Origin of the sequence: Leptospira limi (genome assembly GCF_026151395.1) — a bacterium.
Lineage (GTDB): Bacteria > Spirochaetota > Leptospiria > Leptospirales > Leptospiraceae > Leptospira_A > Leptospira_A limi.
The window spans coordinates 1,920,172-2,150,857 of sequence record NZ_JAMQPV010000001.1 but is presented as its reverse complement, the minus strand read 5'-3'; the positions used below and the strand labels follow the sequence as shown (position 1 = coordinate 2,150,857).

General features: G+C 39.3%; 214 protein-coding genes and 5 tRNA genes (2 of these 219 running past the window's edge). 78 read left to right on the top strand and 141 right to left on the bottom strand.

Going from position 1 to position 230,686, the window contains the following annotated elements; genetic code table 11:
* Positions 1 to 486, bottom strand: the 5' portion of a protein-coding gene (locus tag ND812_RS09905; protein WP_265375314.1) for a Tll0287-like domain-containing protein. The gene continues 72 nt to the left of window position 1, outside the view; only the first 486 of its 558 coding nucleotides appear in the window; it begins with the start codon at positions 484 to 486; its stop codon lies beyond the left edge, outside the window.
* Between the two features lie 17 nt (positions 487 to 503).
* Positions 504 to 2,099, bottom strand: coding sequence for a sensor histidine kinase (locus tag ND812_RS09900; protein WP_265375313.1), 1,596 nt, complete (start codon positions 2,097 to 2,099; stop codon positions 504 to 506).
* Between the two features lie 113 nt (positions 2,100 to 2,212).
* Here ND812_RS09900 and argC point away from each other — a divergent pair, with 113 nt between their 5' ends.
* Together argC and ND812_RS09890 are read left to right on the top strand one after the other, a co-directional pair.
* Positions 2,213 to 3,235 carry an N-acetyl-gamma-glutamyl-phosphate reductase gene (argC, locus tag ND812_RS09895; protein WP_265375312.1) on the top strand — a complete coding sequence of 341 codons (1,023 nt, stop codon included), beginning with the start codon at positions 2,213 to 2,215 and terminating at the stop codon, positions 3,233 to 3,235.
* Positions 3,222 to 3,815 carry a nucleoside phosphorylase-I family protein gene (locus tag ND812_RS09890; protein WP_265375311.1) on the top strand — a complete coding sequence of 198 codons (594 nt, stop codon included), beginning with the start codon at positions 3,222 to 3,224 and terminating at the stop codon, positions 3,813 to 3,815. The genes argC and ND812_RS09890 overlap by 14 nt, the downstream gene beginning before the upstream one ends.
* A 20-nt stretch (positions 3,816 to 3,835) precedes the next feature.
* On the opposite strand, the gene ND812_RS09885 is transcribed toward ND812_RS09890, so the two are convergent.
* Positions 3,836 to 4,444 carry a glutathione S-transferase family protein gene (locus ND812_RS09885; protein ID WP_265375310.1) on the bottom strand — a complete coding sequence of 203 codons (609 nt, stop codon included), beginning with the start codon at positions 4,442 to 4,444 and terminating at the stop codon, positions 3,836 to 3,838.
* Positions 4,445 to 4,496: 52 nt separating this feature from the next.
* Positions 4,497 to 5,666 (bottom strand): deoxyguanosinetriphosphate triphosphohydrolase, encoded by a 1,170-nt coding sequence (locus tag ND812_RS09880; RefSeq protein ID WP_265375309.1) that lies wholly within the window; start codon positions 5,664 to 5,666, stop codon positions 4,497 to 4,499.
* Positions 5,667 to 5,715: 49 nt separating this feature from the next.
* Here ND812_RS09880 and ND812_RS09875 point away from each other — a divergent pair, with 49 nt between their 5' ends.
* From ND812_RS09875 to ND812_RS09850, 6 genes are all read left to right on the top strand, one after another.
* Positions 5,716 to 6,336 (top strand): DedA family protein, encoded by a 621-nt coding sequence (locus ND812_RS09875; protein ID WP_265375308.1) that lies wholly within the window; start codon positions 5,716 to 5,718, stop codon positions 6,334 to 6,336.
* Positions 6,333 to 6,812: an LIC11661 family lipoprotein gene (locus tag ND812_RS09870; protein ID WP_265375307.1), complete on the top strand. Its 480-nt coding sequence runs from the start codon at positions 6,333 to 6,335 to the stop codon at positions 6,810 to 6,812. Before ND812_RS09875 ends, ND812_RS09870 begins: the two co-directional genes overlap by 4 nt.
* A gap of 167 nt (positions 6,813 to 6,979) precedes the next feature.
* Entirely contained in the window at positions 6,980 to 7,882 is a 903-nt protein-coding gene (locus ND812_RS09865) for a TRAP transporter TatT component family protein (protein ID WP_265375306.1), read from the top strand.
* Positions 7,883 to 7,902: 20 nt separating this feature from the next.
* Positions 7,903 to 8,910: a TRAP transporter substrate-binding protein DctP gene (gene dctP, locus ND812_RS09860; protein ID WP_265375305.1), complete on the top strand. Its 1,008-nt coding sequence runs from the start codon at positions 7,903 to 7,905 to the stop codon at positions 8,908 to 8,910.
* 21 nt (positions 8,911 to 8,931) lie between these two features.
* Positions 8,932 to 9,627, top strand: coding sequence for a TRAP transporter small permease (locus tag ND812_RS09855; RefSeq protein WP_265375304.1), 696 nt, complete (start codon positions 8,932 to 8,934; stop codon positions 9,625 to 9,627).
* Complete coding sequence (locus tag ND812_RS09850) at positions 9,627 to 10,928, top strand: TRAP transporter large permease (protein WP_265375303.1); 1,302 nt, start codon at positions 9,627 to 9,629, stop codon at positions 10,926 to 10,928. Before ND812_RS09855 ends, ND812_RS09850 begins: the two co-directional genes overlap by 1 nt.
* Before the next feature lie 109 nt (positions 10,929 to 11,037).
* On the opposite strand, the gene ND812_RS09845 is transcribed toward ND812_RS09850, so the two are convergent.
* The 3 genes from ND812_RS09845 to fliS are packed head-to-tail and all read right to left on the bottom strand — an operon-like array spanning position 11,038 to position 12,445.
* Entirely contained in the window at positions 11,038 to 11,592 is a 555-nt protein-coding gene (locus tag ND812_RS09845) for a J domain-containing protein (protein ID WP_265358116.1), read from the bottom strand.
* On the bottom strand, positions 11,571 to 11,978 hold the full coding sequence (locus tag ND812_RS09840; RefSeq protein ID WP_265375302.1) for a flagellar protein FlgN: 408 nt from the start codon (positions 11,976 to 11,978) through the stop codon (positions 11,571 to 11,573). Before ND812_RS09840 ends, ND812_RS09845 begins: the two co-directional genes overlap by 22 nt.
* 20 nt (positions 11,979 to 11,998) lie before the next feature.
* Positions 11,999 to 12,445, bottom strand: a complete 447-nt coding sequence (gene fliS / locus ND812_RS09835; RefSeq protein ID WP_265375301.1) for a flagellar export chaperone FliS — start codon at positions 12,443 to 12,445, stop codon at positions 11,999 to 12,001.
* 77 nt (positions 12,446 to 12,522) lie between these two features.
* Here fliS and purN point away from each other — a divergent pair, with 77 nt between their 5' ends.
* From purN to fsa, 5 genes are read left to right on the top strand one after another with little or no spacing between them, the layout of a single operon-like run.
* Positions 12,523 to 13,137, top strand: coding sequence for a phosphoribosylglycinamide formyltransferase (purN, locus tag ND812_RS09830; RefSeq protein ID WP_265375300.1), 615 nt, complete (start codon positions 12,523 to 12,525; stop codon positions 13,135 to 13,137).
* Entirely contained in the window at positions 13,134 to 14,675 is a 1,542-nt protein-coding gene (gene purH / locus ND812_RS09825) for a bifunctional phosphoribosylaminoimidazolecarboxamide formyltransferase/IMP cyclohydrolase (RefSeq protein ID WP_265375299.1), read from the top strand. Before purN ends, purH begins: the two co-directional genes overlap by 4 nt.
* On the top strand, positions 14,675 to 15,388 hold the full coding sequence (locus ND812_RS09820) for a hypothetical protein (RefSeq protein ID WP_265375298.1): 714 nt from the start codon (positions 14,675 to 14,677) through the stop codon (positions 15,386 to 15,388). Before purH ends, ND812_RS09820 begins: the two co-directional genes overlap by 1 nt.
* 43 nt (positions 15,389 to 15,431) lie before the next feature.
* The gene (locus ND812_RS09815; protein WP_265375297.1) at positions 15,432 to 16,103 is read left to right on the top strand and encodes a hypothetical protein; all 672 of its coding nucleotides are present in this window, start codon (positions 15,432 to 15,434) and stop codon (positions 16,101 to 16,103) included.
* Positions 16,104 to 16,155: 52 nt separating this feature from the next.
* Complete coding sequence (gene fsa / locus ND812_RS09810; RefSeq protein ID WP_015675796.1) at positions 16,156 to 16,800, top strand: fructose-6-phosphate aldolase; 645 nt, start codon at positions 16,156 to 16,158, stop codon at positions 16,798 to 16,800.
* Between the two features lies 1 nt (position 16,801).
* On the opposite strand, the gene ND812_RS09805 is transcribed toward fsa, so the two are convergent.
* Genes ND812_RS09805 through ND812_RS09795 form a run of 3 tightly spaced genes read right to left on the bottom strand, consistent with a single transcriptional unit; the run spans position 16,802 to position 19,141 of the window.
* The gene (locus tag ND812_RS09805; RefSeq protein WP_456085686.1) at positions 16,802 to 17,293 is read right to left on the bottom strand and encodes an HPP family protein; all 492 of its coding nucleotides are present in this window, start codon (positions 17,291 to 17,293) and stop codon (positions 16,802 to 16,804) included.
* A 22-nt stretch (positions 17,294 to 17,315) separates the two neighbouring features.
* The gene (locus ND812_RS09800; RefSeq protein ID WP_265375296.1) at positions 17,316 to 18,341 is read right to left on the bottom strand and encodes a DUF1574 domain-containing protein; all 1,026 of its coding nucleotides are present in this window, start codon (positions 18,339 to 18,341) and stop codon (positions 17,316 to 17,318) included.
* A gap of 56 nt (positions 18,342 to 18,397) precedes the next feature.
* On the bottom strand, positions 18,398 to 19,141 hold the full coding sequence (locus tag ND812_RS09795) for a pseudouridine synthase (protein ID WP_265375295.1): 744 nt from the start codon (positions 19,139 to 19,141) through the stop codon (positions 18,398 to 18,400).
* A gap of 49 nt (positions 19,142 to 19,190) precedes the next feature.
* On the opposite strand from ND812_RS09795, the gene lipA reads away from it, so the two are divergent.
* Together lipA and ND812_RS09785 are read left to right on the top strand one after the other, a co-directional pair.
* The gene (lipA, locus tag ND812_RS09790) at positions 19,191 to 20,111 is read left to right on the top strand and encodes a lipoyl synthase (RefSeq protein WP_265375294.1); all 921 of its coding nucleotides are present in this window, start codon (positions 19,191 to 19,193) and stop codon (positions 20,109 to 20,111) included.
* A 2-nt stretch (positions 20,112 to 20,113) separates the two neighbouring features.
* Positions 20,114 to 20,410: a hypothetical protein gene (locus ND812_RS09785; RefSeq protein WP_265375293.1), complete on the top strand. Its 297-nt coding sequence runs from the start codon at positions 20,114 to 20,116 to the stop codon at positions 20,408 to 20,410.
* A 57-nt stretch (positions 20,411 to 20,467) separates the two neighbouring features.
* Here ND812_RS09785 and ND812_RS09780 read toward each other — a convergent pair whose 3' ends face one another.
* On the bottom strand, positions 20,468 to 21,649 hold the full coding sequence (locus ND812_RS09780; protein WP_265358126.1) for a lipoprotein LipL45: 1,182 nt from the start codon (positions 21,647 to 21,649) through the stop codon (positions 20,468 to 20,470).
* A gap of 258 nt (positions 21,650 to 21,907) precedes the next feature.
* Here ND812_RS09780 and ND812_RS09775 point away from each other — a divergent pair, with 258 nt between their 5' ends.
* Both ND812_RS09775 and ND812_RS09770 read left to right on the top strand, forming a co-directional pair.
* Positions 21,908 to 23,230, top strand: coding sequence for a radical SAM protein (locus tag ND812_RS09775; RefSeq protein ID WP_265375292.1), 1,323 nt, complete (start codon positions 21,908 to 21,910; stop codon positions 23,228 to 23,230).
* Between the two features lie 37 nt (positions 23,231 to 23,267).
* On the top strand, positions 23,268 to 25,361 hold the full coding sequence (locus tag ND812_RS09770) for a PP2C family protein-serine/threonine phosphatase (RefSeq protein WP_265375291.1): 2,094 nt from the start codon (positions 23,268 to 23,270) through the stop codon (positions 25,359 to 25,361).
* A 33-nt stretch (positions 25,362 to 25,394) separates the two neighbouring features.
* Here the strand turns inward: ND812_RS09770 and ND812_RS09765 are convergent, their stop codons facing one another.
* Both ND812_RS09765 and ND812_RS09760 read right to left on the bottom strand, forming a co-directional pair.
* Entirely contained in the window at positions 25,395 to 25,823 is a 429-nt protein-coding gene (locus ND812_RS09765; protein ID WP_265375290.1) for a hypothetical protein, read from the bottom strand.
* 261 nt (positions 25,824 to 26,084) lie between these two features.
* Entirely contained in the window at positions 26,085 to 27,275 is a 1,191-nt protein-coding gene (locus tag ND812_RS09760; protein WP_265375289.1) for an aminotransferase-like domain-containing protein, read from the bottom strand.
* Positions 27,276 to 27,341: 66 nt separating this feature from the next.
* Here ND812_RS09760 and ND812_RS09755 point away from each other — a divergent pair, with 66 nt between their 5' ends.
* Together ND812_RS09755 and ND812_RS09750 are read left to right on the top strand one after the other, a co-directional pair.
* The gene (locus ND812_RS09755; RefSeq protein ID WP_265375288.1) at positions 27,342 to 28,766 is read left to right on the top strand and encodes an aminotransferase-like domain-containing protein; all 1,425 of its coding nucleotides are present in this window, start codon (positions 27,342 to 27,344) and stop codon (positions 28,764 to 28,766) included.
* 36 nt (positions 28,767 to 28,802) lie between these two features.
* Positions 28,803 to 29,060 carry a hypothetical protein gene (locus ND812_RS09750; RefSeq protein ID WP_265375287.1) on the top strand — a complete coding sequence of 86 codons (258 nt, stop codon included), beginning with the start codon at positions 28,803 to 28,805 and terminating at the stop codon, positions 29,058 to 29,060.
* 7 nt (positions 29,061 to 29,067) lie between these two features.
* Here ND812_RS09750 and ND812_RS09745 read toward each other — a convergent pair.
* Positions 29,068 to 29,140, bottom strand: a tRNA-Phe gene (locus ND812_RS09745).
* 70 nt (positions 29,141 to 29,210) lie between these two features.
* Here ND812_RS09745 and ND812_RS09740 point away from each other — a divergent pair.
* From ND812_RS09740 to ND812_RS09725, 4 genes are all read left to right on the top strand, one after another.
* A complete protein-coding gene (locus tag ND812_RS09740) occupies positions 29,211 to 30,149 on the top strand; it encodes an alpha/beta fold hydrolase (RefSeq protein ID WP_265375286.1) in 939 nt (312 codons plus the stop codon).
* Between the two features lie 82 nt (positions 30,150 to 30,231).
* Positions 30,232 to 30,849 carry a dephospho-CoA kinase gene (gene coaE / locus ND812_RS09735; RefSeq protein ID WP_265375285.1) on the top strand — a complete coding sequence of 206 codons (618 nt, stop codon included), beginning with the start codon at positions 30,232 to 30,234 and terminating at the stop codon, positions 30,847 to 30,849.
* Positions 30,846 to 31,649 carry an SPOR domain-containing protein gene (locus ND812_RS09730; protein WP_265375284.1) on the top strand — a complete coding sequence of 268 codons (804 nt, stop codon included), beginning with the start codon at positions 30,846 to 30,848 and terminating at the stop codon, positions 31,647 to 31,649. Before coaE ends, ND812_RS09730 begins: the two co-directional genes overlap by 4 nt.
* 133 nt (positions 31,650 to 31,782) lie before the next feature.
* A complete protein-coding gene (locus ND812_RS09725; RefSeq protein ID WP_265375283.1) occupies positions 31,783 to 32,187 on the top strand; it encodes a DUF2452 domain-containing protein in 405 nt (134 codons plus the stop codon).
* A gap of 15 nt (positions 32,188 to 32,202) precedes the next feature.
* On the opposite strand, the gene ND812_RS09720 is transcribed toward ND812_RS09725, so the two are convergent.
* Positions 32,203 to 32,604 carry a YidB family protein gene (locus ND812_RS09720; protein ID WP_265375282.1) on the bottom strand — a complete coding sequence of 134 codons (402 nt, stop codon included), beginning with the start codon at positions 32,602 to 32,604 and terminating at the stop codon, positions 32,203 to 32,205.
* Between the two features lie 261 nt (positions 32,605 to 32,865).
* Between ND812_RS09720 and ND812_RS09715 the strand changes: the two genes are divergently transcribed.
* Positions 32,866 to 34,563: an FG-GAP-like repeat-containing protein gene (locus tag ND812_RS09715; RefSeq protein ID WP_265375281.1), complete on the top strand. Its 1,698-nt coding sequence runs from the start codon at positions 32,866 to 32,868 to the stop codon at positions 34,561 to 34,563.
* 156 nt (positions 34,564 to 34,719) lie between these two features.
* Here the strand turns inward: ND812_RS09715 and ND812_RS09710 are convergent, their stop codons facing one another.
* Both ND812_RS09710 and ND812_RS09705 read right to left on the bottom strand, forming a co-directional pair.
* Positions 34,720 to 35,172 carry a hypothetical protein gene (locus tag ND812_RS09710; RefSeq protein ID WP_265375280.1) on the bottom strand — a complete coding sequence of 151 codons (453 nt, stop codon included), beginning with the start codon at positions 35,170 to 35,172 and terminating at the stop codon, positions 34,720 to 34,722.
* 93 nt (positions 35,173 to 35,265) lie between these two features.
* On the bottom strand, positions 35,266 to 36,108 hold the full coding sequence (locus ND812_RS09705; protein WP_265375279.1) for a porin family protein: 843 nt from the start codon (positions 36,106 to 36,108) through the stop codon (positions 35,266 to 35,268).
* Between the two features lie 125 nt (positions 36,109 to 36,233).
* Here ND812_RS09705 and ND812_RS09700 point away from each other — a divergent pair, with 125 nt between their 5' ends.
* Entirely contained in the window at positions 36,234 to 36,392 is a 159-nt protein-coding gene (locus tag ND812_RS09700; protein ID WP_265375278.1) for a hypothetical protein, read from the top strand.
* 499 nt (positions 36,393 to 36,891) lie between these two features.
* Here ND812_RS09700 and ND812_RS09695 read toward each other — a convergent pair.
* A tRNA-Leu gene (locus ND812_RS09695) sits at positions 36,892 to 36,973 on the bottom strand.
* A gap of 118 nt (positions 36,974 to 37,091) precedes the next feature.
* Here ND812_RS09695 and ND812_RS09690 point away from each other — a divergent pair.
* The 3 genes from ND812_RS09690 to ND812_RS09680 all read left to right on the top strand — a co-directional run bounded on the left by ND812_RS09690 (position 37,092) and on the right by ND812_RS09680 (position 39,207).
* Positions 37,092 to 37,514: a cyclic nucleotide-binding domain-containing protein gene (locus ND812_RS09690; RefSeq protein WP_108958314.1), complete on the top strand. Its 423-nt coding sequence runs from the start codon at positions 37,092 to 37,094 to the stop codon at positions 37,512 to 37,514.
* On the top strand, positions 37,511 to 38,041 hold the full coding sequence (locus tag ND812_RS09685; protein WP_265375277.1) for a Crp/Fnr family transcriptional regulator: 531 nt from the start codon (positions 37,511 to 37,513) through the stop codon (positions 38,039 to 38,041). The genes ND812_RS09690 and ND812_RS09685 overlap by 4 nt, the downstream gene beginning before the upstream one ends.
* Before the next feature lie 71 nt (positions 38,042 to 38,112).
* Positions 38,113 to 39,207 carry a PilZ domain-containing protein gene (locus ND812_RS09680; RefSeq protein ID WP_265375276.1) on the top strand — a complete coding sequence of 365 codons (1,095 nt, stop codon included), beginning with the start codon at positions 38,113 to 38,115 and terminating at the stop codon, positions 39,205 to 39,207.
* Between the two features lie 3 nt (positions 39,208 to 39,210).
* Here the strand turns inward: ND812_RS09680 and ND812_RS09675 are convergent, their stop codons facing one another.
* Together ND812_RS09675 and ND812_RS09670 are read right to left on the bottom strand one after the other, a co-directional pair.
* Positions 39,211 to 39,900, bottom strand: coding sequence for an IspD/TarI family cytidylyltransferase (locus tag ND812_RS09675; protein ID WP_265375275.1), 690 nt, complete (start codon positions 39,898 to 39,900; stop codon positions 39,211 to 39,213).
* A complete protein-coding gene (locus ND812_RS09670) occupies positions 39,897 to 41,165 on the bottom strand; it encodes a diaminopimelate decarboxylase (protein WP_265375274.1) in 1,269 nt (422 codons plus the stop codon). Before ND812_RS09670 ends, ND812_RS09675 begins: the two co-directional genes overlap by 4 nt.
* A gap of 57 nt (positions 41,166 to 41,222) precedes the next feature.
* Between ND812_RS09670 and ND812_RS09665 the strand changes: the two genes are divergently transcribed.
* Genes ND812_RS09665 through ND812_RS09645 form a run of 5 tightly spaced genes read left to right on the top strand, consistent with a single transcriptional unit; the run spans position 41,223 to position 47,638 of the window.
* Positions 41,223 to 42,293: a zinc dependent phospholipase C family protein gene (locus tag ND812_RS09665; RefSeq protein ID WP_265358148.1), complete on the top strand. Its 1,071-nt coding sequence runs from the start codon at positions 41,223 to 41,225 to the stop codon at positions 42,291 to 42,293.
* A gap of 24 nt (positions 42,294 to 42,317) precedes the next feature.
* Positions 42,318 to 44,870, top strand: a complete 2,553-nt coding sequence (locus ND812_RS09660; protein WP_265375273.1) for a penicillin-binding protein 1A — start codon at positions 42,318 to 42,320, stop codon at positions 44,868 to 44,870.
* A gap of 59 nt (positions 44,871 to 44,929) precedes the next feature.
* Positions 44,930 to 45,334 carry a bactofilin family protein gene (locus tag ND812_RS09655; protein WP_012388418.1) on the top strand — a complete coding sequence of 135 codons (405 nt, stop codon included), beginning with the start codon at positions 44,930 to 44,932 and terminating at the stop codon, positions 45,332 to 45,334.
* Positions 45,335 to 45,353: 19 nt separating this feature from the next.
* Complete coding sequence (locus ND812_RS09650; RefSeq protein WP_265375272.1) at positions 45,354 to 46,478, top strand: M23 family metallopeptidase; 1,125 nt, start codon at positions 45,354 to 45,356, stop codon at positions 46,476 to 46,478.
* A complete protein-coding gene (locus tag ND812_RS09645) occupies positions 46,475 to 47,638 on the top strand; it encodes an alpha/beta hydrolase (RefSeq protein WP_407658500.1) in 1,164 nt (387 codons plus the stop codon). The genes ND812_RS09650 and ND812_RS09645 overlap by 4 nt, the downstream gene beginning before the upstream one ends.
* Positions 47,639 to 47,656: 18 nt before the next feature.
* Here the strand turns inward: ND812_RS09645 and ND812_RS09640 are convergent, their stop codons facing one another.
* Entirely contained in the window at positions 47,657 to 49,411 is a 1,755-nt protein-coding gene (locus ND812_RS09640) for a transglutaminase-like domain-containing protein (RefSeq protein WP_265375271.1), read from the bottom strand.
* Positions 49,412 to 49,460: 49 nt separating this feature from the next.
* Here ND812_RS09640 and ND812_RS09635 point away from each other — a divergent pair, with 49 nt between their 5' ends.
* Positions 49,461 to 50,237, top strand: a complete 777-nt coding sequence (locus ND812_RS09635) for a helix-turn-helix transcriptional regulator (protein ID WP_265375270.1) — start codon at positions 49,461 to 49,463, stop codon at positions 50,235 to 50,237.
* 23 nt (positions 50,238 to 50,260) lie between these two features.
* Here ND812_RS09635 and ND812_RS09630 read toward each other — a convergent pair whose 3' ends face one another.
* From ND812_RS09630 to ND812_RS09620, 3 genes are all read right to left on the bottom strand, one after another.
* Complete coding sequence (locus ND812_RS09630) at positions 50,261 to 50,803, bottom strand: Mpo1 family 2-hydroxy fatty acid dioxygenase (RefSeq protein ID WP_265375269.1); 543 nt, start codon at positions 50,801 to 50,803, stop codon at positions 50,261 to 50,263.
* Positions 50,804 to 50,885: 82 nt separating this feature from the next.
* Positions 50,886 to 52,607, bottom strand: coding sequence for a 4-alpha-glucanotransferase (locus ND812_RS09625; RefSeq protein WP_265375268.1), 1,722 nt, complete (start codon positions 52,605 to 52,607; stop codon positions 50,886 to 50,888).
* 9 nt (positions 52,608 to 52,616) lie between these two features.
* Positions 52,617 to 53,681 (bottom strand): class I fructose-bisphosphate aldolase, encoded by a 1,065-nt coding sequence (locus ND812_RS09620; protein ID WP_265375267.1) that lies wholly within the window; start codon positions 53,679 to 53,681, stop codon positions 52,617 to 52,619.
* Positions 53,682 to 53,809: 128 nt separating this feature from the next.
* Between ND812_RS09620 and ND812_RS09615 the strand changes: the two genes are divergently transcribed.
* The 3 genes from ND812_RS09615 to ND812_RS09605 are packed head-to-tail and all read left to right on the top strand — an operon-like array spanning position 53,810 to position 56,134.
* Positions 53,810 to 54,673, top strand: coding sequence for a sensor histidine kinase (locus ND812_RS09615; protein WP_265375266.1), 864 nt, complete (start codon positions 53,810 to 53,812; stop codon positions 54,671 to 54,673).
* Complete coding sequence (locus tag ND812_RS09610; RefSeq protein ID WP_265375265.1) at positions 54,670 to 55,353, top strand: response regulator transcription factor; 684 nt, start codon at positions 54,670 to 54,672, stop codon at positions 55,351 to 55,353. The genes ND812_RS09615 and ND812_RS09610 overlap by 4 nt, the downstream gene beginning before the upstream one ends.
* 49 nt (positions 55,354 to 55,402) lie before the next feature.
* The gene (locus ND812_RS09605; protein ID WP_265375264.1) at positions 55,403 to 56,134 is read left to right on the top strand and encodes a hypothetical protein; all 732 of its coding nucleotides are present in this window, start codon (positions 55,403 to 55,405) and stop codon (positions 56,132 to 56,134) included.
* Here ND812_RS09605 and ND812_RS09600 read toward each other — a convergent pair.
* Complete coding sequence (locus ND812_RS09600) at positions 56,131 to 57,867, bottom strand: GAF domain-containing SpoIIE family protein phosphatase (RefSeq protein ID WP_265375263.1); 1,737 nt, start codon at positions 57,865 to 57,867, stop codon at positions 56,131 to 56,133. The genes ND812_RS09605 and ND812_RS09600 overlap by 4 nt on opposite strands.
* Before the next feature lie 361 nt (positions 57,868 to 58,228).
* Between ND812_RS09600 and glnA the strand changes: the two genes are divergently transcribed.
* From glnA to ND812_RS09585, 3 genes are all read left to right on the top strand, one after another.
* Positions 58,229 to 59,689 carry a type I glutamate--ammonia ligase gene (gene glnA / locus ND812_RS09595; protein ID WP_100716713.1) on the top strand — a complete coding sequence of 487 codons (1,461 nt, stop codon included), beginning with the start codon at positions 58,229 to 58,231 and terminating at the stop codon, positions 59,687 to 59,689.
* Between the two features lie 113 nt (positions 59,690 to 59,802).
* A tRNA-Met gene (locus ND812_RS09590) sits at positions 59,803 to 59,879 on the top strand.
* 19 nt (positions 59,880 to 59,898) lie between these two features.
* Positions 59,899 to 60,189, top strand: coding sequence for a Cys-rich protein (locus ND812_RS09585; RefSeq protein ID WP_265375262.1), 291 nt, complete (start codon positions 59,899 to 59,901; stop codon positions 60,187 to 60,189).
* A gap of 134 nt (positions 60,190 to 60,323) precedes the next feature.
* On the opposite strand, the gene ND812_RS09580 is transcribed toward ND812_RS09585, so the two are convergent.
* The gene (locus tag ND812_RS09580) at positions 60,324 to 63,107 is read right to left on the bottom strand and encodes a chromosome segregation SMC family protein (protein ID WP_265375261.1); all 2,784 of its coding nucleotides are present in this window, start codon (positions 63,105 to 63,107) and stop codon (positions 60,324 to 60,326) included.
* Positions 63,108 to 63,185: 78 nt separating this feature from the next.
* Here ND812_RS09580 and ND812_RS09575 point away from each other — a divergent pair, with 78 nt between their 5' ends.
* On the top strand, positions 63,186 to 65,063 hold the full coding sequence (locus ND812_RS09575; protein WP_265375260.1) for a motility associated factor glycosyltransferase family protein: 1,878 nt from the start codon (positions 63,186 to 63,188) through the stop codon (positions 65,061 to 65,063).
* On the opposite strand, the gene ND812_RS09570 is transcribed toward ND812_RS09575, so the two are convergent.
* Genes ND812_RS09570 through ND812_RS09550 form a run of 5 tightly spaced genes read right to left on the bottom strand, consistent with a single transcriptional unit; the run spans position 65,027 to position 71,126 of the window.
* A complete protein-coding gene (locus ND812_RS09570) occupies positions 65,027 to 65,656 on the bottom strand; it encodes a hypothetical protein (protein WP_265375259.1) in 630 nt (209 codons plus the stop codon). The two genes, ND812_RS09575 and ND812_RS09570, sit on opposite strands and share 37 nt — an antisense overlap.
* A complete protein-coding gene (plsY, locus tag ND812_RS09565) occupies positions 65,646 to 66,266 on the bottom strand; it encodes a glycerol-3-phosphate 1-O-acyltransferase PlsY (RefSeq protein ID WP_265375258.1) in 621 nt (206 codons plus the stop codon). Before plsY ends, ND812_RS09570 begins: the two co-directional genes overlap by 11 nt.
* Positions 66,263 to 67,615: a ribosome biogenesis GTPase Der gene (gene der / locus ND812_RS09560; RefSeq protein ID WP_135639001.1), complete on the bottom strand. Its 1,353-nt coding sequence runs from the start codon at positions 67,613 to 67,615 to the stop codon at positions 66,263 to 66,265. The genes plsY and der overlap by 4 nt, the downstream gene beginning before the upstream one ends.
* Positions 67,612 to 68,100, bottom strand: coding sequence for an SsrA-binding protein SmpB (gene smpB / locus ND812_RS09555; protein WP_265375257.1), 489 nt, complete (start codon positions 68,098 to 68,100; stop codon positions 67,612 to 67,614). The genes der and smpB overlap by 4 nt, the downstream gene beginning before the upstream one ends.
* A 5-nt stretch (positions 68,101 to 68,105) precedes the next feature.
* Complete coding sequence (locus ND812_RS09550; RefSeq protein WP_265375256.1) at positions 68,106 to 71,126, bottom strand: AAA family ATPase; 3,021 nt, start codon at positions 71,124 to 71,126, stop codon at positions 68,106 to 68,108.
* Positions 71,127 to 71,207: 81 nt separating this feature from the next.
* Between ND812_RS09550 and ND812_RS09545 the strand changes: the two genes are divergently transcribed.
* Genes ND812_RS09545 through pdxH form a run of 3 tightly spaced genes read left to right on the top strand, consistent with a single transcriptional unit; the run spans position 71,208 to position 73,821 of the window.
* Positions 71,208 to 72,305: a pyridoxal phosphate-dependent aminotransferase gene (locus ND812_RS09545; protein WP_265375941.1), complete on the top strand. Its 1,098-nt coding sequence runs from the start codon at positions 71,208 to 71,210 to the stop codon at positions 72,303 to 72,305.
* Between the two features lie 26 nt (positions 72,306 to 72,331).
* Complete coding sequence (locus ND812_RS09540) at positions 72,332 to 73,186, top strand: prepilin peptidase (protein WP_265375255.1); 855 nt, start codon at positions 72,332 to 72,334, stop codon at positions 73,184 to 73,186.
* On the top strand, positions 73,183 to 73,821 hold the full coding sequence (gene pdxH / locus ND812_RS09535) for a pyridoxamine 5'-phosphate oxidase (protein ID WP_265375940.1): 639 nt from the start codon (positions 73,183 to 73,185) through the stop codon (positions 73,819 to 73,821). Before ND812_RS09540 ends, pdxH begins: the two co-directional genes overlap by 4 nt.
* A gap of 25 nt (positions 73,822 to 73,846) precedes the next feature.
* Here pdxH and ND812_RS09530 read toward each other — a convergent pair whose 3' ends face one another.
* Entirely contained in the window at positions 73,847 to 75,055 is a 1,209-nt protein-coding gene (locus ND812_RS09530; protein WP_135591707.1) for a bifunctional 3,4-dihydroxy-2-butanone-4-phosphate synthase/GTP cyclohydrolase II, read from the bottom strand.
* 118 nt (positions 75,056 to 75,173) lie between these two features.
* Between ND812_RS09530 and ND812_RS09525 the strand changes: the two genes are divergently transcribed.
* A complete protein-coding gene (locus ND812_RS09525; RefSeq protein WP_265375254.1) occupies positions 75,174 to 75,554 on the top strand; it encodes an STAS domain-containing protein in 381 nt (126 codons plus the stop codon).
* Positions 75,555 to 75,559: 5 nt separating this feature from the next.
* On the opposite strand, the gene ND812_RS09520 is transcribed toward ND812_RS09525, so the two are convergent.
* The 17 genes from ND812_RS09520 to rplM form a co-directional block, all read right to left on the bottom strand.
* Entirely contained in the window at positions 75,560 to 76,168 is a 609-nt protein-coding gene (locus ND812_RS09520) for a riboflavin synthase (RefSeq protein WP_265375253.1), read from the bottom strand.
* 3 nt (positions 76,169 to 76,171) lie between these two features.
* Positions 76,172 to 77,458, bottom strand: a complete 1,287-nt coding sequence (locus ND812_RS09515; protein ID WP_265375252.1) for a deaminase — start codon at positions 77,456 to 77,458, stop codon at positions 76,172 to 76,174.
* Between the two features lie 10 nt (positions 77,459 to 77,468).
* Positions 77,469 to 78,407 (bottom strand): protein translocase subunit SecF, encoded by a 939-nt coding sequence (secF, locus tag ND812_RS09510; RefSeq protein ID WP_265375251.1) that lies wholly within the window; start codon positions 78,405 to 78,407, stop codon positions 77,469 to 77,471.
* Positions 78,400 to 80,334, bottom strand: coding sequence for a protein translocase subunit SecD (secD, locus tag ND812_RS09505; RefSeq protein WP_265375250.1), 1,935 nt, complete (start codon positions 80,332 to 80,334; stop codon positions 78,400 to 78,402). Before secD ends, secF begins: the two co-directional genes overlap by 8 nt.
* Positions 80,335 to 80,356: 22 nt before the next feature.
* Complete coding sequence (locus ND812_RS09500; protein ID WP_265375249.1) at positions 80,357 to 80,986, bottom strand: SRP-less Sec system protein; 630 nt, start codon at positions 80,984 to 80,986, stop codon at positions 80,357 to 80,359.
* Position 80,987: 1 nt separating this feature from the next.
* Entirely contained in the window at positions 80,988 to 81,311 is a 324-nt protein-coding gene (yajC, locus tag ND812_RS09495; RefSeq protein WP_265375248.1) for a preprotein translocase subunit YajC, read from the bottom strand.
* Positions 81,312 to 81,337: 26 nt separating this feature from the next.
* Positions 81,338 to 82,366, bottom strand: coding sequence for an anthranilate phosphoribosyltransferase (gene trpD, locus ND812_RS09490; protein ID WP_265375247.1), 1,029 nt, complete (start codon positions 82,364 to 82,366; stop codon positions 81,338 to 81,340).
* Positions 82,347 to 83,093 carry a CDP-diacylglycerol--glycerol-3-phosphate 3-phosphatidyltransferase gene (pgsA, locus tag ND812_RS09485; RefSeq protein ID WP_265375246.1) on the bottom strand — a complete coding sequence of 249 codons (747 nt, stop codon included), beginning with the start codon at positions 83,091 to 83,093 and terminating at the stop codon, positions 82,347 to 82,349. Before pgsA ends, trpD begins: the two co-directional genes overlap by 20 nt.
* On the bottom strand, positions 83,093 to 84,439 hold the full coding sequence (locus ND812_RS09480) for a MiaB/RimO family radical SAM methylthiotransferase (protein WP_265375245.1): 1,347 nt from the start codon (positions 84,437 to 84,439) through the stop codon (positions 83,093 to 83,095). The genes pgsA and ND812_RS09480 overlap by 1 nt, the downstream gene beginning before the upstream one ends.
* Complete coding sequence (locus ND812_RS09475) at positions 84,439 to 85,539, bottom strand: helix-turn-helix domain-containing protein (protein ID WP_265358176.1); 1,101 nt, start codon at positions 85,537 to 85,539, stop codon at positions 84,439 to 84,441. The genes ND812_RS09480 and ND812_RS09475 overlap by 1 nt, the downstream gene beginning before the upstream one ends.
* A gap of 18 nt (positions 85,540 to 85,557) precedes the next feature.
* Positions 85,558 to 86,259: a LolA family protein gene (locus tag ND812_RS09470; RefSeq protein ID WP_265375244.1), complete on the bottom strand. Its 702-nt coding sequence runs from the start codon at positions 86,257 to 86,259 to the stop codon at positions 85,558 to 85,560.
* A 40-nt stretch (positions 86,260 to 86,299) separates the two neighbouring features.
* Entirely contained in the window at positions 86,300 to 89,374 is a 3,075-nt protein-coding gene (locus ND812_RS09465) for a DNA translocase FtsK (protein WP_265375243.1), read from the bottom strand.
* A gap of 77 nt (positions 89,375 to 89,451) precedes the next feature.
* Positions 89,452 to 89,949, bottom strand: coding sequence for a YajQ family cyclic di-GMP-binding protein (locus ND812_RS09460; protein WP_265375242.1), 498 nt, complete (start codon positions 89,947 to 89,949; stop codon positions 89,452 to 89,454).
* A gap of 36 nt (positions 89,950 to 89,985) precedes the next feature.
* Positions 89,986 to 92,745 (bottom strand): alanine--tRNA ligase, encoded by a 2,760-nt coding sequence (alaS, locus tag ND812_RS09455; protein ID WP_265375241.1) that lies wholly within the window; start codon positions 92,743 to 92,745, stop codon positions 89,986 to 89,988.
* A gap of 49 nt (positions 92,746 to 92,794) precedes the next feature.
* Entirely contained in the window at positions 92,795 to 94,012 is a 1,218-nt protein-coding gene (locus ND812_RS09450; protein ID WP_265375240.1) for an MFS transporter, read from the bottom strand.
* Between the two features lie 82 nt (positions 94,013 to 94,094).
* The gene (rpsI, locus tag ND812_RS09445; RefSeq protein WP_108958275.1) at positions 94,095 to 94,490 is read right to left on the bottom strand and encodes a 30S ribosomal protein S9; all 396 of its coding nucleotides are present in this window, start codon (positions 94,488 to 94,490) and stop codon (positions 94,095 to 94,097) included.
* Between the two features lies 1 nt (position 94,491).
* On the bottom strand, positions 94,492 to 94,944 hold the full coding sequence (gene rplM, locus ND812_RS09440; RefSeq protein WP_015675928.1) for a 50S ribosomal protein L13: 453 nt from the start codon (positions 94,942 to 94,944) through the stop codon (positions 94,492 to 94,494).
* A gap of 78 nt (positions 94,945 to 95,022) precedes the next feature.
* On the opposite strand from rplM, the gene thiL reads away from it, so the two are divergent.
* Positions 95,023 to 95,931: a thiamine-phosphate kinase gene (thiL, locus tag ND812_RS09435; RefSeq protein WP_265375239.1), complete on the top strand. Its 909-nt coding sequence runs from the start codon at positions 95,023 to 95,025 to the stop codon at positions 95,929 to 95,931.
* On the opposite strand, the gene ND812_RS09430 is transcribed toward thiL, so the two are convergent.
* Together ND812_RS09430 and pcnB are read right to left on the bottom strand one after the other, a co-directional pair.
* Positions 95,910 to 97,175: an ATP-binding response regulator gene (locus ND812_RS09430; protein WP_265375238.1), complete on the bottom strand. Its 1,266-nt coding sequence runs from the start codon at positions 97,173 to 97,175 to the stop codon at positions 95,910 to 95,912. The genes thiL and ND812_RS09430 overlap by 22 nt on opposite strands.
* A 69-nt stretch (positions 97,176 to 97,244) precedes the next feature.
* On the bottom strand, positions 97,245 to 98,720 hold the full coding sequence (gene pcnB, locus ND812_RS09425; RefSeq protein ID WP_265375237.1) for a polynucleotide adenylyltransferase PcnB: 1,476 nt from the start codon (positions 98,718 to 98,720) through the stop codon (positions 97,245 to 97,247).
* A 67-nt stretch (positions 98,721 to 98,787) separates the two neighbouring features.
* Here pcnB and ND812_RS09420 point away from each other — a divergent pair, with 67 nt between their 5' ends.
* A complete protein-coding gene (locus ND812_RS09420) occupies positions 98,788 to 99,789 on the top strand; it encodes a M23 family metallopeptidase (RefSeq protein WP_265375236.1) in 1,002 nt (333 codons plus the stop codon).
* A 202-nt stretch (positions 99,790 to 99,991) separates the two neighbouring features.
* Here the strand turns inward: ND812_RS09420 and ND812_RS09415 are convergent, their stop codons facing one another.
* Positions 99,992 to 100,438 carry a DoxX family protein gene (locus ND812_RS09415; protein WP_108958270.1) on the bottom strand — a complete coding sequence of 149 codons (447 nt, stop codon included), beginning with the start codon at positions 100,436 to 100,438 and terminating at the stop codon, positions 99,992 to 99,994.
* A gap of 139 nt (positions 100,439 to 100,577) precedes the next feature.
* Between ND812_RS09415 and ND812_RS09410 the strand changes: the two genes are divergently transcribed.
* On the top strand, positions 100,578 to 101,504 hold the full coding sequence (locus ND812_RS09410; protein WP_265358184.1) for a prolipoprotein diacylglyceryl transferase: 927 nt from the start codon (positions 100,578 to 100,580) through the stop codon (positions 101,502 to 101,504).
* Positions 101,501 to 102,331 (top strand): crotonase/enoyl-CoA hydratase family protein, encoded by an 831-nt coding sequence (locus ND812_RS09405; protein ID WP_265375235.1) that lies wholly within the window; start codon positions 101,501 to 101,503, stop codon positions 102,329 to 102,331. The genes ND812_RS09410 and ND812_RS09405 overlap by 4 nt, the downstream gene beginning before the upstream one ends.
* Positions 102,332 to 102,347: 16 nt before the next feature.
* Here the strand turns inward: ND812_RS09405 and ND812_RS09400 are convergent, their stop codons facing one another.
* Positions 102,348 to 102,503 carry a hypothetical protein gene (locus tag ND812_RS09400; RefSeq protein WP_167879856.1) on the bottom strand — a complete coding sequence of 52 codons (156 nt, stop codon included), beginning with the start codon at positions 102,501 to 102,503 and terminating at the stop codon, positions 102,348 to 102,350.
* Positions 102,504 to 102,582: 79 nt separating this feature from the next.
* On the opposite strand from ND812_RS09400, the gene ND812_RS09395 reads away from it, so the two are divergent.
* Together ND812_RS09395 and ND812_RS09390 are read left to right on the top strand one after the other, a co-directional pair.
* Positions 102,583 to 103,434: a tetratricopeptide repeat protein gene (locus tag ND812_RS09395; RefSeq protein ID WP_265375234.1), complete on the top strand. Its 852-nt coding sequence runs from the start codon at positions 102,583 to 102,585 to the stop codon at positions 103,432 to 103,434.
* Positions 103,419 to 105,245, top strand: coding sequence for an AAA domain-containing protein (locus ND812_RS09390; RefSeq protein ID WP_265375233.1), 1,827 nt, complete (start codon positions 103,419 to 103,421; stop codon positions 105,243 to 105,245). The genes ND812_RS09395 and ND812_RS09390 overlap by 16 nt, the downstream gene beginning before the upstream one ends.
* Positions 105,246 to 105,260: 15 nt before the next feature.
* Here ND812_RS09390 and ND812_RS09385 read toward each other — a convergent pair whose 3' ends face one another.
* Together ND812_RS09385 and ND812_RS09380 are read right to left on the bottom strand one after the other, a co-directional pair.
* Entirely contained in the window at positions 105,261 to 105,914 is a 654-nt protein-coding gene (locus ND812_RS09385) for an adenylate/guanylate cyclase domain-containing protein (RefSeq protein WP_265375939.1), read from the bottom strand.
* A 31-nt stretch (positions 105,915 to 105,945) separates the two neighbouring features.
* Entirely contained in the window at positions 105,946 to 106,539 is a 594-nt protein-coding gene (locus ND812_RS09380; RefSeq protein ID WP_265358188.1) for a TetR/AcrR family transcriptional regulator, read from the bottom strand.
* A gap of 182 nt (positions 106,540 to 106,721) precedes the next feature.
* Between ND812_RS09380 and ND812_RS09375 the strand changes: the two genes are divergently transcribed.
* Positions 106,722 to 107,114: a DoxX family protein gene (locus ND812_RS09375; RefSeq protein WP_265375232.1), complete on the top strand. Its 393-nt coding sequence runs from the start codon at positions 106,722 to 106,724 to the stop codon at positions 107,112 to 107,114.
* 154 nt (positions 107,115 to 107,268) lie between these two features.
* On the opposite strand, the gene ND812_RS09370 is transcribed toward ND812_RS09375, so the two are convergent.
* Entirely contained in the window at positions 107,269 to 107,832 is a 564-nt protein-coding gene (locus tag ND812_RS09370) for a hypothetical protein (RefSeq protein WP_265375231.1), read from the bottom strand.
* A gap of 2 nt (positions 107,833 to 107,834) precedes the next feature.
* Positions 107,835 to 108,290: a MarR family winged helix-turn-helix transcriptional regulator gene (locus ND812_RS09365; RefSeq protein ID WP_265358191.1), complete on the bottom strand. Its 456-nt coding sequence runs from the start codon at positions 108,288 to 108,290 to the stop codon at positions 107,835 to 107,837.
* Positions 108,291 to 108,630: 340 nt separating this feature from the next.
* Here ND812_RS09365 and ND812_RS09360 point away from each other — a divergent pair, with 340 nt between their 5' ends.
* Positions 108,631 to 109,020: a hypothetical protein gene (locus ND812_RS09360; protein ID WP_265375230.1), complete on the top strand. Its 390-nt coding sequence runs from the start codon at positions 108,631 to 108,633 to the stop codon at positions 109,018 to 109,020.
* A gap of 106 nt (positions 109,021 to 109,126) precedes the next feature.
* Here the strand turns inward: ND812_RS09360 and ND812_RS09355 are convergent, their stop codons facing one another.
* The 10 genes from ND812_RS09355 to rlmN form a co-directional block, all read right to left on the bottom strand.
* Positions 109,127 to 109,642 (bottom strand): Lsa16 family lipoprotein adhesin, encoded by a 516-nt coding sequence (locus ND812_RS09355; RefSeq protein ID WP_265358193.1) that lies wholly within the window; start codon positions 109,640 to 109,642, stop codon positions 109,127 to 109,129.
* Between the two features lie 10 nt (positions 109,643 to 109,652).
* Positions 109,653 to 110,903 (bottom strand): hypothetical protein, encoded by a 1,251-nt coding sequence (locus ND812_RS09350; RefSeq protein ID WP_265358194.1) that lies wholly within the window; start codon positions 110,901 to 110,903, stop codon positions 109,653 to 109,655.
* Between the two features lie 8 nt (positions 110,904 to 110,911).
* The gene (locus tag ND812_RS09345) at positions 110,912 to 111,499 is read right to left on the bottom strand and encodes a c-type cytochrome (protein ID WP_265358195.1); all 588 of its coding nucleotides are present in this window, start codon (positions 111,497 to 111,499) and stop codon (positions 110,912 to 110,914) included.
* Entirely contained in the window at positions 111,496 to 112,062 is a 567-nt protein-coding gene (locus tag ND812_RS09340; protein ID WP_100716672.1) for a DUF3341 domain-containing protein, read from the bottom strand. Before ND812_RS09340 ends, ND812_RS09345 begins: the two co-directional genes overlap by 4 nt.
* 1 nt (position 112,063) lies before the next feature.
* Positions 112,064 to 113,437, bottom strand: coding sequence for an NrfD/PsrC family molybdoenzyme membrane anchor subunit (gene nrfD / locus ND812_RS09335; protein ID WP_100716671.1), 1,374 nt, complete (start codon positions 113,435 to 113,437; stop codon positions 112,064 to 112,066).
* A 19-nt stretch (positions 113,438 to 113,456) separates the two neighbouring features.
* Positions 113,457 to 116,582 carry a TAT-variant-translocated molybdopterin oxidoreductase gene (locus ND812_RS09330; protein WP_265375938.1) on the bottom strand — a complete coding sequence of 1,042 codons (3,126 nt, stop codon included), beginning with the start codon at positions 116,580 to 116,582 and terminating at the stop codon, positions 113,457 to 113,459.
* Positions 116,583 to 116,606: 24 nt separating this feature from the next.
* A complete protein-coding gene (locus ND812_RS09325) occupies positions 116,607 to 117,119 on the bottom strand; it encodes a cytochrome c3 family protein (RefSeq protein ID WP_100726560.1) in 513 nt (170 codons plus the stop codon).
* Positions 117,120 to 117,454: 335 nt separating this feature from the next.
* Entirely contained in the window at positions 117,455 to 119,161 is a 1,707-nt protein-coding gene (locus ND812_RS09320; RefSeq protein WP_265375229.1) for an ArnT family glycosyltransferase, read from the bottom strand.
* Positions 119,158 to 119,445, bottom strand: a complete 288-nt coding sequence (locus tag ND812_RS09315) for a Cys-rich protein (protein ID WP_108958254.1) — start codon at positions 119,443 to 119,445, stop codon at positions 119,158 to 119,160. Before ND812_RS09315 ends, ND812_RS09320 begins: the two co-directional genes overlap by 4 nt.
* On the bottom strand, positions 119,429 to 120,490 hold the full coding sequence (rlmN, locus tag ND812_RS09310; protein WP_100720605.1) for a 23S rRNA (adenine(2503)-C(2))-methyltransferase RlmN: 1,062 nt from the start codon (positions 120,488 to 120,490) through the stop codon (positions 119,429 to 119,431). Before rlmN ends, ND812_RS09315 begins: the two co-directional genes overlap by 17 nt.
* Before the next feature lie 213 nt (positions 120,491 to 120,703).
* Here rlmN and ND812_RS09305 point away from each other — a divergent pair, with 213 nt between their 5' ends.
* Positions 120,704 to 122,023 carry a sterol desaturase family protein gene (locus ND812_RS09305; protein WP_265355309.1) on the top strand — a complete coding sequence of 440 codons (1,320 nt, stop codon included), beginning with the start codon at positions 120,704 to 120,706 and terminating at the stop codon, positions 122,021 to 122,023.
* On the opposite strand, the gene ND812_RS09300 is transcribed toward ND812_RS09305, so the two are convergent.
* Positions 122,007 to 124,001 (bottom strand): LTA synthase family protein, encoded by a 1,995-nt coding sequence (locus ND812_RS09300; RefSeq protein WP_265375228.1) that lies wholly within the window; start codon positions 123,999 to 124,001, stop codon positions 122,007 to 122,009. The genes ND812_RS09305 and ND812_RS09300 overlap by 17 nt on opposite strands.
* Before the next feature lie 60 nt (positions 124,002 to 124,061).
* Positions 124,062 to 125,306, bottom strand: coding sequence for a PQQ-dependent sugar dehydrogenase (locus tag ND812_RS09295; RefSeq protein WP_265375227.1), 1,245 nt, complete (start codon positions 125,304 to 125,306; stop codon positions 124,062 to 124,064).
* 69 nt (positions 125,307 to 125,375) lie between these two features.
* On the opposite strand from ND812_RS09295, the gene ND812_RS09290 reads away from it, so the two are divergent.
* Positions 125,376 to 125,678 carry a transmembrane 220 family protein gene (locus ND812_RS09290; protein WP_265375226.1) on the top strand — a complete coding sequence of 101 codons (303 nt, stop codon included), beginning with the start codon at positions 125,376 to 125,378 and terminating at the stop codon, positions 125,676 to 125,678.
* Between the two features lie 16 nt (positions 125,679 to 125,694).
* Here ND812_RS09290 and sufB read toward each other — a convergent pair whose 3' ends face one another.
* The 4 genes from sufB to ND812_RS09270 form a co-directional block, all read right to left on the bottom strand.
* Positions 125,695 to 127,089, bottom strand: coding sequence for a Fe-S cluster assembly protein SufB (gene sufB / locus ND812_RS09285; RefSeq protein ID WP_265375225.1), 1,395 nt, complete (start codon positions 127,087 to 127,089; stop codon positions 125,695 to 125,697).
* Positions 127,090 to 127,125: 36 nt separating this feature from the next.
* On the bottom strand, positions 127,126 to 127,719 hold the full coding sequence (locus tag ND812_RS09280; protein WP_012388348.1) for a peroxiredoxin: 594 nt from the start codon (positions 127,717 to 127,719) through the stop codon (positions 127,126 to 127,128).
* Positions 127,720 to 127,754: 35 nt separating this feature from the next.
* On the bottom strand, positions 127,755 to 129,263 hold the full coding sequence (locus ND812_RS09275) for an ATP-binding cassette domain-containing protein (protein ID WP_265375224.1): 1,509 nt from the start codon (positions 129,261 to 129,263) through the stop codon (positions 127,755 to 127,757).
* Between the two features lie 196 nt (positions 129,264 to 129,459).
* Positions 129,460 to 131,982, bottom strand: a complete 2,523-nt coding sequence (locus ND812_RS09270; protein ID WP_265375223.1) for a hypothetical protein — start codon at positions 131,980 to 131,982, stop codon at positions 129,460 to 129,462.
* A gap of 162 nt (positions 131,983 to 132,144) precedes the next feature.
* Between ND812_RS09270 and ND812_RS09265 the strand changes: the two genes are divergently transcribed.
* The gene (locus ND812_RS09265; RefSeq protein WP_002973585.1) at positions 132,145 to 132,549 is read left to right on the top strand and encodes a PaaI family thioesterase; all 405 of its coding nucleotides are present in this window, start codon (positions 132,145 to 132,147) and stop codon (positions 132,547 to 132,549) included.
* Positions 132,550 to 132,553: 4 nt separating this feature from the next.
* Positions 132,554 to 132,640: transfer RNA gene (locus ND812_RS09260), tRNA-Leu, on the top strand.
* 4 nt (positions 132,641 to 132,644) lie between these two features.
* Here ND812_RS09260 and ND812_RS09255 read toward each other — a convergent pair.
* The 7 genes from ND812_RS09255 to ND812_RS09225 all read right to left on the bottom strand — a co-directional run bounded on the left by ND812_RS09255 (position 132,645) and on the right by ND812_RS09225 (position 140,069).
* Positions 132,645 to 133,421 (bottom strand): hypothetical protein, encoded by a 777-nt coding sequence (locus tag ND812_RS09255; protein WP_265375222.1) that lies wholly within the window; start codon positions 133,419 to 133,421, stop codon positions 132,645 to 132,647.
* 6 nt (positions 133,422 to 133,427) lie between these two features.
* Entirely contained in the window at positions 133,428 to 134,774 is a 1,347-nt protein-coding gene (locus ND812_RS09250) for an N-acetylmuramoyl-L-alanine amidase CwlD (RefSeq protein ID WP_407658497.1), read from the bottom strand.
* Positions 134,775 to 134,828: 54 nt separating this feature from the next.
* Positions 134,829 to 135,575 (bottom strand): hypothetical protein, encoded by a 747-nt coding sequence (locus ND812_RS09245; RefSeq protein ID WP_407658496.1) that lies wholly within the window; start codon positions 135,573 to 135,575, stop codon positions 134,829 to 134,831.
* Between the two features lie 66 nt (positions 135,576 to 135,641).
* Entirely contained in the window at positions 135,642 to 136,289 is a 648-nt protein-coding gene (locus ND812_RS09240; RefSeq protein WP_265375221.1) for an O-methyltransferase, read from the bottom strand.
* Complete coding sequence (locus tag ND812_RS09235) at positions 136,286 to 137,125, bottom strand: MBL fold metallo-hydrolase (RefSeq protein WP_265375220.1); 840 nt, start codon at positions 137,123 to 137,125, stop codon at positions 136,286 to 136,288. Before ND812_RS09235 ends, ND812_RS09240 begins: the two co-directional genes overlap by 4 nt.
* Complete coding sequence (locus ND812_RS09230; protein ID WP_265375219.1) at positions 137,125 to 138,522, bottom strand: M16 family metallopeptidase; 1,398 nt, start codon at positions 138,520 to 138,522, stop codon at positions 137,125 to 137,127. The genes ND812_RS09235 and ND812_RS09230 overlap by 1 nt, the downstream gene beginning before the upstream one ends.
* Positions 138,523 to 138,524: 2 nt before the next feature.
* Positions 138,525 to 140,069 (bottom strand): M16 family metallopeptidase, encoded by a 1,545-nt coding sequence (locus tag ND812_RS09225; RefSeq protein WP_322113661.1) that lies wholly within the window; start codon positions 140,067 to 140,069, stop codon positions 138,525 to 138,527.
* 21 nt (positions 140,070 to 140,090) lie between these two features.
* On the opposite strand from ND812_RS09225, the gene ND812_RS09220 reads away from it, so the two are divergent.
* Both ND812_RS09220 and ND812_RS09215 read left to right on the top strand, forming a co-directional pair.
* A complete protein-coding gene (locus ND812_RS09220) occupies positions 140,091 to 140,768 on the top strand; it encodes a hypothetical protein (protein WP_265375217.1) in 678 nt (225 codons plus the stop codon).
* On the top strand, positions 140,769 to 141,215 hold the full coding sequence (locus ND812_RS09215) for a lipoprotein (RefSeq protein WP_265375216.1): 447 nt from the start codon (positions 140,769 to 140,771) through the stop codon (positions 141,213 to 141,215).
* A gap of 6 nt (positions 141,216 to 141,221) precedes the next feature.
* Here ND812_RS09215 and mpl17 read toward each other — a convergent pair whose 3' ends face one another.
* The 9 genes from mpl17 to ND812_RS09170 form a co-directional block, all read right to left on the bottom strand.
* Positions 141,222 to 141,650, bottom strand: a complete 429-nt coding sequence (gene mpl17 / locus ND812_RS09210) for a cell surface protein MPL17 (RefSeq protein WP_265375215.1) — start codon at positions 141,648 to 141,650, stop codon at positions 141,222 to 141,224.
* Between the two features lie 11 nt (positions 141,651 to 141,661).
* Complete coding sequence (locus tag ND812_RS09205) at positions 141,662 to 142,819, bottom strand: DNA methyltransferase (RefSeq protein ID WP_265375935.1); 1,158 nt, start codon at positions 142,817 to 142,819, stop codon at positions 141,662 to 141,664.
* Between the two features lie 76 nt (positions 142,820 to 142,895).
* Positions 142,896 to 143,852 carry an RluA family pseudouridine synthase gene (locus ND812_RS09200; RefSeq protein ID WP_265375214.1) on the bottom strand — a complete coding sequence of 319 codons (957 nt, stop codon included), beginning with the start codon at positions 143,850 to 143,852 and terminating at the stop codon, positions 142,896 to 142,898.
* The gene (locus ND812_RS09195; RefSeq protein WP_265375213.1) at positions 143,853 to 145,115 is read right to left on the bottom strand and encodes a PilZ domain-containing protein; all 1,263 of its coding nucleotides are present in this window, start codon (positions 145,113 to 145,115) and stop codon (positions 143,853 to 143,855) included.
* Between the two features lie 2 nt (positions 145,116 to 145,117).
* Positions 145,118 to 147,370 carry an alpha-hydroxy-acid oxidizing protein gene (locus ND812_RS09190; protein ID WP_265375212.1) on the bottom strand — a complete coding sequence of 751 codons (2,253 nt, stop codon included), beginning with the start codon at positions 147,368 to 147,370 and terminating at the stop codon, positions 145,118 to 145,120.
* A complete protein-coding gene (gene mnmA / locus ND812_RS09185) occupies positions 147,367 to 148,509 on the bottom strand; it encodes a tRNA 2-thiouridine(34) synthase MnmA (RefSeq protein ID WP_265375211.1) in 1,143 nt (380 codons plus the stop codon). Before mnmA ends, ND812_RS09190 begins: the two co-directional genes overlap by 4 nt.
* A gap of 1 nt (position 148,510) precedes the next feature.
* Complete coding sequence (locus ND812_RS09180; RefSeq protein ID WP_265375210.1) at positions 148,511 to 149,401, bottom strand: hypothetical protein; 891 nt, start codon at positions 149,399 to 149,401, stop codon at positions 148,511 to 148,513.
* Entirely contained in the window at positions 149,365 to 149,592 is a 228-nt protein-coding gene (locus tag ND812_RS09175) for a hypothetical protein (RefSeq protein WP_012388329.1), read from the bottom strand. The genes ND812_RS09180 and ND812_RS09175 overlap by 37 nt, the downstream gene beginning before the upstream one ends.
* Positions 149,593 to 149,614: 22 nt before the next feature.
* On the bottom strand, positions 149,615 to 150,676 hold the full coding sequence (locus ND812_RS09170) for a sensor domain-containing diguanylate cyclase (RefSeq protein ID WP_265375209.1): 1,062 nt from the start codon (positions 150,674 to 150,676) through the stop codon (positions 149,615 to 149,617).
* Between the two features lie 167 nt (positions 150,677 to 150,843).
* Between ND812_RS09170 and ND812_RS09165 the strand changes: the two genes are divergently transcribed.
* Positions 150,844 to 150,916: transfer RNA gene (locus ND812_RS09165), tRNA-Met, on the top strand.
* 6 nt (positions 150,917 to 150,922) lie between these two features.
* Here the strand turns inward: ND812_RS09165 and proC are convergent.
* The 3 genes from proC to ND812_RS09150 are packed head-to-tail and all read right to left on the bottom strand — an operon-like array spanning position 150,923 to position 153,205.
* Positions 150,923 to 151,714, bottom strand: coding sequence for a pyrroline-5-carboxylate reductase (proC, locus tag ND812_RS09160; RefSeq protein ID WP_265375208.1), 792 nt, complete (start codon positions 151,712 to 151,714; stop codon positions 150,923 to 150,925).
* Positions 151,695 to 152,351 carry a YggS family pyridoxal phosphate-dependent enzyme gene (locus tag ND812_RS09155; protein WP_265375934.1) on the bottom strand — a complete coding sequence of 219 codons (657 nt, stop codon included), beginning with the start codon at positions 152,349 to 152,351 and terminating at the stop codon, positions 151,695 to 151,697. Before ND812_RS09155 ends, proC begins: the two co-directional genes overlap by 20 nt.
* Before the next feature lie 44 nt (positions 152,352 to 152,395).
* Complete coding sequence (locus tag ND812_RS09150) at positions 152,396 to 153,205, bottom strand: hypothetical protein (protein ID WP_265375207.1); 810 nt, start codon at positions 153,203 to 153,205, stop codon at positions 152,396 to 152,398.
* A gap of 69 nt (positions 153,206 to 153,274) precedes the next feature.
* Here ND812_RS09150 and ND812_RS09145 point away from each other — a divergent pair, with 69 nt between their 5' ends.
* Genes ND812_RS09145 through nadE form a run of 3 tightly spaced genes read left to right on the top strand, consistent with a single transcriptional unit; the run spans position 153,275 to position 157,232 of the window.
* Entirely contained in the window at positions 153,275 to 154,024 is a 750-nt protein-coding gene (locus ND812_RS09145) for a flagellar filament outer layer protein FlaA (RefSeq protein WP_265375206.1), read from the top strand.
* The gene (locus ND812_RS09140; RefSeq protein WP_265375205.1) at positions 154,025 to 155,302 is read left to right on the top strand and encodes a 3-deoxy-D-manno-octulosonic acid transferase; all 1,278 of its coding nucleotides are present in this window, start codon (positions 154,025 to 154,027) and stop codon (positions 155,300 to 155,302) included.
* A complete protein-coding gene (gene nadE / locus ND812_RS09135; protein ID WP_265375204.1) occupies positions 155,289 to 157,232 on the top strand; it encodes an NAD(+) synthase in 1,944 nt (647 codons plus the stop codon). Before ND812_RS09140 ends, nadE begins: the two co-directional genes overlap by 14 nt.
* Here nadE and ND812_RS09130 read toward each other — a convergent pair.
* On the bottom strand, positions 157,229 to 157,924 hold the full coding sequence (locus ND812_RS09130; RefSeq protein ID WP_265375203.1) for an LIC_20245 family lipoprotein: 696 nt from the start codon (positions 157,922 to 157,924) through the stop codon (positions 157,229 to 157,231). The two genes, nadE and ND812_RS09130, sit on opposite strands and share 4 nt — an antisense overlap.
* A 42-nt stretch (positions 157,925 to 157,966) precedes the next feature.
* Between ND812_RS09130 and ND812_RS09125 the strand changes: the two genes are divergently transcribed.
* The 6 genes from ND812_RS09125 (at position 157,967) to ND812_RS09100 (ending at position 162,446) form a co-directional block, all read left to right on the top strand.
* Complete coding sequence (locus ND812_RS09125) at positions 157,967 to 158,707, top strand: LIC11073 family putative lipoprotein (protein WP_265375202.1); 741 nt, start codon at positions 157,967 to 157,969, stop codon at positions 158,705 to 158,707.
* Complete coding sequence (rsmI, locus tag ND812_RS09120) at positions 158,697 to 159,419, top strand: 16S rRNA (cytidine(1402)-2'-O)-methyltransferase (RefSeq protein WP_265375201.1); 723 nt, start codon at positions 158,697 to 158,699, stop codon at positions 159,417 to 159,419. The genes ND812_RS09125 and rsmI overlap by 11 nt, the downstream gene beginning before the upstream one ends.
* A gap of 21 nt (positions 159,420 to 159,440) precedes the next feature.
* Positions 159,441 to 159,767 carry a flagellar biosynthesis anti-sigma factor FlgM gene (locus tag ND812_RS09115; protein ID WP_100718075.1) on the top strand — a complete coding sequence of 109 codons (327 nt, stop codon included), beginning with the start codon at positions 159,441 to 159,443 and terminating at the stop codon, positions 159,765 to 159,767.
* An 84-nt stretch (positions 159,768 to 159,851) separates the two neighbouring features.
* Complete coding sequence (locus tag ND812_RS09110) at positions 159,852 to 161,018, top strand: iron-containing alcohol dehydrogenase (RefSeq protein ID WP_100718074.1); 1,167 nt, start codon at positions 159,852 to 159,854, stop codon at positions 161,016 to 161,018.
* A 7-nt stretch (positions 161,019 to 161,025) separates the two neighbouring features.
* Positions 161,026 to 161,271 (top strand): hypothetical protein, encoded by a 246-nt coding sequence (locus tag ND812_RS09105; protein ID WP_015678800.1) that lies wholly within the window; start codon positions 161,026 to 161,028, stop codon positions 161,269 to 161,271.
* Positions 161,268 to 162,446: a flagellar motor switch protein FliG gene (locus tag ND812_RS09100; RefSeq protein ID WP_265375200.1), complete on the top strand. Its 1,179-nt coding sequence runs from the start codon at positions 161,268 to 161,270 to the stop codon at positions 162,444 to 162,446. Before ND812_RS09105 ends, ND812_RS09100 begins: the two co-directional genes overlap by 4 nt.
* On the opposite strand, the gene glpK is transcribed toward ND812_RS09100, so the two are convergent.
* Both glpK and ND812_RS09090 read right to left on the bottom strand, forming a co-directional pair.
* Positions 162,447 to 163,943 (bottom strand): glycerol kinase GlpK, encoded by a 1,497-nt coding sequence (gene glpK, locus ND812_RS09095; RefSeq protein ID WP_265375199.1) that lies wholly within the window; start codon positions 163,941 to 163,943, stop codon positions 162,447 to 162,449. It abuts the gene before it with no gap.
* 1 nt (position 163,944) lies between these two features.
* On the bottom strand, positions 163,945 to 164,901 hold the full coding sequence (locus ND812_RS09090; protein WP_265375198.1) for an MBL fold metallo-hydrolase: 957 nt from the start codon (positions 164,899 to 164,901) through the stop codon (positions 163,945 to 163,947).
* Positions 164,902 to 164,943: 42 nt separating this feature from the next.
* On the opposite strand from ND812_RS09090, the gene ND812_RS09085 reads away from it, so the two are divergent.
* Complete coding sequence (locus ND812_RS09085; protein WP_265375197.1) at positions 164,944 to 165,294, top strand: STAS domain-containing protein; 351 nt, start codon at positions 164,944 to 164,946, stop codon at positions 165,292 to 165,294.
* Position 165,295: 1 nt separating this feature from the next.
* Here ND812_RS09085 and ND812_RS09080 read toward each other — a convergent pair whose 3' ends face one another.
* The 10 genes from ND812_RS09080 to ND812_RS09035 all read right to left on the bottom strand — a co-directional run bounded on the left by ND812_RS09080 (position 165,296) and on the right by ND812_RS09035 (position 176,251).
* Positions 165,296 to 166,051 carry a CDP-alcohol phosphatidyltransferase family protein gene (locus tag ND812_RS09080; protein WP_265375196.1) on the bottom strand — a complete coding sequence of 252 codons (756 nt, stop codon included), beginning with the start codon at positions 166,049 to 166,051 and terminating at the stop codon, positions 165,296 to 165,298.
* Positions 166,048 to 167,073, bottom strand: a complete 1,026-nt coding sequence (tsaD, locus tag ND812_RS09075; RefSeq protein WP_265375195.1) for a tRNA (adenosine(37)-N6)-threonylcarbamoyltransferase complex transferase subunit TsaD — start codon at positions 167,071 to 167,073, stop codon at positions 166,048 to 166,050. The genes ND812_RS09080 and tsaD overlap by 4 nt, the downstream gene beginning before the upstream one ends.
* Positions 167,074 to 168,435, bottom strand: a complete 1,362-nt coding sequence (locus tag ND812_RS09070) for a S41 family peptidase (RefSeq protein WP_265375194.1) — start codon at positions 168,433 to 168,435, stop codon at positions 167,074 to 167,076.
* A 1-nt stretch (position 168,436) separates the two neighbouring features.
* Positions 168,437 to 168,727: an LA_1448 family UV-C exposure upregulated protein gene (locus ND812_RS09065; RefSeq protein WP_265375193.1), complete on the bottom strand. Its 291-nt coding sequence runs from the start codon at positions 168,725 to 168,727 to the stop codon at positions 168,437 to 168,439.
* A gap of 36 nt (positions 168,728 to 168,763) precedes the next feature.
* Positions 168,764 to 169,372, bottom strand: coding sequence for a transcriptional repressor LexA (lexA, locus tag ND812_RS09060; protein ID WP_100718067.1), 609 nt, complete (start codon positions 169,370 to 169,372; stop codon positions 168,764 to 168,766).
* Between the two features lie 50 nt (positions 169,373 to 169,422).
* Positions 169,423 to 170,604: an efflux RND transporter periplasmic adaptor subunit gene (locus tag ND812_RS09055; RefSeq protein ID WP_265375192.1), complete on the bottom strand. Its 1,182-nt coding sequence runs from the start codon at positions 170,602 to 170,604 to the stop codon at positions 169,423 to 169,425.
* Positions 170,605 to 170,610: 6 nt separating this feature from the next.
* Entirely contained in the window at positions 170,611 to 171,936 is a 1,326-nt protein-coding gene (locus ND812_RS09050; protein ID WP_265375191.1) for a TolC family protein, read from the bottom strand.
* Positions 171,933 to 172,556, bottom strand: coding sequence for an inorganic pyrophosphatase (locus ND812_RS09045; protein ID WP_265375190.1), 624 nt, complete (start codon positions 172,554 to 172,556; stop codon positions 171,933 to 171,935). The genes ND812_RS09050 and ND812_RS09045 overlap by 4 nt, the downstream gene beginning before the upstream one ends.
* Positions 172,557 to 175,853, bottom strand: coding sequence for an efflux RND transporter permease subunit (locus ND812_RS09040; RefSeq protein WP_265375189.1), 3,297 nt, complete (start codon positions 175,851 to 175,853; stop codon positions 172,557 to 172,559). It lies immediately after the preceding gene.
* Positions 175,854 to 175,924: 71 nt separating this feature from the next.
* The gene (locus ND812_RS09035) at positions 175,925 to 176,251 is read right to left on the bottom strand and encodes a hypothetical protein (RefSeq protein WP_100718062.1); all 327 of its coding nucleotides are present in this window, start codon (positions 176,249 to 176,251) and stop codon (positions 175,925 to 175,927) included.
* Positions 176,252 to 176,404: 153 nt separating this feature from the next.
* On the opposite strand from ND812_RS09035, the gene ND812_RS09030 reads away from it, so the two are divergent.
* Positions 176,405 to 176,725, top strand: coding sequence for a bactofilin family protein (locus ND812_RS09030; RefSeq protein ID WP_265359379.1), 321 nt, complete (start codon positions 176,405 to 176,407; stop codon positions 176,723 to 176,725).
* Complete coding sequence (recJ, locus tag ND812_RS09025) at positions 176,713 to 178,671, top strand: single-stranded-DNA-specific exonuclease RecJ (RefSeq protein WP_265375188.1); 1,959 nt, start codon at positions 176,713 to 176,715, stop codon at positions 178,669 to 178,671. The genes ND812_RS09030 and recJ overlap by 13 nt, the downstream gene beginning before the upstream one ends.
* A gap of 132 nt (positions 178,672 to 178,803) precedes the next feature.
* Here the strand turns inward: recJ and ND812_RS09020 are convergent, their stop codons facing one another.
* The 23 genes from ND812_RS09020 to ND812_RS08910 form a co-directional block, all read right to left on the bottom strand.
* Positions 178,804 to 179,337: a cupin domain-containing protein gene (locus ND812_RS09020; protein WP_265375187.1), complete on the bottom strand. Its 534-nt coding sequence runs from the start codon at positions 179,335 to 179,337 to the stop codon at positions 178,804 to 178,806.
* Positions 179,338 to 179,429: 92 nt separating this feature from the next.
* Positions 179,430 to 180,872, bottom strand: a complete 1,443-nt coding sequence (locus ND812_RS09015; protein WP_265375186.1) for an NADH-quinone oxidoreductase subunit N — start codon at positions 180,870 to 180,872, stop codon at positions 179,430 to 179,432.
* Position 180,873: 1 nt separating this feature from the next.
* Positions 180,874 to 182,613 carry a complex I subunit 4 family protein gene (locus ND812_RS09010; protein ID WP_265375185.1) on the bottom strand — a complete coding sequence of 580 codons (1,740 nt, stop codon included), beginning with the start codon at positions 182,611 to 182,613 and terminating at the stop codon, positions 180,874 to 180,876.
* 1 nt (position 182,614) lies between these two features.
* On the bottom strand, positions 182,615 to 184,543 hold the full coding sequence (gene nuoL, locus ND812_RS09005; protein WP_265375184.1) for an NADH-quinone oxidoreductase subunit L: 1,929 nt from the start codon (positions 184,541 to 184,543) through the stop codon (positions 182,615 to 182,617).
* 4 nt (positions 184,544 to 184,547) lie between these two features.
* Entirely contained in the window at positions 184,548 to 184,868 is a 321-nt protein-coding gene (gene nuoK / locus ND812_RS09000) for an NADH-quinone oxidoreductase subunit NuoK (RefSeq protein ID WP_108958212.1), read from the bottom strand.
* Entirely contained in the window at positions 184,865 to 185,482 is a 618-nt protein-coding gene (locus ND812_RS08995) for an NADH-quinone oxidoreductase subunit J family protein (RefSeq protein ID WP_265375183.1), read from the bottom strand. The genes nuoK and ND812_RS08995 overlap by 4 nt, the downstream gene beginning before the upstream one ends.
* Complete coding sequence (gene nuoH, locus ND812_RS08990) at positions 185,461 to 186,531, bottom strand: NADH-quinone oxidoreductase subunit NuoH (protein WP_265375182.1); 1,071 nt, start codon at positions 186,529 to 186,531, stop codon at positions 185,461 to 185,463. Before nuoH ends, ND812_RS08995 begins: the two co-directional genes overlap by 22 nt.
* A gap of 15 nt (positions 186,532 to 186,546) precedes the next feature.
* A complete protein-coding gene (gene nuoF, locus ND812_RS08985; RefSeq protein WP_265375181.1) occupies positions 186,547 to 187,818 on the bottom strand; it encodes an NADH-quinone oxidoreductase subunit NuoF in 1,272 nt (423 codons plus the stop codon).
* A gap of 1 nt (position 187,819) precedes the next feature.
* Positions 187,820 to 188,308, bottom strand: a complete 489-nt coding sequence (locus ND812_RS08980; RefSeq protein ID WP_265375180.1) for an NADH-quinone oxidoreductase subunit NuoE family protein — start codon at positions 188,306 to 188,308, stop codon at positions 187,820 to 187,822.
* Positions 188,308 to 189,528, bottom strand: coding sequence for an NADH-quinone oxidoreductase subunit D (locus ND812_RS08975; protein ID WP_265375179.1), 1,221 nt, complete (start codon positions 189,526 to 189,528; stop codon positions 188,308 to 188,310). The genes ND812_RS08980 and ND812_RS08975 overlap by 1 nt, the downstream gene beginning before the upstream one ends.
* A 16-nt stretch (positions 189,529 to 189,544) precedes the next feature.
* A complete protein-coding gene (locus ND812_RS08970) occupies positions 189,545 to 190,066 on the bottom strand; it encodes an NADH-quinone oxidoreductase subunit C (protein WP_265375178.1) in 522 nt (173 codons plus the stop codon).
* Positions 190,063 to 190,623, bottom strand: coding sequence for an NADH-quinone oxidoreductase subunit B (locus ND812_RS08965; RefSeq protein WP_135741622.1), 561 nt, complete (start codon positions 190,621 to 190,623; stop codon positions 190,063 to 190,065). The genes ND812_RS08970 and ND812_RS08965 overlap by 4 nt, the downstream gene beginning before the upstream one ends.
* Positions 190,614 to 190,991: an NADH-quinone oxidoreductase subunit A gene (locus ND812_RS08960; protein WP_012476226.1), complete on the bottom strand. Its 378-nt coding sequence runs from the start codon at positions 190,989 to 190,991 to the stop codon at positions 190,614 to 190,616. The genes ND812_RS08965 and ND812_RS08960 overlap by 10 nt, the downstream gene beginning before the upstream one ends.
* A 115-nt stretch (positions 190,992 to 191,106) precedes the next feature.
* Positions 191,107 to 192,366 (bottom strand): replication-associated recombination protein A, encoded by a 1,260-nt coding sequence (locus ND812_RS08955; protein ID WP_265375177.1) that lies wholly within the window; start codon positions 192,364 to 192,366, stop codon positions 191,107 to 191,109.
* A 1-nt stretch (position 192,367) separates the two neighbouring features.
* Positions 192,368 to 192,589 carry a hypothetical protein gene (locus ND812_RS08950; protein ID WP_100718048.1) on the bottom strand — a complete coding sequence of 74 codons (222 nt, stop codon included), beginning with the start codon at positions 192,587 to 192,589 and terminating at the stop codon, positions 192,368 to 192,370.
* 1 nt (position 192,590) lies between these two features.
* Positions 192,591 to 193,175, bottom strand: a complete 585-nt coding sequence (locus ND812_RS08945; protein WP_208652425.1) for a YqaA family protein — start codon at positions 193,173 to 193,175, stop codon at positions 192,591 to 192,593.
* Between the two features lie 3 nt (positions 193,176 to 193,178).
* On the bottom strand, positions 193,179 to 193,745 hold the full coding sequence (gene pth, locus ND812_RS08940) for an aminoacyl-tRNA hydrolase (RefSeq protein ID WP_265375176.1): 567 nt from the start codon (positions 193,743 to 193,745) through the stop codon (positions 193,179 to 193,181).
* The gene (gene cimA, locus ND812_RS08935; RefSeq protein WP_265375175.1) at positions 193,742 to 195,277 is read right to left on the bottom strand and encodes a (R)-citramalate synthase CimA; all 1,536 of its coding nucleotides are present in this window, start codon (positions 195,275 to 195,277) and stop codon (positions 193,742 to 193,744) included. The genes pth and cimA overlap by 4 nt, the downstream gene beginning before the upstream one ends.
* A complete protein-coding gene (locus ND812_RS08930) occupies positions 195,274 to 195,549 on the bottom strand; it encodes a Smr/MutS family protein (protein WP_100718044.1) in 276 nt (91 codons plus the stop codon). Before ND812_RS08930 ends, cimA begins: the two co-directional genes overlap by 4 nt.
* Before the next feature lie 21 nt (positions 195,550 to 195,570).
* A complete protein-coding gene (locus ND812_RS08925) occupies positions 195,571 to 195,987 on the bottom strand; it encodes a response regulator (protein WP_012388280.1) in 417 nt (138 codons plus the stop codon).
* Positions 195,984 to 198,707, bottom strand: a complete 2,724-nt coding sequence (locus ND812_RS08920; protein WP_265358253.1) for a sensor histidine kinase — start codon at positions 198,705 to 198,707, stop codon at positions 195,984 to 195,986. Before ND812_RS08920 ends, ND812_RS08925 begins: the two co-directional genes overlap by 4 nt.
* 29 nt (positions 198,708 to 198,736) lie before the next feature.
* Entirely contained in the window at positions 198,737 to 199,798 is a 1,062-nt protein-coding gene (mutY, locus tag ND812_RS08915) for an A/G-specific adenine glycosylase (protein WP_265375174.1), read from the bottom strand.
* The gene (locus tag ND812_RS08910; protein ID WP_265359380.1) at positions 199,795 to 200,079 is read right to left on the bottom strand and encodes a hypothetical protein; all 285 of its coding nucleotides are present in this window, start codon (positions 200,077 to 200,079) and stop codon (positions 199,795 to 199,797) included. Before ND812_RS08910 ends, mutY begins: the two co-directional genes overlap by 4 nt.
* Before the next feature lie 141 nt (positions 200,080 to 200,220).
* Here ND812_RS08910 and ispG point away from each other — a divergent pair, with 141 nt between their 5' ends.
* The 4 genes from ispG (at position 200,221) to ND812_RS08890 (ending at position 205,770) form a co-directional block, all read left to right on the top strand.
* The gene (ispG, locus tag ND812_RS08905; protein WP_265375173.1) at positions 200,221 to 202,242 is read left to right on the top strand and encodes a (E)-4-hydroxy-3-methylbut-2-enyl-diphosphate synthase; all 2,022 of its coding nucleotides are present in this window, start codon (positions 200,221 to 200,223) and stop codon (positions 202,240 to 202,242) included.
* A 43-nt stretch (positions 202,243 to 202,285) separates the two neighbouring features.
* Positions 202,286 to 203,974 (top strand): DUF2339 domain-containing protein, encoded by a 1,689-nt coding sequence (locus ND812_RS08900; RefSeq protein ID WP_265375172.1) that lies wholly within the window; start codon positions 202,286 to 202,288, stop codon positions 203,972 to 203,974.
* Positions 203,971 to 205,206 carry a hypothetical protein gene (locus ND812_RS08895; RefSeq protein WP_265375171.1) on the top strand — a complete coding sequence of 412 codons (1,236 nt, stop codon included), beginning with the start codon at positions 203,971 to 203,973 and terminating at the stop codon, positions 205,204 to 205,206. The genes ND812_RS08900 and ND812_RS08895 overlap by 4 nt, the downstream gene beginning before the upstream one ends.
* A 105-nt stretch (positions 205,207 to 205,311) precedes the next feature.
* Positions 205,312 to 205,770: a DUF1499 domain-containing protein gene (locus tag ND812_RS08890; protein WP_265375170.1), complete on the top strand. Its 459-nt coding sequence runs from the start codon at positions 205,312 to 205,314 to the stop codon at positions 205,768 to 205,770.
* Between the two features lie 84 nt (positions 205,771 to 205,854).
* Here the strand turns inward: ND812_RS08890 and carB are convergent, their stop codons facing one another.
* From carB to ND812_RS08850, 8 genes are all read right to left on the bottom strand, one after another.
* Complete coding sequence (gene carB / locus ND812_RS08885) at positions 205,855 to 209,166, bottom strand: carbamoyl-phosphate synthase large subunit (protein WP_265375169.1); 3,312 nt, start codon at positions 209,164 to 209,166, stop codon at positions 205,855 to 205,857.
* A gap of 21 nt (positions 209,167 to 209,187) precedes the next feature.
* Positions 209,188 to 211,455: a sulfatase-like hydrolase/transferase gene (locus ND812_RS08880; RefSeq protein WP_322113660.1), complete on the bottom strand. Its 2,268-nt coding sequence runs from the start codon at positions 211,453 to 211,455 to the stop codon at positions 209,188 to 209,190.
* Positions 211,456 to 211,496: 41 nt separating this feature from the next.
* Entirely contained in the window at positions 211,497 to 217,100 is a 5,604-nt protein-coding gene (locus ND812_RS08875; RefSeq protein ID WP_322113659.1) for an alpha-2-macroglobulin family protein, read from the bottom strand.
* A gap of 248 nt (positions 217,101 to 217,348) precedes the next feature.
* Positions 217,349 to 217,825, bottom strand: coding sequence for an LA_3150 family lipoprotein (locus tag ND812_RS08870; RefSeq protein WP_265375166.1), 477 nt, complete (start codon positions 217,823 to 217,825; stop codon positions 217,349 to 217,351).
* Between the two features lie 10 nt (positions 217,826 to 217,835).
* Positions 217,836 to 219,512: a hypothetical protein gene (locus ND812_RS08865; RefSeq protein WP_265375165.1), complete on the bottom strand. Its 1,677-nt coding sequence runs from the start codon at positions 219,510 to 219,512 to the stop codon at positions 217,836 to 217,838.
* 618 nt (positions 219,513 to 220,130) lie between these two features.
* Positions 220,131 to 220,919 (bottom strand): hypothetical protein, encoded by a 789-nt coding sequence (locus ND812_RS08860; protein ID WP_265375164.1) that lies wholly within the window; start codon positions 220,917 to 220,919, stop codon positions 220,131 to 220,133.
* Positions 220,920 to 220,937: 18 nt separating this feature from the next.
* Positions 220,938 to 222,098 carry an LIC10775 family protein gene (locus tag ND812_RS08855; protein ID WP_265375163.1) on the bottom strand — a complete coding sequence of 387 codons (1,161 nt, stop codon included), beginning with the start codon at positions 222,096 to 222,098 and terminating at the stop codon, positions 220,938 to 220,940.
* 3 nt (positions 222,099 to 222,101) lie between these two features.
* Positions 222,102 to 223,571 carry a hypothetical protein gene (locus tag ND812_RS08850; RefSeq protein WP_265375162.1) on the bottom strand — a complete coding sequence of 490 codons (1,470 nt, stop codon included), beginning with the start codon at positions 223,569 to 223,571 and terminating at the stop codon, positions 222,102 to 222,104.
* Between the two features lie 94 nt (positions 223,572 to 223,665).
* On the opposite strand from ND812_RS08850, the gene ND812_RS08845 reads away from it, so the two are divergent.
* Complete coding sequence (locus tag ND812_RS08845; RefSeq protein WP_265375161.1) at positions 223,666 to 223,935, top strand: hypothetical protein; 270 nt, start codon at positions 223,666 to 223,668, stop codon at positions 223,933 to 223,935.
* A gap of 7 nt (positions 223,936 to 223,942) precedes the next feature.
* Here ND812_RS08845 and ND812_RS08840 read toward each other — a convergent pair whose 3' ends face one another.
* The 3 genes from ND812_RS08840 to guaB are packed head-to-tail and all read right to left on the bottom strand — an operon-like array spanning position 223,943 to position 226,930.
* Positions 223,943 to 224,620, bottom strand: a complete 678-nt coding sequence (locus ND812_RS08840; RefSeq protein WP_265375160.1) for a 16S rRNA (uracil(1498)-N(3))-methyltransferase — start codon at positions 224,618 to 224,620, stop codon at positions 223,943 to 223,945.
* Between the two features lie 3 nt (positions 224,621 to 224,623).
* Positions 224,624 to 225,394, bottom strand: a complete 771-nt coding sequence (locus ND812_RS08835) for an outer membrane lipoprotein-sorting protein (RefSeq protein ID WP_265375159.1) — start codon at positions 225,392 to 225,394, stop codon at positions 224,624 to 224,626.
* Between the two features lie 9 nt (positions 225,395 to 225,403).
* Positions 225,404 to 226,930 (bottom strand): IMP dehydrogenase, encoded by a 1,527-nt coding sequence (gene guaB / locus ND812_RS08830; RefSeq protein ID WP_265375158.1) that lies wholly within the window; start codon positions 226,928 to 226,930, stop codon positions 225,404 to 225,406.
* Between the two features lie 97 nt (positions 226,931 to 227,027).
* Here guaB and ND812_RS08825 point away from each other — a divergent pair, with 97 nt between their 5' ends.
* The gene (locus tag ND812_RS08825; RefSeq protein WP_265375157.1) at positions 227,028 to 228,185 is read left to right on the top strand and encodes a DUF1577 domain-containing protein; all 1,158 of its coding nucleotides are present in this window, start codon (positions 227,028 to 227,030) and stop codon (positions 228,183 to 228,185) included.
* A 28-nt stretch (positions 228,186 to 228,213) separates the two neighbouring features.
* On the opposite strand, the gene ND812_RS08820 is transcribed toward ND812_RS08825, so the two are convergent.
* Together ND812_RS08820 and ND812_RS08815 are read right to left on the bottom strand one after the other, a co-directional pair.
* Complete coding sequence (locus ND812_RS08820; protein WP_265375156.1) at positions 228,214 to 230,127, bottom strand: B12-binding domain-containing radical SAM protein; 1,914 nt, start codon at positions 230,125 to 230,127, stop codon at positions 228,214 to 228,216.
* Between the two features lie 44 nt (positions 230,128 to 230,171).
* A protein-coding gene (locus ND812_RS08815; protein ID WP_265375155.1) for an EAL domain-containing protein crosses the window boundary here: on the bottom strand, positions 230,172 to 230,686 show its end. It continues 745 nt past the right edge of the window; 515 of the gene's 1,260 nt are visible here — the last part of the coding sequence; its start codon lies off the right edge, out of view — the gene reads right to left on this strand; it ends in the stop codon at positions 230,172 to 230,174.

The window sequence follows — 230,686 nt, the reverse complement described above, 5'->3', positions numbered from 1 at the left end:
GTAAAGTTTATTTAAGGTTGTTTTGGTTTCGTTTTGCATTTCTTCTTTTTTTCCATGGCAGGGAACACATTGTCCCATAAAGGGAATTGGGACATACACTGTCACATTCGTATCAGACGAGACAACTCGACTCGGAAATACACCTGCACTCGATTTCTGCTTTTGGATTTCCTTAAATACCAAAACCTCTTCGGGGGAAAGAAGGTTTTTCTCATTACGAGGTCTATCCGTCACACGTTTTAATGTAACATTGTTTGCCATTCCCATTTTCGCCGTGAAACCTAAGGCATTTTGTTTGCAGAAAGGAATGGCAGATGTGGTCCCTCCTTCAGACATAGCAGTCGAAAGTTTTTTTTGTAAATTGGATTTTGCTTCATTCGTAATTTGAATTGCCAATGATTCATAATTCATAGTTTCTTTTTGGCAATGGGAAAAAGGGATTAGGAACAGGAGAACTACTAACATTTTTAATTTGATCTGGTTCATAATTAATCCTTTGGAATTTAATTCGATTTCCTTATTGGCAAGTTCACAATGAATTCCGTTTTCCCAGGAATGGACACAAAGGAGATGGTTCCATTTTGTTCCGTAATAATCGTTTTGCAAATGAAAAGACCAAGTCCAATGCCTTCCCCCTTCTCCTTGGTTGTAAAAAAAGGTTGGAAAATATTTTTTTGTAAGTCGTTTGGAATTCCAGTCCCATTATCGATGATTCTGATTTCAATCGTTTCTGACTTACCAGAGGATACTTTCACTTTGATTTCTCCCGTTTTTGGTTCTGTGGCTTGGATGGCATTAAAAATCAAATGGGACCACACCAATTTCATTGATGCTTCATTTACATAGGTTACGATTTGGTCATCAATTTCCGTAACAAGCAGCCGGCTCATTTCCCAATACTGGTTATATAAAATAAGAATATCACGAATTCCATTGCCTATACGAACGTATGATTTTTCTTTATCTGCATATGGTTCTGAAAATTGTTGGAAGGTTGAGATTACTTTTTCCGTTCGATCAATTGCATTTGTGATTAGTAAACTTGCATTCTCCATGGTTTTGTATTTTAACCATAAAAAAATAAAATCCCAGGATGTTTTGTCTTCTCCCAAAATCCCTTCAAAACTTTTATAATCAATACCAAGTTCGATACAACGATCTGCAAAATAAAAACGATCTTGGCGTTCGAGAAAAGGAAATAGTTCGAGAATTACATCTAACTCCTCCCTTTTTTCTTTTTTTGATCGGTGTTTCCAACGAATTTGTTTTTCCTTTTCATACCATAGTGGGTCTTTGTTTGTAAGATAATTTTGTTCTTCACTCAAAAGGTAAGAAACCATAGATTTAATGCCAGCAAGTGGATTTTTGATTTCGTGAGCAACGTTCGATGCAAGGGACCCAAGTGTTACAAGTCGATCATTCTGTATCAAACTAGTTTCCCTTTGGTTTAATTCTTCTGATAATTTTTGGTTATTGTTTTCTAATATATCGAGTAAAAAGGAAACCAATTTAACAATACAAACTGTCTTTGCAAATAGTAGTATGACTTTCAGAATTTCCAAAACAAAAACAATTCGATTCGGACCCTGTGGAGTGAGTTGGTAACCAAAATCAATGTCAGTTCCTCCTAGGTAAGCAACATACATACCACCTAGATAGCCAAAGATGACAACAATTCCCATCACCATTGAAAATGTTCGGTGAAGGAAAAAGGAGATGTAGAGTTGGTATAAAAAAAACAAAGTAAAAAAAATTGAATTTTGGATGGGTAAGGCTTTTAACCCTGGTGGGTGCAAAAAAATCGCGAAATAAAATCCTGAAAGTAAAACCAGGTAATCCACCATTAAAAAAAACATAATCGTCGGATTCGAAAGTTTATTCGCTCTTTCGTTCTGTATGAACCTTTTCCCAAGGTAAGAACTGATTAAAAAATATAAGGCACAAACTATTGCGATTAAAAATGGAGGTTTGCCAAAATTCAAAACTGAGGCTATCACTGCAATCCACGCGATCACCATTCGGATTGAAATCAAAATCAAAAGCCCTTTTGATTTCATTTGGCTTGCAAACTGCTCAAGTAAATTGGATGATGTGACCATAAGTTTTTTGTCTGATTATTACATTCGCTTAGATTAGGAAAATCAAGCATTTCTCTTACAGAGCCATTTGACATAGGAGGATTGTCCGAAAATCTTGGATTAGGTTCCCAAATATGAAACAAACAAAAATTGCAATCATAGGTGCAGGTGGGCTTACTGGCAAAGAGTTAGTAGGATTACTGGCTCACCACCCACATCTCCAAGTCGTTCATATTACTTCCAATCAAGTTGATGGAAAACACATCCGTGAGGTTTTTCCAGACCAATCCCACTTACCAGACTTAAGGTTCCAAAAACACGATGCACCCATTCCAGAGGATGCTCATATTGTCCTTGCAACTCCCAATGAAGTTTCTTTAGAAAAGGCACCTGAGTTTTTAATGGAAGGGAAAAAGGTTATTGATTTATCGGGAACATTTCGACTCCACGACCAAAACCAATTTGAATCAGCATACAAATTCAAACACACAAAGTTTGAATGGATGGACAAGGTTGTATTTGGTCTTCCCGAATTATTCCGTGAAAAAATTAAAAATGCAAACTTCATTTCCAACCCAGGTTGTTTTGCAACCTCTGCCATCTTACCGATTGCTATTTTAGGAAATCTTAGAAAAAAAATCCAAGGTCCTGTCATTGTTGATGCGAAATCTGGTGTAAGTGGTGCTGGAGGAAGGACTGAAGAAATTAAATATGCATATACTCATGTTTATGAAAATTTCAGAGCCTATAAAGTATTAAGCCACCAACATGAACCAGAAATGGAAGAATATTCTTTTGTTGGATCAGATCCTAAAAAAATCCATTTCACTCCTCACCTACTCCCTGTTTACCGAGGCATTTTGGCAACGATTTATATCACGTTCGAAAACCCAGTCGATCCAAAAGAAGTAAAAGAAAAAATCCAATCGGTAGCAGAGAAAGAAACCTTCATTCGTTTTTACGAAACTCCAGAAGAAATTGAAATCAGAAAGGTACAAAACACAAACTTTTTAGACATTGGAGTCACCACAAAAGGAAATACGTTAGTTCTCGTAACTGCTCTTGATAATTTAGTCAAAGGAGCTGCAGGACAAGCATTACAAAACCTGAATTTAATGTTTGGTTATCCGGAAACCTTAGGCCTTGTTACCATTTGACCCAAAACAAACTTTAGTGACTGGAGCCTTTGAAGGAGAGGTAAATCTTTTAAAGAACCATCCCCAATTTCCAAATGTAAGGGAGATGGGAATTGGAAATTTAGAACAGGCTATCCAATTGTTTGTTTACTTAAACCAAAACCCACAGATTCGAAACATTGTGTTTTTAGGATCCTGTGGTGTTTACCCTTGGTCTGATACCAAACCTAATACAATTGTTTCTCCAAACTCTGTTTGTTCATGGGAACTCGGAGCAAGTTTAGGTTTTGCCAAACAACTTCCACACTCACCACAATCCTTTCCTCTCCTACCAGATCCTATGTTTTCCAGTGGCATTTGTAATGCCCCAACTTGTATCACACTCCATACAATGGAATCACCACCCGATGAAAATTGGAAAACACTCTCGTTTGAAAACCTAGAGTTATTTGGACTCACAAAAGTGGCAAACGAGTTCAATATCCCAGTCACCGCCTATTTAGCTGTGACAAATACAGTAGGCCCAAAAGGTTCTAGCGAATGGGCCAACCATTGGCGAGAACTCTCAAACAAATTACAAGGTTACTTCCTTACTGTCTAAAGAGCTTCAGTTAACGCAGGTTACGTGCCGAGCACATCTTTCACTGCTCGTTCTTCCATCACTCGTTTGATCCAATTTTCGACCGAATCAGGAGTATTTGTATCCATCATTTGGTTGTGTTCAATAAAAGGAGCGTAAAGGATTTCCAAAAGTCCAAATTGATTTGCAAACATATATTGGTCTTTGGATAGGATGGAATCAACGATCTCCAAATGCCTTCCGATTCGTTTGGAAGAATCTTTCATCCGTTTTGGTTCCCATTTTTCTTCCGGGACAAATTTTTTAGAGAAGTAAACCACACTATTTGGAAAACAATATTCGGATTCACATTGGTTCACCATTTGGTTGAGCAGAGCTCTTTTTTGTAAATCATGCGGGAAAAGTGGATTCGAAAACTGATGTTTCTCTTCTAAGTAACGTATGATAGCCGAGGATTCAGAAAGTAAAAACTCACCATCTTTTAAAACTGGAACCTTTCCATAAGGATTGATTTGGAGAAATGGTTTTTTCCGATTTTCCAATTTGTCTAGAGCCACATGGATGGTTTCATATTCCAATTTTCGATACTTCATATAAATATGAACTCGTTTGCTATAAGTGGAATTCGGATGGGAATAGAGACTGTACATAGTTACCTCAAAGGTTTCGATTTAAATGTTTTACGCAAAAAAAAAGATAATTTCAATAAGGAAACCAAAAGATCCCTTCTCGTTTTAATTTTTCGATGGCATAACGATCTGTCATACCGGCGATATAATCACAGATAATCCTCATCCTTCCATCTTCCTCTTCTCTGTTTCGATAGGACTCAGGGATGGAATCCGGATGTGATTCAAAATGTTTAAAAAGTAAATAAATGATTTCTTTACCCCTTTCACTCATCCTGGAAACTTCAGAATGCCTATACAAATTTTGGAATAAAAAATGTTTGAGTTCGATAAATTCTTTTTGAAACTCTTCCGAAAATTGTACGATTTTGATTTTTTTGGCAAATAATTCCGAAATGGATTCTCTCGTATTTACATCATATTGAATCAATATTTGGTGAATGGTTTCAATCAAATCAGAAACCATTAGATTCAGTAATACTCGCCCAATCGACCGGGATATCGAATGGATTTCAGACCCGGAATTTTTTTCGGTTTTAGGCAAACTGTCTTGGATTCGTTTCCAAATGGAAAGTGTTTTTACTTCTTCCAATTTTAATAAACCACTTTCCAATCCATCTTCCAAGTCATGAGCAGAATAAGTAATCTCATCCGAAGAATCGACAATCATTGCTTCCAAAGAGGGACCTTTTTCCCGTCTCACCGCAAGTAAGTTAGTTGGTTCGTAACCACCACCATGTTTCATAATGCCAAGCAAAGTTTCTTCGCATAAATTAAGACCTGGAAATTCAGGATACCTTCTCTCCAACTTTTGTACAACCCTAAGTGATTGTTTATTATGTTCGAAACCACCCTTTTCTTTCATAAGTTCTGCGAGAGCATCTTGGCCTGCATGCCCAAAAGGAGAATGTCCCAAGTCATGTGTAAGAGCGATGGACTCACTTAAATCTTCATTGAGCCCAAGGACCTTTGAAATTGTTTTTGAAATTCCCGCCACTTCTAAAGTATGAGTCAAACGATTTCGAAAATGATCTCCCTCAGAGTATACAAAGACTTGTGTTTTGTATTCCAGTCGTTTGAATGCATGTGAATGGATGATCCGATCCTTATCTCTTTGAAAGGGCAATCGATATGGATGTTCTGGTTCCACAAATGCACGAGTGCCAGAATGACGACTTTTCACGGCATAGGGAGCAAGGATTTTTTCTTCTTCTAGAAGGAGTTCATTTCTCCCTTTCTTCATAAATCTCTTTCCTTTTTCGGCGAAACCATAAAATCAGTATAAATCCCTCATGGACTTTCTACAAACCCTAGTTACGATTTTTATGCAATACGGTTATTTTGCCGTTTTTGGAATTCTCATCCTTTGTGGATTCGGACTTCCTGTGCCCGAAGACATTTCTCTCACGGCGGGTGGAGTCATTTCTGGCCTTGGTTATGCCAATGTTCATATTATGTTTCTAGTGGGTATGGCAGGGGTTCTCCTTGGTGACAGTTTTGTATTTTGGTTGGGAAGCCATTATGGGGAAAGGGCATTGACTTTACCTGTTTTACGGACAGTCCTCCACCCAGAACGATTTGATAAAGTCAGAGAACAATTTAAAAAGTATGGTCGTTGGGTTGTGTTTGTGGGAAGGTTTATGCCAGGACTCAGGATGCCCATATTTTTTACCGCAGGCACATCCAAACAAATTAGTTTTTTCTTATTCCTCCTAACCGATGGATTTGCCGCTCTCATCTCTGTACCCATTTGGGTTTACCTTGGGTATTATTTTGCTCATAATTTTGACGAACTCATGAGCTGGGTGCGTGGGGGCCAAACGATTATCTTAGTCCTCGTTGCGATCCTTGTTGGTGTGCTATTCTTCTACTGGTGGCGGAGGAAACGCCAAGAGGGAAAAGGAGACAAATGAACCTAAAACAGGCAACGTTTGCTTTATCTTTGCTTCTAACCTTAGTTTTTGGAATCAATTGTACCAACTATTCCACGACTGCTTCTGTCCAAGCACCACCCACTCTCATTTCCATCACAAATAATGGGAATTCCAACTTTACCATCAAAGTAAGAGCCCAAAACCCAGAGTTTATCTTCCAAGGGTATCGTTTGTACCAAGCTGCGACGGAAAGTTTAGCTCAAAATCCAGTGGATACAAACCTAGGAACTGACTGCATTTTGGCGCAATCAGCAATTGTCCAACCGATTGAATATACCTTTGAGATAGACCCTACCACGAAGGCCAATACGGCTGGGGTATCTTGCCGCATTTTTGCCACATTATCTCCGGGTTCTTACATTTCGATGAGAACACTGGGACTTGCCGTGAACCTACAAAATAGCACAAGTTCCTACCGTGTGTCCCTCCCATCTAACGCGCTTATTGTCCCATAAAATAAAACTTTCTTGCATTTAAGTCAAATGCATGTATTTTTTTCCGGAATCATGGGATTTCTTTGTGCTTTTTTTAGAATTCTTCTAAATTTTTGCCCCAAATTGTCCCGTTGGTCATACAAATAGAAAGGGAGAAATCCCAAACATTTTTGGAGGATGATGAAATAATGAACCAAACGAAACATTGGTCAAAAATCGCGCTCGCAACTCTGGTACTCGCGTCAGTTGTTGCATGCGGAAAATCAAGACAATTGAAAATTACGGCGTCGGATGTGACTCGTGCAACCACACCAGCAAAACTTCCTGCTGACATCGAAAAACTCTGGAAGAACCGTCATAACGAACAAGACCTTAGACAAGCGCTTGTTAGTTTAGAAAAATTTGCAACTGAGAACCCACAATATGCAGATGTAAAAGTTTTATTATGCCGGGGTAATTATTTGATGGGTGATGGCCACTTATGGCTAAAACTAACTGGCGATGCAGATGATGATGCAAAGGTAAAAGAAGAATCTATAGCATTTTATGATGCTGCCGTAACTTGGTGTGAAGCAGCTCTTGCTATGAATCCAAAATTCAGAGACAAAGTGGTTAAAGATGGTTTAGAAATCGAGAAGTCTCTGGATGTCCTTGGACCAGAAGACATTGATGCCCTCTATTGGAGATATGCTTCTCTCGGAAAATGGTCACGATTGGTTGGTTTCACTACCCTTCTCAACAACCGATCTAAATTTACTGCTATGGTAAACCGTGTAAAAGAAATTGAAAAAGCAATGGGTAAAGAATACTTTTATTCTGCAACTCTCCGTTATGATGCAGCAAGTAATGCTCTTTCACCAACTGGTGATAAAAAATTAGCTGATAAATACTTTGAAGAAGCAATTGCAAAACACCCAAATTATTTTGCTGTACGAGTTCTTTATGCAGAAAGCCGTTTAAAGGGCAACGAAGACAAATTCAAAAAACAATTAGAATTTGTAATCAAAGGGAAAGCAGCGTCTTTACCTGAGATTGAACCAGATCAAATCGTAGAACAACGAAAAGCTAAAAAATTACTCGACGAATTATAATCGTTCACTAGGAGAACTAGATGTTTTTAAAGCAGATAAAATATTTAGTTTGTGTAACTATGGCCCTCACAATCAGTGGGGGTCTTTTTGCTCAAACAACCGTTAAATTGGCGACAGTTGCACCAGAAGGATCACCTTGGGCCAACGAATTAGCAAAAATCAAAAAGAAAATCGAAAGCGAATCACAAGGACAAATTAAATTTAAAATTTATCCAGGTGGTCAAATGGGTGGGGAAAATGAAATCCTCCAACAAGTCATTCGTGGAAAACTGCAAGGAGCAGGTTTAACAGCTGGAGCCCTTGCTAACACAGTAAAAGAATTAAACGTCCTTGAAATTCCATATCTCTTTAATTCTTATGCACAAGCAGATTGTGTGCTCGACGATCATCTCTTAGAAGATTTCAGAAAACTTTTTGAAGCAAAAGGACTTATTTTTGTCACTTGGGCAGAAAATGGATACAGATCCATCGGAACAAAATCCACTCCAGTGAAAAAACCAGAAGACCTAAAAGGGATCAAAATCAGAATCCAAGAATCTCCAGTTCACATCGCTTATTGGAAACAATTAGGTGTAAGCGGAATTCCAATTGCGATTCCAGAAGTATTACCATCGTTACAAACTGGTGTGGTAGAAGGATTTGACAACACTCCTCTATTCACTCTTGCAGCAGAATGGCAAACTGCGATTAAGTATTTTACATTAACTCGCCATATTTACCAACCAGCAGCGATCCTTTACTCTAAAAAGTATTGGGACACACTCAATGACGAACAAAAAAAGACACTGATGGGTGAAGGAAACAAACTAGCTCCAGGTGCAAGACAGGCTGTTCGTTCCATCGAAAAGAACATGATTGCTACTTTGAAAAAAGCAGACGTACAAGTTTATGAACCTTCAAGTGCAGAACTTGCAAGTTTCAAATCAGCTGCTAACGCAGTTGCAGGACAAGTTGTTGGAAAAATTGGTGGGCAATCGAAACAAATTTACGATAAAATCCAAAAAGCCAAAGCAGCTTGTGGTGGTTAGAGTAAGGTAGGATATAGATAAATGAAATTCGTCGAACGAATTCTAAATACTTTGAGTTTCGGCGAGAAATGGGCGGGGGGAATCTGTTTCCTTCTGCTCACTCTTCTCATGATTGCTGACGTTTCTAAAAGGGAAGTCATCGATAAAGTGTTAGGTTGGACATTAGAAGCCTCAGAAGCCTACCCAAATACGGGTGTCGCAGGATTCATTGGCGATTGGAGTATCTACATTGCAGAATCCATTCACAGTGGAACTTCCAGCTTCTTAGAGTGGATGGGCCTAGGTGGAATCATTTGGGCACAAAAATTATCCCTTTATTTTATGTTATGGGGTGGTTTGTTCGGATCTGCTTTGGCAAGTGCCAAGGGCTCACACTTACGCCCAGAAATTGCAGACAAGGCATTACCAAAAGCGGTTCTGCATTATGTAAAAATCATCGAACAATGGGTGATTTCGATATTCTTTTTATTCTTAGCTTACTTATCAGTCATTTATGTTTTAGAAAGTATTAGTTTAGATGAAGTCAATCCTGTGACAGAAATCCATTTATGGAAAGTCCAATTGATTTTTCCTTACATTTTCCTTTCTATGGGATTTCGACATTTGTGTTATGGAATTTTTCCTTCACTCATCCCTTCCGACATCAATGAAGCCACTGAGGCTTTGGAACTTGCGGAAAAAGAACTTTCCGAATCAAATTCAGGAGGGAAACGTTAATGGGTTCTTGGGGAATACTCATACTCTTACTTGCCTTAATTTTACTCAGGCAACCATTGATCGTACTCATGGGTGCGATCACCGTTTACTGTTATTACTTTTTACCAGATCCACCTCTTGAGTCTTTTCAGGAACTCAATAGTATCATTGGGGATTTATTTTTTGCAGGTGATAAAGAGATCCTTCTTGCGATTCCACTTTTCATCATTGCGGGAAATTTAATGACGCATGGTAGTATTGCTAGACGACTCATCCGCATTGCGCAAGCAATGACAGCACCCATTCCAGCAGGGCTTGCCATCGCTGGTGTTTTCTCCTGTGGGATTTTTGCCGCGATTTCTGGATCCTCCCCAGTGACTCTCATTGCGATTGGTGGACTCATGTATCCTTCTCTTACAAAGGCAGGTTACCCAACTCAGTTTTCGATGGGACTACTTGCTTCTGGAGGAACCCTCGGTATCATCATTCCACCGAGTATTCCGATGATTGTCTATGCCATCATGGTGGGAGTATCTGTTACGGATCTTTTCATCGCAGGGATTGGCCCTGGAATTTTACTCATGAGTTTACTTATGATTTATTCCGTGTTCCGCGCTGGGAATGTTGGTCGTGGGAAATGGGACTGGGCTGAAATTCGAATCGCTTGGAAAGAAGGGATTCTTGCTCTCATGATGCCAGTTGTGATCCTTGGTGGAATTTATTCTGGATTTTTCACAGCGACTGAATCCGCAGCGATTGCCGTATTTTATGCAATCCTTGTAGAAGTGTTCATTCACAAAGAATTAAGTTTTCCGAAAATTCCTAAAATCATGGCAGAAAGTGCTGAGATGCTCGGGATCTTATTTCTCATCCTAATCCTTGCGGTGAGTTTGAATAAGTTCATGATCGAAAATGAAATCCCGCAAAACCTAGTGGCAAAAATGTCAGAACTCATTTCCAGTCCTGTCACCTTTCTCATCGGTGTGAACATTCTACTCCTCATCGTAGGTATGTTCATGGATATCATGAGTGCGATTCTAGTACTTGCACCTCTTCTTGCTCCTATGGCAGTCAATTATGGAATCAATCCAGTTCACTTTGGTATCATCATGATTGTGAATTTGGAAATCGGTTATTTGACTCCTCCAGTTGGTGTGAATTTATTTGTGGCATCAGGGATCTTCAAACAACCGTTAGGAAAAGTGATCCAATCAGTTGCACCAATTGTGGGAATGTTTCTCATTGGACTCATCCTTATCAGTTGGATCCCAGAAATTTCACTTGGACTTCTGGGTGGAGAAGCAACTACACCTAGCCCATAAGAACGATTGTAACTAGTTTTACCTTCCTGTTTCCTTTGATTCTTAAACAAAGGAAATGGAAATGGTAGGATGGAAATCAAAAGAGCCGGAGCTAAAAACTTCGGCTTTTTTATTCCTTTGACCACCAAACACGAAGTCGCTCCAAGGAATTTTTTGCATCACTAGCCCATAAACTAGTGGGATGTTGTTTTAGAATGTTGGCATACACCTGCAAAACTGGTTCCAATTCTTTCTGTAATTGTACGAGTTCTTTATTCAATGCACTCGAAAGTTCAATGGGATGTAGGTTTCGTTTTTCATAATAACGAAGGATAACTTCTGTCTCTTTTTCCTTGGCTAATTTATATTCTTGGAAAACCGGATCTTTGGAAGGTTTGTTCTCCAAAGTTTCATTTGGACTTTGATTGGTATTTTTAGGATGGGAACCTTCTCTGTTTCCATTCGGATCCACCATCGTTTCCTCTGGGTGGATGAGTAGGAATTCCTTTAAGTTTTCGTAATGTTTGTTTAACTCCACAAACATCACATCACTTGTAAATTCACCGCTATCTGGGTGGTATTTTTTTGCTAGTTTGTGATAAGAATCTTTTAATTCAGACTCGGTATATCCAGAACTTAATCCTAAAAAATGTAACGAATCATTTAACAGTAGTTTTTTGTCCATGAAAGACCAGAGGAAAATACCAAATGAGATTTTAACCTTCGTTTGATACTGAACTCCCAATATTCTTTTTTACTTTCATTCATTTCGAATACAAGCAATTCTTGGACTTTTTGTTGGAGGGTTCTTGCTTCATCTAATTTAGAAAAAACAGTTTCGGAAAGGGCAATTTCTTCTTCTGTATGAACATCTAATTCTTGGTGTTCCAAGATTTCTGCATCCAACTCTTCCAATTTACGAACAAGGGTTTCATTTTTAAACTCAATCTTAACGGCTGTATCTGCATCTCTGTAGGATAATAATTCTTCTTCTCGTTTTAGATTCGTGATCAGGGAATTCAGAAGTTGGATTTTTTTTTGCAGTAAGTGTTTGTAAGATAATTGTTTCATAAGTTTTGATAAAAGAAAATTTAACCAGTGATGGAGATTCCAGTTGTTCTTTGGCCTAAATTTTGTTGTGGAGATTGTGGTTCTTTTTTCTCCAACTCTTCCCAGGAAACTTTTAATTCTCCCAAAATTTTGATACATTCTTCAATGATCGCTTTGTCCTTACGCATATTTGCTTCGAGTAATCTTTTTTTGAGATAAATGTACAAAGACAAAAGGTTATTTGCGACTTCTTTCCCCTCTTCCATATTGAGTGACAAAAGTAATTCTGTGATGATGTCTTGGGTTTTGATGATGTTGTTGTTTACGACATCATATTTTCTTGGAGTCATATTGTCTTTTGCAACACCAAGGAAACGAATGGCCCCATCAAATAACATGACAATCAATTTGATTTGGCTAACGGTAGAGATCTCGTTGGCTTTGTATTCATTGTAAGCAGAGGCACCGGTTTTTCTCGCAAGCGACATTTTTTTCTCCTGTGTATTCCCATCGACCAAAAAGGATACTTGCTTAATGATCCATCTGAATATTCTTAGATTATCACATGGGAAAAACAAAACGTGTTGTTTTTTTGGCTTCAGGCAGAGGGTCAAATTTTTCGGCTTCGGTCGAATTTATCCGCAAAAAAAAGCTGAAATTGGATATCCAGGCCTTGGTTTCCGACAATCCAGAAGCAAAAGCCCTAACCATCGCTAAAAAATTCGGGATTTCCACCAAAGTGATCCCATACCACACGTACACGTCCAAATTAGACTATCACCGAGACTTACTCCACCAAGTGGAATCCTATTCCCCTGACCTGATTGTTGCCTGTGGATATATGAGGATTCTCAAGCCAGACTTTGTGGGGCGTTTTCCTAACCAAATCATCAATGTCCACCCAAGCCTCCTACCAGCCTTCCCTGGGCTCGATTCTCAAAAACAAGCCTTGGATTACGGAGTCAAAATTGCAGGTTGTACTGTCCATTTTGTTTGGGAAGGAGTGGATACAGGTCCCATCATTTTACAAAAAGCGATTGCCATTCGTCCTGAATGGACTGAAAAAGAATTATCATTGGCAATCCTTAAGGAAGAACACAAAGTCCTTCCCCTCGCTATACAACTGTTTTGTGAAGATAAATTAATAATCAAAGAACGAAAGGTAGAAATCCTAAAATGATCCAAATAAAAAGAGCACTTGTTTCTGTTTCCGATAAAACAGGAATCACTGAAATCTGTTCCTTCCTTGCAAAAAACGGAGTGGAAATTTTGTCCACTGGTGGAACGTATGATGCCTTAGCAAAGGCCGGTATAACTGTCAAAAAGGTAGATGAATTTACTGGGTTTCCAGAAATCTTACATGGCCGAGTGAAAACCCTCCACCCAAAAATCCACGGTGGATTACTTGGTGATACAACCAATCCCGATCACGTTAAACAAATGGAAACCAATGGAATTGTTCCAATTACTCTCGTGATTGTCAATTTGTACCCATTTGTGAAAACCGTGATGAAACCTGATGTGACTCTCGAAGACGCGATCGAGAACATTGATATCGGTGGACCATCTATGTTACGTTCGGCGGCAAAAAACCACAAAAATGTTGTCGTTTTAACAGATCCAAAAGATTACGAATCCTTCCAAAAAGAATTTACGGCTAACTCGGGGAAAATCTCCAGAGAAACTGCTTTTGGTTATGCGGCAAAAGTGTTTTCAGAAACTGCTTCCTATGATTCAGCAATCTCAACATACTTTAATAAACGTTTGGGTATCAAATACCCTGACAAAATCACATTTGCATTTAATAAAAAACAAAAACTACGTTATGGTGAAAACCCACACCAAGATGCTGCATTTTACGAACCTTTGTTCCTTAAATCTCAATTTGAAGCCTTACAAGGAAAAGAACTTTCCTTTAACAATATGTTGGATTTTGATGCAGCTTTTCACGTAGCAAGTTTACTTCCAAAAAATGCAGTTTCCATTGTGAAACATTTAAATCCTTGTGGAATCGCATTTGGAGAAACTGTTTTGGAATCGTTTGAACTCGCAAGGAAAACGGATCCCATTTCAGCATTTGGTGGAATCATTGGAATCCATGGAAGAGTGGAAAAAGAGGCAGCAGAGGAAATCACAAAGAACTTTGTAGAAGGAGTGATTGCTGAAAGTTTTTCCAATGAGGCATTAGAAATTTTCTCAAAAAAACCTAACATTCGTTTGATCCCAATTGCTAAGTTTGACGAAGCATTAGATGAATTGGATCTACGATCCCTCCACCATGGCCTTCTCATCCAAAACAGAGATTATGACCTCATCACAAAAGACAAATTAAAAATCGTTTCCAAAAAACAACCAACGGATGACGATCTGGAAGGTTTGATGTTCGCTTGGAATTGTGTGAAGTTTATCAAATCCAATGCCATCGTCTACACTGACCAAAATTCAACGCTTGGAATTGGTGCAGGCCAAATGTCTCGTGTGGATTCGGTCGAACTTGGCGCGATGAAAGCTCAGAAAGTGGGACTGTCCGTTGTAGGATCCTATGTCGGAAGTGATGCATTTTTTCCATTCCGTGATGGGATTGATGCCATTGCCAAAGTAGGTGCGAAAGCAATCATCCAACCAGGTGGATCCATCAGGGACGAAGAGGTAATCCAAGCTGCGGACGAACACGGACTCATTATGGTCTTCACTGGAATGAGGCATTTCCGTCACTAATGGAATTTTTCCTTTTCCTACTCTTTCTACTTTGTTTTGGACTGCTGACTTCCGTAATATCCTATTACGTAAAAATTCTATTTTTTTCAGCGAAGTCCAATTACCGAAGAGAGGAACTAACAGACATTCGAGGGGATGTCATTCGCATTTTCCTCGATCTGTTAGAATCAAACGGGAACATTCTGTACGGGAGTTTGGCATTTTTGGGGAGTGCCCTTTTTGTATGGCTTTGGTCCTTACTTGGCTCGTTACTCGGAGAAAAAGGGCCAGGGGTATTTGAACATATCTTCCACATGCCGATTTTCTTTTTGGTATTATTTTTTTCTTATCCAGTCTTAAAAGAAGCCTACCAGGAACGGTCTTTATTAGGTCTAGCCAAACCGGTTTTGTCCGGATTTGCTCTTGGTAATTTGTCGAGTGGAGCCGTACATTACGGTCTCGACAGAGATTTGTATTTTTTATTCTACTTACTCCTCTTCTTTTTACAAATACCTGTACTCATTTTCCTTTGGAACCAAGAACCAATTTTTGGGGTCAGTTTTGAACCCATACCTTCCTACGAAGGGGAATCCGATTGGGGAGGCTCAAATTCCTTCGAAGACTCCTATGAAGAGAATGGAACGGACTCAGATGATTTGGAAGAAAATCCCTTTGCCAACGAAACAGACTCGTATGGGCTCGGGGACGATCCTTTCTCGGAAGAATTTAAGTGAGAAACCAGTTCGCTTTTTTGGGAGAATGGCCGATAGAAATGTTATGAAGAAATATCTGCTAGTCCTCCTATTTTGTTTCCCTGGTTATTTATTTTCACAGACAGAAATACCAAATACTTTGGATGGATTTGCGGAAGCCTCATGGGGGATGACCTTCGAATCCATCCGCGAGAAATTCCTTTCCATGGCGACAAACCCAGAATCCAAAGAGAAAATTGAAATCTTAAATGAAAAAAAAGATGTCAGTTTGCTCATCCGCCGTAACGGGATTCTTTACCTCTATCGTTTTTATAAAACCCCTGAACTCTTAAAAGAAGTCCGACCCAAACGAGAAGGACAGCCAGAAACGGATCCAACGATCGATGGCCAAACCGAGTTCCGAGAAAACGGAATTCTATTTTCTGTAGGAGTGACTTTCAATTTGGTCCCCACTGACAAAATCAAAGAGAAACTTGAGAAAAAATATGGAAAACCAAGAAAGGAATCCATAGGGGATGACAAAGTTTCCGGAGCAGCGATTTGGGAACTTGTGGAACGCCGGGAAAACCCTCCAAGAGGTGGATTTGCTGTCGTTTGGCGTGAAGGTTACAAAAAACTCTCTTACACACGCCGGATTGATTACTTTTCTGCCAATATCCGAGACGTCATCGCAAAAGATTACGTGGATTTCTTCAGTGTACAAGAAACAAAAACCTTGCGGGATTTAATCCCGTAGTTACCCTGTCACTCTGAGGCTCGGATCTAAAGTTCCGAGCAGATGAGGCAAAATGAATTTATTTTTAGACACAGCCAACATTGACGAAATCAAAAAAGTCCATGAATTAGGCTTACTTGACGGTATCACCACTAACCCATCCATCATTGCAAAATCAGGCCGCAAATTTACAGAAGTCATCAAAGAAATCTGTAGTTTTGTAAAAGGACCTGTGAGTGCTGAAGTTCTTGCGACTGATGCACCTACGATGATCAAAGAAGGTTTAGAACTTTCTAAAATTGCAGAAAACGTAGTCGTAAAAGTGCCTTTAATCCCAGAAGGGATCAAAGCAGTCAATGCGTTCGCTGAAAAAGGAATCCAAACAAACGTTACACTTTGTTTTACGGCAAACCAAGCGTTACTTGCAGCAAAAGCAGGAGCCAGTTTTATTTCTCCATTTGTTGGACGATTGGATGATGTTGGTTATGATGGACTCGATCTGATTTCTGAGATCCGTGAAATTTATGATAATTACGGAATCGAAACACAAATCCTTGCTGCATCTGTTCGCCATCCGATTCATTTCAAAGAAGTTGCGTTACGCGGAGCTGACTGTGTGACTTTACCATACTCTGTATTTGAAATGTTATTCAAACACCCACTAACTGATAGTGGACTTGCTAAATTTGTGGAAGACTCAAAAAAACTAAATTGGTAAGCTAAAACCAAACCACCGGATACTTCCGGTGGTGCACTAAATTGTTCACAACAAGTGCATTAACCAATAGAACAATCACCCCAACCATTACAGGGAAAAAAATAAAATCAACTCCCACTCCTCCTATCACACCAATCAGTGCTGTGGCCCCTCCTGGTGGGTGTAAGGTATGAGTCAGATACATCACAAGAATCGATAACCCAACCGATAATCCAATTGTGAAAAAATTGGTTCCAAATAAATACACAAGTATTACGGCAATCATAGCTGACAATAGATGGCCACCAATCAAATTTCTAGGTTGTGATAAGGGAGCATCTGGAACTGCAAATAACAATACCGAGGTGGCACCAAAAGATCCAATGAGGAGAGTATGACCCGAGAGATTGGTGATGATTAAAATTGACCAAATGGAAATCGTACTACTTAAAAAACTCCAAATCGCAAATCGATATGATAATCTGTTCCTTTTTGCGAGAAGTGGTGCCTTAATTTTGTAAGGGATATTTTTAAATCTACTTTTCAGCGTAATTGATCCAAATTTCTTTCATTTGAGATTCGAAACAAAATGCGGATTGGTGGGATGCATCATTGAATAAATCACAAGTCTTAGGTGCATTCCAATTGAGAGTTTTTGCATCATATTGTTTTGCCAAGGTTTCTACTCTTTCCCACCAAACTTCTTTTATATGAAATTTTTCGTAATAAGAATAATACTCAGGAAAAACCTTTGGCCAAACCACCAAGGTTTTGATATTTTTCTCTTTTGTGATTTTTAAGATTTTTTCCACATAAGGGAATTGTGATGACCCAATGGAATAGGATCGCATGTATAAATTCCCAATTCGAATTGTATCATTTTTAATTTTTTCAATTGGATTCGATTGTACACCATACATCAAATATTCGCCTTTTGAATAATTGATGAGTTGGAATTCTTTGTTGTGTGAAGATTTGTATTCTTTTAATTTTCCTTGTTTGAGTCTGGAAGTAAAAAGTGATAAATTGAACTCAATACTTCTGATGGCAAATACACGATCTAATAGATAATCCCATTTTTCTTTGAAAGGAACATCTTCCCAAACTGTAGCGATACAATTTGAATCACACCCCATTCGTAAAAAAGGTGATAAAATAAATCCTTTGGAATCATCGAAGGCCTCCGGACTTAAGGAAAGAATAACAAAATCAGGAGTGACACCAGATTCCAAAATTTCTTGGAATTGAATGTAGGAATTCATTGGAATTCCTTGTGGGCTACTGAAATTATAGAGTGTCCAATTTTTTTTATAGGGTTCAGGGATTCCTATTTCTGAAAAAGGATAGGAACGAGAGTCTCCAAAAACCAAAGTCAGTTTTTTTTCCTTCAAAACTGGATCTTTTTGCAATCGATCTTTTAAAACCTTTCTCTGAAAGTAAAAAACCGAATTCCCTGCTTGCAAAAATTCATCGTGAAAGATGGGTAATAAAAAAATTTTATCTATGACAAAGATAAATAAAAAGAGAACAACTGGGTAAAATAAAAATGGTTTTGATTTCAAAAAAACAAATCCCCTAACCTCACCATTTTATGAGTCGAGTGGATTCTTCAACCAAATTAAGAACTTGGATTCCCTAGAACTTGTCCTTCTGTGACCACTTTGTATTTTCCTTCTTCCAAATGAAAATTGCGGAGATCCAATTTACCGATCCGAATTCGATACAAATCAAGAACAACTAAATCCTTTGTTTTACACATCCTACGAATTTGTCTTTTTTTCCCTTCTTTTAAGACAATGCTAAGGTAACTTGTAAATCCAGGTTGGGTTTTTTCGGGAACGACGTTTGCTGGTTTTACAGAAAGGGCACGTAGAGTTTCCCCCCCTTCCCTTACACCTAACATAAATTCCTCGGCAATTTTTTTCCAACTGACTGGTTGTTTTAAACTAATAATATATTCTTTATCGATTTTGTTTTTAGGATGTGTTACTTTTTGGATAAAATTCCCATCGATTGACAAAAGGATAAGTCCCCTTGAATCTAAATCCAAACGACCAGCATAATTATACTTTTGGAACGATTCGGGTAATAAGGTGAAAATGGTGTTCTCATGGTGTTTGTCTTCATGAGAGGTGAGGAACCCAGCTGGCTTATTAAACGCTATGATTTTTGGCCTCGATTCAAATCCTTCCTCTTTTCCGACCGGTTTACCATCGAATAGGATTGTATCTTCCTCATTCACCTGGAAGGACAAATCTGTGATCGTACTTCCATTGATTTTGACCCGGCCCGATAGGACCAATTCTTCTACTTTCCGTCGGGAACCTAAACCTAATTTGGCAAGAAATGCATTGATCCTCATGTTTTTCCATTTTACAAAGTGGCCTCATTTCAAAAAGTCTAAAGAAGGTATGAATCCACTAAAAAAGAAACCTCGCTCAAAACATTTGAACCCCACCCAACCTCTCCCAGATTGGATGAAGGTGCGAGTGAGTTTCCCAAAAGAGTCCGATGCCTTATCAGCCGTAAGGGCGGAGGTGGAAACCAAACAATTGCATACGGTTTGTGAGTCGGCAAGTTGTCCAAACCTCAACCATTGTTGGAACCGAAAAACTGCTACCTATATGTTGGCTGGTGATATCTGCACAAGACGTTGCCAATACTGTGATGTCGCCTTTGGAAAACCAAAATCCCTAGACATTGACGAACCAGAAAAAGTAGCAAGGTCTGTCGAAGCACTAGGGCTTAAACATGTAGTTCTCACGGCAGTCAACCGAGATGATTTAAAAGATGGTGGGGCAAACCATTTCGCAGAAACCATCACAAAAATCAAAACCTACCGACCAGAATGTTCCATCGAAGTTCTTATCCCTGATTTTAAGGCCAAAGAAGAATCCTTACAAATTCTCTATGCTGCCAAACCCAATATCATCAACCATAACATTGAAACTGTGGAACGACTCTTTCCCACAATCACTCCCCAAAAAAATTACCGTAGGTCCCTCGAAGTTTTGACTCATATCGCAAAACATGGATTCCTCACAAAAAGTGGACTGATCCTTGGACTTGGGGAAACAGAAGAGGATGTGAACCAATGTTTACAGGATTTATATGAGCATGGAGTTCGAATGTTGACAATTGGGCAATACTTACAACCAGGTCCTACTCATTACCCAGTCCAAAGTTTCATTCCCCCTGAAACATTCCAAATGTGGAAAGAAACTGCTTATAAAATCGGATTTAAGACAGTAGCATCAGGACCGCTCGTCCGTTCCTCTTACCATGCAGATGAATATTTTACGGAGGATTCTCTGAATCTACCGAAAGAGTAGGTATGAACGAAGAGGAATCAGCGGAATTTCAAAGAGAACTCGCCAAAACTTTCTTTTTGTCCATTCTAAAGGACTTAGGAGAAATCGATGAAACTCTTTCTGATTTTGAAGTAAAAGTCCTCATCCAAAAAGCCCTTACCCACCATCCAGAATTACAAGTAGAATGGGGTGAAATGGACCGATTTGGCCAAAACACACTCCTTGTGAAATACCAAAACAATTTACTTCTGATCGAGGTGAGCCCTCTCATCAATGCCATCCGGATCCTTTGGAACGAATACAAAAACTCGAGTACATAAAAAAAGCCCGAAGGGGATTCCCTCCAGGCTTCTTTTCTACATAAGGGTGTGGTTGTTTTAGAATTTGGATTTTTGTTGAAGGTCGTAAATGACTTCTTCTACATTGTCCATATCAATTTTCTTAACACCATTTTCAGTGTGAACAATCAATTGACCATTTTCTTGGTTGATGATTGCACCAATCACTGTTTTTCCATCGACTAACACGATTTTTTCGATTCTTTCGTAGTAGTTTACGATGTCTTTTTTAGATTTGAAATCTTTTGGTTGGCTAGCTAAAGATTCTTCGAATTTTTTCTTCTCTTCTTCTTGTCGTTTCGCTACTTCTTTTTCGATCGCTTGTTTTTTAGTGTCGATTTCTTGTTTTTTCAATTCATCGAGTTTCTCAGTTTGAGCTGATTCACTAAGTTTTACAATCTCTTGTGCTGTTTGTTTGTCAACAGTCACGATCGTTTTGATTTCTTGTTCTTCGTTTTTAGTAAGTTTTGCACTTTCCACTACGAGTTTTTCTTTCTCAGCAGTTTTGAATGCTTTTGATAAATCCAAAGATTGAATGTCAGCTGACTTCGCAAGTTCTGCAGATTTTGCTGATTGAGTAGAAGCTTGGTCTTTTTCCAAGATCACTTCAGCCTTTGCAATAGACTCTTGTAGTTTTTTAAGTTCAGTGTTTTTTGAAATTTCTTCTTCAGAAAGTTTTTCTAACGCTGGAACACGTGGAGCAAATGCTACTGCACCTTCAACCACTTTCACTTTCGCTGGTTTTCCTTCAGCAGATTCTACGATGAAAGAAGTTCCTCGCACACCCGCAATTGCAGTTGGTGTTACGACAGTAAAGTTGTCTTCTTTCTTAGCTTTGTTAACTTTCGCGAATACTTTTCCGGAAACAAGAGCAATTTGAGTGTCTGTTGTTCCAGCGTTGTCTTGAGAAAGTTTTGCAAAGTCAATCGCGGACTTTGGAGAGATACGAATGCTCGAGCCATCTGCAAATTGGATGTCTACTTTTCCATTGTCGCCTGTGACTACATTATCCCCTGTTTTCAGAAGGGCACCAAGTTGTGCTTTTTCTTCCGTTTGGTCTGCGTGTTGGATTTTAGAATCTCCTACCGCAAATACGACTACCGCAGATAAGTCTGCAGGTTTTTTAGGTGCTTCTGATACTTCTGCTTCTGGTTTCTTACAAACTGTAAGCCCAGTGAAAAGAAGCGCAAGTCCCATGATGGTTAGTTTCGATGCTTTCATATCGTCCTGTCCCTTAGTGAAATTGTACTTTCGTTACTCTCTAATCAACAAACTGAGCTAGCTAAAATTCCCAGTTTTTTTGTATTTTTTTCTAGAATGAAAAAAATTTCATTAGTTCGGAAAAAAAATAATTTAGCGATCGGATTTGTAAACGAATATTCAGTATTTTCGTTCGGATCCTACGTTTTTCGGGGGTTTTTCGCTCGTTCTCTGGGAAAATCGCTTTGTCTAAGAGAAAGGAAGAAAAAAACTCCAAATATGGCTGAAACCTCTACATTGCACCAAAGACCTGCCTCCTCCCTCTCTTTATTAGAAGAAATGGAAAGAACGTATAAAGACTTACCTATGGAAGCCATCGTCAAACAAGACATCTTAAGACAAGGGATTCATTTTTTCCCAGAGGCCTTCCAAGTCAAAGACCCTTATAAATCTAAGGATTACTTTATCTTTTCCTTCGATCATATTCCACTAGCGGATCTAAAAGATGGAGCAGATACGAAAGCTCCAGAAGAAATCAAAATCAGCGGTGGCCATTTTGGACTTTTGAAAACCGTCATCTCCACACGAAATAACCCAAATTCCCCGTACAAAATGAAACTGAAAGAGGGAAAACCAACTCTGTTTTTAGAGGATACAGAAATTGGAACAGCAGAATACCCACCCATTCCATCTTGGTACAGACACAAAACTAAATCAGGAAAACTTCCTGGCGAAATCGCACCCGTCATCGAATGGGGTTACCTTCTTTACTTAACTGTCTTTCGTAACTGCCAGTACTTTGGAAAAGACGAAGAATGTGCGTATTGTGACATCAACCATAACTACCGCCAACAAAAAGGCGCGGGTCGTCCTTATACGGGAGTCAAGGATGTAGAAGATATTTTAGAAGTGTTATCTTGGGTAGATGCAGAAGACGAAGTTGCAAAAGTGTACACAATCACAGGTGGTTCCGTCCTCACCAATCTCAAGAAAAAATCGGAAGTGGATTTTTACTTACAGTATCCAGAAGCCATCGAAGCTAGGTTTCCGAAACGATGGATGGGAAAACTAGTAGCACAAGCCTTTGAAAAGGAAGATTGCCAAAAATTCAAAGATGCAGGGATTCAAATTTACCATCCCAATTATGAAGTATGGGACAAGGCTCTTTTTGAAAAAATATGCCCTGGGAAAGCAAGTTGGATTGGATATGAAAATTGGATCCGAAGAGTGGTGGATTCAGCAGAAGTATTTGGACCCGAAAATGTAATACCCAACTTTGTAGGTGGAGTTGAACTTTCTGAACCTTGGGGATTCAAAACAGTAAAAGAAGCCATCACTTCCACAAAACAAGGGTTAGATTTTTTTATGTCGAAAGGAATTGTGCCTAGATTTACAGCATGGTGCCCGGAACCATACACAACTCTTGGCCAACAAGCAGGCCCTCCTCTTGTGTATTTTTGTGAACTTTTACGCGCATGGAAAGAAACATTTGAATCTTATGGTTTACCAACCCCTCCAGGGTATGGCGAACCTGGACCTGGTAAGGCAGTATTTTCAGTTTCTGCATTTATGGATGTCATAGGTTATACTGGACGAAATTAGTTCTTTCCATTCCATAGCTAGAAAGAAACTAAAGAACATGCGAAAGAGTTTTCTGGGATTGGTGTATGCCTCCATTGTCTTCTGTTTTTGCCAGTGCCAAAACCCAGACATCGATCGGAATTTACACTTTCGACAAGGTGTCTTAGATTTAACAGAAATCACCTTTAAAGAAGACACAGCCATCAATTTGGAAGGGGAATGGGAGTTGTACTTTGGGGAATTCCACTACCCGCCCTTCCATGGAAAAAAAGAACTCACTGGTTACCTTGCGATTCCTAACTCGTGGCAAAATGAAGAGTATGGAGGCATTGAATTACCTAGAACCGGGAAAGTCACCTTACGCGCGTTCATCCATATCAATAAACAAACTGTAGGCCAAGAACTTAGGATTTATATTCCAGATGTTGCCTCTTCTTATCGATTTTTTGCCAATGGAGTTCTCATTGGTGGACAAGGGAAACCCGGGATCAATCAATTTGATGATACTCCAAGGATCAAATCAAAATATTATACTCTCATACCTGACGATGAAGTAATCGAACTTGTGTTTCATATAGCTAATTATGAAAACAATTTTGGTGGGTTTTGGGGAGTTCCCATGTTAGGAAACAAATATGCCTTAGATCGCGAAAAGATGTTTTCCAACGCAAGGGAATTATTTTTACTCGGTGCCCTTTCACTCATCGGTTTGTATCATTTTGGATTATTCTTTTATAAACGAAAAGAAAAATCCATTTTTTACTTTGCGATCTTTTGTGTATTACTCGGAATACGCCTTGCATTTACGGGTGAAAGGTATGTTTTGGAACTTTTTCCGAAATTCCATTGGCCCACTGCGTTTCGGATTGAGTTTGCTTCTTATTACTTTGCTGTACCGACTTTTTTATTGTTCATCCATTCTTTATTTCCAGAAGAATCAAAGGAAAAACATGTTCGTCGTGCTCTCATTGTTAGTTGCCTTTTTTCCTTTACCTTGTTTTTACCAATATCGGTATTTACCATTTTACTCTATGGATTTCAAATACTTGCATTTGTCATCATTGGATACGTCATTCATATTAACTTAAAAGCAGTCATCAATAGCCGACCGAATTCAAAACTATTTTTGATTGGCTTACTGATATTAGCATTTTCAGTATCCTTTGATATTCTGAAACATAGTTTAAACAGTCGAGGGATTGGACTCACTCCCTATGCCCTATTGTGTTTTATCTTTATCCAATCACTCATCCTCTCAAGTAGAATCGCAAATGCATTTGTACGTGCGGAAGAATTGGCAGAAAGTTTAAAAATAAGCAACGAATCTTTGTTAGCCGTAACAGAAAATCTGGAACAAATTGTTTCTGAACGAACCTACCAATTGAATTTTTCACTAAATCGAATTAAAAAAGACTTACTATTAGCCAAAAAAATCCAACAAAAAATCTTACCTTCCGATGGAATCAAGTTTGATCCCTTAAAAATCCATCTCTACTTCCAACCACAAGACGAAGTGGGAGGAGATTTTTATGATATCTTTGAATTGGATAACGGAATTGTTCGTTTTTTTGTCGCGGATGCAACTGGCCACGGAATCCAAGCGGCTCTTTACACGATGGCTATTAAATCAGAATATGAAGCCATCAAACGATTTATCACCAAAACAGATGATTTAATGAACCATCTCAACCAAAAGATCCAAAATAAATTCTCAGGTCTGAAGATCGTGTTTTCTGGATTTTTATTGGACATTGATACCAAAACTAAAACGGTTTATTATTCTTCAGCTGGTCACCCGAATCAGATTTTCCAAGCTAACGGAAACCAAATCATACTAAACCGAACAGGGAATATCATTGGTTTAAAAAAGGACCAACCTTACACCCAAAAACAATTCCAAATTTTGGAAGGGGACCGTATTTTACTTTTTACCGATGGGATGTTGGAACAAAAAAATGAAGCCAGGGAAGAGTTTGGAATGGATCGGATTCAAAAGATTCTTTCTGATTTTCAAAACAAGGAATCAGAAAGAGTTCTCGCCGAACTAGTCATCCAATTGTTTTTATTCCAAGGAAAGGAAGAACAAGAAGATGACCAAACGATGGTACTCATTGAATGGGAAAAAAATGATTCCAATCAAAACTCAATTTAAGTTTTGAATTCTCATTTATTCCTCTTGTATCATTTATTTTTTTAAGAACAAACGATCCACTCCATTCTTTTCAAATTCAGAATCATATTTTTCTGCTTCTTTTGCTACTTTGGTTTCATAGGCTTCTGGAGATAAAGCTTCCAATTCTTTTTCTGACATAGAAAGTTCTAAATCTCTTTGGGCAAGTTCTGTTGTGAGTTCAGTCCAAAACACATCATCGTTATATGGCTCTATATAAGATTCAAATACTTCTTGGAAATATTCTTCTGCGATCGTAAACATTCCGTTTTCAGAAACAATTGGACTATTTTCCATTGTTTTGGAAAGTTTTCCGAGTAAGGATTGAAGGAATCCATCCACACTTGGATCGGATTCTTCATGGGGAGCATTACTCACCCATTCAAATACAGTGAGTGCATCTAAAAGTTGTTTTGTTTCTTGTGGAGTGAGATCTAAATTCATAATTACCTGCTTTCCTTCCATAGAAATAAGTAAGGGAATGTGAAGCAAATCAAAGAATCACGGTAGACCTGTTTTCCTTATAGTTTTGGTAGATCTGTTCTACTATCATCCTAAAGTTAGGATCATCTTTGAGGATTTCCAATTTTTCCTCCAAACTGAGAACAGAAAACTTTGGGTGTAAAGCTTTGGTGACAGCAGGCTTCATATTTAATAAGTAAACATATAGATAGTATTTGTCAAACAAATTTAACTATACGTTTGTTACGTAATTATGTCTCGATAAACAGAAACGATCCGTTTTACACCCTCTTCCATTCCCTGAATCGTCAAAAAACTATAATTCATTCGAAAGAAAGCTGATTCTGAAGCGACCAATCGAAATTCATTTCCTGGCACCATCACTACTTTTTTTTCCATGATCCCATCCATCATATCAACTTCCGTCACATTTGGGTATTCAGTCCAAAGGAACATCCCTCCTTTTGGTTCCTCGAATCTAACTTCGGGAAGGTGGAATTGCAGAAGTTTTACCAAATGTTCTTTTTGTTTCGCATAATACAATTGGATTTTAGAAAGGTGTTCTTTCCAATCCAAATGCGATAGGAGAATGTCCATCACAACTTGGGAAAATTGATTGGTGTTTAAATCAATTCCTTGTTTGGCATTGGTGAAAATTTTTTGGTACAACTCTGGAACCACAACCCAACCCAATCGAAATCCTGGTGAGATAATTTTAGAGAAACTACCCAAAACAAACGTTAGGTCCAATCTTTCCCGAAAAGAAGAAATCGATGGATAAACCACTCCTTTAAAATCCAAATACTTATAGGCTTCATCCTCAAATAAAATGACTCCATATTGATCCAAAAGTGATGCAACAACCTTTCTTTTTTCCAATGACCAAGTAATCGTCGATGGGTTTTGGTAACTTGGGTTTGTATAAAAACAATGGATCTTTTGCATCGAAAGGATTTTTTCCAGTTCCAAAAGATTTGGTCCATCAGACTCCATGGGTAATGGAATCATATTGGGACTGTAAGGTGAAAAAGCTTGTAAAGCACCTAAATACACTGGGTCTTCTAGTAGAAGATTTGTATTTTCATCTAGAAACAGTTTTCCAAGTATATCCAAACCTTGTTGTGAACCATGGGTAATGAAGATAGAATTGGTATGAACGGGAACATCCACAAAATCACTTTGGATCCTCTTTCTCAGTGATTCGTAACCAGTGGAATCTCCATACTGAAACGCAACTCGACTATAATTTCGAATTGTCTCTTCTGTTGCCGTTAATAATACATTTTGGTCCAATAAATTCGGATTGGGAAGTCCACCCGCAAATGACAAAAAATCGGAATCCTGAACTGTGATTTTTAGTATCTCTCGGATGACAGAAGATCGAATCCCATTTGTCCTTTTTGCTAAAAATTGGTTTGCAAGATTCGTTTCCATACTTATAATTTACCAGGTATCAAAACATCTGTCCATATACAGATCAAAGTAACTATAGGTATACAGATGGTAAAAACAAAATACGAACAACTCGCCATTGATATAAAAAATGAAATTCGTTCAGGATTTTATTCAGAAAATGAGAAAATACCATCCTTACGAGAAATCCAATCGATTAAATCCTGTAGCCTAACAACCGCAAAAGAAGCCTATCGAATATTGGAAGAGGAAGGTTATATTTATGTACAAAACAAATCAGGATACTATGTTCAAAAAAACATAAGTTCCCTCATCCTTGGACCACAAAATGAATTTTATGATACCGTGGAAGCAGATGACAGAATCCAACAAATCATGAATACAGTGATGGACCCTAAACTCATCTCTTTTGGAGCGGCAATTCCATCGGAGATCTATTTACCAATCCATGAATTAAACAATGCATTTAAAAAAGCACTCTTACACAAAGAAATATTTAGGTATGGTGACCTACAAGGAAATCCTCACCTAAGAGAATGGTTAGCAAAACGTACTTCCATGTTTGGTTACAGAGTTAGCACAAACCAAATCCAAATCACGGCTGGTTGTACAGAAGCAATCACTTATTCGCTTATGGCAGTGACAGAACCAGGTGATACCGTCATTGTCCCGTCTCCCATTTATGTTGGCTTATTCCAAATTTTAGAAACTCTTAAATTGAAAGTGGTGGAAATTCCCTACCGTGGTAAGGAAGGGATCAGTGTCACGGAATTTGAAAAACTCGTGAAACGCCACAAACCAAAAGTATTTTTGTTTGCTTCCAATTTTAATAACCCGAATGGAATTTTATTCAGTGATGAAACAAAACAACTTTTAGCAAATTTATCATTCCAATATGGAATTCATCTTGTTGAAGATGATATTTATGGTGATTTGTACTTTGAAGGAACAAGACCAAAACCTTTGGTAAGTTTTTTCCCTCATACAAACAATGGTCCAAAATCATTTTTATGTTCTTCTTTTTCGAAAACACTTTCTCCAGGCCTTCGGATGGGTTGGGTTGTCACAAAAAATGGAATCCATTCGGTGTCCAAAATTGCAAGAGCATTCAAAATTGCAGAAAACCATCCAACTCAAATCTGTGTTCTTGAATTTTTAAAAAGACAAACGTATGAAAGGCATTTAAAATTTTTAAGAACTGAATATAAAAAGTTAAGTAAAGAAACAACGGACTTACTCATCACTCATAGTGATGGAAACCTCAAAATCACAAAACCCGATGGTGGATTTGTTCTTTGGATCGAATCCGCGTTAGATGGAGATAAATTATTATTAGAAGCAAAAAAAATAGGAATGGCGATTGCACCTGGATCTTTATTTGGACTCTCCAAACATTGGAATTATTTTTTCAGACTGAATGTTTCCGTTGGGCAATCATCCAAAATCCGAGAGAAACTGATCCTCTTTGCAAATCGATTTCAGAAAAATGGAAATCGAAAAAAAACTTTTTAGTTGCTCGTAAACGAAACCAAAATCAACTTTAGGAATATGTCTGAACAAACGCGAAAGTATTTGGAAACTTCCCAAATCATTCCTTCCAAAGGTATGTCTTATACCATGTATGAAATTGAAGGCCAAGATACCATTTTGAGAATGTTAACCTTCATTCCCGATAATGACGAAATCCATATCTACCCGAAACCTCCAGTCAAAAAACTATATAAACCCGAACTTTGTAAAAAAGTCGAAGAAAACGAATTTTTAGGTCTTTGGTCGATGGGGGAAGAAAGAAAGGTAGGAAAATAGGTAACCTTGGCCCCGGACAGAATCGAACTGCCGACACGAGGATTTTCAGTCCTCTGCTCTACCGACTGAGCTACAGGGCCTCGGTTACGACCAAAGTATTTTTTCATAGCCCTCTGTCAACGAACCTTTGAATTTTTTGTAAGGACCAAAATGAAACCAAACCAAACACTCAAACTTACCATTGTTCTGGCACTTTTCTACACCCTAGGTTGTGCTTCCGGACTCCACAAAACAGGCATTAGTATCGAAAGATTCAGGTCTGACTTAGAAACAAAATCAATTGTAGTTGATGATTTGGTTTGGAAGTATACAGAAAAACCTGGGAACGGAGAAACCCTTCTCGTTGTACACGGCTTTGGTGGTGACAAAGACCATTGGACAAGGTTTTCAAGATACCTTCCCAAAAACATTCGGGTCATCGCACCTGATTTACCTGGTTTTGGTGAATCAAGTAAACCGGATTCCATCTCTTACACCCAAGAAGCACAAGCGATTCGATTACAACAATTCACAGAAAAACTAGGACTTACTGAATTTCACATAGCAGGCAATTCAATGGGTGGTGGGATTTCAGGAATTTTTGCAGCCAAATACCCGAAACTTGTGAAGTCACTCATCCTGTTTGACAATGCAGGGATCAAAAGCCCCATACCGAGTGAAATGCAAAGAATTGAACTCTCTGGTGCTGAAAGCCCACTACTTGTCAAAGACACTGAAGATTTTGACAGACTTCTCAAATTTACATTTGTAAAACCACCTTACTTACCATCGTTTCTAAAATCTTATTTTGCTGAAAAGTCTGTCGCAAACCGTGAGTGGAATGGACAAATTCTCAAACAAATCAGAAAGGAAGGGTATATTCTAGAGTCACAACTCGATAAAATCCAAGCACCTTGCCTTACCATTTGGGGAAAAGAAGACAAGGTAATCCATTATTCGGTTATGGATGTTCTAAAGAAAAAACTAAAATCAAAATTGGAAACCGTTCTGCTTGAGAATATGGGCCATGCTCCAATGATTGAAGACCCACAATTGTCCGCCAAACTCGTACAAGACTGGATTTCAAACGGTACTTTAAACAAAAACTAATCCAACAAAACTTAAGTATTTTTTTTCTAAAACTAGATAAAAAAATACTTGTACTTTCACGGGTTTTTTATGTTATAAACCCGTGGCACTCGCTTCCAACAAAACATTAATTGGGATCACTGGATCAATAGGATCAGGGAAATCCACTGCACTTTCCATCTTTGGAGAATTAGGTGCAGTGACGATCAGTTCTGATGCGATTGCCCGTACATTCACAGAACCAAATAGCCCAGTCAAATCAGAATTAATCTCTATTTTTGGACCCTCCATTGAAATGAAAGGTGGTACGATCAACCGTACTAAAATTGCCGAACTTGCTTTTAGCAACGAATCAAAGTTAAAGTCACTGAACGAACTCCTCCATCCTTTAGTCAGAAAATCTTTCCTTCAATTTTTCCTATCCCAAAAAGAAGGGAGTATTGTCGCTTGGGAAGTCCCACTCCTATTTGAGACTGATGCTCATACCATTTGTGATTTCACTGTGACTGTTTACCTTCCCAAAGAACAAAATTGGGAACGAGTGAAACAACGAGGTGGGATGGAAAAATCTGATTTCGAAAGAAGAACCTTATCGCAGATGGACATTGAGGAAAAAAAGTCTCTCTCTGATTTTGTCGTAACGAACGATACTGATAGAGAAGGCTTAAAAGAACAAATCGTAATTATCTATAAAGAAATTCAAAAAAGGATTCAAAAATGAAAGAGAGAGTTTTTTACGTTATCAATTTAGACAAACAAAGGATTGGAGTCTTATCGCTCTTTTTATTTGCTTTATTCTTTTCGATTTTCTTTTTGGGTGTCTCGGTAGGGAAAGGGAAAACAGAAGAATCACATACTTCCATAAAACCGTCTCTAACAGCTACAAACCCAGAGACATCGGATACAAATCTTCCTTCGCCAGATTCATTGGCAAAAAAAGGAGAAGAGACTCCAAATTTGAATCAGCAAGGAACACAAGTTGCTTCTTCTTTAGTCCAAGGCACAAAACCAAAAGAATCTGTTTCTTCACAAGAAATTCCAATGGCTGATATTGGGAACCATCCTTACTATATAGAAACTTCAACAGCTAAGGATGAAGAGGAAGAAAGGAAACAACAAGTTGTTGATTTGACGAAATCAAAAGAACAAAGAAATGTTACTGTGGCAAAAGAAGAGAAGTTAAAAAACATTTCACATGTTTCGAAAGGGAAAGAAAAACCGAATCATGTTTCTTCCAACTTACCAAAATCGGTAAAGAGTAACGATGTAAAGTATTTAACCATTCAACTAGCTGCGTTTACAAACCGTAAATCAGCAGAAACATTTTTGTCCCAACTCCAAGCAGATAACCAAGGAAAACTCAAATCAAAATCCTTCATTGTTGTGAAAAATGGATTTTTTGTCGTACAACTTGGTAAATCCAAAGATAGAGATTCATTGTTAAAAACCTTATCCAAAACAAATATGCCAAAAGAAATTAAGGCAAAGGCAATGGTCATCCAATACCAACCATTATCATAAAAACACAAATCGTCTTTCCTTGGCAACTTGGCTTTCCCGTAACTCATGGGGAGGCCTTTTCTTTTTTCAATGGATATTTCCATTCAAAAAATAAATTCTATGGAAAGATCTTTGGATTTGTCTAAAGAATAATATGGAAGAATCCACGATCCCCCACCACAGCCTCACCTATGGAACAAGTCGATTAGCACCCGCAATTAGTTTGGTTGATCGTGCGAAAGAAATTGAACTGGCGGAAGAATCTGTCAAACTCCATGTTCATGGAAAGTTGGAAGTCATCGCCAAACAAATTCGTGCTCTAAAAGAAGAAGCAGAACTCATACTCAAACAAGCAGAAAAGGATATCGAACTTCATAAGGCAAAATGCCAATTTGAAAAAAAACCAGGTCAGGTGATTTATCTGTATTCGAAAGAGGAAGGAGATTATTTTTCCCTTCTATCCCCTATGGAATGGGGAGGCAATCCTCCACATCCTTTTAAAGGAGCTTATACGATGAACCCTGACCGCAGTTTCTCAGAAATCAAAGAAAATCTCTAAATCAATTGGATTGTTCTATTTGGTGAATAAGGATGCCAAATTTGAAAGTTGGGAAGTGATGTCTCCAGATGGTTCATTGCCATCAGGGGATAATTTATCGATGACAATAGGCAATAAATTTCCTACAAGTCCTGCAGTAGCATCAGTATCAAGGCCCACTTTTTTAGCAAGTTCCTTTACTGAGTCATTTCCTAAGACTTTTAAAACATCATCGGCACCGATGCTTACATTTTCACCCGTTCCAACCCAAGAAGCGGCAGCGTCTGCAAAACCTTTTTCCTTGAATTTTTGTACAATTCCCGATACGCCACCGTTTTCTTCGATGATCTTCTGGATCCCAGAGACAACTTGGGGATTGTTTTGGACTAGCTCTACTGCCTGAGCTGCGACGGCTTTTAAACTTTCAAAAAAACTCATGCGGAGTATGGTTGCTGAAGTAAAAGGAAAAGGAAAGATATTTTTTACTAAAAAACTCGAATTATCTTAGGTCCAATACTAATTATTGATTGCCATTCCTCATTCAAAATCAAAACATCAACTCATTGTTAGTTGTAAATGATAATGGCAAATCGTCTTTTTTTAATCATAATTAAGCGTAGTATTGTTGCCACTGGACTTTTTTTATTTTTATCCAATTGTTGGACAAATCCTCTAACCCACCCTCCTCTTGAATGCCTGATGAAATTGGACAATTTCCTTTGTCCAAATAAAGACTTACTCAAAAAATATTCACCTGGTATTTATTTATATCTATTACAAGAATCTAGAGCCACCATTTCCAATCTGACAAATAACTCCATCGTAGAGACTGGTTTCGTCGTGGGAACTGCTCCATCTGATGTCAGTTTTGTGAATGTGGGGTATGATGATGCTTCACCGACAAGAGTCCCCGTTGTCAATGGAAGTTGGAGTTTTCCTTTACCAGCAAAAGCGGTGACAAATAGCTTTTGGACCTACGGAAGTTTGCACACCATTTATGTACAAATCCCATTAGAAAAACCGAATGTTATCCTTGTACGAAAAGGTACAAATAAAGACACCAACGGAGATGGGTATCCTGATTTGATTGTGTCGGCTGGCCCTGGCTCAGGATCACAAGGGTATGCATTTATTTACCGAACAAATCCAACAACCAAACAACTATTAACTTCACAAGTTACCTCCATAACTGACGGCCAAGCAAGTGGTACCTATTTCGGAAGTAATATTGGATCTGGTGACTTTAATGGAGATGGATACGCGGATGTGTTAGTTGGTGCACAAGCATATAATGGTACTGCAGGTAGAGTATATGAATTTTTGAGTAAAGGCCAACAAGGAATTCCCACTCTTGATCTAAATGCAGGGGGATCTGCTGATGCGATTTTAGATGGAATTGTCGGTACCGGGAGATTTGGTACGAATATAGCTTGTATGGATGTAAATCTTGATGGATTCGATGATGGAATTTTTGCATCATCATGGAGCGATAATCTATTTATTTTGAAAAGCCAAGGTTCAAATGGATTTGTATCACAAAACACGAATTCCAATATCTTTTCCTACCAATCATCGCAACCGGGAGATAATTTTGGAAATTATGCTGCATTAGGAGATGTAAATGGGGATGGTTTTAATGACTTAATTGTGGGAGAACACCAATATGCTTCCTCCACTGGCAGGTTATTTGTTTTTGTATCCCAACAAGGATCTTACACGAACCAACCACAACAATTTCTTTACCCTCCGACAACTACTTCCATTGCATGTTCAGCAGGAGGTGGATGTCGATTTGGTTCTACATTTGTTCTCGATTATTTTAATTCCGACCGATGTATCGATCTTGCAGTTGGTGCTTATTCTTTTAATTCCAACCAGGGAATTGTACATGTATACCATTCAACCTGTGATGCTTTAAATCCATACGAAATGGTTCCGAAGTCTACTTTACTTGGCCCACCTGTAATCAGCTGTTCTGGGGGTTGTAATTTTGGTGGAACCTTGGCATCAGGAGATACGAATGGTGATGGACTCCCCGATTTACTCATTGGTGCTACTGGTGCTAGTTCTGGGATCGGAGACGTTTATTTAGTGTTAAATGATCTAACCAATGGATTTAGAAATATGGATTTAAGTGCCGGTGGGTCTGCCGATAGTCTCTTTTCTGGTAATACGACTCTAAGTAATTTTTCTATGGGATTAGCGTTCCTAGACACCAACGCAGATGGACTGAAGGATATTGTGATTTCCGAACCAACAACAACCAATCGAGTGTATACCTTCCATAGTATTAGAGGTAGAGTTCCAACAAACCAAAACCTAAATTCCGGCGGAGTGACAAGCCAAACACTAATCCCACCTGCAGGTACTTTTTTCGGTAGTGCCATTGCAAGGTGAAAAGGAAGGAAAAAGTTTTCGTTGCCTATAGAGAAGGAAACAAAATTCATTACGGGATGGATTAAGTTAAGTTCCAACCGAAGCGAGCACAACCAATGAATCTTGGGAGTTCAAAACACATCCAAAGGAAAAGATTTTTCTCCCCACACTTTAATATCACTCCACGACTGCATGAGGGAAATAAATACCTTGGTAATCCAAAGATAAAACATTCTGTTTATTCACTTCCACATATTGGTATTTGTTTTCATTGATTTGTTTCACTTTATAGTACGTTTTGTTTCCAATAAAATCTGAATCCAATAAAATAGGATCTGTAATTTCTAACGTGACGAGTTCAAATTCACAATCTTTCAACCAGTTGATTTTATTTTTCACATAGAATTTATCGATGATGCGATGGAATGTTGCAAATTCATTTGTGATTTCGACATGGATATTTAACTCTCCATTCTCCAAAGGGATTGTTTCCAAGTAATAACCAGTTTTCAGGCGACATTCTAAATTCGTTTGGTTCGCATTTGGAATGGAAAAAAGACGAGCTGAATGAAGCTGAAAACACAATCCAGTAAGGAAAAGAATCGATAGAAATAAAAATCTCTTAGTCATTATAAAAAAGCCAACTTACCTATAACAAAAAGTAGATTACGAAATAGGAAAGATATTTTTAGGAACGTTTTTCAAAAAATTGTATCTCGAAAGTTAATAAGAAATACCGACACCAAACTTTGCCGAATATTCCCTTAAAGACCAAATGTGTTCAAATTTTTCTCTAAAAAGATTCTCTGCAGTTGGACTTGGCGTTTTTTTATGTGAATCATATTGATTACCGATGATCTCTACCATGAAATGAAATTGATCATGTAACAATATACGTGAACCTAGGGTTAAATTTGATTGGACCAAATAAGAATCAGTAAATCGTTCCCTACCAAATCCCATTCCAACACGGACATAAGGATCAAAGGTGGAATTTTCTAAGAAGTGGTATCCCAACTGAAAAGAAAGATAACGCATATGTAAAAAACTATTATCATTATAGGTTTGGTATGGTAATAGAATTTCATAAGCAATCAAATGATTCATATCATAACTTGGAAAATTGGGAAGTTCTCGTGTCAGTAATCCTAAATTAAAGATGGCATTCGATTTGTCTTGTCGAATGTCTTTGGCTTGAAAATTAGAACTATTGACGCTGATACCGAGACCAATCCCCGATTTGAATACAGATTCATAGAATAGAGAAACATTTTGTCCATCTAGTTTGGGTTTAGGTGCATTTTCAAATGCAATCCAACTTGCCACCTTTTGTTCATGAGTTCCGTAATGATTTGTTAGGTTACCGATTACATTGGATTGATTGTTGATATTATTTTCTGTATTTGTGTAATTGTTACTAATTTTGTAAGGACTAAATTGTGGGTATGCAACAACTTCCGAATAGGCCCCTTCAAAATAAGATTTTTCTCTAATTTTATTTTGAGAGTATATTCCTACATTTATGAAAACGAGAAGAAAAAGGGCCAAAAATTGTTTTGGAAGCATTTTCGCTCGTATACCATTCTTTATTTCCGACAACCATGAACGCATAAATTTTCGGCTATATCATTCCGCAGGAAATAACAATTCCATTCCATTGAGAATCACAAGCTCTAAGATCATTCGGATTGATGATCCTACAAACCTGGAATAATTTCCATGCATCCGAACAAGCTTTGCTCGATGAGCCAGTTTCCTTTTCAGTATTGTACTCACAGTTTGTAAAACAAAATAAACAGAATATAAATAACCAAACCATCAAACGCATAAATGAAATCATCCTTCCTTAGCTGCCACAGAATTCACGAATGGGTAAAATTTTTCACCTAACAAATCAGTGAATACAAAAAAAATTCAATTGATTCAACGGTTTGGCTCTTGGAAAAGCTGCGAATGATTGGGCTTCGGATTTTAGGCTAGGAACACGATTTCTAACAAAGATTAGTTTTTAATGAGAATGGAGAATGAATTCTTTTCAGGAACTTCTATCTTTAGAAGTTGGTGATTGTATTTTAGGTTATTGTGTTTAAAGAAAATTCGTTTGTTGGCTTATAATTGCAGTATTGTTCAGAAACGATTCTGCTTCTGGACTTGCCTCTTTCGCTGCAAACACTTCGTGTGTTTGTTACGATTCGAGGCACGGCTCCGCTCGACGTTTGCCTTCCTGGCACACTTACAGAAACTATGACTCCCTATGGGTCGTCACAGTTTCTGGTCGCGTTACTGTTCAAGCCCCTCTGGGGTTGTTGATCAGTTTGAATGTTTGGGATGAATCAGAAATCTTTGTTTTGCGGGCGGAGGGACTTGAACCCCCACGCCTCACGGCGCCAGAACCTAAATCTGGTGCGTCTGCCAATTTCGCCACGCCCGCATTGTGGTTGTATAAGCAGGTTTTTGTACTAGGGAATTCTGTCTAGTGAGTTTTTGTGATTCACTTGCCTTTGTTTTGGAATTTTATAGTACTGTCAGATACCTATAGGATAAGTCCGATGAACATACTTGAATTTATGCAAAACATCTCCACACAAGTGTATCTGAGAGGAGATGTGATCTTTCGGGAAGGGGATGCTCATGACGGAAGTATGTACTGCATCATGAGTGGTATGTTCGCTGTCACCAAACGGATGCCAGATGGTTCACAAGAAGTGATCAAAGGGCTTGGTCCTGGTGAATTTTTTGGCGAACTTTCTCTCATCACAAGAAGGCCAAGGGCCATGACAATTAGTGTGGTATCTGCTAATGCAAGGGTTGGCATTTTGCGTGATGACCAATTCGAAAAACTGGCTCGTATCAATACTCATTTTTTATTCCAACTTACCAAAAGTACAGTCGAAAAACTCCACCGAGCAGAAGCGAGACTCGCTGAACTCGACAAAATGATCGAAGAAATCCAAAAGGAGGAAACCAAATGAATGTAGAACACCTCCGTAAATACATCACTGAAGTGCGCATTGACCATTTTGCCCAAGGAACAAAAGTATTTTCTGAAGGGGAAGAATGTAACGGTAAAATGTATTTTGTTTTTTCTGGTTTGTTACAGGTGTACAAACGGAAAACGACTGGCGAAGAACAATATGTAAGAGATATCAAACCTGGCGAATTTTTTGGTGAGATGGCACTCGTATTCCCTTCTCCAAGAGCAGCATCCATTGTAGCAGCAGCAGAGGATACAAAAGTTGGAATCATTACCAAAGATATTTTTATGGGAATGGGAAAAGAAAGCCCTGGGTTTTTATCAGTGATCCTTCACAGTATTATCAATCGACTAACTGCCGTAGAAGATTCGATCTCTGAAAAACAAAAAGAATTGCATATACTAATCAATGGAATCCACCAAAAAGAGAACGAAACAACGAACACAGAAACTGTCACAATGACTGAGGACAACACACAGGATTCTGAACCGGTTGAAGGAGAAACAGGAGAACTAAAGACTTAAGTTCTCCTGTTTCAAAATCCCAACTTCAAAAATAAGTTGACTAAACGATAAAAAAGCAGTTTCATTTTCGGGTGACATTTCGGTTCTTCAATTACCCTATTCCAGTTTTACTTGTAACTCTTGGTTTTTTTGCCGTACCATTTGTTATATTTTTTGCCATTGCGTCCCTTTATGATTTGGACTTCGATCATGTGGGTATGATCCTCACTCGAATCCAACCATGGCAGTATGTTTTTTCGTTTTTAAGTGCCATCATCGCTTATGGCCTCATCACCAAAAAGAAGTTTGGATATTACCTTTTCCTTTGTTTCACCTTCCTCATCCTCACCTATAATTTTTGGATGGTTCTATCCGTTTCCCTCGGGAAAAAATTCTTCCTCGCAGGCATTCGTATCAAAACTGACGACATTGTTTGGAATATGGGAATTACAACGGTTCTCCTAGCAATTGCCTTCTATTTTTTAAGAAGGGAAATTGCAGCTCCTTATTTAAGTACCACAAGAAGAGGATGGCGGATCAAATACCGCGAAACTCATCCTATTCCTTTCCATTGGACAAATGCAGACGGAGAAAGAGAAGGAGATGGGCTTACCATCAATATCTCCAAAAATGGCGTCTTACTTCCGTTAACCAAACATCATTTTTTAAACCCAGGGGATCCGATTAACCTACTTTTAAAATTAGAAAAGGAAAATAGAGAACCAGCTTCGATTTCAGTACAAGGAAAAGTGGTTCGCATCGATAAAGAATCGGATGGAACAGAAATTGCGGGTGTCCAATTACAATTTCTCATCGCACAAAAAGAAGAAAAACAAATTTACGATTCGTTTTTACATCGTGTTTTTGCTCCTCGTTACCCTGTTTCTAACCCAGTGCAATTTTTCCAATCTGAAGATAAAACTTATAATGGAACCCTACTCAATGTTTCGTTAGAAGGATTGTACATCGAATCGGAAGTTGTGTTATCTGCCTCCGAATATTGTCGTGTTAAAATCCAGACCCGTTCTGGTGAAATTGCCGTCGGTGGTGTAGTTAGGTGGTCTAATCCCCAAGGGAAATATGGAAAACCAAAGGGTTTTGGGATCCAGATTGATTCCATCGAAAATAAAAACCTATTCCGTGTTTGGATTTGGAAACAAAGGTTTAAATTATTCCACGGTAGGTAATTGTTAATCGTTTATATAGAGGGAATCAGCAAGGACCAAATCACCTGGGCTTGTCACTTTGGTATTGTGAAAATCAGTTTCAACTATCCCTACCCTTCGTTCTCCCATCCAAGTGCATAAATCTGTTGGGTGGTGTTTGGAATTGTTAGGTAGCGAATCCATCAAAAGTTCTTTTAGCATAAATCCAGCCACTGCCTGAGGGGTTTTCACAGCATAGACTTCTTCCCGTTTTAATGGTTCCTGTGAATAGTTTTGGTGGAGTTTCACCCGCACTAAACTTTCTGTTACAGGACATACTAAGGATGCCCCACCAAAGATTTTTGTTTGTTCCACTAATTGGTAAAGTTCGTTTTGTTTGAAATTGGGACGAGCAACATCATGGATAAAGAATAAATCTTTCTCATCATAAGAAATCGATTGAATTCCATTTAAAGTAGAAAGGTGCCTCGTTTCTCCTCCTTCCACTATACGGTCGTTAGGTGCGAGTAAATCTTCTAACTCTTTTTCTGTCTCCAAAACCCAATCGGGGTGGGACACAATAGTAATGGATTTGAGAAGTCCAAACCGTTGGAATCGTTTGACCGAATGCCTAAGGAGTGATTCACCCCTTAGTTTTAAAAATTGTTTAGGAACATCAGATCCCATCCTGCTCCCCGTTCCACCGGCAAGCAGGATCGCATATAAGTTGTTCATTCCACCACTAATATTTCATTTCGGAAAATTTCCAACACAGGTTCTTTTTTACGGATGAGTTTTGGTGTTCCATCTTTTCGGATCAACACTTCTTGTGTCTCAGGAAAACTATTGTAGTTCTTCGTAGACATACTAGAACAGTATGCTCCGGTTGCTTCCATCACTACATAATCACCAATTTCTGCCTCACCCATAAGCCTTGTGATCGGTTCCCCACCTTCTTTTTGAGTGAAAACATCTCCAGATTCACAACAATGGCCAACGACAACATACTCTTTGTTAGACTGAGGAGTTCCACCATCTTTTTTAACAGTAATGAGGGGATGGCGTGCACCATAGAGTGATGGCCGTGTATTAGAATCCATACCAGTATCCAATTTTAAAAACTGGAATCCATTTTTTCCCGTGTCAACTTTGTCATCCACAGTGGTGAGAAGTGCCCCACAAAGTGCTATGAGGTAAGTGCCTGGTTCAATTTCTAATATCAGTTTTCTACCATGTTTCTCGGCAAATTCTTCAAATTGGATTTTAACTGGAGCACCTATCTTTTGTAAGTCGGTTGTTTTTTCATCTTCCATGCGACCCACTTTGTATCCACCACCAAGACTCACTACAGTGACAGATGGGAAACTTTCTGCATATTCGAGTGTATACTTGGCAACAGCTTTCCAAACTTCAGGATCACTTCCCGATCCAATATGTGTATGGACTTTTTCAACGATGAGGTTGTATTTGTTTACGATTGTTTTGACTTCATCTAGTTTTTCATGCCATATTCCGAAGGAAGAAGTAACTCCACCCACATCGGTTTTTTTGGTATGACCAGAACCAAGGCCTGGGTTAAAACGAATGGATACCGATTTTCCTGGGAAGGTTTGGCCAAAAAGTTCCAATTGGCGGAGTGAACAGGCATTAAACTTCACACCCTTTCCGATGAGTTCTGCAAATGCTTTTGGAAATTCTTGGGAAGTGAGCATGATGGACTCTGGAGAAAATCCAAAATGGAGGGCACGTACCACTTCATGTTCTGAGGAAGCATCAATGAGGATGCCTTTTTTTTTCATGATTTGTAAGATATTGGAATTGGGATTTGCCTTCATGGCATAACGGACTTGTAACCCGAATGCATTCGGAAATGCCAATGTGTCATCGCATTTTTGTTCAATTTCTTTCTCAGAATAGACAAAGAGAGGGGTACCAAATTCTTTTGCAAAAGTTCGCACTTGGTCTTCTTTCAAAAACTTTAGTTTTTCGATTGATGTCATAGGATTTAAGATAAACCTTTCAATAGGTTCCAATCCATAAAGTCAAAAAAGTAGAAAATGGCAGGAAAGATCACACATATTGAAGCACTCTCCCAAGTGAAAAAACACTTGGAACATGGCAATGCCACTCAAAGGAAAATTGCCAATTTACTCTCTAGGCCTGATGTGGCATCGTACGCCAACTTAGGTGCAGTTGCCCCTGATATCTTTTATTTCTACCATGTCTTACAACCCAAACGTACAAAAAAAGCTGCGTTTTTTGGTGACCTTGCCCACCACCACAATGTGGCAGAACTCATCTTAAGTTTCCTTGACCAAGTGTACGACACCGAAATGGGTTTGTACCGGGACAGGTTCCTTGCCTTTACGCTTGGTTATATTTGCCATTGTGTTGTGGATATCCAAACCCATCCCTATATCTTTTATATCTCTGGTGATTACTATAACAACGATAAGAAGATTTCCTACCAAGCCCAAGTAAACCATATGAAAGTGGAATTTGGTTTGGATACCTTACTCATCAACCACCGTTGGGGAATGAGTGCAAGGGAATATGATTTTCCACAATACATTGATATCCGCCACCGAACCGTTGGAATCAAAAATAAAATGGATCCAGTCCTTTGGAACTTTTGGTTGCAGTCCTTAAAAGAAACGTTTCCAAAAGAATTCCAAACTTCTTACATTGGGTCTGAAAAAAAAATCATCCCAGGGGACATCTTAAATGAATCCTATCTTGGATTTTACCGTTTCACTTCCACACTTGATTCCCGTAGTGCTTTTATGCGAGGACTTGTGAGTGTAGTGGATGCACTTACCTTCCATAAATACAATGCCTCTGTTCTGATGTTACCAACAATTGAGGCGATCAATCCGAAGATCATGAACGACGAAAAAAGAGAATGGTTTTACCCAGCTGATCCCAATCGTAAGTTCAATGATTCTTTCATTGATTTACTGAACCAAGCAAGCCAAGCAAGTAAGGAAATTTTAACCAGAGCCTATGAATATAGTTTTTCACCTGAGAGCCGTTCTAAGATTCTGGATTCACTTGGTGGTTATAATTTAGATACTGGCCTTCGATACCACGGAATTGATCACATGAAGGAATTTTCCCCACTCGTATAGTGGGAATTTGAAAAAGGAAATTGTATGAAACAAGAACCCGTTGGGCTCTTTGAAAAGTATTTTATCATTTGGTTTCGAATCGTTACAGAAAGGATTTGGACAGGAGACAAAAAAGTTAAGAACACCTTCCTTGCCATTTTGGGTTTTGGGGTTCTGAATGTATTTTTACTAACTGGTTCCATTAAAGATTTTTTTCGTCTCGATGAGGCTGCCGTATACGATATCCCTTCCACCTTATATGGGCTAAACGATAAAGGGGAATACGAACCCATTGCCGAGTATTATAAATTCTCTCGTATCCCAGTTAAATTAGAAGAACTAAAACCAGAGTCCACTGACTATTCCGCTGATAACCGTCACAAAGTGATTCAATGTTTTTTATCCACCGAGGACAATTCGTTTTATTCTCACAACGGGATAGATCTCAAAGGGATAGCCAGGGCTTTTGTGGTAAACCTCATGGCGGGTCGTGTGAAAGAAGGTGCATCCACCATCACCCAACAGGTCGCAAGGCTTAAGTTTTTATCCATTGAACGTTCCATCGCAAGAAAAGCACGTGAAGCATGGCTTGCCATTTTACTCGAACTTGTTTACCCAAAAGACAAAATTCTGGAAGTGTATTTAAACGAAATCCCACTCGGGCATGGAACCATTGGTGTAGGTGCTGCTTCCAGGTTTTACTTTCGTAAAGAAGTACAAGATGTAACTTGGGGAGAAGCTGCCATCCTTGCAAGCCTAACCACAAGACCCACTCAGTTTAGCCCCATTGTCAACCCAGTATCCAGTATGAACAAAGTGCGAGTTGTTTTTCGCAAACTTGTTGAAAACGGAAGGATGACTGTTGCCGATGCCGAAAAAGAATTTGCGAGCTTAGAAGAATATTATACAAACCTAAATCGTTCTCCCAATGATTCTGCATTTTCAGACAGACTCAATCGTTTTCCCTATGTCACAGAATACATCCGCAAAAACCTAATTCGCTCGATTGGTTCCAGTCGGTTGTACAATGGTGGACTCAAAATATATTCCACGATCCAAATCCGCCACCAAGAAGAAGCAGAAAAAGCCCTCCTCCCTGCATTACAAAGGCAAACGATTGAATCCAACCAACGTGCTTTTCGTAACATTGATGCCTTTGATGATTTGTATGGAAGTGGTTATTCTTTAATCGCTGATTTGTATGACTTACCCGAATTTAAATTTAAAATATCTAAAATAGAACGTACTTTTTCCTCTGCTTACCAAGAGGACATTCGTGATGAATTTTACGCCCTGAATTTACTTGTAGGTGATGACTATCTAGGTGATACCCTCGACAAAAATTTCACATCGCAAAGTACAAAGGACCATTTACTCCCTGTCGAAGGATCACTCATTGCCATTCGCCCAGAGACTGGTTACATCACAGCACTTGTTGGTGGATCAGGTTTTCGTTCTGACAACCAACAAATCCGTCCATTCCAAGCCTTTCGCCAACCAGGTTCCGCCTTCAAACCAATCTTGTATGCGGCAGCAATGGACTATTCTGGGAAAAACCCAGACCCAGAAAAAAATGTAACACCTGCTACACTCTTTGCAGATTCTCCTTTACAATACCTAATGGAAGATGGAGATGAGTGGGCTCCCGAAAATTACAGTAGTGAATACTCTGGGTTTATTTTATTACGAAAGGCATTAGAACAATCAAAAAACTCAGTTGCTGTGCGGGTCTTAGAACAAGTGGGACTTTCCAATTTGATGGATAGCCTCCGAGGTTTATTACAATTACAAGGAAGGGACATCCCTTACAACTTCAGTGTTTCCCTTGGATCCTTTGAACTCACTCCCTATGAACTCACACGAGCTTATGCTGCCCTCGCCTCTGGTGGAAAAACTGTGAACCCCATCTCTGTTTTGTATGTAGAAGACAATGCAGGAAAAGTCATTAAAGACTTTCGCAAAGACTACGAAGATGTGGAACGAAAACAAATCATTTCCAAAGAGGCTGCCTTTCTCATCACTTCCATGATGAAAGATGTTGTGGAAGAAGGAACAGGACGAGGTGTCCTCTCTTATGGACTTGGCCGAAAAGCCTACGGAAAAACCGGGACCACAAACAATTTTAGGGATGCTTGGTTTGTGGGTTATACCCCAGAACTTGTCACCTCGGTATGGTTTGGTTATGATGTGGGAACCATTTCACTCGGGCGTGGGATGACTGGAGGAAAACTATCGGCTCCTGTATGGGGAAGGTTTATGGCAAGAGCCTTGGAAAAAGAACCAGCCAAAGAATTCCCTTGGCTCGCGGAAGTGAAAATCACAAAACGAACTGTCTGCCGAATGTCTGGAAAACTCCCTGGTGGCCAATGCCATGACCTACTGGAAGAATATTTCATCCCCCAAACGGTTCCAAAAGACGTTTGTAACGACCATGGATCCGCGTGGAATGTTGTGGAATCCAAACCACAACCCCAATCCACCCAAATTGTCGTGGAGAAGAAAAAACAAGACACCAAAGTGGAGAAAAAACCCACACAAGGCAAACCTCCGAAACGAAAAAACTCAGTCTTTAGCGGAGATGAGGAAATTGATTACTAAAAAGGCTTGTCAGATAGACCGAAAATTTTGATTCTCACAGAAGGGGAAAAGGAGCAGGAATGGCAATAGGTAAGGATTCCATCAACAGCGTTATCGGACCAGGGTCGATATTTGAAGGTAAATTTTATATCGCAGGTTCACTTAGAATCGATGGAAAATTCGAAGGTGATATCAAAACAGAAGACGCTCTCGTCATTGGAGAGACTGGAAAGGTCAAAACCAATATCAGTGCAAGAGAAGTCATTGTCTCCGGAACCCTCATTGGCAATATCAAAGCCGAAAACGAAGTGAAATTAGAAGGGACAGGACGTATGTTAGGTGACATCACTGCTCCTTATTTAGAACTTCAAAAAGGTGTCGTTGCAAAAGGAAACATCACAATCACTGGCGGACAGAAAAAAGACGTTCGTAAGATTGTGGAAGAATCTTTTGGCGGAATCAAATCTTTAGATTCAAAGGACTAACCTAAATTCCATTTAACACATGCTACTTCGTTCACCTGAAAAGTCTACGATCGGCAAGCATGTGTTACGTTGGGGAAACATAAACGTCATCCAAGTTTCCCCAGGTAAGTATTTTTATAACCTACAATCGCAATCGAGTGTTTTACACGGCACTATTGATCTCAACCGCAAACGGTATCGTATCTTACCCCTACTCGGTTTTTCGTTTTTATTAGCGTTTTTACTCTCCGTCATTGTCGACAAACAAACTTACGAAGAAAGTTTGATGGAAAAAGAATTCCTCAGTATGTCCACTGAGGTAGAAGAAAATGATACAAAAGACAAGGAAGCAAAACTAGCGGACGAAAAATACTTACAAGAAACCGAAGATAAAAAAATGGCGATCCTTCGGTCAGCGGAACTCGACAAACTCGCAGACAACAAAAATAAAAAACTAAAAGTCACTCAATACAAAGTCAAAAAAAATGAATCCTTATCTGATATTGCACGTCGGTTTAAGGTATCTGTTGAATCCATTGCAGGAAGTTCTGGCATCAATCCAGAAGTATCTCTCATAGCAGGCCAAATTCTAAACATTCCAAACAAACACGGCCTAATGTACAAACTAAAAAAAGGGGATACACTGGCAAAAGTAGCAGACTATTATAAAGTCAAAATTGATGACATTTATGCAGAAAACCAATTAGAAGATTATGATTTATTTAAGTCTGGACAAAAGGTATTTTTACCAGGCGCCGTGATCCCAGATACTGGCCCAGTTTGGAGGATCCCCGTGTCTTCCAAAGTCATCACTTCTGGTTGGGGAACCCGTTCCTACCCACAATATAAATTCCATATGGCACTTGACTTACGTGCCAATTACGAATCCGTCTATGCCGCAAGAAAAGGAAAAGTCACCTACTCTGGTTGGATGGGTGGATATGGAAATGCCATCATCTTATCTCATGACGACAACTACCAAACGTTATATGCTCACAATTCCAAACTTTATGTGAAAGAAGGTGATTATGTGAGTGCCGGAAAAATCATTTCTCGTTCGGGATGTACGGGGTATTGTTTTGGTCCTCATTTACATTTTGAAGTCATCAAAGACGGAAAAAACATCAATCCTACAAAACTCATCAAAGGATTTTCATACAAATGAAAACTATCAAAACGAACCAGTTCCAATCCTCTTCCAAAAAAGGTGATCTCGTAATCACATCCTTTGGTATACAAAAGAGAATTTCCACAACCATATTGATTTGTTTGGCAGTTTCTTTATCTTTTCTCGTTTCCTGTGCACCAAAAATTGGAGAACAAATCAACAAACGATTGGTTGATCCCTTTGATGAGACAAAAACTATTAACGTTCATTTTGTTACAACAAGAAGGGAAATGGGAGCCAAAGATCGTTGTGATGGGAATAGTTTTGGTTTCATTACCGATATAAACCCACATTTTGGGATTTGTATCGTAAACGTCCCCGCAAAACATATCATTGGTGATATTTCCTTGGATAATGACCAAGATAAAAACACATTTTTCCAATTCAAAGGCCGAGTGAATACAGATGACAGAGAATTTTTATCCAAGTTAAAATCATCTGCCAGTGAAGAAGTATTAGTTTTTGTTCATGGATTTAATGTCAATTTTGATGAAGCAGTATTACGAGCTGGACAAATGAAATATGACCTCAAATTCCCTGGGGAAGTCGTTGTGTATTCATGGCCTGCTGGTGCTGACGCTGGAATACTTGGACAGGTGATGGTGAAATCAACCTATGATTTGAACTTTACAGAAGCAAAAATCAATCGTGAACCATTTGCTAATTTTCTAAAATCCATATCCTCCATTGGAAAAAAAATCCATTTAATGGTTCATAGTATGGGCCACCAAGTGGTTTTACCTTCCCTTGCCTCTCTTTCCAAATCAGGAAAAAAACAATTTCTTTCGGAACTCATCCTCAATGCCCCTGACTTCGACAAAAACGAATTTGAACTCATCTTATCTGATTTAAACAATACTGCAGAAAGGATCACCTTGTATTGTTCTCCAGGAGACAATGCATTAGTTGCCTCTCAAAAAGTGAATGGTGGTCCAAGAGCTGGCATGTGTTTTAAATATACTGGAGTGGATGTGATCAATGTAAACGAAGTGGATGACCCAGTGCTTGGAGTGGGTGGACTTGGCCATGGATATTATTCATCAAGGCCAATTCTCACAGACATCTACCAAGTGTTACTTGGTGTATCTGTTGAAAAACGCCTCTTTATCCGTAAATCAGGACCCAAAAATGGGGAAAACTTTGTTTTACGAAAGTAAGTTAAATTTGTTTCCAATTTAAGGAACCACAAGTTCTTCACCCGACTGGATCGCCCGATTTCGCATCTGATTGGGTTGGATTTCAAGAGATTCTTCCCCTTGTAATCCTTCTCCTTGTTTCAAAATGGTGAGTTTCATTTTGAGTTTTTTTCCCAAGGAAAGTTGGTCTTTTGTCAGTTGCACCAAACGATCCCCTCCTGAAATTTTTGGATGTGTAGGAGTTGGTAAAACTGCAAATACCAAATGCCTCGCATAAGTCACACCTGGTTTTGATTTTGGAGGAGAAAGGGGTTCCATCGGAATCCAGCCGTAACCATTCACCCATACCTCAACGAATTTATGATTAAAACTCATTTCATCAGAAGATTCAGTTGGTAAATAATTCCATACTAACCTAGCAGGAATACCCTTTCCACGTAACAATGACATGGTGACATAGGAATGTTCCGTACAACCACCATTGTTTTTTTGGATTACATTAGGTGCTGATTCAAACTTGCCTGATTTATAAGGGATTGAAGAAACATATTGGGATGTTTCCATCAGTAGTTCTTTGATTGAAATTTTTTCTTGGAACAATTCATTTCGTTTTGAGACAACAATCGGATCCTCAAGTTTGACAAACCAATCATCTCTGAGTTCGTTTGGATGTTTGGATTCACTTTCTTCTCGATTGACAATCAACTCGGGTCCAAGTTTCCAATGGATTTTATAACGAGTGAGTTTCCCTCGATACACAGTTATGGTTTTTGACTCTCCTTCTTGCATAGGAGGGACTTTCACTGTGAGAGTACGATTTCCTGAATCATCCAAACTGAATGTACTCGGTGAATAAAAGGTTTCTTCTCTTAACTCCTGGGAATATGTATCTTTTTTCGGAAGGATTACATGGAAATTGGATTCAGTGATGTCGGAAGTTGATGTTAAATCCAATTGGTATTCGAGATTCGATTTGATGGGTGAAAACCGAACTGCTTTTTCGTCGGAACGAATGAAGAGTCCATCTCCAATGGGAAAAAAATGTTCATCAAACAAAAACCACTCCCCATAAATTTTGGTAATTGGATCAAAAATTAAAAATCGATCAGAACTAAGGACAGCCATTTTAAAAAGAGCTCTATGGTTAGTTGGGAATTTCCATTCTTTTGTTGTTGTACCTTCCTCTAAAGAAAACACCTGGATGGTATTCCCTGCAAAAGAAGAAATCAAAAGGATTTCGGAATCATTCCGTTTGATGATCCTTTGAACTGATTTCATTGGTAACTGAAGTTCCGATACTTTCTCCATAGAATTTATATCAAAAACTTCTAATTGGTCTTTTTCCAACCGAACCATTTTATCTTTAACACATACAAAATCCTTCCAACCATTGGTTTTACTTGCAATGTTGAACTCATTTTTGATCACAAATGAATCTTGCGACACAACATATATCTTTTGTTTTGTTTGAACAAAAATGCTGTCACTACACAGAGCCCAACCAAGAACCCTACCCTTATCCCAAGAGATGGGTGTTATTTTTTTACTTGGTAAATCATATTGGTAAAGGTGGTATTCTTTATCTTTATTTTTGGTTTGGAAATAAAGTTGGGAATTGATCCGCAATAAGGACTCAAACAATTCGACAGACTCTGCATCAGGAAAACTGAAATTAGGATCGTACTCGTATTTTGTACCAATTTGTTTCCATTCAAACGGAACTTCCCCGCGTTCCGTAGCTATGAGTGAGCCACTTGTGAGTACAATTAGGAAACCTAGAATCCAATGTTTCATTTGATAATCCTTGCCTTTTTTGAAACCATATGAAAGATTTTTTTAGTATATGGCTGAGAAGAGAAAGGGAAGTCTTTTTTATTTCGGAGAGAGGATTCTCCTTGGCACACAAGGCCTTGTCACCGAACCCCATTCTCATTATGCAGTTTCCATTCTTGTTTCCAAACAACTGCCATTTCGTTTGACCACAAAAGAGAATCAAATCATTGAAACAGAAGGAATCATCATCCCTCCTAATTTTTTTCACCGCTTAGAAGCAAATCATACGGAAATCGTAGTGATCCAATTGGATCCAAAATCGGATGAATACAAAAAGATTGAAATGAAGGACCCGTATACTCTGTTAAAATCCGAGACGATACAAAGAATCCAATCCTTATCCGAACCATTATTTGGCAGCGGTTTAAACTGTCCAAAAGCGAAATTGATTTATGAACAAATATTGGAAGAACTTGGTTCCCAAAAATCAAACAAATCTTGGGATCCAAGAATTGACATTGCCCTTACAAAAATTAAAGAAACACTTCCAAACCCAATCAATGTAGCGATTCTCTCAAACGAAACGGGAATCTCAAAAGATCGGTTTATGCATTTGTTCAAAGAAAATATGGGAATCCCACTTAGGCAGTATTTACTTTGGCAACGATTGCACATTGCCGCAAGGTTATTACAAAATGGAGAGAACCTAACAACTGCTTCACATGCAGCTGGTTTTAGTGACCAAGCCCATTTGTCTCGAACCTTTAAAAAGATGTTTGGTGTGAAACCCTCCCTGTTTCTTGGAGGGTCTCATTTACACCAAGTTTGTTTTTGTGATATGATTTAAAATCCTTAGATTTCAAATTTGATTTATGCGGTTTTGTGGACGCTAAAGTCTTTCCAAACGCCTTTTTGTTTTAGTTCATCTTCCACTGCTTTTTTTAATTCAGATCGATATCCTAATTCGAAGAACACATCTGCCACGACAAAGAGTGGTGCAGAAACAAGTGCTTGGAATAAATTGTCGAAAAGTGCTGGTCTACTTTTCTCAAAGATAAAATGCCCATAAAACTGGGATCCCCAACCAACGACTTGCCCAATTCCAAAAATAGTCCATGCGGTTTGGGATGGGAGTTGCACGGTGATCCATTCCGCAGCCAGAAATAATCCACCGAACAATAGTGTTGCGATGAATGCAAAAAATACATCTAAGGTATAATAATACCCTAAAACTCCCAAGGTAAATACGAGAGATGCAGTTACGGAAAAACCATTGTATTCAAATAACGAAAATCGACTGAGTACAACAAAAAGAGTAAACGTAATCGTTGGTACTCCTAAAACGTGAATCCAAACATTTCGTTTTTCTTGATGGTAGGCAGAATAAAATGCCATTTCTTTTGCAAATCTCAAAGGGAACCTCCAAAGTACGGTTCCACTTTACCAAACAAAGTGAGAATCCACTTGAACGATTCTGTCAAAATTTAAAAAAATTCTAATTTCTACCAGATGAATGAACGAGTTTGCGTAAGGTAAAATTACGTTTAAAGTCTTCCACATAGTCTTCTATGAGAATCGGAAATCGGTAGGTCCAATTGGAATGATCAGGTGTTCCTGGGTAATTGATTCTGTGTTTTTCAGGATTCTGTAAAACATCGGAAACACCAAGGGCCAGATCTTGAAAGAGTTGGATGCTAAATAAACTTTTGGTTTGGAACACAAAATCGAGTAACCCTTCTAAGATTTGGTCTTCTGATTCGGGTCTTGGTTTTCCCAAACGGTCAAAGAAAAACTGAAGTTTAGGCTCTACATCCCCTTCCTGATTCCACCACTCCATCACCAAACTAGTGTCATGTGTCGATAAAACAGAAATTGCATTTTCCCGGTAATGGTCCTCTTCGATGTATTCCCCCGTTGTGAATGATTTTGTCCAACGTACGACATCGATTCCAATCATTTGTCGCTCAAACAAGGATTCACGAATGAAAGTAGGAACAGAACCCAAATCCTCTGCACAAGGAACCATGGAGGAAAAGGATTCAAAAATTTCTAAGATATCTTCCCCTGCTTTTCTCCAATGTTTTTCTTCTTCATTGATATGCAGTTCGGACAAAGGGAATAAATTAGCTTTGGTATCTTCTGGGAGTGACTGGTAACCTTCCTCTTTCCAGAAGTCCCAATAAAAAATATAGTGATTGGGTTTGAATTCATGGATCAGTCCGCGGGATTCCATTTCCTTTGGATCGATACCAACTTTTAAAAATTCACTGGTCTCTATTCCAAATTGAGGGTGGAACCATCCCTTCAATGCGGTTCTGTGTTCTTTGGGAATGGCCCAAATGCGGTACATACCGATCACATGGTCAATGCGATACAAATGGAAAAAATTTTCTAAATACAATAAACGATCTTTCCACCAACTATAATGGCTTTTTTGTAACACTTCCCAGTTAAGAACAGGGAAACCCCAAGTTTGTCCCGTTTGAGAAAAATGATCAGGAGGAGCCCCTGCTTGTAAATCCAAGAAAAAATTTTCAGGGTGTTCCCAAACATCACAGGAATTACGAGCAGTAAGGATTGGCATATCTCCTTTTAAATAAATCCCATTATCCTCTAAGTGAAGTTTGGCGGCATTTAACTGATCATAGGCGATTTTTTGTAAATATACCCAAAATAATGCTTCCTCTCTTTGTTCTGTGAATACCTTGTCTTTTGCATTATAGGGATCTTGGAATTCTTTTGGCCACTCCCACCAATTTTTACCTTCGTATGTTTCATACAATACCCGAAATGAAACATACGAATAACACCAAGTTTGTTTTTCTAAAAAGTTAAGCGCCTCTTTCATCGCTTCTTTTTGATGGGAAAGATAAAATTCTCTAAGGTATTTTATTTTGAATTCACGCACCCGAGTGGGATTGTTTTGTAAGGTAACGATTTGGTTTTTTCGTGATTTGTTTGGTAAGCCTAGTTTGTATAAAGAAATGTATAATGGATCGATAGCAAAAGCTGAAATGGCACTATAGGGTGAATATCCATATCCAGTATCATTGAGAGGTAATAATTGGATGATACTAAATCCAATGTCCTTTGCCCAGTCACAAAGTGGGTATAAACTAAAGATGTCTCCACATTCGAATGAATGCCTAGAAACAATTGAGGACAGAGATACAAGTACCCCTGCCCTTCTTTGTTTGATTGGAATCAATGAGCCCAATGATTTACATTAAGCAACTGTGATTTCTTTTGAAAGATAGACGTCTTGGATCGCGTGTAAAAGTGACACACCTTCTTTCATTGGTTTTTGGAACGCTTTTCTACCAGAAATGAGTCCCATACCACCAGCACGTTTATTGATGACCGCAGTTTTTAACGCTTCTTGTAAGTCATTTTCTCCCGATGCTCCACCTGAGTTAATGAGTCCCGCTCTTCCCATGTAACAATTTGCTACTTGGTAACGTGTGAGGTCAATAGGATGTTCAGAAGTTAAATCAGAATAAATACGTTTATCAGTTTTACCGTAAGAAGACTCTTGGTTGAGAACATTGTAACCACCATTGTTTTCAGGTAACTTTTGTTTGATGATATCCGCTTGGATGGTTACTCCTAGATGGTTGGCTTGTCCTGTTAAGTCAGCGGAAACATGGTAGTCTTTGTCTTTTTTAAACGCATTGTTTCTGATGTAACACCAAAGGATCGTTGCCATTCCGAGTTCATGTGCCATTTGGAACACTTTTGAAATTTCAACGATTTCACGACCAGCATCAGCAGATCCAAAATAAATTGTGGCACCGATAGCAACACAACCTTGGTCATATGCTTGTTTTACAGTCGCAAACAAAATTTGTTCACTTTTGTTTGGGTAAGTGAGAAGTTCGTTGTGGTTGATCTTTAAAATAAAAGGGATTTTGTGAGCATACTTACGAGCCACAGAACCAAGCACTCCTAAAGTTGTAGCCACACCATTACAACCGCCTTCTATTGCGAGTTTGATGATATTTTCGCCATCGAAGTAAATTGGGTTTTTGGCAAACGATGCACCAGCGGAGTGTTCAATCCCTTGGTCAACAGGAAGGATGGATACATATCCAGTTCCACCAAGTCGGCCATGGCCGAGTAAAGTTTGAATGCTTCTGAGAACAGGGATGGACCTGTCTGTAGGTGCAAAAATTCTGTCTACCCAGTCGCTACCAGGTACGTGAATGAGTTCTTTTGCGATTTTTGGTGATTTGAATCCAAGGAGGGATTCCGCGTCGTTTCCAAGATGTTTCGAGATTTCGTCGAAGTTCAAAGTTGTTCTCCTTAAAAATAAATTCTCGGGTTGGGCCAAGGTGACAACATCTTTTTTTGCTCGTCGTCCTTCCCCTTACCCTTATCTTGATTTAAGAGGCAAAATTGAGAGGATCTGCACAATTTCGTATGTTTTTTTCCCTGGCCTGGCTCTCCCTCACTCTGTCACTCGGAGTCTGGTGGTGGATTTTAGGGTTTCGCCAAGCCAAAACCATTTCTGAAATTTCTGTCAGTTTAGAAAGACAGTTTGAACTAAACCGTGTGAATCGGATGTTACAACTAGAAGGGTCATTTTTCCTATCTATGTTAACCCTTGGTGGTGTGACTCTCGCTGTTTTATCCTACAGAGACCACAAACGTTCGAAACTTATTGCTGATTTTTTCTCCACTGTCACTCATGAAATGAAAACCCCAATTGCCAGCTTACAACTGCAAGTTGAAGTTCTATTGGAAGATACAAAAGACTTAGAACTAAAAAGAAAATTAGAAAAAATTTGGAAAGAAAACCTTCGAATTGAATCCCAAATGGGAAATGCCTTTTATCTGGCAAGTCTCATGCAAGGGGAAGCTCTTTACTTAGAAACGTTAACCTTACAAGAAATCAAAGATTCCTATTCCCATCATGAACCAAATCTGGTATGGGAAGTATCCATCCCTCTCACAAAAAAAGTATACCTCGATAAAAAAGCATTTTTTGCCATGTTAAAAAACCTAACTGAAAATGCAAAACGACATGGAAAAGCAAACCAAATCAAACTTCAGATTGGCCAAGAAAAGGATCGAATTTGTTTTCTATTAGAAGATAATGGATCTGGTTTTACGGGTAATAAAAAATACCTCACCCAACCTTTTCTCCGCCATTCAAATACTAGCGGGAGTGGGATTGGTCTTTATATCGTGAAAAAATTGATCGAAAAGATGAAAGGTAAAATCGAATTTCCGGACTGTTCGTACGGTTTTAAAGTCAAACTTTGTGTGAGTGAGGTCGTATGAAACCAAGGATTTTACTTGTGGAAGACGATGAAGGACTCGGAGAGACTTTAAAAGAAAGATTAGAACAAGATTACTACCGAGTGAAATGGGCAAAAACTGTTTCGGAAGCAGAAACTCTTTTTGCACCGAATTCGTTTGATTTAGTTGTCCTCGACTTACGTCTGCCAGACGGGAATGGATTTGAACTTGCAGAGAGGATGGTTTCCCTTGAAAAGGACCTTCCCTTTTTATTTTTAACTGCCCAAGCAGGAGCCCAGGAACGACTCCGTGGGTTTGAACTCGGTGCTGCCGAATTTATCCCCAAACCTTTCCATCTAAAAGAATTTCTCATACGCTTAGAAAGGGTAGTTTCCCTCACTCGTCCCCATTTTGGTCAAAAATGGCAGATGGATTCAAAAGAAATCCATTTGGATTCCTTCCTGGTGAAAAACAAGGATGGTTCTAGCATCCTACTTTCCAAACGTGACTGTTCCCTCCTTACCTTACTTCTCAGTGATCCCTCAAAGGTATTTAGTCGCTCTGAAATCCTTGATGTCATCGTGGGCGAAGACAGTTTTCCTACGGAAAGAACCATTGATAATGCCATTGTTCGGTTGCGCGATGCCTTAGGGGAAGATTCCATTCGCAATGTCCGAGGGGTCGGATACCAGTGGATTGCAGATATCCAACCCCTGAAATAAACCACTTCTTCCTTATGGAATCTGGTCGATCCTCCGATATTTGAACCTGATGAAACAAGGAATTTTTAGCATTTGGATCGTTTGTATTTCCTTGTTTTCCCTATCTTTAGGTGCCTGGGAAACCGACATCGATTACAATTATGAATACCAAAAAAACGGACCTTATACAAAATTCTCAGACTGGGTTCCGTATAAATTGCACAAATGGGAGCCAAAGTACTTAGAAGATTTTTACGAATTGTACAACCTCAAACAACATTATAATGATAATGAATTACGAAAAAATATCTATTGGTTAAAAATCGCTCTAGGCAAACGATTTCGTCATCCAAAACACGCATTATGCGAAACTAAAACGGAACAAGAATACTATAAATATCGAAATTTGATGTTTATGCACATCAATATCCAAATCATGCGATCCTATATGCGACTTGGATCCAAATTTGACAAACGCCATGTTTACTTTTACAACCTAGACTTTGCCCATGAATTAAAAGAAAGTTTCACAGTGGCAGAGAGTTTTTACAAAGAGGCAATTCCCTATTGGGAAAAAGCAAAAGAATATGCGGACAAAGCCAATGAAGTGCCAGTGGATTTGGATTTAGGAACGATCGAAACCGAACGGTATGAAATTGTGACTGGAAAATTAGATTTTGGTCATATCATAGAAACACATTTAGACCGACTTGATGGCAAAAAGAAAATTGTATCAGAGTATTTGGCGAAGTATCCAGAAGCGGATGCAAAAGCTCTCGACCTCATCGATCAAACCAATTAAAATTCTAAAAAGAGTACGGCTATATCATCATGGATGATTCGTTCCTTTTCCACAAGACAATTGGCTATCATCTTTTTGATGAGGCTATCAGTATCTTCTGAAACAGAAATCATCTCAGAGAGTTCTTGTAAAAAAACATCAAGTCCAATATAACCACCTGTCTCTTCTTCCAATTCATAAATTCCATCGGAATACAGTAAAAGACGATCCCCTTTTTCAAATGTTTTTGAAATGTTTTTTCCTTTCCAATCATCAAGTAATAGAATCGGATACATTTCATCTTTTACAAATTTCATCACACGGTCTTTTTGGTTCCAAAAAACTCCTGGTGGATGGCCGGCAAAACTAAACTCGATCCTTCTTTCCAAAGGAAAAATCCGCATCACACATGCAGAGATATGGTGTTTAAAAATGATGGTTTTAAGTTCAATATGCATCGCTTCCAAAATGGCAGCTGGTGAAGATTCCGCTAAAGAATGTTTTTTGAACGAAACAGCAGCGATACCAGAAACCAAAGCAGAGGAAATCCCATGCCCAGAGATGTCTCCAAAAAATATATCAATACAATCAGGTTTTGGTTTTTCATATAAAATTAAATCTCCCCCAATTTCATCATAGGGTAAAAACCTAGATTCTATTTTTAAATTGGGAATCGTACCAAAATCTTTTGCGACCCAAGCTTCTTGGGTGAGTTTTGCAAGTGCCAAGTCTTCTTTTACATCAGAATAAAATCTTTGTAGAATTTTTTCCTTTTTCATCAGTTTGATTTCGTTTTTGGCACGCACCAAACCTTGAGAAACAAACCCCGCAACCAAACCCAACATTTGTTTGGTTTCACCTGTCCAATCACCTAATGATTGGTAGGTTGTGACTCCAATGATACCAATTAAATTCCCTTCATCTCTTAATCCAATGACTAAAATGGAACGAACTTCTGCTGATTTGAATAATTGTAAATGCCAAGGTTCATCACTAAGTGCTCTAGTATCAGGTATATAAATCACACCATCACCAGCAAGAACCCCTAACCTTTCCGGATTCATTTTGGCTATGGGAAGTTTTGTTCCTACCTCAAAAAGAGAGGGCACACCAAGAGACAACCATTCATGACTAACCGATAAAAATTGTTTATCGGACGATATCTCTGCAACAAACACCCTGTCTGCCTTTGAATACTTTCCTAATTCCTCTAAGGTAAACTGAATGGCATCTGAAACAAATTCTGCTTTGGTGTGGACAAACATTTTTGAAACTTCAGTCACAATTTGGGAAAACTGTAAAAGACCCGAAAGTTTCGACTCAGACTCCCGAATATTGGAAATTTCAATTTGTTGGCCCCAAATGCGAACCAGATGACCATCGACAACTTGGCCATTTGAATTGATGAGATAAACACGAGGCAAAATGGATGTATTTTCTGTGTATTCGTAATCTTCTAATTGGTACGAATTCTCGATGAACTTACGGAGGAGATGGATACTCGTTAAAGAAACAATTTCTTTGAGGTATTTGCCATTTACATCTTCCAAACTTCGGAATCCATTCAGCTTAACCATGGCCAGATTACATTCCCTCACCACAGAATGGTTCCAAATGTATTCCATCTGTTCTTCCAGAGGTAAAGAAATGGGCATGGGGATGTCCAATTCATAACACCAAATGGCGTCTTTCGAAAGGTGGATAAAACTCTCCAAGTGTTGGAAACGACCAAAATCTGGTTTGCGAGAGCTCATCGTCCTCTACAGTTTCTTTTCATCCTTTGATTGCCACAAAAAAAACATACATTGAAGGGTTTTCGAAAAAATTTCAATTTTCCAGAAAAAAAATCCTGATTCCATTGACCAAGGAAAGCCCTTTTCCTAAAATACATTGGAATGGCGGAGGCTTAGATACCGTGTATTATGCACATATTTTAAGCATTTATCATTTTAAATACGCAATATGTTTCGCGCCTAAGCACTATTTTAAAAACAATTTGCTTAGAAACTCCACGAAACCCTTATATTTCGGTCGAAATGCCTTGGTATAAATCTTGCATTTAAAGTGGTAACAGATTACAACAATCAGACCGACCTCTGAACGAAGGAGAATCAAATGCAGTTCGCAACCCCAAAATTTACTTCCGGAAAGGAAGTGGTTGAGTATGCCAAAAAAAATGGAGTCCTTTTCTATGACTTCCGATTTACGGATATCAAAGGAATGTGGCACCACGTTTCGTATTATGTGAATTCCGTAAATGAAGATACATTCAAAGGAATTCCTTTTGATGGATCTTCGATTGCTCGTTGGCAGCCAATCAATGCTTCCGATATGCAATTACATCCAGAAATTTCTACGGCATTTTTAGATCCGTTCACAGCAGACAAAACACTTGTTATGTTTTGTGATGTTTGGGACATCTATAAAAACCAATACTATGAAAAATGCCCAAGATCCATCGCGAAAAAAGCATTAGAATTCATGAATAAATCCGGTATTGCAGATACTGCATACTTTGGACCAGAAAATGAATTTTTCGTATTTGATAGTTTGAAAGTACGTGATGAAATCAACTGCCAATACTATGAGTTAGATTCAAATGAAGGGATCTGGAACACTCACTCTGAAATTCCAGGTTCAAACAACACAGGAAAAATCAATTTTAACTCTGGACACCGTCCTGGAACGAAAGGTGGTTACTTCCCAGTAGCTCCAATTGACTCTCAAGTTGACTTAAGAGCAGAATTTGTAAAAACATTAGAAGCCATTGGAATGGAAACCTTTGTGGTCCACCACGAAGTTGCCCAAGCACAAGGTGAAATTGGTGTTAAATTTGGAACACTCATTGAAGCTGCAGACAATGTTCAAAAGCTAAAATACATCGTTAAGATGGTTGCTCATAAACACGGAAAAACTGCTACCTTCATGCCAAAACCACTTTTTGGTGATAATGGTAATGGTATGCACGTTCATATCTCTCTTTGGAAAGGTGGTAAAAACCTTTTTGCAGGAGACAAATACCAAGGATTATCTGACTTCGCATTTAACTATGTAGGTGGAGTACTTAAGTATGCAAGAGCTTGTGCTGCGTTTACAAATGCATCTACTAACTCTTACAAACGACTCATCCCAGGATTTGAAGCACCATCGATCTTAGCTTACTCTGCACAAAACCGTTCTGCTTCTTGCCGTATCCCTTTTGTGAGTGGCGAAAAAGCAAAACGTGTGGAATTCCGATTCCCAGATTCTACAGCTAACCCTTATTTGGCGTTCGCTTCTCTTCTTATGGCTGGTATGGCTGGTGTGGCTGAAAAGATTGATCCAGGTCCTGCTCGTGAAGAAGATCTTTTTGAACTTTCATTGGATGAAATCCGTGAAAAAGGAATCCGCCAAATGCCTCACACGCTTCGTGAAGCAATGGAAGAGATGCTTGCTCAAAGAGAAATCTTCAAACAAGGAGATGTTTTCACTGAAAACTTCTTACAAACTTACCAACACTATAAGTTTGAAACAGAAATTTGGCCATGGGAAGGTCGCCCTCACCCATACGAATTCCTCACTACTTACTCTTGCTAAGAGAAAAAGCCCCGGCAACCGTCGGGGCTTTTTTTTGTTTACCATTCCCTATCCATTCAAAAAATGACAAAAGAACTAAAGATTTAGTTCTACCAAACGATCTAAGGTTATAGGGCGAGGTAGCTCAGATGGTTAGAGCACAGGATTCATAACCCTGAGGTCACGGGTTCGACTCCCGTCTTCGCTACCAAAGATCGAGAGGACAAGGTATGAAAAAAACAAACCATTTGTTTTCCATTTTGGCTCTAGTGTTATTCACTGGATCCATCCAAGCAGCAGATTTTCCTAAATGTAAAGAAGCTTGCGATAAGTTCTACAATTGTTCGGTCCAAGTGAATCCGAATGCAACAGAAGAACAAAAATCAACTCTCCGCAGAGGTTGTGAGTTCAATTGTAACCGACCAAAATACTACAATAAAATTGCTGGTTGCCTCACAGCAGGTGACAGCTGTAAAGCTTTCTCCACTTGTATCATGAAAGAGATCCAAGCAAACAAATAGAATTTCCGTAGTATTACGTCAGATTCGTTATAGAAAATGAAACCTAGGGGATCACTCTCCTAGGTTTTTTTATCCCCAGACCAATTCCGAGCTTTTTTATTCCATCTGATTGTTCATTTTGAACATATCTGTTGTTAATTCTCTGTTCCAGTTTTTTGGGAAATTTGTTTCGAGAAAGATTTTGCTTCATCCAAACGTAACGAAAGGATCTTAGAGATCCCAGGTTCTTCATTGGTAACTCCAAAAATCGCATTGGCTCTTGAGATGGTAGACTGTGCGTGAGACACAACAATGAATTGAGTTTTGTCTTTGAAACGGTCTAAGATTTGGCAAAAACGAAGTTTGTTTGCTTCATCAAGAGCTGCATCAATCTCATCCAAAAAGCAGAATGGACTTGGTTTCACCATATAAATTGCAAAAAGAAGTGCAATCGCCGTAAGTGATTTTTCACCACCAGATAACAAACGTAAGTTTTGAACATGTTTCCCTGGAGGTTCTGCCATAATCTCTACTCCAGAATTCAATGAGTCTTCTTTTTCGGTAAGTTCTAGAGTCGCTCGTCCCCCATTGAACAATGTGGAAAATGTTTCTTGGAAGTTCTCTTTGATCCGTTCAAATGTTAATTGGAAGAGTTTTTCAGACTCTTCATTGATTCGTTTTAACACTTCTTCTATGTCTTTTTTCGAACTTTCAATATCCTGTTTTTGTTTTAGGTTGTGTTCGTAAATTTCTTTGATATTGCGATACTCTTCAATCGCAAGAGGGTTGATGGAACCAAGAAGTTGGATTTCGGATTTGGCAGAACGAAGGCGTCTTTCTTCTGCTTTTTGTTCCAGCTCTAATCCTCCCCTTTCTGTTTCTAGTTCCGAATCCGTTAAGGAATAATCATTGTACAACTCTTCCACGAGGGAATCAATTTGCACTTTCAATGCGGAACTGGTTCTTTCCTTTTCAGATAATAATGGTAAAAGATTTTGGAATACTTCTTGGTTTTTAGAAATATTAGATTTAATTCCAGAGATTTCTTCCACTAATGTTTGTAAGGTTTCTTTTTCGGATTCCAAAATGCGGCTCATGGAAAGGAATTCTTGGTAGGCCTCTTCGATTTCTTTTTCTAAGAACTCTACTTCTTTCTCAAGACTTTCCTTTTTCTCACGGATCACCGATTCTTGTTCTTTGGCACTCGTGATTCGGAATTGGATTTCTCCGATCCTTTCCTCAAGGACGGAAATTTCCTTTTGTTGGTTTTCCAAACGAGAATTGGATTCTAATAGTTTTTTCTCTAATTCTACGATTTGGGTTCTTGTTTCTTCCCATCGGTTTCGAAAAAGAATGATATTACTTTGGTTGTCTCGGATTCCACGCGTTAGGTTTTCGTTTTCTAAAATTAAATCTTCGATTTCTTGGTCGATGGATTCTTTTTTGGATAAAATCCCATCTTTATCAAACAGAAGGTTTCTGAAATCATCTTCCTTTTTGAGGAAATCACTGAGTTTTTCCGAATACAGATCCAATCGAATTTGTTTTAAAACATCTTTTGCTTCATTCAATTTTGAATCCTCTAATTGGATGAGAGCCGATTGTAGTTTATTTTGGAATTCACTGGTAAGAGAGACTAGTTCCCATTTGTTTTGGTTTCGGATCTCTTCCCCTTCTTTGGATTCTCTTTTTTTATTTTCCAACTCTTGGATGAGTTCGAGGATCACAGTTTTTTGTTTTTCGCGAAGGGTGATATGACGTTTTTCATTTTCCCCAATGCGAGTTTCTTTTTCTTCAATTGCCTTTTCTTCTTCTTTGATGGAAAGTTCTAAAGAAACACGTTTGGATTCTAATTCTGTAATTTCTTCTTGGAGAGTTGCTTGGATTTCCCTTTGGCGTTCGTTTTCAAGCTCAATTGCCTTTTTTTCGACTTCCAATTTGATGGTCGCTTGGTTTTCCAATTCTAAGGAAGATAAGATTTCACCAATGCGTAATTCATATTCTTGGATGAAGGTTTTGTTTTTAGCAATTTTTTCTTTTTGGATTTGGCTTTTGGAAAGATGATCGAATAATTTTTTATCAATCTCTGCAATCTCTCTTTCTTTCGCTTCTTTGATCGTTTCCTTTTCGGAAATCAAATTGGTTTCGTTTTGGATGAGGGATAAAATCGATTTGTTTTTTTCTCGGATCTCTTGCAATTCTTCATCCGATTTTTTCATCCTACGTTTGAAGTCTTTGAGTTTAAGGTAACGTAAGTTTTTATCAGATTCATCTAAATCAGATTTCAGTTTGAAGTATTGTTCTGCTTTTTCGGATTGTTTTTCTTTAACTTCTAAATCCTTTTGCATGGAACTCATAATGTCATGGATGCGAAGTAGGTTTTGGTTTGTGTCTTCTAATTTTTTAGTCGCTTCTTTTCGGTCTAATTTGAACCGAGAAACCCCGGCCGCCTCTTCAAAGATAGCACGCCTTTCTTCTGGTTTGGAATTGAGGATTTGGTCAACGCGACCTTGTTCTAAAATACTATAACTAGATTTACCAATCCCAGTATCGAGTAAGGTTTTTTCGATGTCCTTTCTTGTGGTGCGGATATCATTTAAGTAGTATTCATTTTCTCCGTCAGGGTAAAGCCTACGTGTGATCTTGACAGAAGGGTAATCGATATTAAAAAAACGGTCATCGTTGTCGAAAAGAATGGATACTTCTGAAAATCCAGCGGCTCGCCTACTCTCTGTTCCATGGAAAATAACATCGTCCATTTTTTCGCCGCGTAAACCTTTGGCACTTTTTTCACCAAAAACCCATTTAACGGAATCGACAATATTTGATTTTCCCGAACCATTAGGTCCTACGACTGCAGTAAACCCTGGATCAAAATTGATCTCGGTCTCATCTGCAAATGTTTTGAATCCAACAATGTTTAGGCTTTTTAAATGCATATCTGTTTTGCCGTTTGATTTCCTTGTTTCCCAGTTGACAGGTCTTGAGAGACATAAGAAAAAACCTTAGATAGTATTATGTCCCAAATGATCGATCCGATTTCCAGTGAAATTTTTGAACGGAAGCCATACTTACAAAATTATTTCAAAAACTTTCAGTCCGATCACCAGTGGGAATTGGCCTCGGCGAAGAAAGAAGGAGAATATTATGTCTCATTAGATGGGAACCCACTCTCTTCTTCCTTCTCGCCTCTAACACAAGCAATACGGCTGTTGGAGACCTATTCTTTAAAACCAACGGATGTAGTAATTTTATTTGGACTTGGAAATCCACACCTCCTAACAAGTGTCAGTGAAAAATTAAACCCAGGGCAGATCTTAATTTTTGTGGGAGAAGACGAAACGCTGGTTCCCATTTTATGGGATCCAATACTAAAGCCCATTTTACAAGTGCCAGGAAGGCATTTGTTTTCAGGAGAACTCTTTTATCCGCTTTTTTTCAATTACTTAGAATCCCTTCCCATTGAACGAGTGAGTGGACTAAAGATCATTAGGAATCCAACAGACACAAACCGTAATCCCATTTACAAAGAATTGGAAGACAAAACCCAAACTGTATTTTCAGCCAAGATGAGTGACCTACTCACCAAGTTTGAGTTTGAAAGGTTATGGATTAAAAACAGTGTGTTTAATCTAGTTCATGCCGAAAAAAGTCCTCCAGTCAAATTCCCAATCTCCAAACTTCGTGAAAAGTTTAAAGGACTCACCGCTGTACTCGTGTCAGCTGGTCCTAGTTTACGAAAGAACCTATCTTGGTTACAGGAAGTAAGAGACAAAGTATTTGTTCTGTCTTGTGATACCTCACTCAAAGTTCTCATCAAAGCAGGAATCCAAGCTGATGGAGTGGTCACACTCGATGCCCAAACCAATTCCTTTTTTCATTTTATGGGTGAGTCACTGGGAGACGTCCCTCTTTTTGCCGACCTCGTGAGTTCCCCGACCCTTCTCCGAGAACCAATGTTCAAATCTGTTGTCCATTCTGTCACAGCAAAATACCAAGTGGATGCAGAAGGATCCCTTGTCAGGGAAGTCACAGCTGGCGGGGAACTTGCGGAACATGTATTCCAAGATGTGGGTGATATCCAATCAGGTGGGTCAGTGGCCACCACTGCCTTTGATATGTTACGTTTTATGGGATTTGGTACTGTCTACTTCCTTGGCCAAGACCTTGCGTATTCAGGACGTGAAATCCATTCCACAGGCACCCATCATAATGAAAAATGGTTAACACAAGTCAGTCGTAAAAATAGCCTCGAACGAATCAATGAAGTCATTATCCGGAAACGCGAAACTCGTTACGTTCCGTCTTGTAGTGAAGGTGAGGTATTAACGGATTATGTTCTCGATTTATACAGGCACTGGTTTGAAGAGTCCGCGACAAGTGTGAAGGAAATGTCTCTCTGGAATGTAAATGAAGACGGGGCAAAAATGGAAGGGATCCCTTCCCTTTCTCCCAATGTCGCCAAAGATAAGTTAACCTTAATTCCCAATCACAATTACCCTTGGCGCGAGTTTTCCATTTGGTCGGGCAAAGAAAAAGGCCAGAAACAAGGAAGTATGCAAAAAGGAATCACCTCACAAGGAACCATACCCGATAGAGGCGAGAAACTTTTCCAGAAGATCAAAACAGACCTAACCTTCATTGAATCCAAACTGAATGCATTTGAAAGTGAATCTTCTGAATCGTCCTTCCAAGATTCGGAGATATGGATTTGGATGCAAAGTGAATCCTATTTACGAAGACTCATCCGCAAAACAGAAATTTATTTATTACGCCATAAAGATTTGGATCCAAAACGAAAAAACCAAATTCTCATCCAGTCCATCCGAAAGGAGATTCGGTATTTAAAACGCAGTCTTTATCCGATGATGGATTCGTTTCCGGAAAAAGGATGAAAAACAGCATTGTCTTCAAACTCAGGAAAATAATCGAAAAATAATTTTTGGGAGACCACACGGTAGGAAAAAGGGTTTTTCTCCGCATAACCATCTGTATGTGGCAATGCTGGTAATTGGTGGAAATTGATACGTTCTTCAAAATTGATAAAATCACGCCGAGTGAGTTCCGGGCGAAGTTCCAGAACTGTTTCTTTTAATAAATTCCAATCCAGTTTAAAACTCATCCGAGCCCCACGAAAGGCAGGCGAACGTTCGAGTAAATTGACAATCCGTTTGACGGGGCAATCCATATGGTAGTATTTTGTGAGGTATACTTTTACATACCTGGCGGCAAGACCAACTGGTTCCCAAACAAATTCCGATTCTACATTCCTTTCTTCTTCTTTTTTGATTTCGCTAAGGACTAAGTGGAGTTCCGGGATCGAAAGTTTTCCTGTCATGATGAGTGTGGACTCTTCCATTCCAAATTCACCATAATACAACCATTTGTAGAAGTCTTGGATTTCTGCTTCTGGGTGGTCTTCTATAAACTTGGTGATGAGAAAGAGTTTTTCTTTCTGCGAGAGTGTGGATTCCCTTTCATTTTGCATCTTGGGAAGCTCTGAGTTCCTTTCCGGAAACGAGACGTTTGATATTTTCCCGATGGGAATATGTAATGAGAAAAAATGTAGCAACTAACACAAAAAAGATGATCGGTTGGTAGTCGGCACTAGGTAATACCTTGGAAGAACCAAAGTACCAAAGAGGCATGGAAAGAGTTGCAAGGATAGACCCTAAGGAAACAAATCCAGAGATTTTATAGACAATCAAAAAGATCACAAGTGCACAAACTGTCACAATGGGAACAAGGGTCATATACACCCCAAGTGCTGTTGCGACACCCTTCCCACCTCGAAAGTGAAGAAAAGGAGTGAAGGTGTGTCCGAGTATGGCAACAGACCCTAGTAGGATTTCCGTTGTTGTGAGGGAATAAGGGGAATCAATGTAAGAGGCAGAGATGACAGGGATGGCACCTTTCAGAGCATCAAGGAGAAGGGCTAAAAACCCATATTTCCAACCAATCACTCGGCCTACATTTGTGGCTCCGATATTACGGCTGCCGTGCTCACGGATATCAATCCCTCGCACTTGTTTGGCGAGGATAAACCCCACCGGGATGCCACCAAAAAGGTAACTGAATAGGATCGCGGCAAGAATCATTCCCTGCCCTCCTTTCCTTCGTTTCTGTTCCGGAGTTCGATCTCAACAGCAAGGCCGTCCAGTCCAAATTCCTTTACAATACTCTTTCGGTAAAAACTCAAAATATTTGAGGGAAAGAGTTTTGTGTCATTCACGAAGAACAATATTTTAAAAGGGATCTGCGAGACCTGGGTGGCGTAATACACCTTCGGAGGTCGGTTCGATGCCTTCTGTACCTTATTTTTTCCCCCCCACTTGCTTAACCAGTCATTTAATTGGCGGGTTGTGAGCTTTTTTTGGGACTTTTCAAAGAGGGAAACCACTTCCTCTAAGAGTTTGTGGGTACGAAGTTTTTCTTTTGCCGACAGAGACAGGAGTGGACGTTCTTTCAGAATCGAAAGTTTTCCTTCCATTCGGTCTTTGTAGTGTTTCCAGGAATTGGATTCTTTTTCAGGGACTAGGTCCCATTTGTTCACCGCAACGATCATGGGTTTTCCGAGTTCTTGGATTTCCCCAAAGATCTTTTTGTCAAATTCACCAAGGCCTTTCATGGCATCGACAAGAAGGACAACTACATCTGCTTCCCCTAAACTATGTAAGGTTCGTTTGTACGAATAAAATTCCAAACTTTCCCCTGTTTTGGATTTCCTTCGGATCCCTGCTGTATCGATGATTTCCAATTTATGGTTTTGGAAATAAAACTGATCGGATACGGAATCCCTTGTGGTGCCTGGAACATCACTCACCACTGCTCGTTTGTAACCAAGAAAGGTATTGAGAAGAGACGACTTACCAGAGTTTGGTTTCCCGATGATGGCAATTTTGCAATACGGGTCTTCTTGGGTTTTGATTTTGTCTGGTAGGAAAAAATTAATCTTTTGGTAGAGTAGATCAAAATTGCGTCTCCCTAGTGCTGAAATCGGAAGGAGTTCGTTTAACCCCAGTTTGTAAAATGGTTCCAGATCGTACTCGTCTTGTTCTGTATCCACTTTGTTAATAAGCGTTAGTACAGATTTTTCTTTGAGGACTTCATCTTTTTTGAAAAGATCAATCAGTTTGTGATCATACTTCCGTAAGTCTTTGTGATCAATGACATGTAAGATAAGATCGGAATTACGTAAGTGTTCAAACGCAATCTCTATAATCTCTTTAGAAATTTCATCAATATTTTCAATGTCAAGTCCTGGTGTGTCAGACAAAGTGAACGGGATTTTAAACTCAGAACGTTCGACTGTTTTTTGCAATACGTCACGTGTCACACCTGCTGTGTTTTCTGTAATGGCACTTTGTGCTCGGAGAATGGCATTAAATAATGTGGATTTCCCCACATTTTGTCTACCGACGATGGTAACAACGGGAAGTCCCTTCATTTGCGTAAATGTTCCTTCATGGCTCTTTCCATATCGATTTTGGCTTCCTTTTTTTGGATATCGTCACGTTTGTCGTATAATTTTTTAGGTTTGGCTAAAGCGACGTCAATCTTCACCAAACGGTTGTTCTTAAAGAAACAACGTGTGGCAACAAGCACAAGCCCCTTCTCTTTGATGGAACGGTCTATCTTTTCTATTTCTTTTGCTTTGAGAAGGAGTTTTCTTGAGCGAATCTCTGGATGGTTCGCATAACCTCCGTTCTTGTAGGGAGGGATTTGAAAGTTTTCTAAGAATACTTCCCCATTTCTCACTTTGGCAAAACAATCAGTAAGGTTTCCCTTTTTTTCTCTGAGAGATTTTACCTCAGATCCTGTAAGCACAACACCAGCTTCGAACGAATCTAGCAGTTCGAAATTGAACTTTGCCTTTTTGTTGATTAAAGGATCGGTTCCGCGTGGTTTATCGTCTTTTTTTGTTTTGCCCATATGGATTATTGTCTTAAGGAATGGTGGATTTGGACAAGCCTTGCAATTTCTGCCCCAATGAGATTTGGCATCGAATAAAAATTGTCAGCCGTAATCTGAAGCGAGTCGTGGAAAACATGTTCTGCAATGTAACGAGAACCAAGTCCTACCCCTAAAAATACATAATTTTTCTCTTCGTTTTTCAGTACAGCTTCTTTCATTTTTCTCGTGTCAAAAGAAGCAAGTTCATCCTCAATATAGGTCTTTGCCCGCTGGCCTCGGAAGTCAGATAGAATCACTATGATTTTGGTTTGGGCATCGGGTGAAAAATAACGCTCACAATTGGATAGTACTTGGAATTCAGGGATACTATCTCCTTGCCAATTTTTACAAAGGGCACTGAATACTTCTTCTTCCTTCTCGGGGGTGTAGTCTTCTTCTGCTGATTTGAGATTAAAAATATCCACTGTGTCTTTTGAGTTTTTGATATCACAGAAAGTATGCACACTGGTTTTGATATCATGTTCATTTAGGATATGCAAACTCACAAGAAGTGCAGATAACATTGCAATCGAATACTCAAAGTTAAAGATCCTTCGGCATTTGGAAACAAGGAAGGTAACTTCTACTCCTTTGAGTTTTTCATCATTTTTTTCGATGGTGGTTTTATCGAAGATTTTGGTATCACCCCTTCCACTTTTGTAAGAGATGTACTTCCTTGCGTCCACTCTTGAACCTTCGTTTTTGTACATGCGGTGTATGTCAATTTCTGGATCAAAAAGTTGTTCTAAGTTGAGTTCGACTTCTTCGAGTTCTTTTCCAAACACCGACTTAAATTCTTCGAGACCCACCATGATGGAATAGTCCCAAAGCAGACGGCGTTTTTTTAGAAATTGTTTATAGAGTTCTTCAGTGCGGTAACCCCAAGCGCCACCCCCACCTTGTGGTTCCCCTTGGCCTTGGTTCCCTTGTGTGTCTTCCCCATACCAGGCATCAGCACCTTCTTTGATTTTACCGCCAGTTTCGGGAGTATTGATCTCAATTCCCCGTTTGGTTTCCTCACCAGAGTTTAATTTTTTTGCAACACCTGTGAGTGGATCCCGTTTGTGAAGCTCAGGATCCCACCAATTTTTCCGATTTAGCCCTGACTCAACGGTAAATGTTTTTTTTTTCTCTTCGATTTCCTCGAAGAGTGTTGAGACCACTTCCACACCAGATAGATAACCTTCTAACAGGCGTTCTAGTTCCTTTCGTTCCTTAGGATCCGCAATTTGGTTTGTATAATAAATTTTTCCGCCCCGAATTGCGATGTCTTTTACATCCGTTTGGTTGTAACGATAGATATGGTTTTTCCATTTGAGAAGGTTTGCGATCCCAAATCGGTAAGGCATGAGGTTTGCCGATCCAATTGTACGTTTTTCCGAAAGTTCCTTTGCTTTGAGGTGAAACCGGGCAAGGGATCTAGGTAACACCCCTTCAGGTAAAAAGAATTCCAAAATTTCTTCCAAAACTTTTACATCTTCGAGTTCAGGAAATAAAATCGGTGTAAAACGATTACGGAAGGCACGCGAGATTGTAGTCACAGACTTAGAAGCGCGAAAGGACTTCATCCCAAAAACCACAGAGGTTTCTTCTGTCAGTTTGACAGGAAGGTATTCTCCAGACTCTGGTGGCAGAGTGAGAGACCTTGCATCATCCGTTAACATATTCATTTTTTCAACAAGTTCTGCCCCAGCCGATTCTAGACCAGAGATGAGGATGATATGACCATTTCGAATAGCGCGCGTTAGTGGTCCGTCAACCCAAGTCACACTTTCAATATTTCCTTCTTCTGTTGGTTTTAAGGCACCCACCACATCGGACGTATGCATCCCTTTGGATAACATCACAGATTCAATTTGGATGCCTGTGAGTTCTGTAAACAAAGGTAAAAATTCTTGTGGGTCCTGGTCTTCTCTGTATTCGATGAGGATGTTTTCTTTTGCTTGGATGGCGGTAAACACTTGGTCCAAGAAATGTAGGATGGGTTCTGGAGTTGGGTATTTGGAAAGAAGGGAGATCGTTTTTGTTTCGTCCCAAGTTTTGATTTCTTTGTCATTCCAAAAGATGGTAGATCCTTGTACATACCCTTTGGTAGGAACTAGTTTTATGGCACCACCAAACTCCGATTCAATGAGTTCTCTCTGTTTGTCTCGGTCTTCTTGTTTACGGAATGGTTCTTCAAAGAGATACAAGGCTTCGCGAACCGAAACCGTTTTGTCTTTAGCGCCAAATAACACCAAACGGTTACAATATTTTTGCAAGGTTCGTAAATTAAAATGGTATTTTTCTAAATCCCCTTTTCCAACTTCACCCGACTTAATTCGTTTTTCCGATTCGATACTGATGCGAATGATTTGTTTTAAAACCTCTTCCGATAACATGGGATAGAGTTTTTTTAAGATATAAAACATCTCATCGGGAGTATACGGATCCACATACACAACCGCAAAATGTTTAGTGATATCAAATGGCAAGGGTTTACGGCCTTCAAACCCTTCACTTGGGTTTTGGGTTCCAATAAACCAAAAACCCGTTTTTCCTTTGACTCGTTCCCCACTGCCCTCGAGTAAGTCGAGGTAATTGGATTCATAAACAGAAGAAAATCGTTTGATGATGTTTGGTGCACAGAGGTTCATCTCATCGGCTACAAAACTTAAACCCTCGGAAAGTGCATTCGTCAAAGGACCGTTCGACCAAGTAAAACCTTTCCCATCGAGTAGGATACGATATGAACCAATCAGATCTTCAGGGAGAGTGTCCTCGTTAAAACTGAACCGAAGTGTCGGTTGTTTCCGAAGCGAATTGATATAATAGATTAAAGCGTTTTTTCCAACACCAGCATCGCCAACGAGGAGGACTGGCATACCTTCGAGCATGGGGTAAAGGATTTTTTGTAAGGTTTGTTTCACCGAGTCAGTTTCAACTAGGCTAGAAGGGAAAACGGGAAATTTTTCGGAGTGCGGCAAAACCGGCACTTTCACATCGGCGATGGTTACAAATTCCATATCCTTCAGATTTCTACTCAATTCCAGGGTGTAAACCAAATTCTATTGACCCGTACCTCCCCAAAAAACCATGATGATTCCATGGAATTTGCCAATAGAATGAATGGGATCGACTCCTCCCCCATCCGAAAAGCCTTCGAACTTGCAAGGAGTATCCAAAACCCGATCAATTTGAGTATCGGACAACCTCACTTTCCTTGCCCACCTAACATCATTGAAGCGATGAACAAAGCTGCCATAGAAGGAAAAACTTCTTACACCCTCACAGCAGGGATTCCAGAATTAAAAACGGCCATGGCCGAAAAATACAGAACCCAAAATCATATGAAGTATGCCCATGAAGACAGAATCCTTGTGACTTCTGGAATCTCTTCTGCACTCTTTTTATTGTTTAATGCTCTTGTGAACGAAGGCGATGAGTGCCTAGTGATCTCTCCTTATTTTTTAATGTATCCTGCCATGCTGAAATTTTACGGCGGAAAGGTTGTCCCTCTTTCCGAAAACTTTACTCCAAATGATGTTGAGGCCCTAAAAAACCGAAAATTCAAACTCATCATCTTTTCCAATCCATCGAACCCAACAGGAAAGGTTTTATCCAAAGAACAACTCCGGGCTCTTGCCAATTTAGCGGAAAACACGGGAGCCTACCTCATCAGCGATGAAATTTATGAACTCTTCGATTATGATGGGAAGTTTTTTTCCATCGGAAGTGAGTATGAAAAAACCATCACTCTAACTGGATTTTCCAAAACCTATAATATGACAGGGCTTAGACTTGCAACCATCCTTGCCGAAGACAAAGTCATCAAGGCACTTACCACCTTACAACAATATACTGTAGTTTGTGCGCCTTCCATCACACAGTGGGCAGGAATCGAAGCATTAAAAACAGACATGACTACTTATATTCAAGATTACAAAGAAAAACGTGACTTTGTGTATGAATCACTAAAAGACCACTACCCCATCCAAAAATCGGGAGGAGCCTTTTATTCTTTTTTCCAAGTTCCTTGTGAAGATGAGGAGTTCATCAAACATGCTGTGAAAAAAGATTTAATCCTTGTTCCTGGGTTTATCTTCTGTGATTCCAAAAACTATGTCAGACTTTCTTTTGCCACCGAATGGGATACACTCAAACGGGGAATGAAAGCCTTAGAAGAATTGGCAAAAGAATCATAAGTCTTTTCCTGGATTTGGCATTCACTGTGGACTTTTTTGAAACTACAAATTGGTTTTTTCTTTGGAATCTTTCCACAGTTACCATCTTGTTTTTGTTTGGTGGTGCACTTGCTAGTTTTTATACCACACTCGCTGACCGAATTTTATACTACTGTTATGAAAAAGGAAGAAAGGAATTCCAAGGTTTCAATCGCTGGAGGGTGATTTTTACACAACCGAGCCACTGCCCTGAATGTAAAACTCCGATAAACAAACTCTATTTAGTTCCCATTCTTGGTTGGTTTTTAACGAAAGGAAAATGTGATCATTGTCAGATCAACGTTCCCAAACTTTACCCACTATCTGAATTTTTATTTGGAATCATTGCAGTGGTTGTGTATTCCATTTCTGATTCCCTTTTTGGTACAATTTGCCTTCTATTTTTATTTGGCCACCTTCTCATTTCCATGATGACGGATGCAAAAAAATTATCTCTCGATTATGAAAACCTTCCCTTCCTTTTCGGTTTTGGATTTTTGTCGAACTTCCTTTTGTTTGGTGAAACCATTGGACTCGAACATTTGTTTGTGTATTTGAGTTTTTTCGCTTTTTATCTTGTCATCTATCTCGTGATTCGTGGTGGGACAGGCCTTGGGGACGTGCTCTTTTCACCTGTTTTTGCGGCCATTGCAGGGAATCCCTTTTGGATGGTGTATCTGAATACATCCTATCTACTTGCAGTTACTTTTAGTTTGGTACTCCGAAAAAAAGGAGAACCACTCAAAGGAACAAAAGTTCCCATGGGACTCTATTTTTCGATTGGTCTCTTTTTTACTTTTTTTTGCAAACTCATCGTTCACAATTATGAATGGGAAGGATTTTCAGATTTATGGAACCAATGAATGACCTAGCACATATGCGCCAAACTTACAAACGTTCTGTCCTTTCAGAAAACACAGCTGGAACTGATCCTTTGGCACTGTTTTCCCTTTGGTTTTCCGAAGCAAAAGAGGAAGGAGAACCAGAACCCAATGCTATGAGCCTAGCCACGGTAGACAAAGATGGACAACCAAGCGTACGAATTGTACTTCTAAAAGGCCTTATCCGTAATGAATTTCAATTTTTCACGAACTACCATTCTGATAAAGGGAAAAACATCAGAGAAAACAATCGAGTGGCTTTGAATTTTTTTTGGCCAAAACTAGAAAGGCAAATTCGCATTGAAGGGATTGCCGTTAAGATCCCAAAAGAAGAATCAGAACATTATTTTGCAATTCGCCCTAGAGAATCCCAAATTGGAGCCCATACATCAAACCAAAGTTCGGTGGTACCATCTAGAGAATATTTAGAAGAAAAATTTGCCTCACTTTCCAAAGAATGGGAAGGAAAGGAAATTCCGATGCCAGAGTTTTGGGGAGGTTATTCTGTATCCCCTATCAAAATCGAATTTTGGCAAGGAAGAGTTGGGAGATTACACGATCGCATTTTATTTGAAAAACAAAAACACGAGTGGCTTAGGTCAAGGCTCTCCCCTTAACGAAGAGAGCTTATCGATTCGGTTCTTAACCGTGCAGGTTGAGTAAATGGCCTAACTTTGTTTTTTTCGTCTGTAAATAACGAGAATTTTCTTCCACTGGATCAATTTCAATTGGCACTCTTTCCGTAACATGCAAATTGTATCCTTCAAGTCCCACAATTTTACGAGGGTTATTCGTGATGAGTTTCATCTGTTTTACCCCGATGTCTCGTAGGATTTGTGCTCCAATTCCATATTCCCTAAGGTCAGGAGCAAATCCTAATTTTTCATTGGCTTCTACTGTATCCAGGCCACCTTCTTGTAAGGAATACGCCTTTAGTTTATTGATGATTCCAATCCCACGTCCTTCTTGTCTCATGTAAAGTAGGACACCAGTTCCTTCTTTTTCAATCATTCGAAGGGCGTTATGAAGTTGAGGTCCACAATCACATCGTTGAGAAGAGAAAATATCCCCCGTCAAACATTCGCTATGTACTCTCACGAGTACTGGTTTATTTGGATCGATTTCACCTTTCACAAGAGCCATATGAATTTTATCATCAATCTGAGTGGAATATGCTTTGATTTTAAAATCACCAAACTCGGTTGGGAGATTTGCTTCTACTTCTAAGTGAATGAGTTTTTCTTTATGACGACGGTATCGGATGAGGTCTTCGATGGTATAAATATTCAGACCATGAGTTTTTGCAAATTTTTCCAAATCAGGAATCCTTGCCATTGATCCATCATCATTCATGATTTCACAAATAACACCACTTGGATAAAGACCTGCTAACTTAGATAAGTCGACAGCTGCTTCGGTATGACCCGCTCTTCGTAAAACACCACCAGTCACGGCTTGTAAGGGAAATAAATGACCTGGACGCATCAAGTCATCCGGTTTTGTATTTGGATCGAGTAAAACTTCAACTGTTTTTGCTCTGTCATGAGCAGAGATTCCTGTTGTGGTTCCCTGTTTGGCATCAACAGAAACAGTAAAGGCAGTTCCATGTTTGTCACCGAGGGATAAATCATCGACCATTTTGCCAAGACCCAAGCTCTGTAACCTTTCTCTCTCCATTGGGACACAAATCAGTCCCCGTCCATGGGTCGCCATAAAGTTGATTTTGTCTTTGTCTGCAAATTGGGAAGCGCAGACCAAATCTCCTTCATTTTCCCTGTCTTCAGAGTCGACGAGGATGATCATTTTGCCTTGGCGGATTTCTTCGATTGCTTCTTCGATCGGACGTATCATGGGGAAAGGCCTCTATATACTAAAACTCTGAAAGCCGTTCCGAATTAAAGAAGATTCCCAAAGAAATTCATTGATTTTTCCTATTTCTTTTGTCTAAATGTTTCGATCGGAGGGAGCTTTGGAGCTAAAATTAAACACCACAGGGAAGATCAAAACGATAGAAATCGCAGGTAAGTTTGATATCGAATCAACAGAAGAATTTGAATCGATTTTTAACAAACTCATCGAATCCAGTCCAAGTCTTGTTTCGATCGAAATGAGCCGGCTGGATTACATTGACTCTTCCGGAATTGGATCTCTCATCAAAAGTCTCAATTCCTTAAAAAATAAAAAAGGAAAACTCCTCCTTGTTGGAATGAAACCCATGATCCAAAATGTTTTCAAACTGGCAAAACTCGATATGTTTTTTGAGATTCTGAGTAGTTCCGATTTTCAAACAAGATATGTCGACGGGGATTCTGATGATTCCGATATCGACGATTTATTAAAAAGAAATTAATTTCCTTACGATTCCCCTCTTTTTGCCAAATAGTTTTCAATGTATTTGGCAAGTACATCCACTTCTACATTGAGTTTTCCATCTACTTTCCAAAACTTCGCATTTGTTTTTTGCATGGTTTCGGGAATGAGGATGAGTTGGATTTTTCCATCTTCAATCTCTACAACGGTTAGGCTAATTCCATCCAATGTGACGGATCCTTTTTTTACAAAAAACCTGCGTAGGTCTTCTGGAATTTCCACCCAAAACTCTTCCACTTCGTTTTCAATTTGTTTTCGGCTGATGACTTTTGCAACTCCATCAACATGGCCTTGGACCATGTGACCACCAAACCGTTGTCCCATGGCCATAGCTCGTTCTAGATTGACAACAGATCCTTCTCCTAATCTCGATAAGTTGGTTAGTTCCAAAGACTTAAAAGAAGCATAAAATTGGAAAATATTCCCCAATTCAGAAAATTTGGTAACTGTCATACAAGCACCATTTATAGCAATGGAATCACCTAATTTTATATCAGGATTCTCCCATTCTGTAACAACAGTAAATTGGATCCCAGAATCAATGGGTTCAATTTGGATGACTTTTCCAAGAGTTTCAACAAGGCCTGTAAACATAGTTTAAATTCTCCTTTTTGGTTTCCGAATGAAAATAGAATTGGAACCAATCGAAAATTCAGAATGAATTGGTTCATTATAATACAAAAACGGAATTCCATAGGGAATCGATTTTTCCAAATTCCGTATCTCCAAAATACAATCTTCCTCTGCGAGTTCTTCCTCTAAAAAATTTGGGAAAAAACTCCCTGCCTCACATAACACTGTATTAATACCAATTTTACCCAATGTTTGTAAGAAGGAATTCCCATCCGTTTTTCCTAGTGAAAATACAGGATGGAGAGAAAGGGTTTCAATTTTAGATTTGATTGGATCTGGTAAACCATTCCGAACACCAACACCATTCTCATTGTTTAGCAAGAAAAAAAGGCATAGTTTTTTCCCATACCGTTCGGTCAGTTCTTCTTGTTTTTTCCAAAACGACTCACTGGGAAGGGTTTTAGAATCCAAGACAAAGACTCGGTAAGGTTGGTATTTTTCTTCTTCTAATTGGTGAGTTGCAACAGATTCTTTTCCCCACTGGGATAGTGCAGAAAACAAATGGCTAGCTGCGTCAAAAAATGGAATAAGATCCGTAACTCGTTTTAGAATTCCAGCTTTCTCAACCATAGAATCAGTGATTCTAAAATTTAATGATGGTTCGTCGACTTTTAATGTATTGGGACCCACAGCTACTGCATCAAATTTCCCACGTAACAATTGCAGATATAAGTCCGAGTCTTCGCCACTGACTCTTTCTTTTTGATAATCAGAACTTGTATAATTTCCTTCTTTCGAAGTAGCAACTTTGATCCATACCCAAGGGGATCCAGTTTTCATTCGTTTGAGAAACCCTTGTAAAAAGGGTAAGGATGTATTCGCAAGAACAGGATCCAATCGAACTTGAATCCCCTTTTGTTTGTAAGAAGTCCAATCTCCAGATGTTATCAGTGGATTTGGGTCCTTCCATCCTAGAAGTAATTCTTTGGGTTGGTATTCTAACACCAAATCTCGACAAGGTGGTGTTTTGCCAAAATGAGTACAAGGCTCAAGGCTAACGGATAGTATGGAATCAGAAAGGATTGGGTTTGGTGCAGTTTGGGATTGGGAATGTTTTTTTGCAAGTAAGGAGAAAAGTTCCCGTTCCGCGTGGTTCCCGCCAAATTCTTTAGTGTGTGCTTTTTCTAACACATCCCCCTTTCCATTGGTAATTACTGCTGATACAGGAGGGTTTCCGCCCGTTTTGCCCATGGCAAGAAACCCGAGTAAGGAATGTAGAGAATAAAGTTCCTTCTTTTTCCCTACATCCATCTAATTTGAATTAAGCGAACTTTTTCTTCCTGAGTTGGTCATAAATCTCGGAAATGGGAGCTGCAATGTAAATAGAAGAATAGGTTCCAACAATTACACCAAATAGTAATACAAAGGCAAAGTCATACAATTCTGCTGCTCCACCTACAATGATAGCCACAACGGAGATCATTGTTGTAAACGATGTATTGATAGTTCTACCAAGAGTTTGTGCAATCGATACATTGATGATATTGGAAAGAGCTAGATTATCTTTTCCATGTGCATTTTCTCGAATCCTGTCAAACACCACAATTTTATCATTGATGGAGTAACCAAGTAATGTGAGGAGTGCTGCAATGATGGGAACACTTGGTTTGATTTGTAAAAATCCAATGAGCGCAAGTGTCATCAAAATATCATGAACAAGTGCAATGGCCGAGGCAAGGGCAAATTTAAACTGCGATCGAATGCTCAAATACAATAGGATGATAGCTAGTGTAGTTAAGAGTAAAGTGATACCAACTTCGGTTAACTCTCCACCCACTACAGCACCAACTTGGTCTGCAGACAGGACTTTTTCCTTTGGAAGGTTAAACTCAAATCGTAAAAGTTGAACAAACCTGTCAATCGCTGACGTAGAAGATTCTCGTTTGTCCTCAGGGATTTCTTTGTAAAGTGCCTCGATGGTAGGGAGGGATCCGAGACCAATATCCAATTGGTAAATATTCTTTTCCTTTTCCAGTAAAATCACAACGGCTTCAATTTGTTTGGATTGGAAATATGTTTCGATATCAGTTCTTGTTTTGTCTTTTGGAAGTTCAACAACCGTACGAAGTCCCCCATTAAAATCGAGGGAATGTGCAAACCCACCGTATTTCGAAAAGGTCACAACAAAACCAAATACAATTGCTAAGAAAGAAAAACTAAGAGTGAAGTATTTGTACTTCGTGAAATTGATATTACGCATGGTTACCCTCTTTTTTTCCAAAGAAAAAAGGCCTTAAGTTCAAATGATGGATTCCCATTCGGTTCACAGAAAGTTCCATAAACAAACGAGATAAAAATAAGGATGTGAAAAGTGTTGTCACGATACCCCAACAAAGTGTGATCGCAAAACCTTTGATAGGTCCATTTCCAAGACGGATCATTAAAATCCCTGCAATTAAGGTTGTGACGTTTGCATCCATAATGGTCCAGAAAGCATTTTCAAAACCCCTCGTAACAGCAATGGACAATGCCCTTCCCTCTTCAATTTCTTCACGTATCCTCTCATAGATGATTACGTTTGCATCGACTGCCATACCAGCCGTTAAGATGATCCCTGCAATCCCAGGAAGGGTCAGTGTAAAATCCATGAGAGTCAAAAGAGCCGCAAGGATGATGATATTCACAAGTAAGGAAAGATCAGCAATAAATCCACCTAAGCGGTAATAGAAGATCATATAAACCATTACCAAGAAAAATCCAATCGCAACAGCCTTTACACCCACTTCAATGGATTCAATCCCAAGGGTTGGTCCAATAAAACGCATTTCCAAAACGGAAAGTGGAATTGGAAGAGCCCCTTCTGAAATCACGTTTGCCAAACGAATGGCTTCTTGTTCTGAAAAACTTCCAGAAATTTCAGCACGACCACCAGCAATTGGATCATTGATCACAGGATTGGAGATCACTTTATCACCCCAAACAATTGCTAGGTTACGGCCTCGGTTTTCAGAAGTGAGGTCAAAAAATTTCTCAGCTCCATTCGGTGTTAAAGTAAAACTCACCATCCATCCATAGGAATTGGAATTATAAGAAGGTTGTGCATTGGTCATATCATTGCCAGAGAGGGCAATTTTACGTTCCAATACGACAAAACTTCTAGGGAGTAACGTTGACTTAGCAGAATTCCCACGAGCCCACATCGCATATACTTTGTAGTCTTTTGGGATATTGTATTTTCGTTCTAATTCTGCCAAAAACTCATCTTGGGCTTTTTTCCCTGCTTTGTTTTTTACAAGTTCTTGGAATAAATAAATATCAGTTTTTTCTCTTTGTCCAAGATCCATCATTCGTCTCTCGTTTTCAGCAATTTGAGATTTGAATGTAAATGGATTAGGTTCTTCTAAGCGGTATTCAACAGTTTCAGTGTTTTGTAAAATTTCTAAAATCGCAGCAGAGTTAGAAACTCCAGGAAGGGAAACTTCGATCGCATCTTGTTCTTTTTGGATCCTAACTTGTGGTTCTGTTAAGTTTTGTGTAGTGAGACGATTATCAATGATCATCTTTGCTTTTTCTAACTCAACGATCTTACGCATCGGAGATAAATCAAAACTAGATTCAATTTCAGATAATCGATTTTTTGCTTTTTCTTTCTCTTCCGGTTTTGCCGCTTGGTTATTCAATGTAAGATTTAATTCAGCAATTTCTTTTGCATACAAATCACGTAATTTTGAAGTGTAATCCTCAAAATCCCCTTTTAGAACAACTCTCATTCCGCCTTGTAAGTCGAGACCAAGTTTGATGGACAAAGATTTTCCGCCACGGATCATATTTTCAATCCATGTCGGTTCCAATTTGTTTTTGGATTCATTCACAAGACCTTGGTTCTCTTGGGATATTTGGTTAATTTTAGCAGAAGTGATAAAACGTCCCTTTACCGTATAAAAAGGATTTTCTTTCGGTGGGAGTGTTCCTTTTGGTTCGATGGTCCAACCAGAACTTTTTCCATAATCTTTTTCCCAACGATCAAAAAGTCCACTAACTAGTGTTTTTTGCTCAGCTTCAGGAAGTGAATACACATCCTCTCTCACAACCACTTTTAAAGTACGGTCGGCAAAATTTGGGTATAAAATGGTAAAAGATACCACTAATATGAAAAACGGTAGAAGTAAGAGTCGATACGATTGCAAGTTGGTTTGCTCCTAAAAAATTTTATCTTCTATATGAACGGCTACTAGAGCCTGGACGTGCGGATCTAAGTCTGTAAAAAGCAAATAGAATGATGATTCCAAGGATCATCATTGCTTTTTTGTATTTTGCAAAAAAATCGGAAAAGTTAAAGAATGATTTTCCTGAATCTTTGTTTCCAATTGATTCAGATGCAACATTCGTAACTTCATTATTTGTTATTTTTAAGTCAGAGGCAAAACCAGGCAGGCCTGATGGTTCCACAGAGACTTGTGTATCTATCCAATTTGCATTGGTTACAACTTCTTCCTCTTCGGTCACCAATGGTTGTTTTTCCACTGGATTCAATGTTTTTTCCACAACCACTGGATTACCATTCTGGTTCGCCACCAAATTATTGTTTTGTGGAATTGACTCTGTAGCCAGTTGGTTTTGTTTTGATTTCTTTTTGGATTTTTTCTTCTTTCCTGTTGTGGTTCCAGTCTGTGTTACAACGGTTGTTTGTTTTTTGGTTGTCGTTTGGACTGAATCTTCCTTGGGTTTAGTGGTAGTTTTAGGTTTATCATTCACCTTATCCAAAAAATCCAAACCCTCTTGTGATAAGAGGGATGTTGTAAAAACTAGAAACAGTAGTAAGGAGAAGAATGATTTCATTTTATACTTTTTTCTTGAGGATGGAGCTAGTCTCAAATGTTACATTTGTATTCGCTGCTACATTCAAAACAACTGTTTCATTATTGTCTTTGAACTCTACGATTTTACCGTGAAGTCCACTACTAGTCACAACAGTATCCCCTTTTTGAAGGTTCGTGATCATTTCTTTTCTTTTTTTCTCTTCCTTTTTGTTAGGCAGGATCACAAGAAAGTACATTGCGACGAGCATAATCGGAATGATGATGAGGGACTGAAGAGAAGACTTAGCTCCTTCTTCTTGGGCAAGGATTAGGATTTGGGATGTGAAAAAATCTAAATTGAGCATAGCTATTTATCCAATGTTTACAGGCCTTATGTTAAATTCAATGTTTCACGAGTGAATCGGAGAACTTTTTTCGATAATAATGCATCTTTGGCAATTTGGTAACCAGTAGGAATGTCTTTCACTTCACCGAGTAAAAATAAAGAGACTCCTGCGTTTAGTGCCACCATTGCCGTTCCACCTGTTGGCTGTTGTGGGTCTAGAACAGCACGAAACAGTGACTCTGCCCCTTCTTTGGAAGAAGAGAACACTGTATTCCGATCCAATTCACTGGCCTCCAAACGGAGTTCCTTCGGATCAAAACTGAGTTCTTTTGTCGTCTTTCCATCAAAATAAGCGAAGTCAGTGGCTTCAAAAATGGAAAACTCATCGAGCCCATCCCTAGAATGGCAAACGAGGGCTCCTTTTGCCCCTAATTTTGCCAAAATTTCCACCATTGGCAAACACAAAGAACGGTCATACACTCCGACAATCTGGTGTGTGGGAAAAAAGGGATTGGAAAGTGGCCCAATCAAATTGAAAAATGTGCGAAAACCCAGTGCGGTCCTTACGGGACCTGCATATTTCATAGCCGGGTGCCAGGAAGGTGCAAACAAAAATACAAACCCTGTGCGCACAAACTCTGCTTCACAGGTTTCGTGGGTTTGTTCTAAGGGATACCCAAGTTTGGAAAGGATATCGGAACTTCCGGAAAGGGAAGAAACGGAACGATTCCCATGTTTTGCCACTTTGTGGCCAAGGCTTGCTAGAGTGAGAGCAGAAAGAGTGGAAACATTCAGTGTTCCTTTTCCATCCCCTCCCGTCCCACAAGTGTCTAAAAAATCAAAGCCAAAACTGGTTTTAGGTTTGATCGCATGATTTCGCATGGCACGAACAAATCCGTACAATTCGTCCGTTGTTTCCCCTTTCATTTTCATGGCAGTGAGAAAGGAAGCAAGGACTGGTTCTGTCACTTTGCCATCCATCACTTCATTTAAAAAGTACTCGGCATGGGTATCCACCAAATGGTGCCCAGACACCACTTGGCTGAGGATTTCCTTACTTGTGAGAGCGGTCATAAAATATCCTTTTGAGATTAGAAAAGGTTAACAATTGATAATTGGTAATGATATACCGGAGTCCTGAAATCACAGTAATCAACGTGGTGAATAACATTCCAAAATAAGGAACAAAGGAAGCAATGGAATCAAATATATCTTTCCAACTGATATTATCAGAGGTTTTTACCATCATATAAAACTCATTAGCATGTTGGGATGCCACTTCAAATGTAGAATACCCAGCGAGTTTTCCCATTGCATAGGTTTCATTGATCATCGCTCGGCGTTTTCCAGAGATGAGCATAAATACCACAAGGATGATGAGGATAGCACCCATTTGGAATGCCGTTTTTACCTTTCCCATCATGGTGGTACGAAGGCTATTTCCAGAACGAACCGCAATGTAACGAAGGAAGGTGATAAGCATATCCCTACCAACAATGAGCACTACCATCCAAACTTCAATGGGTTCGTGGATGAATAAAAAAGTTACAAAACAGCCAATGACTAAAAATTTATCAGCAAGTGGATCTAGGAATTTTCCAAATTCGGTTTGTTGGTTCCATTTTCTAGCAAGATACCCGTCCACTAAATCAGTTAGAGAAGCCAAAGCAAAAATGACAAAGGCAAAAATTTGGTATTCCCATTCCTTTTGGAATAAGGCAAAGATAAAAAACGGCAAGGCCAGTACACGGAGTACGGTTAGTAAATTTGGGATATTGGCAATGGTTTTCCAATCTTCCACTAAACCACCCAAGTCCCTGACATATCGAGTTCATAAAAAGAATCCACTCGTACCTTACCAAACTGCCCTACTTTTAAATTGGACGCATCCACATAGACCACTTCATCAATTTCAGGTGCATCTTGCAGACGGCGTACAATCGCTCCCTCGTCTAACACTTCATCTACGACGCAAGGGTATATTTTTCCAATCCGGTTTTGGTGGATGGTCTTTAATGTACCAAGATAAGCTTCCCGCACAAGGTTCACTCGGCGGGCAATTTCTTTGTCTTTCAGTTGTCCATCCATGGTAGCCCCTTTGGTTCCGTCTTGGGGAGAATAAGGAAAGAGATTTACCTTTTCTGGTTTTACATCTTCCACAAAGCGAATGATCTCTTCCACGTCTTCCATGGTTTCCCCAGGAAAACCTAAAATAAACGAAGTACGGATTTCTAAATCAGGACGGATGTCCCTTGCTTTTTGGAATAAGGATTTAAAGAATTCGTAATCACCTGTGCGGTTCATGGATTTTAAAATGGATTTGGAAACATGTTGTAATGGGCTTTCCAAATACGGGGCAATTTTAGGAATTTCTCTGTACAAATCGAGTAACTTTTCTGTTTTTTTATCTGGATAAAGATAGAGAAGCCTTAATATCTCAAGTCCTTCGACAGCTGCCACAGACCGAACCAAATCCATAAGTTTGTCTGTATCCTTTCCATAAAAAACGGTGTCTTGGGAAACAAGACAGATCTCTTTGGAACCTGCTTTGACTGCTAGTTTTGTTTGATCGAGGACATCTGTGATTTCTGTGTCTCTATACTTCCCACGTAAATTAGGAATGATACAGAAATGGCAACCTCGGTTACAACCGTCAGAAATTTTTACATAGGAATAGGGTTTCGAATAGTTTTCGATGCCTTTCGAAGTTTTGAGTCTTTCGAGAAGGTCTTCATTAAATTCAGTTAAATCTTTAAAATCAAGAGGGAAATGGGAACGTAAAATTTCACCTGCTTTGTCATACTTGCCTGTTCCGAAATGTAAATCCACTTCGGGAAGGTCCGCGGAAATTTCTTTTCCAGCCCGTTCAGCAAAACAGCCCACAACCACTAACTTCTGTTTGTTCTTTTTCTTGATATCAATGGAATCAAGTATGGTTTGGATGGTTTCTTTGGTTGCATCTTGGATAAACGTACAAGTATTCACCAAATGAAAATCACTTGCTTCTGGGTCTGCGGCAGGGAGTAGTCCTTCTTTGAGTAAGGACTGGTGCATTGCCATGGAGTCGACAGTGTTTTTCGGACAACCAAGAGTCGTGATAAAAAACGACTTTGGTGTCTCTTCTGTTTTGTCTTTGACCTTCGGCATTATTCGCCTAACTCTCCAATGATGGATTGTGTGGAGTCATATGGATTTGCTTTGCGGATAAAGATTTTTTTCACGAGTTTTCCTGGTTTTCCAAGGACCACTCGTTCTTTTCCGTTTTGTACCATCTCCACTGCACCACCATCTCCTACTTTGATCTCAAGTCTGTCACGAGCTTCTAGGTGTTTGACTTCACCCGCAGAAACAAGACCACGTTCACCCATTTGACCATCTAACACGAATTCAACGTAACTTGGTTTCGAGAAAAATAATGTCACTTGGATCGGAACATCACCCACTGGAGACTTTACAGCGACCCCTTCTCGTTCTTCTTTTAATGTCACAAGGACTTTTGCTGACTTTTCAGTGACTGCTTGTGTCACCACGCGGATGTCACGGCGAAGAGAAGATAACTCTTCAATCTTATAGGAAAGGATGGTTTCTTCTCCTTCTGCTGTTTGGAAAAAATAAACATTCTTTTCAGGGAAAATATTAAATCCTAGGTTTGCTTTTCCATTGGAAACACCTTTGATGAACATCTTACACTGTTGGTTGTTCACACTAAAACTCACACCACGATCTTCCGTGAGGATAAAAGGTACACTTGCATTTTCAGGAACACTTTGGCTGACAAAGTTGATGCCAGAAGGAATATCAGAACTATTTGTAGGTTCAACACTTTGGCTTACTTCTGTGTTGTCCTCATCCATGGAAACAGAACCAGAGTCTTCAAAACTGATGTAAATGATATATGCCGAGATCACAAACAAAAAGAGAGAAACAAGGCTTATGATTTTATTACGATCTAAACTAAACGGAGTGGTTGTAGGACGAGTGAGTTCTTCGAGAGGTGCTTGTGATTCTTCAATTTGTTCCCCGCGGTACAAATTGAGTAACATGGCTGTATCCAGTTTTAAGTAACTGGCATAGTTCTTTAAAAAACCAAGAGCAAACGTTTCTGCTGGGAATTGAGAATAATCTTCTGTTTCTAATGCAATGATGTATTTGGCAGCAATGTTTGTTTCTTTTGCGACATCTTTCACAGAAAGTTTTTTGTCTTCTCTTGCTTCTCTTAGGATCTGACCAACTCGTTTTGTATTCAAAATGAACTCCTCTTAGGTTTAGTTCTCAGAGACAAGTGGGTTGTTGACAATCTTCGCGTTCCCGCTCATATGAAAATTGAAAACTCCATCTTGGATTTCTTCCGAAAAATTAATGTTAGAAAATGAAATCGTTGTTACTTTCCCACGACCATCAGTCGCAACTGCTTTTTTGATGAGGTAAGATTCTGAATCCACAAAAAGTTTCATCTTTTCGAACCCACCAATTTTTTCCCTTTGGTCTAAATCGAGAACAAAGTATTTGGTGGCATCACCCACAGAACGTGGTTGTTCAATGGTATCAAATTTATAATGGTATTTACGAAAGAGTCGATTCAGACCATCAGGACTGTTTGTGGTAAAGATGGGACCAGAGGAATTTTTACGATCCATCGTAAGGTCTTGTTTACCCACTGCACCTAACCGTTTGATAAAGATATGAAGTGTTTTTCCATCGGAAACAATTTCGTCTCCTTCTGGTTCAGCAAAATTATAACGAATTTTTCCAGGGCGTTTGTAAAAACATTTCCCGCGCATTTGTTTTTCTTTTTTGTTGTCTTCCGTTTTGATGAGAAAATCAGCGGAATACGAATTGATTTCGCTGAAGTTTTTTTTGATCTTTTTGACAACTTCGGAAGGTGAATGCCAATTGTGAGCCGGACTTGATTGGGCCTCCAAAGAAACTCCCAGAACAAGTAACAAAAATCCGATCCATACTTTCATAGATTCCCAGTTTTTCAGACAAACTTCTCTTGTCGATGATTTACGCTGAACGTAAAATTTCCCGAGGTTTTGCCCCGATTTGCGGAGAAACATAGCCCCGCATTTCCATGAGTTCCATAAGCCTTGCCGCCTTGTTGTAACCGATCCTCATCCTTCGTTGCAAGTAACTAGCACTGGCTTTTTTTTCTGTCACAACAATGTTCCATGCTTCTTCGAATAATTCCTCGTCCTCGTCAGAGGCCATTTCAATATTCGTTTCATCGTCCCAGTTCATTTCCACATACGCAGGAGCCCCTTGTTTTTTGGCCTCTTCCACGATGGAATCAATTTCTTTCTCTTCAATGTAAGGAGCTTGGATCCGCATGAGGTCACTCGATGTAGGGGAACGGTACAAAAAGTCCCCTTTTCCGAGGAGAGTTTCCGCTCCACTTGTATCGAGGATGGTGCGTGAATCTGTTTTTTGTGCCACTTGGAAAGCGACCCTTGCTGGACAGTTTGCTTTGATGACCCCTGTGATCACATCCACAGATGGCCTTTGGGTCGCCATGACGAGGTGGATTCCGACAGCCCTTGCTTTTTGGGAAATTCGTTGGATCTGTTCCTCCAAATCCTTACCCGAAACCATCATCAGGTCCGCAAGCTCATCAATGAAAATCACAATGTAAGGGAGTTTTTGGAACCCTTTGGCATGAGCATATTCCTCTACCTTTTCATTGAAACTTTTGAAGTCCCTACTTTTTAATTGGGAGATCATTTGGTAACGACTCTCCATTTCTTGGATCGCCCAGGAAAGTGCCTTCGTTGCCTTTTTCGGATCAGTGATCACAGGCATAAGAAGGTGTGGGATTCCTTCATAAAGTGTCATCTCTACCATCTTTGGATCGATCATGATGAACCGAACTTCTTCTGGGGAACGAGTGCAGATAAGGCTTGTGATCATCGCATTGATACTCACTGACTTACCAGAACCTGTAGTTCCTGCGACAAGTAAGTGAGGGAGTTTTGCGATATCGATCATCACAAGTTTTCCCGAAATATCCTTTCCAATACAAATGGACAGATCTTTTGCTTTTTGTTGGAGGATTGTGTCTTTTAAGATCTCTGATAAAAATACATCTTCTCTGATTCGGTTGGGAACCTCGATTCCAATCGACGCCTTACCGGGGATAGGTGCTACAATCCGAATGTTTTTCACTTCGAGGTATGCTCTAATCTCATCTGACAGAGACACAATTCGGTTTAATTTGATTCCGTTAGGAATGGTGATTTCGTAACGAGTGATGATGGGTCCTCGTTCTTTGGTTATGACTTTTGATTCAATTCCAAAGTGGCCTGTTGACTCTTCGATTTTTTTAGCGATGAGGTCAAGTTCCGAATCATTTTTTAAGATATTGGCCACAGGGACTTGGTGAGACGCAAGGAGCCTTGGAGAAATATAATATTTCCCTTTTTTCAATTTTGGTTTTGGCACCATGGAACCAAACATCAGTTCTTGTTCAGTTTTTGTTTCTTTTGGTGGTTGTTTTTTCTTACCAAAATTTCCTGCACTCAAATTCGAGCGAACGAGAGGTGAAGACTCTTCCACAGCCAAAGTTTCCAAGGTCTCCTCTTCCAATTCTCCATCTTCCGAATCAGAAATGGAAGCAACCACATCCTCGGTTTCATCCCAATCTTCTGTTTCTAAACCAGTTTCTTCGACAAGTGAAAGTCGAACGGATTCTGGGATCGGAATGGTAAGAGTAGGAGTTTCGTTCTCCTGAGAAAATCGTTCTTCGCCTTCCTCTTCATATGAGTCTGATTCATCCCAGTTCTCACTTCCTTCCATCAATTCATGAGTCTTGTCTTCCTCCCAATTGGCATCATCCGTGTTTTCATCAAAATCAGAAAAACCGAACCCAACTTCACGAGCTTCGTTCCGTCCGAAACCACGAACACTCATTCGAGGAAAATGATCTCCTAACTCTTGTTTAATTGGCTCTAATTTTGGGAGTTCCAAATTTTCGAGTGAAACTTCCTTGTCCAATTTTGGTTTCCATTTTGCCTCTGGGAACTGAAAGAGAATTTTGGATTCACGAATGGCATCTACATTTTGGCTATCTGAAATGCCAACATCCTCATTTTCAATGAATTCGCGTTTATCAACTACTTGTAATTTTGGTTTTGCATTGATGGAACCGTTTGATCCGGAGACTTCTCTAGTCTTTTGTTTTTGGAAACGAAAGACAGTTCCTGAGGCATCAAAAAATCCTTCAAACTGTTTGGCATTTTGGAAGACCACGACCTCTGATTTTGGTTTTTCATTGGATTGGACTCGGTAGGAATTTTGGAATGAGTTTTTTTCCTCTTCCATAGAACGAAAGGAAGGAGAAAATTCATTCTGAAAACGAGATTCATTTCTCGTTTCATTTGCCACCACATTCCAAAAATGACGAGCGATGTCATCTTTTGATTCCTCTTCGGTTTGGACCTGAAACCAATCCCTTTGTCTCACTTCATTTACGGGGGCACGGCGTGTTGAAACCACAGATTCCATAAAGGAAGGTAGTTTGAAATGTGGCAACTCTCGTCTTCCTCCCATTAGGTGGTAGAGTTTTTCCGAAACGGAATGGATAGTAGAAAAGGTATAAGACCAAGCCCCATCTTCTAACCAAATCACAGCAAAGTACAAATAGAGAAAAAAGACAACAAGCACTCTACCTGTTTCCCCAAATAGATAGGAGAAGATCCAAGAAAAAAATTGTCCGAGGATTCCACCGCTGTCACCCACATGTCCCATGGGAGTTTCGAGAAGGTTCAAACTCACCGTTGTAGCAATGAGGAAAATAGGAAAAAATAAAGCCTTACTTAAGGCATCGAAGTCGGGGTTACGTAACGAAAGGACACCTAAGAGTAATACAAACCCAGCAAGCAAAAAGGAAGTTTTTCCGAGTAAGTAAAAAAGGGTAAGAGCAATGTAATGCCCAAGCCTTCCAAACCAATTAAAAAGTGATCCATCCTCTCCTTCTTGGAAGGAAAAAAGGGATAACAGTAAAAATACTCCAGAAAATACAAATAAATACGGGAGGAAATCCTTTCTAGGCAAAGTCCATCCCCATACGGATTTTTTAGGGTCCATACGGGAAATATCGGAAGGTTTCGAGACATAGACAGAAAAAATTTGGAAGCCAGAAGTGCTTTCTTTTCTGTCAGGTTTTACCCTTTGAAGTTCGTAAAATTGGCATCAAAATTGAAATTCGCATTGCGGATGGCTGCCATCACCTCTTGCAAATCGTCCTTTTTTTTACCAACCACACGCACCGAATCCCCTTGGATTGTCGCTTGGACTTTTAATTTTTGGTCTTTGATGAGGGTTGTGATTTGTTTCGTTTGTTCTTTGTCCAAACCGTTTTGGATTTTCACTTTCATCCGAACCGTTTGACCTGTGGCAGGTTCCACTTTGGAATCAAAATCAAAGGCCTTGAGACTGATGCCTCGTTTTGCCATTTTTGTCGTAAGGACATCAACTACCTGTTTCAATTTGATTTCGTTTTCCGAAGTCAAAACCAGTTGGTCGTCTGTGATTTTGATTTCGGAATTGGATCCCTTAAAATCAAAACGAGTTTGGATCTCGGTCATCGCTTGCGAAACAGCATTTTGTAATTCGGGACGATCGAGTTTTGATACAATGTCAAAGGAAGGGTCTTGAGCCATTTTGATTCTCCTATTCTGTTTCCTACAAACTGAAATTTACGATAATTTTGTTTTGGCAAGGGAAAGGGCAAACTCTAGGGACTTGGCAACAGACTCTGGTTTTTTACCACCACCTTGTGCCATATCAGGTCGTCCCCCACCTTTTCCATCTAACATCACTAAGGTTTCTTTTAGCATCTCACCACAGTGAATGCCTTTGTCATTTAGAACCTTATTACACATAAAGACGAGGGTACTTGATTCCCCTTCTGTGGTTCCAAACAAACAAAGGATCTCTGGTTCCTTTGCTTTGAGTGAGTCTGCCAAATCTTTAAGAGCTTTTGCATCAACTGATGGAAATACTTCTGTTACCACTTTGCCTTTGGCAAACTTGTGGGCCTTTTGTAAAAGACCATCTACAAGTTCTGGGTTCATTTGGAACTTTTGTTGTTCTAATTTCTTTTTTGCTTTAAAAAGCGAAGAGGATTTTTCTTCGAGTTCCGTTTCCAAATCCTCTCGGAGTTTCCGAAGACCTGCTACCGCTGTTTTCCCATCCTTTAGAAAAATGGATTGTAAACCTTCTGGCGATGGAACTTCTTTTGCAATTCCAAACTCCTTCAAGTCACCAAATGCCTCTTTGGCAGAAAGGTTATGTGTTTCAATTTTGGATGCCAAGGTTTGGAACTGTTGTAAAAAATAAGACACAACCGATTCCCCACAAATGGCTTCAATCCGTCGATTTCCTGCACCAGGGCTCCCTTCTTTTACGATCGCAAAAAATCCAATATCTTTGGTGTTCGTTACATGGGTTCCACCACAGAATTCTTTGGATTTTTCACCCATGGACACCACTCGCACAAGGTTTCCATACTTTTCATCAAACATGGAAAGAGCGCCTGATTCTTTAGCTTGGTTTAAGTCCAAAACTTCAGTTTTGACAGGGATATTGGCACTCACTGCTTCGTTTACATCCGATTCAATTTGAATGATCTCTTCTGGAGATAATGCTTTGGGATGGGAAAAATCAAACCTAAGGTAATCCGCCGAAACAATGGAACCTTTTTGGGTTACATGAGTTCCTAAAATCCTTCGGAGTGCCCCATTTAACAAGTGTGTACCGGAGTGGTGGTTGGCAAGGTTTTGCCTACGTTCGACTTCAATCTCCGCTTCGACCACATCCCCAACAGAGATATTTCCCTTCAATACCATACCCATGTGAAGGAAGGTATCATTTTCTTTTTGGGTGTCTTGGACTTGGAATTGGAAACCATCTTTTTTGAAATAACCAGTATCACCTATCTGCCCACCACCCTCTGCATAAAAAGTAGTTTTGTCAAGAACGATGACTACCTCTTCCCCTTGTTTGGCGGAACTAACTGACTTTCCATCCACAAAAAGATACAAAACCTTACCTTTTGATTTGGATTCCGTATACCCTAAAAATTCTGTTTTTAATTCGGGAGAAGCGGAAAGTCCAGTCAGGTATTGGATTTTTTTCCCTTTCCAACTCGCACGAGATAAATCGCGATCTTTTTCGAGTTCTTCTTCAAAACCTTTGTCATCGAAGCGAAACCCACGGTCCTCTACAAGTTCCTTTGTCATCTCACGAGGGAACCCATATGTGGAATACAATCGGAACCCTTCTTTTCCTGTGACAAGTGTTTGTTTGTTTGCGGTTAGATGGGAGAGTAAGGATTCTAATTCTTCGAGTCCCACTTCTAATGTGTGTAGGAAAAGTTCTTCTTCTTTTTTTAAGATGGATTCAATGTCTTTTGCTTTGTCTTTTAGTTCTGGGTAACGAGCCGAATACAAATCTTTTAGAGTGCCAACAAGTTTGTATAAAAACGGTTCATGGATTCCAAGTTTTCTTGCAAAAAGTGAGGCACGTCGAATCAGACGACGGATTACATACCCACGTCCTGTGCGGTCAGGGTAAATCCCATCCCCGAGAGAAAAAAAGACAGAACGTGAATGGTCAGTAATCACACGAAACGATTGTTTGCTGGATTGATTATATTGGAAACCCGACAATAATTCTATTTTTTGGATGATGGTTTTTAATTCATCTGTGTCATAAACCGAGTCCACTTCTTGTAATAACATGGCCACACGTTCGAGGCCAGATCCTGTATCAATGCCTGTTTGTTTGAGAGGAAGAAGTTCACCCGAGACAGTTTGGTTGAACTGGTTAAAAACTAAATTCCAATATTCTAAATAACGGTCACAGTCACAACCTGGTTTGCAATTGGGGTTATTGCCACAAGTGGGACCACCTTTTTCTGGTCCTCTATCCAAATACAATTCGGAACAAGGTCCACAAGCTCCACTGTCTCCTGCAGGTCCCCAAAAATTATCTTTTTTACCAAGGCGTACAATTCGTTCTTCTGGAATTCCGGCATCCATCCAGATTTTTTTGGCTTCATCATCATCTAAGTAAATGGTCACCCAAATTTTATCTTTGGGAATTTCTAAATGGTTTAGCGAAAAGTCTAACGCGTATTCGATGGCTTCTTTTTTGAAATAATCACCGAAGGAAAAATTTCCCAACATTTCAAAAAAAGTACAATGCCGTTCCGTTTTCCCTACAACTTCCAAATCAGTTGTGCGAACACATTTTTGAATGGAAGCAGCTCTTGTGTATGGAAGCTCCACTGCCCCAGTGAATAGAGGTTTGAACTGTACCATACCTGCAGTTGTGAATAAAAGTGTGGGATCCCCTTTGGGAATGAGACTCGAGGAAGGCACAATGGTATGTCCTTTCTCTTGGAAATAGTTCGTGTACAACCTTGCGATTTCTTGGACGGTTTTCGACTTCATACACTTACACGGAAATCGGATTTGCCTCCTAGGGCAAGGAATTTAGAACTTAACTTTGCCTTAAATCTTTGTAACGAAGGAAAGAAAAGAGGGAGATCACAAGGAATCCTAGACCAAGTCCTGTAAATGTCCAAAGGCTTCCCACTGTATCATTTAAAAAGGCAGCAAAAAATCCAGAAACGGCAGGTGTGAATTGGAAACAAACTGTGTAGAGAGATAAGATCCTACCCCGGAGTCCATCTTCCGCACGTTTTTGCAATATGGCAGGCATCAGACTCGACAGTACTCCACCGGAAACTCCAAAACAAAAAAGAAAGAAGGAAGTGGCCTTTGCCTCATAAAAAGGTACAAAACCTAAAAAGAAAAAAGAAGACAAACCGAAGACAATCAGTAATACCAATCCCTTTCTTTCCAAATGGTGGTATACGATGGTAAAAATCCCACCTAAAAATAATCCAGGCCCAAGAAACATTAACACAGACCCCCGTGCTAACTCACCAAGTCCCAATTCTAGTTTTACATATTGAGGAAGGACCACTTGGATAGGACCCAAAGCTAACATACTAAACACTGCAATCCACATCACCTGTCTCGAAACAGGGTCTGAATGTAAAAATCCTAAAACTGCTCTTAAATTTTCTACCAATGAGGAAATTTCGGTTTTGGGGATCGTTTTCTCAAGATTACCTTGTGAAGACGGGGATTTTTTATCCTTCTCGTTTAACTTTAATAAGGAGAAAGCAAACATCGATAATGCATGTAAAAAAGCTAAAACCAAAAATAGTTTTGAGTAAGATTCAAATTCTCGAATCCAACCGACAACTAATGGACTCATCCCAAAGGAAAATATCAAAAGTAAATTTCCAGCAATTGTATGGAATACAAGCCTGTGCGATTCCATTACTTCTCGGAGAAGTGCCATCCTACCTGGCAAAACCGTTGTCATCCCAATTCCATTGAGAAAAGCCAATGGTAATAAGAATAGTGGATAAGTTTCAAAAATTTGGGTCAATCCACCTAACAAAAATGCTGCAAAACATAGAAAAAACTGAAATCCAACGACTACCCACTTCTTGGAATAATGATCGAGCAAGTATCCCGTATACAAAAAGAAAAGTGGAAAGGGTAAAAACAAAAAGAAAAAAACAATCCCTGAATACCCTTTTACAACCGTTAACGTCTGTGTAAAAATCACAAGCGAATATAAAAAACAACTGCTGGCAAAGGTTCCAAAAGCGAAGGCAAGGTAAAAGATGATTTGGTTCATGGGTGGATTTGTTGTCCTAAGTGAAAAAAAAAGCCTCCCAAAGGAGGCTTCTCTATCGGAAAAAAAAAGAGGAAATTTCCGATTAACGTTTTGAGAACTGAGTTCCTCGACGTGCTTTGTGGAGACCGTATTTTTTACGTTCTACCATACGACTATCTCGAGTGAGGAAACCTTCTTTTTTCAAAGTAGGTTTGAGTGATTCATTGAAAGCAACAAGAGCACGAGCCACTGCGTGACGAATTGCTCCTACTTGTCCAATCACTCCACCACCAGATACGTTGAGTGCGATATCATATTTATCACGAGCATCTAAAACAAGTAGAGGCTCAAGTGCACGGCGAACTAAGTGTTCCCCGTTTTTAATGTAATCTTTTACATCTTTATGGTTTACTGTGATTTTTCCAGTTCCAGAAGCGATTTTTGCTCGTGCAACAGATGTTTTGCGTCGGCCAACTGCCCAAACTGCTTTTTGCGCCATATTATTTCAACTCCAGTTTTAGGGGCTTTTGAGCTCCTAGGTTGTGGTCATTGCCTGCGAACACACGGCAATTTTTTAACATTTGGTCACCTAATTTTGATTTAGGTAACATTCCTTTCACTGCTTCCATGATCACTCTTTCTGGGTTCTCTTGGATGAGTTTGTGGAAAGCGATCGCAGTCATACCACCTGGGTAACGGGAGTGGTGGTAGTATATTTTTTGTTCTCTTTTGCGACCTGTTACAGCCACTTTAGAAGCATTAACGATGATGATGTTATCTCCACAATCTTGGTTCGGTGTGAATGTAGATTTGTGTTTTCCGCGAAGTCGGGAAGCGACTTGACTTGCCAATCTTCCGAGAGTCTTATCAGTTGCGTCCACAACAAACCACTGTTTTTGTACGGCTTCTTTTGCGATAGAAGGGGTCTTGTGGGCTTTAGACAATAGTTCCATAAGTACGAGATTTTCCTCTTTTATGTCAGGATTTTCGGTTTTCACAGTGGGTCAAACAAATTTATTGGAAACGAAGCTTTGAAAGAATCAGATATCATCCGAACCCTTTTTGGAACAACCCCTCCACCTGAGGACGATTGTTATTATTTGGCGCCAAACCGTCTTGTCACCACCGATTCCCTTTCCGAAGGAACCCACTTCCTCCATGAATGGTCAAGCCCCGAAATCCTAGCAGGAAAACTGGTAGAAGTGAATGTCTCGGACATCACAGCATCGGGTGGTGTTCCTAAAGAGTGTTTTTTAAACCTGGGCCTTTCCCCTACCTCTCGAAAACAAGATTGGGTCAGGAGGTTTGCCAAAGCTCTGAGGGTTTCCCTCCACCAATATGGAATGAAACTCGCTGGTGGCGATACCTTTTCCTCCCCCACAACCCAATTGACACTGACAGTGGTAGGTACGGTCAAAAAACCATGGCTTCGATCGGGTGGAAAACCAGGCGATTACCTCTATGTCACCGGGGATTTAGGCCAAAGCCTACTCGGGTATCATTCTTTAAAAAAGAATTGGAAGGGGAAAGATTTTAAACTGGCCATTGAAAAACACCTTTTGCCAAAATCCAAACAGATCCTACAAAAACCACTCTCAAAGGTTCGAATCCACGCTTGTATGGACATCACAGATGGACTCATCCAAGATGCAGAAAGGTTAGCACTTGCTTCCAAAGGAAAACTTACAATCCAAGTGGAATCCGTCCCCTTACACCCGTTTGCTGTAGAAAAGATAGGAGTGGATTTTTGCCTTGGTTCAGGGGAAGAATTGGAACTTTTGTTTTTATCACCAGACATCCTACCAAACCAAATTGAATCCATTCCTGTGACGATGATCGGTAGATTTGAAAAAGGAAAATCTGGAACAAAATTTCTAAGAAAGGGAAAAACCTACGTGCCCAAAACCAAAGGGTTCCTTCACTTCAAAGAGGAAGAATAAGGGAGTGTGATTTTAAACTCGACCTTAGGTTCCACTTTCTCTCCTAAATGATCAAATATATTTGATACAAGGACTGAACCACCAAACTTCTGTATGGTTTCTTTCACTAGAGAGAGCCCGATTCCAAAATCAAATGTTTCATACCGTTCATATAGATTCTTTGTTAATCGAAAGAAAGGCTCAAAAATAAGTTCTAAATACTCATTCGGAATTCCTTCTCCTATATTCAAGTCTTCACCAACAATATTAATCACAGAAATTGAAAAATCTTCTTGTTTTAAGTTTAATATTACAAAAATCGAAGTAGATTCTTTTGAAAATTTCAATGCGTTAATTAATAACTCGCGAAATACCTTTCGAAAATAGACTGGATTCCAATGAATTTTCTTTGTGTCAATTTTCATAGTCTCAATATCTGACAATATTAATCTTTGGTGTTTAATTTGAGTAAATGGATACAGTTCTTTTGACAGGGCGACAATCTCTTGCCATAAGCTTGGAAGAGTTACCTCCTCTACCTCTACTCGATCAAAAATAATATTTTCTATTTCAGTAAATGTATTTAAGACTTTTTTTGAATAATCCGCATTTTCCTCTAGAATGGATAAAACTTCTTTTTCTAAGATATAATCTCCAGTTTCAGTTTGTTGCATTCCTTTGATGATATCAATGATTTGAACTAAAATTCCGAACCCAGCTCCTTGGGATAAACTAGCTCGCAAAACATGGAATAAATTTTTATGTAACTCCTGAGAATTGAATTCACGTTTTTCCAAGGAACGATTCTTAAAACTATACCAATCCAGGAGTTTCTCAAGAGAAATGATTTTCTCTTTTTCTAAAATGGATTTTTGGTAATCAAATGACCTTTTAGAAAGATGATATTCAATTTTTTTAGAAAGTTCTTTCGGAAGGACAGGTTTGATCAGGTAATCCTGCACATTTTCCTTCATCACTTCAATGATCGATTTGCTTTCTGATTCAGAAGACACAACGATTATAGGTATATGGGAATTGATTTTTCGAATTTCTCTTACTAAATCAATTCCGCTTCCATCTGGCAGAATTAGGTCTACCAAAAGGAGATCATAGTTGTTCAAACCTTCAATTTCTAGTTGGTGTAAGACTGGTTTGATTCCAGAAAAAACAAAAAAATCACAACCAATTGGACGAAGTGCTCCTTGGTATAATAATGCTGTGGTTGGGTCGTCTTCTACAATTAAGATTTTAGAAAGTATTTGCATTCCATAACTCCCAAATCATTCGACGAGAGTTATGGACAAAAATCTTCTTTAGACTCTAAGGAATGTCTTTTATTCCTCAGTATCTTGATGTTCTAATGAAGGGTTACGGTTTTCGGTTGCCTCACCTTTCCCATTTTCATGAGTTTGGTTTGACCCAGAATCCTGTTGGTTCTGGTTTCCGTTCCCTCTTCGATCACGGTGTTTTTTACGTGGTGGGCGTTTTTTATTGCCTTCTTTTTTACGGTTCTGTTGGCCAAACTGATGGCTATCTGGTTTTGGTCTCTGTCTGAGTGAAATTTCCCAGAAAAAAGCAGTTTGTACGGCAGCTTCGTTGTTTTCGGAAATGGCAACAATTTTGTACACCATAAACGCATCGTAAAAATAATCCTTCTTTTTGAAGAAAGAATTTTGCCTTTCTTTTTCATCGTCAGTGATATGAAAACGAGGTTGGCTAATGAAAATTTTTACCAAATTGTCTTGTTCCCGTTTCGGGATTCCCATCCGTTCAAAAACAGGTTGTAAACTTTCTTTAATGTTATGCGCTAGGTGACCACGATCGTTTTCATAAAGGTCTTTTACGATATCGTAAAAAATTAACGAATAAAAAATCGCTGGTGTCATCTCTTCTCTCGCCGAGAGAAGTTTGTCAGTCACAGCAAGTCGTTTTCCAAGTGGTGTGTCCATAAAGTGTTCACGCCATTCTGGATCGGTTTTTTTCAGTTTATCCGCTGGTTCTTTGAACAAAACATCGAGTAGGTGGTTTTCTGCAAGTCCTTCAAAAATGATGGATGTTTTCCAAGTACGAAACATTTTGTTGTACTCTTCTAGAAGTCTTGCTGTGGATGATTTTTCGAGTTCCAAACGGTTCTTTTTAATTGCCAGTTTGGTTTTTTTCTCGATATCAAGTCCGAGCAAAACGGAAAACTTCACTGCTCGTAACATACGAACAGGATCTTCTTTGAAAGAAATATCTGGATCACCAATGACCCTAACGATTTTCTTTTGGATGTCCTCAAATCCACCTACGTAATCCAAAATGGAATCGTTTTTAGGATCGTAAAACAATGAATTGATGGTAAAGTCGCGTCTTGCCGCGTCTTCCTTTGCTGTACCGAAGGAATTGTCCCGCTTGATGAGATAATCGTTTTCTGCTTTGTGTTTTTCCAAACGATGTTCCGGTAGTGAACGGAACGTAGAAACTTCAATAATTTTGCCTTTAAAAATGATGTGTACAATTTTAAATCGTTTACCGATGATCCGGCAGTTATTGAAGATCCTTTTGATTTGGTTTGGTGTCGCACTTGTGACAATGTCAAAATCTTTTGGGCGTTTGCCCATCAGCAGATCTCTGACTCCTCCACCGACTAAGTAGGCCTTGTAACGAAACTTGTTCAATCGATTGATGATTTTGATGGCATCTTCATCGATATTGGCCCTGCGTATGGAGTGAGTTTCTCGATAGTATCTCTTTCCCTCGGGGTACATCAAAAAGGAATCGACAGAGTCGGCTTTCTTTCTGAAAAGAGAAGTGAGAAATTTAAACATATTGGATTCATCCACTTTCCCCTGAAAAATGGCATGGGCAAGGAAAAAATTGGCTGGATAACGAACATTGGCAGAAACTTACGTCACAACCGCCTACGAAAGGCTCCAAATTGCACATTTACGGTGGCGAAAACGCTTACAAAAGTGGATTTCCCGCAGCCGAGAGAAGGTGAGTTTTGTCCTCATCCCCAATGATGAAAAACCCCTCGCACAAATTGAAATATCAGTAGGGATGCTTGGTTTCCTTTTTGGACTTTCTGTTTCCCTTGTCCTTTTATCCTTTAGTCTCCTTCTTTATTTTTCCTTTTTCTTTGAACGAAACCTATCTCTCGAGAAAAAAACAGAAACCCAACTGGTTTCCTTTTTATTTTACGACCTTCTCTCGAAAGACCTCCGCGAATCTGTAGAAGAATTGGAATCCATGACGGAATCTCTCAATTTACTTGCTTGGGAAGAAATCCCAGAAAAAGAAATGATCACCCAAGATTATCTCTTAAAAGAAGAGTTTCGGAAAGATGCAAGTGAACTCGATTCGAATTTATTACTCTTCCAACAAGTAGTCACCACCTACACTCAGTTTGGTGTAAGACTAGGAAACCTTGTCCCCAATTTTCAAAATGCCATCGATTACCTATCCATGCGAGAGAGTATCTTTTATTCCATGCCAAGAGGGCGGCCTCTGAAACCTGGTGTTGGTGTGGTGACATCCACCTTTGGGTATCGCAGTGATCCATTCGGAATTTTACCCGTGGGGGAATACCACTCAGGCATTGACTTTGCAGCTGGTGAAGGAACTCCCATTTATGCAACGGGGCCTGGGATCATTGCTGTGGATACAGCGGTTGGTGGTCTTGGAAAATCAGTACGGATCAACCATGAAAATGGATTTTTTACTTTGTATGGCCACTGCTCTCTCATTCTCGTGAATCCAGGGGATCGTGTGAAACGTGGTGATAAAATTGCCCTAGTCGGACAAACAGGAAAAGCAACAGGAGCCCACGTCCATTATGAAGTGCGAATTGGCCTTGATGCTCCTCTCGACCCAGAAGAATACATCAACCTAGACTGATTCCCTCAAAAAAAATACCAGAGAAACGTTTGGATCATTCAATCTATTTGGGAATCTGAATTTTAAAGAGGAATGGGAAATATTACCAGGAACATTTTGAAAGCCCAGATTAGGACTTTTGTGATGAGAACCAACTAACCTTGTTTAGAATTAATTTTCCAAACAAGGATTCGTTGAGAGTTTTCTCTTAGGCTATTTGGTCTTAGAACTTACCGATTAAGTTAAAATCAACTGAATACACTCCAGCTCCACCAACAACTAAAGCAATGAGAAGTCCCGCAGCTAAGATATGGAATTCATACCCTTCTCCTTTTTGGTTTCCATTCCAATTGATGAAAAAACCGTTATGTCTGTGAGCGATGAATGCCGCACCGATCATGATGATGGTAATGGACAATGCTGCAAATTTTGTTAAAAATCCCACAAGTAGAAGTACAGATCCAACAGACTCACCAAGAATAATGAGAACAGCAAGGATCCCTGGGAATTTCATGGTTCCTGTGAAAAATCCGTAAGTTCCTTTGAAACCGTAACCACCAAACCAACCTAGAAGTTTTTGGGCACCGTGTGGGAAAATCACAACAAAAGCTGTGATGCGTAGGATAAGAGGGATGATGTCCCCAGATGTAGAAAATAATAAATCGAACATAGTGAATTCTCCTTAAATCAATATTAGATAGTTTAATATTGAACTATCTAGAGTCAAGCTATTTTTCGTTCCTTTTTTCTCCTTTATCCCGATTTAAATTCTCCTTTCCCCTGTGGGCGTAGAATTTACCCTTTCCCCTATGTTAGATCGAATTCCGATTCCCAATCCCTTTGGCTGGGAGGGTCTGTCCACTTTCAGCCTTCTTATGATGTTAGCCTTTCTTGTTGGTTCCTATCTTCTCCCAAAGGAACTGGAACGAAAAAAATTAGATCCAAACCACTCCGATTGGTTGATCTTTCTTGGGATTTTAGGCACCCTCATCGGTGCAAAAATTTTCTTTATCTTTGAAATCTGGGACCAAGTGTTCATCGATGTTCCTGGTTATGATGGCAAGTATTCTTATCCTCTCACCCACTGGAACGGATTCCCTGGTCACCCGGGATTATGGTCTTCTCTTTTTAGTGGTGGTGGTCTTGTCTTTTTTGGTGGTCTTCTTTTTGGCTGGCTCTTCATCACCTTATACTTCCGTTATTATAAACTGGATATCGGTGCTTATTATGATGCAGTGATTCCTGCGATTAGCATGGGTTATGCGATTGGTAGGCTCGGTTGTTTTGTAAGTGGAGATGGTTGTTACGGATTTGCCACTGATGAAAGGATTCCATTTTTTGTATTTGAATTCCATGGAGCTCATCCGTCTGGAGTTCCCGTTTGGAATACACCTGTGATGGAATCCATAATGGCCTTTGGTTACTTTTCCTATTTTCAATTTTGGGCACGTTACCAAAACTTTCGCAAATGGAGCATTGGTGCACAGTTTCTCATCATCCATGGGTTTGCAAGACTCATCATTGAATTTTTGCGAGTGAATAAAGCGGTGATTCCATTTTTTGACCCACCAACTCTTGTCAACATTCCTGATGCCAATGGAAACCCTACTTTTCTTTCTGGTTATTACTGGCATGGATTTTCCCAGTCACAATACATTGCGATTGGTCTTATCCTCTTTGGAGTGTATCTGATGGTTTCCAAAAAACTTTGGTTAAAGGAAGAAACAAACGTATGAACCCATCTCCCTTTTTTACAATCGAAAGAAGAAAAAATATTGCGATTCTTTGGCTGAACCGTCCTGAAAAAAGAAATGCGATGAATTGGCCTTTCTGGCGTGACCTTCCAGATATGGTAGCAGAGATTGATGCAGATCCGAAAATTCACTGTTTTGTGATCGCAGGGAAAGGAAAATCCTTTTCAACAGGCCTTGACTTGGAAGAATTTTTCCAAGATTTCAAACCGGTTGTACAAGGTGAACTTGCAGATGGTAGGGAAAAACTTTACCAACTCATCCTTACCATGCAAAAAGGAATCAATGCAGTTTATAATTCTAAAAAACCATCAATAGCACTTGTACAAAAACATTGTATCGGTGGCGGACTAGACTTGGTTTCTGCATGTGACATTCGTTATGCGTCAGAGGATGCTGTATTTTCCTTACGTGAATCAAAAGTCGCAATTGTTGCGGATATGGGTTCCTTACAAAGGCTTCCCCACCTCATTGGAAATGCTCACACAAGAGAACTTGCCCTGACGGGAAAAGACATCTCAGCAACAGAAGCCCTGCAAATGGGACTTGTGACTAAGGTCACTAAGGATTTTGATAGCTTACTTGTGGAAGGGTTAAAAACAGCGGAAGAAATTTCAGAAAACCCTACGATTGTCATCCGTGGTGTCAAACAAGTGCTAAACCATGGAATTGGAAAAACTATCGAAGAAGGTTTGGACTACGTAGCAGTTTGGAATGCAAGTATGCTAGATTCCAAAGATTTCAGAAGTGCCATTAGTGGGTTTATGGAACGAAAACGCCCATTATTCAATCCAGAAACCCGGATCGACTAATGTTTCTGAAAATCACTTAACAATAGATGTCGAGTAACCTTTCGCTATTTGCCACTGGACCCAGTTTTTCTTCCACAGCCAATTTCATCAGTTTTTCTGTGAGTTGGTTTTGTGCCTGGAAAATCTCCTTTGGCAAATTGACAATTGGATTGATAGGTGTAGATGGAACCATGAGTGGACCTCCTTTTACAATCTTTACTCCCTATTCTACCCATCGACGAATCCGTGATTTCCTGAAGTAAAAAATTTTGATGAATCCTTTTTTTTCTCTGATCCGTGAAGCAAAAAAATTGGAAGAGGAAAAGGAATTTACGCGGGCTTTTAATTTGTATGCAGAGAGTGAAGCCTATACAAAAGACGAATCTGCACTCATTAAAATCAAAGCGAAAAAAGCATGGTGTTTGTATTCGGTTGGTAATCCTAAAGAAACAGAAACTGTTTTCCAAGACATCATCCAAAACTATCCATCTCACCCCTTAAGTATTACCGTTTACTCCCGTTATCTCATTAAATTAAAAAAATTTAAATCTGCAAAGGTATTACTCCAAAAAAGTATCCTCCAATTCCCTTCTTACCTAGAAAACTATCTTCTACTTGCTTCCCTCCTCAAAGATATGGAACGATCCGAAGAAGCGATCGAAGTTTTAAAACAGGCTTTGTCCCAGGACCATCTGAGTAATGGCCGTGGGATTGATCGGAAAGACATCTGGGCAGAACTTGGCTCTTTGTATTTTTCAAGAGGAGACTTCAACTCTGCCCTTGCCTCTTTGAAAAAATCCCTAAAAATGGTGGAACCAGAAGAATTCCTTCATTACGACTTACTCGCGTTATGTTACTTGGATGCAGAAGATCCAGAAAATGCTCTCTCATCCATACGAACCCATATCGAATATTGTAAGGAAATTGATCCTGAAACACTTATTATTTTAGCAAGAGCCCATTGCCGATTGGGAAAATTAGAGGAAGCTGCCAATAATCTCATCCAAGCGTATTCCATTGAAGATTCTTTATACCTAAAAGCAGCTGATTTTATCGATTTTGCACCACTCCTTCGGAATGGTTTTTTTACTACCTTGGAGAACATTGAATGGGAAGAGCCATAAAACAGTCGTTTGGTTCACTGGAAGAAGAATTAAATTTCGTAGAACAAATTTTAACGAAGGAACGTGAGGAAGAACGAAATCTTTTTTTAGAAAAGGATTCGGAATCCCAAACAATTAAAGTCGCAACATTTGTTGATATTCGGTTTGTTGTTGGAAATACTTGGAGAGCAGAATTCCAAGTGAATCTTTCTAACAAAGCGAAACATTGGATCAAACCAGGCGTTCCTGTCCTCTTACAAAACCAAACAGAATCCATTTATGGAAATATCTACCAATGGAATGAAACAAAACTCATCATCCAAGTCCGTGGTGATTATGAATGGGAAGGAGAAGAGTATCAAATTCGCAAATGGTTTCCAGAATCCACCTATGATTTATATAACGAAATCATACAAAAAGTAAAACAGACAAAAGAATCGGATTCGTACCAAAAACTCAAATGGATTTTAGGTTATAGTTTGGGAGATAAACCGACTCCACCAAAAAAAACAATGGAGCTTTCCCCGATCGAAAGAATTTTTTCTCTATTTGATTATGGAATGGTTTTTGGGCCACCAGGTACGGGAAAAACCACCTTACTCATGCAAGCTGTTGTCGAGATCCAAAAGAGAAAGGAATCCGTTTTAACTCTTTGTCCAACGAATTTTGCTTGTGATTATATTGTTGAGCTTGCGATCCAAAAAGGCATTCGAGTGATTCGAATGGGGAATTCAACAAAAATAAAAGAGAATGTCCTTCCTTATCACCTGGACCATCTCATCCAGACCCATCCCGATCAAAAACAAATCCAAAACTGGCAAACGGAACTACGAGTACTCCAAAAGAAAATCAACTCTTGGAAACGAAATTTTGGAAAGGAAGAAAGAGAAGAACGTTACCAACAGAGAAAAGAAGCGAAGTTCTTATTAAAAACTATCCGTGATGCGGAAACAAATATTCGAACAAGGTTACTGGATGCAAGTGAGCTCATCGTCTCTACCTTTGCTGGTTTTGGAAACGAATTCAAAAAAGGAAGAGAATTTGATTTTGTATTTGTAGATGAAGCAACCCAAAGTGTGGATCCAGGTTGTTATATGGCACTTTTCTCTGGCAAAAAAACATTTTTTTTCGGAGACCCAAAACAATTAGGTGTGAACTACTCCTTACCAGAACACGAATCCTTCGATAGTTTTTTGGAAAAAGCAATCGGGAATGATTCAGGAGAACGAACGATCTTTTTAGAAAAACAATTTCGTATGAAAAAAGAAATTCTTGGTTTCCCAAACCAGACCTATTATGGGAACCAAGTTTTCACACATCCAGACCTTCAGTTCCAAAACATAGAAGTGATGACTGAGATTTTTGGATCCGATTCTGCCATTCTATGGATTGATACCGCAGGAAGTGATACATTAGAAGAAACAGAAGGAGAGGAACTCAGTTTCATCAATGAAACGGAAATCACACTCATAGAAACACTTATGGAAAAAGGATTACCCAAAGAATCTACAACCATCATTTCACCTTACAGAGGGCAGGTGGAACGTCTCATCCAAAGAGCAAATGGAAGGTGGTACACACAAACCATTGATTCGTTCCAAGGAAGAGAATCTGAGATAGTGATCCTCAGTTTGGTTCGTTCGAACCCTGATGGTGAAATTGGCTTTTTAATGAACCCAAAACGATTGAACGTGGCTCTCACTCGTGCCAAGTCCCATTTGATTCTCATAGGCGATTCGGCAACTCTCTGTGGGCATAAAGAATTCCAAGATTTATACAATTACATCGAAACCCATGGCGAAATTCGTTCCATTTATGAATTTATGGAATGAACCATTCTATTGATCTTACAAAACCACCCATTTAGGCTCATCAATTGTATAAAGTAGTTTGAAGGCACCATCTGAACCAGGTGGAATTTCGTTAATGGGTTCAAAATCAAAATCTGTTGTTTCATCAGCATTTTCTTTGACAGCACTTGTCACAAGAATCTCCCAAGCTTTGGCTGTATCTTCTCCTAGTTTGGAAGCAGCATTCACTTCAGCACCAAACACATCAGTATCCCCTATTTTCAAAATTTTTCCATAACCAAGACCTACACAGAGAAGAATCTGTTCTTCGGCACTCCTTCCTACATTATAACGTTTGCAGGCTTTTTGCATATGGATGGCACATTGGATCGCTTTATTGGTATTACGAAAGAGTACCATTAGACTATCCCCTTCATCCTTCATGAGGATTCCATCATACTCATCTAAAACAGGAATGAGGATTCGTTGTGATTCATAAATGGTTTGCAAAAAATGGATGATTCCAAATTTTGCGACTCCTCTAGAAAAACCAGATAGGTCGGTAAACATCACACACCAAGTTTCTCCAAATAAATCCCAAATTCGTTTATCAATGATTTCATGATTGGAACCTTCCGTTAGGCGTTCTTCTAAAAGTTTTTCCAATCGTTCTTCTGAGGCGGAGGTAGCAATGGTGCGTTTTTGTCCCATGTGATTGAGTATAACCCCATTTAGTGGAATGTCAATGGCAATGCGATTGTAGATGGTCGCGAAACGAAAGATATAAAGAATCGTAGACTTTGCGATCATTCATTACTTTACCCATTGCGAAGGTAGCTTCTTGGAAGGTTACAATAAATTCCGCGAGTTTAAGTGTATCTGTTTTTGGTTTTAGGATTTTTTTCTTTCTGGCAATATCCAAGTAAGTTTTGGTGTTCTGAATCCAATTGGACAAAAGTTCCTTTGCTTTTTTTTGGAACTCAGGATCAATCGAAGACATTTCTTGCCCTAAATTATTCAGCGGACATCCCCTCGAAACAAATTCATCTGGCCATTCGTCAAAAGTTTTTTTAAATGTATGAATGATTCCCTCGACTGGATTATCATATTGTTCCAAAGGCAATATCCAACGATCCAAAATTCCTTTGGATAAAAACTCATCAATGATGGCATAACCAACATGATTCTTTGTAGGAAAGTGGTAAAAAAAGGCACCGATGGTTAAATTTGCTGAAAGTGCAATTTCACGAACACCCACGCCTTGAAATCCGTTTTGGTAAATCAGTGCAAATGCAGACTCTATGATCAGTCTACGAGTTTCCTCTTGTTTCCCCATCCTTCACTTGTTCCTTCATCTCCTATAAAACAAACACATACACAAAAGAGAATACCAATTTGCCCCGAAATCGAGGCCACTCCACGTTCAATCAATTCAGTTGGTTATCCATCTAAATTTTATTGACAACATATCGATTGATATGTTTTTATTGCAAGAACGTTTTTCAAGCAGGTGATGTTATGAACGAAACTAACCAATCCCCAACCTACCTTTGGGTGGGACGAATTCTAAGTGGCCTAGTAATCGCATTTTTACTCTTCGATGCAGGCGGAAAATTAGCTAAAATTGATCCAGTGTTAAAAAGTATGGAAGAACTGGGACTACCTGCCCAAAGTGCAATGACGATCGGAATCATTCTGTTGGTCATCACTGTTTTGTATGCCATACCGCAAACTGCCGCGCTCGGAGCTCTCTTACTCACTGGATATTTAGGTGGTGCTGTTGCCATCCACGTTCGTGTGGAAAATCCACTTTTTAGCCACACCTTATTTCCCGTTTATATAGGAATTCTCCTTTGGGCAGGCCTTGCCTTACGTAACCCAAAAGTAAAAAACCTATTCTGGAATTTCTAGAACAATCAATACAGAATTCTAGGCAAACATATACTAATTATTAAAACAATTGTTTACCGATTCGATGTTTATGTTACCGAATTAACTTGGATCAACTGTTATGACCATCACATAACGGTTGAAGAAATCAAATCATTTCATTCATTTATATTCCTTAACCGTTCAAATTTAGAATTTTAATGGTTAGTGGTACCATTAAAATCGAAATTCCAATATATATAGAAACACGTATATAATTCCAGATCACCCATTTCTTAATATCACTGAATACTTTGAATGAATGCTTATCGATTGTATTTGCCATCGATTGGAACCAAATGATTTTATTTGCGAAATAAATGATAGTCCAAGCTCTCACTCCTATATGAAGGATAAAAAGTAGGAATAAATTGTTACCAATCCCATCTATTTGGTAACAAAATATAAGTGATACTAAGAAGATAATTTCGTGTAATGAATGAAACAAAATCCAAAAATATTTTAAATCTGCAGACTTATACTCTGTATTCAGTAAACCCAAATCAGGAACAGTTCCATTAGCCCAACGTGGTATAAAAACAATTGTTTCAAAAATTTGAGCTCCATTCATTAAAAAATAGATTAGTAGATTTAATAATAAAGTATACTTTGCAATTGATAGAGAATGGTGGGAAACAAAATTGGTTACATCTGAAAGTCCAAACGTTGATGCAAACACAAAACAATTTTCTACTATCATATTCATATCCCATTCGTATCCTTTAAATTTTTTGAAACTTTTTCCATTATCTTGATTGCAGATTCGAAATAACGATGGACGACTTCTATCTCAAGACTTGAAAAACTAGAAATCAATTGGTCCGTTTCTTTTTGTAATTTATTAAAAATTGGTGAAAACAGTTGGTTTGCCTTCTCCAAATTTGGAACAATGAAAACCTTCCGTCTATCAGTTTGTAAAAATTTCCTTTTTACGAGTTTACTCTTCTCCAATCGATCAATGACTCCAGTGATCGCCCCAGTAGTAAGCCCAGATAATTTTGCCAGTTCCCCTGCAGTCATCTCTCCATTTTCTAGTAGGTACCCTAAAAATTTATGATCTGTGCCTGAAAGCCCAACATGCGTTGCGATCGATTCATGCATAAAAAGGGCTGTTTCGAAATACTGACGTGTAGTTTTTTTAAAAATTTCTATTTTCATAAAAAATCCATTAGTTAACAAGCTAATTATCTTATTAACTTAATCTCTTAGTATCTAAGATAGTCTGTGGTTGTAAATCCTTAAATTTCAAATTTTTGAATAATTTTCGAAAGGTAGTTTACCTTCGTTTTAGAATCGAATTTGAAATAGCAAACGATTATGGAGAATCTCATAAATCCAAGATTCAAAAGCTGGTATTTTCCTGATTAAATTGATTACAAATAAAATTCAAAATTATTGAATGGGATCAAACTCCTTTACTAAAACTGCAGATCAAAGGAAACAATGGAACCTCCACCGTTTTCGAAAATAAGGAGTAATACAATCTAGGACTGAGTTGATGATACAAAAACTATTCCAAAAATCCCAACCCTACTCTATTTTTTTCTTAGATGCTTTCGGTGCATCGATATCCTTACTTGTGTTATTTGGTGTGATTTTACCCTTTCAACCTTATTTTGGAATGCCCACAGAAGTGTTATACAAATTAGGAATCCTTGCCAGCATTTTGTTTTTTTATTCCAATACCTGTTTTATTCAAAAACCAAAACTCTGGAAACCGTTTCTTCTCGGTGTGATCTTTGGCAATCTTACTTATTGCGGTGTATCGATGTATTTTTTGATCGAAAATTGGAATCTGATCCAACCTCTCGGTGCTTTTTACTTCATTTGGGAAAAATTCGTGATCTTGGCGATAGTTGCCTACGAAATAGTAGTATTAAAGAAATAAAAGAATCTTCGCAACCCTCAAAAAAAAAGACCCTTGGTTTCCCTTGGGTCTTTTATCCTAAATTTGGCAGAGTAAACTCCGCCAAACCTTAGTTAACTTTGTAAACTTAGTTTTGTTTCAACATGTTTTTGTTTACGTAAGTTTCTTCTTCCAAACCTTTTGTGAGTTCAGAAAGAGGAATTTTTTCCTTCGGAAGGTCCTTCAAATTTCCATACTCAGTCCCTCTAGGGTAATGAGCTTTGTCACTTGGATCGTAAAAAGGTTTTGAATCTGTTACGAGTCCTTTGGAATATCTCCAAACACTGTTTGCCGGATCTTGTCCCACTACAAAACATCTTGGGCTCATATAACCTTCGTTTTTTGCAGTTTGAACTTTAATAAAGTATTTTGGTGCCCAAACGTTATGGTTACGAGCTTCGAATACTTTTACAACAGTTCCTACTGGAACAAATTCTACCACCTTAGAATTAGAATCTGGTTCTGAATACAAAGGAACAGTAAAATCCAAACTTGCTTTGTTGGTTTTGGCATCACAATTTTTATGCCAAGTTACCTCTGCGTTTTTGGAACAAGCTGTTACGCTCATCCCAACGATCAAGAATGCTACTAATTTCAGTTTCAAAACAATTCTCCTATTGGTGGTGGTGAAGGCACTCATCTAAACGAGGGTCACCGACCGGAACTAAACTATGTTTTTCGAACTTTTTGAAGACAAAGAAACCAAAAAGACCAACAACTCCCACTGTTCCGCCAAAGGCTAAAACAAAGTGTAAGATTGAAAATTTTTCAAAGTTTGCAGGGAAAACCAACCAGAAAAGTTCAAAGAACTGAACAGTCAGAATCCATGCAGCTAATTTCCAAAGGAAATCAATGTTTCGTTTGTTCGGACGATTGAGTAACAAAAGGAAAGGAATTACAAACTTCACAAATGGAAGAAGTAATGTTGTGTATCCCCAACCACCTGTCATACGCATCTCATAAAAGAAAGTTTCTTCCGGGATGTTTGCATACCAAATGAGCATAAATTGTGAGAATCCAACATACGCCCAGAAAGTTGTCATACCAAGTAAAAACTTTGAAATGTCATGGTAATGGTTTTCATTCACTGCTTCCCCGAGGTATCCATTTTTCTTGAGAATCGCAATGACAATCAAATACGATGCAAGAGATGTTTGGAATGCGCCAGCAAATGCATACACACCAAACATAGTGGAAAACCAATGTGGGGAAAGTGACATGAGAAGGTCAAACGACATGAGACACCATGAAAGTGCAAAGAAGAGGATAAATCCTCCCGAAATCTTAGCAAGAGTCTTCGTTGTATCCACAACCTTATCTTTGTCTTGGCCGACTGACTTTCCATGGAAGATGTAAGCAAATACTGACCATACTCCAATGAAAAGTACACATCGGATGATGAAAGAGGTTGGATTTAAGTAACCAGATTTGTGGTGGATGAGGTGGTCGTTTTCACGAACCGTCGCATCTGCCCACTCATACAGATCATGCATTCCAAAGATCACTCCCACGAGTAGAAGTCCAGCAACAGGTGCAAAAAGTCCGTAAGTTTCGAAAATCCTACGAACAGTCACCGACCACTGTGAGCCTGTTAGGTGTTGGATCGCTGTGAAGAAAATCCCTGTGATGGAAAGTCCGATCACAAAGTAAGCACCAATGAGTAAGATATGGTATCCTAAATTCGTATGGTGGAAATGACCAGCTTCGTCCATGTGACGAGACGTCTCATGACCAAATCCAAAAAAGGCGATGAGGAAACTCACCACTCCAATTCCGATCATGGCAATGAGGGCATTACGAAGGGACCCTGGCAGTTTAAACTGCAATAATGTTTCGTCTAGTTTCGCTGCTTTTGTAGAGCTCATAATTTCCCCTAGTTCGCCTTTTTATTTTTCACTTCATATTCTTGAAGTTTGCGGATGTAAGCGATGAGCTTCCATCTGTCTTCTGGTTCGATTTGGTAAGCATAACTTCCCATGAGACCTCGACCCATCGTGATGATGTGGTAAATTTGTCCATCGGACCAACCGCGGATTTTATCAGAAACAACAGAAGGAGGTGGTTGTTGGAACTTTGGTGCAGGCCCTACAACAGCTCCGTTTCCAAGACCTTGCACACCATGACAAGGAGTGCAATAAGTTTGGTAACGTTTTTCCCCGATCATCAAATCCCCTAAACTCACCTTTCCAATTGGATTTTTTAATCCTTTGTCTGGACCTGGAAGGGTATCAGGAGTTGCTTCTGCCGCATATGGGTATGGAAAGTATCCTACTGGGATCGCACCTTTTGGTGGAATCCTTGAAGCTGAACCATTGGAAGCAAATGAATCCGCTTCTTGTGATTCTCTTGCAGGAGAGTCATACATATTCGGAAAGTATTCATAAACGGGAGTTTTATAATCACAGTTTGCGACAAAAACTAACGCCACAAGTGCGAAAACTCGAAAGATGTTTTGTTTCATTTTTGGTTCTCCGGTTTCACAACGGTTACTTCGGATCCGCCAAGACTTTTCACAAACGAAACCACATCGGATTCGTTATAACCTTTGGCAGACTTTGGAATCCAAAGACCGAATTTATGAGACGTCAAATCTGGGTGCAGAATTCGACGTGTTGCTTTGGGAATACCGCTTAAAAAACATAAAGCAGCTACTGTATAAATCCCTGCGGCAAATACAGTTAATTCAAAGATGATTGGCACATAGGCAAACCAAGCGTTGAGAGCTTTTCCCGAGATATTGAGAGGCCAGTCATGTGCATGTGTTAAGTATTGGAACAAAATTCCAATCGTGCATCCAAAAATCCCGGCAAAGAAAGTGACCCAAGGGAGTCCTGATCTAGGAGTTCCCATGGCTTCGTCAATTCCATGCACTGGGTAAGGGAGGATACAATCAAAACCGATGTAATCCTTTGCCTTTGTTTTTTCCGCAGCATGCATAATGGCTTCTGGAGTATCGAAAATTCCGAGAACTCCTTCATCCATTTCTTTATATTTATGAAACTGTTCTAATTTTGGAAGATACATACTAGTGGTGTGCTCCTTCTTTTTGTGGCATCACTGTTTTTACTTCTGCAATCGCAATCACTGGCATAATTCGGCACCAGAGAAGAAAGAGAGTAAAGAAGATACCGAACGTTCCGATTAACATCGCGTAGTCGAAAAGAGTCGGTGTATACATAGCCCAGCTGGATGGTAAAAAGTCTCGGTTCAGTGTCATCATGATCACAAAACGTTCGAACCACATACCCACGTTCACTACAAGTGAGGCAACAAACATCACTGGGATGTTGTAACGAAGTTTGCGAAACCAGAACACCTGTGGAGAAAGCACGTTACAGGAAATCATAATGAAGTAAGCCCAACCATATGGTCCAAAAGCTCTGTTCCAGAATGCAAACACTTCGTATTCGTTTCCAGAATACCAAGCGATGAAAAACTCTGTTCCATACGCAAGTCCCACAATCAGTCCTGTTACCATCATGATTTTGTTCATGTTGTCCAAGTGTTTCATCGTGATGTAGTTCTTTAAGTTAAACACTTCACGAGCAATGACCATAAGTGTTACCACCATCGCAAATCCGGAGAAAATCGCACCGGCAACGAAGTATGGAGGGAAGATGGTCGTGTGCCAACCAGGAAGGATGGAAACAGCGAAGTCGAAGGATACGATGGTGTGCACCGAAAGAACAAGTGGAGTAGAAAGAGCTGCAAGGATCATGGAAACGATTTCCAAATGAGACCAAGCTCTTGCCGATCCAACCCAACCAAAGGCTAAGACGTTGTATAAGTTCTTTCTCCAAGTTTCTGTCGCACGATCCCTAAGGGTCGCAAGGTCAGGAATGAGACCTAAGTACCAGAATACCATGGAAATGGAAAGGTAAGTCGATACCGCAAACGTGTCCCAAATCAGAGGGGAACGGAAGTTCACCCAAAGAGGTCCTCTTTCGTTTGGATAGGGAAAGAGCCAGAATCCGAGCCATGGACGTCCTACGTGGAGGATGAGGTTCGATGCTGCAACGAGTACGGCAAAGATTGTCATCGCTTCTGCGGCACGGTTAATCCCTGTTCTCCAACCTTGGCGGAAGAGGTATAATACCGCAGAAATCAATGTTCCTGCGTGACCGATACCAATCCAAAATACGAAGTTGACGACGAAAAATCCCCAACCCACTGGGTTGTTGATCCCGAGTAGGTAAAGACCTTCGTAAAACAAATAACCGATAATGGCTACGTCGATCAGGGTGATCGTCAAAACCAAAAGGAAAGTATTCCACCAAAGTTTGGTTGGGAAATCTTCGTTTGGTTTTGCGATATCAACGGTTACATCTTTAAGCGATTTCCCGCCTGTTACCAGGTCGGGGATATCTAATTTATCTCTAACTGCTTGTGTTAATGACATTCCCTTTGTGTTCTCCCTGTTAAACTTCGTTTCGAACTCGGGTCAAATAACTGACGGCAGGTCCGATGTTTAGGTATTCCAGAAGTTTGTAAGACCTAGGGTCTTTCAAGAGCTTCGCTACTTTTGATTCAGGATCATTTACGTTACCGAACACAATGGCACCAGATGCACATGTTTGTTCACAAGCGGCTTTCACTTCGCCATCTTTCAGAGTTCGTCCTTCGTTTTTCGCTGCGATTTTTTTCTCAGCAACACGAGACGCACAGAAGTTACATTTTTCCATGACACCACGTGAACGAACGGTTACATCTGGGTTAAGGCCTAAGTTTCTTGGAGGACGAGCCTTAAAGGTAGGCATTGACTCTCCGAGTAAGCTGTGTTCATTCCAATGTTCTAACCAGTTAAAACGACGCACTTTGTAAGGGCAGTTGTTCGAGCAGTAACGTGTTCCCACACAACGGTTGTAAACCATATCATTGGTTCCTTCCGAACTGTGAACAGTTGCAGCCACTGGACAAACTGTCTCACAAGGAGCGTTATCACAATGTTGGCACATGAGTGGTTGGTGTGCAATTTCGAGTGATTCTGGTTTTTCAGGATCACCGATGTAGTAACGGTCAATCCGAAGCCAATGCATCTCACGACCCATACGCACTTCATCACGACCTACCATTGGCACGTTGTTTTCGATGTTACATGCAACCACACAAGCACCACAACCAGAACAAGAAGTTAAATCAACTGCCATACCCCATTTGTATCCTGGGTATGCAAACTGACTTCCTGGTTGGTCAGAAGGAGCGTTTGCTCCTTGTGCTCTTTGTAGTTTTCCATCGATTAAGATTTTTGGAATCTCAGGCTCAGGAATTCCGGCACTTGGATTTTTAGTATAGTCTTGTAGTTTTGCGGAAATGATAAGAGGTCTCTCTTTCCATTCCACACCCATCATCACACCAGGGCTCATCATATGGTGGTCCTGAGTGGTAGCGAGTTTGTATTTTTTACCTGTTGGAGAAAGTGTGATAGATAAACCAGAGTAAACATAAGATCCGTTTACTTCTGTTGCAAGGATACTTGCATTTTTACCAACACCGTTTCCGATCTCGCCCACATTTGTTCTTCCGTATCCAAGAGCAATTCCCACTGCTTCTGGGTGAAGACCTGGTTGGACAAGAGCTGGAAGTTCAAAGGACTTTCCGTTTACAGTCACAGTCACTACATCATTGAGTTTGATTCCCGACGAACGAGAGTATTGTGGGCTGATAGCAACATAATTGTCCCAAGTCACTTTCGATACTGGATCTGGAAGTTCTTGGAGTTGGGAGTTGTTTGCTCTTTCTCCAGTTCCGATACCTGTGTTTTCATAGAGAGACACAGTCAAACCAGACTTAGATGCAGATAGAGGTGCGATGGTTCCACGGAAAGAACGACCACCCTTGTCTGCTTTTGGATTTCCAGAAACAAGAACACCTTTTCTGAGTAAGTCTTCCCAGTTGGTTTTTTTAGAATATTTTGATTTGAGGTATTCGTAAAGAGACTCGGATCCAAGTAACTTTCCACCTGCCCAACCAATGAGCATATCTTCAAATGCTTTGGATTGGAAAAGAGGTCGAATTGTTGGTTGTTGCACCGATACAATCCCTGTTACGGATTCGTTATCACCCCAAGACTCAAGGAAGTGTGATACAGGAGCAAGCCAGTTCGATGCAAGTGCTGTTTCATCCGCACGGTCAGAAACTTGAACCACTTGTGCTGCTTCATGAAGGAGTTTTTTCCACTCATCTCCATTTGGCGCTTCGTAAACTGGGTTCACACCGTAAAGAATGACCACACCAGCCTTTCTTTCTTTTAGGTCTTTTGCGAGGGATTTTAAGTTTTCAGAGTAGCCTGATTTTCCTTCTTTCAAAGGATTTCCAGCGTCGATGGTTTTGCCATCGTTACCGAGCATGCTGTTTAACATGTTCACAGCGATTTGTAAATCCACTGCATCTTCTGTTAATGTGTTCGAACCACCAGCAATGACTAGCGATTCACCTTTTGCGGAAGCAAGTGCTTTTGCAGTGCGAACCACAACTTCTTTGGAAATTCCAAGCTCAGAAGCAGTTGTCTCTACATTGATTCCAGACACGCCTGTTGCCCCACCCACTCCCAAATCAGAAAGTGCCTTTGCAATTACAAGAGCGAACTTTCTTTGGTCACCAGGTTTTAATGGAACTCTTTGGTCTGCATTCGAACCTGTCATAGACGGGTGAGTTTCTGCAGCGATAAATGAATTGAAAGACTTAGAATTTTTTTGTAAGTCTCTTCGTTTTGAAAAGTCATTGTGGTAGTTGACTTGGTTTAAGAAGTCACTATCAATAGAAAGGATCACTTTTGCTTTGTCAAAGTGGTAGTTTGGAAGAACTGCCTTTCCGTATGATTTTTCTTGAGCGATTGTAATGGCATCATCAGAAGAAGCAAACGCTACTTCTAAGTGTTTTCCACCACCAACAGAACGTAAAAACTCAGAAACAAATTCTTTTGTGGAAGGAGAAGTAAGTGGTTTTGTTACCACGACCGTCTTACCTTTGTTTGCTGCGAGTTTTTCTTTTACGTCTTTATCAAGAACAAACCAATCGCTCGACTTAGCAACACCATTCACAATTTGTTGTGGTTCTTTTGCTCTGTCTGCATCATAAAGATCAAAAATAGAAGCTTGTCCAGAAGCACATAAAGCACCTTCTGATATTGGATGGCTTGGATTTCCTTCAAGTTTTAAAGGACGACCATCTTTTGCTTTTACGAGTACCCCACAACCAACAGAACAACCACCACATACCGAAGCATAGTGGTAAGAGTGTCCATGTTTTACGAAGTCATATTGTTCTACTTCGTTGTTGTCTGGATTTTTAATGGTAAGGTTCACATAAGGAACAATTTTTTCAGCAGGTTTTTGGATACAACCTACAGTTGTCATCACAACTGATGCACCCATAAACTTAAGGAATGTTTTTCTATCAAAGTCACCTTTTTTGATTTTAGCAATCAAAGGGTCTGGTGATTTGTAGAACTCTTGTTTTTGGAGTTCTTTTTCGCGAGAGGTACCGCGAAGTTCGTAAGACTGCCAAAGTGACTTTTTTTCTTTTTGGAAACTATCGTCTTTCATCATAAATTATTACTTGTCTCCCGATTATCTGTGGCACGTAGAACAATCGTTAGGAGCATTGTTCTCTCTATGGCAATCGACACAAAATCCCATATTTAGGGACTTGGACTGTCTAACCTTTACCATCTCTGCCATGTTGCCATGACATGTGGAACAATCAACGCCGCGTTGCACGTGTCTTGAGTGGTTGAAGTATACGAAGTCTGGTTGGTCATGGACCTTCACCCAGGAAACTGGAGTGTTACTATCGTATTGTGCTTTGAGCCACTTAACATGTTCTTGGTTGCCCGCTACGTTACCTGCTCCATGGCAGTTCATACAAGTGGAACTTGGTGGAACTGTGGCATGGGCCGAGTTTTCAACGCCTGTATGGCAATACTTACAATCGATTTTGTTATCGCCTGCATGTATCTTGTGGTTGAAGGGGATGGGCTGGTCGGGTGAATAGCCCACATAACGGCTAGGTGAAAAAATCAAATATGCTAACGCAGCTATCGCAACGATAGGCACAGAGATCTTGAGTATTTTTATATTCATTCGCAGATTTCCTGAATCCGTTTACACTGTCTTCTGACAAGGAAAGGTAAAATCCGAAAAAAAGCAAGTATGTAAGGGTTTTGGTTGTGAAAAAACATTAAAAGAGACATAATCTGAAATTTTTTCTGAACTTTCGTAGTTGAAACTAAGTCTCAATAAATGACCTTAATACCACCAAACAAATGTTAGGAAATTTTAAATTCGAAAGTCTGAATGCTTACAGAATGAGGTTTCAAAGGGAAATACCGAATGCTTTGGTTGGTAGGGACAAAAAAAAAGGCCCTGATTTTGACATCGAAGGGCCCTAAAAACCAGACTTACACAATTTAGCCTAGTTATACTTTCGAGTTTTTAAATGATTTCCCCTGCATTTTTTTCACCCAAACCAAAGAAATTTTCTTTGTGACCAGGTTTCTTGTCTCTTTTTTGAGAAATGCGATCGTAGGTGTCGCCACTTTAAAGGATTCTTTTTCCATAATGAGAATGATTTGGTAGTCTTTACCTACCATCTCTTGCAATTGTGGTAATTTTTCAGATGGGAGTACGAGGAGTCGTTCCGATTTTTCAGCCCACAACCTGTCCAATTTATCCTTATCATAGATATTACGAAAATTTCGTTCGGCATAAAACCCATAGGATCGTTTCGAATTGGACATCCAAAAGGTATAAAGGACAGGCTCATTTGGTTCTAATTCTTTTATCTTCGCTCCAAATTCCCTGGAAGGTTGGTAACTGGTTAAGAGCGGATAAAACTGTAAACTAATCGCACAAAAAAACAAAGTGGCTCCCACAAGTGTCAGTAGGATTTCCAAAGGAATGAGTTGTGCGGAAAGTAAAATGAAAAGGATCCCAATCGCACCGAATACATAATACAAAATCCCAACATCGGATACAAATACAGGGAAGAGAAAATACCCTACCAAATACACAATCCCTGCAATGAGAAACGAGGGACGTAACCTTGTCACATTGGATTGAAACAAACTCTCTTCCATGATTTTCCCAAAGTACAAAGCTGCACCCGGTAATACCCAATAGGTATATTGTGGCAGAGGGTATCTGGAAAAGGAGATGAGGAACAGAAAGAGAAACACCCAAAATGGAATTACAAAGTCCACTTCTTTGTATTCATTGGCACGGATCTTACGTAGGATCTCTTTCCATCCCAATGTTTTGGTATATTGGTAAGAATGGAAAATCAGGTAAATGACCATCGGCAAAAGCCCACTAAAGAAAGCCCATGAAAAGGATTTATAAAAATAAAATGGATCAAACTTCACATCATACATCTCGCGATAAAAACGGCCAAAAGATTGGATCCATAAAAAGAATACAGGCCCGTATGAATTGAAATTTTTGAATAAGAAAAAACACCAAAGTGCTGGAAGTGATGCCAATACAAAAATGCCAGTGGGGATTCTCATCGAGAGTAAAAGTTTCCAATCCCTTCGGAATAAAATATCCCCACCAATCGAAATGGCAGGGATGACAACGGAGATGGGACCTTTTGTGATAAATCCCATCGACATCATAAGATACATCAGATAAAAATAATTTGGATTTTGTTTTTTACCCAAATAATAAAAATGATAAGTGAACACAAGATAAGCTGTTAGATACACATCGATTTTGGGATCCACTACCATCGCATATACACCAGGTGTTAATAGATATGCAATGGACGCTAGGTAACCTTGCCTCTCCTTTCCACCAGATAGTATGGTGATTCGGTAAATCGAATATACGGAGAGTAAACTTAGAAAAATCGCTGGGATACGAAAGGCGATGTTATTAATACCAAAGAAAAAAAACGAAGTGGCAATGGTCCAAAACGTAAGGATGGGTTTATCCAAATACCTTCTTCCATTATCGATGAGTGTGAAAAAATCATTCGATAGGACAAGTTCACGACTGATGCCTGCATACTGTGCACTATCGATATCAATTACATCCAGTGGTAGAGTAAACAAAATCGGCAATGATGCCATCAGTAATAAAATGCGATAAAAGATGCGTTCCGAAGGAGTCAGTGATTCTTTCATTCAAACGTTCCTATTTGAACTAAACATTGGCCGAATCCTTTACAAGAATTTGGCTCTTGGTCAAAACACTGGAGGATATCACTATTATGAGTGGTACATCCGTCCATACATTGGATCCTACCTGTGCGTTTTACATCAGGTGCCAAAGTGAGTTTGAGTTCCTCTTCTGTACAAGTGACAAATTTTTCACATGCTAATTGGCATTTTTGTTCCACTATGTCTTGGCAATTGGAACCAAACAAAACCAAACATAAAACCAATATCCATTTACTTTGTTGTTTCACTTCGAATTCCTTTGAGAGCTAACATCCCACAGGCACCATTGATGTCCCTTCCAGGACTACGGCGATTGAGGATAGGAGCTGTCGTTTTAGCTTTGAGATGCATTACAAATTCTTTGACTTCATCATCGGTTGGTCTACGCCATCCCGTAAAATCTGTGTTTAATGGAATCACATTGATTTTACATTTGTTCACTGACCTTGCAATTTTTGCCAGTCGTTCCGCATTGTCACGGCCCATGTTCACATCTGGGATCATCACGTATTCAAATGTGATGGCACGGTCGAGTTCCTTTGTGAAACGTTTTGCTGAATCAATGAGTTTTTCCAATGGGTGTTTGTCGTTTACATCCATCACAGAAGAACGTGCATTAGGATTAGGATGGTTCAGTGAAATTGCAAAATTAAAAGGTTCTTTGTTCTCGATGAAACGATTGATCCCGGTTGTCACACCAGCGGTTGAGATGGTGATGCGAAGGGCACCAAGTCCAAAGGCATCTTGGTCGCGTAAGATATGGGCAGCTTTCATCACACTAAAATAATTGTGCATGGGCTCCCCCATTCCCATAAACACGATGTTTGTGGCACGGTCTCCTACGAGGCGCTCCACTTGCAGGACTTGGTCTAGGATCTGCCAAGTGTGTAAATTACCTTTGTATTCCAAAAGGCCAGTGGCACAAAATTTACAATTGAGGGTACACCCAATTTGGGAAGAAATACAAATGGTTTTACGACCACCGTCACCTGAAGGGATCCAAACTGCTTCAATCTCTTTGTTTTCGCCAACGTAAAATGTAAACTTACGTGTCCCATCATCTTTGGAAACCAGGTCACGGCCAATTTCAATTTCGGGATAGGATGTATGTTGTTTTAACTTTTCCCTAACTTCTTTCGAGAGGGTTGTAAATTGGTCGATCGTCGTATAACGACTCTTATAAATTCCAGTATAAATCTGTGCTGCTCGGTATTTTTCAAGACCTAAGGAAACACAGATCTCTTCTAGTTCTTTTTTGGTTTTCCCTTTGAGAACCGGTATTTCCTCTTTCATTGTGTAGGTCCTTTCACCATTAGCCAATCTTTTCTTTGCCACCTTACGGGACAAGAAATTACACTCTTTCTAAAAGTCTTACTCCAAAAAGCCCTGTAGAACAAGTCTAAATTCACAGAATCGTCCCAAAGTCGGTAGTTTCTTGGAAAGAAATGGACATTGACTTAGTGGACATGATTCAAAAGCCTAGTCGTTAGTGAGGAAAATACACGCATGAATAGCGATGCCTTTATGGAATACGCCTTTATCGTCATGGTCGCACTGATCGGGATTGAAATTTTTGTTTCTTATATGAAGGGCAAACAGTTTTACCGATTGAATGTTCTTATAGCGGATGTTAGCACAGGTGTGATCTTTGCACTTGTTGGGGTTGTCATCCTACTTGGGGCTTTATATGTTTACGACATCATTGAAAAGAATTACTCTTTATCTGCTCTCGGTTATCATTTTTTCCCATTGGCAAGCCCTTTCCAATTTTCACCTAGTTTTGTTGTGAATTGGCATGCACTCGGTGCCTGGACATTTTCAGTTGTTTTGGCTGATTTTATCTATTACTGGTTTCACAGACATTGCCATGAAATTAACCTCTTTTGGGCAACTCATGTCACCCACCATTCGACACAAGAAATGAACCTATCGGTTGCTTTCCGTGGAAATGGATTACAACGAATTTTTGAATACATGTATTTCCTCGTGATGGCTCTACTTGGTATCCCATGGGCAATGTTTTTACTGAGCCATAGAATTCTAAAAGTGTACCAATTTGTGGTGCACACTCGTTTCATAGGCAAGTTAGGATTTTTAGAAGAGTTTATGGTGACTCCATCGAACCACAGAGTCCACCACGGAACACAAAGAAAATACCTAGATCGTAACCATGGTGGAATCTTTATCATTTGGGACCGTATGTTTGGTTCCTTTGAATGGGAAACCGACGAACCCATTTACGGTTTAACAAAACCAGTAAACTCATTTAATCCAATCACAGTCAACTTACACGTGTTTAAGGATATGTTCTTTCAAATCTTCAAATGTAAGTCGATTGGAGATGTGTTTAAAACCATTTTCGGACCTCCCGGCTGGAAACCAACTTACTTACAAACACCAGATGATGTCTTTAAAGAACCTGCTTATACAGAAAAATATGATCCAAAACCACCAATGGGTGTGATGGTCTATGTAGCGTTACAAGCGGCAGTTCTTATGGCTGTGGGACTTGTGATTTGGAAAGTAGCAAAAATCAATTTAGAACAAGATATGACTATGCTTGGTATTTTATCCGCTGTCATTATCTTTAGTTTGTTTTCGATTGATCGTACGATGGAGATGAAACGTTGGTCAAGAAGGACGGAAGTGGTGCGAAATGTATTATTTATCTTTGCGTTTGTTCTCACACTACTTTACTCCAACATTCCAAACATCGCGATGTTTGCAATCCCTCTCATTGGCCTTTCGCTTGTGTCCTTATTATGGATCATCATCAAACGAAAGACATTCTTTGATTTGAGTAATATTTCTAATACTTGGTATTAGATTTTATTGATTGTAAGACGGATTCCGAAGGGAACAATTTGTTCGACTTTAGGAGTTCGTCTCCCATATTCAAATAGGCTTTTGTTTTCTCCGCATGTTTGCTACAGAGATTTATGTCTTTGTAACAAAGTCCTAAATCCACAAATGGTTCTTTGATGGTTTTTGTTTCCCCTTGTCCACCTGATACCGATTGGTAGTATAAAAAATCATCCTCAATCCAACCGAAGATATTTCCATATGCAAAATAAGCAGAGGACCCTTTTACCTTCCGTAAATCTCGGCCCATCACACTGAAATAAACCTCTCTTTCCATAAAACCAAGGATGGTTGGGATTACATCGAGTTGTGAGGTGATGTCTTCCCTTAACTCTGGTTTGATTTTCCCAGGAGCATAAATCAGGAGAGGGACATTTCGATCTTCATAATAATTGAGGAACCGATGGTGGCTATGATCGGATACAAAAAAGAAAACTGTATCTTTAAAATAAGGAGCTTTTTTTGCCTTCTCCATGTATTCAGCAAGTGCAAAGTCAGCGTAGTGTAGAACATTTAAGTATTCGCTATCTTGTGTGTCTTTTCCAAACAAACGGTATTTTTCATCAGGGACTTTGTATGGGTAATGAGTTGTACCTGTATGGATTACGGAAACGATAGGTTTTTCCGGACTCACATTTAACAGACGTTTGTGCATTGCGTCTAGTGATGCTTCGTCTAAATAACTCCAAGGCCCTGTTTTGTATTCTGGATTTTTTTCTAACTCTTGTTTTCCAACCAGTGTATCAAATCCCCAATGGTACATGATACTACCCTTGTTATTAAAACTTAAATCAGTTCCTGTTACAAAAAGAGTTTGGTACCCAATGGTTTTGGCAATGTTCCCTAGGCCTGAAAACCTGTTTAGGATTTGTGGAGTTCTCACGGCAGTGAGACCTGGCCTGTCGGGGATTCCTCCCATCAGTGCCATGAGTCCATTTGTCGTTCGTCCTCCGCTTGCAAAAAAATACTTAAAGAACATCCCTTGGCGGATAAGTTGGTTGAAGTAAGGTGTGACTACTTTTCCTTCCACCTTTCCTGATCCAATGATGTCAATGAACTTTCCAGTCCAACCTTCGAGAACGATGACAACAATATGTGGGAGAGGTTTTTTAGAAGTGAAGTTTGTTTTGCGAAGGAGAGGATACTCTTCCGAAACAAACTCCGCTCCAGGATACGAAACTTCTTTTCTAACAATGGTCGTTGCATCCGATAATTTCATCGCATGCCGATCATCTACCTTAGTCATCTTGAGATCCGTGATGACTGTAAATCCTGGGTTTAAAACCAAATCATTGGTAATTGTTTCTTTTGTGATGATGGCATCACTTGTCCGAAGTGGACTTGTTTGGATACCACCCCTAATGCCAAGAACAAGTAATGCTAACACAATTAGGAATTGTAGACCAGCCCATTTGTAATGGATGTTCACATGTGAGTAAGGAAATTTGGATTGGATTTTATAAATCCCAAATCCAATTGCAAAAATGATGAGTAATCCAAGTAAAAACAAAAATGGATTTTGGGAAAAAGCAGATCCCACAAGTGGTAACATCTCAAAACCCAAATAAGCAAAAGCTTCATACCCCAAATGTTTGTTTCCATTTTCATAATAAATCAAATCGGCGATCAGTAAAAAGAGAAGTAAGATAATAAAAACAACAGGTATTGTCCGCCAAACTGCTCGATACCAACGATTCCGATTTAGAAAATGAAATGTGGAATAAACAAGACTAAATCCAAGTAACACACATAATACGGAAATGTCAAAACGTGCACCTTTTGCAAATGCCTTCAGAATGATCCAAAATGATTTATCATTCATCCGATAGGAATACATCAGAAAAAAAGCGACGCGGTAAATGGTTAAAAATACAATTCCGAGTCCAGCAAGTAACAGGTGGAAACGGATATAAAAAGGGACATGGGTTAACAATTTTTTCATAGAGGAATCAACTTATAAAATTTAAACAATCAAATGGATTTTTTGATCCATAGCCGAAGGTTACGGTTTCCCCAATTTGTAAATGATACCAGATTGGTAATCAGCCACAAAAATTTCGCCATCGCTGTCTTTGCCAAAGGTTGGGATGAGTAGATTCCACTTTCCAAGTGCGATGGTTTCTGTGATTTTTTGGTTGGTTCCAGGTTTAGGCACATCAATTGCCCAAATTTTTCCTTGGATAAAATCACCAAAAACATATTTTCCCTTTAACTCAGGGATAGAAGAACCTGTATACACATACCCACCAGTAATGGATTGGCCTTCTTCACGGCCATATTCATAAAATGGAAGTTGGTACAAAGAAGGATTACATCCATCTGTAAAACAATGGAACCCTTCGGTTTGGTTCCATCCATAATTTTTACCCGCAAGGATGATATCCACTTCTTCAAACGCATCTTGTCCTACATCAGCTGCAATCAAACGACCGTCAGGTGAAAAACTCATCTTCCAAGGGTTACGAATCCCATAGGCAAAAATTTCAGGTAAGTAACCAGGTTTTCCAACAAAAGGATTGTCTTTGGGAATGGAATATGGTTTTTTCCCTTCTACATCTGGCGCAGGAGAAATGCGTAAGATAGAACCAAGTAATGTGTTTGGATTTTGTCCGTTGTTTTTGGGATCAGCCCTCCATCCTCCATCACCAAGACCAATGTATAAATACCCATCAGGACCAAAGCCGATTTGGCCTCCATTATGGTTTGGATATGGTTGTTCGACTTGCAATAACACACGTTCGTTTTTTAGAACCATGGATTCATATGAATTGGGATTTTCCACTACCCATTCGGCAATCACAGTCATATCTTTACCTGCAGAAGAGATAACGGTATGTGAATACAACTTTGGTTCTTTCGGATAATTGGGGTGGAATGTTAAACCAAGAAGACCTTCTTCACTATCCGTGATGACAGGAAATTTATGTAACACTCGTTTGTTTTTTTTATCTCTGTCAAAAAGAATGAGGTCCCCTGCTTTTTCCAAAATAAACATAAACGGACTTTCTGAAGGCGGAAACTGAATGTCGGTTGGTTCTTTGACCTTTACCACTTCCGTTAGTGAAATTGTTAGTTGTTTGCGGAGAGCATCAGGTCCAATAAAGATTGGTTTGGATCCTAAAACTTTGCCGTCTGTTTCATATTTCTTATTGAATGTTTTTAATATCTTTCTGCCTAAATCATCACATGCAAGAGAAGATAGGGATACGGTAAAAAAGGACAAGGTTAATAAGATTTGGATTTTCATACGAGGGTTCTCCATTTAGGATAATTCGCTTGGATTTGTATCCGCAATCAAAAAACTTTGGAAACTGTGATGAAACTATTTTCCCTAATTTGTATTCCTATTTTCTTTTTATTTGCCTATTTGCAATTGAACGATCCAGATCCATATTTATGGTTTCCACTCTATGCAATCGTAGGAATCCTTGCTACTGTTCGTTTTTTCAGGCGATTGCCTAAATGGATTGGAACCGTTCTCATTCCACTGTATCTGGTTTTGTCAGTGTTTTATATGATAGAGGCACCCTATTTGGGAATGGAAGTGGAAGAAGTGAGAGAAAGCCTTGGCCTACTCATCGCAAGTGTAAGCCTCTGGGTTCTGATTTTAAAACGATAAACCTAGTTTTGTTTTTTTATGTTTCGGAGATGACTTTTCCGTCTTCCAGGATCATTCGAATGAGTTTTGTCATCTCAACCGAATATTCCACATCTAAGTGTTTGGTGACCCCTTCACAAAATCCATTGATGATGAGTAGTTTTGCATCGTCTTCTGACATTCCGCGAGACTGAAGGTAAAACAATTGGTCATCGTCAATTTTGGAAACAGTCGCTTCGTAGTTTAAAGTTCCCTCTTCTCCTGACACATCATTATAAGGATATGCATGGGACTGGGAACGGTTGTCCATCATAAGACCATCACATTTGATATGACTGTAGGAACCTTTACTCGATGGCTCAAACTTCACTAGACCTCGGTAAGAATTGATCCCACCGTCAAGGGCTACCCCTTTTGCTAAAATATTAGACCTTGTGTTTTTACCCACATGGATGATCCGAGCACCCGTATCTTGCACTTGGCCATTGCCCGCAAATGCTAAGGAAAGTACATCCCCAGTGGAATGATCGCCTTGTAAAATGATCCCTGGGTATTTGATAGTATTGGCACCAATATTACAATCAGTCCAAGTGATATGAGCTGCTTCTTCGCATAACCCACGTTTCACTGTCCAATTGTACATATTCTTTTTCCAGTTTTGGATGGTAGTATAAAAAATTTTAGAATTTTTTTTGGCAACCAGTTCCACAACAGCAGTGTGGAAATTTGTACCCTTATCTTGGACAGAAGTACAACCTTCGCTGTATTCCAAATGAGCCCCTTCATCAGCAATGAGAAGTGTTCTTTCGTATTGTCCAGAACTAGCGGCCGTTACCTTAAAGTATGCTTGGAGTGGCATAGGGGTTTTCACTCCTTTTGGAATGTAAGCAAACGACCCACCACTAAAAACAGCTGAGTTGAGTGCAGAAAATTTATTATCACCGATCGTGACAACCGTTCCCAAATACTCACGCACGAGTTCCGGATATTCGCGGATAGCAGTGTCGATGTCACAGAAAATGATGCCTAAATCCGTGAGTTCTTTTTTCACATTGGCATAAATGGTTTCGGAATCGTTCATGGTTTCGATTCCTGCTAAGTATTTTCGTTCGTGTTCAGGGATTCCTAGTTTTTCAAAACTACGTAAAATTTCAGGATCCACTTCATCCCAAGATTTTTTCTTTTTTTGGTTGGAACCTACATAATGTACATAGTCATCAATGTTGATTTGGAACTGTGGGATAAAACCCCAAGCAGGCATTGGTTTTTGTTCATACACCTCAAAGGCTTTTAAACGAAACTCACGTAACCAACTCGGTTCATTTTTGATATGGGAGATGGATTCTACAACCTTTCGTGTCAAACCCTTCGGAAAATTATCAGCCTGGTAAAATTCGACATTCGGTTTTTCGGTATTTGTTGTAGATTCCATTGGTTCTCCCATTCTCTCTTTTTAGAGAAAGTACAATTAATTGACGGAAGCGAAGTAAGCTTTTGATCCTGTAGGATCCGCTTTCATCGTTTTTTTCCCTTCATCCCAGTTTGCAGGACAAACTTCACCATGTTTTTCCACAAATTGGAACGCTTTGATGAGTCTGAGTGCTTCTTCAATGTTACGTCCTACTGGAAGGTCGTTAACAGTTGCTTGGCGGATAATACCTTGTGGGTCGATGATGAAAGTTCCGCGTAACGCAACTCCTGCATCAGGACCTGACTCAATGAGAACACCAAAAGACTTTGCAATTTCTTTTGTTTTGTCTGCGATGAGTGGGTATTTAATCTCTCCAATACCACCTTCTTTTTTAGGCGTTTTTTTCCAAGCTAAGTGTGAAAATTCGCTATCAACAGATACTCCCAAAACTTCAGCTCCGATCTTTTTAAAATCTTCGAGTTTTGCATCGTATTCAATGATCTCTGTTGGACATACGAAAGTAAAATCAAGTGGATAGAAAAATAGAACCACCCATTTCCCTTTGTAATCGGATAATTTGATTTCTTTGAAACTGTCCCCGATCACTGCGGTTGCTTTAAAATCAGGGGCATGTGATGTCACTTGTGGCATAATGTCACTCCTTAGAATTATTCTAAGTACAGTCCTTAGATTCTGTCTAGATGTTTTTCATGGAGCCTGAAGTTTTCCAAAACCCACTCTCTCGTTGTCACTGTTTCCACAAATCGCCTATCATGGCTCACCACAAGGAGAGCCTTTGGGAAACGTCCTAATGATACCTCCAAGGCTTCTACCGATTTTAGATCCAAATGATTGGTTGGTTCGTCTAAGAGCATCACTTCAAAACTCTCATCCAGGTGGAGAGACAGATACAGTTTTTTACCTTCTCCGGGACTCAATGACTCTGACTCGGCAAATCGTATTGGATCACTGCCTAATCGGTGGAGAGCTGAAAGAACTTTTGCTCTTTTTATGTCCGAGAGGTTTTGGAACTCGTTGTACAATTGGGATACCTCTTCATTTGAAAATTCTTGTGGGAGATAAAACGTACTGATCCCTTTTTTCTGCATGTGATTTGCCAGGTACTTAAGTAAGGTTGATTTCCCAGCACCGTTTTTCCCGGTGATGGAAACCCGATCATGGGATTGGATGTCCAAATTTTTTTCTAATCTCAATTGCAAAAATCCTAAATCCAAAGTATCACCATCTAACAAGTATAAGTGATTCCTTTTGGATGGGTCAGGCAACCACTCGATCCCGATTGTTTCTTTTTCGGGAAGGGTTTTCCCAATTTCCTTCTCTCGTTTTTGAGAATGTTCTGTTCTTGTTTCAATTTGGTTTTTGAGTCGGCCTGCTTGGCCATCTTTACCAGACACTCGAGCCAAATTGATTTTGTGGCGTGCATCGTGGTCATGAAGGTCTAACCCTTTTTTTGAACGGTGGATGTGGGATAGTTTTGCCAACTCTCTCCTTCGTTTTAATTCAGCATCGAGTTTTTTCCTTTCCTGTTTTGCAATTTCCCAATCATGGATCCTCTCTCCTTTTTCCCGATCCATTTCAATTTTGCCCATAGAATAATTTCCATTCCTTTGGCTCACAAAGTTTTTCTCGAGGAAAACACAAGAGTTGACGACACCATCTAACAAGTCTCTGTCGTGGCTAATCAGAATCCCAATTCCATTGTAAAACAAAATCGTATCACGAATGAGATTGGCGCTGTAAGAATCTAAATGATTTGTGGGTTCATCTAAAACCAAAACACCTGTTTGTTTTGACAAAACCATTGCAAGTAACAGTCTTCGTTTTTCACCAAAACTGAGAGATGGATAGGTTTCTATCGATTCGATCGTAACCTGCAATCGATTTTTCCAATAACCAAATTCGTGATTTGTATCTGATAAAAATTCTTGGAGTGTATCTGCAGGAATCTCTGTACCTTGGGAAAGCAACGTAACAGACTCGTTTCCAAGGACAATCCCCTTCTCTGTTTCAATTTCACCGCAAATGATTTTTGCTAACGTGGATTTTCCACTTCCATTTTTCCCAACAAGTCCCGTCCATCCCTTCGTAAAATGAAGGTTCAGGTTTTGGAACAGTGGTTCCGATTGAGATTCGAATTGGAATGTAAGGTTGTGAACGGAAAGAAAACTAGACATAGAACAAACTCCCATTGTTTCCAAGTGGAAATCGGTAAGTATGCCTTGTCCTAAAAGCTAAGGAAAAGTGTGGATTGGTTTTTAAATTTACTTACCGATTGTATGTTTGGATTCTCATCGGAGTGTACCTTGCCTGCGTTTGTTAGACTAAAAAAAACAAAGCTAAGTTGTCAAACAAATACATTTGAAAATGAGATCAGTTTCCTTTTGCCATTAGGAATTTTTCCATAAACTCTGTGATGTCTCGAATGTTTCGGTTGATCATCTTACGAAGTTCAGGTGGTATGTTTTGGGATTTGATCACACGGTAATAATTGAGAGCATTTTTTAACATCTTCCGACGGGCAAACTCTTGGGCTTTCATGAGCATCGGTTTGTATTTATAATACGAATATTCCATAATAGAATAATTCTTTGATAATCGGAATGCATGTGGGATTTTTCCAAAATCATAAGTCAGAGTTAAAAACGGTGCATCATCTGCTTCTGGTGGTTTTAATTCTAAAACCCCATGGATGATTTTTTCAGGTTCATCCTCGGTGGCTTTTTCAGCCATCTCTTCAAGAGGCATTGGAGATTCTTCTTCCGCAATCTCTCCCAAATCGCCATCGACAATTTCAATATCAGGACCATCTACATCATCAAAGGAAGGACCTTCTGTTTCACCAGCTTCTTCTTTTCGTTTACGATCCCTAAAAACTTCATCGGCATCAGGTAATCCGATTTTAATATCATCTGCGACGAGTGGTCTATTTGTGAGTTCCACTTGGATGGGCATATCCGTTTCAATGATCGTTTCCGACTTATGTTTGTTAGGATCAACTGCCTCTGGTAGTTCTACTTTTGAAGAAATTAATTCGTCAGTTTGTGGATCAACAGGATCAGGGAGTTCCAGTTCCTTACGTAAAGAATCTGTTGTATCTTGGAACCAATTTGGTTCCTCATCAGTTTGTTTCTTCTCATCTGGATGGAAGAGAGGTTCTTTTTCATCCCTTCGAAGGTCATTTGGATCTGGCAATCCAATGGGTTCTAAGTCCCATGACTCAGGTAATTTTAAATTTGGTTGTTCGGGAAAGTATGGTTTTAATAAATCATTGAGGGATGCTTCTTCCCCTTTTGCTTCAAATTCTTTTGCTTTTTTTTCAAGTTTTTGAAGTGCTTGGTTTTTTAAGAATTCTTCTCTTTCTTTAAAGCGATCACGTTTACGCCGATCTTCACCAGACCTTCTATCTTTTCTGCCAACGATATTGGTTCTTCGGTCTGCATTTTTCCTTCGTTCATCACCAGACCTTCTATCGACAAGAGGTAAATCTTTAAACTGTTTCCAATCATTTGAAAAAAATGTATCTTCTGGTAAATCAAGTTCTGATACATCTTTTTTAGAAATTTGCTCCGCTAACTCCTGCAAGTCGAAAGGTTTTCTTTCCTCTTCCGGTTTTTGTTTGTTTTCCGGTGGAACAAAAAATGGACCTACAATTCCAGAACCTGCTGGTGCCATAGAAATACCAGATGGAGAAGATGTTAATCCTCCAGCAGTCAAACCTTGGTTTAGTGATTGTAATAATTGGTCTTGGTTTTGAACAAGTTTTGGATCAATGACTCCAGGAGATTGTGGACTTGATTGCAAAAATTGATACACAATGGGATGAACCAATTGGTTTCCACCTTCAACCGTTTGGTTGATTTGTGGACCACTTGGAGGTTGCGGATCACTTTTTCCTTTTGGGAGTGGAGGTGGAGGAAATTCTCCCAAATTTTGTGGAGATTGTGGAGGTTGAGAAACATTTGGTTCTCTTTGCAAATTAGGGAAGTTAGGTGGTGGTGCATTTTGTGCAAATTGAATGGCACGAGCAATTGATTCGGCAAATAATTCGGATACTTCTTTTAAGGCATGCACCAAATCACTTAAATCTTTGTCTGATTTCTCTAAATTCCCTTGTGGTTTTGGTTTGGGTTTTTTCGCAGAATCCTTGTCTTGGGGTTTGCCATCTTTCCCAGTTTCTCCAGATCCTTTCGCTGGATTGTCTTCTAAAAATTCTTCTAAATCCTGAATGTTTTTTTTGATTTTTTCTTTGATGTCAGCATCGGGGATACGATTGCCAGTCCTTTCAAAGATCTCAATTGCTTCCTCAACTTGTTCCGCTTCGACAAGTGCTTCTGCATTGAGTAGTGGCCTACGATGGAAACTATACTTCGAATTTTTAGAGATGATGTCATCTGCTGAGAAACTAATCTCGGGACTTTCTCGTCTGGGCCTAGAAGGTGAATCATCAACATCGGGATTTTCTTCGCCAAAGTCACCTAACGGAAGATCACTTAGTGATTTCGGTGGCTTTTGTTTTTCTCGTTTCCGTTTTTGTGATTTTTGATTTTCATCACCACCTAAACTTGGTTCGTCGTTATCATCTTCAAAGTTAGGTAGGTCTGATAGTTTTTCGGATAATGATTTTGGTTTTGCATTTGGACTTTTGGTATCTGTCTGGAAACCAAGTTCCTCACCCCTATTTTGTTTGTTCCCTTTCTCTCGGGAAGACCGCCCGCCACCTTTTTTAGGAGCTTGTGGCTCATCAGTTTCATCACCTTGCTTCTGTTTGAGTCTACGTTTTTGCCTGGGACTCAGTGACGCACCGGACTCACCTCTCCCTTCACGACGAGAGATCTCATCGAGATCGGCGCCAGCACCAGAGAGACCGAGTAACATCATAAGGGTTGTTAACATATAAGGGTTCTACTCTTTATTTTCGAGGTTTAGAGAGCCGTAACTTAAGAAATTTACAAAGAATATTGCATTTCCAAGTATTTTACGAGGCTTTTTAAGCCAAACTGACCGCAAGTTCTTTTTCTGCTTGACACAAGAGAATTTCTTGCGTTCCATGGTGGCATGAAATCCGTTGCGAAAAAAAATCTCAGCTTTGCCTCCTCTCCGGACAATGCAGACGGGTTGCAGTTAAAAATCACATTTGATGAAGACACAAAAACTGCCTTCGGTGATTACACCTGCCCCGAAAAATACCAGGGTTTACCAGATCAAATCCATCCAGGGATTATCTCAACCATTCTTGACGAGATCATGGTCAAGATCAATGAAGCGATGAATTTCGAAACCACAACAGGGGAACTTACCATTCGTTTCCTACAACCTGCAAAGGTGAATGAACCTCTTCACTTACGTGGATGGTTTGTGAAAAAGAACAAAAAAATCATCGAAAACCGTGCTGAAATTGAAAATGAGATCGGCAAAATAGTGGCCCGCGGAAAAGGTAAATATATCGAAGCTGAAGACTGATTATGCCGATGTGGTGGAATTGGTAGACGCAGTGGATTCAAAATCCACCGATGGTAACATCATGCCGGTTCGATTCCGGCCATCGGTACCAAAAGTTATTTAGTTCGAAATCTCGCACAAGCTTTTTGATAAAATTCGTCTTCGATTTTATCAATCGCTTGTAAAACGAGAACCATCTCTTGTTTCTCTAATAAATCAAAAATTTTCTGACCTTCCTTTAATATCGAAACTCCAAGTGAAATTCCATTTTTATCATTCTCCGTATAAAGGGAATGTTTCGATTCCATCTTCACTAAGATATCTTCCATAATCAAAACGATTTTTCGCACGAGTTCTTTATCAGAAAAAATCGAAAATAGAGCACAAACATCTTTTCGAAATGCATCTGCTTTCTCTTTTTCCACAAAGGAAATGAGTTTCTCCATGGCAAAGTTGGATTCTAAAAATGTTTTTGGATTCTCTTGTGCATCAAGTGCCAACACCAATTCTTCCTCAAAACTATGTGCTGTCACATAGGAATGCAGAGCAGACATCCCAGCTTTTAATGCCATGGGAAAATGTTTTCCAAACCGAAAGATCGACATAGCTAAGTTTCCGAGTATCCCCCATATTTTAGATGGATGGTTTACAAATCCAGATAACGCGTCAAAGGCGGCATCTAACCTTTTTCTTTTTTCATAAGAAGGATACAGGTATTCTAAAAAAAACGTTAGGAGTTCGTGAATTGTTTTTTCTGAAATAGAATGGAATTCTGGATAATTTTTTAAGTTCTCTTTCGAATAACGAGACACCAAAGAATTTTGGTAGAGTTGGATAAACTCAGGGAATAAAGTATGGTGTAATACTTTAGAAGTTTCTTTTTTTGGCTTCATTTACAGTTACAATACATCTTCAAAGTATGTTTCATACCTTTCCCAATTTACTTTTTTTCCTTTGGGGTTATAAGGTAGGTTTGGATTTTTTTTCACATCAAGACCAACAAACAAAGAATAAATGCCGACTGCAAGCGAGATGGCAGTTTCCTTTTTGTTTTGTGTTAAGTATTTGATATCACGGCTACGGTTCACATATCCTATTTCAATAAAAGCACAAAGGGCATTGGTATAAGTTGGCAAACTATAGGTAGAAATATATGGTTTTTGGATGGGACCAAGTTCTGGGTAGGCTGAATCTTTTTCTTTTAATTGGATGGGAAGCCCGTATTGGACAAACCGCATGAGTTCTCTTGTCACATAATGGTTGTCACCTCCAAATCCTTCTTTTCCGCCTTCCCTTCTCCACTCTTCCTTTTTCCCCATTTCCCTTTCCCAAAATCGACCCGACTCTAAAAACTCTTCGTGTGTTTTGGCATAAGGACCTTTTTTCCCAATATTTTTTTCCCAATTAGGATCATCCGCATACTTCCAACTAATCATGTTTTGGCGGTAACCCTCAAACTTGGAAAGGTCTGTTTCTTTTCCATTTTTTTTGGACCAATACCCGTGGAGGTAAATCCAAGTATCGGCTGTGGCATTTTCTAATTTACTCCAACCCGATTGGAATATGAGCCAATCAGACCAAGGACCTTTTAAGAATCCATTGGGGGACTTTCGTTTCTCCGATATTTTTTTTAAATTTGAAAAGGTTTTGTATCCAGGAGTGAGGACTGCTGCCATTCCTCCCTTTTGGCCTTTACTTGCTGGGTTTAAGTGGAGGGATAAAACCAAATGTGGTTTTAGTTCATTGATTTTAGACAACCTTCCTTTTTTTCTGATTCCCGATTTGGGATCAGGAAAATCATAAAGCCGGTAAGGTGCATTTGGATCGTCGGATGAAGCATCATCATCAAATGAAGATTCTCTTGTTAGGTGGCTAATGAGTTTCACTCGTGTGAATTCATTTTTTTTGGAAAATAGTTTTAGGTAACTTTCGAATTCTTTCCACCCAGACTCAGTCTCAGTTAATTTTAAAACCTTATGGACTTCTTTTGCTAAATCAAGTACAACCTTTCTTTCCGTAATACTTCCATGTTCTGTGCCTTGTTTGTAAGTTTCTAAAAATGTTTGAGTGACACTGTCATATTTATCTCCATGTTGTGCCTTTGGATCTTTGGCAACACCCCCATGGCCAGGATCAATCACGATCCGAAAACTTGGTTCCGAAAATAAGGAAAACGTAAAAATAAAAAAACAAACCGGGATTGATCGGAGTAAATACAAAAGGTAGTTTAGATAAGATTGAGACACGCTTGTGCCATTCTCCGCCCTATAGCGAGCGGAGAAAAGAAAAGTTTGAAGTTATTATTTTGTGTTTTGGCTTACAATTTGATTTTTGTTATCAACCAGATCTTTTGCATATTTATCAGTAATCACTTTTTTATCAGCTTCTTGTTCCTTAAAATCAGTTAAGATTTTGATCCCATAGTCTTTTGCAATTCGGTAATGTACGATAGCGTCGTAGTAACGGTCATCCCTAGTCATATCTGTCGCTAACCCAAGTTGTCCATATGCAATTCTTAGTTTTTGTTGTGCTTCCGCAATTTCACGGTAAGGCACAACTGGTTTTACACCTTCTGTCGAAGTATCAACCAACTGCGCTTGTTCTTGTCCTGTGATGGTATCCGCACACTCAGCAAGTAAGTTTTGAGTTTTGGTATCGTAACTTTTCGCAAATTTACCAAGCAGAGTATTGATGTCTTTTTCAAGAATCACCATTGCTTTACCAGATGCAATATATGCTCTTCGGTAGTAATAACGTAATACAATTTGGTAGTCTTTTTTGATTTTATCGAATGCTGTTTTGGAATCCGGAACTTCGTCTCCAAAGTTTGCCGTAACAATCGTTAAGAGTTTAATCGAATTGATGACTCTGTCTTTATTGTTTTCCGAAATATTTTTATATTGTTTTCGTTCTAAATTGGTTCCTTGGTCCAATTTGTCTAATTCTTCAAAGGATTCCTTTCCTTTTTCAGGTGCACCTGATTCCTGTGCCGTTACCGAAAGACTCAAACAAACCATAAACAGAATCAAAAAACTTTTTTTTAACACGAAACGTTTCTCCTTAAACCAAGGAGCAGAATACACAAAAAGTTCTAGGTTTGACTACTATTTTTTCTACTTCCGAAAAAAGAGTAAACCGTCTCCCACGGGGAACAAGGTATACTCCGAAACTTGGGATTTCACCTTATTCCAAAGTTCCATCACTGCCATATCGGATGGTTTTTTGGGATCAGGATGCAAAACTCGCCCATGCCAGAGAACATTATCAAAAACAAAACTGGCACCCTTTTTTGCCTTCGGCCAAAGGGTTTGGAAGATCTTTGGGTAGGTGATTTTATCACAGTCCACAAAATAAAAATCCGTATCGATCCAAAACGATTCCTCTTCCAAAGTTTCCAAAACAGAACCTGTCACCCGAGTAACATCCATTTGGTCTTTGATACCCATCTTTTCAGCATACACTTCCAATAATTGGGCTTGTTCTTCATGACGGTCCACCGTGATGATCTTTGAAGATTTTGATCCATATACCATCCAAAGTGTGGAGTAACCAAGGCCAGTCCCTAATTCTAAAATCGTTTTTGGTTTGAGAAAGGAAACCAAATGAGACAAAACCCCACCCGTTGCCGCCGTGACAATGGGAATGTTTTTTTCTTTGGCATAGGATTCCATTTCCGAAAACACTGGACTAGGTTTGTACACAAGGTCTGTGTCGATAAAAGGTTCTAAACCTTCGATGAAAATGCTAGGTCTTGGTTTCATGATTTAGGAGGTAAAAATAAGGAGATTCGATCCTTTAAAATGGCCGGGACTTTTTTTCGCAAAAGATCATTTAACTCACGATAACTGTAACGTTTGGAGGGATGGATGAGGACAATTGCTTCATTTTCAAAGGAAGAAGCATGTTCTACGATTTCATCAAAATGGGTATGGCCCCACTCCCTAGCTCGACTCACATCTCGTTTTTCACAATAATAGGTACATTCCATAAAGAGGATTTTACTTTTCCTGACATCTTCGTTGGCCAAAACATATTCAATTTTGGAATCCCCTGAAAAGGATACAAGAGGGATTGAAATTTCTTCTGTTGGATCAGTACCGTTTTCTTTCGATTTTCGAATTTCATCGGAGTTAAGGGATAGAAATTCTTTCTTTAACTTTCGTTTGGTTTCGTATACTGTATAACCTTGTGATGGAACTCTATGAAAACTTTCTAATGGTTTAAAAAAATATCCTGGTTTTAATTCCACTCTGTCTCCAAAACTCAGACCATAAAGTTCACATTCATAATCAAATTCTTCTATTTCGGAATAGAGTTTTAAAATTTGAGAGAGTTTTGGTTCGAGTGCCTTGGGTACATATATTTTAGGGATTGGGAGTTTGCGAAGGCTTCTTTGGGAAACATAGTATGGAATTCCGCATGAATGGTCTAAATGTGCATGTGTAAGAAGGATTCTACCAATATGAATTTTATCAGGATTGATGAATCCAAAATCAAACATAAAGTCAAGAGATGGACAAATGATAGAAGTGCGGATCCCACCTTCGGAGATCCCTTCAAATTTAATTCCTTTGTATTCAAAACTTGCTGTTAACATCAATCTTCTGGTTGGATGAGAGTTACAGAACCTTTCCAAAAACTCATCAGTGATTTGGGACCAACTATGGTTGTGATCATTTTGTCCGATTGGAAATAAAGTTTACCTACTCGTTTTAAATCAGCAAGAGTTACTTTTTCTATTTCTTTTCGAAAGTTTTGCAAATACCCTTCTGGCATTTTGTGGTCACGCCTTCTCACTTCACTTGATAAAGTTCGTTTATCATCTTCGAATTGAAAGACAAACTGATTGATGATTGCATTCTTTGCACGTAACAATTCATCCTCTGTGAGTGAATTGATCAGTTTTGGTTGGATGAGTTCTTGCATTAGGGATAAAACATCTTTTGCTGATTCTGACTTTGTCATGGCATAAAATTGGATGGTTCCATAATTTTCCTGAAAATCAGTATTACTCCCTGCGGAATAAGCGAGCCCTCGGTTGTTTCGAATTTCTCTCATATAATATGAGTTAAACCCACCACCACCAATGATATAATTCAATACTTGAATCGCATAAAAATCAGGATGGTTGTGTTCTGGTAAAACTCCCATCATGGAAATGAACGTTTGGTTTACATCTTTTGTTACCAAACGAATTTCTTTACCTTCTTTTGTTACATTCGCACTTAATATAGAAGGAGTGATCATTTCTTCTTTCGGTTGGATCGTTTTTGGTAGATTCGAAAAAAATCCATCCCAAGATTTTAGATCAAAATCACCTGTGATGAGTAACCTTCTTTTTGGTTCAGAAAGGATCTGCGATTGGAAACTGAGTAGTTCGTCCAAACCCACTGCATTTATATTTTCTTTTTTCATGGAAGTGCCAGCAATGGTTCCGCGAAACAATGCTTCTTTCGCTTTCCTACTTCCTAATGCCGAAGGGTTATCATTCCTTCGATTGATTTCTTCCGTTAACTTCCCTTTGGTAACCTTTAATAAAGTTTCATCCAAATTCGGGTTTTGGAAAAATGATTGGATCACTGGTAATACAATCGACTCGGTTTTCTTTAAATAGGAAAGACTAACGATTGTTTTTTCGTAATCCACTGAAACGGAAAAAGACGCCCCGTAAAATTCTAAGGTTTCTAAAAACTTTTCTTTTGGAAATGTTTTGGAACCAGACAATTCCCAAGTATCTTCCAAGATTCTCGCAATTTCGACAGGGCGTGAACCTAAATGTTTTTTTCCATGGTAGATTAGAATATCCGCATAAACGATCGGGAACTCCGAATTTTTTAAAGAAAAAACTTCTACTCCTGAAGGATTTGTGGAAGAAGTGATTCCAGGAACATCAAATTGTAATGGTTTAATTTGGATATCTTTTACAAATTCTCCCATTTCTCGTGCGAACAATGGAGAGAGACAAATAATCAGTAAGATTAAGATTCGTTTCATCATTATTTTTTCCTTACATCCTCTAATACACCGATGACAACATTTTCTTTCGTGAGGTATTTGGGAATCAATGCTTGGATTTCACTACTTGATGCATTCATAATGGTTTGGTATTGTTTGAACAAACCTGACCAATCTCCATATAACAACTGATAATAGCTCAATAAATCCGCTATGGTTCCATTTTCATCCAAAGTTTTGATAAAATCCGATACCATTTGGTTTTTGACCTTATCTAATTCCTCTTTTGGAATTCCTTTTTCTTTAATACGGTTCATTTCTTCCCAAATGATGGACTCAATTTTTTCAATGTTTGCCCCTTCATTTGGTTTAATGAAAAATACAAAATAATTTTGGTACCGTTCACCTGGGTAACCATTAGCAGCACCAATGCTAAGTACTAATTTTTCTTCCAAAACCAAACGTTTATAAAGTCGTGATCCAGTTCCAGAAGTTAAGATTGTAGAGAGAACATCAAAACTGGAATTATCTTTGTGAGGATAAGGAGGTTTTAACCAACCCATCATCATTTGACTACCAGAAGGATGGTACACCTTAAACCGTTTTTCTCCAGGAAATGATTTTTCCTCTACTTTGTAATTGGGTCTTGGTTTACCAGGTTTTAGATCGGAAAAATATTTACGGATGATTGATTCCGTTTCTTCCATATCAAATTGGCCCACAATGGAAATCACCATTCTATCAGGAGTATAATGTTTTTTGAAAAATTCCTTAGTTTCATCAATTTTGAGAAAAGGAAGTCCAGTAGAATAACCAATGACGGGTTTTCGGTAAGGATGGCTTTCAAATGCTAAAGAAAAAAACTTTTCTCGCAAAACACCTGCTCCACTATCATCAGTTCTCATCCTTCTTTCTTCGATGACAACATCACGTTCTGTATAATATTCACGCAAAATGGGATCTTTTAATCGATCGGATTCAATTTTTGCCCATATTTCAATTCTATTGTTTGGCAATTGGATTTGGTAATTGGTTACATCTTGTGAGGTGTAAGCATTAAATCCTACTTCTCCATTTTGTTCATAAATATAAGAATCTTCATTTTTGACGATGAACTCATCTTGTAATTGGATGAGATTTTTTAACCTTCGATTTAATGTTTCGATTTCAGATTCCAAAGAAGTGGGAACCATCTCCCCTCTTGTTAACAAATCCCTTCTTTGTAATTTTAAATTGTCGAGTTCCGTTCCCCAAACTTCGATTTGTTTTTGGTATTTTTCTTCCTTTTCAAAATCCGTTGTGCCAACTGACTTTGTTCCTTTGAAAAGCATATGTTCCAATAAGTGCGCGGTCCCTGCTTCTTCTGGTGTTTCGTCCACTGCACCCACCAAAAATTTGATATATAGTGCAACTGTCGGGGAGGTTCCACGTTTCATCATCACTACCGTCAGTCCATTTTCTAATTGGATGGTTTTGATTTTTTCGCGGAATTGGGACTCAGAAGTTCCAAAAAAAGAATCCTCTGAAAAAAGAGGTAAAAATTGTAGAAGGAAACAAAGGAAAAAGATTCGTAATTTCGACATCATCTACTAGTCTTGAAGTTGGAAATGGTTCGTAAACTTCTAATTTTAAGTCTCTTTTGTTCCTGCCGCCTCTTTACCATAGCCGATCCCAATTATGTGGAACGTGCCTTACAAAACGAATCGGATGAAGGTTTTATCTCAAGGGAATTTTTCCAAATCAAAGTTGAGATTCCTGTTACCTATCGTGAGATCGCAGGAAAAGAGAGAAGAGAGGATTGTAAAAAACGAGCATTCGTAGAAAGAGAAACCCTTAGTTTGCCATACCTTCTCAAAATCCAAAGACAACAGCATAAATTTGGTGAAGGTTTTGATTCTTACTCGAAGTCTTTGGAAGGTAAAGATCGGCAAACAAGGCTCATTGCAAACGCACCTCAGATAACAACTGCGACAGGGACTGCAGCAACCACCTCTACAACACAATCTGTTATTCCGCAAAGCACACAAAATCCAAATACAACGAGTAACACAAATACTTCCAGTAATCCTAACCAGAACCTAGACGGAGTTAGGGGGATTCCCCAAAATCAAAAACAGAACGACAGAGAAAACCTTCACAACTTTGCCTGGTTTTTCGACAGTTTACACTTATACAAAGAAGATTACTCTGACCCAACAAAATGTGCTTTCCTATTCCGAAATATCCAACCTAAATTAATGGAACGTGTGGAAAAAACACCGATCTCTGATTTCAGGAAACAATAGATGAACAAACACCTAACAATTGCATTGCTATCAATTTCGATTTCTTTTCTTTTTTTTCAATGTAAATCCAAAGAAGTAAAAGAAACAAATGAACCCAAAGAAACGATAGAAACCAAACCAGAAGAGTCACCACTTGTCATTGAATTTACAAAAGCAAAAGAAGGATTTATAACAGATAGTTTATTCCAGGTAGCTGTTTCGAGTGTTCTCCCAACAGAAAAAGAAAGAGAAGAAGAAGCTAAGTCAATTGCAGAACAAAAATCACTCAACCTACTCAAAACATATACCATTCCAAACTTAACGGACAAAGGGAAAAAGGAACTGAGAGAAATCTCGAAAGAAGGAAAAATCGTCAACAAAAACGTTTCAGTTGGTGGCAGGTACTTTTTTCTTTACCAAATCCAAAAACCAAACTTAAAACGTCTTGTGACTAAAGATTTAGAATAACTGTGATTAGATGGAAAATGTTTTTGTAACTTTTGCCGGAATACAAATATTCTTAAGAAAATTACAATAAAATAGTTTTCCTTCCATTAACAATTTCCCTTTTCCTTCCACTTGGAAGGTTAAGGGTTTTACATATTCAAAGTATTCTGGTTTTTTTGGGTGTGTTGGTCCAGTGAGTTTTAATTCTGCGGAAATTACTTTAAGTCCTTCCGAACCTGATAAAAAAATTCGATGAGGGGCTTCCATTTGAAATCCAAAATCTTTAGGTAAATACAATTCTAACTCATACTTGCCTGCTGATTTTTCTTTAATGGAGACTTCAATGGGGTGAGATTCCATTGGTTCTCCAGCCTGGACTTCCTTTGACTCATTACAACCAACAAAACCCAAGAGAAAAATCGAAACCAACAAGGACAATACAAATTTCCAGTTCATATCCATTAGACTTATAATACTTTCCGTAGGACTACACAACGGTTCGAATTTGTTCCCTTTTCATTATTGGAAACTTGCCAACAATTGGATAGTTTTGTAAAACTTTGGGTATGGACATAGGTTTTGTTCCAAACAAGACCCGTTCCTTCTGCCATACGCACCACATCTTCATCTAGGTACAGTATCGAACTCCCTTTTTTTACTTCTCCTACTTCCATCACCATATAAGCACCTTTTTTCAGTACACGTGCTGATTCTTTCAGTGTAGAACGTATAAATTCATTCCAATCATTGATATTACTGAAAATACTGAGTTTACGGTCTTTTGATTTTTCTATGTCTAAAAACCAGTGGCGTAACCAATTATCCCCTTCATAGTCAACTTTATCTAAAAATGGTGGAGAGGTAACAATCAAATCTACAGATTCTGATCCAACATTGGGAACAGAATTTGCCGAATTCAAAGAGTACAAATTGTTCTTAGAAAATTCATGATAAAAAGGTGGAATAGGCAAAGCCAAATCACGTTTCATCTTTTGGTAAATTCTTGGTTTAATGGGCCTGTATTCCGGGCAAATCCCTTTTTTGGCATTGTTTTTAGCCTGAGCTTCTGGCGGGATTGATACTTGTGGGAAAGTATAGACTGAAAAAAATCCAGTACTATGACCATGTAACCTAGACAATGCGATGAGGGAAATAAACTTCATTTCAACCGAATCATCGATAGCCATGTATTTTTTAAGATTTTTAATCTCTCTCAAAGTTTTAGGATGGAAAAAGGGCAACAAGTTGACATCAAAAGGATCTTCGTCCACTTCTTTGTCCAAATCTAACGAGTTTAATTTTTTTTCCAAATCAACTAGTTTGGGAACATACTGTCTCGCACTGGCTAAAAAGATAGAAAGTGGATGGATGTCATTGTGAATCGCTGCATGACCTTCGATATTCGCTTGGATCGCTGTTGTCCCACGTCCACCAAATGGATCATATACGACTCTATTTTTCTTTTTTAGAAATTCCTTCATAAAAAAAGAAGGAAGCTCTGGTTTAAAAGATGCTCTATAACTAACGGTATGATGGATTGGATGTCCTTGTCTTTGTTTTGCTGTCCAAAACTCACCAAAAATAAACTTATCCGAATCTTTAAGTAATCTGCCTGCTCCTGCCATCCTTTGCAAAAGCCTCCTCTTTCTTTCTTAAAAGATCGGAGGAAAGGTAAATCTTGAGTTGGATTTTTATTAAAATCTATGGGACATAGTTTTTCCAATCTGGGAAGTAAATATCCATTTCTACTATTGGATTCGAATGAATATGAACAACTTGATTAGTTCTCTCATCCGCAAAACGAATGCTATATGCATGTAACATTTGCCTTTCAAATACCAACTCTTCTTTTAAGGCTTCGGTCATACCAAAATTAACAAAATCCAAAAAGGTAGTTTCTCTTGTTCCATACATCTTATCACCCAAAATTGGATACCCCAAATACAATAAACTGGCACGAATTTGGTGGATCCTTCCAGTAATGGGTCTCACAAGGACCAAACTCATTTCCTTATCTTTGTTATATAAAATGGGAAAAAAATCGGTTTGGCAAGTTTTTGATCCTGAAAATTCATCTGGCGAATATATCATTTTTTTCCGAATAGCAGAATGAATGTCTTTTCCAATATAGCCATCTAATTTTTGTTCAGTTGTGAAGTGTCCAGAAACAATTGCAAAGTATTCTTTATACACTTCTCGGTTTTCAAATTTTTTCTGAAGCCACATCCTACTCTCTTCTGACTTTGCAAAAATCACGATCCCCGATGTCTCGCGGTCTAAACGATGGACAGGAATGATTTTTGGGTATTTGGTTTCTAAAAAACTAAGTAAAGTTTTGGTCCGATAACGACCTGCTGGGTGCATGGGAAGATTGCCTGGTTTTTCCACAAAGAGAAACTCATCTGTTTCTTTCAAAATGGAATAATTTTCATCGACTTCCGGTTCAAGAATCCTTCCTGGAATTGGTTCGTATTCCAAGAGATCGCCATCTAACAATTGCTTGTCTCTTTTAACAAACTCACCTTGCACTTTAATTCGATTTTCTGAGATTAAAAATTCCCATTCTTCTAAACTATGGTAAGGGAATTTTTGTGTGAGATAGGATATCACCGTTTTCCCGGCATAGGGAGGACGAATGACAGACTGATAAGAAGTCATTTACTTAGGATCTTCTAGATTCTCTGCGAAGTTGTCATCCATATGGTTGGCAAAAGGATCCCCTTCTGAACCTTCTTCCATAACCGTTTCCGAATTTGGACTTTCTATCGTGTTTGATGAGGAATCAAATTTCTCTTCGTTTGGTTCCCCTTCGCTTCCATCAGAACTTGGATTTTCTTGCGTTCCTGACTCTTCAGGGTTCGGAACTTCTTCTTTTCCAACATTCAAAAAATCTTCGAGAATTTCTGTATCTTTTTCTGTTAGGTTGTAGAACTGGCATCCTACCCGAAAGTTTGTTTCCTGGTTTCTGATGTTTTTAATGATACCGCGAATGGTTACTTTTTTACCAGCTTCCAAGTTCAAATCAAAAAGGATGGTACCGTTTAAAGTAACAGACCTGGAAAAGGAACGGGAAGGAGCGTGGATAAAACTTATCCCTCCCATACTTAAGTCCATCACTTGGCAAACATCTCTCGATTCTTGGAATACGCCGGTGTTAATGATATCTCGACTCACTGCATTTGCAAATGTTTGGATTTGTTTGTACACTTCAATATCAAGTTGTTTTTCTGATAACACCTGAACATAACCTAAGTGAACATACCCCTTGTATTTGATGGGAACACAAATCTCTGAAGTATAATTATCAGGGATTTTGGAATTTTCAAAGATCCGTAGGTATTCATCAAAAGGGAAAAAAGCGGGTGAGGCTGTCGATTTTTCTTTTCGGTCTACAATGAAGATATCTTTGTCATAATGGTGCATCAAACGAAGACGGTTATCCATCCTTCCTGCAAAAAAAATGGACGAAAGTGGGAAAGCTTTTGTAAGTTTTGTTCGGTAAGCAAGTAAAATGGCATCCACTTTTTTATCATCAAAACCAATGGCTTTGGATACATCGTTAACATTGATTATGTTGGTAACAACCATCCCAGTTTGGATTTGGCTTATCTCAACCCTTGTTCCCTGTCTAGATGCAGCAGAAATTTGAATTTTAACAGGTGTTAGAATTTCGATTCCATTCCCATCACCTCCTGCCAGATTAAAATGTGCTAAAAATTTGCTTCCATTATGTACAACTGTTAGTACACGTTCCCGCGTTGGAAACTTTAGATTGGTATTGATGATGAGTGCTTTGTTTTTGAGTGCAATGATTTTGACTGGAAATTCTTTTTCTGCGTTTACGATATAAGCTGGTAACTTTCCAAATAAAGCAGTAATTACCTTCAAAATACCTTCAGGGTCTTTGATTTCTTTATCCATACTCAACCGTGTAGTTTATGAAGCAACATTGAGCGCTGAATGTCCACTAAAGTTTTTGCGCCAGTCACACTCATTGACTGTTTTAGTTCTTCCGAATATTTTTGTAAAAGAAATCGTATCCCAGCATCTTCCCCACCAACGAGGGAAATGGCAACTGGCCTTCCTACGAGGACAGAGGATGCCCCAAGAGCTAACATTTTGAACACATCCATACCAGAACGAATTCCGCCATCTACAAGGACAGGGATTTTTCCATTGACCACTTCGGCAATTTTAGGTAACACCCTGGCAGTTCCAGGCATTCCATCCAAAACTCGACCACCATGGTTCGATACAACAATAGCAGAAAATCCACCTTCCACTGCTAATTTAGCATCTTCCGCATTCATGATTCCTTTTAAGATAAAAGGAAGTTTTGTTTTTTCTCGGAGTTTCATGAGTTTCTCGAGAGGTCTTGTGACACTCGATAAATTTTTCTGTACCATGGTTTTAAAATTCACAGCATCGATGTCCATACCGATGGCGAACACTCCGTCCGCTTCCGCTTGTAAAAATCGTTCAAGGAGTAAGGATTCATCTTCCCTTGGTTTACAAATGAGAATTCCTTTTCCAGAAACTTTTTTAAGTGCTTCTAACATAATTTTGTATTTTTCTGGAGAAGCACCATCACCTAACCAAGCGAGGCTTCCATTTTGAGCAAAGGACCGAACAACAGTTAAGGCATAATCTGCATCGGTCATAACAAAATTCATATTGGTACCCACACCAGTCATTGGTGCTGCCATTATTGGAGTTTTTAAATCATAACCCAAAAATTTGGAATGAATGTCTGGACTTACATGTTCTCGAATGTAACCAGGTAGGATTTTAAATTCAGAAAGAGCTTCATGATTGTCCTGAAATGTTTCCATCAGGCCAACACCACCCATTCCAGGGATACCCGATGCACAATTTTTCCCATCACAAACCTTACAGACCCAACAAATATCCTTTCCAAATCGAATCCGCGCTTGGTCTCCAATTTCTTTTTCTGTAATCGAAAATTGTTCATCTACCTCAAAAACAATTGTTTGTTTTACTTTTTCAAAAACGAGTTCTGCTTCTTTTAAACTATCAGAAACGATGATCACATGACCCGACTTATCAATGTTATTTGTCGGTTCTTTAATAATATCTCCAGGTTTGGATTGCAAAAATACTTCCGATACACCTTCGATTTTTTTGATTTCTTCAACACCACGTATGGAAATCAGTTTTCCTGGTTTGGAAAGTAAGGATCTTTCAATTGACACTCGATTGACAACTGGTTCTAAATTGTCTGGTGTTTCACCAAGTGAGATGAGAAGTGCGGCCCGATTTAGATTCACTCCTGTTGATAAAGGATAGGTGAATGCTGACATAAAACCACCGGAAAGCCTAGCGGCAATCTCTCCAATTTTTACACCTTGTTTTGTGACTTTGATATCACCTTTCCCAGCGCCCAAGTGGATTCCAAGTGCTCTCATTCCGCCTGCCATCACGCGTTCCACTTCATCCAATACATCTTTTGGCATCGCCGAAGGCATGTTATGCCCTACTTCGATAAAATATGGATCTCTTTCGATGATACGATCGGCAATCCCTGTCATATGGATTTGGCCTTGGAAAGCTAGGGCATCAACGGAGAGTTCAGGTCCTTCCATGTATTCTTCTAAAATCAATTCACCTGTGGGGCAAAACCGTTTTGCATGACGGAAGGCAACTTGTAAGTCGTCACGGTTTGTGACCTTAATCACACCACGAGCTCCCATATTATCAGCTGGTTTCATCACAAGAGGAAAGGTTAATTCATCTAACGCATCTTTTGCGTCCTGCATCGACCACACAGGTGCAAAACGAGGAATGGGAAGCCCAAATTCTTTTAGGCGTTTACGCATCTTCACTTTATTGGATGCAGCTTCTGCATCAACAAATCGAATGCCAGGAAGTTGTAAAGCAGAGGCAACAGCGGCCACTGTCATACTTGCATCTGTTCCTGCTGTGATCACACCATGGATTGTCGTTTTTTGTGAAAACTTCTTTGCCTCACGTACCATACCTTCCACATCCTTTGTAGACATGAGGATGGTTTCATCAGCAATTTGGAATCCAATCGAAGTGGGATTCATATCAGCAACAACTGTATGCAAACGCATGGTTTTTGCAGTTTGGATGATGGGAACCTGTAACAACCCTCCTCCAATGATGAGGATTGTTTTTCCTTCAACTGATTTCAAATGGGAACACTCTCCCTAGAAACTTCGATGTTTGATTTCACTTTACGTGTGATGGAACCTTTTTGGATGATTCCACCAGCATAAAGATAATCTCCGTTTGTTGGATAGAACGTAGCGGACTGACCAGGTGTTACACTTTTTACATCTTCTAAAAATTCAACTTTCCAAGTATCACCAAGTGAAGTCACCTTACAATGAACAGGTGCACTTCTATACCGGATTTGTACCTTCATTTCGAGGGATTGTCCTGGAGACAGAGGTGCTAATGCTTGGTAGGTGATTTCTTCCAAGACAAAAGATTCAGAAACAGTTTCTTCTTCCTCTCCTAATATAACAGTTCCATCATCTTCAATGGAAAGAACATAGAGTGGATTTTTCCAGGCGATCCCAAGGCCTTTTCTTTGGCCAATGGTGAAACCTTCCTTTCCTTGGTGTTTGCCAATGATTTGGCCGGAAGCTAATTTAAAAAATCCTGGGGTAAACTGAATTCCCTTTTTTTTAAGGAAAGACCTATAATCATTTTCTGGGATAAAACAAATTTCTTGTGACTCTGGTTTTTCGGCAACGGGGAGACCCATACGCTTGGCGATTTCTCGAACCTGTGCCTTGTCCATCTCACCTAAAGGGAAAACTGTATTTTTGATATTTTCTTGGGACAAACCGTACAAATAGTACGTTTGATTTTTTTTCATATCAACTGCATTCCGAATGGCATACCTACCATCCACTTCAATCACTCGTGCATAATGGCCAGTGGCGATTTTATCAATTCCTAATTTTTTAGCTTGTTCAAACAAAGCACCAAACTTCACAAAGGTGTTACACTCTACACAAGGATTTGGTGTTCGTCCATCTTTATAATCACTGATAAAACGATCGATCACTCGTTCTCCAAATACCTTTTCCATTTTGATGACGTAAAACGGAATGTTTAGAGAAAGACCTACATCACGGGCATCCCGAATGTCTTCTGGGGAACAACAGGATTTTTTAGTGGTATCACAAGCAGGTGCTTCGTATTCCCAAGTCCTAAGGTTGACACCAATGACATCGTAACCTTCTTCCATGAGAAGGCCCGCTGCAACAGCACTGTCTACGCCACCACTCATCGCCACTATGATTTTTTCTTTTTCTTTCACCTTAGTTCTCTTGGTGGATGATCCCGATACGGTTCCGAGAAAAATCCCAAAACAGAGGACGAGTCCTCAAAATACCAAGCCCAATCACCCAACCCTCTTCCTTATCCTTGTCCCCTGATAAATGGAAATTCTCAAGTGAAATTCCTGTTAGAAACTCAACGTTCTGGTAATCTTCCCGAAATCCCGATTTGGCAATGAGAGTCAATGGTTCCATGGACCTCCAGTGGTTCATGCTGAGAATGGAATTCCCTGGCCGAAAGACTCTCCTTTCCCCTAAAAACTCATCGTCCCCTCCTTTGGGTAACAAACTGAGGGAAGCACCTGTATCGATATGGGCATAGGATTGGTAGGATTTTGGGTATTCAAAGGATACAAATGTATGTTCACCTTTCTGTATGGTAGAAAGGATTTTCAATTGGGTGCCCAGGTATGCATCTGGGTGGACACAAAAAGGTGAGTTTCCCGAAAACCAATACAAGTCCTTTTGGTCCCAAAAGATACAAGTCCCGCGGAAGAAATCAAGGCCCACAAGTCCTTGGATGCCTTTGGGTAAAATCCCTTCTCCCCTTCGGATCATCACAACTTGTCCACCAATTTGGAATTCTTTGGAAATGGTAGAATCTGATCCTTCATAAAAACTGATATTAGAACCTGTATCCCATAAAAAAGAAAAGGTTTCATTCCCTGATTGGAACCCAAGGAGTAAAAGGGAAATCCCAGTATCTAACACTTGTATTTTGGTATGCGGAGGAAGGCTTCGAGGAAAACGAAAAGGAGAAGGAATCGTTTCTGATGTTTTGAATTCTTTTTTTGTGGGGGTTGGCAGACACACCCACAAACAGATGCTAAGAGAGACTAAACCAATTTTTTGATACAACGAGAATGTGGGCATCTGGAATAATCTACCGTACAATCTCTGTATTCAATCCCTGTGTTTGCATCTTTTGTTTTGTATTCAATGAAACAAGAGTAAGGTTGGAAGTTGAAGGAAGACAACCCAAGGGCACGGTTACGGATAGATTCGTACACATCTGAGGGAACAGAGGGAGAGAGGTCTTTGAGTAGGTATGCAGGTTCTGCCATACTCTACCCATCGGCTATTTTCCTAATCTTTATAACAAATTGTGCGGTTTCGACCAGAATGTTTGGCTTGGTACAGGGCTTTGTCCGCACGTTCAATGAGGTCTTTATTGTTTCTGTCAGTGGCACGAAAACTAGAAACCCCAACGGAAAGTGTGACTTTTAAGTCTGAACCATCGTTTGGATTTTTGACCACCATCTCTTCCACTGCTTTACGGATTTCTTCGCCTTTGGCAATCGCTTCCTCTTCTGTGGCACCAGGCATCACAAGGCAAAACTCTTCTCCACCATACCGTGCGGGGATATGGTGTCGTTGTGCTTTCCCAATAAGTTGTTTAGCTACTTCGATGAGGACAACATCCCCGGCTTGGTGGCCATAGGTATCATTGAACGTTTTGAATTTGTCCACATCGGTAAATAAAAGCGATAATTTGGTACCTTTTTTACGGCAACGTTCCATTTCTTCTTTGAGTTTGGTTTGGAAGTAGTGATGGATTTTTAAACCCGTCATCATATCCACTGTGGCAAGTTCATAGAGTCTTGCATTGTCCACGGCAATCCCTGCAAGGTTGGCAAGGGTTGTCATAAATTCTTTTTCATCTTCTAAAAATTCTTCGGAAGTCATCTTGTCCCCAAGGACAAGTAACCCATTGACCTTACCCTTCGCATTCAGAGGGACAAGGATTTCTGCTCCCATTTTACGAAGGTACTCAATATCAGGAATTTTGTTTAGGACTTCCATTTGCAGGATTTGGTCCATTGTGATGGCTTTTGGTTTTTCTTCAAAATAATGGATGAGTGGGCTATCGATTTTGATTTCGTAGTTTTGTTCGTCAGTGCTTAACTCAAATCCTTTGATCGATTGGGGTTCTAATTTAAAAATTCCTAGGTCAATTTCTGGCTCAAGATACATGGCGGCATGTAGAGTCTGCAACTGCGCCAAACAGATGTTAAGAATTGCATCAATTAAGTACTTATAGTCTAACGTGGAATTTAATGCACGGGAGATTTCCAGTAGTTGTTTTTGGTCGTAGATTTTTTTTTCGTAATGCTCAAAAACGATATCAGTGTTTTCTTTAAAAGACAAAACGCACCGCCAGAATTCTATATAAGATAGGAATCATTCGTTATATTTGACACATGTAAAGTAAGATTTTGGCGGAAATCGATAAATTTAAACCAGGTTTGGAAATAGAAAGTTTCTTTATTCATTTTGTTGACAATAAACGAATCTTAAAAATAATGGTCGTATACCGCGCGGTGGAGCAGCTGGTAGCTCGTTGGGCTCATAACCCAAAGGCCACAGGTTCGAATCCTGTCCGCGCAACCGTTATTATCCCTTTCCCAATTCTTTACTTCTCTCTGTTGCTCTCCGAACAGCATCCCGAACTGCGGTAGAAAAACCGCCTCGTTCCAAAGCATCCAGTCCATGAATGGTAGTCCCACCAGGGGAAGTCACCCAATTGCGCACTTCCATTGGATGAAGAGTGTGGTCTTTGGAACGTAAGTCACGGAAATACACAAGAGTTCCTTCTATGGTTTCCATCGCAAGAGCCAAAGATTCCTCATAACTGAGACCCTCTTGTAACCCCGCTTCTGCCATAGCTTGCAAAAATGTAAGCACATAGGCAGGACCTGACCCAGACAATCCAGTGACCGCATCCATTAGGGATTCTTTCCCAATGCGGATTGTTTCTCCCATTCCATAAAAAAGTCGTTCGGTATGGGACACTGCCTCGTCCTCACAATAATACCCCATCGCACCACGATTGGAAACAAGAGGTAAATTCGGCATCACTCGTACACAAGTGGATGCCTTCGGAGCGGCATTCACCAACTGTCCATAAGAAATACCTGCTGCAATGGAAACAAAAATCGCAGGTTTCGTAAATTCTCCAAGGACTGGCTCCACAAGATTTGGTTTCACTGCGATCACAAACAAACCTGCTTCCTTTTCTAATGCATCCAAGGTAGAAACCAAACTAACACCTTCGATAGGAGATTGTTTTAGGTTGGGATCAAATGCAAATAGTTTTGTTCCTTGGGCCAAAAGTGCTTTGGCAATGGCTCCTCCCATTTTTCCAAGTCCCACCATCCCAACTGTTTTAAACGGAGTGTGTGCCATAATCCCTTTCTCCAAATATTTTTGATCCAATCCGAACAAAGTTTGATCCAAGTTTTACCGCCAACACATAATCCCCACTCATACCCATAGAAAGTTTTTGGTCTGGAAAATGTTCTTCACGGAACTGAGCCAACTTTGTGAAAACCTCTTTAGTTAGAATGGGATCTCCCGAAGAAGGTCCCATTCCCATAAACCCTTCCCAAACACAATATTCGTTCTGGTATTTGTTTAACTCATCTTTGTTTGTTAGAATCGTTTCTAAACTAAAACCATGTTTGGTATTCTCATTTGTCAGGTTTGTTTGTAAAAAATAACGAATTTTCTTTTTTTCTTTTTCAGCTCGTTTTAATAGTTCACCAAGACTAGAAAAAGATCCCACACCATGTGTATAAGAAAAAACACCAAATAACTTACGCAAGGTTCCTGATTGTACGGGTCCAATGTGATGGACATGTACACTTGATTCTGACTCTGGAAATTCTCCCCGTAATCGAGTGAACTTATCAATGGCTTCTGGGATGTAGTTTTCTCCAAATTCTCGAATTCCTTGGAGGTAAGCTTCCTTCACTACTTCATAGGGTTTCGTTTTGGATACCGCTATGAGTGTTGGAGGATTCCCTTGGGAAAGGGAATTCATTTCGTTTTGGATGGACTGGTATACCGAGATGTAATCTGACACGATTACTTAGCTAAAGCTTTTTCTAAGGAATCAATTCTACGTTCGATCTCCATAAATCGTTTTTCATTTCGATCGTTGGAAGAGTTTAGTTTTTGTTCCACTTCTTTCATCCGAACTTCCAAGGAAGACGAATTACCAGTTTGTTTGGAACTTGTCTTTTTACTCACACTCGTTTCTTTATAAGTCGTGGATTGTGATTTGTGACTGAGTTTGGAATTTGTTTTTTTACGTTTCGACTTTGGACTTACGTTAGAAGTTTCTTTGACAAGTTTTCCTTGTTTTGATTTTAGAACCGTTGTTTTAGGTTCCGAAACGAACTCTTCTTTGTTTTTGAAAGTGACTTGTGGTGTTTCACCCAAAGATTGTTTTTTCACAACTTCCTTTGTGTTCTGCTTTGGAGACTCTTTGTTTTCTTTGGGGGAAATTTGTTCTTCCACTTGGTCTAGTTTTTCTTGTAACCGAGATCCACTGTCTTTTGTGTCTCTAGTTTTGGCACCGTTTGCAACAGAGACAGACCTCGGTCTTTCCGAATCTGGTTCCATATCATCCAAACTCGGAAGGTCAGGGAGTTTGGAACGGTCTTCCCTAGTTTCTCTCGCGTTCGACTCGTCCATAAGATCTTTCGGAGGAGTCATGGAATCGGGTGATTTGGTGATTTCTCGGTCAACCATCTCAACTTCTTTGTTTTTTCCGATGGTTTGGAGTTTTTGGTAAATTTCATTCCTATAGATAAATGCGAAAATGAACGATGAAAGAAGTAGGACCACTAGAATGGCAGTTGTGAGTATTTTCAAATTGTCGCGGCGGCCCATGACGTGCGGATTCCTTTCCTTTGATACGGATAGAGTACACGTTTTTGCGCTTTCGAAAAGTGAGAAATCATGCAGATCATAAAAAAAATCACATTCTTTCTAGGTTTCTTACTGAGTTTTGCCAGTCTTCTGTCTCTTCCGAGACCCCATGACCCAGACGAACTCGGCCGCGTCCAGATTTTAAAATCAGCTCTGGCAATGGACAGTCATTACCTACTCTACCTTGTCGAAGACTTTGAAGGCGAAAGGCCATGGGATTTTTACCGTGTGGATTCCTTTTTGGCCGAAACACAATTTGCCGCCTCCGTTGCCAAATCAGATGCGTTTTTAGAAGAAACAAAATTACTAAAAGAATCAGGTTATCCCAACTTACAAAACCAAACCAGTTTCCTATTACAAAGTTATGTAGAAAACCCACGACTTGACCATTGGGAAATCAGACCAAAAGAACCAGTCCTTCTCCCATTAGGGATGCCCATCCAAGGGATCCTTTGGGTGTATTCTGAAGGTCATCATATCAATTTGAGTATGGGACTCTCACAAAAAAAATCGAAGGACTTGTATTTTGATTTGGGAACTCTCAATTTTGTAGGTTGGCGAAGGCTTGAATTTAAAATCACTTTGCCAAAAGAAAATACGAGGCTCATCCAATCGATGTCGTTTCCTATCTCGTTTTCATCCTTTCGATTAAAAAGTTTGGCTTCTCAAAAAAAAGGTGAGTTCCATTTGTATTTTGATAATCTTTGTTTTGTGATTGATAAACGTACTTTTAGTTATCCAGGTTCGGAAGTAAATGATACTTGGGGTAACAAACGCTAAATGGTATATTTTTTTTACAACATTCTATTATTCAAAATTTGGATCTTATTAAAATTCGTATCCCTCTTCTCCAAAAAAATCCGAACTGAGATTTCCAAACGGAAACGTTCTCTGGATTCTCTGTACAAAAATCCACCCAATGGTAAAACTGTGATCTGGTTCCATTCGGCAAGTGTAGGTGAACTTGACCAAGCAAAAGCATTAGCGGAAACCATACGCCGGCATCGGCCTGAAGTATTTATCATCCAATCCGTGTTTTCCTCTTCCGTAAAAGAATCTGCTTTTTTGGACCCATTGGCAAACTGTTACTTTTATTTGCCTTTTGACTTACCGTTTGCTTATAATAAAATCTTCAAACAATTTCGACCCAAATATTTATTCATCATGGCTTGGGATACATGGCCCAATCTTTTAAAAAAAGCCAATCAGTTTGGAACAAAATCCTATCTTTGTTGTGCTAGTTTGTCTTCCCAGTCTTCCAGGAAAAATCCATTGGTTCGCCTTCTCACCAAATCTTCCTTCCAATACCTTTCTGGAATTTATCCAAGCCACCAATTGATGGCCAAGGAATTTGAAGGTTTGGTTTCCACAGACTCTGACTTTTTAGTTTTAGGAGACACAAGGTTTGAGTCGGTTTGGAATAAATTGGAAACAAAATTTCCAAATCCAATTTTTACTGAATTCGTACAAAAACAAAAAGAGTATCTTTTAACAAACAAACCAGTGATCCTTGGTTCCACGTATCCAATCTGTGAGTCATATTTTTTAAACTATTTAGAAACACATGCAGACAATCATTCCTATTGGATATTCCCTCACCAATGGGAATCCAAACGGATGTTAGAATGGAAAGCTAAACTGCAACGTTATGGGTCAGTCACAGTTTTTTCTGAATTAAAAGAAAATGAACCACTTCCTAAATTTTTACTTTTTGATCTTTTAGGGATTCTTGCTTTTGCGTATCGATATGCTAGTTTTGCTTACGTAGGTGGTGGTTTTCACAACCGAATCCACAATACCATTGAACCTGCTGCCTTAGGCCTTCCCATCATCACAGGTCCAAGAATCCAAAACGCACCAGAAGCACTCGTTATGCAAGAATTAGGTGGTCTTTTCAAAACGGTATCAGAATCAGATTTTTGTTCCCATTTTTATGAACTGACAAAAAACAGCGAACTTAGGGAAAAGATGGGAAGTATCAATCGAAACTTTGTTGTAGAAAATAGAGGTGCATCGGAAAAGATTTATAACCGAGTTTTTCCGTATGACAAAATCTAAAATTGCCGCTGTTTCACTCAATACAACCCCACTTGATTTTTTAGGCAATTTTGAAAGTATCGTTTCTGCCATCCAAAACAAAGAATCAGAAGATGCCGATCTCATCCTGTTTCCAGAACTTTGTATTTCAGGTTATGGTTGTGAAGATGCGTTTTACCGCCCAAGTCTTTGGGAAAAATCAATTGATGTTGTAAATAAACTCAAAACCATTTCGCCCAAACAAGTGGTAGTGGTGGGCCTTCCTATTTTTGTGGATTCCTTTTTGTACAACTGTATGGCGGTTTTATACGATGGCAAAATCCAGGCCCTTGTACCAAAATTCAATTTGGCAAATACAGGCGTACACTATGAACGTCGATGGTTCCACTCACCTCAATCCTTTACAAACAAACGAATCACAATCGGTGATGCAGAAATACCGTTTGGTCATTTTTTGTTTTCCATGAAAAACTTCACGTTCGCGATTGAAATTTGTGAAGACAGTTGGTCAACACTCAAACCATCTATGTTTTATAATTTATCGGGTGTGGATGTGATCCTTTCACCAGGTGCTTCCCATTTTGCGATGGGAAAACAAAATACTCGTAGGCAAATTTTTAAAGAAACAAGCCGTAACCAAAACAATTTACAAGTATTTACCAACCTCTGTGGGAATGAATCGGGAAGGATCATCTTTGAAGGAGGGGCATTTTTTTCCTCTTGTGGTTCCCTCTTAAAAGAAGGTCCAAGATTACACTTCACTCCCTTTGCCATCACCAGTATTTCCTTCGATCCAAATGAAACCAGGGCATCCAAAGCGAGGAATTTACGAGAACCAAGTCCCAATCCCAATGGAGACGAATTCACCACAATCTCCTTAAAACCAAAGGGACAACATGTGAAAGAATCTAGAGAGTTTTTCCAAATTGTAGACAAACGTGGGGAAGAGAAGTTAGCGAATACGGTTTCGGCAGAATCCTTAAGTCATTTTGAAGAATTCACAAAAGCGGTTTGTCTGGGATTATTTGACTATTTACGAAAATCCAAAACAAAAGGGTATACACTTTCGCTTTCTGGTGGAGCTGATAGTGCAACCTGTGCCTTACTTGTCTCCACCATGGTAACCATTGCCAAAGAAGAAAATGGTGAATCCGTTTTCACCAAACTAGGGTTAATGGAGAAAAATCTACTAGTTACTTTGTACCAAAAAACAAAGAATAATTCACCCATTACTGAAGAAATTGCAAAAACCTTAAGTGAAGAATTGGGATGTGAATACCATTCCATATCCATTGATGAAATTGTTTCCAGTTCTGTTTCCATCATTGAATCAGTAAAAGGAACCAAACTCACTTGGAAAGAACATGACTTAGCCTTACAAAACATCCAAGCAAGGGTTCGTTCTCCTCTCATTTGGTTACTTGCAAACTTAAATGGACATCTCCTACTCTCCACAGGGAATAGAAGTGAAGCAGCTGTTGGTTACACAACAATGGATGGAGATTCTTCGGGATCCATAGCTCCCCTTGCAGGTGTGAGTAAGGAATTTTTACTTGATTGGTTAGATGATATCCAAAAGGGAAACAATCGATACATCACTCCCAAACATTCCATTCAGATGTTACGAAATACAAAACCAACTGCGGAACTGAAACCTCTCGCCGAACACCAAGAAGACGAAAAAGATCTCATGCCATATCCCATCCTCAATTCCATTGAACGGAAATTGGTGTATTTGGGAATGGATGAATTTAATGTTTTGGAAGAATTAAAAAGAGAATTCCCTTGGGAACCACAAGACAAATTATTCAGTTTTGTACAAAAATTCAAAAAACTATTTGGAATTTCCCAATGGAAAAGAGAAAGGCTCCCTCCCTCTTTCCATTTGGATGAGTATGGACTTGATCCTAAATCGAGTTACCGGTATCCAATCCTTTCGAACGAAACTTAAGTAGGTGGCGGAAGTCCCGCTTTTTCATAGGCACTCGCTGCTTCTTTTTCGATTTGTTCGTTTTGGAATTGGATGTTTTTTAAAATTTCCTGGAACTTTTTATCCATTTCAGGATCATCCCCACCTTGTGATTCGATGAGATAATTGATGATCTCTAGTCGATCCTTTCCTTGTTTCCGAACATGACCGTAATACGTAGTTAAATCAGAAGCATTCGCATTGCCACCAAACACAGAGTTTGTGGCTCTAGTGAGTTTCTGATTGAATTCAGTTTGTTTTTTCTTTTCTTCTGCCGTCATTCGTTTGGGAATGAGGTCATTGTCTGGGAATTGTTCTCTTAATTCCTCAAAGGCTTGCATTGCCTCAGGAGGATAGGGTTTCCCTGTTTGTGGGTTGATTGGAATTTCACCCGATTCTCCAGCCGCAATATTTGGGTCGTCTTCATACCGCATCCCACCCGCATTATAATAATCGGAATCGAAGATGGATCCGGATTCTTCCCCACGAACCCCGAGTCGGTTTGTCCCCTTTGGGTTCGATGGCCCACCACCTAAGAAGGAAAGCGCAACAGAACCTTTTTCTTTTTTACGACGGATCTCGTCTTCATCCTCTCCACCGAGCATAAGGAGGATGAGAAAAAAAAGCCCAATGAGGGAAATGGAGACAAAGAGTAATTTTTTTTGGATTCCCATAGATTGAATTCCTGAAAACTTGGAAGGGAAACGAGAAATAGAATGCGTTTTCCCTCTTTACATCCAATTTACTATATCTGCGTATCTTTTCTCTCTTTTTTTCATTGCGGAGTGAACACAGACACCCCGGTAGCCCCATTTGTATTTTTGGTGCCACCCAATGTCCCACAGCTCCTTTCCGTAGTCGCCGTGAATAGTAATATCACAAACGACTTCCAAACTGATATTCTCAATTATAATGCCGACCCTAGACCTGAATACATTTTGAAATACTATGTAACAAACAGGGAACCACAGTTTGTTGGCTATAATTTGTATGTGACAACCGCATTCCCTGGGATCATCCAAACCGTCCAAGGAGAATGGTTAGAAGATGGGGTACAACCCAGTTTCCCTCATTTGCCCTATGAAGCTTCCACTTCTTCTAGTCGGATCATAGCCAAACGGATTCGGTTTGCCGTGCCACCTCCTGGGACTGAATTTTTCCAAAAATGCCAAATCTACAACTTCACTTTACGTGCCATGCTGACAGGGGGTCTCATTTCCAACCCATCCGCATCTGTGAGCACATGTGCCATTCCCAACCGAGTGAATGACATCCAGACCCTTTGTTCTGTTGGTGTAGGTTGTAATACTACTACCTGTTCCAATCCTGCTTGTACGACTCCGTCGTCCTGTGCGTTAGGAACTGCCTGTAACCCTTGCACCAAGGGGAATAACGATTTGGGTTGTACTTGTCCTGCGGGACAATCTCCTCCTGGGTGCCAGTACGTTGGCCCATAAACGCGAATCCGGAAATTTATATGTAGTGGCAACTCCCATTGGGAATATGGGAGACATCACCCTTCGTGCCATTGAAATTTTCAAAGAAGTGGAACTTGTGCTTTGTGAATCCACAAAGGAAACAAAGTCTCTCTTTCACAAACTCGGGATTGTGACTCCAGTCCTTGCCCTTTACAAAGACCACTCCGAATCCCCTTATGCCAATGTCCTCGACCAGTTGAAAAAAGGGAAATCCATGGCTCTCGTTTCTGATGCAGGAACTCCTGGTGTATCCGATCCAGGAAGCCAAATGGTTCGAACCGCCAGGGAAAATGGAATTCCGATCATTCCTGTTCCAGGTGCTTCCGCCTTAACTGCGTTACTCTCAGTTTCTGGGTTCCAAGTGAATCCTACTTATTTTTTAGGTTTTCTCTCTGAAAAACCGAGTAAAAAACGCCGAGAATTAGAGAAGGCGAAGGAAATCGAAGGACTGATTGTCTTCTATGAATCTGTCCACAAACTCCCAAGATTGTATCCTCTCCTCGAGGAATTGTACCCTGAAACAGAGGTCCTTGTGGGAAGGGAGTTGACAAAGGCCTTCGAAGAGGTACTTTATTATGCAAATCCTAGGGAATTGGCAGAAAAACCGCCCAATGCGAAGGGAGAATTTGTATTTCTCTTAAACCATCGAAAAAAATCACTTAAGGGAAATTCAGATTCCTCCGATATGTGATGTAGGAAGAGGACTAAATATATGAACATCGATAAAGTAGGTCGAGTTGGTGGTTACGGTTACGAACCTAAAAAACCACAAGGGCCAAAGGAAACAGAATCCCAAACACCGGTAGATACAATTTCGATCTCCGATGCGGCTAAAAAAATTGCTTCGGAAGCAAAACTCCAAGCAGAAGTAAAACAAATTGCAAAACAAATTGTTCAAGCTCCTCCAGAAGAGGATCGCACTGAAAAAATCAAAGCGATCAAAGAACGATTGAAAAACGGAGACTATGACACTCTTTCACCAGAGATGTTAGATAAAATTTCCGACCAAATTGCAACGTCTTTCCTCGGACAACAGTAAAAAGGACAGGTGGTGAGGGATCCTTTTTTATTGTCCTCTCCGAGGATTTCTCACGCTTCGCTTATTCATAGTTAGGGGATCATTATGCCAGTTCTCCCCGAATGGATCAATTTTCAATTTCCTCCAAAAATACATTTCGAAATCGATTGTGGTTATAAACTCGGTTCCTTTGTCAAAAACATTGGATCAAGAGTTGTACTCATCACCACACAAAAAGAGTTAGAGAACTCAGAAGAACTTTCCATCATCAAAACAAGTTTGGAAAAACACGCAGAAGGTGTAATCATTTATGACGACATCGTTGACCGTGTTCATTTCAAAGACTTGGATACTTGTGCTCATTTTTTACGAATCTCCAATGCTGATTGTGTTGTAGCTTATGGTTCCTTTGAATCGATGAACGCTGGTAAAGCGGCATCTCTACTCGCAACAAACGATTTGTTTGCGGAAGAACTTTTAGTTGGAAGAAAACAACCGAAAAAAAAGGGATTACCTCTTGTGGTTGTGCCTACAAAACCCCTACTCGGAAATGAATGTTCTCCATTTTTTTCCATTGTAGACGACAAAGACAAAAACAGAAAGTACTTCGCTCATGAATGGGCTTTCCCAGAACTCATTGTTTCTGATCCTAAAATTGGAGCTGGTATGTCAAGTTCGGAGACGGCAAAAACTGGAATCTCCATTTTATCAGCAGCAGTCGATAGCATTCTTTCAAAGTATGCAAACGAAATCACTTCTTCTACTGCGTTACGTTCGATCGAACTCATTTCCAAAAACATTGTACCTGCCATTCGAGAACCAAGAAACTTAGGACCGAAAAACTCCATTTATGCGGCAAGTTTACTTGCAGGGATTGCACAATCCACAAGTAGCCTTGGTTTGTGTTATGCACTTTCTTTGGCAGTCACAACTGTTACCAATTTAGATATTTTTCAAAGTATGTCGATTCTACTCCCACACGTCATGGAATACAACCTGACTTCTTCTGCAGGTAAGTATGTAATGATCGCAAGAGCCCTCGACGAAGATGTGACAAACATTTCTGTCATCGAAGCGGCGATCAAAGCAGTGGAAGGGATCCGAAAAATTTATCTTGAGTTACGGATACCACAACGTCTCTCTGAGTATGAAGTGAAAAAAATCGACTTACCTGGGATTGCGACACTAGCTGCCACGTATTCATTTCTTGATTGTCTTCCAAGAGAACTTCCGAAAAATGAAATCGAAACCATCCTAGTGGCTGCGTTTTAGGAAGATTTTGATCCAACTCACTGAATTTGAACAAAAACTCTTAGAAACATTTTCCTTAAGTGATAGAGATGCAAGGCGTTTGCAAAGGGTAATCCAAGACCTTTCGATTGTGGTTGGGATGGAACACGAAGAGATCTTTGACTTTATGCGTTTTGGTGTGGACCAGGAATTGGAAATTTTGAAAAAAGATTACAACTGGGAACACTTTCGCATTCGTATCCAAAAGAAATTAAAAAAATCCCCTCCTGTTTGATTTACCACCAAGGTTACAATTACCATTTTTATCTAGCCGATTTGGATTCTGTTGCCCGTTTTGTGGCGTCACCTGATCCCTTTTACCCCATTCCCATAAAAAAAATCCCAACACTCCCTTCTGTATCCACTGATCCTATTGTATTCCCTCGTTTTTTATACAAACTTCACTATGCCCGCCAAACCTATGAAAGGATAGCTGTCTCTACCCCACCCTACTACAATAGCCCCGACCAAAAAACGGATTTTTTCCAAAAAACAAAACCTGGGTTTTTTCCCACCAAACGTAAGATTGGTGGAATGAAACAAACCAAATCAGAGTTGGTACGAAGTAAACGAGACAAGTTCAACCAAACAAAATACCTATCTCTACGAGACATCGTAAACCCAGAGTATGATGAATCCATGGTGCTAAAGGAAATTGATTCCTTGTATATGGACAAAAAAAGTAAACTCTACCTCAATCGTTTGGTTGCGATCCTTTATTCGGGAACCAAAGAAGAAGAATTAAAAATTGTAACGAACCTCTTTCGGTTTGAAACAGATTTTGCATATTTTTTAATCAAACAAATGTTCACGGTAGAACTCATTCCCCTCATCCATGGACTCTTTTTACAGGAGATACTACGAACACACGATGAAAGGTATTTCCATTTTATTTTACCCAAACTTTCTCCACCTGTTTTAGCAGTGATTCGAAGATCCATTTCCAAAAACAAAATGAAACAAATTGAATCCGCACCGAAAGTCAAACCACCAGAAGGGGAAGATTTAATATCCATCATCGAATCAGAACTCTACAAACAATTTGCAAGGAATTTGTATTATGAAGAAGGAACCATCCTCACGTACCGAGAAGATGGGGAAGAAAATGCGAAAGAAACCATCCTGTTTGAGGATTCCAAACGATTTGATTTTTGTGTGTGTGGTGAGTTTTTAGAATTTTATGGAAAAACAAAAACCAAACTATTTTTCAAAACTAAAGAATGGATTGATACCATGCGATTTGATTTTTTCATCACACGAAAAGAAATCGAAACAAAGGAATTCCATCGATTGCCGAAGGACCTCATCCTTGAAATTCCCTATTATGAAACAGGTTTATTCCTTGTAGGTGCTGGGATTACCAAACCAAAACAATGTTTTGAATTTTCACTGTTATGGTTTGATTACTAATTAGTTTCCTGTTTTCACCCTAGCAATTGCAGAATTCCATTTATCTATTTCTTCTTTTCGTTCTGCATCTTTCATTTTGGGTGTGAACTGAGTGGTTTTGGTTTCTTCTTTGCGTAGGTGGGCTACTGATTTGAAAAACCCTCGTTCAAGACCAGCTAAGTAGGCAGCACCAAGAACCGTCGTATCCACGTTTTTTGGTCGGATGACTTTTGTTCCTAAGATGTCTGCTTGGAATTGCATAAGCCATGCATTCGAAGTTGCCCCACCATCTACTCGTAAAAACTTCAGTGGTTTTCCCGTTTCCTTTTCCATAGCATTGGCTAGTTCATAGGATTGTAAGGCGATTGCTTTTAAAGCAGCCCTTGTGATCTGGGCAGGTGTTGTGTCACGAGAGAGTCCAAAGATGGCTCCGCGTGCCTCTTGGTCCCAATGCGGAGCACCAAGTCCCGCAAAGGCAGGAACAAAAACAACATCATCTTTTGTTTTAATGGACTTCACCAATTTTTCGGAATCCTTGGAATATTTAAAAAATTCTAAATTGTCCCTTAGGAATTGAACAACAGCTCCTCCAATAAATACGGATCCTTCTAAACAATACACTGTTTTCCCTTCAGGACCGAGAGCCAGTGTGGTGATAAGGCCTTGGTTCGAAATTCGAAATTCATCCCCCACATTGAAGAGTAAAAAACATCCTGTTCCATAAGTGTTTTTGGCTTCCCCTGGTTCTGTACAGAGCTGCCCAAAAAGGGCACCTTGTTGGTCACCCACAAGGGAAGAGATTGGAATTCCATCTGGGATGGATTTAACATTGGAAGTAAAACCAAATAGATTTTTGGAATTGTATGCCTTGGGTAACATTGACATAGGAACTTTTAGGATCTTACAAAGTTCTTCGTCCCATTCCTTGGTTTGGATATTGAAGAGTAAAGTACGGGATGCATTCGTATGATCGGTTTTGTGTTCTTTGTGACCTGTGAGTTTGTACAATAACCAAGTATCGATGGTTCCAAATAGAAGGTCTCCTCGTTCGGCCCTTTCTCTTGCTCCTTTAACATTATCGAGGATCCATTGGATTTTGGTTCCTGAGAAATAAGCATCGAGCACAAGTCCTGTTTTGTTACGAAAGTTAGAATCTAAACTTTGTTTTTTTAAATCCTTACAGATATCCGATGTCCTACGGCATTGCCATACGATCGCATTATAAACTGGTTTTCCCGTTTTTTTATCCCAAACAACAGATGTCTCTCTTTGGTTTGTGATACCAATCGCAATCGCATCTTTGGGATTTAGTTTTCCGTTTTTGATCGCAAGGGCGATAAGTTTTTGTGTTTTTTGCCAGATCTCTTCTGGGTCATGTTCGACCCAACCTGGTTTTGGATAGTATTGTTTGAATTCTTGGTAAGCAGACGAAATCACTTTCCCTTTGTCATTAAAACAAAATGTTCGAATCCCAGTTGTCCCCGCATCAATCCCGATGATGTAATTTTTTTTTGCCATTTTATACCTCTATTTCCAAACCTTCATAAGCCATAATGATTTCTAATTTTCCATGTGGATCAAACATCTCTTTATACTTTAACGCACGTAAGTATACCAAATCTAACTTCTCATCATCATAAGAAGGATCATGGTGGAACATCACTAGTTTTTTTACTTTTGCCCGAAGGGCAATGTCTGTGGCAATGGATGCCGAACTATGGCCCCAATCAATTTTTTGTAATGATTCTTCAAATGTATATTGTGTATCAAAAACTAAAACATCTGCATCTCGGAAATAATCGATGTAAGTATCGATGTTTTCCATTTCTTCTAAGTTAAACTCAGCATCGGATGCAAAGATGATCGATTTCCCATCTTCTGTAAACCGATAGGAAAAACTCCCACCAGGATGGCGCACTGCTTTACTAAAAGCCTGGATGTTTGGGCCAAGGGAAACAACCTCTCCTTCTTCGATGAATTGAAAGGTTTTTTTAGCAGCATAATGATCAAAGGAAACAGGAAAATGTGTGAATACAAATTGGTGTTCTAATCTTTTTTCTGCATCACTCATGGACGAAATGAACTCAAAATGATTTCCCGGCAAAAACAGAGGAATAAAAAAAGGTATACCTTGGATATGGTCCCAATGTGTATGAGTGAGTATCCAATAGGCATGCCCCACTCCCTTTCCAAATTGGGATGACATCATTTGGTTTCCAAGTTCCCGTAATCCAGTCCCACCATCGATGATGATGAGAGTTCCCTCTTTGTCACGAATTTCAACACAAGTCGTATTACCACCGTAAGTCGAAGATGAGGAAAAACTTAGCGAATTTAAAAAACTATGAATACTTTGTTCGTTTTGGATGTCGGTTGGACTTGCCAAAGAGAGAATTTTTTCGATTTTATGTTTTACGTTTTCTGGCCGGATGGGTGAACCTATGGAACCTCGAACACCCCAAAACTTAATTTTCATTGCTCTTTTTCTAGAGTCCTTTTTGGAAAAATCAAACGTTTTTTGATTGTATTTCCTCTTTCAGATGTTGTCTTAACTGAAGTTATGTTTCAATTCGAAATCAAACGAGAGAATTCAAAAGCCATCATCGATCTGAATGGTTCCTTATCATTAAGGGACACACCCAAATTAAAATCGGATATTAAGGAATTGATCGATTCAGATTCGGTCACAGAACTGGTTTTCGATTTCCAACATTTAACGTATCTGGATTCGTCGGGAATCGGAATCCTACTTCACACTTATAGTTGGACAAAAGAAAAAAACAAAAAAGTAAAAATGGTCCATCTCTCGAGTGAAATCAGAACCATTTTTAGTGTCGCAAATTTATTAGAAATTTTCCAAGTCGAATGAATTACACTCGGTAGTCTTGGATGGTTTGGATGAGGAAAGATACTATCCCCGAAAATACATAAAATCCAACTGCACCATACATAACATAGGGCCATCGGTAAAATCCAATAGCAAACAAAATGAGTCCCAAACCAAAGAGGCTTATGCCTAATTTTTTCCAAGAAAAAAGTCCACGCATTGCCACCTGGGGTTTGCTGTATCGTAATGTGGAAACCATAAGTAATGCTGTGATCACAAAAAAGGTAACAGCAGTCCATAACGGCACTTGGGATACCGAAAAAACTAGAGGGAAAATTCCAATCACAACACCTGCCACAGGAGAAGGGAGTCCATTAAACGACTTTGGATCATGTGCAACATTGAACCTTGCCAATCGGTAGGCAGCACAAATAGGATACAATGCCGCGATGAACATTCCAAGTGGCAGATAATCTGGTTTATCAAAGATATCGAGTTTGATATCAAAAAAGAACATTTTATACGCTAAAAAACCAGGTGCAATTCCGAATGTGGTAAGGTCTGCAAGACTATCTAAATCAGCTCCGAGTTCACTCGTACAATTGAGAGCTCTCGCAGCCATTCCATCAAAACCATCGAATAACGCAGCTAAGATGATAAATACTCCTGCTAAGGAATACAATTCATGTGCATTTGGTTGGTTTGGGTTTGTCTCAGAGACAAGTAACATGGAAACAAAACCTAAAGTAAGGTTTCCGAGGGTTAATGTATTGGGGATCCAAGTTAATTTTAGTTTCATAGTATTTGTTCAAAGTTTCGTTTTGGACTGACTTTAAAATCGAGTCCTACAAATTTTTTTTCTTTCCAAAAATGGTATCCAAGACATGCCACCATCGCTCCGTTATCCGTGCAGTAAATTTTTTTTTGGGGGTAATACAATCGAAACGCTCGATTTTGAGCTTCCAATTGGAGGGTAGACCTAAGTGTTTCATTCGCGAGCACTCCCCCGGCGGCAACAACTGTTTTGATTTGGGTTTTTTCGATCGCTTTTGTTATATTTCGTACCACTAATTCAAAGGCTGTTTTTTGAAAATAGTAAGCAATTTTTTCAATGGGAGCTGTGCCTGTTAGAGACTTCAGGTAATACAGTACTGCTGTTTTTAAACCGCTGTAGGAGAATCGAATGGTATCCGGTGTGTCTTCTTTTAATAACTTTGGAAGGGGACTTTTTTCTCCTTTGGGAATTTCATAGGAAGATGCCATTTTTTCAATGATGGGACCACCTGGGTAAGGTAAACCCAAAATGGCACTGACCTTATCAAACGCTTCCCCAAGAGAATCATCCCTTGTATCGGCAAGTAATTCCAAATGGCCAAAACCTTTATAGATGTAAATGGATGTATTCCCGCCCGAAAGTAGGACACCTAACCACGGGAATGCGGGCAAATCATTTTCGAGTCCAATCACCGTTAAGTGTGCCTCTAAATGGTTCACAAGAACAATGGGGATGGAATGCACAAGTGAGATACACCTGGCCAGTTGTGCTCCAATCATAAGAGACCCAACAAGACCTGGATAACCTGTCACAGCAACATATTGCAAATCAGAGAACTTCAAATTTGCTTCTTCCATACAAACTGAAAGAAGTGAATTTATTTTTTCCAAATGTGCGCGAGAGGCAATTTCAGGAACCACTCCCCGATAAGGAGAATGGGTTTCAATTTGGCTGTATACTTTGAGTGAAACTAATTCTTTGCCATCTTTGACAATGGCAATTGAAGTTTCATCACAACTGGATTCAATCCCAATTCCATAAACCATTTATTTCAATAGGTTAATTGCTTCTGATAATTGAATGTCCAAGTCAAGTCTTGGTTTTGATTGGGAAGAACCCATTCTCATTTCATTGAATAAAAATATACGTATCACAGAATCTGAAATCTTCAAATTTTCCTTTTTAAGGATCTCTTTAAAATCGGTGATTGAGGTATCATTAAATTCGGAATGAGATTCTAAAAAAGGTCGTATTAAGTTTTTCTTAAATAGTTTTTCCAATGCATACTTTTCGTCTTCATTGGCAGAAACTGGATTGATGACATGGTCTGGAGTGATTCCTATTCCATGGATGGAAATCCCTGATGGTGTATAGTATTTTTGAATTGTGATCGCAACACCAGCGCCAAAGGATAAAGGAATAATAGACTGAACACTTCCTTTTCCAAAACTCTGAGTTCCAACTATTAACGCTCGTTTGTTGTCTTTTAAAGCTCCAGCTAAAATTTCGGATGCACTCGCAGACCCACCATTGACCAAAATGGCAATAGGCAAATCCAGGAATTTTAAATCACGATTTTCCGATTTAAAACTTTTAATGAGAACTCCCCCTCTTCCTTTTACAGAAACAATGTCTGAATTGGGAGGAAGGAACAAATCTGCTAAATCAATTGCTAAATCAAGGAGTCCACCTGGATTCATTCGAAGGTCGATGACAAGTTTTTTGGCACCTGAGTCTTTTAAGTTTTTAACTGCAGCTGCAAACTCTTTGCCTGTATCCTTCCCCATAAACTGAACGAGTTTGATGTAACCGGTTTCTTTTTCAGGAAGGTAAAAGGAACGTAAAAAACGAATTTGGATGAGTTCTCTCACTAAATTGACAACAAAAGGCTCTTTTAATCCTTTCCTTTCAATTTTCATGGAAATCGAAGTTCCCACATCGCCTCGCATCATGGCAAATGATTCTGATTGGGATAATGATTTTACTGGTTTTCCATTGATTTCAATGATTTTGTCCTGTGGCAAAAGTCCAGCCTTCCAAGCAGGAGTTCCTTCAATCGGTGCTACAATGACAAATGCATTTTCTTGGTAGTTGAGTTCGACACCAATGCCACCAAAACTCCCTTTGGTTTCGTTTTGAAGTTCTTTAAATTCATCTACATCGATAAAACGAGTGTGTGGGTCACCTAAACTATGTAAGGCACCTTGGATCGCTCCAATGTATATTTTTTTCTCTTCTTGGGGTTCCACAAAGTCGTTTTCGATATAAGCAACAACTTCATGTAAGATTTGTAGGTATTTTTCACCATCAGAAGAAATGGCTTTTACTTTTTCAATGCTGAGGAAAAAAACAATTCCTAACAGAGACAAGGTGACACTTAACCACAAAAAACGTTCTGAAAATTTCACTTTATTCATTTCCATAAATTGACTCGTATAATGCCTGATTCTCTTGTTTTAACATTTCTTTTGCCTCAGGGACAGACAAACGATACACATCACATGCTTCTTCGAATAGTTGCACGTCTGATGGAGTTGGTCGTTTGGTATCTGCCATCAGTCCCGTTTGGATTCGATTTTGAGCAAATCGTTCCAAAACACGTTTTAAATCATAAGCATTGATTTCTTGTTTTTTGGGAGCACAACTGACAAGGAAAAGGGAGAGTGTGATACAGGCGAGTGAGAAGAGATGTTTCGACATCCCTTCTAGGATCAAAGGAAACCTACTCTTGGTCAATCAGTAAATACGATAGAGACCTATGAGTTTTCCAATTATCGTTGCTTTCTTTGTGCGAATGGGTTTGAGTTTTGCGTTCCGAGGTTCTAGTCGGATCATGTCTGGTTCTTTGTAAAACACCTTAAGAGTGGCTTCATTATCAATCATGGCCACAACAATTTCGCCATTCCTTGCCGTATCTTTTTTCTGGATGATGGCAATGTCCCCATCACTGATCCCTGCTTCCACCATGGAATCACCTTTTACTTTTAAGGCAAAGGTTCCCGGTTTTGTTGCCAAATCATCTGGGACGGCAATGTATTCTTCAATGTTTTCTTCCGCAAGGATGGGATTTCCTGCTGCGACTTGGCCAAGGAGAGGGATACCAGAAGCACGAACAAGGAGAGCTTCGTCGGCATTTCCTTTCAAAAGTTCGATGGCACGGCTTTGGTTTTTGGAAGTGCGGATATAACCCTTTTTTTCAATTGCCTTTAGGTGGTCGTAAGCACCCTTTGCAGTAATTCCAAATTGGTCACCAATCTCACGGATGGTAGGGGGAAATCCCTTTTCTCGGACCGTGTCCGAGATGTATTGTAAAACAGATTCTTGTTTTTCCGTGAGGTCTTTCATACTAAACAGATAAATAGGAAATAGGCGTTATGTCAACAAAAAACTAGTGATTATAGTTTCAAATATTCACTTTTTAAGACAAAACTTCCCTCTTCGACAATAGCCTCTCCCGATCCAACACCATCTGTCACTTCTACCCAATTGTCATACGTTTTCCCGATACCAATTTTTTTTGCTGAGAAAGAACCATCCGGATTTCTAACAAAAATAAAGTTTTCGCCTTCGATTTTATGAATACAGTTGGCGGGAATCACCTTTGCTTTGTTTACCGATGATGTAACCATTGCGCCAACAACGGTTGCTGTAACACTTTGTCCAGGTCGTAATCTACCTTTTGAGTTTCGTACTTCCAATCGTATCTCTGCAGTTTTTTTCACAGGATCAATGATATCACCAACATGAGATACAACTGCTTTTAATGATTCATCCTTAGATCCAATCGGAATCACTTTTGCTTCATTTCCCACACGTATAGAAGCTAAATCTTTTTCATACACTTCTAAATTAATCCATAACACTGATAAATCGGCAACAGTAAATAAGTTATCACGTGCATTGACTGCTTGGCCAATGATCGCTTCCCTTTCTGTGACTGTACCAGAGATGGGAGTTCTGATGTATAAATTTTTGGAATTGTATTTCCCAGCTTCTAAATTTGCGATTTCAGTTTCATTTAAACCTAGGTTTTCTAGGGCATTCCGAGATGTTTCCATCTCTGCTTTTACAGACTTATAATCCATTAGAGACATTTCATATTCTTTGGCAGAAGTTACTTTTCGTTCATACAAATCTTTTGCACGATCAGCTTGTACTTTTAATGCTTCGAGTCTTGCACGAGCTTTTAAATAAGCAGCTTCAGTAGTACCTAAGTCAACTGATTGAATGGATGCAAGTGCTGTACTTTTTTTTACGTATTCACCTTCTTTTACGAAAACTTGTACGATTCTACCATTCACACGGGAACCTACTTTTGCCACATTATTCATGTCATACGAAACGGTTCCAGGGAGTTGTAATTCTTCTTCTAAAGCTCTTTCCTGTAAATAAACCACAGAAAAGGGATGGTTTTTTTGGATTTCATTGGAGATGATAAATTTGGATTTATCCTCGGTGAGTGCCTCTGTTTTTTTTCCAGCTCCAAAGAACTTTGTATAACCAAAATACAACACACTTCCAAGTAATACGAGAATACCAATATTTCTGATTTTTTTTAAATTCAATTCATTTTGCATGTTGGCCTAAAACTCCGAGTTATCCATTTTTCCTATGGATGCTTTATATCCTTCCAAAGCGTTGTAATAAAGGTAAATGATTTCATAATAACTTCTAAGCACACTAAGATAGTTTTTTTCGGCTTCCAAAAACGTAACTAAATTGGATGCACCACGAATGTATGCAAGCCTCGATTTTTCTTGCACTTCTTTGTTTTTTTCTAAGAGTCCCATCTTCTGGTAATCTAGCAATTGTGACTCTCTTGCTTGTAATTCTTTGATGGCAGCAGAAATTTCAGATAAAATCTCATTTCGTTTCGCATCTACATCAAATCCTAATTTTTTATAAGATTCTTCTGATTTTAAGATCTCACCTTGTTTCCTATCAAACAGTGGAAGAGGAGTGGCCGCATAAACACCTGCAACGTTTTCATTTCCCTTATTTAAAAACTCTACCCCAAGGGTCAGTGGAGGGATGATTTCTCTTTTTTTGAGTTCAATGTTCATTCGTTCACGTTGTTGTCTGATTTTTAAAGCAACTAGGTCTGGTCTCTCCTCAATATCAAAATCGTTGAGGTCAATCCCAAACTCCTTCGTGGAGATAAATTCTAACCTTCCTTTAATATTGAGTGGAGAATTGATATCTGAAATTCCGATCAACACTCGCAAGTTTTTAACAACTTGAGCGCGAAGGATCCTTGCATTTCGGTATTCTCTTTCAATTTGAACTCTTTCCAGAGCCAAACGATCATACTCTAAAAACGAAATATCTCCTTTCTCAGCACGTAACTTCGTTAAGTCGAGAAGGTCTTGGTAATTTTCCAAAAATTCTTTTTGGTAATTAATCTGTTCTGTAACATATAAATAAGTCCAAAAATTTTGGCGTAGGCGTAACCGAAACAAACGATCAAAATCCCGAAAACTAGCAATCGTTGCCAAAAACTCTTGTTTGGCTACCTTTTCACGTTGTGGGATCACACCACTCATATCAAAAGGTTGGTTGTAAATGACCGATGTTTCCGGAAGACCAGTTGCTGCTTTGGAAGAGGCACCCATAAACTGCTGTTGCATATTCACAATGGGATTGTAATACAAACTGGCAGTGATCACATCACCACGAGCCATACCAATATTTTGTTTTTCTCGCAAATACAGTGGATTACTTGCTACAGCAAAATTTTCTAACTCGTCCAAATTCCATTTTTCTTTGGAATCCTGGGCTCTTGAATCTTCTCCCAAATAAAACAACTCATCCTTTGAATGTAATTCATATACAGCTTTTTCTTTTGAAAAAACTGCAGTTGTCATGAATCCCAATAATAGAATGAGTAGATATCTAATTAAATGCTTCATACAGTTACAAATTTTTTGATATAATCCTCTATACCATATTGAATGACTTTGATCGCTTCAGCACGATCATAAACTTCTGTTATTTCGACTGTTCCCGTGGAAGGAGAGTTCGGATCTAATTTATAAGTTAGAAAATAATGGTGGAGTTTGTTGATGAGTGCTTTTGGAACTTCTGAAATCTCTTTGATTTGACCAAATACTTCATCTCCTTTGAGTACAGCGACAATTTTGTCATCCGCTTCCCCTTTATCAATCATACGCAATCCACCAATCGGAATCACAGTAAGGATCATATTACCATGGGTGATTGGATTTACACTTAATACACAAATATCAATTGGATCTCCATCACCCACAATATCAGGCCTTCCCACTACATCCGAACAATGTTTGCCCGAAGCTTCACCAGAAAAAGTGCGAGGGATAAATCCATATAAAGTAGGAGAACGGTTACTATACTTTTGTGGTCGGTCTACACGAATGAAACCAGATGCTTTATCAATTTCATATTTCACTGTGTCTTGCGGAGTCAGTTCAATAAAAACATCTAACTCATCAGGAGCTTTTGGTCCTAACTCCAATCCATGCCAAGGATGTGCTACGTAATAATTTGGTTTCATTTATGTCCTCTTTCGTTTTGTTTTTTGATTTTGTTTTGATTGTTTTGGTTCTTCTTCATCTTCTTGGACTTCCTTTTCTAAGTGAGATCCATGAGAATGATCTGCTGAATGAAATGAATCGGATGCTTTGTATTTTTTCATTTCTTCTACAAAGTAATCGTTCATCTTTCTTTCTCGTTCCATTTGTCTAAGCTCTTGTCTTTGTGCAAGTTTGACTAAAAACTCAAATGCGATAGGTAATAAAAATCGAGATAAAATGGTCGCAACAAGTACTCCACCCATCACCACTGTGGCGAGGGGTCTTTGCACTTCTGCTCCAGCACTGGAAGCAATAGCCATTGGTAAAAATCCAATAATGGCCACAAGTTCTGTTGTGGCAACAGCCCTTAGAGTATAAACAGCAGCCTCAACCACTGCGATTGATGGATCTCTTGTAATTTTTAATTGGTCTTTTAAGGCAGATGCATACACAACCCCATTTAACACCGATATACCGGCTGCGGCAATAAATCCAACACCTGCTGGGATCGAGAATGGAAGCCCTCTCATCACAAGAGATAAAATCCCACCTGACAATGATAAGGGAACAAGGATAAATACACCTAAGGCATAGTAAACACTGCCAAATGCAATGAATAACATTCCAAAAATAATGGCACCTGCAATGGGAATTACAATCGCCAACCTGTTTTTAGCGCGAGTAAAATTCTCAAATTGTCCACCCCAATCCACATAATAACCCTGTGGCAAACTTGATTCGATCGACTCTGTAGCAGACTGTACATCATTCACAAAACCAATCATATCACGTCCGCGAACATTCACTTCCACAAGGATCCTACGTTTGAGTCCTTCATGGTATAGGGCGGCAGGGCCTTCCGTCATTTGGATATCAGTGACCTGACCCAAAGGAACCGTTCCACCGAGCTCAGTCATGACGGGAACATTCTCTATCACTCCAATGTCGGTTACATCGGCATCAAGGCGAACAATCAAATCAAATCGTTTGTATCCTTCATATACCTTACCTGCGTTAAATCCAACACGTAAGGTTTCGATCGTTGTAAGAACTTCCTCTGCCCTTACCCCATAACGAGCCATATTCCCACGGTTCATTTTGATCTCGAGCAGAGGTAGACCTAGTAATTTTTGAACTCGTAAGTCTGCGGCACCTTGGATCTTTTTGATTTTGGATGCATAATTATCTGCGATTGATTTTAACATTTTTAAATCATCACCGTAGATTTTAATCACAATATCAGCTTTTGATCCAGACAATAAGGCATTCACTCGGTTTTCAATCGGTTGCGACAAACTGATGTAAGATGAAGGAACATTTTGATTGATCGAGTTTTTCATTTTCTCCATCAGTTCTTCTCTGTCTTTGGCGGTGACCCATTCCTTTCTAGGTTTTAACTTCACCATCATCTCACCTTCTTCCGAACCTATAGGTTCTGCTGCAGATTCCCCACGGCCTTGTCTCGAGACAACACTGACTGCTTCTGGAAACTTTAAGATCACCTTCTCCATTTCCAAATTCAGATCTCTGGAATGGTTGATCGCTGTGGATGGGAGTCGTTTGATATCGACTGCAATTTCCCCTTCATCAATCCTTGGTAAAAATTCTGAACCCAAGGTAGATGCGAGCATAAAGGATATAACAACAACTCCAATCCCTGCATAAGTAAACTGGCGCTTGAACTTCATCCCATAGGTCAAAATTTCAGAATACTTGTTTTGGAATTTTTCCCAAAAAGCGGACTCATGTAAAATTGGCTTTTTATAAATATAGGACATGAGGGCAGGAAATGTAGTGATGGAATAAAGGAGTGCCGCACCTAATGCAAACGCTACGGTAATTGCCATCGGACGAAACATCCGACCTTCCACACCTTCCAATGTCATGAGTGGTAAATAGACTAGCAAAATAATTCCCACACTAAATGCGGAAGCACGTACTACCTTGATACAGGATTCCATGATGACATCTTCCATTCCATCTTCCATGTCCTGGGCGGACGTTTTGGAGAGAAGGAAACTTTTTCGAATCAGAAATCCATGGAGAGTGGACTCTAACATCACAATCGATCCATCCACAAGGAGTCCAAAGTCGAGAGCTCCGAGAGACATTAAGTTACCAACAATTCCAAAGGCATTCATAAGAATTGTGGCAATCATCATGGACACGGGAATGGCAAGAGCAACAGCAAACGCACCTTTGACGGTGCCAAGTGTTAAGATCAAACAAACTAAAACGATGATTGCAGCTTCCACTAAATTGGTAAAAACTGTGGAAAGAGTTCGGCCAATGAATTCAGAGCGGTCATAATACACTTGGATCTTCATCCCTTGTGGGAGTCTTGATTCAATTTCCTTCATCTTCTCTTTCACTCGGCCTACAACTTGTAATGAGTTACTACCAAGTAACATCATCGCAGTCCCACCCACAACTTCTCGTTTGCCATTCATGGTACTCAAACCAAACCTGAGAGCAGGTCCTGTTTCCACTCGCGCAATTTGACTGAGAGTGAGTGGGATTCCATCTTTGGAAGTTCGCACCGATAAACGAGCGATATCATCGATGGATTTAAATTGGCTTTCTCCCCGAATGACAAATTGTTCCTCACCTTTTTGGATGTATCCGCCACCTAAGTTTACATTGGCTCCTTCCAAAGCTTCTGTGATATGGGAGAGTGTGAGATTATGAGATAATAGTCGTTTGGGGTCGATTTTGATTTGGAATTGTTTGGCATCTCCCCCGACAACGTTGACATCTATGATCCCTTTGACAGAACGTAGTTGCCTTGCCACCTCCCATTCCATGACAGTTCTTAATTCTTCTGGAGTATGACTTTCTGAGACTAAGGCAAATTCATAAATATCACCGAGACCAGTAGCGATAGGAGAAAGTTCAGGTCGACCATATGATTTCGGAATAAAATTCTCAGCTTGTTTCAGACGTTCATTCACAAGTTGTCTTGCAAAATAGATGTCGGTTCCGTCCTCAAAGATAACAGTCACCGAACTCACACCAGTTCTGGAAATGGATCGAATTTCTGTGACCTTTGGCATCCCGTTAAACTCAAGTTCAATGGGATATGTAATGAATTGTTCTACCTCAAGGGGAGATAAACCTGGAACAGAAGTGACTGCTGAAACTTGGACGTTTGTCACATCCGGAATCGCATCAATGGATAAATTGAGTGCATTGTAAAAACCCACAAGAGTGAGAACAGCGGTGATCACAAGAACCGTCGCTCTTTTGTGGATGGAAAACTGAATGATTTTTTCTAACATAATACCTATTTCAAATATGAAACCACCCTATAAAATTTTTACAGGGAATGGACGTAAATTACATGCAACGTTTACGCCAAAAAGGGCGGAGGTAGGTAAAGAAAGAAAAATAAGATAGAGATTTCGGTAAAAAATTCAGTTTCTGTTGTTAAAATCGAAAATCGATTGAGGCAAATTTTGACAAGGGAATGTTCTCGTTTGCTCGGAACAAGTTTGAGTACCTGATTGGATTCCTTAGAGGAGGAAAGCACACGAGTCGTTTCTTCCAACTCGTAAGATTGATATTGGAAGTCCAAATCTTCGAGGGGTGAAACAAACCGGTCGTCAACCAGATTTAGATTGATGAAAACCGCTAGAAGAAGGATAAACCCAGACTTCCAGAAGCGTCTAATTTTCACTGCTGTTTCCTATTCTTGAGACCCAGTTTCAGAGATGGAACCAGTGAGACAAGAGAATTCCCTACAAAATATGAACTTTTTTCCGTTTAATTCAAAACACGGAAAACGATAGAGTTGCCAAAACTGTACCATGAAAACACAGTATCCCTACTGATGAAAGACGAATCGATAGACACAATTATAAGCGATGACATCACGTTTCGCGGAACCCTTTCCTTCAACCAAACATTAAAAATCAAAGGCCAATTCAAAGGAACCATTAGTTCTCATGGCAAACTCATCATCGATGAAACTGGTGATGTAGAAGCAGACGTGGAAGTTGGAAGTTTAGTGGTTCTTGGCAATCTGAAAGGAAATGTCGATGCGAAAGAGAAAGTGGAATTAAAAAAGAATGGAAAGGTTGTCGGTGATATCAAAACTCCGGGTCTTGAAGTGGAATTTGGTTCCAAAATTATTGGCAATTGCATCATGTAACAAAGGTTCACTTCGGACCAAATTTATCCGAAGTTCGAACCAAAGTTGATTCGAAAAGACCCATCCTTCGGTATTTAGTCGATCGAAGGGAGGGTTTCCAAAACACACACCCGAAAGAACTACTTCATTCTGATTTTTCTTGTTTCCATTCTCCCTTTTCCCTTCCCGACATTGGTGAGGCGGTTTCCCTACTCCTTACATATGCAAAATCCAATCGTAAGATCTTACTGTATGGAGATAGAGATTCGGATGGTGTAAGTTCCACTTGTTTACTTGCATTCTTTTTAAAATCACATCCAGAATTCCAATCGGCAAATTTAGAAGTGATGGTTTCTTCTGAAAGTGATCCGTACGGACTCTGCAAAGAAGCAGTTTCTAAAATCAAAAAAGCAAAACCCGATTTACTTGTCACACTTGACTTTGGGTCAAGCCAAGCAGACGAAATTGATGAATTAACTTCCCTTGGAATCCAAGTGATTGTCCTCGACCACCACGAAGTTCCCGTTCGTATTCCCAAAAACTGTGCTCTCATTAACCCAAGACGCACTGACTCAGAATACCCTGAAAAAAAAATCTGCACAGCGGCCTTATCCTTTAAATTGGTAACTGCGATTTTATTCCATGAAAGTTCTGAATGGAACCAGTTGTATTCCAAAACAATTCTAGTCGAAGATGGCTCTAAAGAAGTTCACTATTTCCAAAATGGAATCAAACTCAAGAACGAAACCACGAGGAAATTAGACTTATCGAATACCACTGTCTATCCATACCCAGAAGATTTTTCCACCAATATTCCGTTAGATGACGAAAGAAAATTATTCTTTTACCAATGCAAAAAAATTCCTCAGTTTTTTGAACAATTGGAGGAAGAAACAGACCTTGCAGGCATAGGAACCATCACCGATATGATGCCACTTGTGGGAGAAAATCGGCATTTTGTGAAACTTGCATTAGAATCTCTCACCAAACTATATATAAGTGATAAAAAGAGAAAGGGCCTTAAGGAACTATTAAAAGAACTCAAACTCAATCCGAATGGAATCACAACCAAAGATTTAGGATGGTCCATTGGCCCTGTTGTGAATGCAGCTGGTCGCATGGGGAAAACCGAAGAGGCAGTTTCTCTCCTTTTATCGGAATCCGAATCCGACGCTAAAGTTCGGGCCAAACTCCTCCTATCGATCAATGAAGAACGTAAAGAACGCACCAAACGGAATATGGACCGAGTAGAACGTTATTTTGCCAGAAAACCCGAACGAACGGGAAAAGAAGTGGTGTATTGTTACGAACCTGATATGGAACCAGGTGTCAGCGGAATTGTTGCCACAAGAATGGTAGATACTTATAAAAAACCTGCTATCTTTGTAGCACCTGACAATGGTGATGCGAGAGGTAGTATTCGATCTTATGGTCCAGAGAATGTACTCCAACTCTTAGAGACACTTTCCCATCATTTTTTACATTTTGGTGGCCACCCAGAAGCTGGGGGTTTTTCCATCACGATTGATCAACTTCCTAAATTTGAATCCGAATTGTATGAAAAAGCAAAACTTTGGTTAGATGAAGATAGTGCCAGTAACAAAGTTCATCAAATTGAAACTGACTTTACTGTTTTACCCGAAGAAATGGGTGATAAACTTTTAAAGGAATGGAAAGACCTAGAACCATTTGGCCAAGGGAATCCTGACATAAAATTAGGAATCAAAAATGCCAAAGCAATGCATCTAACTCCTCTGAGTGGGGGAAAACATGTTAGATTCCATATTGTAGGGAGTGGTTCTTTAAAGTTTATGATTTGGAACAAAGGGGAAGAATTCCAAAACTTTATGTCGAAACATGGTAGTTTTGATCTGGTAGGAAGTTTGGAAGAAAACTTTTACCAAGGAAGGAAAACCTTACAGTTCATAGTGGAATGGTTTGGAATTTCGGAAACTGCTGGATCCTAACAAATGGATATGAATTGAGAATCTTCACATCCAGTTTAATTTAGAAATCGTCCTAAAATCGTTTCGATTCCCACTCTCCCGAAAAGATCGGGGGATGGTTTTGAAAAGAATGTTAATATTATTTTTTAACTCTTATGCGTTGATGAGAACTTTTGACTCATCTACATACACAGGGGTCCATCCAGAATTGTCTTTAAAATAACGAACTGCTTTGATTCGTAAATTTTTGTCCAAAGTGAACCAATGGTTTGTATTGGCTGGGATCGAAATAAAATCACCTTTTCCCACATGCACTTCAAATCGTTCCCCGTCGATGATGAATCCAAAAATTCCACTTCCATCGATGATATACCGAACTTCCTCATCCGTATGGATATGGAGTTTGTCAAACTTTGCAAGCATATCATTGATACCTGGCACTTCATCATGAAGGACCACTAGGTCATTTGCCTTATACCCATGCTCTTTTTTCAATTGGTCAAAACGGTATTCCAATCCAGAAAGTATTTCTTCTTTTTCCGCATCCGATAAACCTTTTTGGCCAAGGATAAGATCCAATGATTCAGGAGTTTTATAAGACTCATACACTAGACCTTTTTGGGTCAAAAATGCTTTCACTTGGTCTTTGTCCTGGATCGTTTCTTGTTTTCTAACAATCGTTGCCATTCGAATTTACCACCTTTCCACTAGCGTTTTTCCATACACCAGAGAATCAAGTTGTTTTTCGCTATCCTGGATGTAATTCTGTTATAACAGATTTAGAGTAAGGCACCTGGTTGGAAAAAAAGCCAACCTACAGTAAAAAACACACAAAGCAAAAATACCAAAAAACCAAGTGTTGGCATCGTCGGTAAATCTCTTACACCCGCTACTGCCCCAGTTTCCTGTTTCATGTAGGATTGGATCGTAATTTTCATATAATAATAAAAAGCGATACAGGAGTTTGCGACCGCTCCAAAGAGAAGGATCCGATTGAAAAGGAGATCCGATTCTGCCATTTTTTGCAAAAGGAATAGTTTGGTCCAAAATCCGATGAGAGGAGGAAACCCAGCAAAGGATAAAAAGATCACACTGAGAGCAAGAGCAGTTAACGGGTGTTCTCCGCTTAAGTGAGAGATCCCATTTACAGTGACTTCATGTTTCCCTTGTTCCAAATACGAAATAATTGCAAAAGCAGCAAGGTTCAGTAAAGAATAAGAAAAAAGATAATACAATGCTTCAAGTGAAGCACCACAAGCGATCCCCGCCACGATATAGCCTGCATGGGATATGGAAGAGTAAGCTAACATTCGTTTTAAATTTTCTTGTTTAAGGGCTACAATATTTCCCCATGTCATGGAGATAAGCGCAATCGAACCCATAAGTACTTTCCAAACATCCCCAATCTCACCAACAGGGACATGGTTGAAAATGATAATCACAAGCCCAAGTGCAGAAGCCTTTCCAGCACTTGCCATAAATCCAGTAATCGGAGTTTGAGCCCCCTCATACACATCGGGTGTCCAAGAATGGAAAGGAACCAGTGCAGCTTTGAAAGAAACTCCGACTAAAAATAAACCAAGACCTAACTTTGAAAAGTTGGCTTCGTATCCTTTTAAAAATAATCCTCGTAAAGCACCGTCTAAGTTGGTTGTCCCAGAACCACCATACAAAAAGGCAATTCCAAGTAACATAAATCCGGAACTAAAACTTCCTAATAAAAAGTATTTCATCGCACTTTCTAAAGAAGAAACGGATGTCCTTGCCATGCCAATCATCACATACAAGGCGAGGGATAAGATTTCCAACCCAACAAAAATCACAATCAAATCATACCCTGAAGTGAGAAACATCATTCCCGACAAACAGAAAAGGAGTAAGGGAAAAAACTCAGGGAATAATGTTTTATGTTGTGATAAAAAAGGAGGAGCAATGAGAAGTGTGATGAGACCTGCAATTAAATAAATTGCACTGAGCCAAACAGTCAGCGGGCTTACGGAAATTTGGGATCCAAAAAATTTCCCGTATCCAGGTGAGTTTGTAATGTGATAAAGCGCATACATCGCTGTAAGGATTCCCAGAACAGAAAGGATCCAAAGTGGTTTCCCCTCTTCTTCTTTCGGAATCAAAAACTGGACAACAAGAGAAAGTAAAGCAACTCCACAAAGAACGAGCATAGGTGAGATTGCGATTAAATCATTCGAAGAAGGAGTATAAGACATGTTAGTTTCCTTTTTTCTCGTTTGGAGTTTGTTCCAATTTAAAATCGGATTCAATGGAGTTATCTAAATTCTCCAAGTTCTCTTCTAGTTTTGGATTTGACTCTTGGTTTACAGCCAATGTAGGTAGTGCAAATGAAGATTTAAAGGATCCTAATCTTTCTTCGAAAGATTTTGGTTCCTTTCCTAAACTGATATAATCTGCAAATAATCTTTGTTCGCCTGTTCCCAAAAAATCCTTTTGGATTTGTTTTCTTTCTGAAACAGATTCGATGGATCCAGCATTTAAAAAGACATTCGATGAAGTATGTAAAATCTCTAAAAATGGTTTTGGATAAAGACCGATCCAAAAAATGAGCACAACAAGTGGACTTAAAATTCCAATTTCTCTAAATGTGAGATCTTTGTATGGTTTTGCTTGTATGGTTTTACTCATACCAAAAAGGAATCGTTTCACAAACCACAAAAGGTATAAGGCTCCAAGAACAACACCAGTTGCGGCAATCCCACCAAGCCATACATTAGATTTGATAGATCCCATAAGGATGAGAAACTCACCCACAAACCCATTTGTTCCTGGTAGGCCAATGGAAGAAAGTACTGCGATGAGAAAAAAAGTAGAAAACACTGGCATCTGGCCCGCAAGACCACCAAACTCAGATATGTTCCTAGTATGAGCTCTTTCATAGATCATACCAATCATAAGAAAGATCATCCCAGTGGAAATTCCGTGGGAAACCATTTGTAACATCCCTCCCACTACACCTTCGGTCGTAAAAGAAAAGATACCGATGATACAAAATCCTAAGTGAGATAAAGAACTATAAGCCACAATCCGTTTGATGTCTGTTTGGACAAGGGCTGCCATCGATCCATACACAATGCCAATCACAGCAAGGGTTTGTACCCCTGTTTGGGAAAAAAGACTTTGTTCTGGAAAAAAGGGAATACAAAACCGAATGAAACCATAGGCCCCAATCTTTAACAATACACCAGCAAGGTCCACCGAACCAACGGTAGGTGCTTGGGTATGCACATCAGGCATCCAAGTATGGAAAGGGAAAAGAGGGATTTTGACCGCAAATGCGAGAAAAAAACTAAAAAACAAAAACCATTGGAGTGGCTCTGAATAGAGAGCCAAACTGGCTGTGGAAAGGGATTCAATGGAAGTTTTTCCTGTTTTGAAATAGAGTGTTAATATTCCACCTAACATAAACAAGGAACCGGCCATGGAAAATAGAAAGTATTTGAGAGCTGCTTTTGTACGTTCTTCCCCACCCCAAATTCCAATCATAAGAACCATCGGAAGCACCATTAACTCCCAAAATACATAAAACAAAACTAAGTTCCCTGCGGCAAAAACCCCAAGCACTGCTGTTTCCAATACAAGTAAACAGATATGGAATTCTTTGATCTTTTTGGGGATATTGGACCAGGAGGCAATGCTCGACAAAAAGAACATAAAGGCAGTGAGAGCAAATAAAAGGAGTGAAACTCCATCAAGACCTACATGGTAATCCACACTGAGTTTTCCAGAAAGGATCCAATCTGGAATCCAATGGACAAACTGTAACCCTGACTTAGAAGCATCATAAAAGAAAAATAGACCCACCGAAAGAATCGTCGTAAACGCAGAGGATAAAGCAGAGATCACTACCACTGCTCCCACTCGTTTTTGCACTACGATGAGAAAAGAGGAAACAATCGGTAAAAAGATAATGATGGATAAAATTTGTTCCGGCACCTTACACCCCCCTTGTTAATAAATACACCAAGATACAAAATGTACCAAGAACCACATACAATGCATAGTCACCGATGAATCCAGATTGGAGCCTACGCAATCCATTCGCGATGACTCCAAAACTCCCACCAATCCCGAGAAAAAAACGATCTAGGATTTTGACATCAAAGGTATAAGCAATTGCCTTTGATAAAAACACATAAGGTTTCACAAAGAGTACATCATAGAGTTCATCAATGTAGTATTTATGAAAGAGGATCTTACGAAAACCAGTATGTTCCTCGAGGATTGGACTTTGTTTCCTTTGGTAAATGAGATATGCTAAGATAAGTCCAAAACTTGCAATTCCAACAGAAAATGCCGCAAGGGAAATCTCAACTCCATGAGTGAGTTCTATGTGTTTGGTAAACGTTCCCGTTTGGTTTGCAAGAACAGTTCCTCGTTCCAAAACAGGAGCAAAGTATCGTTCGAGTGTATCGATGTGCAAAAAGAAATGAGGAGTGAGGAAAAACCCACTGAAGACTGCTCCGACTGCTAAGACCACAAGAGGGAATGTCATGGTCCAAGGAGACTCATGTACTTTGTGATGGGAGTCGGTATTGTCCTTTCCAAAAAATACCACAAACACAAGACGGAACATATAAAACGAAGTGAAAAAAGCAGCCACAACACCCACTGTCCAAAGGATAGAACCAAACGCACCGTAGGTGTAAGTTTTTTCTAAAATTAAATCTTTTGAGAAAAATCCAGAGAAAGGGAAAAAACCTGCAATCGCTAAGGTTCCGAGTAAGAAAGTTAAGGATGTGATTTTGATTTTTCCAAAGAGCTGCCCCATATGTTTGATGTTTTGTTCATGGTGGAGGGCATGGATGACAGAACCTGCACCTAGGAATAACAATGCCTTGAAAAACGCATGGGTCATTAAATGGAAAAGTCCCGCCACATAACTCATGCTACCCATGGCAAGGAACATAAAACCAAGTTGGGATACAGTTGAGTAAGCGAGGATTTTTTTGATATCGTTTTGCAAAAGACCAATGGTTGCTGCAAATAAAGCAGTGAGGGCACCAATACAAGCAATGAAAAAGGATGTATCAGGTGCGAGAAAAAATACAAAGTTGAGTCTTACGATGAGAAACACACCTGCAGTCACCATTGTAGCCGCATGGATAAGAGCCGATACAGGTGTTGGGCCTGCCATCGCATCTGGTAACCAAACATAAAGTGGGATCTGTGCCGATTTTCCCATCGCTGCGATGAAAAAGAAAAGGGCAATGAGATTGGCATAAGAGGCAAACTCGGAAAGTTCACTCAAATTGGTTTGTAAGGTAAGGTATTGCAAACTCCCACCTAACCAAAAAAGAAACCCTGTCCCTAAGATAAACCCAACATCCCCAATTCGGTTTAAGATAAATGCCTTCATCCCTGCTTCCGCAGCAGAAGACTTATCAAAATCAAATCCAATGAGTAAGTAGGAAGCAAGACCAACACCTTCCCAACCGAGGAAGGTTAAAACCAAATTATCACTGAGGACAAGGTTCAACATACAAAAGATAAATAGATTGAGGTAAGCAAAAAACCGGTTGTATCCTTTATTGCCCTTCATATAGCCCATCGAATACAAATGGATGAGTGATCCAATACCTGTAATGATGAGAGTCATGTACAAAGAGAGTTGGTCAATTTGGTAACCAAAAGAAGTTTTAAAATCTCCAATTACAATCCAATCAAACACTGGCACAAGGTGTGGAGCAGTACGTTCCATTGGATTAAATTCGTTAAACGCACCTAAGGTGACAAGGAAAGGGATAAAAACCGCGAGGGTTCCAATGGCTCCAGCAAATCTGTGAGGGATTCGATCTTTTAGGAGTCCATTATGCAAAAAACCAAGCAGGGGGAGTAGAACAACGATTGGAAATAAATCTAACATAGGATTACCATCTCATCGATTGGAGTTCATCCACGTTCGTGGATTTTTTGTGACGGAAGATTGCAATGACAAGAGCAAGGCCCACAGCTGCTTCCGCTGCAGCGATTGCCATCACAAAGAAAACAATGGTTTCCCCATTGATATGAGATAAAGCTTTGGAGAAGGTAACAAAGACTAAATTCACCGAGTTTAGGATGAGTTCCACTGACATAAAGATGATCACAATGTTACGTCTGATAAGAACTCCAAGAACCCCAATGGAAAATAGGATTCCCGCAAGGCCGAGGAGGTAATGGACGGGGATTCCGTTGATGACTGGATTCATAAAACTGTATCCTTTGTTTGGTCGATTTCGTTTAGTTTCTTTTTGGCAAGGATCACTGCCCCAAGAACTGCCACAAGTAACAGAATCGAAATCATTTCAAATGGCAAAAGGTAATCCAAATAGGTGGATGCACCAACAGTGGCAACATTCCCTTTGGCATTCACAGTGGCCGTTCCTTGGATGGGGAAGGAATACTCTGCATTCTCATAGCCTTTTCCCATTTGTTCTGAATGAGGGACACCGGTAGTGAGTGCGGAATATAGAAGGAAAAAAAATCCGATCACAAATATAGATAACAAAACCAAACGAATGGGGTGTTTGCGATAACGAGACATTGTTTCTGCTCTTTGGGAAAGTAACATGAGAACAAACACAACAAGCACCATAATGGCACCCGCATACACTAACACCTGCATGGTGGCGATGAACAAAGCTCCCAAAATCCCATAAATCCCTGCGAGGGAAAAAAAGGTAAAAACTAAGGAAACGGCAGAGACCACTGGATTTTTTTGGAAAATCACACTAAGAGCCGTGATCACAGTCACTGTTCCAAAAAACACAAAAAGTAAAAGAGATGGTGAAGTTTCTAAATTCATATAAATAATTTCATCCATCCTTCTTTCCAATACACAGTGTAGATGGAGGCAAACATGACTACAAATAGCCCCCAAGGGATCATCTTTTTCCAACCGAGTTTCATGAGTTGGTCATAACGAAATCTTGGAAGGGTCCAACGCACCCAAATGAATAAAAAGGCAAAAAACAATACTTTTAAGATAAAAAACCCTAGTCCAATGAAGGCTTGGTATTCTGATCCGGCCCCAATATGGAATGGCACATTATATCCACCAAAGAAAAGTAAGGTGGTAAGGCATGACATTGTGATCATATTCATGTATTCTGCCAAAAAGAATAAAGCAAACTTAAACGCACCGTATTCAGTATGAAAACCTACCACAAGTTCCGACTCAGCTTCAGCTAAATCAAAAGGCAAACGATTTGTTTCCGCAAACATGGCTGTCACATAGATAAAAAAGGCAACAAATCCAGGTGGGGATAAGATATTCCACATTTCCTTTTGGGAGTCGCTGATATCTGTGAGTTTGAGAGAACCAGTCATAATCACAATCGATACGATGGAAAGTCCCATGGGAAGTTCGTAACTGATCATCTGAGCAGTCGACCTTACTCCACCGAGTAACGAGTATTTGTTGTTACTAGACCATCCTGCAATCATGATCCCATATACAGAAAGAGATGAAATGGCAAGCATGTACAATACCCCAGAGTCTGGGTTTGCAATTTGTAAGTCGATGGTTGTAATGCCTGTCAGTGTCGTTAACCACTCTGGTGCAGGAAGTGTCCCACCAAAGGGGATCACAGCCCATGCCATAATCGCACAAGTCATTGAAATTGTGGGAGCAAGGAGATACATTCCCTTGGATACATTTTTTGGAAATATTTCTTCTTTGGCGATGAACTTAATCCCATCCGCCAAAGGTTGGAAAATTCCAAAAGGACCTGCACGGTTAGGACCTGGTCTGTCCTGGATAAATCCAGCAAACTTTCGTTCGGCGAGGGTATAATACGCCACACCAGTTAAGATTACAAAAAATAAAGAGAGGATTTTAATCCCCCAAGCAAGTATTAAAGCCCAGTCCATCGTATTTGGTGACCTTTAGTGAGAAACACTCACTTCCTTTTTCAATCGAAGAGAAAACTCTTCCTTAAATTTCGTCATCGTCGGTCGAACTGCCATCACACAAGCATCCGCTAACGGACAAATGGTGGTGCCACCTTCCATATTTCGGGAAAGTGAAAAGATGAGTTCTACATCCTTTTCTGTCCCTTCTCCCACTTTGATTTTGTGGAGAAGGTCTTTGACCCAATGTGTACCTTCACGACATGGTGTACACTGCCCACACGATTCATGTGAATAAAATTCAGCTAATCGGTAGGTAGTTTCCACAAGATCAGTTTCTTCCGATAAAATAATCACTGCCCCGGAACCTAACATGGATTTGAGGGAAGCAATGGATTCATAATCCATTGTGGCTGTCATCGCTTCTTCTGCCGTTAAAATCGGAGAAGAGCTTCCACCAGGGATCACTGCTTTTAAGGATTTGTCGTTTTTGATCCCACCGCAGATGTCATAGATGAGTTCCTTCATGGGAGTTCCCATTTCCACTTCATAAATCCCTGGTTTTTTCACATGCCCACTGACAGCAAAAAGTCTAGTCCCAGGTGATTTTTCAGTTCCAATTTTTTTGTATTCTTCGCCCGTCATACGGATGATATGCGGAACATTACAAAAGGTTTCGACATTATTCACAACCGTTGGGCATGCATACAAACCCGATACCGCAGGGAATGGAGGTTTGAGGCGTGGGTGGCCCCTCCGACCTTCAAGAGAATTGATGAGAGCCGACTCTTCTCCACAGATATAAGCACCTGCACCAGAATACACAGCCAAATCAAAATCATACCCAAGGCCTAAGATATTTTTTCCAAGAAGTCCTGCTTTGTAAGCTTCTTCCACAGCCGTTTCCACAATCCGAATCCCTTTGTGAAATTCACCTCGGATGTAGATATAACCTTGGTGGGAGTCAATGGCTTTTGCCGCGATGATCATCCCTTCGATGAGCATATGAGGGAATCGTTCGATGAGCATCCGGTCTTTGAAAGTACCAGGTTCCCCTTCGTCCCCATTACAAATTAAATACTTTGGTTTGTCAGTTTTAGGGATGAATCCCCATTTGTTTCCGGTTGGAAACCCAGCTCCACCACGACCACGAAGCCCAGAATTTTTAACATCGTTTACAATTTGTTCGGCGGTCATTTCCGAAATTGCTTTTTTTAAACTTTCATACCCACCCACCGATTGGTAGTGTTTTAATGTATGAGAATCTCCGGCTGCAATATGTGTTGTGAGTAAGGTTTTAAGTCCCATGTTATCCTTCTTTTTCCAATTCAGAAAGAATCTTTTCGATGGATTCTGGAGTTAAATTTTCATAGTATTTGTCATTGATCTGAGCGACAGGTCCAAACCCACAAGCACCTAAACACTGCACTTCATCCACAGTATATTTTTTGTCCTTAGTGGTTTCCCCTTTTCCAATTCCCAATTTGGAACAAACATGTTCTGTGATGGAATCAGATCCTGCCAGATAACAAGAGATATTGGCACAAACTTGGATGTGGAATTTCCCAACAGGTTTTTTATTGTACATGGTGTAAAATGTAGCCACACCGTGAACTTGTGCGAGGGATACAGGTTCGCCAATCCGATCGGCGATGTATTGCATCCCTTCTGTGTCCACAAAACCTTTGTCAGCTTGTAATAAAAAGAGACATGGCAATATGAGAGAACGTTTGCTTGGAAATTGTGGTATAAGTCTTTGGAACCGTTTTTCGGATTCTTGTGAAAATTGATACGCCATTAACAATCAAGCTCCCCTGCAATGACATTGAGTGAGGACATCGTTGCAATGGTATCTGCCAAAAGTCCACCTTTCACCATTTCTGGGAATGCTTGGTAGTACCAAAAACAAGGGCGTCTCACATGTACCCGCCAGGGAGATTTTTCCCCTTCAGATACTACATAAAATCCAAGTTCCCCATTGGCAGCTTCCGTGGCATGGTAATATTCCCCTGCTGGAACTTTGACTCCAGGCATGATGATCTTAAAATGGTAAATGAGTTCTTCCATATTGTGATACACACGGTCTTTGGGTGGAAGGAAAGTGTGTGGCACATCTGCATGGTATGGACCTTCTGGGATACCATCAATCAGCTGTTCGATGATCCGCATGGACTGGCGCATCTCTTCCATACGAACTAGTGTCCTGTCAAGAGCTGATCCGTCTTCTCCCACAGGAATGTCAAAATCCACTTTATCATAAAACATATAAGGGTCATCTTTACGAACGTCCCAAGCTACTCCTGCCGCACGTAAGTTTGGTCCTGAAAATCCGTAAGCAATGGCACGTTCAGCAGAGATCCCACCTATGCCTTTTGTTCTTTCATTGAAGATTTTGTTACGGATGAGAAGCTCTTCAAATTCGTCTAACGCTGGTTTGAGTCCTTTTAGAATGAGTTTGATTTCGGATTGGAATTCAGGGTAAATATCTCGTTCCATTCCACCCACTCGGCAGAAGGTGGTCGTGAGGCGTGCTCCTGTAAGTTTTTCTAAAATTTGGTAAATGTTTTCGCGGTGGTGGAAAAGGTGCAATAAGCCAGAAAATGCACCGAGGTCCACTCCCATAATCCCATTACAAATGATATGGTCCATGATCCTGGAAAGTTCGGAGATGATCATTCGAACGTATGTCACACGATCAGGGACTTGGATTTGCATCATCTTTTCCACTGTGAGGATCCAACCGATGTTGTTCAGAGGAGTGGATACATAGTTCATCCGGTCCGTACAAACCAAAAACTGGTTGTAATCGTAACGTTCCCCTAATTTTTCAAAACAACGGTGGACATACCCAATCACAGATTCTGTATCAACAACTCGTTCTCCATCGATCTGGATTACGTTTTGTAAAATTCCATGTGTTGCAGGATGGCTTGGTCCTAAGTTAACGAGTAAATGACCTTCTGGTAGGTCTTTGAATTTTTGACCGAAGTGTTCGGCTGTTTTTTCGTACATTACCATAATGATTGTTTACCGCCTAACCGGTAATATCCTCTTCTACGTGAATGGTCAGTAAATCCTCGATGAGGTAATCTTGGCCCGGGCCTTCGAGTGGGTAGTCTTTCCTGAGTGGGTGGCCCACAAAATTATCAGGCATAATGAGTCGTTCCATTCGAGGGTGGTTTGAAAACGGAATCCCCATCAGATCAAATACTTCTCGTTCCGGCCAATTGGCGGCAGGGAAAATTCCAGCAATGCTTGGAACCGATTCCCCTTCTCCCACAGGTACACGGAGTTGGAATCGGAAATGGTTGTTTTTGGGAGAACGAAGGAGGTACACCACTTCAAATCTTGGTTCCCGTTTTCCTAACCAATCGATAGAAGTGAGGTCATTTAAAAATGTAAACGCAAATTCAGGGTGATCCTTTAACGTCTGTACAACGGTAGGTAGACTTTCCTTTTGGATACTAAAGTAGAGGAGATTGGTGTTTATGTCCCTTTGTGGGAGTAAACTATCTTTCCATTGGGATTGGATAAATTCGGTTAGTTTTTCTTTCATGCCACTACGAGGGGTTTGTTACGTTCGTTGATCTCTTGGATCTTCTTCATGACTTCTTGGCGGCGTGCTTCCAAGCCTTGTGTTTGGACTTTTTTTTGTAACTTGACTAGGGCATCTAGGATTGCTTCTGGTCTAGGAGGGCAACCCGGAACATACACATCCACGGGGAGGATACGGTCTACACCTTGTAACACACCATAGGTGTGAAACATCCCACCGGAAGAAGCACAAGCTCCCACAGAAATCACAAATTTAGGTTCCGCTAATTGATCGTATATCTGGCGTAATACGGGAGCCATTTTATAGGTAATGGTTCCGAGAACTAAAATCATATCGGCTTGGCGAGGTGAAAAAGAAGGTCGTTCAGCACCAAAACGAGCGATGTCATAATCGGCACAAGCTGTACTCATATATTCGATTCCACAACAAGCAGTCGCAAAAGGATAAGGCCACAAAGAAAAACTTTGCCCCCACTGAACCACGTTGTCGAGTGTGGCAACTTGGAACATGTCACCAAACATCTCACCTGGTTTGGATAGTGTTTCTGTTAATCCCATTCCAGTGCTCCTTTTTTCCAGATATAGTATAGACCCACCACAAGGATGAGTAAAAAGAAAAACATTTCAAAAAGAAAAAACGTTCCTAGTCCTGCTTCTTTGAATCCAATGAGATTCACAGCCCAAGGGTATAAAAACACAGCTTCAATATCAAAGAGGATAAAGAGGACTGCTACCAAGTAAAACTTGATATTAAAAAGTCCTCTAGCATCACCATAATAGGTGACACCACATTCAAAGGTATCTTGTGGTTTTGATTTTTTCTTTGGGTTTAAAAGAAAGGCAAGTGATAAGATCAGAGCGGAGAAACCGACTCCGAGCAAAAGTTGTAAGAGGATTGGTGCAAAACTATCCGGTGCGGATCCCATGTATGAAAATGCTCTCACGAAAGGGGTTAGTTGTCAAGATGAGAAAGAATTTCCCCTTTGTTTTCGTGTATTTTTCGAGATTCGAGGGAAAATCTCTAATTTTTGAGATAAACTCTCAATAACGGTCTCCCCATAACCTTTCCAATTGTTCCTTCAGATTTTTCTCCATCCCTTGGTTGGAAGGAGAATAAAAACTTGGAGGGTTCGGATAAAAGGACTCAGGGAAGTATCGTTCTTTCAGGAAATGTCCTGGAAAATCATGTGGGTATTTGTAACCTTCTCCCGCTCCTTCGTTACGGTGAGTGGCCGTAGGTGCATTTCGCAAATGGTTTGGGATTTGGAAGGAACGATTCCTTGCCTTCACAAATGCCAATGCTTCATTGATCGCCGTATAACTCGCATTAGATTTTGGTGCAGAGGCAAGGAAAGTGGTACACTGCCCAAGAGGGATCCTTCCCTCTGGCATTCCCACTCGTTCCATTGCTTGCCAAGTGGCAATCGCTAGGGGTAGAGCATGGACACTTGCATTTCCCACATCTTCACTCGCAAAGATTACCAGTCTTCTGGCAATAAAGAGAGGGTCTTCGCCACCTTCGAGCATCAGCGCCAAATAAAATAAGGCTGCATCTGGGTCACTGCCACGAAGGGATTTGATAAAGGCAGAAATGATATCATAATGGCTTTCACTATTCTTATCATAGGTGACAAGGGTATCTCCAAGGATGACAGACAATCTTTCTTCTGTGACCTCTTCCCCTTCCTTTGTGGCACTCAAAATCCTTTCTAGATACCCAAGGAGTTTACGGGCATCCCCTGCACTCCTTCGAAAGAGTTCCTGTTTGACCACTTCTGGAATCGTTCGGTTTGTGTTTTGTTTGGAAAGGCATGCGGAAAAAATTTGGTCCTCTTCTTCTTCGGTGAGAGTGGTGAGGCGGTAGACTAACATCCTAGAAAGTAAGGCTTTGTTCACACGAAAACTTGGGTTTTCTGTGGTAGCGGCGATGAGGATGATTTCCCCTTCTTCCACAGCGGATAATAATGCATCTTGTTGGGAGGAGGAAAATCGGTGGATCTCATCCAAAAAAAGGACAATGGTTCCGAGACGTTTCCCTTCTTCTAAGACTTCTCTCACTTCTTTTACACCACTGGTCACACAACTTAAGTATCGTTTTTCCAATTTCCATGATTCAGCAAGCAGGTGAGCAAGTGTGGTTTTTCCAGTCCCAGGAGGACCGTAGAATAAAATGGATGTGGGTTTGGTAATGGATCGTAATGCAGAGACTACTTTTGTTTGGCCTACAAATTCGGACCAAGTTTTTGGCCTCACCAAGTGGGCAAGAGGCACTTGTTTGGAATTAGAAAAAAGGGAATCCAATTTAGTTTAAATCCAATTCCTTTTTCACTGCCATATAACAGTTGTAAATGGTTTCATTACACACATCACAACCGGAATGGCAACAGATCAGTGCTCGCTCAGAAACCTTTCCATCGATTAGGTTTTTAACAAAAGCAGCAGTCCGATCTGGCAAAAAGAAAAACCTGACTTTTTCTAAAATCACTTCGTCGACTGACTTAGGAAATAGTCGTTCTTCGGTCATTTTAGCCTCCCGTAATCCAGCCGATATACATCGCATAAAAATAAACAGAGATACGAACAAACCGAAAAAGGGACCCCAAAAAAAACAAACGGTAAGGCATCTTAAACGTGCCTACGGTATATGCCATCCAAGAATACGGAATAGGAGTGAGAGCACTGAGAACCACTGCACCAAATCCAAATTTTCGAATGTAAGGGAGAAGTTTGTCTTCATAGTGTAAAACCATCTGGCGACCCAAATGGAACCTGGGGATGAGATAAAGCCCAATGTAATAGGCAATGGTTCCACCAATGATACTCCCGACTGACATCGATAAGATGGTCTTTAGTGGGTCCATCTCACCTGTAATGGCTAACATCAAAAAAGCATCGGGAGGCACAAAAGCAGGAAGGCTATCCGAGAGGATCATCCCAAAAAATAAACCGACAAAACCAAAAATGCGGACAAAATGTTCGCTAAACCCAAGTAGTTCCTTTCGAAAAAAATACGCAAGGCCAAACACAATGGCAAGAACGATTACAATGGAGAGGATAGTTTGCAAAAATAAGGTTCTTAAATTGATGGAAGTTTCTTGTTCTTTTGACATTGGTTATGCTTTGGTTTCTTTTAAAAGAAGGTTACGACTCGTTCGGATCCAATCTTCGATTTTGGAAACAGAGTCATTGATGAGTGTCTGCAACTGCGTTTTTTCTTCTGCATTGAAGTTTTGCAGAACAAAGTCAGCCACTTCCATCCCCCCTTTTTCGGGTTTGCCCACTCCAAAACGCAGACGATGAAAATCTTGGGACCCGAGTTTTGCCACGATGTCCTTTAGACCATTATGGCCAGCAGTTCCCCCGCCAATTTTGTTTTTGATTTTTCCAAATGGCAAATCGACTTCGTCTTGGACCACAAGGATCTGAGAGGGAGGTATTTTGTACAAATTGGCAAGGGTTTGTGTTGCTTTTCCAGAAAGGTTCATAAACTCCAAGGGTTTCAATAAATGGATTTTATCCCCTTCCCAGGTATGAGTGGTTTCTGCATATTTTTTGGCGTCTTTAAATGAGACACCAAATTCAGAAGCCAAAGCATCTAAAATCATAAACCCAATATTATGGCGGGTGTTTTTGTATTTATCTCCCGGATTTCCAAGACCAACAATTAAAAAGTGTATCATACATTTCCAAGGATAATATGTAACATACGTTCTGTGGCTTTCACTGCGGCAACTTGTTGGTCCGAGTCAATTCCGATCGTACGAATTGGGTGATTGTCTCCCTCTTTTTTCCATGTGATGACAGTTTCCACAAGGGCATTTGTATTCCCACCAGGTGGAATCCTCACTTCATAATCAAAGAGTTTGGGAATTTGGATTTCTAAGGTTTTTAAGATGGTTCCGAGGGCATTCATAAACGCATCATAACCCCCATCTCCTTCTCCTTTTCCTTCATAGAGTTTTCCTTGGTACTTCACTTTCACTTCGGCTCTAGGTTTCACTCCAATGCCACTTGTGACCGTACATGTTTCGATCCGAAAACTAGATTCTAAGTTTTCCCCTGTGATATCAGAGATGATGTAAGGTAAATCCTCTTTGGTGACAGTTTTATTTTGGTCCCCAAGCTCAATCACTCGTGCAAGAACCTTCTTTTCGATCTCAGGAGAAAGCACCATACCCAATTGTTTTAAGTTTTCAGTGATACTTGCTTTGCCTGCTAACTTACCGAGTGCATACACGCGGCTCCTTCCAAATCGTTCAGGAAGGATGGGGTTTGCATATAAATTCCCCTTTTTGTCTCCATCGGCATGGACACCTGCCGTTTGTGTGAAAACATCTTCTCCCACAATGGGTCTGTTATCCGAGATTCGTTTTCCTGAGAATACTTCCACAAGTCTCGAAGCACTTGTGATTTCTTTTTCGACAACAGAGGTTCTAAATTTTGTTTTGTCATGGAGTGCTGTTACTACAGCTTCTAATGGAGAATTCCCTGCTCGTTCCCCAAGACCGTTCACCGCGACATGAAGACCTCGCACTCCTGCCTTCACGGCTTCCAGACAATTTGCAACTGCTAGGTCATAATCATTATGCCCATGAAACTCAAACCATAAATTGGGAAAGAGGCCAACAAGGTCTGTCACAGCCGTTCTCACTTCTTCTGGTGACAAAACACCTAATGTATCAGCCAAATAAAAACGTTTGATCGGAAACTTTGAAACAGTTTGTAAATACTGAATGACATAGTCTCTGGAATGTAAATATCCATTGGACCAGTCCTCTAAATAAACATTGACTGTGATCCCTGCAGCACTCGCAAAATCTACAGTTTGTTTGATATCGGAAAAATGTTCTTCGGGAGTTTTTCGAAGTTGGTTTGTTAGGTGGTTTAGTGACCCTTTTGTCAAAAGGTTTAAAACTTTCACTCCAGTGCTTTTCATCCACTCCACAGTTTTGTCAGAGTCAACAAATCCTAAAATTTCGATCCTATCTTGAAGTCCTTCCCCTTTTGCCCATTCGATGATTTTTTGGACAGCTTCAAATTCACCAGGGGAAACTCTGGCACTTGCAATTTCCACACGGTCTGTTTTTAGATCCTTTAAAAGGTGTTTGGTGATATTTAGCTTTTGTTGCCAAGAGAAAGAAACACCATTGGTTTGTTCCCCATCCCGTAAAGTTACGTCTAAAATTTCTATTTTGGAATTTAGTTCTGTCATGCTTTCAATCGATTGATGTATTCTTTGGAAGGCGCTAGGATTTCCACAAGGGTACTTCCGGGGTTCTGTCGAAACATTGGGTCGGATTCCACTAATTTCAAAAACCCTGAGGAGGTCACGTAGTCAATCGCCATTCGGCGTAATACCCCTTCCCCAATCCCATGTAGGATTTCCACATAGGTTTCCCCGTCCATAAAGGCTTCATGGAGTTCTCTCTCGAGTTTGGTCCGAGCTTCTTCGAATCGGAGTTTGCGGATGTAAATGGTACGCACCGTAAGTCCAAAAAAATGGACTTAGGTCAAATTGCAACAGAAACGAACTGCATCCAAAAGTTCCTTGGTATTCCAAGGTTTGGAAAAAATTGCATAGGTTTTGGCTTCTTCTTTCACACGGTTGATCGCATCCCGATCTGCATGCCCAGAAATGAGGATGGATTTGATATGAGGGTATTTTTGGTGGACTTTGATGAGAAATTCGTCTCCACGCATCCCAGGCATGAGCCAGTCGGACAAAATGAGAATCACTTCCACACCTGATTGGCAAAGGTCATCGATCACTTCCATCGCTTCCTCTGGGTTTTGTGCGGTTTCATATGTGTAACTGCCACCAATCTCCCTTTTCAGTTCTTGTACGAGAGAAAGAAGGAGGATTGGTTCATCATCAACACATAGAATGGCATTTTTCTCGTTTTTGATCTGCGATAAATTCAAACTCTTTCCCCTTCCATTACTTTTGGTATGTACACCCTGAATTCCGTTCCAGTAGCGTCTGAAATAAAATCAATTTTTCCATTCATTTTTTCCACGATTTGTTTACAAATGTCAAGCCCAAGCCCAATCCCTTCTCCATGTTTTTTTGTCGTAAAGAAGGGCAAAAAAACTTTGTCTTGGATTTCGGGATCAATTCCTTTTCCATTATCCTTAATGGATGTTAGAATAAAGTCTGATTCGGTTGTGACTGAAATTCTTATTTTACCCTTATAATCCATTGCTTGTAAAGCATTATTGATTAAATTGATCCAAACTTGGTTGAGTTTATCGCGATCCGCCAAACAAGAATCAGATGTGAAATAGTTCTTAATGATTTCCACATCTTTTTTAATTTTTGCCTGGTATAAAGTTAAAATTGAATCCAATTCTGAAGGAATATTCACCTGTTGTGAGTTAGAGTCGGCAACAGATTGGTCAGTATACAAATAATGTTTGAGTGCGTTCACTACATGTGAGGCTTTTTCCGTAGCAGATTGAACCACATATACCAATCGGTACAAACTTCCCAAAGTTACAACGTTTTGCAAAAGATGGCTAGCTCCTGGTTTTTCTATAATCGAAAAGATTTGAGAATCCCAATTTGTGACTCCAATCGATGTTAGATGGTCGAGTATATCATCTGGATTGGAAATATTCTTTTCCTTGAGTTGTGCCATCCTTTCCTTTTTTTCCGCACGACTCATAAGACCTGAACTTCTATCTCCAAAATTAACACTTAACAAAAGTAATGTTTGAAAATCTTCCAATTCCTCGTGGTTAAGGGTTTCTAAAAATTTTGGAAGGAGAAGGATATCTTTTTTTAAAATTTCTGACATGGCACGCACACTGGAGGAAATGGCACCGAGTGGTGTATTCAATTCATGAGTGATTCCAGCAGCAAATTGCCCAAGTGCCGCTAATTTTTCACTAAGTAACAACTGGTTTTGTGCATTATGAAGATCGAGTAAAATTCGTTCTTTGGTAGCAATGGTTTCCAGTAAATTCTTGTTACTTTCCATCAGTGCTACCGTTCGGTCATTGACGATTTTTTCCAAATTACTATTGGTTTCCATCACCATCCGTTGGCTTGCACTCACTCGTTCAAAACTGGATTTTAATTCCTTCGACATAAAACGAAAGGCATCGGAAAGTCCTCGGAGTTCTGCGATCATACTCTCACCCACAGGAAAATCCCAATCTCCCTTTGCCAGTGATTTGGAAGCGGAAGAAAATCGTAAGATTGGTCTTGTGACAAGTTCCGCTAATACAACAGCGAGGATAAGACTTAAAAGAATGGCCCAAGCAAATACCATAGCCGACTCACTATTCCCTGTATACACTCCACTCAAATAAAAGGAATATGGGAACAGCGTAACTAAGTAGATGGTATTTTTTTCTTTGGGGATCTCGAATCTCGAAACATTGGCATTCCAATTTTCTCTCGAGAGTGGTTTTTTTGTCACAACAGAAAAACTCAAATGAGTTTCTGGGTAATGAAGGTCACTTGCTTGTTTTTTTAATTCGACACGTAAGGTTTCTAGAAGTCGTGATGATTTTGGTTCGTTCGACAAACCAGAAATGAGCGTTAGGTGAGAATCTAACAAATACACCTTACCTTGGGTATTTACCACAGAAGCATCTAATAATTGTTGGAGTAGAATGGGATTCGAGTTTATGGAGCCAGTAGCTGATTCCAATTCCGATAATTGCAATTGGATATTTTTTGACCATTGTTTGTGTAAAATTTCAACCATATGGTAAGCAGATTCTTCTGCATTTTTTAAAGTCACATACGATGTAATCCCAACTAAAAACAAAACCAAACAAACAAATGGTGCAACGATGAATAATTGTAAGGATATCCCTGTTCTCTCTTCCGCATATTGTTCGTTTGAAGTCCCAAGATTCGATGCGGAAACCCAAACCATTCTTGGTTCTGTGATACTAACTTCCTTTACTTGGAATGGGATCTCAGCCCAAAAGTATCCAATTTTTTTAACAATCGGATACAACAAAAATGTGATCAGTGGTGCAAGGATCCAAGTGATTCCAGTTGTGAAAATAAGGGCAGAACTAATGGTGTGATAGGAAATTTCAGATCCAAATTGTTTGGAACATAAAAACCCCCATAAAAATGGTTCGAGTAATAAAAATAAAAATACAAATATAAAATAATAAATCCAGATTCTCACCTTACTGAAATTTGGTGATTTTCCAATCATTTGGTAGGAGAGCCAAAACAAGGATGGATTAATGAAATACCCAGGTAACCAGTCCCATAAAAAGTCTGGAGGCACCCCTTCTATCAAATCAGAAAGACCATAGGCAAATGGAACTGCAAGTAAGGCAGGGTAGCCAAAAAAATTAAGGCATAAAAAGACTGATAAATCCTTAAGACTTTCTAATGTCTGTGCTCCAGGGATCAGGACAATGGAACTACCTAAATAACCTGTAGCAAAAATTGAGACAAAGGTAATGAGAAAAAAATAGAAACTTTTGAGATTCCATGTCCATACTTCCCTGGAGATTCGGAATTGTTTTCCATTCCGAAACGTAAAACCAGTATAAGCAAAAACAGCAATGAGAGCGCCGAGTAAAAACGAAAATCGACCCCAAACTTCTAAGATTGGCAGTGGGATTTTGGAAATGATGAACTCTAACCAAACGATGATCTCTGCCATGACCAAAAAATCGTAGGAGATATTTTAGATTAGTAAAGCAAAATCTTTCTTACTTTCTTTGCCAGTGAGGAAGGGAACTCGGTTTCAAGTGAATCCAGTTTAACCCATTTAAAATCGATATCTAATGTTTTTAAAAAAGATTCCAATTCCTTTGTCTGATTTAATTTCAAATGGGGAACAGAATATTCTAATTTATGATGTGTGATAGTATGTTTAATGGTTCCTAAGTTTTGGCTTTGCCCTTTCAGAGATCCTAAAAAGTAAAAAAAATCGGAAGGTTTGTATTCATTGTTAGGTAGTTCACCTAAAAAGCCATAGGGAAGATGGAACATACCTTTCAAAAATCGATTTTTTGGTTCCTTGATGAGGAGGTAAACATCATCCTTTTGGACAATCCATATTTCACCTTGCAAAACAATTTGCTTTTGGTATTTCTCCCGAATGGGAATTTCTTTTGTTTTCCCATGGATTCTAGCAAAACATCCTTCCATGAGTGGGCAGACCAAACATTTAGGAGATTCGGGTAAGCAGATGGTTGCCCCAAGTTCCATCATGGCTTGGTTATGGTCGCCTGGAAATTCTAAGTTTAAAAATTCATTTGCCTTCTCTTGGAGCTCTAAATCTGCCTTTGGACCGAGAATATTTTTCGTATAACCAACGTAACGCGAAAGTACACGTTTTACATTTCCATCAAGTACTGCATACGGTAAATCATAGGCAATGGATAAAACAGCTCGTGCTGTATAATTTCCAATTCCAGGTAATTTTAAAACTAACTCTAAGTCTTTTGGAAAGGAACCATTGTATAAATTGACAAGTTGGATGGCTGCTTTTCGGATGTTCCGAGCACGGCTATAATACCCAAGCCCCTTCCAATGGGCGAGGACTTCTTCTTCACTTGCCTTAGCTAACTCTTCAGGGTTTGGAAAACGATTGAGGAAATTTTCAAACAAAGGTAACATCGCAGCAACTCGAGTTTGCTGCAACATCACCTCAGAGATCCAAATGGGATAAGCTTGTTTCTTTTTACGAAATGGTAGATCACGTTTGTGTAATAAATACCAATCGTGAAGTTTTTTCTGTGGGCTCAAATGTCCGAATCTTGGATGCTATAACGAAGAAAGGTATTACAACTTCCTTCTTCTGTATACCGAACCAAGTCATAGTCCAAACGTGTGGATCGGAAGAATTTGGAGTGAGCCAATCGTTCTCGGATTTCCTGTCGGATGTGGTCACGAGCTTCTTGCCTTTTATCATAATAGGCAGGTGATAATATTTCACTTTTGTAAGACAAATTTCCCTCACGGTAAATCGCTACAGTGACCTGCACTCGGTATTTGCGTTGTAATCCTTGTTTTACTTCCGTATTCATTGGTTCCAAAAAGCCCAGGTTTTCTTCCTAATTTGATTTTCGGTTTGGAAGGGAGTGAAATTGAAAGCCACAGATTTTTTTCATACTGCTTGCCCAAATTTTCGAATTTAATTTCCTAGATAATGAGAACATAAGATTCAAATGAGCACCAAATATAACGAATCGCCATTTTTTTACAGAAGAAGACCTACAAGAGAAGTGAAAGTGGGAGATGTTGGAATTGGAGGAAAAAACCCAATCCGCGTCCAATCCATGATCACATCTAACACAAGAGATACGGAAGCAAGTATCCAACAAATCTCAGATTTAGAGAAGGCAGGATCGGAAATTGTTCGCCTAACAGTTCCTAGTCAAGCGGATGCTGACAACTTACCAAATATCCGAAAACGAATGAAAGAACTTGGTCTAAAAGTCCCTCTTGTTGCAGACATCCACTTCACTCCCCAAGTTGCTCTCAAATGTGTGGAATGGGTTGAAAAGGTGCGTATTAACCCAGGAAACTTTGCTGACAAAAAAAAATTTGAGATCATCGAATACACTGACAAAGATTATAATGAAGAATTAGAACGGATTGAAGAAGTATTCACACCCCTTGTCTTAAGAGCCAAAGAACTTGGTGTTGCGATGAGAATTGGAACAAACCATGGAAGTTTGTCGGACCGTATCATGAATCGATTTGGGGACACACCTCTTGGAATGGTAGAATCCGCATTGGAATTCATCCGGATCGCTGAAAAAAATTCTTATCGTGACATTGTTGTTTCTATGAAAGCATCCAACCCTCAGGTGATGATACAAGCCTATCGTATGTTAGTTGCCAGGTTTTATGACTTAGGAATGGATTATCCACTCCACTTAGGTGTGACCGAAGCCGGGGATGGTAAAGACGGAAGGATTAAATCAGCTATTGGAATTGGAAGTTTACTCGAAGACGGTTTAGGTGATACGATCCGAGTCTCCTTAACAGAAGATGCAATTCATGAAATCCCTGTAGCGAAGGAACTGGTTAAAAAATACAACGATCTATATTTCGCTTCCTTAACAGCCAAAGAAAATCCAATGATACGTGAAAGTATTTATACGGAATTTCGAGATCCATACCAATACGCTCGTTTTTATTCCAAAGAAATTGCCGTTGGGGAAACAAAAATTGGAGATACAAATCCAGTTCGAATTGAATCCTGTTTTCCTTTTTTTGGAGAGGGCACAGCGGAAGAAGTCCTCCATCTCATCCAAAGGGGAAACAAATCAGGTCGAGTTCCAGAACTCATTCATTTTAACATTGATTCTGAATTAGATTTACTAACGCTTGGAACGATGGTGAGGAGAGGATCCTTTCCTTTGCCTGTTTCCTTCGCACTCTCTGAAGATCTCATGTACCAGTATGAAACTTTTGCTGAGGATTTGTATAAATTTCAAAAGTGGGTTATTTCCCCTTCTCTCTTTTTAAAGGAATCGGAAGAATCCTGGGATGATCTTTTACAATTTGTGCATAGATATGCAAAAGACAAACGATCTGTGGAATGGACCTTTTCATCATCTAACATAGAACATGTGTCTACAGTCTTAAAAGAATGCAAAAAAAGAAAAATTGAGAATATCCTTTTTTCAACTTCAGATGGTGACTTACTTACGATCAGAAAACTTGCATTTTTATTAAGAGAATCCGATTACCCAATCGTCTTAAATGTTTCAGGTAAAACCAAAGACCAACTGATGTATGATGCTTCTATCCAAGCAGGAGGAAGTTTATTAGATGGAATTGGAGATGTTTTAAGACTTTCCTTTGGTGACGGAGAAGCAGAAGAATGTTTGCATTTAAATTTTGATATATTGCAAGCAACTCGACTTAGACTCACAAAAACAGAATACATTTCCTGCCCGTCGTGCGGAAGGACCATGTTTGACTTACAAACAACAACAGCGAAAATCAAAGAAAAAACTGGGCATCTAAAAGGTGTAAAAATTGCTGTGATGGGATGTATTGTCAATGGACCAGGTGAGATGGCAGATGCTGATTTTGGTTATGTCGGTGCAGGAATTGGTAAAGTCCACCTCTACAAAGGGAAGGAAATTGTAAAAAAAGGAGTCTCTGAAACGGAAGCTCCCGACCTACTCATCGAACTCATTCGCGAAAATGGGATGTGGAACGATCCAGAATAAAAAATAGTTTCCTTTTGTTTCTTCCATCTGTAACTTCACCCAGGTGGAAGAAAAAGAAAAAAAAGAAATTTTATCCAAAATCCAATCGATGGAAAAGGAACTATTTTTCTTAAAAGAAAAAGTCCTTTCTCTCTCAGAATCAAAAGTTATCTCCAAATCGGAAACTTCCGACATTCCAAAACAAACACTTGTTATAGAAGATACAAAACCAGTCTCGATTGACGAAGGACCCAATTGGTTCATCCAATGGATTGGACAAAATTTATTTGTAAAACTCGGTGTATTTTCACTCATCCTTGCATCGATTTGGTTTTTTTATCTAGCAATCGAAGAATATTGGATCAACGAATCGGTTCGTATTTGGATTGGTATCCTCTCTTCTCTTCCGATCCTTTGGTATGGATACAAAACAAAAGAATCAAGGCCTTACCTTTCACCTAGTTTACTTGGCCTCGGAATTGCTGTTTTATTTTCTGCCTATTATTCAGGATATGTTTGGTATGATTTATACGGAACAGAAACGTGTTTTGTTGGACTGATCCTTTTAAGCCTAACAGCTGTTGGAATTTCGTACGCTGAAAAAAGTGAAGTTCTATTTGGATTTGCGAGTTTGGGTGTTTTTTTATCGCCCATTTTAGTCTCCACGGGACAAAACTCCTATCCATTTTTATTCACCTATTTACTCATATGGAACCTACTTTTCTTTTTCATCAGAAAGGAAATGCCTTGGAAGGTGATCCCATTACTCATTCTAATCGCAAATCACTTAATCTTTGCCACTTGGGCAGAATCAAAATTAGAAGAGGCTAAAATCTTTTTCCCATTCATCTTCCAATTGGGTGTTTACCTTCTATTTTTACTTCGCGAATTCGAAGTTTTAAAAAGAACTATAAAAGAGAACCCAAACCTAACTTTGGTTACCATCGGACTCACCTTGGGACTTGGATTTTTGCAATCCTTTTGGATGTTTGGAATCTTTTATCCTGCACTAAAACCATTTCTACTAACACTCGTTCTTATCTTATTTTATGGAATCTACCAAAGGTCTCTCCGTGATATAGAACTTACGAGTGATACAAAAAAAGTGTATGATATCATTAGCCTTTTTGGATTACCCCTCATTATCAGTGTGATTGTGATGGGAATGACAGGTAAAGCTTTAGCATTTAGCCTAATTAGTTTTGCGTTTGTTGTGACAATTGCGGCAACATATTCCAAACAATTGTATATGTATTTAGCAACATTCCCTGTTTGGTTTTTTGCTCTGTTTTATATTTTCGCGTTTACCTATCGTTCTTACAATGAAGTTCCATTTGTAAATGGTAGGTTTCTCATTTTTACAACAGGTAGTTTGTATTTGGTATTATCGTATTGGTATAGCAGACAGTTTTCAAATTTTTCAAAACTATTCTTATACGCCGCCTATCCTTATTTCTTACTAGGAAATTTTGTGGAAATCCATTTGGGTTTTCCTGAAGAAAAACGTATGTTTTTATACACCATTTGTTTGATCTTCTATGGATTTGGTACTTTGGTCATAGGATTCCAAAAACACATCCACTCAATAAAAGTGGCCGGATTTGTATCATTGGCACTGGTCGTAGCCAAATTTTATTTATATGATTTTTGGAACTTATCCTTGGGATACAGAATCTTAGCAGGTCTGTTTTTAGGAATCTCTCTTATTGTTACGGGAACATTTTACAATCGAATCAAAAAGGAAACTACATGAAAACTTTATACCCAATTTCATTACTTATATCTTTACTTATGACAACTTCCGTTTTCGCAAGGCCCCTACCTGTCGAAAATTTTAAATACAAAAAAGACATCACACTCCCTTCCAAACTTTCTGAAAGTCGGATTGTAAAAGTGTTACTCGATGAAGAGTTTTATAAACATTCATTTTATGGAGACCTTCGTTTGACTCTAAATGGAGAGATTGTTCCTTACAAAATCCAAAATGCAGAAGAAATTAGCAAATACACTGAAAAACTAAAACCAGAGTTACTTTTCACCAAAAAAGATGAAATGGAAATTTATGTGTTAGAACTACCGAAACTTCCAGAAGGAATGTCCTATTCAAAATTAACAGTAACGAGCTCTTATGACTATGAAACATCAATTACTCTAAAGTTAGGTGATAATCCAGACAGTTTTGCAGAAACAAAAAATGTATTTTTGTACAAATATGGGTCACAATCATCTGGAGAAATTGATTTAGGAAATACCAAATACAGATATGTTCGATTGGAAGTGGAAAATGGATCAAATTTAAAATTTCCTTCTGTCACCAGGTCCAAAGAAAATAAACATTTATACTTTGAAAAAACCCATCAGATTCCCAATCCATTACTCGAAGAAAATGCAGTGCTTTTTACGTTTCCAAATGAAATCCAAACTAGTTTCCAAAACATAAAACTTTCCTTTGAAGAAAAGAACTGGGAACGTATGATTACAGTTCGAGGGAAAATCAATAAAAAAGAATGGGACACAGTATTCCAAGGAACCATCAATCATGATGAAAAAGATGGAAATTATGCAGAGATCCCAATCTCTTCACCATTGAGTTCCGAATTTACTATTCAAATTGAAGATGGCGAGAATCAAACCTTACACTTAAAAGAAGTAATCACCGTACAACCATTAGAGGAAATTTTATTTTTTATAGATAACGTTACAAAAGATACAATTTACAGTTTGTATTATGGAAATCCGTACCAGTGGCCTGCCAATTTTGACCCCTACACTTACCCATCCTCTGATGAATTGAGGGAAAAAACTCCAATTGAAGGCAAACTAACCAAGGAAGTTGAGAATGCAGAATTTGGATACAACTTGATTTACCCACCCATTTCAGGTTATATCACAACTGGACTTTTTTATATCGGAATTGGAACACTTCTTGTGTTTATCTTCTCAATCTTAAGGTCCAAACGACTGGTTGCCAAAGAAACAGTCTAACTTAAGGTATGAAGGCAAATCATTTGAAATCATTCTAACGACAAAGGATTTGCCAACTTACCAAAAAATCAGGTGAAATCAACAAACAGGTTTAAAGGAGAAAAGATGAAACAATTAAAAGTAACAACAACAACAATGATAGGAATGATTTCCTTACTCATCGTCATGAATTGTACGGGAACTAGGCCAGACAATTTGGGAATTCGATCTGGAAAATTATTAGAATGCCCAAAAACTCCAAACTGCATCAGTAGTTTTTCAGATCCATCTGACAAAGAACACTTTCGAAGTTCAGTGCCCTATCAAAAACCAACAGTAGAGGCAATTTCCATTTTAAAAGAAAGAATTCTAAACCATCCGAGAACCAAAATCATCAAAGAAGAAAACAATTATTTGTATATTGAATTCACAACGCTTATCATGCGTTATGTGGATGATGTAGAGTTCTATTTTGATGAAAAAACAAAACAATTACACTTTCGATCAGCTTCTAGACTAGGAAAGTCAGATTTAGGATTGAACCGAAAACGAATTGAAACCCTCTTAAAAGAAATTCAAATTTAGTGATTTAGATGTAGGCTTACATTTCAAAAGACTAAATAGATACGATTCCAAACTGTTAGAGTCTAGAATCGTATCGGTTTTCTTTTATTTCTTTTTGTGAATTTCCTGTAACGAGTTTACTGAATACCCCTTATCCTTCATTTCCACAAGTCCATGGATCAGAGCTTTTGCAGCCTGTGATGTAGTGAGACAAGGTACTTTGTATTTAATTGCCGCTTGGCGAATCGTAAATGCATTTTCTCTTGTAACTCTGGACAAAGGAGTGTTGATGATCAAATGGATTTTTTTCTCTTTGATGTAATCAATTACATTTGGAAAATAACCATCATAGATTTTATTGATTTTACTCGATAAAATTCCATTATCAGATAAAAACTTATGAGTTCCCTCTGTTGCAATGATGTTATAACCTAAATTGGACAAGGACCTAACGGGTTCTAATAATTCTTTTTTGGTTTTATCATTGATGGTAACAAAAACCGTTCCGTGTTTTGGTGGTTCTTCACCTGCCATTATCTGCGCTTTCACAAAGGCTTCCCCTTTGGTTGCAGCAATTCCCATCACTTCACCTGTTGATCTCATTTCTGGACCAAGGATGGTATCTACACCCGGAAATTTACTAAATGGTAAAACTGCTTCTTTTACAGTGATCATTGGCGCAGAAAACCGTTTCCCTAATTTGAAAGAAGCCAATGTTTCACCTAACATAAGTCTTACAGCAATTTTTACAACAGGGATCCCTATTGACTTTGCAACAAATGGAACAGTTCTTGATGCTCTTGGATTTACTTCTAAGACATACAGAGTTTCATCTTTAATCGCATATTGCACATTGATGAGACCTTTAACATTTAATTCTAGAGCAAGTCGATACGTAGCTTCTTCAATCTCTTGGAGCATACGTTGGGAGATACTTTGAGGGGGTAAAACACATGCAGAATCACCAGAGTGGATCCCAGCTTCCTCTATATGTTCCATAATTCCCGCTATAAATACATCTTTTCCATCACATAGAGCATCTACGTCTACTTCCGTCGCATCTTGTAAAAAGGAATCTACAAGTAGTGGTCTATCTTCAGAAACCTCTTCGGCTTCTTCCATGTATTTGTCTAATTCTGTTTCTTCATTGACAATCAACATAGCTCGACCACCTAACACATAAGAAGGTCTAACAAGCACTGGATAACCGATTTTTCTTGCAATTTCCCTTGCTTTGTCTTTTGAAGAAGCGATACCATTTTCTGGTGATTTTAAACTTAATTTATCTAATACTTCAGCAAATCGTTTTCTATCTTCTGCTCTGTCGATGGAATCAGGGCTAGTTCCAAGAATCGGAACCCCTCTTTTTTCCAAAGATTTAGCAAGTTTGAGTGGAGTTTGACCACCTAACTGTACGATCACACCATCAGGTCTTTCCTTTTTGAAAATTGCCATCACGTCTTCTAAACTGAGTGGTTCAAAATACAACCGGTCCGATGTATCGTAATCTGTGGATACTGTTTCTGGATTGGAGTTTACCATGATGGATTCAACACCCGCTTCCTGTAAGGAAAACGATGCATGGCAACAACAATAATCAAATTCAATCCCTTGCCCGATTCTGTTAGGTCCGCCACCGAGGATCATAACCTTTTTCTTAGAAGTTACATCCGATTCATCTTCTTCATCATACGAAGAATACATGTAAGGAGTAAATGCTTCAAACTCACCTGCACAAGTATCGATACGTTTGTATACAGGTTGGATGTTTTTTTCTTCTAAGTAAGATTCAATTTTTTCTTCTTCTTCTCGTAGGGTTTTATCAACCTTTGCTTTGGTGATATCAATGGCTGCCCCACTTCTAACTTGGGATAAAATTTGTTCTTCTTTTGAAAGAAATGCAAGTTGTCTATTGGAGAAACCAGCTTGTTTCATTTCTTCAATGATGACATTCCCTTCTTTTCGATATTTATTTTCTAATTGGAAAAGTTCTTCAAATTGGTATAAAAACCATGGATCTATTTTACAAATCTCATGGATTTCTTCGACACTCATTCCAAAATCAAATGCCATCTTTACATAAAAAATTCGTTTGTCAGTTGGACGTTTGACTTTCGCCGTAAGCCATGTTTTTCTTTCTTCTTTTGGAACAGCTTCCCATTCCATCAGTTCTTTTAAATAGCCATCACTTCCAAAACCAAATCGGTCTGTTTCAAGTGAACGTAATGCTTTTTGAAAACTTTCTTTAAAGTTTCTACCGATAGCCATTGCTTCCCCAACCGCCTTCATTTGGACACCTAATGTGTTGTCAGAACCTGGGAATTTTTCAAAAGCAAATCGAGGGATTTTGGTAACTACGTAATCGATAGATGGTTCAAAACTAGCAGGCGTTACTCTTGTAATATCATTTCGTATTTCATCCAAAGTATATCCGATGGACAACAATGCTGCAATTTTTGCGATAGGAAATCCAGTTGCTTTTGAAGCAAGTGCTGAAGATCTGGAAACCCTTGGATTCATTTCGATGACAATTACGTCCCCATTTTCTGGGTTCACAGCAAATTGAATATTCGATCCACCAGTTTCTACACCAATTTCCCTGATGATATCAATCGACATATCACGTAATCTTTGGTATTCTTTGTCACTTAACGTTTGTTGTGGAGCAACAGTAATAGAGTCTCCTGTATGAACACCCATTGGATCCAAGTTTTCAATGGAACAAATGATAACCACGTTATCATTTAAATCTCGCATTACTTCTAACTCAAATTCCTTCCAACCCATCACGGATTCTTCTACAAGGATCTGTGAAATGGGAGATGCAGATAAACCTTTTTGAGCTATATCATCAAATTCAGATTCATCATAACAAGTTCCACCACCAGTACCACCCAACGTGAACGCAGGGCGGATGATGATGGGAAATCCGATTTCGTCTTTGGCTTTTCTCGCTGCATCCATGTCGGACACCATAAAAGACTTCGCAACTCGGATCCCAAGTTTTTCCATCGCTAGTTTAAAGAGTTCTCTATCTTCTGCTTTTCGAATTGCTTCTACTTTTGCTCCGATGAGTTCTACATTGTATTTTTCTAATACACCTTCTCTGTGTAAGGCGAGAGCTAAATTGAGAGCCGTTTGCCCACCAACTGTTGGCAATATGGCATCTGGTTTTTCTTTTTTAATGATTTTTTCGAGAACGGGAACGGTGAGAGGTTCAATGTAAGTGGCATCTGCAAGATCAGGATCAGTCATGATAGTAGCGGGATTTGAATTCACCAAGATGACTCGTATCCCTTTTTCCCGAAGTGCTTTTGTTGCCTGCGTTCCTGAGTAGTCAAACTCACATGCCTGCCCGATGACGATTGGTCCGGATCCGATGATCAAAATTGATTTTAAGTCGTTACGTTGCGGCATAGTTTCCTCTTTTTTTTCTTATTAATTTTCATTGATGTCAGATAAAGAACTGGGAATTAAATATTCTCCTGCCAGTGAAGCATTCTCCCACTTCACTACAGTTTTATATAAGGCTTCTTTCATTTTGGAAGCCATAGGATGATTGGGGTATAAATTATTTCTGTTCAAAGGATCTTTCTTTCGATCATAGAACTCAAATCTTACACCTTCCCTCGTGGGAATATAGATCAATTTGTAATTTGAATTTTGAATGCTTCTGTGTTTTGAAAATGCTATCGTTTCACGATAAATGGGATCTGTGATCATGATTTGGTAGTCTTCTTCCGGAACAACTTGGTGCAGTGAAAGTATATTCGGATATGGGATTCTTTGTTTTTGGAAAAAATGGTTACCAACATCAGAAAACCAAATCCCAGTTTCAGAATAAACAAATCGATCTTCATCCCAGTCCCTTTGTCCAAGAATTGTTAATAAAGATTTGCCTGGGTATTCCAATTGGGAAGGGATTTCAAAATAATCCAAAAGAGTGGGAACTAAATCAATGCTGGAAGTTATGCCATCGAAATTTTTTTCTATCGAGGGAATGGATTCGAACTTGGATGATTTCGGAAATTTGATCATCAATGGAACATGGGTGACAGATTCACCACGAAGGTGTTCTCCATGCCCTTGCCCATGGATGTCTTCGTACAGTGCTTCTCCGTGATCGGCAGTTAAAATGATGATCGCATCATCATAAATCCCTTTTGATTTTAAATAACCAACCATTTCACCAAATTCTTGGTCAAAGGCATAAACTGCGCTATCAAATAAGCTTCGGATTTGAGAGATTTCTTCCTGATTAGGAAGACTGGAATCCGTCGGATCTACAAATTTAAGATACTTATATTTCCCATAATAATGAGGATTCGTAAAACGTTTGTAATGTGGAAAGGCAGGTGTGTAAGGAAAATGGATTACACTCGAAAAATAGGTAATGGAATAAGGAGAGTTTCCTCTTTCACTCACCAAAGAATCAAACCGTTTGAGTAAACGATCCCCATCTCCCCAAGTGGAAAGTCCATCAAGTTCTTCTAAGTATTTTTCTCCCGAAAACCAAGAACCGACAAGGAATGGCATAATTAGAATTTGTGTTTCCGCTGTCCTTTGGACCGTCATGATCCTTGCATTAAAATTAGGAGCATATACTTCATCAAAACCAAAGTTGGCTCTTGGAAATATGTCTGCTGCAAAACTACCAATGGCAAAATGATCGTATCCATTTTTTTTTAGGATTTGTTGGATTGTTGGAAAGGAAGGAGACCCAATCCTTTGTTTTTCTTCCGGTGATGGAAACATGTCTCGAATTTTATGTTCCATCGAGTATTTACCAGTTAGAGTGTCTGCCCAACTTGGGAACGTTCGTGGAATCGTTGTATGGTGGTCATGAAATACAAAACTATCTTTTGTAAATAAATCGATATTGGGTGTGATGGATTGGCCATTGATTTTTTCGCCAATTTTATCGTAACGTAATGAATCTGCTGATAAGATAAAGATAGGAGGTTTTCCTTTTTCCTCTGAGTAACGTAAGGAAGATATTCCCATCCAAAAACTTGGCAAACCATACAAAAACAAAAGGAAAATCAAGAGAAGACCATATGTTTTGGTATGTACATTCTCATAGTGTTTCCCTTGCAAGTTCACAAAAACAAAATAAAGTAATCCAACTAAGTACAATCCATGGGAATGGAGAAAGCCTAACACCAAAACATGTAAGATGGCAAAAAAACTTTCTTTGTTTTTATGAAGGTAAACATGACGGCCTAAAATTACAAATAGAAGTAAAACCAATATCCCCAAAACAAAATTGAAAAACATTGGTGAGATGGTATCAGTTAAAAAATAAAGGAATGGTGCAAAACTAGGATACCGAAAGAAGAAAAATTCCCCGTAAATTTGAGGGAACATGATCATTGATTGAAAAAGAGCCAAACATTCAATGAATAAAACACTTCCAACCAAGAAATACCATTTAACAACTGAACGATTCCATAAAGAGAAACCTAAGTTCACTAGTGAGAATAAACTTGTTTGGATAAAAACTGAAACAGCAAAAACTTTTGCCGTAGTGGTCAAATAAACACCAAAAAAAGCACCTAAGTATTGTTTAAGGAAGTCGCCAACGTCGACGCCCATAATTGTAAAGCTGGTATTAAAGAGGAGAAAGAATAGATAAAAAAAAACTGAATAATAGAGGGAAATTTTAAAAATTCGGATGGGGAAAAAAGGGGCTTGGTTCGGACCCATTAGAGTCATCATTCCAAACCCACTTTATCCGTAAACTTTTCCTAGTCCTTATTTTCCGAAATCCTCACGATTTCGTTAGGCCATTCAGCATGTGTTTCCGGCGAATACATGGCTTCCACACGTGTTGGAGGTAGGACAAAATTCCCCACGTGATTTAGGCGGTAACTGTGTTCAATCACATGTTTTCCCTTGGGCAGGTATTCAAAATAAGCACGGTAGAGGGACAAGGTTTTTTCCTCAAAACTTAAGTAATAAGAAGTATCTCCCGGTTTGTCTTGGTTTATCTGTGATTCTCGCCCAAATCCACGCCCAAGAGGAAGGGATCCAGGTGGAATTGGATCTTCCACAACCACCCAAGTTTTATCGGAGTCTGCCTCAATTTCCAGTCTGACTTTGATGGTATCTCCTTTGGATAAAACTCCTGGTTTTGCCACTTGCACAGGTTCAAAAGTACGTTTCAGGCGGTAACCACTGGAGATCGGAGTTTGTAAAGGAAGGACACTTTGCACAGACCATTCCAACCAAGGTTTTCCTTTTCCATCATAACTCACAGTGAAGGTTTCAGGGTTCATACCAAGAGTTTGGGTAACAGTTTGTTTGCCATTGGGTTCCAAATTTAATGTTTCTTTTTCGGTTTGGATTTTGACTTTCCCACCACTTACCTTTTCTCCTTCCAGAAGTTTACTCACACGATCAAAAACTAAAACCGAATAAGCATTTCCAAGTGTACTATCATACCTTCCTTGTTTTTGCATTTTGACAAATGCTTTGACAATCCGTGGCATATCTTTTTTGTAAGCGGGTTCGGAGAAGGACCATAACAAAAATTTTGCCATCGTATAATCCCTACTTCCAAGAATCCACCATGGATTGGTAAAACCAGAGTCAGCAATGATTAACTCAGAACCTTGCAAATTTAATTTTGATCGCAAAACACTGTACAAACGATTCTTTACTTTTGGATCCGCTCCATTCACACGATTGTAAATATCAGATAAATCAATGAGTGAAGCAGTCGGTAAAAATTCCAGGTTATCAAAAATGGGACGCACTTGTTCCCACTCGTAAGTTTGGTATCGTGTTAATGCTTCCCAAACGATGATTTTTCGAACAACAAGGTCGGCACCAAATCGATACCTTTCTCCATAAACCCTTCCGTCCAAAAATCCTTGTAAACCATTCATAATTTTTGCTAAAACATCATCAGGTATGGTTTTGTTTGTTAGTTTAGCGGATGTTAAAACATATGCAGAAAGTAATTCACTTCCATAATCCATCCGTGCAAAATACTTCACAAGTCCATCTGAATCTAAAAAAGAATTTAAATCTGCTAAAACATCATTCCATAAAACGTCCGAACGTAAACCTATCGCTTTTGAAACTTTTTGTTCCATACAAGAATAAGGATACGTTTGGAAATACTTTTGGATTCCCGATGTACTTGTTAAAATTGTAGGGGAAGCTTTCCAAACCATCTTTCCCGTATTTGGTTTAGAACCTGAAGGAGTTTGCGCTGATTCCTTAAATGGTGCCTCATATAACAGAAGCCCTGCTTGGTACACCCTTTCTGTAAAAGCAGGTATTACATTTTGTTCAACCGACAAAGAATCCATCACAGTTCCGTTAGGTGAAGATACTTCTAGTGAAAATTTACGTTTTACGATCTCTTCCGGAACTGTAAGATCCCAAGTGATCACTTTTGATTCCCCAGGAGATAACATTGCCGATTTGGTTTCCAATTCCGTTTTGATTTCCGAGCCGTTTTTTGTGTCTACCACACTCAGACGAAGCCTAAGTTGTTCTTTGGTTTCGCTTGCATTACGCAAAGTCACTTCGTGTTGTAAACTATCCCCCATCCTAACAACGGGAGGGATTCCAGAAAAAGTTTGGATTTTTTGGGATGTTTGGATTTTTGCCATCCCTGTTCCAAATTCTTTTGGACCGGAACTGGCAACCGCAACAATACGGAAACTGGTGAGGGAGTCGTTTAATGGAAAACTAAATTTATACTTTCCATCCTTTCCAACAATAGCTTTTCCTCTCCAATACAGTAGAGTTTCAAAAAGAGAACGAGTGGACTGTTTTCCCCCTCCGCCACCTTCAGGTTTCGCTTTGAGCCCAAAGTGGCGTTTCCCAATAATTTGAGATTGAGCAGTCGATGTTACCACTTGCAGTGGTCTTGTCCCCATCATCGCATCTAATAAATTCCAAGTTGGATTGGGAGAAAGTTCTAATAATGCTTCATCCACAACTGCTAATGTAACCTCAGTTGACTCTGTAGGAATCTTACCATCTGATGATTTAATTTCCAATTCCACTTCTGCTGTTTCTCTAACTTGGAATTCTTTTTTATTGGGAGTGACAGAAACGGACAAACTGTACGGCTTATACCCAACCTTCAACATAGAAAGTCCCAAACGGTAACTTGGTTTGGCTAAGTCAACAAGACCTGTTGGTTTTGGATCACCCATTCGCCCACGCACAAGAAAAACAGAAACGTAAACATTGGGAGCATATTCTTTTTTGATCGGAATGTTGATAAAAGGATCTTTTCCACTCACTGGTGTAACAAAATAATCAATCACACCTTCTCTCTCTAAACTGACAAGAGCAGTTCCTTCGCGGAAGGGAGATCTCACTTGGACTTTGATGGTATCACCAATTTCTACTGATCGTTTTTCAGGTAAGATGTCCATTCGGTTATGATCACTTACATCAAACCAAACTTCTTCCTTAGAACTCACCCATACATTATAAGTAGAGTTTGTTTGATTTCCATTTTTATCTTTTGTTTCCGCCACAAAAACGATGTCACCGGTAGCAGGTGATTTTCCTTCACAAATGAGAATCCCTTTGTAATCAGTTTTTCCTTCACAAAACTCTCCTAACTGATTCACTTCTTCATAGTGTTCATAAGCATAAAATCCACCAACGAGACGTTTTCGATTGGAATAAAATTCTTTTTTGTATGCGTTTACTTTAATTTTCTGCGACGGAACAGGTTTGTCTTTTGCATCCAAAACAACTAACTGTAGTTTTACTTTGTCTTCTGTGAAATACCATCCATCAGGTAAAATTCCTAAATGAACTTCAGAAGGTGAAACTGGAAAACTCCTTGCGATTGTATGGATTTCTCCAGTAGGATCTGCATATTCCATTTCCACTTGAAAGTTACCATACCCTGGAATGGATTTTAGATTTTCAAATTTGTATTCTAAAAATCCTTTTGTATCCATTTTTGCATTTGTGGACAACACCTTTGGTTTTGTTTCTTCCACTTCTTCTTCCTCATACCCACTCACCTTCCACTTTCCTTCTTTGATGGTTTCTGGCGAAAAGGTAAATTCAGAATATTCTTCTTTTGGACTATAATAACCAGGTACCACTTGTGATCGGATTTTCACAGGCACAAGAGAGGCACCACCTCCCGAGAGGTATTCCAATCCAAAAAGAACTTTTGTTTCTTTAGGAGATACAAGGTTTTGTGATTCGGAAGATAGTTGGATATTCCCCTTTAGGACGGGTAGACGAAATTCCTCCACTCGAAATTGTGTGATGGTTCGTCCATAACTTGTGTCCTCTTGGTTGTAAGGATAGGTTACTAAATAAACACCGTGTTTTGCATTTTTAGGAATTTTAAACTCGGACTCAGCATGACCTGGGAATGACCAAACTAGAGGTGTTGTATAACTTTCTCCTGAACCTTCATGTTTAATGACAACGGTATTTGGATAGTCTTTTGGTTCTGCAGGGATTAAACCTTTATTCCCAAAACTACGCCTAACGTGTTTCAGGTGAACTGTTTCCCCTTTTTTAAATAATGTACGATCGAGAACAATTGATTCTAAATAATTTGCATATCCCGCACTTGTTTGAGGGAGTTGGTAACGCCAACTTTCAATTCCTTTTTCCCATGTACTGGAAGTAAAACTGATATCGTCATTTTTTTGAGCAAAAACAGTAAGACCGGAACCTAACTCATGATAACCACAATAAGGCACTTCCTGGAAATTGATATTTCCAAAAAGCATTGTACCATCTTTTCCTGTGATCCCAGCACCCCGTATATTCCCATTACAATCTAAAATTTTTATTTGTACACCAGCTTCAGGAAGACCTGTATCCAAACTTGTCACCCAAACTAAACTGGTATCCTTCCCCCATTTGAAATGCGGAGATAAATTGGTAACAAGAGCAGCACTGGATACATACATTTTTTTTCCTTCGCCTTGTGCAAAGAGATGGTTGGCAAGTACTTCACTCGTTAATTCAACAACGTAAAAACCTGGTGAATCAAAAGGAATTCCTACGACTTCCATTGGTTTTTTGCCATTCGGTTTTGGTAATTGGAAAGAATTTACTTTAGCATTGGAAGCTGGTGTTTGGAAAACAGATTGGTTCCTTTCGACTTTGGATAATGTTTGAAACCACTTTTGGATTTCAACGATGTCCATTGTTTTTTGGCTTTTTGCACCCATTCCTAAGGAAGTCGATTTGATGGGGAGACTTGCTTCTAAGTTTCGTAAGGTGACTGGAAGAGCAGGATTTGCTTTTGATTCCAAAATACCAAACTTTGCACTGAATTTTGCAAGTGGCGGGAACTCATCTGTTTTAAATTTTAATGGGAAGGCAGCACTATTCGCCAAACTTCTGTTTGCATCATCAACTATGTCAGGAATTTTAATTTGGAATTCAGTGTTTTCTGGGAAAGGACCGGGAAAAGTCAACCAATCCGAATATTCGTTTCCTTTGTTAGTCACTTTTTGTTTTGGATATTCCTTTCCATCCTTATCCACCAACTTAATTTTTTCAATTAACTCTTGTGATACGGGAGAGTTAAAAGATAAACTTACTGGAAGGATTGGAATACAATTTGCATCGGCAGTTGTCCTTTCACAACTAAAACGTGCTGAAAATACGGGTCTAACAGTAAAGGTAATCACCTCATCTTCAGGGATGGCACCACCCCATACAGACTTAATTCCTTTACCAAGAACAAGTTGGATTTGTTTTTCTGGCAAAAAGGTTTGTTTGGATTTTAAAACAACAATTTCTTCTTTGTCTTTTTTGCCCATCGATTGTAAGAAAGTTTTTCGTTCAGAACCAGAGATGAGAACCACTGGAATTCGATTTCCTAATTCTTCCGAACGAAAATACGCAAATTTTTGAAAACTACCAAGGTCGGGTTTTCCATCTAAGTGTAATAAAAACACTTGGTCTTCTGCAATTGTACTTTCTTGGTAAGGTGTTGCGTACTTAACAGAAGGACCACCTGTGTGGAATCCAAACGATCTTTCTCCTTGTATTTTTTCTCCGCTAAATGACTTTATTCCTTCTTTTAAAACAAAGTAACACTCCACTCCACCTGGTAATTCTTTTTCAAATTCATACACCCAAGTGGTAGAGTCAATGAAGCGACTGGTTCCAGGAAAAGGACAGTTCACTTGGAAAATTTCAGTCTCTGGGCGGACATCTCCAAGGGCCACCATGGGTTTTGTAAAACGTGCCGTTACTTGTTTGGGTTCTTTGATAAAACCATTGGGAGTAAAAAATTCAATGGAAGCAGGTGTTGGTTGGGAAAAATCGGATCTCACCAAAATGAGTGAAAGAAAAACGGACAAAAAAATGCGGAATCGAAAGAACATGGAAAGAAATTAGAAATAGGAACTGGATTGGAAAGAAAAAAAAGAAAATCAGGGATATTGGCCCCTCCCTGCGGGTCTCATAAGGAGAAACATCTATGAACGAATTTTAGACCTAATATCCCGAAAAAAGGTTTTCATTTTTTAGATCCTTTCCATTTTGAAACGTCAAATTCCTCCTATTCTGCTTATGGTTCCTTTGTTAAGTCAGACTATTGACTACAATCATAAAGGAACCACTCGCAATCATTTCAAAACCCTGATGCCTTAATGGAATTGTTTGAACATGGATTATTGTTAGGATCACAGCTATACATTTTAAACGTAAATGTTTGATCGGAGTTTGGTCTTTGTGAGCTCGTACCAAAATTTGTATTATTGGGAGGAGAAAATCCAAGAGAACTACAATTGGATAGAGAAAGATTCCACTTCTCTAAATCCGTGTTCAATAATCCTCCTGACCCACCTTGTGGTGTATTATAGTAGTTAGTCGGACTCACGATGATTCCAACTAAAGTGAAACTATCATAACATTCTCCAGTAAAGGATAGGTTCACAAGATCGGCTCTTTTGATATGGACCAGAGATCCATTATTGTATTTATCGGATAAGGCTCCATTGGTTGCATTATTCAATAACAAGGCCGTCATTCCATCTGTGTTTTGAGCTTTGGACTGTGCACAAAACGTTTGAAATGCGATAAGAAATATGATGTATAATTTTTTCATGTTAATTCCTTTAATTTGATCGATATCCGTATGATTCTGGAGATGTAGTGCCAGTCCAAAAATTAGCTTGCACTTGGAGGTAAATCCTCCTGTCATCAATGAGCATTGGACTTCCCGTATTCACATCTCTATCAAGTTTGTTTGCTAGAATTTCATAATAAAGTTGTACTTTATAATGATGTTTATCACCGAATAAATTTAATCCAATCCAATATATGCGTAAGGTTTCGTTTGGATCATGACGATTGCCATTCCGATTAAAGTCACCCATCAATTGGTCATATTTGAAGATTGGCATTAGATAAAATTTGTTAGTAATTGGGATATTGTATCCAAAAGTTGTATGCCAACCGATGAGACCATTTGATGCAGGCCCACTCATTTTCGTATAAGCAGTATTGAAGTAAAAACCACTCCATGTAAAGGTAGCATCATATGTATGGGCAATGAGTCCCATCTTGGTTCGTCCCGGAGTTGTGCCACCATTTTGTGTATTGTATCCAAGCGTAGAACTTCCGCCATCAGCGGAAGGGTATCCATTCACACCTTGGGGTGTTACAAATGAGATTCCACTTGTCGTTCCCGCGTTGTATTCCATTGCCGATACAGCAGGTGTGACAAGGTTTTGAGTTTGTTGGAACGCTGAACCTAAAGATAATTTCATATCCCTTTGGAAAATTTCCTCTCCCTCTTGCCAATTCACTTCACGGCCATCCGATTCTCGTTTTAAACTACCAAACACATTCCAAACTGCTCTACCATAATACGTTGGAGAAATATTCACAAAACCGTAACGATTGGAAGTCGTAAGATCCTGCCTTCTTCCCGTTCCATAATCACCACCGCCACCTTTTCCATTTCCCACCATAAATGATAGATGTAGATAACGTTCGTATTTCGGATTAATTTCCTTCAATGGAGTTGCTTGTAACATAATACCATTGTCGAATTGTGGGAGTGCTGCTGTCACCATACTTCGTTCTAAAGAGACAAGATTGGCACTTGAGCCAATGTACTCTCTGTTAAATGGTACATTGATTTGGCCTAATGTGATTCTACCACCAGCATACGGAAGTTTTGTATATATCACTGCTTCCTGGATATAACCTCTATTGTCTTTTAATCTTTCGTTGGTGACTACATTTACGCTCCCTGGCCTACCACTTGCATCTGTATAATTTACAGTCTGTGTTGTTTGAGAGATATCTACTCGATTCAACATATTTTCAAGACGTAGTTGGATACTTGCACCCCACCAATCATTCTCATACATCGCACCTAACCTTAACCTTCTAAACGCATAATCAATGGCATTAAAATCTCTATGGCCATTGGAAAGAGGAGATTGTGCGGTCCCACTCGCACCACGAAACTGAACCCTTCCTGTAATCGTAAGTTTTTCTTTACTTACATCATCGGGGCGATGCGCAAAGGCATCCGGTAATGTTGTTACATTGTGATTGGTTTTGTTAGTGCGTTCATCCAAAACACTCGGGAATTTTTCAATTTTAACCCGATTGTTGCCAGGTTTTGTAAAAATTTGCCCTGTATCTTTGTCTTCATAAAACTCTGTTGAACTTTGAGACAAAATTGGTTGGAAGATAGAAATACTACTGAATAAAAAAAATATGATGAGTTTCCTTTGTGGGAAACGAACCACAAAGTCATTTTTAAAAAGATGAAACATTTAATTCTCCAAAATAAATAGAATCTAATATTCGTTAGCTCAATGAATTGAGTTACCGCTTTGTTTTGAATAGATTGTAATTAAATTAGAGAGGGCGGAGGGATTTTGTATTCGTGATAATAACTTAATTTATGAAAATAGTACTGATTTTCAAAATGAATCCTTCGGCATTCGGTATTTGATTCGATCGCCTTGGGACAATTCAATATACAAATGTTTGAATCTACAACTGAATGACCTTCTTCTTCCTGGTCGTTTGTGTCGAATTCATTGAATAAAAACTTTTCGTCAAGATTGGACGGATACTGTCTCGAAGATTGGAAAACCATTCCTTGGGAAGTTTCTTCCAATTCTTGAGGGTAAAGATTTTGATTCTCGAGTAAAAGGTTTCCAGAAAATCCTGCCAAGAGGAAAACAAATAGCAGGTTTCGATAGACTGAACTAAGTCTGGAACAATTCATATTCATTTTTGTAACAAAAAGCACATCTAGGAGGCAATCTGCTACTGATTCAATAGTATGCAGGCCTTTTGTTACAAACAGATTACATTCACTTTACAATTGTCGTTTATTTGCAATGGAAATGAGATGGCTCCAAACAAGAGGAAAATTCAAAATTTCAGTGAAAATACTTTGGAAAATAAACCACAATCCCCCAAATCAGATGGAGTAAAATGAAAAATAAAAACGAAAATATTCCTTTTGTTTCAAACTCAGAATCCAATCGATCTTTCCAAATGATAAAAATAGAATCTTGATTCAACTTTGTCTCTTTTGTTTCCCAGATCGTTTCTTTTAATAAAACTCCTCCCGAAAATAGACTTGAGACAGAACAGTTTCCATTTTCTTTCGAATAACACAAAGCATACATTGGTAACTTGGTTTCTTTTCCAGAGACAGCACGTATCCTTTTGTAATGGAATGTAATCACGGGACCATAAACAAAACTACCTGATCTACGTCTCACAAGTAAGGGAGAACGAAACGAACCTGAATCAGTATCATCTAAATAAAATTCCCGCAAATACAAATAACGATTCCCCATTGCCAAATGAGACTCTTCTGGTAAAACATCAAATTGGGAAGTGAGGCCTAACTTGTAACCAATGGCATCTCCTAAAAACAAGAGAATATCCCCTCCTGCAAGTAATGACAAAAAAACGGCAAAAAGGATTTTATACCCACTTGATTTGATAAAGTGAATTCCTAAAAAAACCAAAGGTAAAAAGAAGATCAGTAAGATCCAAATGGAATGAGAAAGTGGCCAATAGACACCAAACGGTAATAATGCGATGCTAAATACAAATATGAATCCCAAACCTAACCAAAGTTGAAAGAATAAGGAAGGAGACCCATCGTTCGGTTCAGGTTTTTTCCGGTATTTATTTTCAACAAATGAAACAAACATTTTGATTCCTAATCGATTTTAATCTTTCACAACAAAACTATTTCGAATCGTATTCCAATACTCATCTGCTTTCTTTTTCTCTCGTTTTGGATAGGATAAAGACAAAAAATAACCTCTTGGAGCATTATATACATAATATTCCTTCATTTCCATTTCGATTCGGTTCCCGATATCATCTACTTCAATCCATTCACTCAGATAAACATTTTCTTTTTCTAAACGTTTGAATTGCAGTTTTCGCATTTGGTTATTGTTTAAGGAACGAAGAGAGTCCCAAAACACAAAGTAATTTTTGTTATTCCGTAGAGGCCTTACTTTATCAAAACTAGAACCTATTGACAAAATGATTTTTGGCAATGTTCTCTTTTTTTTACCTGAGACTTGTAAAAGAAAAGCTTCTTCCCATTCGGTTTGACCTTCTGGAAGGTAATTGGATAAAAACTCAACAAATCGTACGATCCTATAAATACTATCTCGATTTTCGCCATAAATCCCAAGTCGATTTCCGTACAAACCTTCATATCGTAAAGTCGATGGGATTTTTAATCGATAACGAAACGATTCTGATTCCAGATACAAATAATCTCGTAAGGAAACTTCATCCACATAACATCCATAAGGATCACTCACCAAATCTAATGGAATGGTTTGGTCTGACCATTCATTGGCCGCTCGATTTGTAATTTCGTTCGAACGAATCAACCATTCAGGAAAAAAACCCGAATCTTTTTCTTGTTTTAATCGGTAACAAAGGTGGATCCCCTTTCCCAGGAATACTACATCCTTTTCCTTTCTTACTTCATACAAAACTTCTAATTCTTTTGCTGCTATGTCTGCTTCTGCTTGGAGTGGAAATTCTTTATAATACTCATCATCAATGAGGAACCTGATTTTGCCTGATGGTGACACCAGGTAATTCCTACCAAATCGATCTTTTTTTTTCACAGAGGATTGTTTGTTCTTAAATTCACTTAAGAAACGATGGTAACTTCTCGACTCTTCCTCTTCTGCATCAGGGATCCATGGTTTTTGGAGAAGTGGATCAACAATTACACTCGGTTGGTTTTGAGAATGTAGGTATGTGTTCTCAAATCCAAAAAGCATAGTTAGAGAAATACAACAAATACAAAGATTCCATTTCCAATGTAACAAAAAGAGAGAATCTTTCTCTCTAGTCATCACTTATACCTGGTATTTGGATTGGATAAAATTGAGAGCCATAGTAAAGATCTTCGAAAATTCTTTTTTATGGACATCACCATTCACTCGCGACAAAATTCCTCGTAACAATGTTTGCACTTGTTGGTAGTTGGGAACTTCATAAAACGATTTCTGGATATGAGGCCATGCCATTTTGACGATCTGCATAAACTCAGGACTTCCCTTTTTGAATTCCTGAATCATCCTATCTAACGTAAGTTTTACGATCTGGAAATTTTTAATTTTTTTTACGATCCCTTTTAGGACATCCGGTTTTAGTTCTGATTTTGAGCTCATCATTTGGAAAAGTGTATTCCAATCAACTGCTTCATTTTTTTGTTCTTTCAGGACTTGGGTTCGTAATGATACAACTGCTTTATCAAACTCCGATAGAGTTCTTAACCAATTTTGGTAACCAACTTGGTCACCTTTAGTTTGGTAGGTGGTGATGGTTTGCACCAAGTCCATAAATTCTTTTACAGAATAATTTCCCAATCGCACCAAATTTAAGTCCACTGGTGGAGGAGTTGGTGCCTCTTCCTCGTATTCAATACCTAAATCATTGGAAAAATCGTCATGTTCTTCGGAACTTGTTTCGTTCGTATTATCAGATAGAGAGTCAGAAGAATCATCGAACTCAAGATCTTCGATTTCATATTCTTCATTTGTTTTGGCTGAATTGCCATTTGTATTTGATTCTAATTGAGGAGTGTCTGTTACTTCTGGTCCGATTTTTACTTCTAACCTTTCACCCGTTAATATGTCACTGAAGGTTTCGGTAATTTCCTGTAAGATGGATTTTTCTTTTTCAGGAATCAATGTTTGTTTTTTTGCGATCGGAGTGGGAGGTGCATTGGCAACGGCAAGTGCTTCTGTTAATGAAACTGGTTCTTTTTCAGATTCCGAACCAGATGGAATCGATAATGCCGCTTTTGCAGAAGCTGCCATAAGGCCTTGAGGTTCGATGATCTCACCGGTTAAAGGATTTTCTAAAACCATCAATATCCCTTTTTGTGCATAAACATAATCAGAGGGATGAGTAAAATGTAATCCTTCTACAATTTCTTCAGCAATGGAAGAAAAACTGGGAACTGGAGCATTTTTCATTTTTTCCAATTCTTGGGTTTTTAGTTTTTCTTGGACTTTGGTTAGGACTTCTATAAAATTCGAATTGAGATACGCAGATACTTCTTCTTTGGAAACACCTAACAACGTGGCAAACTGGGGGAGGTGTTCAAAAAATTGATCCGTTTTTTTGATGTTCCCTGTCATGTACGATTTGATTTGTTTGGCGACTTCTTCCACTTTTGTGGGATCCATCTTTTTGGCTTTTAAGAGGCGTTTGAAAATATCTATATGGGCATGGAAATAGGACAAAAATTCCCCATAAGCGGTGAATTCATATTCACCTTGTCCTTTTTTCTCTAAGACTTTTTTACTAGTTTCTGCCATAATGGGATCTCATCCAAAACATAGGAAAAGAAACAAGGGTCAAGATTTTTACGAACCGATTGACGAAATGCTAGCAAAGAGGAGTCTATACGATATGAAACGTTTTTTTTTACTGGTGACACTTGGATTTGTCGTGTTCTTTTCTACATCTTGCCAAAAACGACAAGATAAAACATTGGAAAGAAACTTATTCACATTCATCCTTTCTTGCACTGGGGGGAGCCTTTCTGCATGTAATGCTGATTGTGTAGCAAAATACCCAAACATCACAGGTGATAATTATCCGACTGCTTCTACCTGTTTCAGCAATTGTTCTACCAACTGTAGTTTGTCAGCGACCTTACTTCTATTAACCAACAAATAAACTGGTCTTACGTTCCATAGACCAAAAAGCTTGCGGCAACGATCCCGCAAGTTTCCGTTCTCAGCACACCACCGGGTAAAGTCAGTTTTGGAATCTGATTCCTTTCCATCCAATTTTCTTCTTCCTCATGGAAACCACCTTCTGGCCCAATGACAGGAATTTTTCCTGACAAACTGGACATTTCGAACGGTTTTTGTCCAAAAGGATGAAACACCACCAAACTTTCTGTATGTGCTTCCATCCAATCTTTGGCCGTTTCAATCGAAAGTTTTAAGATTTCAGTCTGTTTGGACTGAGCAGCTGCTTCCTTCACAATCTTTTCTGCCCTTTCCAAATTAAATTCTTTGCGTATGGAATGACGAAATACTAAAAATACCACTTCATTCAATCCAATCTCAGTCACCTTCTGTAAGAAAAAATCCAAACGATTCCCCTTTGGTAAAGCGATGGCAATTTTTTTTCGATTGGCTTTAAGAGGAACAATTGTTTCTTTTTGGAACTTCAGTTCCTTCGAATGGGGAGTGAGAAGGTAATCAAACAATCCACCTTCTCCATCTCGAATTTGAATGATGGTAGATTCATTTCCTAAACGAAGTGCACGAAGGTGATTCACTTCTTCCTTCGTTAATTGAATCTTGTCTTTTTTTTGGAACGGAATTCGAAATAGAATGAGCCCTGGTTCCAAGGTTTATCTACTTAGGTTATCTACATTAAAGAGAGATGCATCTGGATTTACAGTTTTATCCACTTCTTGGATTTCCCAAACCGTAATACTACCTGTGTTCAAATCTAACATTTCCAAACGAGAAGCTTTTTGTATGTCTTCCACCTTTCCCGTTGATTCTTTGATTTTGACAGGTCCATATTTTAAGTTTAATGTTTTGAATAAAATACCATCACGATCATGAAAGTCAACGCGGTAAGGTTTTAAATCCTTTTTGCCAACGAGTAACACCAGTTTTTTGTAGAAATATGGCAGAATTGGTTTGAGAGAAACTCTGTAATACATCTCTCCACCGATTTCCAAATCACCATTGACAAGTGGGTTGTAATTTGCCTGATACGAATAACCAGAAAGATCCACATAAAAAAATCCAGTCCCCATGAGGGATTCGTATTTTTCGTCGTCAGTTTTGCGAAACAGTTTGGCACTGAGAACATTGAAGAAAAATACGTTTTCTCCTTCGTCCTTGGTTAACAATTTGGATTCGAGGCCTCGCCCTTTTCTGTCAAAAAGAAGCAAAGCATCCTCTCCATTAAAAAATCGATTGATTCTCCATGTTTCCGATGTTCCGTTCCTACGAATGAGAACATAGGTTCCTTTCACAAGGCCTTTCCCGTAATCCATTTCCCGGTCAAGCCTTGCAAGTAATTCCTGGGCCGATAAACTGGTGTCAGGTGCTTGGGCCTCTAGAGATACAAAAGAAATCAAAAAAAATAAATTCCAAAGTTTTCGCATGTGATTTCTTTATTCAGCTCTCATTGAAGGTTTTGTATAAGAATACAATCCGTGCACACTACCTTGTGCTTGGGCTGATTCTGTCCTACGTTCAAAACGAAGTTGTCCTCCGCGTAAAGCTTTATGGAGGTCAGGAATATTTCGGTATCCCATATCTTGGAAACTTTGTCTGAGACCTTGTACGAGGTAAGGAATTAGATTCAAAACAGATCCTTTATCCACAACATAACCAGAAACACCTTGTGCTACTTTGATTTTTTGGGATTCAGAGAAATACCGTTTGTCTCCACCTTTGTTCATCGCTTCTAAACTTGCCATTCCTCTGTATTTCTTTAGACGAATGCCATTTTCATAAAAATACTCACCTGGTGCTTCTTTTGTTCCTGCAAACATAGAACCCATCATACACATAGAGGCACCTATCGCGAGAGCATTGGCAATATCACCGATGTTAGAAATACCACCATCTGCGATCACTGGAACTCCATGAGCTTGTGCATACTCTGCTGTTTTGAATACTGCAGTTGCTTGTGCACGTCCCACAGCCATAGTGTCTTGGGTGATACAAATAGAACCAGGTCCCATACCAATCCGAAGACCATCTGCGCCAGCCGCGATAAGGTTTGCCGCTTGTGCTTTTGTGACAACGTTTCCACCAATCACGTCTGTATGAGGGAAATTGGATTTAATCCATTGGATCATTTCCATTTGGTAACTTGAGTTTCCTTGAGCAGAATCAATGATGATTGCGTCCACTCCCACTTCTGCAAGAGCCGCCATCCTATCACGTGACTCTGGTAAGGTGGAGAGTGCAGCACCCACTCTTAATCTTTTTTGGTCGTCTTTTGAAGATTGAGGGAATTCTTTATTTTTTTTCAAGTCACTTCGACAAATGAGAGCAACTAGTTTCCCTTGTTTGTCTACAATTGGGAGTTTTCCTTTTTTACTTGTACGAAGGATGTCATTTGCTTCCCGTAAGCTGATTCCCACATTTGCTGTGATGAGCTCAGTTGTCATTACCTTCCCTAACTTGATGTCACGATCTCTTTCAAAATCAACATCTCGGTTGGTAACAATACCAACTAACTTAGTTCTTGCGGTGCCATCTTCCGTAATTGGGATCCCACTGAATCCATACTTTTCTTTTACGGCATCTAAATCAGCAAGTGTGTGTTCAGGAGAGAGTAAAATTGGATCTTTAATAAAACCATTTTCAAATCGTTTTACCTTTCGCACTAACTCCACTTGTTCTTCAATTGTATTATTATAATGAATGATTCCAATTCCACCCATGAGTGCCTGTGCAATTGCCATTTCAGACTCTGTGACAGTGTCCATAGGAGAACTCATAAGAGGTCTTTTGAGTGTAATATTTTTAGAAAGTTTTGTTTCGAGATCAACATCGCTCGGATTGAAGTCTATATATCCAGGTAGTACTAAAAAATCTCGATACGTGAGTCCCATGTTGACCGAGAAGAGCTCTTGTCCACTGACTCCATCGAGAAGCTCAGATCCTGGTAGGGGGTGATTTGACATAATTATCCTTCCTTTTTCTACTTTAGGTAAGAAAACTCTAAGTGCAAGAGAATTTCAGGAGAAAATTGACCGATAATAGTGAGTACCACGACCTTTTATGGAAACAGTAGAAAGAAACAAACGTTCCTTGGATGTTTTTTCCGACACGGAAAAAAAACTGCATGTTTTGACCAAATTTCTATTAAATCAGGAATTAAACCTGAAAGACGATATTCATTCGGGAGAAATTTGTTACCTCAAAAAAGTATCTCAAGATGGGAACAAAGTTCTCGTGGGTGTGCGGCCAACGATCACCCTTTCCGTGGGCCAAAAAATCACTCTCTACAAAATCCTTGGCCGTTACCTGCATTTAGAATGTACTGTGGAACAAGATAAAGGTGACTCGCAATACATCTTACATTTGAATAAAATTGCCATTGCCAAAAAGGACAGAGAAAGTTCGAGGATCCCTGTTCCTCCTGGATCAGCATGGATTACAAATGTGGTCTCCAGTAAGGCAAAAATTGAAACTGATATGTTTCATGTTCCTACGGCAGTGAAAGTGAACTTCCAAGACTATGAAACCAAACTGAAAAATACAGTGGATTTCATCAAAATTTCGACTTTTAATTCTCGTGAGGATGATGAGGTCATTCGCCTGATCAAAAAAACAAAAAAAGGATTCCTTCTCGAGGACGTCAACAATCGGGAATGTTATGAAACTTCACCTAACGAAGATTTTATCGTTTTTGCTGACGAAATTGAAGAAGATATCAATAAAGAAATTAACAATCGTCGTAATTTAAAAATCAAATCGGAACTCATCCTACCTATTTTGTATTTAAACGATGAGGAAGAATCCATTCCCATTGGATACATCCACATGCAAAGTAAAACTGAAAACTTTGATCTCTTAAAAGCAATGGAGATGAAAACTTTATGTTTTGAAATGGTGGATCGAATTCGTCATTCCAATATGATCAAATCGGATGGTAAGTTCCCAGTGATTGATATTTCAGAAGGTGGATTAAAGGTGATTGTAGACCACCCTGATCTCATCCAAAGCCTTCCCAAACTCACAGGATTTCAGTTTGATATTTTCTTTAGAATGCAATCCCCTCTCACTGCTTTCGGCCAGATCAAAACGATTACGAAAAATGAGGAAGGCCACCTAACAGTTGGACTTGCGATCGCAGGGCATTCCTCAAGAGCAGGTGAAAAAAAACGATTCTTAGAAAACGTAGAATTTTTCCGAAAACAACTCCAAAAAAACTAACCACCAAAGGTTGTCTGTTATAAGAAGTTTATAATTCGCCATATCCTAAAACTTCCATAGACCATCTTTCTTCCCACTTTCTACTTGTGAATGTGATTGTCTCTGGATCCATTTCTTTTAACAATTCCCAATCTTTTGTTGAGATGGTATCACCACTGACCAAATAAAAAAACGAATCATCAGGATCTATTTTGGAAATGGTTTCTGGAACAATGGTTTCATACACCAAAAAAGATTCTTCCCCTGTGAATGAATCCCTCCAATTTCTGAGTGATTCTTTTCCGTGTGGAATCACAAAAACCAATCGGTGTTGTAAATTTTCACCTCGGTATTCTAAGGTTTTTGCCAAATAAGAATTACGTTTGGAATGGAGTAAGTTCTCTAAAGCCAAGATTTCATTTGGTTTTGGAACATCCAACAGTGGGATCACAAAATCGATGGTGCAAAATGGTTCTGCTTCAATTTTTCTTTCGATGACCGACAGAATTTCCATTCGATCTTTCGAAAGGGAATCGGTATGGAACCAAAGACTTTGGTGCCTTGATCCACGTTCTATCGTTTCTAAAAAATCAAACTCTGTTTGTTTTTTATCTTTCGGATACCAATCAAATCGATCCTTTTTGTTAGGTGCCACATCACACAAAAATGGCCTCGGAAATTCATCTAACCTTCGTTCCAATAAATCTTCAGCAAAATACACAGAATCACGTAGTGCCTCAGGGCTAAATGTAGGTGTTTGGATGATTCGGTAAGGAGGTGTAGGCATATAAACAAGACCTTCTCTAATTGCATCTTTACGCATACTTGTGCCTGGCAAAACGGAAAGTGGAAAGGCCTGCACCCATTCACCTAACCCATGTTCCAAGAAAAAGTGAATCCCTCTTTCGACATCGTCGGGAGTGTCACCAGGAAGACCAATGATCAAATCAAGTAAGAGGTCAATCCCTTCCCCTGCCAACATTTTGGCAACTTCTGCAACTTTATGAGGGCTACCGTAACGTTTTACTCGTTTTAGTGTTTCTTCATTTACAGATTGTAAACCAAGTTCAATTCGATTGAACCCAGCTTTTCTTAGTTTGGTGGCAAGTTTCGGAGTGACTCCCTCCGATCGAAGCTCTGCAAACATGGTCATTTGGCCATCAGAATTCACTTCTGCAATCGCATCTAAAAATGAATCAAAACCAGGTCTATGATTGAATGTTGGATCTAAAAATACAAGTTCCCTTGCACCCTTCTCTTTCAAGTTGGATATCAATTGGATCGTTTCTTTGATATCCAATGTACGAAGGTTTTGGGATGATTTTGGATAAAAACAATACGTACATTGTGACTTACAACCTCTCACTGTTTCTAAGTAAGTGGACCGTTTTGGATTCACAAGTAAATGACCGGTTGTATAGGGAGATGGGAAATCCGTTAATGGAAAGTTAGCTGGTGATGGAATTCCAAATGAACTTAAAAAACCATCTTTTTTTCGATAGGCAACATTTTCTACATTCTCTAACGATTCTTTGTTTAACAAAGCTTTCATTAAACTGCGAAAATTATGTTCTGCTTCTCCTGAAACAGCAATATCATACCCATCCTCACCAAGTACATAGGGGTTGTCTTCGTTTACTTCAGGTCCACCGATTAGGATTTGGATCTCCGGATTTCTCTTTTTAACTTCTTTGGCTATAAAAAGGCTTCGTTCCGTGTTCCATAAATACAAAGAGAGTCCCAAAAAATCAGGGCCTTCCTTGCAGATTCGGTCAATTAAGTCTTTATCCCCTAAAGAGTCGGTGTCTTCAGGAGAAATAACGGAAGGGACAATCCCTTGGATCGGATCTTCTTTGGATTCAAGGCAACTTGCCAAACTAGCAGCTGCTAGGGGAACATTCCCTGTGGCCGCAAAATAACTCGGCGGAGGAACGGGTAACTGCAAAAACTGGATTTTTGCCATATCTCTAACCAGTTTTCACGTTCCGATTGGTTCGGCAAAAACTTTCAGCTTCGAGACACGATCACATCGATAAATAATATCAAATTTTCGGACAAGTTTCTAGCAAATGTCCGTAACATCATCCTTTCGGAAATATCATGGTACATTTGAGAGAGAGTCCACGCATCTCGACTTGTTTTGGATTTATGTAAGTGCTCAAAAAAATAAGGTCGAAACGACCAGTTTTTTCCCAAGATGGAATAATCAGGTTTCATTTCACCGGTTTCTGACCTCGCATAATTGGGTGATACTTGGAACCCCATATGGTTGGTAATGTACATCCGAAAAAAGTCCCCATCTCCAAAAACAGATGTGGAAAAATTCTCTTTCCATTCCCAAATCCCATCTTCTTCCCCAAACCCCATTACAATTTCAGAAAGTTTATTTTTCCAAATGGTTTCCCATTCAATTTGGTGGTTCATCTCTTTTTGTTTTCGTGAATGGAAGTATTCCAAAGAAGATTGCATTTCCGATCTGTATTCAAATCGGCCAGAAAAATTCATCTCGGGTTTTGCAAAGT

What these genes read in the sequence shown, in the direction of transcription:
- ND812_RS09900 (WP_265375313.1), bottom strand. Translation starts at nt 2,099, where the DNA reads ATGGTCACATCATCCAATTTACTTGAGCAGTTTGCAAGCCAAATGAAA.
- argC (WP_265375312.1), top strand. Translation starts at nt 2,213, where the DNA reads ATGAAACAAACAAAAATTGCAATCATAGGTGCAGGTGGGCTTACTGGC.
- ND812_RS09885 (WP_265375310.1), bottom strand. Translation starts at nt 4,444, where the DNA reads ATGTACAGTCTCTATTCCCATCCGAATTCCACTTATAGCAAACGAGTT.
- ND812_RS09880 (WP_265375309.1), bottom strand. Translation starts at nt 5,666, where the DNA reads ATGAAGAAAGGGAGAAATGAACTCCTTCTAGAAGAAGAAAAAATCCTT.
- ND812_RS09875 (WP_265375308.1), top strand. Translation starts at nt 5,716, where the DNA reads ATGGACTTTCTACAAACCCTAGTTACGATTTTTATGCAATACGGTTAT.
- ND812_RS09870 (WP_265375307.1), top strand. Translation starts at nt 6,333, where the DNA reads ATGAACCTAAAACAGGCAACGTTTGCTTTATCTTTGCTTCTAACCTTA.
- ND812_RS09865 (WP_265375306.1), top strand. Translation starts at nt 6,980, where the DNA reads ATGAACCAAACGAAACATTGGTCAAAAATCGCGCTCGCAACTCTGGTA.
- dctP (WP_265375305.1), top strand. Translation starts at nt 7,903, where the DNA reads ATGTTTTTAAAGCAGATAAAATATTTAGTTTGTGTAACTATGGCCCTC.
- ND812_RS09855 (WP_265375304.1), top strand. Translation starts at nt 8,932, where the DNA reads ATGAAATTCGTCGAACGAATTCTAAATACTTTGAGTTTCGGCGAGAAA.
- ND812_RS09850 (WP_265375303.1), top strand. Translation starts at nt 9,627, where the DNA reads ATGGGTTCTTGGGGAATACTCATACTCTTACTTGCCTTAATTTTACTC.
- ND812_RS09845 (WP_265358116.1), bottom strand. Translation starts at nt 11,592, where the DNA reads ATGGACAAAAAACTACTGTTAAATGATTCGTTACATTTTTTAGGATTA.
- ND812_RS09840 (WP_265375302.1), bottom strand. Translation starts at nt 11,978, where the DNA reads ATGAAACAATTATCTTACAAACACTTACTGCAAAAAAAAATCCAACTT.
- fliS (WP_265375301.1), bottom strand. Translation starts at nt 12,445, where the DNA reads ATGTCGCTTGCGAGAAAAACCGGTGCCTCTGCTTACAATGAATACAAA.
- purN (WP_265375300.1), top strand. Translation starts at nt 12,523, where the DNA reads ATGGGAAAAACAAAACGTGTTGTTTTTTTGGCTTCAGGCAGAGGGTCA.
- purH (WP_265375299.1), top strand. Translation starts at nt 13,134, where the DNA reads ATGATCCAAATAAAAAGAGCACTTGTTTCTGTTTCCGATAAAACAGGA.
- ND812_RS09820 (WP_265375298.1), top strand. Translation starts at nt 14,675, where the DNA reads ATGGAATTTTTCCTTTTCCTACTCTTTCTACTTTGTTTTGGACTGCTG.
- ND812_RS09815 (WP_265375297.1), top strand. Translation starts at nt 15,432, where the DNA reads ATGAAGAAATATCTGCTAGTCCTCCTATTTTGTTTCCCTGGTTATTTA.
- fsa (WP_015675796.1), top strand. Translation starts at nt 16,156, where the DNA reads ATGAATTTATTTTTAGACACAGCCAACATTGACGAAATCAAAAAAGTC.
- ND812_RS09795 (WP_265375295.1), bottom strand. Translation starts at nt 19,141, where the DNA reads ATGAGGATCAATGCATTTCTTGCCAAATTAGGTTTAGGTTCCCGACGG.
- lipA (WP_265375294.1), top strand. Translation starts at nt 19,191, where the DNA reads ATGAATCCACTAAAAAAGAAACCTCGCTCAAAACATTTGAACCCCACC.
- ND812_RS09785 (WP_265375293.1), top strand. Translation starts at nt 20,114, where the DNA reads ATGAACGAAGAGGAATCAGCGGAATTTCAAAGAGAACTCGCCAAAACT.
- ND812_RS09780 (WP_265358126.1), bottom strand. Translation starts at nt 21,649, where the DNA reads ATGAAAGCATCGAAACTAACCATCATGGGACTTGCGCTTCTTTTCACT.
- ND812_RS09775 (WP_265375292.1), top strand. Translation starts at nt 21,908, where the DNA reads ATGGCTGAAACCTCTACATTGCACCAAAGACCTGCCTCCTCCCTCTCT.
- ND812_RS09770 (WP_265375291.1), top strand. Translation starts at nt 23,268, where the DNA reads ATGCGAAAGAGTTTTCTGGGATTGGTGTATGCCTCCATTGTCTTCTGT.
- ND812_RS09765 (WP_265375290.1), bottom strand. Translation starts at nt 25,823, where the DNA reads ATGAATTTAGATCTCACTCCACAAGAAACAAAACAACTTTTAGATGCA.
- ND812_RS09760 (WP_265375289.1), bottom strand. Translation starts at nt 27,275, where the DNA reads ATGGAAACGAATCTTGCAAACCAATTTTTAGCAAAAAGGACAAATGGG.
- ND812_RS09755 (WP_265375288.1), top strand. Translation starts at nt 27,342, where the DNA reads ATGGTAAAAACAAAATACGAACAACTCGCCATTGATATAAAAAATGAA.
- ND812_RS09750 (WP_265375287.1), top strand. Translation starts at nt 28,803, where the DNA reads ATGTCTGAACAAACGCGAAAGTATTTGGAAACTTCCCAAATCATTCCT.
- ND812_RS09740 (WP_265375286.1), top strand. Translation starts at nt 29,211, where the DNA reads ATGAAACCAAACCAAACACTCAAACTTACCATTGTTCTGGCACTTTTC.
- ND812_RS09730 (WP_265375284.1), top strand. Translation starts at nt 30,846, where the DNA reads ATGAAAGAGAGAGTTTTTTACGTTATCAATTTAGACAAACAAAGGATT.
- ND812_RS09725 (WP_265375283.1), top strand. Translation starts at nt 31,783, where the DNA reads ATGGAAGAATCCACGATCCCCCACCACAGCCTCACCTATGGAACAAGT.
- ND812_RS09720 (WP_265375282.1), bottom strand. Translation starts at nt 32,604, where the DNA reads ATGAGTTTTTTTGAAAGTTTAAAAGCCGTCGCAGCTCAGGCAGTAGAG.
- ND812_RS09715 (WP_265375281.1), top strand. Translation starts at nt 32,866, where the DNA reads ATGAAATTGGACAATTTCCTTTGTCCAAATAAAGACTTACTCAAAAAA.
- ND812_RS09710 (WP_265375280.1), bottom strand. Translation starts at nt 35,172, where the DNA reads ATGACTAAGAGATTTTTATTTCTATCGATTCTTTTCCTTACTGGATTG.
- ND812_RS09705 (WP_265375279.1), bottom strand. Translation starts at nt 36,108, where the DNA reads ATGCTTCCAAAACAATTTTTGGCCCTTTTTCTTCTCGTTTTCATAAAT.
- ND812_RS09700 (WP_265375278.1), top strand. Translation starts at nt 36,234, where the DNA reads ATGATCCTACAAACCTGGAATAATTTCCATGCATCCGAACAAGCTTTG.
- ND812_RS09690 (WP_108958314.1), top strand. Translation starts at nt 37,092, where the DNA reads ATGAACATACTTGAATTTATGCAAAACATCTCCACACAAGTGTATCTG.
- ND812_RS09685 (WP_265375277.1), top strand. Translation starts at nt 37,511, where the DNA reads ATGAATGTAGAACACCTCCGTAAATACATCACTGAAGTGCGCATTGAC.
- ND812_RS09675 (WP_265375275.1), bottom strand. Translation starts at nt 39,900, where the DNA reads ATGAACAACTTATATGCGATCCTGCTTGCCGGTGGAACGGGGAGCAGG.
- ND812_RS09670 (WP_265375274.1), bottom strand. Translation starts at nt 41,165, where the DNA reads ATGACATCAATCGAAAAACTAAAGTTTTTGAAAGAAGACCAAGTGCGA.
- ND812_RS09665 (WP_265358148.1), top strand. Translation starts at nt 41,223, where the DNA reads ATGGCAGGAAAGATCACACATATTGAAGCACTCTCCCAAGTGAAAAAA.
- ND812_RS09660 (WP_265375273.1), top strand. Translation starts at nt 42,318, where the DNA reads ATGAAACAAGAACCCGTTGGGCTCTTTGAAAAGTATTTTATCATTTGG.
- ND812_RS09655 (WP_012388418.1), top strand. Translation starts at nt 44,930, where the DNA reads ATGGCAATAGGTAAGGATTCCATCAACAGCGTTATCGGACCAGGGTCG.
- ND812_RS09650 (WP_265375272.1), top strand. Translation starts at nt 45,354, where the DNA reads ATGCTACTTCGTTCACCTGAAAAGTCTACGATCGGCAAGCATGTGTTA.
- ND812_RS09645 (WP_407658500.1), top strand. Translation starts at nt 46,475, where the DNA reads ATGAAAACTATCAAAACGAACCAGTTCCAATCCTCTTCCAAAAAAGGT.
- ND812_RS09640 (WP_265375271.1), bottom strand. Translation starts at nt 49,411, where the DNA reads ATGAAACATTGGATTCTAGGTTTCCTAATTGTACTCACAAGTGGCTCA.
- ND812_RS09635 (WP_265375270.1), top strand. Translation starts at nt 49,461, where the DNA reads ATGGCTGAGAAGAGAAAGGGAAGTCTTTTTTATTTCGGAGAGAGGATT.
- ND812_RS09615 (WP_265375266.1), top strand. Translation starts at nt 53,810, where the DNA reads ATGTTTTTTTCCCTGGCCTGGCTCTCCCTCACTCTGTCACTCGGAGTC.
- ND812_RS09610 (WP_265375265.1), top strand. Translation starts at nt 54,670, where the DNA reads ATGAAACCAAGGATTTTACTTGTGGAAGACGATGAAGGACTCGGAGAG.
- ND812_RS09605 (WP_265375264.1), top strand. Translation starts at nt 55,403, where the DNA reads ATGAAACAAGGAATTTTTAGCATTTGGATCGTTTGTATTTCCTTGTTT.
- ND812_RS09600 (WP_265375263.1), bottom strand. Translation starts at nt 57,867, where the DNA reads ATGAGCTCTCGCAAACCAGATTTTGGTCGTTTCCAACACTTGGAGAGT.
- glnA (WP_100716713.1), top strand. Translation starts at nt 58,229, where the DNA reads ATGCAGTTCGCAACCCCAAAATTTACTTCCGGAAAGGAAGTGGTTGAG.
- ND812_RS09585 (WP_265375262.1), top strand. Translation starts at nt 59,899, where the DNA reads ATGAAAAAAACAAACCATTTGTTTTCCATTTTGGCTCTAGTGTTATTC.
- ND812_RS09580 (WP_265375261.1), bottom strand. Translation starts at nt 63,107, where the DNA reads ATGCATTTAAAAAGCCTAAACATTGTTGGATTCAAAACATTTGCAGAT.
- ND812_RS09575 (WP_265375260.1), top strand. Translation starts at nt 63,186, where the DNA reads ATGTCCCAAATGATCGATCCGATTTCCAGTGAAATTTTTGAACGGAAG.
- ND812_RS09570 (WP_265375259.1), bottom strand. Translation starts at nt 65,656, where the DNA reads ATGCAAAATGAAAGGGAATCCACACTCTCGCAGAAAGAAAAACTCTTT.
- plsY (WP_265375258.1), bottom strand. Translation starts at nt 66,266, where the DNA reads ATGATTCTTGCCGCGATCCTATTCAGTTACCTTTTTGGTGGCATCCCG.
- der (WP_135639001.1), bottom strand. Translation starts at nt 67,615, where the DNA reads ATGAAGGGACTTCCCGTTGTTACCATCGTCGGTAGACAAAATGTGGGG.
- smpB (WP_265375257.1), bottom strand. Translation starts at nt 68,100, where the DNA reads ATGGGCAAAACAAAAAAAGACGATAAACCACGCGGAACCGATCCTTTA.
- ND812_RS09550 (WP_265375256.1), bottom strand. Translation starts at nt 71,126, where the DNA reads ATGGAATTTGTAACCATCGCCGATGTGAAAGTGCCGGTTTTGCCGCAC.
- ND812_RS09545 (WP_265375941.1), top strand. Translation starts at nt 71,208, where the DNA reads ATGGAATTTGCCAATAGAATGAATGGGATCGACTCCTCCCCCATCCGA.
- pdxH (WP_265375940.1), top strand. Translation starts at nt 73,183, where the DNA reads ATGAATGACCTAGCACATATGCGCCAAACTTACAAACGTTCTGTCCTT.
- ND812_RS09530 (WP_135591707.1), bottom strand. Translation starts at nt 75,055, where the DNA reads ATGATACGTCCGATCGAAGAAGCAATCGAAGAAATCCGCCAAGGCAAA.
- ND812_RS09520 (WP_265375253.1), bottom strand. Translation starts at nt 76,168, where the DNA reads ATGTTTACAGGCCTTGTTGAAACTCTTGGAAAAGTCATCCAAATTGAA.
- ND812_RS09515 (WP_265375252.1), bottom strand. Translation starts at nt 77,458, where the DNA reads ATGGATGTAGGGAAAAAGAAGGAACTTTATTCTCTACATTCCTTACTC.
- secF (WP_265375251.1), bottom strand. Translation starts at nt 78,407, where the DNA reads ATGCGTAATATCAATTTCACGAAGTACAAATACTTCACTCTTAGTTTT.
- ND812_RS09500 (WP_265375249.1), bottom strand. Translation starts at nt 80,986, where the DNA reads ATGAAATCATTCTTCTCCTTACTACTGTTTCTAGTTTTTACAACATCC.
- yajC (WP_265375248.1), bottom strand. Translation starts at nt 81,311, where the DNA reads ATGCTCAATTTAGATTTTTTCACATCCCAAATCCTAATCCTTGCCCAA.
- trpD (WP_265375247.1), bottom strand. Translation starts at nt 82,366, where the DNA reads ATGACCGCTCTCACAAGTAAGGAAATCCTCAGCCAAGTGGTGTCTGGG.
- ND812_RS09480 (WP_265375245.1), bottom strand. Translation starts at nt 84,439, where the DNA reads ATGCCGAAGGTCAAAGACAAAACAGAAGAGACACCAAAGTCGTTTTTT.
- ND812_RS09470 (WP_265375244.1), bottom strand. Translation starts at nt 86,259, where the DNA reads ATGAAAGTATGGATCGGATTTTTGTTACTTGTTCTGGGAGTTTCTTTG.
- ND812_RS09465 (WP_265375243.1), bottom strand. Translation starts at nt 89,374, where the DNA reads ATGGACCCTAAAAAATCCGTATGGGGATGGACTTTGCCTAGAAAGGAT.
- ND812_RS09460 (WP_265375242.1), bottom strand. Translation starts at nt 89,949, where the DNA reads ATGGCTCAAGACCCTTCCTTTGACATTGTATCAAAACTCGATCGTCCC.
- alaS (WP_265375241.1), bottom strand. Translation starts at nt 92,745, where the DNA reads ATGAAGTCGAAAACCGTCCAAGAAATCGCAAGGTTGTACACGAACTAT.
- ND812_RS09450 (WP_265375240.1), bottom strand. Translation starts at nt 94,012, where the DNA reads ATGAACCAAATCATCTTTTACCTTGCCTTCGCTTTTGGAACCTTTGCC.
- rpsI (WP_108958275.1), bottom strand. Translation starts at nt 94,490, where the DNA reads ATGGCGCAAAAAGCAGTTTGGGCAGTTGGCCGACGCAAAACATCTGTT.
- rplM (WP_015675928.1), bottom strand. Translation starts at nt 94,944, where the DNA reads ATGGAACTATTGTCTAAAGCCCACAAGACCCCTTCTATCGCAAAAGAA.
- ND812_RS09430 (WP_265375238.1), bottom strand. Translation starts at nt 97,175, where the DNA reads ATGCAAATACTTTCTAAAATCTTAATTGTAGAAGACGACCCAACCACA.
- pcnB (WP_265375237.1), bottom strand. Translation starts at nt 98,720, where the DNA reads ATGTTTAAATTTCTCACTTCTCTTTTCAGAAAGAAAGCCGACTCTGTC.
- ND812_RS09415 (WP_108958270.1), bottom strand. Translation starts at nt 100,438, where the DNA reads ATGTTCGATTTATTATTTTCTACATCTGGGGACATCATCCCTCTTATC.
- ND812_RS09410 (WP_265358184.1), top strand. Translation starts at nt 100,578, where the DNA reads ATGTTAGATCGAATTCCGATTCCCAATCCCTTTGGCTGGGAGGGTCTG.
- ND812_RS09405 (WP_265375235.1), top strand. Translation starts at nt 101,501, where the DNA reads ATGAACCCATCTCCCTTTTTTACAATCGAAAGAAGAAAAAATATTGCG.
- ND812_RS09400 (WP_167879856.1), bottom strand. Translation starts at nt 102,503, where the DNA reads ATGGTTCCATCTACACCTATCAATCCAATTGTCAATTTGCCAAAGGAG.
- ND812_RS09395 (WP_265375234.1), top strand. Translation starts at nt 102,583, where the DNA reads ATGAATCCTTTTTTTTCTCTGATCCGTGAAGCAAAAAAATTGGAAGAG.
- ND812_RS09390 (WP_265375233.1), top strand. Translation starts at nt 103,419, where the DNA reads ATGGGAAGAGCCATAAAACAGTCGTTTGGTTCACTGGAAGAAGAATTA.
- ND812_RS09385 (WP_265375939.1), bottom strand. Translation starts at nt 105,914, where the DNA reads ATGGGACAAAAACGCACCATTGCTACCTCCGCCTCAGAAGAACGATTG.
- ND812_RS09380 (WP_265358188.1), bottom strand. Translation starts at nt 106,539, where the DNA reads ATGGGGAAACAAGAGGAAACTCGTAGACTGATCATAGAGTCTGCATTT.
- ND812_RS09375 (WP_265375232.1), top strand. Translation starts at nt 106,722, where the DNA reads ATGAACGAAACTAACCAATCCCCAACCTACCTTTGGGTGGGACGAATT.
- ND812_RS09370 (WP_265375231.1), bottom strand. Translation starts at nt 107,832, where the DNA reads ATGATAGTAGAAAATTGTTTTGTGTTTGCATCAACGTTTGGACTTTCA.
- ND812_RS09365 (WP_265358191.1), bottom strand. Translation starts at nt 108,290, where the DNA reads ATGAAAATAGAAATTTTTAAAAAAACTACACGTCAGTATTTCGAAACA.
- ND812_RS09360 (WP_265375230.1), top strand. Translation starts at nt 108,631, where the DNA reads ATGATACAAAAACTATTCCAAAAATCCCAACCCTACTCTATTTTTTTC.
- ND812_RS09350 (WP_265358194.1), bottom strand. Translation starts at nt 110,903, where the DNA reads ATGAGCTCTACAAAAGCAGCGAAACTAGACGAAACATTATTGCAGTTT.
- ND812_RS09345 (WP_265358195.1), bottom strand. Translation starts at nt 111,499, where the DNA reads ATGAAACAAAACATCTTTCGAGTTTTCGCACTTGTGGCGTTAGTTTTT.
- ND812_RS09340 (WP_100716672.1), bottom strand. Translation starts at nt 112,062, where the DNA reads ATGTATCTTCCAAAATTAGAACAGTTTCATAAATATAAAGAAATGGAT.
- nrfD (WP_100716671.1), bottom strand. Translation starts at nt 113,437, where the DNA reads ATGTCATTAACACAAGCAGTTAGAGATAAATTAGATATCCCCGACCTG.
- ND812_RS09330 (WP_265375938.1), bottom strand. Translation starts at nt 116,582, where the DNA reads ATGAAAGACGATAGTTTCCAAAAAGAAAAAAAGTCACTTTGGCAGTCT.
- ND812_RS09325 (WP_100726560.1), bottom strand. Translation starts at nt 117,119, where the DNA reads ATGAATATAAAAATACTCAAGATCTCTGTGCCTATCGTTGCGATAGCT.
- ND812_RS09320 (WP_265375229.1), bottom strand. Translation starts at nt 119,161, where the DNA reads ATGAAAGAATCACTGACTCCTTCGGAACGCATCTTTTATCGCATTTTA.
- rlmN (WP_100720605.1), bottom strand. Translation starts at nt 120,490, where the DNA reads ATGAAAGAGGAAATACCGGTTCTCAAAGGGAAAACCAAAAAAGAACTA.
- ND812_RS09305 (WP_265355309.1), top strand. Translation starts at nt 120,704, where the DNA reads ATGAATAGCGATGCCTTTATGGAATACGCCTTTATCGTCATGGTCGCA.
- ND812_RS09300 (WP_265375228.1), bottom strand. Translation starts at nt 124,001, where the DNA reads ATGAAAAAATTGTTAACCCATGTCCCTTTTTATATCCGTTTCCACCTG.
- ND812_RS09295 (WP_265375227.1), bottom strand. Translation starts at nt 125,306, where the DNA reads ATGAAAATCCAAATCTTATTAACCTTGTCCTTTTTTACCGTATCCCTA.
- ND812_RS09290 (WP_265375226.1), top strand. Translation starts at nt 125,376, where the DNA reads ATGAAACTATTTTCCCTAATTTGTATTCCTATTTTCTTTTTATTTGCC.
- sufB (WP_265375225.1), bottom strand. Translation starts at nt 127,089, where the DNA reads ATGGAATCTACAACAAATACCGAAAAACCGAATGTCGAATTTTACCAG.
- ND812_RS09280 (WP_012388348.1), bottom strand. Translation starts at nt 127,719, where the DNA reads ATGCCACAAGTGACATCACATGCCCCTGATTTTAAAGCAACCGCAGTG.
- ND812_RS09275 (WP_265375224.1), bottom strand. Translation starts at nt 129,263, where the DNA reads ATGTCTAGTTTTCTTTCCGTTCACAACCTTACATTCCAATTCGAATCT.
- ND812_RS09270 (WP_265375223.1), bottom strand. Translation starts at nt 131,982, where the DNA reads ATGTTAACAACCCTTATGATGTTACTCGGTCTCTCTGGTGCTGGCGCC.
- ND812_RS09265 (WP_002973585.1), top strand. Translation starts at nt 132,145, where the DNA reads ATGAAATCCGTTGCGAAAAAAAATCTCAGCTTTGCCTCCTCTCCGGAC.
- ND812_RS09255 (WP_265375222.1), bottom strand. Translation starts at nt 133,421, where the DNA reads ATGAAGCCAAAAAAAGAAACTTCTAAAGTATTACACCATACTTTATTC.
- ND812_RS09240 (WP_265375221.1), bottom strand. Translation starts at nt 136,289, where the DNA reads ATGAAACCAAGACCTAGCATTTTCATCGAAGGTTTAGAACCTTTTATC.
- ND812_RS09235 (WP_265375220.1), bottom strand. Translation starts at nt 137,125, where the DNA reads ATGTTAACAGCAAGTTTTGAATACAAAGGAATTAAATTTGAAGGGATC.
- ND812_RS09230 (WP_265375219.1), bottom strand. Translation starts at nt 138,522, where the DNA reads ATGAAACGAATCTTAATCTTACTGATTATTTGTCTCTCTCCATTGTTC.
- ND812_RS09225 (WP_322113661.1), bottom strand. Translation starts at nt 140,069, where the DNA reads ATGATGTCGAAATTACGAATCTTTTTCCTTTGTTTCCTTCTACAATTT.
- ND812_RS09220 (WP_265375217.1), top strand. Translation starts at nt 140,091, where the DNA reads ATGGTTCGTAAACTTCTAATTTTAAGTCTCTTTTGTTCCTGCCGCCTC.
- ND812_RS09215 (WP_265375216.1), top strand. Translation starts at nt 140,769, where the DNA reads ATGAACAAACACCTAACAATTGCATTGCTATCAATTTCGATTTCTTTT.
- mpl17 (WP_265375215.1), bottom strand. Translation starts at nt 141,650, where the DNA reads ATGAACTGGAAATTTGTATTGTCCTTGTTGGTTTCGATTTTTCTCTTG.
- ND812_RS09205 (WP_265375935.1), bottom strand. Translation starts at nt 142,819, where the DNA reads ATGGCAGGAGCAGGCAGATTACTTAAAGATTCGGATAAGTTTATTTTT.
- ND812_RS09200 (WP_265375214.1), bottom strand. Translation starts at nt 143,852, where the DNA reads ATGACTTCTTATCAGTCTGTCATTCGTCCTCCCTATGCCGGGAAAACG.
- ND812_RS09195 (WP_265375213.1), bottom strand. Translation starts at nt 145,115, where the DNA reads ATGGATAAAGAAATCAAAGACCCTGAAGGTATTTTGAAGGTAATTACT.
- ND812_RS09180 (WP_265375210.1), bottom strand. Translation starts at nt 149,401, where the DNA reads ATGCCCACATTCTCGTTGTATCAAAAAATTGGTTTAGTCTCTCTTAGC.
- ND812_RS09175 (WP_012388329.1), bottom strand. Translation starts at nt 149,592, where the DNA reads ATGGCAGAACCTGCATACCTACTCAAAGACCTCTCTCCCTCTGTTCCC.
- proC (WP_265375208.1), bottom strand. Translation starts at nt 151,714, where the DNA reads ATGGCACACACTCCGTTTAAAACAGTTGGGATGGTGGGACTTGGAAAA.
- ND812_RS09155 (WP_265375934.1), bottom strand. Translation starts at nt 152,351, where the DNA reads ATGAATTCCCTTTCCCAAGGGAATCCTCCAACACTCATAGCGGTATCC.
- ND812_RS09150 (WP_265375207.1), bottom strand. Translation starts at nt 153,205, where the DNA reads ATGGGCCGCCGCGACAATTTGAAAATACTCACAACTGCCATTCTAGTG.
- ND812_RS09145 (WP_265375206.1), top strand. Translation starts at nt 153,275, where the DNA reads ATGCAGATCATAAAAAAAATCACATTCTTTCTAGGTTTCTTACTGAGT.
- ND812_RS09140 (WP_265375205.1), top strand. Translation starts at nt 154,025, where the DNA reads ATGGTATATTTTTTTTACAACATTCTATTATTCAAAATTTGGATCTTA.
- nadE (WP_265375204.1), top strand. Translation starts at nt 155,289, where the DNA reads ATGACAAAATCTAAAATTGCCGCTGTTTCACTCAATACAACCCCACTT.
- ND812_RS09130 (WP_265375203.1), bottom strand. Translation starts at nt 157,924, where the DNA reads ATGGGAATCCAAAAAAAATTACTCTTTGTCTCCATTTCCCTCATTGGG.
- ND812_RS09125 (WP_265375202.1), top strand. Translation starts at nt 157,967, where the DNA reads ATGCGTTTTCCCTCTTTACATCCAATTTACTATATCTGCGTATCTTTT.
- ND812_RS09115 (WP_100718075.1), top strand. Translation starts at nt 159,441, where the DNA reads ATGAACATCGATAAAGTAGGTCGAGTTGGTGGTTACGGTTACGAACCT.
- ND812_RS09110 (WP_100718074.1), top strand. Translation starts at nt 159,852, where the DNA reads ATGCCAGTTCTCCCCGAATGGATCAATTTTCAATTTCCTCCAAAAATA.
- glpK (WP_265375199.1), bottom strand. Translation starts at nt 163,943, where the DNA reads ATGGCAAAAAAAAATTACATCATCGGGATTGATGCGGGGACAACTGGG.
- ND812_RS09090 (WP_265375198.1), bottom strand. Translation starts at nt 164,901, where the DNA reads ATGAAAATTAAGTTTTGGGGTGTTCGAGGTTCCATAGGTTCACCCATC.
- ND812_RS09080 (WP_265375196.1), bottom strand. Translation starts at nt 166,051, where the DNA reads ATGAAACTAAAATTAACTTGGATCCCCAATACATTAACCCTCGGAAAC.
- tsaD (WP_265375195.1), bottom strand. Translation starts at nt 167,073, where the DNA reads ATGGTTTATGGAATTGGGATTGAATCCAGTTGTGATGAAACTTCAATT.
- ND812_RS09065 (WP_265375193.1), bottom strand. Translation starts at nt 168,727, where the DNA reads ATGTCGAAACATCTCTTCTCACTCGCCTGTATCACACTCTCCCTTTTC.
- lexA (WP_100718067.1), bottom strand. Translation starts at nt 169,372, where the DNA reads ATGAAAGACCTCACGGAAAAACAAGAATCTGTTTTACAATACATCTCG.
- ND812_RS09055 (WP_265375192.1), bottom strand. Translation starts at nt 170,604, where the DNA reads ATGCAAAATGAATTGAATTTAAAAAAAATCAGAAATATTGGTATTCTC.
- ND812_RS09050 (WP_265375191.1), bottom strand. Translation starts at nt 171,936, where the DNA reads ATGAAGCATTTAATTAGATATCTACTCATTCTATTATTGGGATTCATG.
- ND812_RS09045 (WP_265375190.1), bottom strand. Translation starts at nt 172,556, where the DNA reads ATGAAACCAAATTATTACGTAGCACATCCTTGGCATGGATTGGAGTTA.
- ND812_RS09040 (WP_265375189.1), bottom strand. Translation starts at nt 175,853, where the DNA reads ATGTTAGAAAAAATCATTCAGTTTTCCATCCACAAAAGAGCGACGGTT.
- ND812_RS09030 (WP_265359379.1), top strand. Translation starts at nt 176,405, where the DNA reads ATGAAAGACGAATCGATAGACACAATTATAAGCGATGACATCACGTTT.
- ND812_RS09020 (WP_265375187.1), bottom strand. Translation starts at nt 179,337, where the DNA reads ATGGCAACGATTGTTAGAAAACAAGAAACGATCCAGGACAAAGACCAA.
- ND812_RS09015 (WP_265375186.1), bottom strand. Translation starts at nt 180,872, where the DNA reads ATGTCTTATACTCCTTCTTCGAATGATTTAATCGCAATCTCACCTATG.
- nuoL (WP_265375184.1), bottom strand. Translation starts at nt 184,543, where the DNA reads ATGTTAGATTTATTTCCAATCGTTGTTCTACTCCCCCTGCTTGGTTTT.
- nuoK (WP_108958212.1), bottom strand. Translation starts at nt 184,868, where the DNA reads ATGAATCCAGTCATCAACGGAATCCCCGTCCATTACCTCCTCGGCCTT.
- ND812_RS08995 (WP_265375183.1), bottom strand. Translation starts at nt 185,482, where the DNA reads ATGGATGAAATTATTTATATGAATTTAGAAACTTCACCATCTCTTTTA.
- nuoH (WP_265375182.1), bottom strand. Translation starts at nt 186,531, where the DNA reads ATGGACTGGGCTTTAATACTTGCTTGGGGGATTAAAATCCTCTCTTTA.
- nuoF (WP_265375181.1), bottom strand. Translation starts at nt 187,818, where the DNA reads ATGGGACTTAAAACCTTACTCACAACACATATTGCAGCCGGAGATTCT.
- ND812_RS08980 (WP_265375180.1), bottom strand. Translation starts at nt 188,308, where the DNA reads ATGGCGTATCAATTTTCACAAGAATCCGAAAAACGGTTCCAAAGACTT.
- ND812_RS08975 (WP_265375179.1), bottom strand. Translation starts at nt 189,528, where the DNA reads ATGGTAATGTACGAAAAAACAGCCGAACACTTCGGTCAAAAATTCAAA.
- ND812_RS08970 (WP_265375178.1), bottom strand. Translation starts at nt 190,066, where the DNA reads ATGAAAGAAAAACTAACCGAATTTATCCAATCCCAATGGAAAGATAGT.
- ND812_RS08965 (WP_135741622.1), bottom strand. Translation starts at nt 190,623, where the DNA reads ATGGGATTAACAGAAACACTATCCAAACCAGGTGAGATGTTTGGTGAC.
- ND812_RS08960 (WP_012476226.1), bottom strand. Translation starts at nt 190,991, where the DNA reads ATGGGATCCGCACCGGATAGTTTTGCACCAATCCTCTTACAACTTTTG.
- ND812_RS08950 (WP_100718048.1), bottom strand. Translation starts at nt 192,589, where the DNA reads ATGACCGAAGAACGACTATTTCCTAAGTCAGTCGACGAAGTGATTTTA.
- ND812_RS08945 (WP_208652425.1), bottom strand. Translation starts at nt 193,175, where the DNA reads ATGTCAAAAGAACAAGAAACTTCCATCAATTTAAGAACCTTATTTTTG.
- pth (WP_265375176.1), bottom strand. Translation starts at nt 193,745, where the DNA reads ATGATACACTTTTTAATTGTTGGTCTTGGAAATCCGGGAGATAAATAC.
- cimA (WP_265375175.1), bottom strand. Translation starts at nt 195,277, where the DNA reads ATGACAGAACTAAATTCCAAAATAGAAATTTTAGACGTAACTTTACGG.
- ND812_RS08920 (WP_265358253.1), bottom strand. Translation starts at nt 198,707, where the DNA reads ATGGCAGAGATCATCGTTTGGTTAGAGTTCATCATTTCCAAAATCCCA.
- ND812_RS08910 (WP_265359380.1), bottom strand. Translation starts at nt 200,079, where the DNA reads ATGAATACGGAAGTAAAACAAGGATTACAACGCAAATACCGAGTGCAG.
- ispG (WP_265375173.1), top strand. Translation starts at nt 200,221, where the DNA reads ATGAGCACCAAATATAACGAATCGCCATTTTTTTACAGAAGAAGACCT.
- ND812_RS08895 (WP_265375171.1), top strand. Translation starts at nt 203,971, where the DNA reads ATGAAAACTTTATACCCAATTTCATTACTTATATCTTTACTTATGACA.
- ND812_RS08890 (WP_265375170.1), top strand. Translation starts at nt 205,312, where the DNA reads ATGAAACAATTAAAAGTAACAACAACAACAATGATAGGAATGATTTCC.
- carB (WP_265375169.1), bottom strand. Translation starts at nt 209,166, where the DNA reads ATGCCGCAACGTAACGACTTAAAATCAATTTTGATCATCGGATCCGGA.
- ND812_RS08880 (WP_322113660.1), bottom strand. Translation starts at nt 211,455, where the DNA reads ATGGGTCCGAACCAAGCCCCTTTTTTCCCCATCCGAATTTTTAAAATT.
- ND812_RS08875 (WP_322113659.1), bottom strand. Translation starts at nt 217,100, where the DNA reads ATGTTCTTTCGATTCCGCATTTTTTTGTCCGTTTTTCTTTCACTCATT.
- ND812_RS08870 (WP_265375166.1), bottom strand. Translation starts at nt 217,825, where the DNA reads ATGAAAAAATTATACATCATATTTCTTATCGCATTTCAAACGTTTTGT.
- ND812_RS08865 (WP_265375165.1), bottom strand. Translation starts at nt 219,512, where the DNA reads ATGTTTCATCTTTTTAAAAATGACTTTGTGGTTCGTTTCCCACAAAGG.
- ND812_RS08860 (WP_265375164.1), bottom strand. Translation starts at nt 220,919, where the DNA reads ATGTTTGTTTCATTTGTTGAAAATAAATACCGGAAAAAACCTGAACCG.
- ND812_RS08855 (WP_265375163.1), bottom strand. Translation starts at nt 222,098, where the DNA reads ATGACTAGAGAGAAAGATTCTCTCTTTTTGTTACATTGGAAATGGAAT.
- ND812_RS08850 (WP_265375162.1), bottom strand. Translation starts at nt 223,571, where the DNA reads ATGGCAGAAACTAGTAAAAAAGTCTTAGAGAAAAAAGGACAAGGTGAA.
- ND812_RS08845 (WP_265375161.1), top strand. Translation starts at nt 223,666, where the DNA reads ATGAAACGTTTTTTTTTACTGGTGACACTTGGATTTGTCGTGTTCTTT.
- ND812_RS08835 (WP_265375159.1), bottom strand. Translation starts at nt 225,394, where the DNA reads ATGCGAAAACTTTGGAATTTATTTTTTTTGATTTCTTTTGTATCTCTA.
- guaB (WP_265375158.1), bottom strand. Translation starts at nt 226,930, where the DNA reads ATGTCAAATCACCCCCTACCAGGATCTGAGCTTCTCGATGGAGTCAGT.
- ND812_RS08825 (WP_265375157.1), top strand. Translation starts at nt 227,028, where the DNA reads ATGGAAACAGTAGAAAGAAACAAACGTTCCTTGGATGTTTTTTCCGAC.
- ND812_RS08820 (WP_265375156.1), bottom strand. Translation starts at nt 230,127, where the DNA reads ATGGCAAAAATCCAGTTTTTGCAGTTACCCGTTCCTCCGCCGAGTTAT.